Raw genomic sequence first — 195,899 nt, 5'->3', positions numbered from 1 at the left:
CCGGAAACGCGGTCAATCTCAATGGGAAATGGGATCAGTCCACAGGATGGCGATGTCCCAGCCGGCGCCACCAGATACCTCCGGCAACCAGTATCGGCAGCGTGAAGATCCCATACATACCCGACATTACAAACATGGTCGGGATCATTACCGCAGGGTGGTTAATATCGCTGCAATACGCGGGGCCATTGTCAAAACCGCACAGAGAGATGACCCCCAGTACAAGCCCAAGCAGAAGAAGCACGATCGGAAAGGCGCCAATTATCATCAACGCAAAAGCGAGGCGGCGTTTGATGCGCCATTTCGTAGCCGGGGAAATCCCCTTGCGGGCAAGCGGATCGGTGGGTTGGGTCATGGCACGATTTTAGAGCAAATTGGCCTAAGTGACCTTGATTGATCGCAAGCCCGGGTAAGAGTGTCTTGTGTATACTGGCCGGTTCGTCACCCTTTCAGGACGTCCAGCGCCTCTTTCAAATCAATCGCGCCGTCATAGAGCGCGCGGCCCGAGATGGCGCCGTTCAGGGACGCACCGCAGGATTTCAGTGCGCGTAGATCGTCCAGCGAGCTGACGCCGCCAGAGGCGATCACGGGGATCGAAACTGCGCGGGCCAGATCAGCCGTCGCTTCGGTGTTCGGGCCTTGCATCGCGCCGTCGCGGTTGATGTCGGTATAGATGATGGCGCAGACGCCTGCGTCCTCAAACGACTTGGCAAGATCGGTGACCATGACGTCGGTTTCCTCGGCCCAGCCTTTGGTGGCGACGCGGCCGTCACGGGCGTCGATGCCGACGGCGACCTTGCCGGGGAACGCGCGGGCGGCTTCGCGGACCAGATCGGGGTTTTCTACGGCGACGGTGCCAAGGATCACGCGGCTCAGGCCCTTGTCGATCCAGCGTTCGATGGTGGCCATGTCACGGATGCCGCCACCCAGCTGGGCGGGGACGTCGATGGCACCCAAGATGGCCTCGACAGCGGCCCCGTTCACCGGCTCGCCTGCAAACGCGCCGTTCAGGTCAACCAGATGGATCCACTCGCAGCCAGCGTCTTGGAACGCGCGCGCCTGAGCCGCCGGGTTGTCATTGAACACGGTTGCTTCTTCCATCTCGCCGCGCAGCAAGCGCACGCATTGGCCGTCTTTCAGGTCGATGGCAGGATAGAGGATCATGGCAGGTGCTCCGTTAAGCTGTCGGTTGCGCTGCTTTTTGCACGGACCACGCGGAAAGCCAAGCGCGACCTCCCGCCACGTCATACTTGCCACAGCGCTGCCGGGGGCGGCAGGATATCCGCAAAACAGGGAGGATCCTATGAAACGAGTGATTGCAGCAGTGGCGCTTGCGGTTGGGCTGGCCGGACCGGCCGTGGCTGAACCGGTGCTGGGTGTGTGGAAAACGCAGGTGGATGACGGGGCCTATGCGCATGTCACCTTCTCGCAATGTGGGGCGGCGTTGTGTGGTGTGATCTCGCGCACGTTCAATGCGTCGGGCGAATACCAGTCCGAGAATATCGGCAAGCAGCTGGTCTGGGATATGAATGCAAATGGCAGCGGTAAGTATTCCGGTGGCAAGATTTGGCAGCCCTCGACTGGTAAGGTTTATAAGTCGAAGATGACGCTGTCGGGGACGACCTTGAAAGTGGCGGGCTGTGTGGGGCCGATCTGCAAGAAGCAGACATGGACCAAGGTTCAGTAACCGCTGGGACTTTAAACTATAAGGGCGCCCGATGCGGCGCCCTTTCTTGTTTACGGTGTCCAGGTCAGGAAGTTCGCAATCATCCGCAGCCCTGCGGCTTGGCTTTTTTCCGGATGGAACTGCATGCCGATCATGTTGTCCCGCCCTACGATGGCGGTGATGTCGCCTGCATAGTCACAATGGGCCAGACGCTCGTCCGGGTTGTCCACGACGAAGTGATACGAGTGCACGAAATAGGCGTGGTCGCCGGTTTTTACGCCGTCCAGTACCGGGTGGTCGCTGTCGATCACCAGATCGTTCCAGCCCATATGCGGCACCTTCAGCGCCGGGTCAGCCGGGGTGATCTTGCGCACATGGCCTTTGATCCAGTCAAAGCCGTCCGTGTCTTGGTATTCGTGGCTGACCGTCGCCAGCATTTGCATGCCGACGCAGATGCCCATGAAGGGGCGGCCTTGGGTGATCACGGCCTCTTCTAGCGCTTCATAGATACCGCGGTGGTCGGACAGCTGTTGACGGCAGGCCGGGAAGGCGCCGTCACCGGGCAGGACCAGACGGTCAGCGCGAGAGACGTCCTCGGGCTTGGTGGATACGATCACGTCGCCGGCGTTCGTTTCGGCCGCCATGCGCTGAAACGCTTTTTCGGCCGAGTGCAGGTTGCCGCTGTCATAGTCGATGATCACGGTCAGCATAATAGGTCTCCGGTCAGGTGCGCGTCAGAGCGCACCCTTGGTCGAGGGGATGGCGTCCGCCTTGCGCGGATCGGTTTCAACAGCGATGCGCAGCGCGCGGGCCACAGCCTTGAACGCGGCTTCGGCCACGTGGTGGGCGTTGAAGCCGTGGATCTGGTCGATATGCAGCGTGATGCCGCCGTGGGTCGCCAGTGCCTGAAAGAACTCGCGCACCAGTTCGGTGTCAAACGTGCCGATTTTGGGCGCGGCGAACTCGACATTCCAAATCAGAAATGGGCGGGCCGACAGATCCAGAGCCGCACGCACCTGCGCGTCATCCATCGGCAGGTGGCATTCGCCATAGCGCCGGATGCCCTTCTTGTCGCCAAGCGCTGCGACCAGCGCTTGCCCAATCGCAATGCCGGTGTCTTCGACCGTGTGGTGATCGTCGATATGCAGATCCCCTTCGGCGCGGATCGTCATGTCGATCAGCGAGTGGCGCGACAGCTGATCCAGCATGTGATCAAAGAAGCCCACGCCGGTCTGGTTGTCATACTGACCGGTCCCGTCGAGGTTCAGCTCGACCGAGATTGCGGTTTCAGCGGTTTTGCGAGTGATCGTAGCGCGCCGCATGGCATGTCCTTTTATTACCTGCGCCCCTTATAGGGGGGCGGGGCGGCGGCGAAAAGACAGCAAACGGAACGAAAAGGGGCGCTGTGGTCTGCGCGCCCCAAATCCGGTCAGATGCACCGGACGGGAAATCCCGTCCGCGCGTGTTTATGCCGCCTGAGACATCACGAACTCGCGCGGGCAGATTTCCATCAGGAAGTTCAGGTCTTCGCGGGACATATAGGTCAGGAAGCCGCGAATCACTGTATTCAACTCGCGCGTGTGTAATTCCAGCGCGCCGGGTTCACAGTGCATATATCCTTCGCGCTCGGCGAGGCCACGGAAGGCGTGATGTTGGGCCATGAAACCGAACACATGATCGGGCGACCAGCGCAGCAGACTGGTGGCCAGCGCGAATCGCGCCAAAATGCCGGGAAGCCCGGTGCCGCGATAGCGGTCGCTGCTTTCGACCCACAGGTCTCCGTGATAGCAAATCCGGCCGGTAATCCGCTTTGCACCGGGGCCCGCGCGATAGATGCTGCGGCTCATGTCCAGAGTGTATCCAGGTGGTGCAAACCTTTGAAAATTCTCGCTAAGATAGTCTGACAGGTAAGTGTCAGACATGTCGATCATGCGCATCGCCTGCGAGTGCATCATCTTCCCCTCGTTGTCCCAGCCCGCGATCCAGAATCCTGTGTCCTCGGTCAGTTTCTGGACCTTAGGGTCGAACGCCAAACCTAGGGGAAGCTTGGTCCGGTGTTCAGCGATATAGCTCGCGTAAAGGTCGAAATCTGTCCCGATTTCGATCATCACACCCTTCTCTGCAATGATGTCCAGCATGCGCGTAATGTACTGCGCCCCGGCGAATGTATCGTGAATGGTCATCTGAACCTCTTTTTTTAGTGGTTATGACCAAGTTTCGCGCGTTCACCATGATTTGTCGAATGAACGCGTCACTGTTGAAAACTGTCAACAATATGGCGCGAAATAGACACAGCGTTCGAAGTGCAGGTATCAGAAAGGTGGTTTTACATCCATCGCCAGCTCTGGCGGCATCGCCAGACGCATGTCGTCGGGAAGGTCCAGGATCTGGACGTTCAGAGTGCGGTCAATCAACGTCGCCAATGCCAGATCGCCGTCCGCATATCGACAGGCCATGACAAGTCGGTGATACGAGATTGGCGTCGGCGTATCCTCTGGCCCATAGGGCATGTGGGTATGAATATGATCAAGTCTGACGCTGCGCGTGCTGGCCACATCGTGGAAGGACTGCGTGAGCAGATAGCTGTACCCTTTGTCAGTGGGCAGGTTGACGGCGCTGCGGCCAACGGCAGACCTGTACTTTTCCCACCCAAACCACGTCGCAAATGACGATTTCTCGCCCACTTCAGTACAAATCCAATCTCCGTTTTGCTGGTTGTATCTGAAGACCATCAAATAAGGACGCAAGTTGGCGAAATCTGGGCTTTCCAACTCGCCCTCGGACTGCGCCCAGCAGTGAAATCCAAATTTCAAAAGGTCCGAGGAGTTGTCCCACAAAGCGGTCAAAGGATGCTGTTGCAGGAAGTAGGGAATCTTCCCTGCCTCAAGGGCCAAGTAGTGCAACCCATGCACGTGTCTGCTTTCGTTATTCAGCCACGCTTCGCCCCGTGCCAAAAGCTCTTCGGCCTCTTTCAAGGCATTCTCGCCGGTCTTGGTCAGCTTGTATTGCCGGTTGTCGAACGAGAACAGCGGATTGCCCATATACTCTTCAAGATGGGCGATGTGCCGTCGGACTGTTTGACGGGTGCTTCCAAGATTCTTGACTGTTTTGGAAAGGTTCAAGGTTTGCGCCAATGAGGCGAAAGACCTCAACATCTCGTAGAGCAGTGCAGGTGCATCGCGATGGGTCATCTCTGCTCCTTTGGCTGTAAACGGATTGTGCACGCGGGTGAAACACTTCACCGCACCTGCCAAACGGGCGATCGCAAAACCCTTGTAAAAAAGGGCCTAACTAGGTTTGGTAACATAAATCATACATCATGCAATCAAAAATGTTACATGATTGTTCATCCCTCACCAGTTGGGTTTCATATCGTTTGATGCCATTCTCCCTTAGCGGGAAACAATTATGTGGTGAAAAAATGGTACATCCGGTAGATGTTCATGTGGGAAAGAAAATTCGCGAAGTGCGCCTGCTGCGTGGCATGACGCAAGTTAATGTAGCCGAGAAACTGGGACTATCGTTCCAGCAGCTACAAAAATACGAAACCGGCTATAACCGGGTATCGGCCAGCAAGATGTTCGAGATCGCTCAGCTTCTTGATGTTGAACCAGCTTACTTCTTCGAAGGATTGCCGCGTGCGGGTGTGCCGCAACGCGAAGCACTGGACGAGCGGACCGCCAAAGCGGCTCAGGCTCTGTCCTCGATCACGGATGAGAAAATCCGTGCGCAGATCCAGTCGATGATTCACGAGCTTGCCGGGCGCCAATCTTTAAGCGCCTGAAACCCATCGTCCTCTGAGGGGAAGGATGAACTGGGGTAAAGGGGACGCGCATTGCGCGTCCCCTTCGTTTTTGGAAACGCCAATGCGATGCGCTGAATGCGTGCAGCCAGACGCACGTGATGTGCGTGTCTGGCAGATATCCATCAATTTTCGGGATTTGGTCCATNNNTTGGAGCGGGCGAGGCGATTCGAACGCCCGACCCTAACCTTGGCAAGGTTATGCTCTACCCCTGAGCTACGCCCGCTTCCTTCGGTGAGGCGTGAAATAAGAAATACGGGCGCGGGCTGCAAGAGGAAAAGCGCGAAATCTCAGTTTTTTTTGCCGCGAAGCGGGATGTGCGGGGGTGCGTCATAGCACACACAAAGATTTGACCTAAAAAACGCACGATTCTTACTTATATAATAAAGAAGAAGGAGCGTGGGGCTCAGAATCATCCTGGGGAGGGTGTGTTTTGAAACTAGAAGCTTGCAATTATCAGAGGGTGGTCACCGAGCGTGAACGCCGTGAAGCGCTGTCGCTGAGGCAGTGCGAATGCTGTGGTGTGACGTCTGCTGAATTGGCAGCACGCGGAGAAAGCCTAGAAGTCTGTGGTGACGAATATATGGCCTGTCTGGGGGGCGGTGAGCGTGTTCTGACGCCCGTCGCTTTGTGCCCAACCTGTCACGAGGCCAACCACCGTGACGCGCATAACCATCACAATCATTGTCAGATCAAGGCGCGGCAAAGCCGCGAGAGTGCTTTTTAGGCTGACGCCTAATTCTCTGCTGCCAAATGAAAAACGGCCGCCTGATGGGCGGCCGTTTTCGTGTTCATGTCCGTAGCTGTCACTCCAGCTCGACCAGTAGGTCCTTCGCATCAATCTGACCGCCGGCCTGAACGTGCAGGGCAGTGACCACCGCGTCGCGTTCGGCGTGGATGCCGGTTTCCATCTTCATCGCTTCGATGGTCAGAAGCAGATCGCCTTCTTTCACCTGCTGACCAGCCGCCACGGCGACCGAGGCCACAACGCCCGGCATCGGGGCGCCTACGTGGTTGTGGTTGCCATCCTCGGCCTTTGGGCGGGCTTGGGTCGACGACTTCACAAGACGGTTCGGCACGCGGATGGTGCGCGGTTGGCCGTTCAATTCAAAGAACACCTTCACTTCGCCGTTCTCGTCGGTTTCACCCAAGGCTTGCAGACGGATTTCCAACGTCTTGCCCGGATCGATCTCGGCCGAGATCTCTTCGCCCGGCTCCATGCCATAGAAGAAAGTCTTGGTTGGCAGGGTACGCACCGGGCCGTATTGGCGGTGGCGGCCCATGTAGTCCAGGAAGACCTTGGGATACATCAGGTAGCCGTTCAGATCCTCGTCATCCACTTTAAAGCCTTCCAGCTCTTTCGACAGTTCTGCGCGCGTGGCTTCAAGGTCTACAGGCTCCAGATGCTTGCCGGGACGCTCCAGATTTGGCTTCTCGTCCTTCAGAACCTTCTTGATGATGCTGTTCGGGAAGCCGCCGGGCGGTTGACCCAGATTGCCGCGCATCATGTCGACCACCGAATCCGGGAAGGCCACGTCAGTCTTGGGATCCTCGACCTCGTCGCGGGTCAGACCTTGGCTGACCATCATCAGGGCCATGTCGCCGACAACTTTGGACGACGGCGTCACTTTCACGATGTCGCCAAACATCTGGTTCACATCCGCATAGCTTTGCGCCACGTCCGGCCATTTCTCTTCCAGACCAAGCGAGCGCGCTTGCGCCTTCAGGTTGGTGAACTGGCCACCGGGCATCTCGTGCAGGTAAACCTCGGATGCAGGTGCCTCCAACCCGCTTTCGAAAGCGGCATATTGGTGGCGTACGCCTTCCCAATAGTTCGAGATCTCACGGATCGCACCAATGTCCAGCCCGGTGTCGCGGTCGGTGTTGCGCAGGGCCTCAACGACCGAGCCCAGACAGGCTTGCGATGTGCCGCCACTGAACGCGTCCATCGCCGCGTCCACTGCGTCCACGCCCGCATCGGCAGCAGACAGGATGGTCGCACCTGCAATGCCCGAGGTGTCGTGCGTGTGGAAGTGGATCGGCAGGCCGACTTCTTCCTTCAGCGCTTTCACCAGCACGCGGGCTGCGGCGGGTTTCAGCAGACCTGCCATGTCTTTCAGACCCAGAACATGGGCACCTGCGGCCTCCAGCTCTTTCGCCATGCCGACATAGTACTTCAGGTCATATTTCGAGCGATCCGGGTTCAGGATGTCGCCGGTATAGCAGACCGTGCCTTCGCAGACCTTGCCAGCTTCGACCACGGCATCCATCGCGACGCGCATGTTTTCGACCCAGTTGAGCGAGTCGAACACGCGGAACACGTCGACACCCGATTCAGCTGCCTGACGCACGAATTCTTGCACGACGTTGTCCGGGTAGTTGGTGTATCCCACCCCGTTCGAGGCGCGCAGCAGCATTTGCGTCATCACGTTCGGCATCGCGTTGCGCAGGTCGCGCAGGCGCTGCCACGGGCATTCCTGCAAGAAGCGGTACGCAACATCGAAGGTCGCGCCGCCCCAGCATTCGACCGAGAATAGCTGCGGCAGGTTTGCGGCGTATGCGGGGGCCACCTTGATCATATCGATCGAGCGCATGCGGGTTGCCAGAAGCGACTGGTGTCCGTCACGCATCGTGGTGTCGGTGATCAGAAGCTGTTTCTGCGCCTTCATCCAATCGGCAACCGCCTGCGGACCTTCGGCCTCAAGCAGGGTGCGGGTGCCAGCAGCCGGATCCGCGCGCAGAGCAGGGGGCTTCGGCGCCTTCAGATCGGCGGGCGGGGCCGGGCGATCTGCGGTTTCCGGGTGCCCGTTCACGGTGATGTCCGCAATATAGGTCAGAACCTTGGTGCCGCGGTCACGACGTTTCGAGAACTTGAACAGCTCTGGCGTCTCGTCGATGAACTTGGTGGTGTACTGGTTGTTCAGGAAGGTCGGGTGCTTCAGCAGGTTCTCGACAAACGCAATGTTGGTCGACACACCGCGCACACGGAACTCACGCAGGGCGCGGTCCATACGGGCGATCGCCTTTTCGGGCGTCTGTGCCCAGGCCGTCACCTTGGTCAGTAGCGAATCGTAGTAACGCGTGATGACACCGCCTGCATAGGCCGTGCCGCCATCCAGACGGATGCCCATGCCGGTGGCCGAGCGATAGGCCGTGATACGGCCATAATCCGGGATGAAGTTGTTCTGCGGATCTTCCGTGGTCACACGGGTTTGTAGCGCGTGGCCGTTCAGACGGATGTCATACTGGCTGGCTTTGCCGGTGGCCTCGGCCAGCGATTTGCCTTCGGCGATCAGGATCTGCGCCTGCACGATGTCGATGCCGGTGACTTCCTCGGTCACGGTGTGCTCGACCTGCACGCGGGGGTTTACCTCGATGAAGTAGAACTTGCCCGATTCCATATCCATCAGGAATTCGACCGTGCCCGCGCATTCATAGTTCACGTGGTTACAGATCTTGCGGCCAAGCTCGCACAGCTCTTCCCGCTGGGCTTCCGACAGGTACGGCGCGGGCGCGCGTTCGACCACTTTCTGGTTGCGGCGCTGGACCGAGCAGTCACGCTCATAGAGGTGATAGATATTGCCGTGGCTGTCGCCCAGGATCTGCACCTCGACGTGACGGGCGCGGGTGATCATCTTTTCCAGATAGCCCTCGCCGTTGCCAAAGGCGGCTTCCGCTTCGCGGCGGCCTTCCAGAACTTTTTCTTCAACCTCGCCCTCGCCAAAGATCGGGCGCATGCCGCGTCCGCCGCCGCCCCAGCTGGCTTTCAGCATCAGGGGATAGCCGATCTCGGCCGCTTCCGACTTGATAGCCTCCATGTCATCACCCAGCACTTCGGTGGCCGGAATGACCGGAACACCGGCTGCAATCGCAACCTTACGGGCCGAGGCCTTGTCGCCCAGTGCGCGCATGGTTTCCGCTTTGGGGCCGATGAAGGTGATGCCGTTGGCCGCACAGGCATCTACGAAGTCGGGGTTTTCCGACAAAAGGCCATAGCCCGGGTGGATCGCATCCGCGCCGCTTTCCTTGGCCACCCGGATGATTTCGTCAATCGACAGGTAAGCCGCCACGGGCCCCATACCTTCGCCGATCCGGTATGCTTCGTCCGCCTTAAAGCGGTGCAGGCCCAGCTTGTCCTCTTCGGCATAGACCGCAACGGTCTTTTTGCCCATCTCGTTCGCCGCCCGCATCACGCGGATTGCAATCTCGCCGCGGTTGGCGATCAGGATTTTCTGAAAGTCGCGCATCAGTGGTCCCCTTGTCCCGTTCGTGGAATTGCAGGAGTCGTAGGGCGTGCCGCATTGCAGCGCAATAGTTTTTGTAACGATTGGGTAAGGTTTAGCGCTAAATTGGTAAAAAGATATTACCAATCTTCCAAATAGGCTTATGAGGGCTTCGACAGAAGCCCCCCTGCTTGGCGCGTGATGCGTCCCTCAAGCTCGAGATTCACCAATTCCGGCAGAATCTGTTGCGAGCCCAGACCGTGTGATTGACCGATGTCGCGGATCAACTGATCCTCGGCCAAGGGGCAAGATCCCAGTCTGGACAGAATCTGACCGTGTAGTTTGGCGGTTTCCGCCAATGTCCTTTTATCGCGGGTTCCGGCCTTGGATGTGGCAGCAGAAGCGTCATTTACGCGTGATTTCGCGTCAGTCGACGCCGGTGATTCCGCCGGACCTATTGCCTCGATCACATCGGCCGCGTTGCGCACCAGTGCCGCGCCGTCCCGGATCAGCATGTTGCAGCCATAGGCGCGGGCGTCGAACGGGTGGCCCGGTACAGCCAGCACATCGCGCCCTTGATCCAGCGCGTTGCGGGCGGTCAGAAGCGACCCGGATTTCGCTGCGGCTTCGACCACGACCACAGCACGCGCCAGTCCCGAGATCAGCCTGTTGCGGCGCGGGAAGTGCCGCGCTTGTGGGGTGACACCCGGCGGCATTTCCGAGATCCTCAGCCCGTCGCGGGCGATGTCCTCGGCCAGATCGGTGTTTTCTTTTGGATAGATGACGTCCACACCGCCAGCCATCACGGCGATGGTCTTGCCGGATTTCAGGGCGGCTTCGTGGGCGACCGTATCAATCCCACGCGCGAGGCCCGAAATGACGGTGAACCCCGCTTCGCCCAGTTCAGTCGCCAGTTTGCGGGCCATGCGCGTCCCGATCGAGGACGCATTGCGCGCGCCGATCAACGCGATAATGGGGCTGTGCAACAGGGTGATGTCGCCCATCGCCCAGAAAAACGGGGGCGGGTCCGAGATTTCGGACAATAGCGCCGGATAGGCGTCACTGCCCCAACAGATCATCTTGGCGCCAGCCATCTGCGCCCGACGGTATTCGTCTTCGGCAACGTCTTCAGGGCAGGAGGTATAATCCTTCACGCCCGCGGCCTTCGCGACCTCGGGCAGGGCGTCCAGCGCGGCCTCTGCCGAGCCATGTTCGCCCAGAAGCCTGAAAAAGGTTGAGACGCCGACGCGGCGCGAGCGCAAAAGACGGATCCACAAGACGGCCTCATCCTCTGTCCTGGGTGAGGGAATGGGGTGAAGAGGTTGGAAAAGGTCCTTGGTCATACGTGATTCCGTCTTTTGCCGGATCAGCATGCAGGGAAATTGGTTAACGGCGGGTGAATCGCCATAGAATAGGGTGTCCACCCGCGTTTGGACTGGGAAAAAAAGACCTTTAGGCTGCCGAACCCCCGACCGTCAGACCGCCAATCAACAAAGACGGCTGCCCGACCCCAACAGGGACCGATTGCCCGGCCTTGCCGCAGGTGCCGACGCCGGGATCCAGAGCCATGTCATTCCCAATCGCGCGGATTTGTTTCATCGCTTGGGGACCGTCACCGATCAGGGTGGCGCCTTTCACGGGCGCACCAACCTTGCCGCCTTCGACGCGGTAGGCCTCGGTGCAGCTGAACACGAATTTGCCGTTGGTGATGTCGACCTGACCGCCACCGAAGCCGACCGCATAGATGCCGTCTTTCAGCTCGCCCAACACCTCTTCTGGCGTGGCGGTGCCGCCCTCCATAATGGTGTTGGTCATGCGGGGCATGGGCGCATGCGCATAGCTTTGGCGACGTCCGTTGCCAGTGGCGGGCACACCCATCAGGCGGGCGTTCTGGCGGTCTTGCATATAGCCGACCAACACACCGTCTTCGATCAGGGTGGTCCGGCCCGAGGGCGTGCCTTCGTCATCCACGCTGATCGAACCGCGGCGGTCGGGCAGGGTGCCATCATCCACGACGGTGACGCCTTTTGCCGCAACCTGTTGGCCCACAAGGCCGGAGAAGGCCGAGGTGCCCTTGCGGTTGAAGTCACCCTCCAACCCGTGGCCCACCGCCTCGTGCAGCAGAATGCCGGGCCAACCGTTGCCCAGAACCACGTCCATCACACCCGCAGGCGCAGGCACCGCGTCGAGGTTTACCAAGGCAATCCGCAACGCCTCGCGCGCGGTGCTTTGCCAGTGTTGCGGGTCCATCAGGCCGGTCAGTCCGGCACGTCCGCCGCCGCCTGCCGAACCGCTTTCGCGTCGCCCGTCTTTTTCAACAATCACAGACACGTTCAGCCGTGTCATCGGACGCGTGTCCGACACCAACTGACCGTCCGGGCGCAGGATATGCACCTCTTGCAGAGATGCCGCGATGGTGGCCGAGACCTGCACAACGCGCGAATCAAGGTCGCGGGTGAAGGCGTCGATCTCGCGCAGGGTTTCGACCTTCAGGCCAAAGCCCGCATCTGCCATCGGGTCGGCATCTGTATAGAGCTTGCGGTTGGTGCGGGCAGGGGCATCGGCCCATGTGCCGCCACCATCGCCCACCGCCAAGGCAACGGTCGAGGCCGCACGTTTCAACGCCGCCTCGCTGATCTCGGTCGAGTGGGCGTAGCCGGTGGTTTCGCCGTTCACAGCGCGCAGGCCAAAGCCCTCGGACGCGTCATAGCTGGCATTGCGCAGGCGGCCGTCGTCAAAGACCAAGGCCTCGGACCGCATCCGTTCCAGAAACAATTCGCCGTCATCGGCGCCTTGTGTGGTCTGCGCCAGAATCTTTTGGGCCTCATCCTGACCAATCAGGGTCTCGAACGGGCGAAATGCGGTGGTGTCGGTCATGGGGGGCCTTTAGTTTGCGCTAAACGCGACGTTGTTCGTTAACTTGCGAAGGTTTTTCCTTGTTCCCAGCTTTCTAATATGGTTTCACACCAATGAGAAACAAGGGATTCCCGCGCCCCGTGTGCGGGAGAGGCATGAGCGCGCAGCAGCTTGAACCGGAAATCACCGGTGTCGGGCCGCGCCGCATAGGGAAGAGAAAGACGAATATGATGCGTTTCAGCAGCCTTTTCGCCACTGCAACGGCTATGATGACGGCGGGTATCGCCTCGGCTCAGGAAAACCTCGAAGTGCTCGGTAAGCCGGTCGACGGTGCAATCGGGTTCCAACCTGCAGCAACCAACATCGCTGAAAATGCGCAGTGGCTGGACGGTCTGATCAACGTGATCATCATCGCCATCTCGCTGTTCGTGACCGCGCTGCTGCTGTGGGTGATCGTGCGCCACAACCGCCGCGCTAACCCCGAGCCCGCGACCTTCTCGCACAACACCCCGATTGAAATCGCATGGACCCTGATCCCCGTTGTGATCCTGGTCTTCATCGGCGCCTTCTCGCTGCCGGTTCTGTTCCAGCAGCAGGTCATCCCCAAAGGTGACGTTGTGATCAAGGTCACCGGGTACCAGTGGTACTGGGGTTACGAATATCCCGAGCACGAGTTCGGCTTCGACAGCTTCCTTCTGGATAAATCGGCCCTGGAAGACCACGGATACGAGCAGAGCGACTATCTGCTGGCCACCGACACCGCTGTTGTTGTGCCCACCGGCAAGAAAGTTGTGATGCAGGTGACTGCTGCTGACGTGATCCACTCGTGGACCATCCCGGCCTTTGGTGTAAAGCAGGACGCTGTTCCCGGTCGTCTGGCCGAGCTGTGGTTCGAAGTTGAGCCCGGCAAGGAAGGCATCTACTTCGGCCAGTGTTCGGAACTGTGCGGCAAGGACCACGCTTATATGCCGATCACTGTGAAAGCCGTGACCGAAGCCGAGTACGAAGCTTGGCTGAAAGGCGCGATCGAAGAATATGCAGGCGACGCGACCACCGCACCTGCCATTCAGGTCGCATCGGCAAACTGATCAGACGGAAGGGGGCGACCCCTTCCCACAAGCCGCCCTTCCGGGGGCGGTTTCTTACCAAAAAGACCCTAGCCAGAGCGCCAAAACATCATGACTGACGCCAGCATCCAGACCACCAAGACCGAAACCGGCGAGGCCGGGTTTGGCGATTATTTCGCGCTGTTGAAGCCGCGCGTTATGTCGCTGGTGGTGTTCACCGCCCTTGTTGGGCTGCTGGTCGCGCCGGTTGGTGTGAACCCCATCGTTGGTCTTGCCTCGATCCTGTTCATCGCCGTGGGCGGAGGCGCCTCGGGCGCTTTGAACATGTGGTGGGACGCGGATATCGACCGCAAGATGAAGCGCACCCTGACCCGTCCGATCCCATCGGGCAAGGTCGAGGAAGGCGAGGCGTTCGCCATCGGCATTACCCTGTCGGTCATGGCCGTTGTGATGCTGGGACTGGCTGCCAACCTGATGGCCGCAGCCCTGCTGGCCTTCACCATCTTCTTCTATGTCGTGATCTATACGATGTGGCTGAAACGCTGGACCCCGCAGAACATCGTGATCGGTGGCGCGGCGGGCGCGTTCCCTCCGATGATCGGCTGGGCTGTTGCCACGGGTGGGATCTCGATCGAAAGCGTTCTGATGTTCGCTTTGACCTTCGCATGGACTCCGCCCCATTTCTGGGCGCTGGCTCTGTTCACTAAGGGTGACTATGCCAATGCTGGCGTGCCTATGCTGACCGTGACCCACGGCCGCAAAGCCACCCGCAACCATATTCTTGGCTACACATTTGCACTGGCCGCTGTGGCCATCGCGTTGGGCCTGACCTCGGTCGGTGGTCCTACCTATATGGTGATCGCGCTGGTTCTGAACGCTATGTTCATCAAAGGCGCGTGGGATGTATTCCGCCGCACTGACGCGGACAGCGAAGCTGACAGCCACAAGGCTGAACGCGGTCTGTTCAAGCTGTCACTGGCCTACCTGTTCCTGCACTATGGTGCGCTGTTGGTTGAAGCTTCGCTGAAACCCTTCGGTCTGGGGGGCTGGGGCTAATGGTGATCAAAGCAGAACACGAAATGCACAAGCGCCGCTTTTCCCGCAATATCGGGTTGGGCCTTGTTCTGGTTGGCTTTGTTGCCCTTGTCTACGGCCTGACCGTGGCAAAAGTCGGAGAGCTGTATCAACCGGAAGCCGCGTCGGAGGCCAGCCAATGAGCTTGACGAAGCCTCAGAAAACCGCGGCAAAGGCCGTTGGCGTGGTCCTTCTGATGGGATCGCTCAGCTGGGCCTCGGTTCCGTTCTATGACTGGTTCTGCCGCGTGACCGGCTTTGGCGGTGTCACAGGTGTGGCTGAAACCGCATCCGACGTTGTGCTGGACCGCACCGTGCTGGTCCGCTTCGACGCCTCAAAAGAGCGCGGCATGCCGTGGGAGTTCAAGCCCGTCCAGCGCGAGATGGAGATCCGACTGGGTGAAACCGGTTTGGCCTTCTATGAAGCCTACAACCCGACCGACCGCCCCGTCGCCGGCACCGCCAGCTACAACGTGGCGCCCTTCGCTGCGGGTGGCTTTTTCACCAAGATTGACTGCTTCTGCTTTGAACAGCAGGTGCTGCAACCCGGAGAACGCGTGACCATGCCGGTCACCTTCTACGTGGACCCCGAATTGATCGAGGACGCTGAAGGCAAATACGTGAACGCGATCACGTTGTCCTACACGTTCCACGAAACCGAATTGCCGGAAGAGGTCGCTTCGCTAGACGCACCTCAGACGGTTGTGCAAAACTGACGCCAGAAGAACAGGGACTAGACGCTTATGGCACACGCAAAGAACCACGATTATCATATTCTGCCGCCTTCGGTGAACCCCTTCTTGGGTGCCGTTGCCGGCTTCGTCATGCTGTTTGGCGCCGTCCAGTGGATGGCAAACAGCTCGCCTTGGCTGTTCTTCATCGGTCTGGCCGGCGTCCTTTATGTCATGTTCGCCTGGTGGTCGGACGTTGTGCATGAAGGCGAAACCGGCGACCACACCTCGGTTGTGAAAATCGGCCTGCGCTATGGCGTGATCCTGTTCATCATGTCCGAAGTGATGTTCTTCGTTGCGTGGTTCTGGAGCTTCTTCAAGCACGCCATGTACCCGATGACCGAAGGCTCGCCGAAGATTGATGGTGTATGGCCGCCGGTTGGGATCGAGACGTTTGACCCCTGGCACCTGCCGCTGATCAACACCCTGATCCTGCTCTTGTCGGGCTGTGCCGTAACCTGGGCACACCACGCCATCGCTCATGAAAACAACCGTAAAGATCTGGTTTGGGGTCTGGCTCTGGCCGTGATCCTGGGTGTGATCTTCACCATCTTCCAGGCCTACGAATACAGCCACGCTGCCTTTGACTTCTCGGGCAACATCTATGGCGCCAACTTCTTTATGGCCACCGGCTTCCACGGCTTCCACGTGATCGTCGGCACCATCTTCCTGTTCATCTGCCTGCTGCGCGCGATGAAGGGTCACTTCACCCCGGAAAGCCACGTCGGCTTCGAGGCCGCCGCTTGGTACTGGCACTTCGTTGACGTTGTATGGCTGTTCCTGTTCGCCGCTGTCTACGTTTGGGGCGGTTGAACCTGACCTGCGATTAGTCCTAATCAAGGGCGCGAGGGGAAACCCTCGCGCCTTTCTTTTTTCGGATCCCTGCCATGCGCCACGCCATCACCATCATCCTGTCCCTTGCCGTGCTGGCCCTGTTCATCGGGCTGGGCACATGGCAGGTGCAGCGTCTGAAATGGAAAGAGGGCGTACTGGCGGAAATCGACGCGCGCATTGCCGCCGAACCGGTGCCGCTGCCGGAAGGGCCCGACAAGGAGCGTGATACGTATCTGCCCGTCGTGGTCAGCGGCACATTTGGCGACGGTACTCTGCGCGTGCTGGTCTCGACCAAACAGGCCGGCGCAGGTTATCGCCTGATCTCGCCTTTGTTGACTGATCAGGGTGCGATCCTGATCGACCGCGGCTTTATCCGCGTGGCGGACGAGATGCCGCCGGTACCAGACGGTCCGGTCCAGATCGAAGGCAACCTGCATTGGCCTGATGACCGCCGTAGCTCGACCCCCGACAATGACGTTGCAGGCAATACGTGGTTTGCCCGCGATCTGCAGCAAATGGCCGACACTTTGGACACGCAGCCACTGTTGGTGATCACCCGTCAGATGACCCCAGCCGAGCCCCGCGTTCTGCCGCTGCCCGTCACCTCCGAGGGCGTCCCCAACCGCCACCTTGAGTATGCAGGCACGTGGTTTTTGCTGGCGCTCACATGGTCGGTGATGACACTTGCCCTGCTATGGCGTAAGAAACGCCGAAACACCTGAAGGACTCACTTTCGATGCGCTATATCTCGACCCGCGGCGACGCACCTGTTCTCAGCTTTGAAGATGCCATGCTGACCGGCCTTGCCCGTGATGGTGGCCTCTATGTGCCTGAAACTGTGCCGACCATGTCGAAAGACGAAATCGCCGCGCTGGCTGGTCTGTCCTATGAGGAGATCGCCTTTCGCGTGATGCGCCCCTTCGTGGGCGACACCTTCACCGACGAAGAGTTTAAAGACATTATCGCCAAGGCTTATGCAGGTTTCGGCCACGACGCCCGCGCGCCCTTGGTGCAGCTGGGTCCGAACCATTTCCTGCTGGAGCTGTTCCACGGCCCAACATTGGCCTTCAAAGACTTCGCGATGCAGCTGATTGGTCAGCTGTTCCAAGTGGCGCTCAGCCGCCGTGGCGAGAAGGTGACCATCGTGGGCGCTACCTCGGGCGACACCGGCTCTGCCGCCATCGAAGCCTTCAAGGGTCTGGACGCGGTCGACGTGTTCATCCTGTTCCCGCATGGCCGCGTATCCGAGGTGCAACGCCGTCAGATGACCACGCCGTCGGAAAGCAACGTGCATGCGCTGGCCGTGGACGGAGACTTCGACGATTGCCAAGCCCGACTGAAGGATATGTTCAACGATTTCGACTTCCGTGATGGTGTGAAGCTAGCGGGCGTGAACTCGATCAACTGGGCGCGCGTTCTGGCGCAGGTGGTATATTACTTCTCGTCCGCAGTCTCGCTGGGCGCGCCGCATCGCAAGATCAGCTTCACCGTTCCGACGGGCAACTTCGGTGACATCTTCGCGGGCTATATCGCCAAGAAGATGGGCCTGCCCATCGACCAGCTGGTGATCGCCACCAACCAAAACGACATCCTGCACCGCACGATGGAGACGGGCGCCTATACCAAAGCGGGCGTCACGCCCTCGATCAGCCCGTCGATGGACATTCAGGTGTCTTCGAACTTTGAACGCGCACTGTTTGACGCCTATGGCCGTGACGGCGCGGCTGTCGCCGGTCAGATGGATGATCTGAAAGACGGCGGGTTCTCGATCAGCCAAGGCGCGATGGAGTTTCTGCGTGAACAGTTTACCTCGGGCCGTGCCTCGGAAGACGAAACCATGGCGCAGATCAAGACCAGCTTTGCCACCACCGGCGAAGTCCTCTGCCCGCACTCGGCTGTTGGCGTGAAAGTGGCCGAAGAGCATCTGGACGACAGCCCGATGATCACGCTGGCCACTGCACACCCGGCGAAATTTCCGGCCGCTGTGAAAGACGCCTGCGGTCAAGACGCGCCCCTGCCGCCGCGCATGGCTGACCTGTTTGACCGCGACGAGCGTGTGACCCGCGTGGCCAACGATCTGGACGCGCTGAAAACGCTGATCATAGAACGCAAGGCTGCCGCTGAATGAGCGTGCGTCTGGATCGCCTGTCCAACGGCGTACGCGTCGTGACCGAGCACATGCCGGGGCTGGAAAGCGCCTCACTCGGCGTGTGGGTCATGGCGGGTGGCCGTCACGAAACGCAGGCCCAGAACGGCATCGCGCATTTCCTTGAGCACATGGCGTTCAAGGGCACCGAAAAGCGCAACGCGCTTGAGATTGCCGAGGCGATCGAGGGCGTGGGTGGCTATATCAACGCCTATACCTCGCGCGAAGTGACAGCATACTACGTGCGTGTGTTGAAAGACGACGTGGCGCTTGGGCTCGATGTGATTTCGGACATCGTGCTGAACCCGGTTTTTGACACGGGCGAGATCGAGACCGAACGCGGTGTGATCCTGCAGGAAATTGGGCAAGCGCTGGATACGCCCGACGATGTGGTTTTTGACTGGCTGCAAGAAGCCGCATTTCCCGACCAGCCCATCGGGCGCACCATCCTTGGCCCGTCCGAGCGCGTGAAGTCCTTTGGCCGCGGTGACCTGTCGGGCTTTGTCGGGCAACACTATGGCCCTGAACAGCTAATCCTGTCGGCCGCTGGCGCGGTGAACCACGACGAAATCCTGCGCCTTGCCGAAGCCGCGTTCGGCGCGCTGGCCCCACGCCCCGTGCTGGTGCCGGACACCGCCCGCTGGACCTCTGGTGCGCGGGTCGAGGTCAACAACACGCTGGAACAGGTCCATTTCACGCTGGGCTTCGAAGCACCCTCGTATCGCGATGACGGGTTTTATGCCGCACAGCTCTTCAGCTCGGCCCTTGGCGGCGGCATGTCCTCGCGCCTGTTCCAAGAAGTGCGCGAGAAACGTGGGCTGTGCTATTCGATCTTCTCGCAGGTCGGGTCTTATGACGATACCGGCATGATGACCGTCTATGCGGGTACGTCGGGCGATGACATCGCCGCCCTGTCGGGGCTCTGCATTGACGAGATGAAACGCGCCGCCAGTGACATGTCTGATCGCGAGCTGGAGCGCGCGCGGACCCAGATGAAGGCCGGCCTTCTGATGGGGCTCGAAAGCCCGTCGGCCCGCGCCGAGCGTATGGCGCGTCTGGTCGGGATCTGGGGTTACGTGCCAACGCTGGCCGATACGGTCGAGAAGATCGAGGCCGTCACCCTGCAAGACCTGCGTGATTTCGGAGCGTCTTTAACGAACAGCGCCATGGCGATGGCGGTCTATGGCCCGGCAGACAAGGCCGAGCCGTTGGAGGCTCTGATGGAAAGGCGCGCTGCCTGATGTTCGCGCGGCCCAAGAAGGTTCGGATCGAAACCGAACGGATGACCATGCGCCCGCCCATGCATGGCGACTATCGCGCATGGGCCGCCCTTCGGGTCGCCAGCCGGGACTTCCTGACACCTTGGGAACCGACATGGGCGGCCGATCACCTGACCCGTAAAAGTTTCACAAATCGCGTTTATTGGGCCAATCGTTCGGTCACAAGCGGCACTGCGCTTCCACTTTTCATGTTTCGGCGTCAGGACGACGTGTTGCTGGGTGCGCTGACACTGGACAACATCCGCCGCGGGCCGTCGCAGGCAGGGACCACAGGATATTGGATCGGCGAACGCTTTGCGCGGCAGGGCTATATGCGCGAAGGGCTCGAGGCGCTGGTGCACTACGCCTTCAACGAATTGGATCTGTCGCGGCTCGAAGCCGGGTGTCTGCCAGAAAACGCCGCCTCGCGCGGGGTGCTGGAAAAGGTCGGCTATAAATACGAAGGCGTGGCGCAAAGCTATCTTCAGATCAACGGGCGCTGGCGCAATCATGTGCTCTATGCCAACCTCAGATCGGACCGGCGCGGGCGCACACACGTGGGCTAAGCCGCGCTTGGTGATCTGTCTGTGAACCACAAATTAGGGAGCGTGACGTGAGATCTGTCGATGCAGCCATCGAAGCGAAATTGCGTGCGTCCCTGCCGGACGCAGCCTTCCGCCCCCTGACCCCGGCCTATTTGGAAGAACCACGCGGGATGTTCCAAGGTGCCGGCGGATTGCTTTTGGCCCCCGGCTCGGTCGATGAGGTGTCCACCATCCTGCGCCTCTGCAACGACGTCCGCGTCCCCGTCGTGCCCTTTGGCGGCGGCACCGGGCTGGTGGGTGGGCAGGTGATGCAGGACGACCGCCCGGTGATTCTGAGCCTTGAACGTATGACCCGCATCCGCGCCGTCCATCCGACCGAGAACGTGTTGGTCGCCGAAGCCGGGGCCATCTTGGCGGATGTTCAATCCGCCGCCGAGGGTGTTGATCGTTTGTTCCCGCTGTCTCTGGCGTCGGAAGGCTCGTGCCGCATTGGCGGCTGCCTGTCGACCAATGCGGGCGGCGTGAATGTGCTGCGCTACGGCACCGCGCGCGAATTGTGTCTGGGGATCGAGGCCGTGCTGCCCGACGGCACCATCCATCACGGTCTGAAGCGGCTGCGCAAGGACAACACCGGATACGATCTGCGCGCGCTTCTGTGCGGGGCAGAGGGCACGTTGGGCGTGATCACCGCCGCCAGTCTGCGCTTGTTCCCGCGTCCCGCACGCACCGGCACCGCGCTTCTGTGTGTGCGCGACCCATCCGCCGCTTTGGACCTTCTGGCACTGGCGCAATCCCAACTGGGGCAGGGGATCAGCGCATTCGAGTTGATCAAGGGCACCGGGTTGGAGTTCCTGACCGAAGCCGGTCTTGGCGGGCCGCAACCCTTTGCCAAACCGCCCGCGTGGTCCGTTCTGATCGATCTGGGCCTTGGCCCGTCAGACGACCCAGAGGCCGCGCTTCTAACACTCTTTGAGGCGGCTCAAGGGGCAGACTTGGTGTCCGAAGGCGTTATCGCACAATCCCAATCCCAACGCGCTGCCCTGTGGAAGTTGCGCGAGGAAATACCCTTGGCGAACAAAGCGGTAGGGGCCATTAACTCGCATGACATTTCACTGCCTCTGTCGGATATCCCGGCTTTCCTGAGGCGCGCAGATGATGCCCTCGCCGCCCTCGGCCCGTTCCGCGTAAATGCGTTCGGGCATCTGGGCGACGGCAATTTGCACTACAACGTCTTCCCGCCAGCGGGCGAAGACAAAGCTGCCTATCTGTCCCAACGCGATGCCATTCGCGCCGCGGTCTATGATCTGGTGGCTGAACACGACGGATCCTTCAGCGCCGAGCACGGCGTAGGTCGCCTGAAAACCGACGTGCTTGCCCGCTACGCAGATCCCGCCCGCCTGGCTGCCATGCGTGCAATCAAACAGACGCTCGATCCAAACGGGATCATGAATCCCGGCGTGTTCTTTCCACCTGATTGAAACCTCTCCCCTTCCACTTGCCAGAAATACCTTGGGGGAGCGCCAAAGGCGCGGGGGCAACGCCCCTCAGGCTCACATCGTGAGCCACCAGCAGCAATGAAAACGCCCCGCCGGGTAAGCGGGGCGTTGCACTATAGTCACGTGCTCAAGCAGCGCCCGGGCTCCGACCGGGCAGGAACAGCTTTAGGGGCGAATGGTTAAGCGAGGGTTCACAACCCTTCGAATTCGCACAAAACATCGACGCCCATGCCAAGCTCTTCCAGCTTCTTGCGCCCGCCCAGTTCCGGAAGGTCGACGATGAAGGAACAGCCTACGATCTCGCCGCCCAGTCGTTCGATCAGTTTGATCCCAGCCTCGGCCGTGCCGCCGGTGGCCAGCAGGTCATCGACCAGCAGCACTTTCTCGCCCGGCTGAATGGCGTCGTCATGGATCTCCATCACAGCCTCGCCATATTCCAGCGTATAGGCTTCCGACAGGGTGGCGCCGGGCAGTTTGCCCTTTTTGCGGATCGGCACGAACCCCAGCGTCAACTGGTGCGCAATCGCGCCGCCCAGAATGAAACCGCGCGCCTCAAGCCCAACGACCTTGTCGATCTGCATCCCGGCATAAGGGTGCAGCATCTGGTCCACCGCCATGCGAAACCCGCGCGGATCGGCGAACAGAGTGGTCACATCGCGAAACAAAATCCCTTCATGCGGGAAGTCCACGATGGTGCGGATATAGTCTTTGACGGATTTCATGTTTTTCCCTCTGTGATCAGACGCATGATGGCCTCGAGCGGCCCGCGTTTGAACTTATGCGACCACAGCCAACTGAACAACGCGGCAAATGCGCAATAGGTGATCGAGATCCAGAAAATCTGCATCGGCTGGAGCGACCCGTCGAGCCGTCCCAGCGCCTCGAGCGTGCCCATGCCGATCAGGATATGCGCGACATAGTGGGTCAGGGTCTGGCGACCGGCGACGATCATCGCATCGCACAGGCGCCGAAAGATGGGCAAAGCCAGCAAGACCGGCGTGATGAGCAGCACAGCACCCAAGATTGCCACGGCAGTGGCTCCGCTCGCCAGCATATAGAGCGGCCCCGCCGGAACCGGCTCGGTGCTCATCAGGGCCCCAATCTCAGGATCGTGGATCAGGGCCGCACTGGCTTGATGGGCCGCGACAGCTACCAGCGCGCCGCCAAGTACCATGCCGATCTGAACCGTCCAACGGCTAAGCTTCAGTCGCCCCAACCACATGCCCCACAGCAGGAACGCCGCCCACGGAAAGACCGGATGCCAGCCGTTGAACAGAGAGTGACGCAGGAAGCCCTCGATCGTCCAGAAGTCGTGGTAGGAAAGCATGGCCCAGTTCCAACCTCGGTCGAAATCCAGCATCAGCTGTGCCACGAACCCGACGAGGATGAAGCCTGCGACGCCCAATAGAAGGCTGTTGTTTGACCGGCGCATGAACGCCATCGCGACAATGAAATAGAGCGCATAGAAATGCAGGATGTCGGCTTCGAAGATCAGCATGTTCAGCATGCCGACGACGAACAGGAAAAGCGCTCGGCGAAGGGTCAGGTGCCACGCAGGTTTTCCAAGGCTGGCCCCAACACCTGCCAACACAACGAACAGGGCTGCGGCGCGGCCCTCCAAATTGTCGGTGATCAGCGACCCGATATCCGAGCCTCCGCTGACCTCGGCGGCCAGACGGAAGTTCACCAGAACCATGCCGACGAACGCAAGGTATCGCGCAATGTCGACGCCGTTCAGACGGTTCACAGCACCCGACCCGCAATCGCGTCCAGCTTTTCCAGAAGCGCGGGATCACGTTTTTCGGGGGCGGTCATGATCGCCATGTCCAGAGCGCGGTCGCAGCCATGGGGGCAGGGGGCACGATCTGCGCCCAACAGTGCGGGCAGTCCTGCCACCATCCGTTTGGCTTTGTCGCCATTGCCGGTCAGCGTCGCAATCACCTGTGCCACGTCGACCTCGTCATGGTCCGGGTGCCAGCAGTCGTAATCCGTCACCATCGCGACCGAGGCGTAGCAGAGCTCGGCCTCGCGGGCGAGCTTGGCCTCGGGCATGTTGGTCATGCCGATTACATGCGCCCCCCACTGGTCGCGATACATCCGGCTTTCCGCCAGTGTCGAGAACTGAGGCCCCTCCATCGCCAGATAGGTTCCGCCCTCATGCACGGTGACCCCCGCCGCGCGGGCGGCGTCTACGCAGGCCGCAGACAGGCGCGGGCAGGTGGGATGGGCAAAGCCCACATGGGCCACGCAGCCCGATCCGAAGAAGCTTTTTGATCGTGCGAATGTGCGGTCAATGAATTGATCTACAACGACAAAATCGCCCGGCGCCATTTCTTCGCGAAACGACCCGCAGGCCGAGACGCTGATCACATCCGTGACGCCCAGCCGTTTCAGCGCATCGATATTCGCACGGTACGGCACATCCGACGGGGAATGCACATGCCCCCGTCCGTGACGCGGCAGAAAGGACATGGCGACGCCGTTCAAACGGCCCGTCAGGATCTGGTCCGACGGTGCGCCCCAAGGGCTGTCCACATCCACCCAACGCGCGTCTTCCAGCCCGTCCATCTGATAGATGCCCGACCCACCGATGATCCCAATATGCGTGTCCATGCCTGCCTCCTGTTCTGCTTTGGCCGCAGCCTATCGCGCGCATTGCCGCCACGCCATGCAATAGTTGCAGGGCAGCAAGTCATCTGAGGCATTGCCCGACAGGCCCGAAGCCGTTAGACAGCGCCATCGCGAACAATTCCCCATATGAGGTGACCCCGTGGCCCGAGCCCTTCTGGCAAGCTTTGCCAATCGTATCGAACGCCCTGATCTGCGCTTGTCGCCGAACGATGATCTGACGCCGTCGCGGATCAAAACCGAGCTTTTGTCGGGCCTGACCGTGGCCCTGGCCTTGGTGCCCGAGGCCGTTGCCTTCGCCTTCGTCGCGGGCGTCCACCCGCTGGTGGGCCTGTATGCGGCCTTCATGGTTGGCCTGATCACTGCCGTGATCGGCGGGCGTCCCGGCATGATCTCGGGCGCAACCGGCGCGCTGGCCGTTGTGATGGTCGCTCTGGTCGCCGAACACGGTGTTGAGTACCTGTTCGCAACCGTTGTTTTGATGGGGATTTTGCAGATTTTCGCGGGCGTGATGCATTGGGGTAAGTTCATCCGCCTTGTGCCGCACCCGGTGATGTTGGGCTTTGTGAACGGTCTTGCGATCGTTATTTTCTTGGCGCAGATGACCCAGTTCAAGGAACCGGGCAATCCCGATGCCTGGCTGTCGGGCGCGTCGCTTTACATGATGCTGGGCCTTGTGGCTCTGACCATGTTGATCATCTGGGGGCTGCCGAAACTGACCTCGTTCATCCCGGCACCGCTGGCCGGGATCGGCGTTGTGGCTGGGCTGGTAATCGCATTTGGCATCGACGTGCCGACTGTTGGAGACATGGCCTCGATCAAAGGCAGCCTACCCAGCTTCCACAATCCGTTCGGCACGGGCGAGGGGCTGTATGGCACCGCACTGGCGCCCTTCACGCTTGAGACGCTCTGGATCATCCTGCCTTACGCAGTGATCCTTGCCGCGATTGGCCTGATTGAAAGCCTGCTGACCCTGAACCTCGTAGGCGAGATGACCGGTCAACGCGGAGGCGCGTCGCAAGAGTGTATTGCGCAAGGTACCTCGAACGTGATCACCGGCTTCTTCGGCGGTATGGGGGGCTGTGCCATGATCGGTCAGTCGATGATCAACGTGCGCTCGGGTGGCCGTACCCGCATCGCCGGCATCGCCGCTGCGCTGTTCCTGCTGCTGTTCATCGTTGTCGCTTCCAGCTGGATCGAGATGATCCCGCTTGCCGCCTTGGTCGGTGTGATGTTCATGGTGGTGATTGGTACCTTCGCGTGGAACTCGCTGAAGATCCTGCGCCGCGTGCCGCGCACGGACGCCTTCGTGATCTTGCTGGTAACCGCTGTCACCGTGGCGGAAGACCTTGCGGTTGCTGTTGTGGTGGGTGTGATCGTGTCCGCTCTGGCCTATGCTTGGAACGCCGCTGCGCGCATCCACGCGGTCACCCGTGAAGAGGACGGCGCCAAGGTTTATGACGTGGAAGGCCCGCTTTTCTTCGGCTCGTCAGACGGGTTCATTGAACTCTTCGACGTGAAGAACGACCCTGATCTGGTAGTGATCGAATTCGCCCGCTCGCGCGTGGTCGACCAATCGGCCCTGCAAGCGATCGAGGCGGTGGCTGCGAAATACGAAGCGCTGGGCAAGAAGGTGCAGCTGCGCCACCTGAGCCGTGACTGCCACGACCTGCTGACCAAGGCGGGTCACCTGATGGTCGACAGCGATGACGACCCCGATTACGAGGTCGCCGTGGACTATTCGGTCAAAACCGGCATTCTTGGCGGACACTGACAAAAAGGCGCCTTCGGGCGCCTTTTTCATGTCTGACGTTATTCGCCGGGGCGTTTCAGTGTGAAACTGTCGCGCACGACGGAGTAATCGCGATACCCCAACCGCGCCAAGGGCCGCGCGCGGGTAATGTCGAAGATCCCGTCGACGATACAGTCATCCCGCATATGGATCCCGGTTACCTCTCCGAAGCAGACGTAATTGGCGTCGCCCGGTAGTTGCGTGATCTGCGTCAGTTTGCATTCAAGTGCGGCAGGGGCGGCGGGCAGTCGGGCGGCGTCGATGGTTTCGCATGCGACCCGCTCCAATCCGGCCTCGTCGATCTCGTTGATCTCGCGCCCGAAACTGGCAGCGCTGATATTCATCGCATCGGTCAGCGCTTCTGACACCATGTGGACACAAAACACGCCGGTCTGGCGGATGTTGTCCAGCGAATCCTTACCCATTTCCCGATCCGCCTTACCCGAGGTCGTGGCGAACATCACCTGCGGCGGATCATAAGCGACCCCGTTAAAGAAGGAATAGGGGGCAAGGTTGTCGCGCCCATCCGCATCGCGCGTGGTGATCCAGGCAATTGGGCGCGGGACAATCAGGGCGTTGAACGGGTTATGGGGCAGCCGGTGCCCGTTTTCGGGTTTGTAGAACACTGGCTTATCCCTTCCGTTTCATAGCCTTGCCGTGATAGCAGGAACCTAAAGAGAAGCCAAAGGCAACACGAGGGCAGGCAGCTGTATCATCTGTCTCAGGAAACGCAGGAAGATTGGTGGGAGGTCGAGGCCCTCTATGACCTGTGCTTTGCGCCCGGGCGCGAGGCGCTGTCATCCTATCGTCTGCGCGATAATGTGCCGCCTATTCCGGAGCTGTCCATGGTGGCCCGTGACGCAGACGGCGTTCTGGCCGGGGCGATCCGCTATTGGCCCATCGCCATTGTCGGAGAGCACACGCACAAAGCGCTGTTGCTGGGACCGGTGGCCGTGCACCCCACCCGTCAGGGCGAAGGGTTGGGCGGCCATCTGATCCGTCAAAGCCTTGGACGGGCGGCCGAACTGGGTTGGGATCGTGTGATGCTGGTGGGGGATGCGCCCTATTACCAGCGGTTCGGATTCACCCGTTTAGAGGGGGTAGTGATGCCGCCGCCCACCAACCCTGACCGGGTTCTCGCCTATGATCAGGACTGTGGGTCGTGGCGTGGTGTGGCGGGTGATGTTCGTAGGTTTGACGACGCCTAGCGCGACGCTGGAGGCACCTTAGCGAAAGGTGGGTTGGTTCCGACGCACCGATGTGAATACACAAAATGTCGTAGGCCGGGCCTGCGCGCCGAGGGTTTGTCGCGCCATGCGCTCTAGCCGCTGTTGCCAGTAGGGGGACTGCCGATTGTATGACAGGGGGTGCCAGATCCGCTGGGCGCGCGCATCGCGTGATTGATCCAACTGCCATTGACGCGAGGGGGCAGGCAGCTTGGGGGCTGTTATGGTCAGGACGCCCATTCCAATGACGGCAAATCCGGCGAAAACGGCGTAGGCCGCGAAGGCAGCAAGCGGCCCAAGCCCCTGCGAAAACGCCGTGACGGCGGCGATGGAACCGGTGAACACTCCAGTGACGAGTACACGAAACAGCATGGGTCTCTCCTTTCGCGGGCGGTCCAGGCAATGCGCCGGAGGACAAGCCGCAGTGTGATCTTCCAAGGTACGTGCGGTTCGACTGGCCCGGTCATGGGGATCGAAGCGCCCGCGTCGCTGTTCTACGATTGTTCTAATTGTCTGAAGATTTTCCTAACCGGGCGTGTGGCTGGTCGAAACGGACTGTTTCTTACACTGCGTTTTCCGCCAGCCACGCCTTCACCGTTGGACGGACCGATTGCTCACCCGACAGGCGTGCAGCGTCGATAAGTTCGCGCAGGTCATCCAGATTAGTGCGTCTTATCAAGCTTTTGACCGGTCCGATCGAGGCAGGCCGCATCGACAGATGCCGCATGCCAAGCGCTGCAAAGCACACTGCTTCCAGCGGTCGGCCTGCATCCTCGCCACAGAAACTGAGCGGCGTTCGCGCCGCGTCGCAACGGGTCACGATCTCTTCAATCAGGTTCAGGAAAGACACGTTCAGCGTGTCATAGCGCCGCCGCACGCGTTCATTTTCCCTGTCTGCCGCATAGAAAAACTGCTTCAGATCGTTGCCGCCGATCGAGATAAAATCAGCCATCTCGAAAAACTGCTGCGGGGCAAACACCATCGAGGGCGTCTCCAGCATCGCGCCGATCTCGACCTTCTCGGGCAGGATATGTCCTAGCGCCCGTTCGCGTTCGATCTCGGCCAAAAGCATTTCGCGGGCATCTCGGAATTCGTCCAACTGCGCGATGAATGGGAACATGACAGTCAGGCGGCGCCCAGCAGCGGCGCGGATCAGCGCCTGCAGTTGCATCCGCATGACCCCCGGTTTGTCCAGCCCAACGCGGATTGCGCGCCAACCTAAGGCGGGATTAGGTTCGTCCAGCGGGTTCATATAGGGCAGCACTTTGTCCGACCCGATATCGAGCGTGCGGAAGGTCACCCGCTTTCCTTTCGCGGCATCCAACACGCGGGCATAGGTCGCGGCCAGATCACCCCGGCGCGGTACACGGTCCACGGTCAGGAACTGTAACTCGGTGCGGAACAGGCCCACGCCATAGGCGCCCGAGCTTTCCAGCGAGGGCAGATCGGCCATCAGGCCCGCATTCATGTGCAGCTTTACCTCGGTCCCGCACAGGCCCATCGCAGGCTTGTCGCGCAGGCTTTGATAGCGTTCCTGCTTCGTGGCCTCCATCGCCATCTTGTCGCGGAAAGCCGAGATAATCGTGTCCTCGGGGCGCAGGTGGACCACACCGTTTTCCCCATCCACAAGGATGTGGTCGCCGTTCAGCGCCTCGGTCGCGATGTGCCCCGCCTGAATGATCAGCGGGATCGCGAAGGCGCGCGCCACGATCGCGGCGTGACTGGCGACCGAGCCTTCTTCCAGCACGATCCCCTTCAGGCCACGCCCATATTCCAGAAGCTCTCCCGGCCCAATATTTGTGGCGATCAGGATCGGGTTTTCTGGCATCTCGGCCCCGGTATCTTTGCCCTGTCCGGTCAGGATGCGCAGCAGGCGGTTCGACAGGTCGTCCAGATCATGCAGCCGTTCGCGCAAGTAAGGGTCCGGCACCTGGCTCATCCGCGCACGCGCGGCGGATTGTTCTTTTTCAACGGCTGCCTCGGCGGACAGACCGCGCGAAATGTCTTCGGCCATGCGCCGCATCCAGCCCTTGGAATTGGCAAACATCCGATAGGCTTCCAGAACCTGCATCTGTTCTTTGTCGGTGGTCTGCGCGTTTTCCAGCATCTCGTCCACCGAGACGCGCAGCATGTCGACCGCGTCATTCAGGCGCTTCAGTTCCACATCCGGATCATCCGCCACCGGGTTGGTCACCACCACACGCGGTTCGTGCAGCCAGACATGGCCCTCGGCCGCGCCTTCTTGTCCGATCCCGCCCTTGAAGGTGGCAGGCCGCTGGTGCAGCGCACCCATCGCCTCGCCTTCGCCGACGAAAGCGCCCAGCTCGGTCATTTCGGCCAGCACCATGGCGACCACTTCGATGCCGTAGATCTCGTCCGGCGAAAAGACCCGCGGATCCTTCGATTGAATGACCAGCACGCCCAACTTCTCGCCCAGACGCTGAATGGGCACACCAAGGAAGCTGGAGTAAATCTCTTCCCCCGTTTCCGGCATGTACCGGAACCCGCGTGCCGACGGGGCGTCTTCCGTGTTTACCACCCGGCCCGAGCGCGCCACGCGCCCCACAAGTCCTTCGCCCACACGCAGACGGGTCTGGTGTACAGCTTCAGCTTTCAGACCTTCAGTCGCACAGAGTTCAAGCGTTTCGGCATCCCGGAACAGATAGATCGAGCACACCTCGACCCCCAAGCTTTCCGCAATCAACGAGGTAATACGGTCCAGCCGCTCTTGCCCTTCGGACGCTGCCGCAAGGGTTTCGCGCAGGCTGACCAAAAGCTTCCGGCTGTCGCTTGTCTGGCTTTCTGCCATGTTACCTATCCCTGTGTGCCACGGCGTCTTTGCTGTCCCGTTCGCCAAGACACGCGCCGTTTGATCAAGCCTTATCCTAGCGGCTCGCTGCCACCTATGCCAGAAACTCGTTACGTCCACATCAGCAAAAACCTGCGTGTTTTTGTCCATCCTACGTTTTGCCTGCATATTGCGCGGCCCGGCCACCGATTGTGCGGAACAGAAATGTGCCGCGTTGGCGGATTCCGGGACGATGCGACGGGCACCAATCGCGATGCGTGAATTTCAGTCTTTTTCGCGCGGGTCGGGTTTTGGCTGTGCGGATCGCGGCTTAGGTTTAAGCTCAAAGAACAATGGAACTCGTGTATCGCGAAAGGACAATTCCATGGCACCTCGACAGACCAATGGGCGCGGCACGCGCTATGACAGCATTCTGGATACCGTGGGCGACACCCCGGTCATCCGCATCAACCGCATCGCGCCCGAGGGCGTGAACATGTTTGTGAAGATGGAAGCCTTCAACCCGGCGGGCTCTGTCAAAGACCGTCTTGCGCTGAACATCATCGAAGCCGCCGAAGCCTCGGGCGCGCTGAAACCCGGCCAGACAGTGGTCGAAGCCACCTCCGGCAACACCGGCATCGGCCTTGCCATGGTCTGTGCAGCCAAGGGATATCCGCTGGTCGTGACCATGGCCGAAAGCTTCTCGGTCGAGCGGCGCAAGCTGATGCGTTTCCTTGGCGCGAAGGTGGTTCTGACCCCGAAAGAGCTGAAGGGCTTCGGTATGTATTCCAAAGCCAAAGAACTGGCCGAGGCAAACGGCTGGTTCCTTGCCAGCCAGTTCGAAACCGACGCCAACGCCGACATCCACGAAAACACCACCGCGCGCGAGATCCTTGCCGATTTCGAGGGCGAGCGGCTGGACTATCTGGTCACCGGTTACGGCACAGGCGGCACCGTGACGGGCATCGGGCGCGTCCTGAAGAAAGAGCGTCCCGACACCAAGATCATCCTGACCGAACCGGCCAACGCGGCGCTGGTCGCCTCGGGCTATGTGAATACCCGCAACGAGGCACACCAGCCCACCGAAGGCCACCCGGATTTCAACCCGCACCCCATCCAAGGCTGGACCCCGGACTTCATCCCCCACGTCCTGCAAGAGGCGCTGGACAACGGGCTTTATGACGAGCTGACATCCGTCCCTGGCCCAGAGGGCATCAAGTGGTCGCAACGTCTGGCCGCCGAGGAAGGCATCTTCGTCGGCATCTCGGCCGGCGCGACCTTCGCCACCGCGATCGAGACCGCGAAATCCGCCCCCGAAGGCGCCAACATCCTCGTCATGCTGCCCGACACCGGCGAACGCTACCTGTCCACACCGCTGTTCGAAGGCGTTGAAGAGGTGATGAGCGACGAGGAGCTGGAAATCTCGCGTTCCACGCCTTACGGGCAGATGTAAGCGCGACGCGATAAATGAAGAGCAGCCCGCCGGATTGGTGGGCTGTTTTTGTTTTATGTCGGAAGGACGCAACTTAGCTTGTTTTCAAGCAGCATTCGAATCCGATAGTCGTTGCCAGAATTCAGACAGCCTCGACTTATGGAAATCGTCCTGAACGAGTGTAAGGCATTCGTCGAAGCGCGCTGCAGCAGCGTCCTTGCCTTGCGTGACCCATTCGATAGCTACAAGTCGTTCGGCATAGCCTCCCCCGATGGAAATACCCTCTTTGATACCTGCGATAATCGCCTCTGTATCGCAAAGCTCCAGAAGCTGTGTTTCTGGAATGGCTTTCACGTCTTCCAGAATCTGCGGAATGACCGATGCTTTGCTTTCGTTACTTCCGATTGTGTACCGGTGACCCTGATTGAGCATGCGCGCCGATGTGAACGATGACGCGAACCCTTGTTTCAATCCGAACCCGACGGCAACAAGTTTTTCGACCTCTCGCCAGTAACAGTTCGCATAGATGTCAACCATCAGGGGGCCGAGTTTGATCTTAGAGGAGCCAACGCTCAGACATAGATACTTGCCCTCGCCAAGCTCTTTAGCAGCCAAGTTTTTTCTACGCGTGGTGAAACCAAGCTCGGAGAAGGATTGCGTAATTTCAGAGATAGTCGAATTCTGCCAGTTCAACTCACACCCCAATTTTGACAATGGTCGGCTCTAGACGTAGCAGCATCAATAGTGGGCGGTCAGATCAGAACGCCAGAGGTTATCGCCTTTGAGTGGTTATCTGGTTCAAAGATGTGGCTGGATTGTCATTCGAGGCTATTCTCAAAACCACAAGAACCGGATTGGCCTACGCGGCAAATCCAGCCATCCCTATGGGGCAATACCACAGGAACTCGCTCAATGCCCCAACCTTCCCTCCAAATGGACCGCACCGCATGGATCATGCTGCTCGCTTTGGCTGCCGTTTGGGGTGGGTCGTTTTTCTTTGCCGAGGTCGCGCTGGGCGAGGTGCCGCCACTGACCATCACGCTGCATCGCGTGGTCTGGACCATTCCCATTCTGGCGGTGATCGTCGCGATGAAACGCATTCCCGTGCCGCGTAACCCGCGTATCTGGTTGGGCTATCTGGGTATGGGCGCGCTGAACAATGCGATCCCGTTTTCGCTGATTTTCTGGGGGCAGACGCAGATTGAGAGCGGGTTGGCCTCGATCCTGAATGGCACTACGGCCATGTTCGGCGCAGTTGTTGCAGGGGTGCTGCTGGCCGACGAACCTCTGACCGGTCGCAAGATCGGAGGCGCCCTTCTGGGCCTCATCGGTGTTGGCGTCATCATGGGGCCCGAGGCCGTGTCTGGCTTCAACCCCGCCAACCTCGCGCAACTGGCCATCCTTGGCGCCGCGCTGTCATACGCCTTCGCCAGCGTCTGGGGGCGGGTCATGCTGGCTGGCCAGCCACCGCTGATGAACGCGCTGGGCATGGTCACCGCCAGCGCCCTGATCATGGCCCCCGTGGTCTGGATGGTGGACGGCGCACCGGCCCTCGCGCTGACCGCACCCACGTGGGGAGCCCTTCTGGGCCTCGCCGCCCTGTCCACCGCACTTGCCTACGTCCTCTACTTCGCGATCCTTGTACGGGCAGGGGCTGCGAACCTGATGCTCGTCACCCTTCTGATCCCGCCCTTCGCCATCGGGCTTGGTGCGATGTTCCTTGGCGAACGCATCGGTCCTGAAGCATGGGCGGGCTTCGCCATCATCGCAGTGGGGTTCGCGGTGAATGACGGGCGGGTGTTTCGGGCGCTTCGCCGTTAGCAGATCGACCTGCCTGCGCTTTGCAGCTTGCAACGGCGCTACAATGCCTCTCTAGTCGGCGATGAAACGAGGCATCGGGGGCTGACATGTCACACAACAACTTTGACAAGGATGTTCTGGTTATCGGAGGCGGCACAGCAGGATTCGGCGCCGCAGTCGCCGCTGGTCGCCAAGGGCTTCGCGTGATGCTTCTGGAGGCTACCCAGAAGGTCGGCGGCGTCATGGCGTTCTGTCCCGGCATGCCATGGGGCGGTGGCTATCCGGTCGATCAGATCATCGGCGGGCTGATGGAAGAGCTGACAGACCGCCTTGCCGCAATGACCCCACCTGCCGCCGAGAAACGCCCCTGCACGTTGGAGAATTTCGGGCCCGAGATCCTGTATGACCATGACATCGCCACCCTGACGATGTTCGAGATGCTTGAAGAGGCAGGCGTTGAGGTCCGGCTGGGAGCGACCGCGCTGACGCCGCATCTTGAAGGGGACAAGATCGTTCGAGTGGAGTGCTACGATCGAAACGGACCGTTTTCGGTCACGCCCGGCATGGTTATCGACTGCTCGGGCGACGGGGACATCTCGGCCAAGGCGGGCGTCCCTTATGCGCTGGGCGATGCGTCGGGCAACATGATGGCGGTCACGATCTCGTTCCATATGGTGGGCGTGGATTGGGATACGGCCTTCGCCGATCCCGATCCATACTTCCAAACCCACGCTGCGCGCGGCATCGCCGAGGGGCGCCTGCATCCCGACCTTGCGCAGCTTTACCTGATGCGCGGGTTTCATGCGGGCACGGTGTTTTGCAATTCCGTGCATATCCGCAACGTGGACGGGACCAACCCGGTGGACGTCGGGCGTGCCACGCAAGAGGGGCGGCGGCGCTGCCTGCAACTGGCCCAGTTCCTGCAGAGCGACGTGCCGGGATTTGAGAGCGCACATATGTCGCTGCTCTCGCCAACCGTCGGCGTGCGCGAGACACGTAAGTTGGAGGGCGTGTATCGCCTGACCAGCGCTGATCTTGCCGCTGCTACGAAGTTCCCGGACGGCATCGTGGCTTGCGACAATCCCATCGACGATGTGATGCGCTCGGACGGGGACATGACCCATCACGCGGCGATCTCGAATGGTGACTACTACACCATCCCGTTTCGGTCGCTGATCCCAGCGCGGATCGAGAACCTTATGTTCGCGGGGCGCATTCTGTCTGCAGACCCCGTGGCCTTTGCCTCGGTCCGTGGGATGCCACAATGCATGGTGATGGGGCAGGCGACAGGGACCGCCGCCGCCTTGGCGCTGCGCGATGGCCAACCCGTTCAACGCATTGTGACGGACAAGCTGGTCGCCGCACTGACTGTCCAAGGGGTCAATCGACTTCAGACCGCAGGCGCATAGGCCCGCGCGCTTTCCGTTCCCGCCCCACAAATCGCCGGAGCCTTCCCGATCAGCGCGTCGTTTCGCAGTGCCTCGACCATGAACAGCGCAAAGTCGATCCGGCGGGTTTTGTTCGAGGCCAACGCCGGGTCCTGCACGTGTTCGGACCAGACCGGCAGTCCTTGGCTCTCGCCTTCCTCAAGGTCCGATCCGCGCACCACGGTCCATTTGGTGTCTGACTCGAAGATCAGATCGCAAGCCAGCACTTGGTCGTCGATCTCGACAAAGCGCAGCCACCGGGTAAGCTTCGTCGCCACTGCAAGCAGCGTGCGGAAGGTCCACGAATACTGATCCTTCCCGTCCAACGTGATGTGCCAACCGCAGGAAAAGATCAGACGTGCGTCTGGTTCCGCGAAATCCATCACGGCTTGTGCGGTGCCGGACGAATACTGCTGCACGCCCCAGGGCGCCAGCACGGTTAACACGCCCTCGCAACCCTTCACGGCCTGCCGGATCACCGCGCGATCATTGGTTTTGCCGGGGTAGAGCGTGATGCGGTCGCCATGCTCGGCCATCACCGCGTCCAGCTTCCCCACGCTCTTTTCCCGGCACACGCCGTTGACGTGATAGCCGCGCTCCAGCGCGTGTTTCAGCATATATTGTCCCAGCTTGCCGGATATCCCGACGATGCAGATGCGTTTCATATCCTTGATCTTTTACTTACAGTGTAAGTTAACTTGGGGCTTGATATAAACTTACACTGTAAGTAAATCAAGAAGGGGCAATGAGGAGGGCGCAAGTGGCTCGGAAATCAGGGAAAACATCAAAGCTGACGCGTGAGGTGATCCTTGCCGCAGCGGTGAAACTGGCGGACGAGGCCGGGTCCGATTCGCTGTCCATGCGCAAACTCGCCGCCGCGCTGGGGGTCGAGGCGATGTCGCTCTACAACCACTTCGCCAACAAAGACGCGCTTCTGATGGGCATGGCTGATTGGGCCATCGCGCAGATCCCGCTGCCCAATCCGGACAGGCCGTGGCAAGACGAACTCCGCGCCCGCGCCCACAACGCCCGCGCCGTATTCAAACGCCACCCGTGGACGATCCAGCTGATGGTGTCGCTGCCTAATACCGGCCCCAACGTGCTGGCCTATGTCGAGGCGACGCTGGCGGTGATGACCAATGCGGGCTTCGATCTGATCGACGCCGACCACGCTTGGAACCTGATGGACAGCCACATCTATGGCTTCACGCTTCAGGAGTTAAACTTCCCCTTCGCGCCCGAAGACTACGCCGAGGTCACCCAAGCCCACCTCCACCTGATCCCCGCCGAGACCTATCCCAATCTGCGCGCCATGGCCGAGAGAGTCGCCGCGCGCGAATATGACGGACTGCACAATTTCGCGCAGGGGGTAGAGTTGATTATTGCGGGGTTGGAGGGGGAGAGTGGCGTTTTGCCGGAAAGCTGATCGCTGCTATCATCCAAGACTACACCAGATGAAGAATAGGTGCAGGACATGACAAGGAAGTTGCCACATGACAGTGACAGGAAATTCCTAGCTTACACAGGTACAGGGACCGATCTGATATTTAATCACGGTTTGGATCTGCCGGGATTTGCTTCTTTTCCTCTACTCGAAAACTCAGAAACCCGGAGTATTCTTGCTGGGCAAATGCACACGTTGATCCAATTGGCGAGCGAAATGGATGTCGGGTGTATTCTCGATACGCCAACATGGATGGCGAACGCTGATCGAGCGGCGCCTTTGGGATACGGCGACGAACGTCTTGCCGGCGTCAATCGGGATGCTGCGTCCTTAATGGATGATGTGCGCCGATCGGCGGGGCGCGAAGACATTTTGGTCTCGGCTTGTATCGGACCATGTGCCGATCCCTACGCAAAGATGTCTGTGATGTCTGTGGATGAGGCACGCGCTTATCACACTGCGCAACTTTCTGTTTTGCGCGAGACCGCCGTAGATATGGCGACCGCCTATACATTCAACCGACGCAGCGAAGCCGCAGGATGTATTCTGGCAGCACGTGACGTAGGGCTGCCAATCGTCATGTCATTGGTCGTCGAAACTGATGGCTGCCTTGCAGACGGTACACCGCTTACAGACGCGATTGATCAGATAGACGCAGATAGTGGGAGCAGTGCTGCTTACTTCATGGTTAACTGCGCTCACCCATCACATTTTGCCGGGTCGCTTAATGCGCATCCAAGGTTGCGCGGCGTTGTGGCAAATGCTTCGCGCTGTTCGCATGCCGAGCTCGATGAAGCTGAGAAGCTTGATGAAGGCGATCCGCGTCAACTAGGTCGCGAAATCGCAGATATTGTGAAAAGCAACCCGGCCATAACGGTGTTTGGCGGGTGTTGCGGGACTGACATGCGTCATCTGAAAGAGATGGTGCGCGCGTTGAGTGGTGACCTAGAATAGCTAAGCTTTTGGGGTCCTCCCTCCAAAAACCGATCTTCCCCTTCATGCCTGACAATAGCGTCGAGATCACCCAAGCCCACCTGCACCTGATACCGGCTGAGAACGTTCCCAACCTGCGCGCCATGGCCGAGAAGGTCGCCGCCCGCGAATATGATGGGCTTCACAACTTCGCGCAGGGGGTGGAGTTGATCATTGCGGGGTTGGACGGGTAAGGGGCGGTGTGCGCAGTTTTCAAAGTTGTTTCACGCTCTGCTGTGGTAGTCAGCTTTGCGGACGAAGCCGCCATTGGGCCAATGTCAACTTTGCGAACTTGGCCGCTTATTAACCAGTATGACACCAGCGAAGATGAGCGCGGTGGCAACATAATCCAAAAGGACGATAGCTTCCCCAAGGAACAACGCGCCTAAAAATAGAGCCACGACTGGCGGAACATAGGTGAGTGCCGAAGCACGAACCGCACCGAGCTTTCCAATGACGTAATAATACAGGACGTAGGCCAACCCCGTTCCGAGGAAACCAAGTCCAAAAACAAGAACCGCGAATGAAGTCGGATCATCGGTAAGCGTGCCAAGCCCGGTCATATCAGTCACCGTCAGCAAGATCAGGGCCGCAAACCCTAGCTGGTATGTTGTGAGTGCGGCAGGAGGTAGGTCGAGCGGTGTGACGAACTTGCGGGCATAGACGAAGGAAACGCCAAGGCTGAACGACCCGAGCACCATCCAAAGAACCCCCAAAAGATAGCTGTCACCGAGCCCACCGGATAGTGGCTTTGCGATCAAGGTCACGCCAATCAATCCGACAAGCAGACCCAAAACCCGATTGGCGGTGAGCTTTTCTTGCGGTAGGAACAGCACCGCTGCAAGCAGCGAGAAGAGTGGAATTGATGCGCTAACCGCGCCTGCCAATCCGGATTGCAACAGAGCCGTGCCTTCTGCGAAGCCGTAAAAATAGAGTGCGGCAGCTAGGCACGCCATCACGATGAAATGCAGGCTATGCCTTAGATGCGACAGCTTTAGCTGTCTCGTGACCAAAGCGTAGACCGCGACCGTCAGAAATCCTGCAACCACCCGTACCAATACGACCTGCATGGGTGTCACTGCGTCGGTTGACCACTTGATGAACACAAAATTGGTGCCCCAGATCAGCCCAAGGAGAAGCCAGGCCAACCCGGCGCGATTGATCATGGAGTGTCTCACGTTAAGCTGACAGTTTTGCGATTGCATTCAACGCGCGCTGGAAATCGGGGCGCTCAGCCAACGCGACTTCGTTCAGAACGCGCTCTTGAGCCTTGGCCCAAAACGGCATGACTCGCTCGATTGTACTGTGCCCTTCAACGGTAAGCTTCGCGACCTTCGACTTCCCTGTAGGAGCGCTTTCGACATGTACAGCTCCATTTTCAATCAAGGGTTCTATCGTCCGATAGAGCGAGGTGCGTTCCATCGCGAGATCGTCCGCTAGGTTCGACAAAGAAAGTGGGCCATGGCGTTCTAAGGCCCTTAAGATGGAAAGTTGTACGATGCTGACGCCCGTCTCGGACAAGGCGTCTTGGTAGTGTCGGAAAAGGACGCGGTTTGCCTTTCTAACGGCTGTAAAGATGCATTGATCCATCGCAGACTCGCTGTGCTGTAGTTACATCATGTATCTACATCATGAGAAGTCAGTTTGACAAGCTTCTTACCCAAATCAGAGAAAGCCGACTCTGGTGATTGCGCAGCATTTGGTAGGTTTGGGCTCAAAGCGGACATTCAACAAAAACGGCCCCGCATTTCTGCGAGACCGGTTCGGTTCCGAACCCTAAGGGTCGTACTCTTACGCTTTCTCCAGCTCGAACGCGTCATGCAGCGCCTGCACAGCCAGTTCCATGTATTTGCGGTCGATCAGGACCGAGATCTTGATTTCCGAGGTGGTGATCACCTTGATGTTGATGCCCTCGTTTGACAGCACGTCGAACATCTTGGCGGCGATGCCAGCCTGCGAGCGCATGCCGATGCCCACGATCGAAACCTTGGCCACGTCCTGATCCGCCACGATGTCGTGGAAGTTGATGTCACCAGAAGCTTTCGCTTCCGACATCGCCTTTTCAGCGCGCGCCACCTGATCCACAGGGCACGAGAACGTCATGTCCGTGCGACCCTCTTCCGAGATGTTCTGCACGATCATGTCCACGTTCACGCCAGCGTCTGCCAGCGGAGTGAAGATTGCCGATGCGATGCCGGGGCGGTCAGCCACCGAGATCAGGGTCATTTTTGCTTCGTCGCGGCTGTAGGCGACGCCAGAAACTACATTGCTTTCCACGATATCCTCCTCGTCGCAGACCAGCGTGCCTGCTTCCGGGTCATATTCTTCAAAACTGCTGAGAACCCGCAGTTTCACTTTATAGCGCATTGCCAGCTCGACCGAGCGGGTTTGCAGAACCTTGGCGCCCAGCGACGCCAGCTCCAGCATTTCCTCGAACGCGATCTTGTCCAGCTTGCGTGCCTTGTCCGAGATGCGCGGGTCGGTCGTATAGACGCCGTCCACATCGGTATAGATGTCGCACCGTTCGGCATCAAAGGCGGCAGCGAAGGCCACGGCAGTGGTGTCCGATCCGCCGCGGCCCAGTGTTGTGATCCGGCCATCATCTGCGATGCCCTGGAAGCCCGCAACAACAGCAACGCGCATACCTTCGCCGAACTTGGCCATGATGTTGTCGGACGGGATTTCCTCGATCCGCGCGGCCGAGTGCACGCCGGTGGTTTTCACCGGCACCTGCCAGCCCTGCCAGCTGCGTGCGGGCACGTCCATTTCCTGCAGGCGCAGAGCCATCAGGCCCGCGGTCACTTGCTCGCCCGAGCTGACCACCGCGTCATATTCGCGTGCGTCATACAGATGCGAGGTTTCGTTCACCCAGCCCACCAGCTCGTTGGTCTTGCCCGACATGGCCGAGACGATGACGATCACGTCATAGCCATTGGCCACCTCACGCGCGACCCGCTTCGAGGCCCGGTGGATCCGATCCAGATTGGCGACCGATGTGCCGCCGAATTTCATCACCAGAATAGGCATTTTCGCCCCAGTCCCGTCTTATCCACTTGCGTTCGCGCGTGTTTAGGGCGTGCGGGGGCTGGACGCAAGTGTGGATGGGATAGGTGATATGGCCGGTGAAGTTTGTCGGATGCCGCAAAAAGTACGGTGATATTGGTGAAATAGAAAAAATAAATTGCAAAAACCGTTATGGGCCGTATGAATGTCGTCCGTGGATAAAATTGACCTTAAAATAATCGAAATGCTCGCCGCTGATTCCCGCCGCTCGCTTGCCGATATCGGGAACAGCGTCGATCTAGCCCCCTCAAGCGTGAATGAACGCATCCGGCGGCTGGTGGCGTCGGGCGTCATTCGCAGGTTTACGGTCGAGGTCGATCCGGCCGCGCTGGACCGCGCCACGCAGATCTATGTCTGGGTCGCTCTGCGCGAGGATGCGGACGAAGGCGCGTTCAGGGAATTCGCCGGAACGGACCCCCGAATTGAAGAGTGCCATCACGTCACCGGGGCGTGGTCCTATCTGATCAAGCTGCGGCTGAAGGATGTCTCGGCGGTCGAAGAATTCCTGTCCGACCTAAAATCTGCCAACTTCCTTGGCCGTAGCGAAACCGTGCTGGCCTTGTCGTCGCCGGTCGAGGCAGGCGTGATCCCGAAAGGTGCGTGATGGTCGAGCTTGCCCTGTTTCTGAAAGCCCTACTTCTGGGTGTCGCGGTCGCGGCCCCGCTTGGCCCCATCGGCGCCTTGTGCATCAACCGTACGCTTGAACGCGGGTTCTTCGCGGGCGTTGCCGGGGGCATCGGCACCTCGCTGGCGGACGGGCTTTATGCCAGCCTCGCCGCGATCGGTTTCGCCGCGTTTTCCGTGTTCCTCGCCCAGATTGACACGCCGCTTCGTCTGGTCGGCGGGGCGTTCATGCTGTGGCTGGGCTATCAGAGTTTCCGCCCCAAGCCGCCGCGTCACGCGGCCAAAGTCTCGGCCCGTGATCTGGTTGGCACCATCGCCGCGACTTTCGTTCTGACCATCACCAACCCGATGACCATCCTGTCCTTCGCGGCACTGTTTGCCGGGCTGGGTCTGGCCGCGACCAGCGGATATGCCGCTGCGCTTCCAGTGGTGATCGGGGTGACGCTCGGTTCGCTCCTCTGGTGGGTCACCCTCAGCGGAGGCGTCGCGCTTGCCCGCCACAAACTGCCAGACGGGTTTGCCCTCTGGGTGTCACGCCTGTCTGGCATGATCCTGATCGGGTTCGGGATCTGGGCTGTATCGTCGGTCGCGATCTAGGCAAAGCTGCGCGCGCGACGCCCTTGCCGTTACAGATCGAAAACCGTCACCCACTCGCCGTTCTGCGCCTGGCAATCATGGTTCCGAACAAGATGACGCGCGACTGCCCGCATATGTGATGCGCCATAGACAACCCCGATGACCTGCGTGGTGTCTCGCTGTTTGGCGATCTGATCGTCGATCACGCGGATCAAATGTTGATCCCTGCGCTCCAGCACAATCTCGTCAATCGCCCGCGCGTCATCATCGAGCAAAAGATCCTCGCGGCTTTCCAGCATCTGCGTGTTGATATGGCGCGCCATCAGGCGGCGCGTACCAAAAAACCTCAGGTAAAGCCCGAAGAAATATGCCCCGACAGGAAGCACAAACCGGTTGAAAAACGATAGCTTTCTCCAGTGTTCGTCGAACGCCTCACCTTCGATATCCGCACGGACCAGCCGTTCCTTGACGTGTTCCAACGCCATCTCGCGTTGCCCAACCAGCCCCAGCCGAGGGTTTCGCGTAAGTTGCATATAGGCGCGGGTCAGTCTTTTGCTGAATTTGCTGCTGACACCCTCGTACAATATGACATCGCACTGAGACAATCGCTTGGACACCTCTGCGTAAAACGAAGGCTGCGCCACGTGGATCATGGGAAACAGCAGCACGCGATGGCCCTTTTGCGGGTTTTCGAGTGTCCAGATGGCGCTGCGCACCCCCAGTATTGATCTTTCGATGAACTGCATCTTGCCCCAGCGCCGTCCTAATTCTTCTTTACGTATTTAACAACGGTGTTAGCGTGGTGATCTGATCGTAAAGTATCCGCTCCTACCTCAATACGGATGCTCCCGACCATCCCACGTCTCGAAACACCCGGTGCTATCCATCGACAAAACCGCGAACCGCTTGATCAATCCGCTGGCCGAGGTTTCGGGATCTATCTCACCATCACTGCCGCCCATATCTGTGCGGACCCAGCCGGGGTGGTAGATGCCAACCGCGACACCGTCATCCGCCAGATCCGCGGCCAGATTGCGGCCGAGGTTCAGCGCGGCGGCTTTGGATGCGCGATAGATGTAGCTTCCGCCCGGCGCACGGGTGTGGCTGGCCATCTGGGACGAGATGATGGCGATCTTGCCCTTGGCGTCCTGCACATTCTCCCAAAGCGTCTGGACGGTTAGAAACACGCCCGTGACATTGGTCGCAAACCCCTCGGCCCACATCTGGGCAGGGTAGCCAAGGGGCATTTCCTCGAACTTGTCTGGATAGATGCCCGCGTTACAGATCAGCAGATCAACCCCTGCGGTGCCAACCGCGTCTTGCAACCCTTGGAATGCCTGAGGGTCGGCTACATCCAATGCGACCAAATCGCCTTCGCCGCTGCGCGAGGTTCCGATCACCTCGTGCCCGTCTGCCCGATAGCGATCATAAAGCTCTTTGCCGATGCCGCGGCTGGCCCCTGTAATGACGATGCGCATGTGAACTCCTTTAAAGGGCATTTGAACGGTGTAGAAATGAGGCGATCAGATCGCGCGGCCCTAGTCCTTCTTCGCGTATTTAATAAACGGCGTCCGCGTGGCGACTTGATCGTAGAGCATCCGGCCCTTGTAGTTGAACTCTTGCGTCAGCCAGTAGGTGCCCGAGCTGCCATTGTCCTTGGCGATGGTGTGGACGGCTTCGATCAGCTTCCGGCCCACGCCACCCCCGCGCAGGCTGGGATCGACATAGAGGTCCATCAGGTAGCAGGTGTTCTCGATGCTCCACATCGAGCGGTGAAACAGGAAATGCGTCAGGCCGACAAGCGTGCCGTCTTGCTCGGCCACCAGCCCTTGAAACTCGCCGGGGTCGCCCGACAGCATCCGCGCGAACGAGCTGTCATAGACCGTGTCGTCCAGTTTGGTCTCGTAAAAGTCCAGATAGGCCGTCCACAGCGCGCGCCAGGCGGGTTTGTCGTCGGCGCGAATGGGGCGGATGATGATGGTGTCGGGCATAGCGGCGTCCTGCAATGGGTGTCGTTGGCGACAGCCTAGCCGAATGCCCCATGATCACAAGGTGCCTAGTTCACCTTGCGGGTCGGTGTGAAGGGCAGGGGCAGCACGGGCACCCCATCCTCGATCAGTTCCTTGGCGTCTTCCAGCTTGGTCTCGCCATAGATTGCACGTTCCGGAGCGTCGCCCAGATGCATGGCGCGGGCTTCCTTGGCGAAATCCTCGCCCACGTAATCGCTTTCAGCCTCGACCTTGGCACGTAGTTTGGCGATTTCTGCTTCGATCTCGGCCTGCACTTCAGGGGGCGGCGCCACATGCGGGGCGGGGGCGGACGGGGCGGGCGCAGGGGCCGTTTCGGGAGCCGCGGGCTTCGCCGCAGCGCTGCGTGCCGGGCGCACTTTGGGGGCCATCAGCGACTTTTCCACCTTGGTGGACCCGCAATCCGGGCAGGCGACGTGACCCGCCGCCTTTAACGCATCAAAGGCGTCGGCGTTCTGGAACCAGCTTTCAAACTTGTGGTTCTGGTCACATTTCAAGGCGTAGCGGATCATGGGGCGCGTGCGTCCAAGTGGTGTCGTGTTAACGATATATGAAACTCGGCGCGGGCTTGTGCAAGACCCCAGCGATGTGTGCAGAAGGTCAGCGCAGCGCCTTTGGATCGAAATCTTTGATGATCTGGCGCAACTCAGGTTCGCCCACCATCTGAGCGGCTTTCTTGGGGCTGACCCATTTGCGGCGGCGTTCGTGCTTTTCTGGATAAGTCTTCAGCTGCTTCTTCACTTTCAGCGGAAACACCGCCACCACACAGGGCAGTTTCTCACCCGCAAAGCCTTTGTCATAGGCATAGAAGCCCAGAACCTGATGGAACAATTTACCTTCGACGCCAGCCTCTTCATAGGCTTCGGTCGCGGCCGCTCCGGCAGGGGTTTCCCCGTCCATCGGCCAGCCTTTGGGGATTATCCACCGCCCGGTCCCGCGCGAGGTGATCAGCAGGATTTCGACTCTGCCATCATGGATGCGGAAGGGCAGTGCGCCAAACTGGGTGCGCACGGATCGCTTGTCAGATAGCGACAGCCGGATCGGCTTCTGTTTGCCCTTCGCAATCGTCAACTTTTTACCGCTCGTTTTCCCCATGGGTCCGGTCAACTTACCCGGTTATTGTTGTTCTTTCTTAAAGATAGCGGCTTTCCAGGTGAAATAAAGGAAAAATGGCTCATGTGGTGCAGTTGTGGGCATCTGGCCCCATATCCTGCGCCGAATGTGCACAAAGAACGCCCCGACCGTTGGGCGAAGCGTTTTGAATGTCGTGATGGGCGGGATCTTAGTCGCGCGTGCCCGCGAAGCGTTCCTGCCATTCCTCGCGCTGCTCGTCAGCGATCTTGGCGAAAAGGTTCTCGGGTACAGTGAACGCGTGGCCCGCTTTCAGCGTGTCCAGTGCCTCGGCCACGTCGCCCGGCCAGTCCATGTCGGTGTTCATCGCCGTGCGAAGGGTTTCAGCCGCATCGGGGATGAACGGGGCGGACAGAACCGCGTAAAGACGGATCAGGTTCAGAGCCAGACGGATTTGCGCGGCGGCCTGATCGGGGTCGGTTTTAAAGGTCGCCCACGGTGCGGCGGCTTGCAGGTATTCGTTGCCTGCCACCCAGATCGAGCGCAGCTCCTGCGCGGCTTTGCGCACGTCCATCGCCTCCATGTGGCCCTCGTAGGCGCGGACTTTGGTGGTCAGATCGGCGATCAGCGCGCCCTCGGCCTCGCCGTATTCCCCACCTTCCGGCACCGCTTCCGAGAATTTCGAGCGGCAGAACTTGGTCACGCGGCTGACGAAGTTGCCCAGCACGTCGGCAAGGTCTTTGTTCACCGAGGTCTGGAAGTTCTCCCATGTGAATTCGGCGTCCGAGTTCTCGGGCGCATGGCTTAGCAGCCACCAGCGCCAGTAATCTGCGGGTAGGATTGACAGCGCCTGATCCATAAACACGCCACGGCCTTTCGAGGTCGAGAACTGGCCGCCATCATAGTTCAGATAGTTGAACGATTTGATGTAATCGACCAGCTTCCACGGCTCTTCCGAACCCATGATCGTCGCGGGGAAAGACAGGGTGTGGAACGGCACGTTGTCCTTGCCCATGAACTGAACATAGCGCACATCATCGGCGCCCTTGTCGGTGCGCCACCAGCGCTCCCAGAACTCGGGGCCTTCGCCTTTTTCGTCTGCGAGCTCGGCAGTCGCGGCGATGTATTCGATGGGCGCGTCGAACCAGACATAGAAGACCTTGCCTTCCATGCCGGGCCAATCTTCGTCACCCTTTTTCACGGGCACGCCCCAGTCCAGATCGCGCGTGATGCCGCGATCTTGCAGCCCGTCGCCATCATGCAGCCATTTCTTCGCGATCGAGGTCGTCAGCACGGGCCAATCGGTCTTCTGGTCGATCCACGCATCCAGTTTGTCCTTCAGCGCGGATTGCTTCAGATACAGGTGCTTGGTTTCGCGCACTTCCAGATCGGTCGAGCCCGAAATGGCCGAGCGCGGGTTGATCAGGTCGGTCGGATCCAGCTGCTTGGTGCAGTTTTCACATTGGTCGCCACGCGCGCCGTCATAGCCGCAGTTCGGGCATTCGCCCTCGATATAACGATCCGGCAAAAAGCGCCCATCGGCGTTGGAATAGACCTGCTTTTCGCTCACTTCCTCGATGAACCCGTTATCCGCCAGCTTGCCCGCAAAATGCTGGGTCAGCTTGTGGTTTTGCGGGCTGGATGAGCGTCCGAAGTTGTCAAAGGACAGGCGGAAGCCCTTAGCGATTTCGGCCTGAACCTCGTGCATCTCGGCGCAGAACTCGGCCACAGGCTTACCGGCTTTCGCGGCAGCCAGTTCAGCAGGCGTGCCGTGTTCGTCGGTCGCGCAGATGAACATTACCTCGCGGCCCCGGCAGCGGTTATAGCGGGCGTAAAGGTCAGCTGGCAGCTGTGAGCCAACCAGGTTTCCAAGGTGCTTGATCCCATTGATATAAGGGATTGCCGAAGTGATGAGGACGCGGTTCATGTGAGCTCCCAAAACGTGTTTGGGGCCGTATACGACATGCCCCGTCCCATGACCAGAGGGTCAGGTGCTTCAGCCCCGATCCCGAAGCTTGCCAAAGAGCCGCCCCATCGAGAACGAGGTGCGCGGTGTATAAGTATAGGGTGTGCGATCTTCGCTGGTCGGGCGGCGGCGCATCCGGGCCACGCTGAAGACGACAAGGACCACATGGCCAAAGGCGACCATGGCAAACAGGGCGGGCGGGCCGAAGCTTTCGATCAGGTTCGACGCGAGTAGGGGCGAGGCAATGGCCCCCACTGCGTAATAGAACATCAGCGCGGCAGAGAGCTCGATCCGTTCCTCGGTCGAGGCAAAGTCGTTTGCGTGTGCCGCCGCGACCGAGAAGATCGGGAAGGTGGTAAAGCCGAACAACCCTGCGGCAAGAAACACGCCCGCGACACCGGATCCGGCGGCCAGCACCGTGATCCCACAGCTGGCAATGGCGGCGACGGACAGCCAGATTAGCACCCAGCGGCGGTCGTACCGGTCGGCAAGCCATCCTGTCGGGAACTGTGCAAAGGCGCCCCCAAGAACGAAGGCGGCCAAAAACCATGCCAGTTGGTGCGTCTCAAGCCCAACCTCGTTGCCATAGATCGGGCCGACCATCCGAAAAGCAGCGGTTGTGATCCCCGACGTCACCACTGCCGCCACCGCCAGAGGAGAGCGCCCCCAGGCCAGCGCTGGGCGCAACCGCGGCGCGTCGGGGGTATGCGGCTCTTGGGTAGGGGTCAGGACCAAGGGCAAGATCGCCGCGCAGCAGGCAATGGCAAGGATGTTGTAGCTGACATAATGGGCGGGTTCTAAAACGGCGATCAACAGCTGGGCGCTGAGCGATCCGCCCAGATCCACGATGCGATAGCCTCCGGTCAGGCGTCCGCGTGTTTCGTTCGTGACGCGTGCGTTGATCCAGCTTTCAATCACCGTATAGCTGCCCGCGATGCACAACCCCGTCGCCATCCGCATCACTGCCCAGGCATAGGGGTCGATCCAAATCATATGCGCCAACAGCCCAATGGCCCCCAGCGCGGCAAAGCCCGCAAATGTGCGGGCGTGTCCGACGGCCCCCATCAGGCGTGGCGCCCACCAGCAGCCCACGAAAAAGCCGATGAAATGCGCAGAGCCAAGCAGACCCACCTGAGACTTCGTGAAGCCCAGCGTTAACCCGGACACCGCGTCCAGCGGCGCCGCCCCGCCCGAGCTAAGCTGAAGCAGCACGACGGACAGCAAAAGTGGGGTGAAGCTTAGAAACAATCGCATGGGGCACCTCGCGTCCCTTCAGCTTGGCAGCTTTGGCGCGCGTCTCCGTTCTGTCCGCGACCTCTTGCCCCTTTGGCTGTCGTTTTTCGCTGTTTCGCTTGCGGGGCGTCGGGGGGGCTGCTAAGCGAGGGAAACCTGATGGAAACAATAGGATTTGCGTCAGAAGGCGGGAAGGCACAGCGGATGGACATGACACCCAAAAGCACGGCGCGGTTGGAAGTGCGCGGGTTGAAGCGCAATTTTGGCGGGCTGGATGTTGTGCGCGAGGTCTCGCTGTCGCTTGAGGCTGGCCAGGTGACCGGGCTTCTGGGACCGTCCGGCTGCGGTAAATCCACCACGCTGCGGATCATCGCGGGTGTCGATCGCCAGACCGAAGGCGAGGTTTGGATCGATGGCGAAATGGTTGCAGGTCCCGGCGTGTTTGTCCCGCCCGAAAAACGCCATATTGGCTTGATGTTTCAGGACTTTGCCCTGTTCCCGCACCTGTCTGTCGGCGATAACGTCGCCTTTGGTCTGACCGGCTCGCGGACAGAGAAACGTCAGCGAGTGCATACGCTTCTGGACAAGGTCGGGCTGGGTAAATTCGTCGACAAATTCCCGCACGAGCTGTCGGGCGGCGAACAGCAACGGGTCGCTTTGGCGCGCGCGCTGGCGCCTAAACCCTCGATCATGTTGATGGACGAACCGTTTTCGGGTCTCGATAACCGCCTGCGCGATGGGATCCGCGATGAGGCGCTCAGCATCCTGAAAGAGGAAGGCGCCGCCGTCCTTCTGGTGACGCACGAACCTGAAGAAGCGATGCGCATGGCCGACGAGATCGCCCTGATGCGCGCGGGCCAGATCGTGCAGCGCGGTGCGCCCTATAACCTTTATAATGCGCCGGTCGATCTTCAGGCTGCCGCTTTCTTTTCTGACGTCAACGTAATCTCGGGGACGGTGGACGGTGCGCTAACCCAAACCGCGTTTGGTCAGTTCCTCGCCCCCGGCGTGCCGGACGGGTCAAAAGTGGATATCGTGATCCGCCCTCAGCACCTGAAAATTGATTTTGACCGTGGCGGCGTCGGCCCCAGCCCCACACCCGATCACGGCGTTTGGGCGCGCGGGTTGGTCAAGCGGGCGCGCTTCATCGGCAAGGAAAGTCTTGTGGAATTCCAGATGGAGCGGGATGGAAGCATCCTGACGGCCTCGGTCCCGTCTGTGTTCCTGCCCAAACCGGAAACGCCCCTTTGGATCGCCATCCGCCGCGACCGCTGCTTTGTGTTTCCGCGCCGCTGACGTGACAGAATCGCCGCGCACCCGATGATCAAATTCGGCCCCTTGGTGGTGACTTATCTGACAGCTTGCTGACATCACGCGTCAGATATCGCGAAAACCCTGCCGTTTTCGCAGTTTTTTCCCTTTGGGGCTTTGAACTTCCCGCGCGACACAATAAATGTTCAGGGCGACATATATGCGAAAGCTGCAATAAGCTTTCGGACTAGGGAGAAAAATATGCTCAACAATATCGGCCTTCCGGGCCTTCTGCTGATTGCCGTCGTGGTGCTGGTTCTGTTCGGCCGCGGCAAAATCTCGTCGCTGATGGGCGAAGTGGGCAAAGGCATCACCGCCTTCAAGAAAGGTGTTGATGACGGCAAGAAGGAAATCGAAGACGAAGCCGCTTCTGTTGCCAAGGACGTGACGCCCGAGGGCGAAAAAGACAAGGCGTAAGCCGCCTAAGGAAAGGCGCTGCCTATGTTCGATATCGGGTTTACCGAGCTTCTGGTCATCGGCGTGGTGGCCTTGATCGTGGTGGGTCCAAAGGACCTGCCCGGCATGTTCCGCACGCTTGGTCGCTTCACGGCGCGTGCGCGTCAGATGGGACGCGAATTCACGCAGGCGATGAACGACGCGGCGGATGAAAGCGGCATCAAGGATGTCTCCTCGACACTGAAATCGGCCACATCGCCCAAGTCGATGGGGCTGGATGCGTTGAACAAAGCCGCTGAAGGGTTCGAGAAATGGGACCCCTCCAAAGCCTTGCGTGACCAGAAGGAAGCAGACGCTGCCCTGAAAGCCAAAGAGGCCGAAGAGCGCGCGAAGCTGGCGGAAGACACCACCAAGGTTGCAGAGAAAATCAGCGCTGCCAGCGCGAAGCCTGCCGCCAAGGCAAAGGATGATGCGGCAGAGAAACCCGCAGCCAAGTCCAAACCCGCCAAGAAACCCGCTGCGAAAAAGTCAGCCACCAAGAAGGCGCCCGCCAAGAAACCAGCCGCCAAGAAACCAGCCGCCAAGAAACCGGCTGCGAAGAAACCGGCGGCCAAGCCCAAATCCACGGACACATCTGACGCATGAGCGACACTGACGAGATCGAAGACAGCTCGGCCCCGCTGATCGAGCATCTGGCCGAGCTGCGCACGCGGCTGATCCATTCCGCGATCGCTTTCATCATTGGTATGGTGATCTGCTTTACGGTCTGGAACCCGATTTTCAATTTCCTGACGGACCCGCTGTGTTCGACTATGGCCGAACGTGGTCAGGCCGATTGCGGACTGATCCTGATTAAACTGCAAGAAGGCTTCTTCGTTGCGGTCTCGATCTCGCTCTTCGGTGGGCTGGTATTGTCCTTCCCCTATATCAGCTATCAGCTGTGGCGCTTTGTGGCGCCGGGCCTGTACAAGAACGAAAAGAACGCGTTCCTGCCGTTCCTGTTCGCCTCGCCGGTCATGTTCCTGTTGGGCGCAAGCTTTGCGTTCTATGTGGTCATGCCGCTGGCGTTCGACTTCTTCCTTGGCTTCCAGCAATCCGGCAATGTCGGCGAAACCGGGGTCGAGGCTTCCATCGATTTCCAAGGCTCGGTGCAGGAATATCTGCGCCTGTCGATCAAGTTCATCGTGGCCTTTGGCCTCTGCTTCCAGCTGCCCGTGCTGCTGACCCTGATGGGGAAGGCCGGTCTGGTATCGTCGCAAGGTCTGGCCGATGTGCGCAAATACGCCGTCGTGGGCATTCTGGTTCTGGCCGCTCTGGTCACGCCCCCCGATGTCATCACCCAGATCATCCTGTTTGTCGTGGTCTATGGCCTTTACGAGATTTCGATCCAGCTGGTGAAGCGGGTTGAAACCAAGCGCGAGGCCGATCTGCGGGCCCAAGGCCTCTGGTTCGACGACGAGGACGAGGAAGCCGAAGACGAGTTGATGGCCGAGTTCGACGAGGACGAGGATGACGAAAGTGACGACGACCCCGATGGTGGTCCGGATGATGATCCCGAAGATGATCCGGGGATGGTCGAAACTGGTCGCTGATCCCGCATAAGTAACAAGACACCAAAGCGCGCCCATCGGGCGCGCTTTTTTCATCTCCCCGATGGCTTAGACCTTTAAAAGCCGCCCCATCCGCGCTTTAAAGGTTCAGGATTTTCGACCGGAAGAAGGACCATCCCCATGGCGGATCAGGACATGATGAAACGCATTGCCGAGGCTTTGGAGCGCATGTCACCCGCACCATTCGAGGCGCCGGATTTCGACAGTGCTGATGCCTTCGTCTGGCATGTCTCGCCCGACCGGTTGGAACCTGTGCAGAAGGTGTCGCGCGTGGCGTTGGAACTGCTGGTCGGTGTGAACCGCTCGCGCGATACGCTTTTGGAAAATACCCTGCAATTTGCCGACGGGCTGCCCGCCAACAACGCGTTGCTTTGGGGCGCGCGGGGCATGGGGAAATCGTCCTTGGTCAAGGCCGTTCACGCCGAGGTTCTGAACCGCGGGAAGCCCCTGAAAATCGTAGAGCTGCAGCGCGAAGACTTGCCGTCCGTCTCGCGCCTTCTGAATCTTTTGCGTGGGTCAGAACATCGCTTTCTGCTGTTCTGTGATGACCTCTCGTTCAGTCACGACGACCAGCACTATAAATCGCTGAAAGCCGTGCTGGATGGCGGGATCGAAGGTCGCCCGGACAACGTGGTCTTCTACGCTACCTCAAACCGCCGCCACCTGATGCCGCGCGATATGATCGAGAACGAACGCCAGTCTGCGATCAACCCGTCTGAGGCGGTGGAAGAAAAGGTCTCGCTCTCGGATCGCTTCGGGTTGTGGCTGGGGTTCCATCCCTGTGACCAGGACGAATATCTGGCGATGATCCGCGGCTATTGTAACGCTTACGGGGTCGAGATCGACGAGGACACCCTGTGGGCCGAGGCCATTGAATGGCAAGCCACACGCGGCGCCCGCTCGGGCCGTGTGGCGTGGCAATACTTTACGGATCTGGCGGGGCGTAAGGGCGTCACGCTGGACTAAGCCCGTCCCGTCAAAAGGCTTCTCAACCCATCGTGGCATGCTAAGCTTCGGTATCCAAAACCGAGGCTGACATGAAACGTATCGCCATTTTCTGTGACGGAACCTGGAATCGCTCCGACGCGCAAAATCCGACCCATGTGTTGCGTATTGCTCAAGCAATCCGCCCGACGGCGCGCGATGGCGTCACGCAGGTCGTGCATTATCTGCCGGGCGTGGGCAGTGGGCAGGGCGTGACGAAAGTCTCTAGATTCATGGACAAGGTGCTTGGCGGTGCGCTGGGCTGGGGTTTGGATGACCGCATTCTGGAAGCCTACCGCGCGCTTCTGTTCACTTATGAGCCCGGCGACCAGATTTACATTTTCGGCTTCTCCCGCGGGGCGTACACCGCGCGCTCGCTTGCCGGCATGATCCGCACGGCGGGCATTCTGCCATCCAACCGGACCGATATGATTCCGGAAGCGATGCGCAGATATCGCGCACGTGAGGGGCGTAAATCGCACCCCGACAGCGAAGGCTCCATGGCCGCACGTCTGTCCATGTCGCCCGAGGTCGCAACCAGCCCCAAGGACGCGGAGTGGCGCAGGGCGCAGGGGATCGACTGTCACCTTCTGGACATCACCTATGTCGGCGTCTGGGATACGGTGGGCGCGCTGGGGGTGCCCGCCTTCTTGGGCCCGCTCGCCCGGTTCCTGAATGCGCGCTATGCGTTTCACGATGCGGACCTGTCGCGGTCCGTCGGCGCAGTACGACATGCGGTAGCGATTGATGAGCGTCGTAAGCACTTTCCACCCGCACTCTGGACCAATCTGGACAAGCTGAACGGAGAGATCACGGGCAGCACCTCGCGCTATCAGCAGCTATGGTTTGCGGGCAATCACGGGATTGTCGGGGGATCGGGCGCAGCCCCGGAACTGTCCGCATTTCCAACGGCGTGGATCGTCGCAGGCGCGCAGGAACGCGCGCTGGATTTCAACCCGTCGCGGCTGCAAGAGCTTCTGACCATCGCGGATGTGAACGCGGATGATCGCGGGGCGGCGTTGCAACCCGCATGGCGCAATCTGTGGGGGCTTTTGCTGTGTGATCGTACCCTGCTGCGGGATCCCGAAAGCCAAGACATCCCGGCCCGTCAGATATCAGGAGCCGCAAAAGAAAGGGCGCGCCAGACGTCTTATCGTCCGCGCACCCTTGATCCCGTCATCGAGGATCTTTTGAAATAGATCAGAGGTTTAAGCCAGCTGACCTTCCGCCGTGATCCGGGTTTTGCCGCCCAGATAGGGGTGCAGAGCCTCGGGCAGAGTGACCGATCCGTCCTCTTCCTGACCGTTTTCCAGAACCGCAATCAGCGCACGGCCAACCGCAAGGCCCGAGCCGTTCAGCGTGTGCAGGAACACTGGCTTGCCGCCCTCGGCGGGCTTCATCCGTGCGTTCATGCGGCGGGCTTGGAAATCGCCACAGGTCGAGACCGAGCTGATTTCGCGATAGGTGTTCTGACCGGGCAGCCAGACCTCGATATCGTGCGTTCGGATTGCGCCGAAGCCGATGTCGCCGGTGCACAGAACCACGGTGCGATAGGGCAGTCCCAGACGCTCCAGAATGTCCTCGGCACAGCGGGTCATACGCTTGTGTTCGGCTTCAGATTCGTCCGGTTTGGTGATCGACACCATCTCGACCTTTTCGAACTGGTGCTGACGCAGCATGCCTGCGGTGTCACGCCCAGCCGACCCGGCTTCGGACCGGAAACACTGCGTGTGGGCCACATAGCGGCGGGGCAGATAACCTTCTTCGACCGTGGCGCCGTTGACGATATTGGTCAGCGGCACCTCGGCGGTGGGCACCAGCCACCAACCGTTGGTGGTCTGATAGCTGTCTTCACCAAACTTCGGCAGTTGGCCGGTGCCGCGCATCATGTCTTCCTTGACCAGAACAGGCGTCCAGGTCTCGGTCAGGTCGTTTTCGTTGACGTGAACGTCCAACATGAATTGCGCCAGCGCGCGGTGCAGACGGGCAACGGCACCAGACAGAACCATAAAGCGCGAACCAGACAGCTTCGCGGCGGTTTCGAAATCCAGACCGTCCTGCACGGCCGGCAGTTCATAATGCTCGACCGGCTTGAACGCAAACTCGCGGGGCGTGCCCCAACGGTTGATCTCGACATTGTCGTCTTCGTCTTCGCCGTCCGGCACGTCGTCGGCCACGATGTTGGGCAGACCCATCAGCATGTCGGTCAGTTGCGCGTCCAGCTCTTTCGCTTGGTCGTTCAGGCTGGCGATCTCGGCTTTCTTCTCGCCGACAAGGGCGCGCAGGCGCTCGAACTCGGCCTCATCACCCGAGGCTTTTGCAGCGCCAACCGACTTTGCAGCCTTGTTGGCTTCCGCCTGTGCGGTTTCGGCGGCCAGAATGGCGGCGCGGCGGTTTTCATCCAGCGACAAAACCTCGCCCGACAGTGCCGAAAGGCCCCGACGGGCCATAGCCTTGTCGAACGCTTCGGGGTTGTCGCGGATCAGGCGGATATCATGCATGGATCTGTCCTTTAATTCTACCTGACGCGCATATGCCAGATGGGCGCGCCGGGGGGAAGAGAAAACCATCCCCCTGCTTGCTGGACAACCCTCAGACCCCCATATAGGGTGCGCCGGACATTTGGGCGGGCACAGGGACCAGCCCACGAAGAAAGGGACATAACGATGTTTGTAACTCCTGCTTTTGCACAAGCCGCGGGCGCGCCTGCGGGCGGACTTCTGAACGGGATGCTGGTCCCGATGGTGCTGGTTTTCGCCATCATGTATTTCTTCATGATCCGTCCCCAGCAAAAGAAAATGAAAGAGCATCAGGCGATGCTGGGTGCGCTGCGTAAGGGCGATCAGATCGTCACGCAGGGCGGTGTGATCGGCAAGATCACCAAGGTTAAAGACGACACCGAGGTTGAAGTCGAAATCGCATCGGGCGTGAAGGTCCGCATCGTGCGCGCGACCATCACGACCGTCATGGGCAAGACCGAGCCGGTCGAAAGCTGATCTGCGCGGGTTTCCGACCCAACCAACTGAATAGTAAGAATTTATAGGGCAGGGGCACATGCTTCAAATCGCAACTTGGAAACGTCTTGTGATCTGGGGGCTGGTGCTCCTTGGCCTATATTTCGCGTCTCCGAACGGGTTTTATGACCGCGTCGAGACGCATAATGACGCGGTAGCGACGATCGAGACCACGGGCACCACGCCCGAGCTTGAGGCGGGCCGGTCCGCATGGCCTGATTGGGCGCCGAATGCGCTGGTGAATCTTGGTCTCGATCTGCGCGGAGGTGCGCATTTGCTGGCCGAGGTTCAGGTCGCGGATGTCTATGAGGCGCGGATGGATGGCTATTGGCCGGAAATCCGCAACGCGTTGCGGGATGAGCGCGCCACCATCGGCACGATCCGCCGTCAGGACAGCGACCCGTCAGAGCTGCGCGTGAAGATCTCGAAGCCCGAGGCCCTGCCGCAAGCGATTGAAATCGTACGCGGACTGGCACAACCTGTCGTCAGCCTGTCGGGCGTCGGCTCGACCGATATCGAGGTGAACGCGGGCCGCGAAGGCGAGTTCGTCGTCACCCTGTCGGAAGCCGAGCGTGTCGCAACCGACGACCGCACCATCCAGCAATCGCTTGAAATCATTCGCCGCCGCGTGGACGAGGTTGGCACCCGCGAACCCACCATTCAGCGTCAGGGCGACACGCGCATTCTGATTCAGGTGCCGGGCATCGGCTCGGCGTCCGAGCTGAAAGAGATTATCGGTAAAACCGCGAAGCTGACCTTCCACCCGGTTGTCACTCGCACCACCGATGACACCACCACGCCCGGTCCGCGCAATGTTCTGTACCCGTCGATTGACGAAGAAGGCATCTTCTATGTGCTGGAACAGACGCCCGTCGTAACCGGCGAGCAGCTGAACGACGCACAGCCCGCCTTCGACCAGAACGGCCAGCCCGCGGTGAACTTCCGCTTCAACGTCTCGGGCGCGCGTCTGTTCTGTGACTATACCGGCGCCAATGTAGGTGCGCCCTTTGCGATTGTGCTGGATGAAGAAGTCATCTCGGCCCCGCGGATCAACGAACAGATCTGTGGTGGCTCTGGCATCATCACCGGCAATTTTTCGATCGAGGAATCGACCAATCTGGCCGTGCTGCTGCGCGCGGGCGCTCTGCCGGCCGAGCTGACCTATGTCGAAGAACGCACCATCGGCCCGGAGCTGGGTCAGGACAGCATTGATGCGGGCAAGATCGCCTCGATCGTCGCCTTCGCTGCCGTACTGATCTTCATGGTAGCGTCTTATGGTTGGTTCGGCGTGATCGCCAATGTCGCGCTGATCCTGAACGTCGGCATGATCTTCGGCCTTCTGTCGATGATCGGCGCCACGTTGACCCTGCCAGGTATCGCCGGGATCGTGTTGACCATCGGTATGGCGGTGGACGCCAACGTGCTGGTCTTTGAACGCATTCGCGAAGAGCTGAAAGCCGGTCGCGGCCCCGCCCGCGCCATCGAGTTGGGCTATGAAAAGGCCCTGTCGGCCATTCTGGATGCCAACATCACCACCTTCATCACCGCCGTGATCCTGTTCATTATGGGCTCGGGCCCGGTGCGCGGCTTCTCGGTTACGCTGGGGCTGGGGATCATCACCTCGGTCTTTACCGCGATCTTCCTGACGCGCCTGATGGTCGTCATGTGGTTCGAGCGTAAACGCCCCCGCAACTTCGAGATCAAAGGCATCCGCCTTGCCCCGCAGGGTCGCGTGTTTGATTTCTTCAAACGCTCGATTGCGACGCTGGGCGCCTCGGGTCTGGCCATGGTCGCCTCGGTCGTGCTGTTCCTTGTGATCGGCCTTAACTTCGGCATCGACTTCCGTGGCGGCACCACGATCCGCACCGAAAGCACGCAGGCCGTGGATGTAGGCGCGTATCGTGACGCGCTGACGCCGCTGGCACTTGGCGACATCTCGATTGTTCAGGTGAACGACGTGAACTTCCGCGCCGATCAGCATGTCAGCCAGATCCGCATCGAAGCCCAAGAGGGGCAAGAGGCGATCACGCCGGAAACCATGACCCTGATCGAACAGGCGCTGGCCAATGTCGATCCCGCCATCACCTTCCCCAGCGTGGAAAGCGTGGGGCCGAAGGTCTCGGGCGAGCTTGTGACAACTGCCGTCTTGGCTGTCGTCGCCGCGATTGCCGCCGTTCTGGTTTATATCTGGCTGCGGTTCGAATGGCAGTTCTCGCTTGGGGCGGTGGCCGCGCTTGTGCACGACGTGGTGCTGACCATCGGGATTTTCAGCCTGCTGGGCATCAAGTTCGACCTCGCCATCATCGCAGCGCTTCTGACCATCGTGGGCTATTCGCTGAACGACACCGTGGTCGTCTTCGACCGCGTGCGCGAGAACCTACGCCGCTATAAGAAGATGGACCTGAAAGAGGTTCTGAACCTGTCGATCAACGAAACGCTGGCGCGTACCATGATGACCTCTGTCACAACGCTTCTGGCGCTGATTGCGCTGTATGTGTTGGGCGGTGACGTGATCCGCGGCTTCGTCTTCGCGATGATCTGGGGCGTGATCGTGGGAACGTATTCGTCGATCTTCGTGGCCTCGGCCATCCTGCTGCGCCTTGGCGTAAAACGCGATTGGTCCAAGCCTGACGCGACCGCGGGCAACCAGTTTGCCAACGTGGATGCCTGATTTTCTGGCCCAAGCCCTGGCCTTGCCGGGGCTTGGGTGGATTCTGGCAGCCGCTTTTACCGCTGGGTTGGTGCGCGGTTTCGCTGGATTTGGCACGGCCCTGATTTTCTTGCCTGTCACTGCCCAGATCGTTGATCCGGTCTGGGCCATTGCCATCCTGATCGTGATGGATCTTGCAGGGCCCGCCCCCGCAATCCCGCGCGCGCTGAAGGACGGCCATCCGCGCGATCTGGTGCGCCTGACCATTAGCATGGCGCTAACCTTGCCAGTGGGATTGGCGGCTTTGTTCCTTGTAGACCCTATTGCCTTCAAGCTGGCCGTGTCCTTGGTCAGCCTTGCGATGCTCGCCGCGCTGATCAGCGGGTGGCGATACCAAGGGCAAGTGACCTCGAAAATGGTCTGGGCCACCGGCGGTGCGTCTGGCCTGTTGGGCGGCGCTGCGGGCATCCCCGGACCGCCAGTTATCCTGCTCTACATGGCCTCGCCGCACAATCCGCGCGTGATCCGCGCGAATATCACAGCATTTCTGTTCCTTTTTGACGTGTTGATGCTGGGCGTGTTCATGAGCTTGGGGAAACTGCTGGGCATGCCGCTGGCCTTGGGGGTGATCGCGATGCTGCCCAATTTGGCGGGCAATCTGCTTGGCGGCTGGATCTTCAATCCCGCACATGAAACGCTCTATCGTCGCGTCGCCTATGCAATCATTGCAGGATCGGCCCTGTCGGGGCTATACGCTGCCCTAGGTTAAGGAGATCCCGATGCAGTTTCACGAAGTCAGATATGACAGCGCGCAACCAGTCGACAGCTACGGCCCCGGCTTTTTCCGTGTCGCGGGCGAGGTGATCGAAGGCCCGGTGCTGGTCACGGCGGAAACCGCTACCGGCTGGGGCGGGCTCGAGGACATCGCGACCCTGACCGCCCTGAAAGGCCAGATCGACGTTCTGTTTCTGGGCATGGGAGCCGAGATCGCGCATCCCCCCGCGCCCTTGCGCGACGCGCTCGAGGACGCCGGGATCGGGATCGAGATGATGGCATCCGCGCAGGCTTGCCGCACCTATAACGTCCTGATCGCCGAGGGCCGCCGCATTGCGCTGGCCGCCCTTCCGGTCTAAGGCTGTCTGCATGGAACTTCGGGTCGAAAATCTGACCGTGGCGCGCGGGGGCGTGCCGGTGCTGGAGGGGTTGGACTTCACCCTCTCCCCCGGTCAGGTGTTGATCCTGCGTGGCCCGAACGGATCGGGAAAAACCACGCTGTTGCGGACCCTTGCAGGATTGCAGCCGCCGTTGACGGGCAGTGTCTCGGCCGACCCGGAACAGATCACCTATGGTGCCCATGCGGATGGGTTGAAAGCCACGTTGAGCGTTGAAGAGAACCTGCGCTTCTGGGCCTCGGTCCACGGGATTTCGGATATCGCGCCTGCGGTGGACGGGTTCAATCTGCGTGGGCTGCTCGAGCGTCCCTCGGCCAACCTATCGGCAGGACAGAAACGCCGGTTGGGACTGGCGCGGTTGTTGGTCACCGGTCGGCCCATTTGGCTTCTGGATGAGCCGACGGTATCGCTGGACGTGGCCTCGGTCGCGCTGTTCGCCGACGCTGTACGGGCGCATGTGGCGGGCGGCGGCTCGGCCCTGATCGCCACCCATATCGACCTCGGCCTGCAGGCCGAGACCTTGGATGTCGGCCCTTTCAAAGCAGATGTGAACCGCCGGCGGGGCGATACACACCGCGACGCCTACGCAGATTTCGACGAGGCCTTTTCATGATCGCTTTGCTGGTGCGGGATCTCAGACTTGCCATGCGGGCAGGGGGCGGCTTCGGGCTGGGGCTGGCCTTCTTCCTGATCGTCTCGACCCTAGTGCCTTTTGGCGTTGGCCCCGAGGCCGCGATCCTGTCGCGCATCGCACCGGGCATCCTATGGGTGGGGGCTCTGCTTGCCTGCCTTCTGTCGCTTGACCGCATTTTCCAGCTGGATTTCGAAGACGGATCTTTGGATCTGCTGGCCACCGCCCCCATCCCGATGGAGGGGATCGTCGCCGTCAAAGCGCTGGCCCACTGGCTGGTCACTGGTCTTCCGCTGACACTCGCCGCTCCCGTGCTGGGAACGCTGATGAACCTTGAAAGCCCCGGTCACTATTGGATCTTTATCACGCTTCTGATCGGCACGCCGGCCCTGTCGATGATCGGTGCCTTTGGCGCTGCGCTGACCGTGGGTCTAAAACGTGGCGGGTTGCTCCTTTCGCTCTTGGTCCTGCCACTTTACATCCCCACGCTGATCTTCGGGGCCGAGGCTGCAACGCGGGGAACTGCGGACCTGTCGGCCTCGACCCCATTGTTGATGATGGCGGGGATCACCGCCGGATCCATCGCCCTGCTACCATTTGCCGCCGCGGCTGCCTTGCGTGTGAACCTGAGATAGGCCAAATAACCTAGGGCAGCACCATATGCTGCCTGCGCCACCGACTGAAGGAAGCCACAGAGGAAACACATGTCACTTTGGGAATTCGCAAACCCGGTCAAGTTCATGGCCCTCAGCGGCAAGGTTCTGCCTTGGGTGATTGGCCTGTGCGCCGTGACCCTTGTGCCCGGCCTGATCTGGGGCTTTTTCTTCACGCCCGAGGCCGCCAAGTTCGGCAACTCGGTCAAGATCATCTACGTGCACGTTCCAAGTGCAATGATGGCAATCAATATCTGGGTAATGATGCTTGTGACATCCCTGATCTGGATCGTGCGCCGTCACCATGTCTCGGTCCGTGCGTCCAAAGCTGCTGCGCTGATCGGTGTCACCATGACCGTGATCGCCTTGATTACGGGCGCCATCTGGGGCCAGCCCATGTGGGGCACCTATTGGGCATGGGACCCGCGCCTGACCAGCTTCCTGATCCTCTTTCTGTTTTATCTCGGCTATATGGCGCTTTGGGCCGCCATTGATAACCCGGACACGGCGGCGGACCTGACCTCGGTTCTGTGCATCGTCGGATCGGTCTTTGCGGTGCTCAGTCGCTATGCAGTGAATTTCTGGAACCAAGGATTGCATCAGGGCGCAACCCTGTCGCTGGACAAGGAAGAGAACATCGCAGACGTCTATTTCGCGCCGATGCTGCTGTGTCTTACAGGATTTGTGCTGCTTTTCGTCGCCCTTGTCCTGATCCGCACCCGGACCGAGCTGCGTCTGGTCCGCCTGCACCGTTTGGACGTCCGCGAAAGGATGAAAGATGCTTGAGCTGGGAAAATACTCTGACGCGATTTTGTCGTCCTGGGCCATCACTCTCGTACTTTTGATCGCTCTGGTCCTTGTCACTTGGCGCCGGTCGGCCCAAGTGAAACGTGAATTGGATGCGGCCGAAGAAAGGGCAAAGCGGAATGACTGAGAAGAAAAAAGGCATCTCGTGGCTGATGATCCTGCCGCCGGTCCTGTTCATGGGGCTTGCTGCGATGTTTCTGTGGGGCATGACGCAGGATGACCGCAATGCTCTGCCGTCGACCCGCGAAGGTGGCATTGTTCCGGCGATGCAAGTCACGGCCTTTGATGGCGAGCCCGGCTTTACCCAAGAGGACCTGAAGAACGGTGGCGTGAAGCTGGTCAACTTCTGGGCCAGCTGGTGCGCCCCCTGCCGGGCCGAGCATCCTTTGCTGGAACGATTGTCCGAGGAAGGCGTGCAGATCAACGGGATCAACTACAAAGACGATCCGGCCAATGCCAAACGCTTCTTGGCCCAATTGGGCAATCCATACGCCGCTTTGATGGCGGACGCAGATGGGCGCACAGGTCTGGAATGGGGACTTTACGGTGTTCCGGAGACGTTCGTGATTGCCAGCGACGGCACTGTGGTAAAACGCTTTGCTGGCCCGATTACCGAAGGCATTCTGGAAAGCATCATTCGCCCTGCCATCGCCGAAGCGGAAGCACGTTAACTTGCTGAGTTCAGCAACAGGATGATGATGGCAAAACCGAAAGATTCCAAAAGCGGAATCGGGATATGTCGAAATAAATTACTCAACTAACTTAGACCTCACTTGGTAACGTCGCCGATGGTCGAAATATGCCCATCGCGCGCTAGGTACAGGGTAAACTGGCCGGTCACCGTGATCTAGAATACAATCTAGAAACGGTTTGTTTTTCTAATTTTAGTTTAGCGCGACACGGAACGTTCAACAGTGACGCACATCACTCGGTGCCGACTGCACGCCTAGGGGTAGAGTGGCCGTTTGTACGATAACGAACAAGGGGCGGTGTGGGTTTGCCGGCGGGGCGCATGCGAATCGATATCCGCACTTAGGGGGATAGAAACCGCATCAGGGCCGGGTCATTTGGATAGCGGGCTAGACCTTCCTTTGCCTTGGCCGTGGCATCGTCATGAAGTCCAAGATTCCACAGGGCCACGGCCGCGATGTGATACAGGCGGCCGCTGATATCCTCTTGATCCAACCCCGGTGCAACAGTCTTCAAAGCCTGTTCGGAATGCCCGCTGTCGACCTCGGCAGCCCCTTTGAAATACATCACATCTGCGTTGTAGTCCTGTTTTCCCGCCTCGGTGCAATCGGTAATCGCGTCCGCGTATTTCCGAAGATCATATCGCACCACACAGCGCGACAACCAGCCTTGCCAATGCGTGTCCAGACTCAGAATGTCTGTGTACATCCTTTCCGCTTTGCGGGGTTTCCCCATCTCTCGATAGGTCCATGCGAGCATCCGTTTGATCGAAGTGTTTTCGGGCGCCAACTCTGACGCTAGTTCCAAGTCCGCAAGGCTTTCGTCGAATCGCCGAAGTTCACGCAGTGCAATGCCGCGGTTCTCGTAGGCTTCGGCAAGGACTTCCGGCGGCAATTCAGTGTTTTCCAACATCCCGGTGCACGCCCGTACCGAGGCCTCTGGTTGCGCGTTGGGGTGGATGCTCAGACAGTCCTGAGCTGCAAATGTCATGCTTGGAAGCAAAGCCAATAGCAAAAGTGGGAAACAGATTTTCATAAGATGATACCTTCCAATAGATGCCAGAAAACATGATCCCATACGGCGTTCAACTAAAAAGGGCGGTTGGGTCGTTCAATCCCAAAAAATCAACCTGACCAAGAACTGTAACAAACACCTCGCAAATCCTTGATTGGAAGGTCATCCGCAGGATCGTTATCTAGGGATCAGAGCACAACAGAAAGAGACACCGATGCGGGCACTTCTGACCGGATTGATCAGCATAGTTCTAAGCACCTTTGCCGGGTTGGCCGTCGCCGGGGATCGTCCCGTTGTGGTGGTCGAGCTGTTTACCTCACAGGGCTGTTCCTCGTGCCCGCCTGCTGACGCGTTTTTGGGCGAACTGTCCCGTCAGGATGACGTTCTGCCTTTGGCTATGCATGTGGATTATTGGGACTATATCGGGTGGAAGGATACCTTTGCTCGACCCGAGCACACCAAACGCCAGAAGGCATACGCTTACGGATTTGGGACCAAGTCGATCTACACGCCGCAGATGGTGATCAGTGGTGTCGATCAGGCCGTTGGCAGCCATGTCATGAAAGTGATGGAGATTTTGCATCATCACCAAATGGCTGTGGGGCGCGTTAGTCTGTCGACACACAAGGGCGAAAACGGACGCATTGTCCGCGTGGCCAACATCTCGAACCTGCCTTTGCCCCAGCCATTGATCGCGCAGATCGTGCATTTCACGCCGAAAGCGACTGTGGCAGTTAAGCGGGGCGAGAACGCAGGGCGCTCGATCACGTCGACCAACATCGTGACCAACATACAGGCGTTCGGAAAGTGGGACGGCAAAGGCGAGATCGAGTTCAAGTTGCCTAGCCCTGTGGCCCCTGAGGGGCAGAGTGCGGCAATCCTGTTGCAGGCCACACGTATGGGCGACTATCCCGGAGAAATCGTGGCCGCGATTGCGCTGGATTGACGGTTACACCTCGTCCGGCATCTGCCAACGTTTGTGGATCCACAGGAACTGATCCATGTTCTGGCGCACGCGCGCTTCGAACCTGTCGTTGAATTCCTGCATCATGGTTTCAGGATCCGAGTGTTCGATCGGTTCCTCGACCACGACGTCGAAATCCACGCCATTTTCCTTGCGGATCGCGAAGACCGGGATGAACAACGTGTTGTATTTCAGGGCCATCTCGGCAATGGCGAGCGTGGTCATTGCGGGCTTTCCGAAAAAGCTGAGCTTAGCGCCTTGATCTTCGCGCTGATCCAAAAGGATCGCCAACAACCCACCACTGCGCAGATGCTTGACCATGCTGCCCATGCCGCGTCGGGATTGTTCGAACGCCTTGCCTTCGAAGCCTTCCATGCGCTTGATGTAGCTTTCGTTGAAATAGGCGTTGGACATCGGGCGATATAGCGCGCCGGTGTTGAAACCTGATTGGATCAGAACAGAACGGGCCGCGTCGTAATTGCCGAAATGGCCCGAGGTTGCGATGATCGGGCGCCCCTCGGCCTTGGCTTGTTCCAGCGCGGCGACACCCGGCCCGCTGAGCTGGGTGTTTTTCATGCGATTGAACAGATCGTCGCCCGACCACATCTCGGCCAGGAACCGGCCTGCATTGGTCAAAACCGCACGCTCCATGCGTTTGACCTCGTCCGCCGGCATATCGGGAAAGGTCAGCGCCAGATTGTTGCGGATGCGCTTGTCATAGCCCGCAACGGGACCGATGACGCGCGACGCAAACCAACCGACAACGGGCAGGCGCATTTTATAGGGCAGGATGCGGGGCAGGTTCAGCACACTGGCCAGCGCCAAGTGGGTCAGATAGGGGCCTACACCACGTTTTTCTTGCACCATTTGGTCGCTCCCGGTCTTGTGCCCATCATCCGAATGGGCCGCCGGTCACACATAGCGGGCAGCGCTGCAGCCTGCAAGCTTCAGCCTTGGTGTCAGTCATCTTCGTCAGGCGTGATCAACGTGATCTCGCCCTCGGTTTCAAGAAGGCGGATCTGGGCGATCACCTCGTTCATGGCGGCATCCCCGTCGGCAGGTTTGACGGCGCCACGCTCTGCCATTTCTTCCCGGATGCCCTCGGCCAAGCGTTTCGACATAGCGTCGAGGATGAAATTCGCGACAGGCTCAAGATCGCCCGTGGCTGCGGCGAGAGCTGTGACAAGTACCGCCTGATCGACATCCTTGGTGACTTTTGGCACGTCGCCCGGTTGCAGACGTTCGGGGATGTTGGCGAAGGTGAAGATGGACTTGCGCACGGCGCTGGCAAATACGGTGTCTTCTTGCTCCAATCCATCCAAAACCTCTTCCCGCGTCGTCGCGGCCGAGACGTTGAGGATCGAGCCCACGCGTTCGCTGGGATCGTCGTCAAAGGCTTTCGCGGGCCGGTCGCTGAGCTGCTCTGCCAGTGATCGCCCGATCCGCGCGACGACATTGGGCGCGATGGTACTGGTCAACGACACCGCAAACGCGATCTTGCGGGCGGTCTGCCCGGGCAACTTGCCCAGGAGATCGGCTGCGACCGAGGTTTTCAGCTTAGACAACAACACCGCCGAGACTTCGGCGCTTTCGGATTCTAACAACGGCAACAGTTGCTCGATTGGTGTGTTAGAGACCGTAATCCAAGGATCATGCGCGATCTCGACGCCGGAAAGTTCGCGCACGCGCGCAGCTGTGGCCGGGCTGATCGTGCCATCAAGCACGGATAGCGTGTTTTCCAGACCGCCGGGGAAGGACAGTCCGATCTCTTCGATCTCGTAGACAAACTCATCAATCACTGCTTTCAGGGTGGCTCGGTCCACATAGCGCATTGTGGACATCTGGTGGACCAGCTCCCCCTGCAAACTGTCTGGAAGATCCTGCAGGGCCAATGCAGCACCTTCCGCCAGCAAAAGCCGCACGATGATGGCCGCCTTTTGACGCCGCGAGAGATGCCGGGGAAGATGGCGCAGAGGTTGCGCCGGATTGATCGTCGGGTCAGGAGCACCATTGGGCATAACCTGCCCTGGACCTTCCCCGGGAATCAGGTCTGCCCCAACCGTCATGTCATTTGGCACAGCGCCACCTCCGCCTTGGTTTCAGGCAGATTGACAGCTGTGGGTTAAAACCACCTTTACGCCGGGCGGATCAGGCCGATTTTTCGTCGACACACGCCTGTAGTTTATCGTTCCAAACCTGTCCGGCCGCGCAGGTCGATGCTTCATGCGAACCGCGGTTGCATTGGCCAGCGATGGACAGCGTTGGGACAAGGGCCAACATGGCTGAGAAAAGAAGGGTCTTGAATTGCATAGGGGCCTCCTGTTCAGAAGGCCCCTATCATAGCACAGATGGGCGATGCGCCCAAATTCAGCGCGGATCAGCTGTCGCCGAAGACCCGCTTGAAGATCGTGTCGACATGCTTGGTGTGATAGCCCATGTCGAATTTTTCGTTGATCGCGTCGACGCCCAGAGCCTCGACCACGGCTTCATCAGCCAGCAGCAGCTCGCGGAAATCCAGACGCTCTTCCCATACTTTCAATGCGTTGCGTTGCACCATCGAATACGCGTCTTCACGCGATACGCCAGCCTGCGTCAGGGCCAGCAGTACGCGCTGCGACATAACCAGACCTGGGAATTTGTTCATGTTGTCCAGCATGTTCTCGGGGAAGATCAGCATCTTGTCGACAACCCCAGCCAGACGGTGCAGGGCGAAATCCAGCGTGACGGTGGCGTCCGGGCCAATGCCGCGCTCGACCGACGAGTGCGAAATGTCACGCTCGTGCCACAGCGCCACGTTTTCCATCGCGGGGATCACGGTCATGCGCACCAGACGGGCCAGACCGGTCAGGTTTTCGGTCAGAACCGGGTTCTTTTTGTGCGGCATCGCGGACGAACCCTTCTGACCCATCGAGAAGAACTCGGCGCCTTCCAGAACCTCGGTGCGCTGCATGTGGCGGATTTCAACGGCGATGTTTTCGATCGACGATGCGATGACGCCCAGCGTGGCGAAGAACATGGCGTGGCGGTCACGCGGGATCACCTGCGTGCTGATCGGCTCGGGGCGCAGGCCCAGCTTTTCGCAGACGTGCTCTTCAACGGCCGGGTCGATGTTGGCAAAGGTGCCAACCGCGCCCGAGATCGCGCCGGTGGCGACTTCCCAGCGGGCTTTTTCCAGACGGTTCTTGTTGCGGTCCATCTCGGCGTAGAAACGCGCGAAGGTCAGGCCCATGGTGGTGGGTTCGGCGTGAATGCCGTGCGAGCGGCCAACGCGGACGGTGTCTTTGTGCTCCAGCGCGCGTTTTTTCAGGGCGGCCAAAACCTTGTCCATGCCGTCCAGCAGCAGGTCGGCAGCGCGCACCAGCTGCACGTTCAGGCAGGTGTCCAGAACGTCGGACGAGGTCATGCCCTGGTGCACGAAACGGGCTTCTTCCGAACCGACATGTTCAGCCAGGTGGGTCAGGAAGGCGATGACGTCATGCTTGGTGACGGCTTCGATCTCGTCAATGCGGGCCACGTCGAATTCAACGTCTTTGGCTTTCCAAACGGCGTCTGCGTTTTCACGCGGGATCACGCCCAGGTCGGCCATGGCGTCGCAGGCGTGCGCCTCGATCTCGTACCAGATTTTGAACTTGGTTTCGGGCGACCAGATGGCGACCATATCGGGGCGGGCATAACGAGGGATCATCGGCGGAGCCTTTTTCGTTTGGTTGGCAGTCGCGCTTCTCATAAACTGCCGCGATGCAGCGAACAAGAGACGCGTGCCGCGAATGGGCGCGTGGGGCCCATGTTTGCGACGAAAAAGGGGGGATCTGGGTGAGATTCACTGATTTTCAGGGCGAATGGCGGATCGAGCGTGAGATTGTCGAGGCAGGCGGCGCCACGCATCGTCTGGCCGGCACGGCACAGTTTTCGTCAAGCCCCGATGGGCTGCTCTATCGTGAAGACGGGGTGCTGGTGACCGACACTGGTGCCCGTTTCGCGGCCAGCCGTGTATATCACTGGCGCGAGGTGTCCGGCGGGCGTATTCAGGTTCTCTTCGAAGATGGCCGCGACTTTCACACTTTCGATCTGACCAATTCCTGCCCTGAAGACCAGCATTGGTGCGATCCAGATCAGTACCGCGTGTCTTATGATTTCAGCGCATGGCCCCACTGGCAGTCCGTCTGGACCGTGTCCGGCCCGCGCAAGGATTATCGGATGACAACGCGGTATCAGCGCTAGGCGGCGCGACCCAGCGGATCAAAACCCGTCGCTCGGCCCCTGTTGCCACTGTTTGACAAGGTTGCCGAAGCGGGTGAACTGCGCCTCGAAGGACAGTTCGACCGTGCCAATGGGTCCGTGACGCTGCTTGCCGATGATGACCTCGGCCTTGCCATGCAGGTTCGACATTTCGTCCTGCCACGCGGCCATGCGGTCCAGTTCGTGATCACCAGGCTTTTCGCGTTCTTTATAGTATTCCTCGCGGAACACGAACATGACCACGTCGGCATCCTGCTCGATCGAGCCCGATTCCCTCAGGTCCGACAGTTGCGGGCGTTTATCGTCGCGGCTTTCCACCTGACGCGACAGCTGGGACAGCGCGATCACCGGGATATTCAGTTCCTTGGCGATGGCCTTCATCCCCATCGAGATCTCGGCGATCTCGTTCACGCGGTTATCGGACATGCCGCGGCACAGCTGCAGATAGTCGATGATCAAAACGTCCAGCCCGTGGGTCCGTTTCAAGCGACGCGCACGGGCGGCCAGCTGACTGATCGGCAGGGCAGGCGTGTCGTCGATGAACAGCGGGCAGCTTTCCAGATCTTTAGCGGCTTGGACAAAACGACGGAACTCGTTTTCATCCATGTCACCCTGACGAATTTTGTGCGACGAAATCTCGGACGCTTCGGCCAGAATACGGCCTGCAAGCTGTTCTGCCGACATCTCGAGCGAGAAGAACCCAACCACACCACCAGAAATCGCGCCCTCGGTCCCGTCCGGCTTGATGCCCTTCTTATAGGCCTTTGCCACGTTGAAGGCGATGTTGGTCGCAAGCGAGGTTTTTCCCATCGAGGGACGCCCCGCAAGGATCAGAAGGTCGGACGGGTGAAGGCCGCCCAGCTTGCCGTCCAAATCCATCAGCCCCGTGGAAATCCCGGCCATACCGCCTTCACGTTGATAGGCGGCGTTGGCAACCTGCACGGCCTCGGTCACGGCTTTCAGGAAGCTTTGGAAGCCGCTTTCGGTCTGGCCCGCTTCGCCCAGTTTATAAAGCGCCTGTTCGGCCTCGACGATTTGTTCCTTTGGTTCGGACGAGATGTCGACCTTCTGCGCCTTCGCCGCGATGTCCTGACCCAGCTGGATCAGCTCGCGCCGGATGGCGAGGTCATAGATCATCTGCGCATAGTCGCGCGCGGCGAAGCTTGAGATCGCAGCACCCGCAAGCCGTGCCAGATAGGCGGGGCCACCCAGTTCTTTCAGACCCTCGTCATCCTCCATGAACGCTTTCAGCGTGACCGGGCTGGCCAGCGCGTTCTTGGAAATCCGGCTGGCGGCAATGTCCCAGATGCGGGCGTGGACGGGTTCGTAGAAATGACCAGCATTGATGATCGAGGCGACGCGGTCGAACACGTCGTTGTTGGTCAGGATCGCGCCCAGAAGCTGCTGTTCGGCTTCGATGTGATGGGGCAGGCTGTCCCGCACCTCGGCATCATTGGAAGCTTCGCCCTGCTGGATATTGCTGATCTCGTTCATCGCCACCTGTCCTTAGGCCGCTGTTTTACGTGTTCGGATAGTCCGACGCAAAATGTATGTTTCTGTGAGTAACTTGTGGATAAGTCAGGTCTGCAGAACTCTACCAGATTTGGTAGAGTCCCGCAAAACTCTGTCAGAATGTAGTGTCTGTCAGGCGTTCATCCGCTCGGCCTGCCAGCCGCGCGGGTCTTTCAGGAAGCGCTCGACCTCGTCCAGCGTTTCGTCCGAAAACGCGCCCTGCGCCTTGGCTTCTGCCAGCACGTCCCACCAGGTGCAGAGGTGGATCAGTTGAACGCCATGATCGGACAGGGTTTTTTCCGTCTCGGGGAAAATGTCGTAATAGAAGATCACGGCGGTGGCGCCACAGGTGGCGCCGGTGTCGCGAATCGCGTCGACGAAAGACAGTTTCGAGCCACCATCCGTGGTCAGATCCTCGACCAGCAGCACGCGCTGGCTGTCATCCATCGCACCTTCGATCCGGGCGTTCTTGCCATAGCCCTTGGGCTTCTTGCGGACATAGGTCATCGGCAGGGCCAGACGTTCGGCAACCCATGCGCCAAAGGGGATACCTGCAGTTTCGCCGCCTGCGATGTTGTCGAACGCCTCAAACCCTGCTTCGCGCATGATCGTGACGGCCATGAAATCCATGAGCGTCGAGCGGATGCGCGGGAAGCTGATCAGCTTGCGGCAGTCGATATAGCTGGGGCTGGGCAGGCCCGAGGCCAGCGTGAACGGTTCATCCGTGTTGAAGTTCACAGCGCCGATTTCCAGAAGCATCCGGGCGGTCAGGCGGGCGATTTCTTCTTTCGCGGGGAAAGTGGAGGGGATCATTGGCAGCGGTCCTCGTTAAGTAAAATCAGGCGTCGACGCGCCAGTGCAGCGGGAAGCCGGGGTCGAATGTGGTGACGGTGTGATCACCCGCGGGCAGTGTCGCGGGATAGGTGACGGGTTCGTCGACCTTAGTGAGCGTGATGGTGTCCTCGTTCACCGGCAGGCCATAGAAGGCAGGGCCGTGCAGCGAGGTGAAGCCTTCCAGCTTGTCTAGCGCGCCTTCGGCCTCGAACGCGCGGGCCAGGATCGACAGGGCGTTGGGTGCGGTGAAGCAGCCCGCCGAGCAGCATTCGCTTTCCTTGGCGTGGGTCGGGTGCGGGGCGCTATCTGTGCCCAGAAAAAAGCGTGGATCGCCAGAGGTGGCCGCCGCAATCAGCGCCTCGCGGTGTTCGCCGCGCTTCAGGATCGGCAGGCAGTAGTAATGCGGGCGCATGCCGCCAACCAGCATATCGTTGCGGTCGAGTATCAGGTGCTGCACGGTGATGGTCGCGCCCAGCTTGGTCTCGTTCGCTTTAACGTATTCCGCGCCGTCCTTCGTAGTGATGTGCTCCATCACCACGCGCAGCTCGGGCGTGGCGCGGCGGATTGGGTCCAGCACACGGTCGATGAATACGGCCTCGCGGTCGAAAATGTCGATCTCACGGTCGGTGACCTCGCCGTGGACACAGAGAGGGCAGCCAATCTCGGCCATTTTCTCAAGCACCGGGCGCACCTTGTCGAAGTTCTGCACGCCGCTGGACGAGTTCGTCGTGGCCCCGGCAGGATACAGCTTTACCGATGTGATCAGTCCCGATGCATGCGCGGCGGCCAGATCTTCGGGATCCGTGTCCTCGGTCAGGTAAAGCGTCATCAGGGGTTCGAACGACATGCCTGCGGGCAGGGCTGCCATGATACGCTCGCGATAGGCGGCGGCATCGGCCTTGGTCACCACCGGCGGCACAAGGTTCGGCATGACAATCGCGCGTGCGAAATGGCGCGCGGTTTCGGGCAGCACGGTCTTCAACATCTCGCCATCGCGCAGATGCAGGTGCCAGTCGTCGGGGCGGCGGATCGTAAGTGTCTGGGTCATCGGAGCATGGCATAGCGCAGCCCTGCCTGTATGGTCCAGAGGAAAGCGTGTCACAGAGGAAGGAATGACCCACGGATGCTTTAGTTTGGCAGCGCGTCCAGTGTCTCTTCCACCAGATCCTCTTCAAAGTCGTCCACCACCGGCAAGAGTGCCTGATAGGGCAGGGCCAGCGGCTTCTCGGTGGCCGAGATCAAAGTGCGCAACTCGTCGCGATAGAATCTGGGATTGGCCAGAATGGATTGCGGCAGCTTTGACGGATCAAACACCCGCTTCTTATGCGCGATCAAGGTGACATCATGCGTGGCGCTTCTGAAATCCTGTTCCTGCGCGTCTTCGCGAAAGAACCGCTTCAGCTCTTCTTCGCGCTGATGCAGACGTTTCAACTCAGCCCGGATCTGAGCCAGCTCATCCGCGGGGTGAAGGGGCATGTCTTGCGCCGTGCCACACGGGTGGCTGGCCTGCGGCAGGACAAGAGGGGTTCCGGTCAGGGGGGTGCGAATCTGTTTCATGAACCCAGCTTGGGGTCCGTTTGGTTAAAGCCGGTTTAACTGGGGTTTAGTCGGCCAAGTCTTGACATTCATATCATTTGCAATGAAACATATTCGCATAAACGAATGCGAAGGGGGTGTCCCATGACACTGAACTGGAAAATCGGAGGGGTGGCGCTGGGCCTTGTGTTCTTCCTTGCTGTCCTCTTGGTCAAACCCATCGGGGTATCGACACAATTCGTGATTCTGGATGGGATCATCGCGGATGTCGTGAACCCGGAACTCGTGACGAAAACCGACGATGGCTATACGTCCACCAATGCCTATCTGGCAAAATCCGGCGGCAAATACGCCAAGTCGGTCGCGAACCCGCTGAACTATAGCTTCATCTTTGTGATCGCGATGATGGTTGGTGCGTTCCTGTCGGCCATGATGCGCGGCGGAAATGGCGCAGATGAAAACAAGCTGCCCGCGATCCACTATGCCAATTTCGGTGACACGCCAATCAAGCGCTACGCCATCGCCTTTATCGGCGGATTCGTCGTGCTCTATGGTGCGCGTCTGGCAGGGGGCTGTACCTCGGGCCATATGATGTCGGGCATGATGCAGACCGCGCTATCGGGCTACATCTTTGCCGCAGGCGCTTTTGCGGCGGCGGTGCCTGTCGCCATGATGATGTATAAGAAAGGATAAGCCATGCAGATTGTACTTGCTCTTGTTATCGGTGCGCTCTTCGGCTTCGTCCTTGATCGCATTGGTGCCACCAACCCCTCGGTCCTGATCCGCATGCTGAGCTTGCGGTCGCTGGGCCTGATGAAGGCTATCCTGTTGGCCATTGGCGTCGGCTCGATCCTGATGTTTGGCGGCCAGATGGCTGGCCTTGTTGATGTGGGTCATATGTCGGTCAAAACCGCCTATGTCGGTGTGTTCATCGGTGGCCTGCTGTTGGGCGCCGGCTGGGCGCTGTCTGGCTTCTGCCCCGGAACGGGTGTGTGTGCAGCGGCGACTGGCCGCAAGGATGCGCTGTTCTTCATCCTTGGTGGCCTGCTGGGCGCGGCGGCCTACATGATCACTTACCCGTCTGTGAAAGCCACCGGCATGCTTGACGCCATCGCAGGCGGCAAGGTGACCTTGGGCACGGTGCCGGGCGCGAAATATGACGGGCTGATGGCCATGCCGGGCGACGTGCTGGGCATTGTGCTGGGCCTGATCTTTGTTGCCGTGGCCTTTGCCGTGCCGGAAGCCCCGGGGGGCGATGCGGTGCCGGCGCCTGCCGAGTAACCACGACCAGAAATCCAATGAAACGGGCCGCCTTGTGCGGCCCTTTCTCTTGCGTGGGCCGCGGGGAATGCCCACATTCGCTCGAAGCGAAATACGAGGTTGCCGTGACAAACCCCCTTTCTTCCTTCGACCGCATTCCCGAACTGGCGCTGGACTGGATTGCCCAAGGCCGTCAAGTGGCCATTGCCACGGTCGTGTCCACATGGGGCAGCGCGCCGCGCCCGACTGGCAGCCAGATGCTGATTGCCGAAAGTGGCCAGATCGAAGGCTCGGTTTCGGGCGGGTGCGTTGAAGGTGCGGTGGTGATGGAAGCGCAAGAAGCGTTGCGCACGGGCCTGCCAGTCCTCTTGGAGTTTGGGGTGTCCGGCGAAGATGCATTCTCGGCCGGGCTGGCCTGTGGGGGTGAGATCAAGGTGCTGGTTGAACCCGTGGGCGAGGGCATTGGCGCGGGCCACGGTCTGCCGATTGCGATGCTGGAAGAACTGGTGGCCGCCCGATCGACCCGCACGCGCATCGTCTATCAGGTGACGCTGGACGGTTGGACGCGCAGCCTGCGGTCGCCATGGGACACCGAGGTCGAGATTGGCATTCACGACGGGCTCTATATCCATCCGCATGAGCCACCCTTGCGTCTGGTCGTCGCCGGGGCCGTTCACGTCGCGCAGGCGTTGATCCCCATGGCGGAAATCGTCGGGTTCGACATCGTACTGATCGACCCGCGCGGGGCCTTCGCGACGCAAGATCGCTTTCCCGGTGTTACCATATATGAAGACTATCCCGACGACGTCCTGCCGCAGATCGGCATCGACCATCGCACCGCCATCGTGACGCTGGCGCATGACCCGAAGATCGATGATCCCGCGCTTGAGGCCGGGTTCACCTCGGACGCCTTCTATATCGGTGCGCTGGGATCGCGGAGGACGCAAGGGCAGCGGCTCGACCGTCTGTCCGCACGCGGCTACGGCCCGGAAGACCTGCGACGAATCCACGGCCCGGTCGGGTTGGACATTGGCGCCTTGGGGCCTGCAGAGATTGCCGTCTCGATCATGGCCGAACTTGTGGCGCGACATCGTCGTGCCTCGCACTGACGGGGCGGGAACGGCCTGCATTGTTTTGAATCAATGTGAATACGTGAATCTGTGCTAAAGTGTATGCGGGTGAAGAAGCCCATGAACCGCTGAATCCAGCGTCGCGCGAACGATGAGGAGGACGGATCATGTTGAACTATTTGCCAAAGCTTACCGCTACGATCACATTCGCATGCGGGTTGATGGCACAAGCTGCTTACGCCGATATGCCGGGAGAAGAGCAGTACCTGAACCATTGCGCGTCTTGTCACGGAGCGCAGGCCGACGGGAATGGTCCCTTGGGGGACGTTCTGAATATGAGTGTCCCTGACCTGACCACGATTGCCCAAAGAAACGACGGGAAGTTCCCGTTTCTCGAGGTGGTCCACATGGTGGATGGACGTACCGGTGTTATGGCACACGGATCGGACATGCCTGTCTGGGGTGATCAGTTTTCGGTGGGAGCAGGAAGTGGGATGGAGCGCGACCTTAGCGCCGTCTACGAAGTGCGCGGACGCATTCTGTCGCTTGTCTACTATCTAGAGAGCATCCAGAAGTAAGCGCTGTATATGTCCCGTGTGATGGGCGGGACCGCAACAAAAAACGCCCTGCGAAAGCAGGGCGTTTCCAAATCACTGTCTGATGGGATTATTTCGGCAGCGGGCCGATCATCATGACCATCTGGCGGCCTTCCATCTTGGGCATGTTTTCAACCTTGCCCAGCTCTTTGATGTCTTCTGCCACGCGCAGCAGCAACTCGCGGCCAAGGTTCTGGTGGGCCATTTCACGGCCACGGAAGCGCAGGGTCACCTTGACCTTGTCACCCTTTTCCAGGAACTTCACCACGTTGCGCATCTTGACGTCATAGTCATGGGTGTCGGTGTTCGGACGGAACTTGACCTCTTTGACCTCGATCGTCTTTTGCTTCTTGCGAGCTTCAGATTCGCGCTTCTGCTGTTCGTACTTGAACTTGCCGAAGTCCATGATCTTGCAGACGGGCGGATTGGCATTGGGCGAGATCTCGACCAGATCCAGACCTGCGTCCTGCGCCATTGCAAGGCCACGCGCCGGGGGCACAACCCCTACGTTTTCGCCTTCAGCGCCAATCAGGCGGATTTCCGGGGCCCGGATGCGTTCATTGATGCGGGGGCCGGTGTCGCGCGTCGGGGGCGCGTTATGAGGTCTGCGGGCTATGGTGCCATTCCTTCTGTCGTTTCGCTAAACTATGGATGCGAAAGGTAAAGGTGCGCCGCGCTGCTTTCAACCCGATAGTTTGGGTTTTCTAAGCGTTTTGACGCCGAAACCAAGAAACTCCCCTTGCGCCTTTGCCGCGAACCGCGCACATCCGTGGCGATGACAAGGTCCATCCCGTGACCTTGTGCAGATAACGAATTGAGGATGTCGACATGAACAAGTCCATTATCGCCCTTCTGGTTGTGATCGCTGCCGGTTTTGGCGGCTACAAGTGGTACGAAGGTAATCAGGCCAAGATCGCGGCTGAAGAGGCTGCTGCTGTTGCGGCTGCGGAAGCCAAAGCTGCTGAGGAAGCCGCTGCTGCGGAAGCTGCTGCCGCCGAAGCTGAAGCCAAGGCCGCCGAAGAAGCCGCTGCCGCCGAGGCGGCCGCGGCTGCTGAAGCTGCTGCCGCCGCCGCCGAAGCTGCTGCCGCTGCTGCCACCGAAGCCGCAACCACTGCTGTTGAAGGCGCAATGGAAGCTGTTGGCGAAGCTGTGACTGACATCGTTGGCGAAAATGGTGCCGTGACCGAGGCTCTGGACGCCGCGACCAACGCTGCAACCGAAGCTGTTGCCGGCGCTGTGGAAGATGCCGCTGCTGCGGTAACCGGCGAAACTGCCGAGGCCGCGGCCGAAGCGCCTGCAGAAGAAGCCGCTGCCGAAGATCTGTTGACCGCCGAAGGGTTCGATGCGGCCAAAGTGGGTGAGATGATCGACGGCTCGTCGCTGGATGACGCCACCAAAGTGGCCCTGAAAGCGGCTGCGGATGCCGCTGCCAGCAACCCGGCTCTGCTTCAGGCCGCTCTGGATCAGATCAAAGCAGCGCTGGGCATGTAAGCTTAGGCTTCACAGAGAATTCCAAAGCCGCGCAGAGAGATCTGCGCGGCTTTTTTCGTATCAGTCCCCGAAATCGAAACTGCCGGTGCCGACGGGTTCGATCAATTGCGGGCCATCATCTTTCATGCCGAACTTTGCCACCTGATGCGTCTGGAACCGCCCCGTCCAATGGGTGCCGAAGGTTGCGCGGATCTCGTCATCCGGGGCGGCATGATCCATCCACTGCGCCGCTTCCTCGGCCGAGAGCATCACCGGCATCCTCGGGTGGATGTCGTGGATCTCGGGCAGGGCAGGGCGGGTCAGGATGGTGCAGGTCTCGCGTCCGTCCGCCAAGGTGCTGCGCAGCCCGGCAAACAGCGTTAGCGGATCGTTTTGCTGCAGAGAGATATAGTTGGGCTGGCGATTGGTTTTCGGACCGCTCCATTCATAATATCCCATCGCAGGGATCACGCAGCGCGCGTGACGCCATGCCTCGCGAAAGGTGGGCTTTTCGTGTGCGGTTTCGATCTTGGCGTTGAAGGTGGTCGCTTTCCATTCTTCCGCCGAACCTTTGAACCAATGCGGCACCAGCCACCAGCGCGCGGTCGAGGCGATCAGGTTTTCCCCCTGCGGGAACAGGATGTTCACCTGTTGCGTGGGTTTCACATTATATCCGGTCGCGGCAGGCGGCGCGTCGCTGGCAATGACGACCGAGCGACTGGGATAGATAAACCCTTCGATAATGGCCGCCATCTGGGCCTGCGTCATCTCGCCTGCGATCAGTCTTCCACACATGAGGAAAGCTTGCCTGCAATTTCACGGGCTGTCCATGCCGTGCGGCGCATACAAAAACGGGGCCAAGCCCGGCCCCGTTTCGCGTCTATTGGTCTGGTCTTAAGCGGCAAGCGCCTGAATGGCGTTTTCGGCCTCTTCCAGACCCGCTTCGCCCGCGGCGCCAACGAAGGACACGTCCGTCAGGCCCATGAAGCCCAGAACATGGGTCAGATAGGGCGAGGCGAATTCGTAAGGTGCGCCCACCGGCGTCCCGCCCGAGGCGCTGACCACGATCACGCGCTTACCCTCTAGCAGGCCAACCGGGCCAGTTTCAGTATATTTAAAGGTCACTCCAACGCGCGCCAGCTGGTCGATCCAGGCTTTCAGGGTCGAAGGCACCGAGAAGTTGTAGACGGGCATCGAGATTACGATCAGGTCGGCGGCCTGAACTTCGGCCACAATGTCGTCCGACAGGGCAAGCGCAGCTTTGTCGGCGTCGCTGCGGGCTTCGGGCGGGGTGAATGTCGCGCGGGTGAAGTCTGCATCAATATGCGGAATGCCCTCGCCCAGGTTGCGGGTGGTGACTGTGGCGTCTGCGTAGCGGGCCAGAACGTCATCAGCCAGTTTGCGCGAAAGCGAGCTGTCGGTGCGGGTCGAGCTGTCGATACGAAGGATATGCATAGGATGTCTCCGAGTATGTTTGTGTCTGTTGAGGAGAATGTGTGACCTTGCATTTCCGAACGCAATCTGAGTAAATCAACATATTATGTGTGAAAATGCACATACGTAGACACAGGAGGCCCGCATGGACCATTGGGATGAAATCCGTACCGCCTATCATGTGGCCCGCGCTGGTACCGTCAGCGGGGCGGCGGACAGTCTGGGCATCCACCACGCGACGGTGATCCGCCATGTAGATTCGCTTGAAGCACGAATGGGTGTGAAGCTGTTCCAACGCCACGCGCGCGGCTATACCCCGACCGAGGCGGGGGCGGATCTGGCGCGCATCGCCTCGACCACGGAAGAGCAATTCGCGCAATTGGGCACACGGCTGAAAGGGCAGGGCGAGGATGTCTCGGGCGAGGTGGTCGTTACAGCGCTCGCCTCGTTTTCCCCGCGACTGACCCCGGTTCTGGCCGACTTTCAGCACGCCCACCCGAATACCGTGATCCGTCTGCGCACGGGGCTGCGTCTATTTCGGCTGGAATATGGCGAGGCTCATGTGGCGGTTCGCGCTGGAACAGCCCCGCAAGAACCCGACAACGTCGCCCAGCGGTTTCTGCAGATGGACCTCTCGCTTTATGTGTCGCCAGAATATGTAGAGCGTTATGGGCTGCCGACCGAGGATACGCTGGACAAGCACAGGTTTATCGGCGGGGATGATATCCATTCACGCGCACCCTTCGCGCGGTGGATGGCAGAGAACATCCCGAACGAGAACGTCACATTCCGTGTGACTGATGATGTGTCGATGCAGCAGGCATTGCTCTCGGGGGCGGGTGTGGGCTTTGCAGTACGCGGAGAGCACCCAGAGCTGATCGAAATCATGCCGCCACAGCCCGAATGGCGGTCCGAATTCTGGCTGGTGACGCATGTGGACCTGCATCGCACAGCGAAGGTGCAGGCCGTGCTGAACTGGCTAAAAGATGCTGCAAGGCACTGGGCTGCGACGGATCCGGCGATCAGGTTGCCTGACTAAAGACTGTCGTCGCGTAGTTCTTCTTCCAAGAACCGCTCGAACGCATCCAGATTGACGGGCTCGAACTGTCCAAAGCCCTGCATCCAGACGGACGCTTCGCGCAGCGCGCCGGGGTCCAGTTTGCACCATTTCACACGCCCGCGCTTTTCCTGTGCGATCAAGCCAGCCCGCGACAGGATCGTCAGGTGTTTCGAGATCGCTGCCAGAGACATTTCGAACGGTTCGGCCACGTCGGTGACGGCCATGTCATCTTCCAGAAGCATGGTCAGGATGGCGCGGCGTGTCGGGTCGGACAGGGCGGCGAAGACAAGGTCAAGGCGGGTTTCCATGTCTAAGGGCCTAGGGCGCACGCGATCAATCGTCAACCAATCGGTTAAATAAACGCTTTTGGGCGGATTCCGGTGGTTGGGGCAACGCTTGGGGTGGGCGAGAATCTGGGTTGGCAGGAAAGTATATAAATATCAGTGGCTTACAGTTTCTCGTGTTGGCGCTAAACGCCGTTGACTCATTGCCCCTCACCCCTTAGCACTCCCCCTAACCGTCACCGGAGGATTTTTCGTGTCCGACCACCCTGATCCCGAGCGCCTGAAAGAGCTCGACGCCCGCATCAAAGCGGCGAAAGGGGAAGAGGAAGAGACGAAAACTGGCGACGAGGCCTACAACCAGGCATCGCTTGCTTGGCAGATGGTCATAGAGCTTACAGTCGGTCTGGTGATCGGCTTTGGCATCGGATACGGGCTGGACAGTCTTTTGGGGACCAAGCCGATATTCATGGTGCTGTTCATATTGTTGGGCTTTGCCGCAGGCATGAAGGTCATGTTGGCGACCGCGGCCCAGATGCAGAAGAAAGCAGGGGATGCGTCCGATACGCAGGCCTCTGACAAGAAAGAGGGATAGGAACGTGGCTGAACAAGGCGCAAAACAGGGTGCAGGCCCGATCATCAAGATTGCATTCTTTGCCGTTCTGGCAGTGGTTCTGCTGTCGGGCGTGCTGTTCTCGCCTGCACATCCTGGCCTGGCCATCCACCCGATGGATCAGTTCGAAATCAAACCGCTGTTTGGTGACGGCAAGCTGGGCATGTTCACGGTGACCAACCAGACCCTGTGGATGGTTCTGGCCATCGTTGGCATCGTGCTGATGCTGGTTGTTGGCTCGCGCGGCCGTGCAATCGTCCCGACCCGCGGTCAGTCGGTTGCCGAAATGGCCTACGGCTTTGTTTACAAGATGGTCGAGGACGTGGCCGGCAAAGACGCCGTGAAATACTTCCCCGGCATCATGACCCTGTTCATGTTCATCCTGTTCGCCAACTTCCTGGGTCTGATCCCGACCTCGTTCACCGCCACCAGCCACATCGCTGTGACCGCTGTGCTGGCCATGATCGTGTTCGTCTTCGTGACCGTGCTGGGCTTCGTCAAGAACGGCGCTGGCTTCCTGGGTCTGTTCTGGGTGTCGGCCGCGCCGCTGCCGCTGCGCCCGATCCTGGCGATCATCGAACTGATCTCGTACTTCGTGCGCCCCGTCAGCCACTCCATTCGTTTGGCTGGTAACGTGATGGCTGGCCACGCAGTTATCAAAGTATTCGCCGGCTTCGCTGCTGCCCTGGGCATGTTCAGCTTCCTGCCGATCCTGGCCATCTCGGCCGTCTACGCACTGGAAGTGCTCGTAGCCTTCATCCAGGCTTACGTGTTCACCATCCTGACCTGCGTATACCTGAAAGACGCTCTGCATCCGTCGCACTAAGCGACGGCTGCGGCCCGCTCACACTACCTAATTCAAGCATTCCAACGTAAGGAGAAACGAAAATGGAAGGCAATATCGCTCAAATGGGTCAATTCATCGGTGCAGGTCTGGCAGCTATCGGTTCGGGTGCCGCCGCTATCGGTGTAGGCCACGTTGCTGGTAACTTCCTGGCCGGTGCTCTGCGCAACCCGTCGGCTGCTGCCGCTCAGACCGCGACCCTGTTCATCGGTATCGCATTTGCAGAAGCCCTGGGCATCTTCTCGTTCCTGGTCGCTCTGCTGCTGATGTTTGCTGTCTAAGACCTGAACCATCCTTACGCCGGGGCGAGGCGTCAGCGTTTCGCCCCAAGTAACTCGGTTCCAGAGGACTTAAGACATGGCAAGTAACACACATAGCACAGAAGCAGCACACGGTGGCGCTGAAGCCGCTGGCATGCCGCAACTGGACTTCTCGACCTTCGGGAACCAGATTTTCTGGCTCGTGGTGACGCTGGTCGTGATCTACTTTGTCCTGACCAAGATTGCTCTGCCCCGTATCGAGGCTGTGCTGTCTGAACGTCAGGGTACGATCACCAACGATCTGGCTGCTGCCGAAGAGCTGAAGCAGAAGGCTGTCGAAGCCGAAGAAGCTTACAACAAGGCCCTGGCTGACGCCCGTGCGGAAGCAAACAAGATTGTTGCTGAAGCGCGCGCTGAAATTCAGGCTGATCTGGATGCAGCTGCTGCCAAGGCAGATGCTGAGATCTCCGCCAAGGCTGCCGAAAGCGAAGCCGCGATCGCCGAGATCCGCGCCGGTGCTGTCGACAGCGTCAAGGCCGTCTCCAAGGATGCCGTTAAGGAAATCCTGGGTTCGATGGGCTACAAGGCGGACGCCAAGTCGGTAACTGCGGCTGTGACCGCACGGATGAAAGGGTAAACTGATGAAGAAACTCGCAGTTCTCCCCTTCGCTCTGGCCGCAAGCCCGGTATTTGCCGCAGGCGACGCTGGCTGGACCGATCTGTCCAACACCAACATGGTTGTCACCCTGGCATTCCTGTTGTTCGTGACCTTCCTTGGTTACATGGGCGTGCACAAAATGTTGGGCGGTCAGCTCGACAAACGTGCCGAAGGCATCAAGTCGGAACTCGACGAAGCCCGTGCCCTGCGCGAAGAAGCCCAGACTGTTCTGGCCTCTTATGAGCGCAAGCAAAAGGAAGTGGCTGAACAGGCCGAGCGCATCGTTGCGCACGCCAAGGAAGAAGCAGCTAACGCTGCGGCTCAAGCCAAAGAAGATCTGAAAGCTTCGATCGCACGCCGTCTGGCTGCTGCTGAAGACCAGATCGCATCGGCTGAAGCGGCTGCCGTGAAAGAAGTGCGCGACAGCGCAGTTCAGGTTGCTGTTGGCGCTGCCCGCGACATGATCGCCAAGCAGATGACCGCAACCGACGGCAACAAGCTGATCGACGAGGCCATCAAGGACGTGGAAGCTAAGCTGCACTAAGCAGACTATTCCAACGACTTACGAAAGACCCGGCCCCTGAGGCCGGGTTTTTCATTTGAGGCGGCCGCTTAGCGCTGCATCTCGTAGTCCAGCCTTTGCTGCGCGACCTCCTCATTCCGTTCGGTGCGACGCAGGTCGGTATAGGCTTGCGCCACAAAGTCCATATGCGCCTCGATCGCGGTGCGTGCGGCTTTGGGATCGCGGATTTGCAAGGCGTCGTTGATGGCGCGGTGCTGTTCCAGCAGGTCCATCCGCGTGTTGGTGATTTGCACGACAACCTGACGATTATAGAGGATGCCTTGCTTCAGCAGGTCATACATAGCGCGCATCATGTGGACCATCAGCACATTGTGACTGGCTTCGATGATCGCCATGTGGAAATCACTGTCCAGATCGGCGCCTTGGCCCTCCGGTGCCTTCTCCATCTTATGGAAGATCTCGTTGATGACGGCCAAATCCGTGTCAGACCCGAGTTTCGCCGCGCGCTCGGCGGCCAGCCCTTCCAGGTCGCGGCGGAAGGCGATGTAGTCATAGACGGCCTCGTCGTGGCGCGCGAAAAGGCTGGTGAGGGCAGGGGGGAACGAGCTGTCCAGATCGTTAGAGATAAAGATCCCCGCACCGGCCCGACGCGATAGAAGCCCCGAAGCTTCAAGTTCGGCCAGCGCATCACGCAGGGATGGACGCGACACGCCAAGGCGATCCGCCAGATCTCGTTCCGAGGGCAGACGCTCTCCAGGGCGCAACACACCGCGTAAAATCAAAAGCTCGATCTGTTCGACCACGGATTTTGACAGCTTGCTTGCGGCGATTTTCTGAAAGGGCATGAAGGTCTCGTCGGCGTCTCGTATGAATTGGTCAGATTATATGACCACATCCCGGCGCTGGCCTCAAACAAAAAAGCCGGGCACGGGGCCCGACTTTTCCGCGTCGTACTGACGACACTGGTATGAACGCTTAGGCCTGCGTGGGGCGGATGACGATTTCGACCCGGCGGTTTTGCTGACGACCATAAGCGTCTAGGTTCGACGCGATGGGCTGGTCCTCGCCATAGCCGATGGTCTGAACACGCCAGCTGGGCACGCCATTCGCCGTCAGGACCGAGGCCACGGCAGCCGCGCGATTGCGCGACAGCGACAGGTTGTAGTCCGCGCTGCCTACGTTGTCGGTGTGGCCCCGTACCTCGACGACCGAGTTCGGATACTGCATCAGGTTGCGCGACAGAGCCGCCAGATCGCTGCGCAGGGCTTGGCTGATCTGGATGCTATCCGTGGCGAACAGGATGTCCTGCGGCATTGTTACGATCAGCTCGCTGCCGGTGTTGACGATCTTCACGTCGTCATTGTCGATGGCCTGACGCAGGTCGCCTGCTTGCTTGTCCAGCTGCTGTCCAATCGCGCCGCCAATCACGCCGCCAATAACGGCACCTACGGCGGCCTTGCCCAGCTTGCCGTCACCCTTGCGGGTCGCGCCAAACAGCCCGCCAGCAATCGCGCCAATCGCGGCACCATTTTGGGTGCGCGGTCCCATGTTCGCGGTGGGGCTTGTGGGGGAAGTACAGGCGCTGGTGGCCAGTCCGGCGATCAGGCCGAACGAGAGAATCATATGTCTTGGTTGCATACTGCGGTCCTCGGTTTGTTTTCTTGTTCTCCATACAGAAAAGGGCCCTGTTATCGAATAACAAGGCCCTGTTATGGGGAAACTTGTCGGAAAACAGACGCTTACCCGGTACGCTCTTGTTCCAATTCTGCGCTTTCCCACGCCAGCAAAGCGCGCTTCACTGGAAGACCCCAGTGATAACCCCCGAGCGCTCCGGATTTGCGTAGGGCGCGGTGGCACGGGATCAGCCAGCTGACCGGGTTTCGTCCGACCGCAGTGCCCACGGCGCGTACGGCGCGGGGCTGTCCGATTTTCTCGGCGATCTGTCCATAGGTGGTGACGTGGCCCGAAGGGATCGACAAAAGCGCCTCCCAGACTTTGATCTGTAGGGGCGATCCGATTAGATGCAGTGGGGTCTTTCCGTCCTCGCCCAGTTCGGTGTCATAGGCCGCCAGAACCCAAGGCCGCAGAAACATCGGATCTTCAATAAACGTGGCATTCGGCCAGCGCGAGGTCAGATCCTCGAAGGTTTCCTCAACCCCGGTCTCATCCGCAAATCCGATGCCGCAGATGCCGCGTTCCGTGCCCATCACAAGCGACGCCCCGAACGGGCTGTCAAACCAGCCCCAATAGATCGTCAACCCCTCGCCCTTCTTGGCATACTCGCCCGGGCTCATCGCCTCCCAGCGCAGGAAAAGGTCATGCAGGCGACCCTGACCCGACAGGCCAACCGACTGCGCCGTCTCTAGGGTCGAGAACCGCTCGGCCAGCAATGTTTTGGCGTGGCCCAGCGTCAGAAACTGTTGATAGCGTTTAGGCGACACACCGACCCAGCGCGAAAACACGCGCTGAAAATGTGCGGGCGACATGTCCATCTTCGCGGCCAAGCTGTCCAGTGACAGCGTCTCGCCGCCTGCCGCGTCGATCTCGTCAATCGCGCGGCGGATCACGTTGTAGTGGTAGCTGTCTTCAGTCGGTGTCATCTTTGACCTCATGCGTCTATGCCACGAGCTTGCCTTTTCTATCCCGGCAAGGCGACCCGGAAATTGCGCATTGAACGTGGCTCGCGTAAGACGATCTGCGGAAATGGATGGACGCGATGGCAAAACAACTCGGATATCATCAGATCCGCGAGATCTTTGAGCGCTTCCGCGAACAGGAAGCCGAGCCCAAGGGCGAGCTGGAACATGTGAATGTCTACACGCTGGTCGTGGCGGTGGCCCTGTCGGCGCAGGCGACCGATGCGGGCGTGAACAAAGCCACGCGGGCGCTGTTCAAGGTGGCAGACACGCCGCAGAAGATGCTGGATCTGGGGCTTGAGGGGCTGACCGAGCATATCAAGACCATCGGGTTGTTTCGTCAGAAGGCGAAGAACGTGATGAAGCTGAGCCAGATCTTGGTGGATGAGTATGGGGGCGAGGTGCCGAACTCGCGCGCCGCCCTTCAGTCGCTGCCGGGCGTGGGGCGCAAGACGGCCAATGTGGTTCTGAACATGTGGTGGGGCGTGCCGGCGCAGGCCGTCGACACGCATATCTTCCGCGTTGGCAATCGCACCGGCATCGCCGTGGGTAAGAACGTCGATGCGGTTGAACGCGCGATCGAAGACAACATCCCCGCCGACTTTCAACAACATGCGCATCACTGGCTGATCCTGCATGGGCGCTATACCTGCAAGGCCCGCAAGCCAATGTGCGGAAACTGCATTATTCGGGACCTCTGTCCCTTCGAGGAAAAGAACTTATGACGAAAAAGTACAAGGTTGTCGGGATCGGCAACGCGGTTGTGGATGTCATCACCACCGCCGATGACAGCTTTCTGGAACTGATGGGTATCGAGAAGGGCATCATGCAACTGGTCGAAAAAGACCGGGCCGAGGTGCTCTATGCCGCGATGCAAGAACGAAAGCAGGCCGCAGGTGGTTCGGTTGCGAACACCATCGCCGGGATCGGAAACCTTGGTCTGACAACCGGCTTTGTGGGCCGCGTGCATGACGACGCGCTTGGCCATTTCTATGCCGACGCAATGGAGATGGACGGGACCCGTTTCGTGAACCCGCCGGTGCCGGGGGGCGAGCTGCCGACCTCGCGCTCGATGATTTTTGTCTCGCCCGATGGCGAGCGGTCGATGAACACCTATCTGGGCATCTCGGCCGAGCTGGGTCCAGACGACGTGGACCCCGAGGTCGCGGCGGACGCCGAGATCGTGTTCCTTGAAGGTTACCTGTTCGATAAGGACAAAGGAAAAGAGGCGTTCATCGCCATGGCCCGCGCCTGTCGTGCAGCGGGCGGTAAGGCCGGGATCGCGATTTCCGATCCGTTCTGTGTTGAACGTCACCGCACCGACTTCCTGATGTTGATCGAACACGAGCTGGACTATGTGATCGGCAACGAGGAAGAACTGAAGTCGCTGTTCCAGACTGACGATTTGGAAGTGGCAATGGCCAAAACCGCCGCAATCTGCCCGCTGGTGGCTTGTACACGCTCGGGTGACGGGGTGTCGATCTTGGCAGGTGGCGAACGTGTTGACGTGCCGGTCGAACGGATCGTCCCGGTGGATGCGACTGGGGCCGGGGATGGGTTTGCGGCCGGGTTCCTGTACGGTCTGGCCACGGGTGCGGATATGCGCACCTGCGGCGAGATGGGCTGCACCGTGGCAGGCGAGGTGATCCGCCATATCGGCCCGCGCGCAGATCGAAACCTACCCGCGCTGTTCCGCGAAAAAGGGTTGATCCAAGCCACATAATGAAAAAGCCCGGATCCTGCGATCCGGGCTTTCTTTATCTGGGGTAGGCGAGGCTTATTCGGTGTCCACGACCTCGAAATCGTGGGTGACGTTCGCCAAGGCGGCCATCATCGCCGAGGCGGAACAGTATTTGTCCACCGACAGCGAAATCGCGCGTTCCACTCTGGCTTCGCTGATCCCACGTCCTTTAACGATGAAATGCAGGTGGATTTTTTCGAAGACCTTCGGGTCAGTTTCTGCGCGTACGGCATCAACTTCGACCTGAACGTCTTCAATCGCCTGACGACCTTTTTCCAAAATCGACACCACGTCATAGGCTGAACAGCCTGCGGTTCCGATCAACAACAGCTCCATCGGGCTGGGGCCGGGGGTGCCTGCGCCGTCATGGCCCGTGCCCAGAACGATGTTGTGGCCGGTGCCAGAGGTGCCAATAAAGGTGCGGGCCTCGGCCCATTTTACGCGCGCTTTCATGTGCTTTCCTTCGCAGTCAGACAGGATCAGTCGCCCAGCTTGGCGTGGACCTCGTCCAGATCAATCTCGCCGATGGGCATTTTGTTCCCGGGATTTTCGAAGTCGTACTTAAACAACTCGAAGTCCTGTTTGAAGATCTCATAGACCAGATGCATCGACAGATCGTCGAAATAGTCCTCGACCGGGTGGGCGCGCTTGGGGCCGTGGCCTTCGCTTTCGTTGAAGCGTGGGATCTTGGCAAGGTCCACCGCATGCGGGGTGTCGATCGCGTCCAAGACGGACTGCATGCCGTCATTGAACTTCTCGGTCCAGAAGATGTTGTCGTAGCGCCCGCCATTCACAATGAAGGTTGAGACGTGGCCCGACATGGCCGACCAGTGAATGTCCGGCTCCATCGGTTTGCGCCAGCGGATGGTGTCGCGGGCAAACAGAAGGAAGCGGCGGAAGCTTTGGATCTGGTCAAACTCGAACCCGGTTTCCGGATCGCCCACCTCGATCCCGTATTTCTGGATCAAAAGCGGCACCAGATTACCGCGATAGCGGCGGCCATTGCGTTGGATGCCACAGATCTTGTCAAAGAAGCTGGACAGGATCCGGGTGTAGGGGTTGCGCACGCAGGTAAAGGCATAGCTTTTGTGATCGCGTACATTCGCCTCGATCTTCGGCTGCGAATAGTCCTGCGCCCATTTGTGCATCCGGTCTTTGCTGTCGTGAATGTCGCCATCAAAGAACTCGCCATGATCCGAATAGAACATGATCTGACCGATGGTCGAACAGGCACATTTGGGAACCACGCGATAGACTACACTTTCGCTTTCGGTCATCCAGATGCCGGGAAACCCCATAAAATACCTCGTCTTCTAAATACTTGGTTCGCGCAGATAGTTTGTTTGTGAACAGATTGCGTAAAAAAGTAAAGAATCTCTGTTTTTCTGATAGATGTTCACGTTATTTAGGTCGGGATATCGTCAATCCCAAAGGTCTTACGCGGTTACATGGCCAAAATTGCCTTCATTCTGTTGTGTCACAAAGACCCCGACTCCATCATCTCGCAAGCGCGGCAGCTGACGGCGGCGGGTGATTATATGGCGATCCACTTTGATGCGCGCGCCAAGCCCGAGGATTATCAGCGCATTCAGGACGCGTTGAAGGGCAATCCCAATGTGACCTTTGCCAAGAAGCGCATCAAATGCGGCTGGGGGGAGTGGTCCTTGGTGCAGGCGACCCTGAACGCGGTCGAAGCCGCGCTCGAGGCCTTCCCGCGCGCCACGCATTTCTACATGCTGTCAGGCGATTGCATGGCGATCAAATCGGCCGAATATGCCCATGAATTGCTGGACCGCGACGACGTCGACTATATCGAAAGTTTCGACTTCTTCGAAGGCGACTGGATCAAGACCGGCATGAAGGAAGAGCGGCTGATCTATCGCCACTTCCTGAACGAACGCAAACACAAGAAGCTGTTCTACACCTCGTTCCAGCTGCAAAAGAAACTGGGCCTGACGCGCGAAATCCCTGCCGACATCCAGGTGATGATCGGCAGCCAATGGTGGTGCCTGCGCCGGCGCACCGTCGAATGGGTGATGAAGTTCTGCCAAGAGCGCAAAGACGTGATGCGCTTCTTCCGCACCACATGGATTCCGGACGAGACCTTCTTTCAAACCATCGTGCGCCATCTGGTGCCTGACAGTGAAATCCGTACCAGTACGCTGACTTTCCTGATGTTCACCGACTATGGGATGCCGGTGACCTTCTATAACGACCACTATGATTTGCTGCTCAGCCAGAATTTCCTGTTTGCCCGCAAGATCAGCCCCGAAGCGACTGAGCTGAAGCAGCGGTTGGGGGATCTGTACGCGGCGAAGGGTGTGGAGTTCCAGATATCGAACGAAGGGCGCAGCCTGTTTCGCTTCCTGACCAGCCGTGGCCGTAATGGCGTACGTTTCGCGCCCCGCTTCTGGGAGGCCGAGGCCAGCTTGGGCCGCGAGCGTGAGCTACTGATTGTCGTGGCCAAGAAATGGCACGTGGCCAAACGGTTGGTGCACAAGATCAAAGACGTCACGGGGATCGAGACCATCGAATACCTGTTTGACGAAGACAGCTGCCCGATGCCTGATCTGGGCGGCATCCAAACCCAAATGAGCAAACGCGCGCGCCACCGCCGAGCGCTGATGCGGATGCTGTTCGAGTATTACGACACCGACCGTATGGTCGTGTGTATGGACCCCAAGAATATGGAGATGTTCCAGGACTTCTTCGCGGACCGTTGCACGACGCGGCTTTTGGAAATCGAAAGCGTCTTCACGGACGATTATCTGGCCGGACATGCCATCCGTATTGGGCTTGCGGGCGAGAATACATCGAAAGCGGCGATGGACCGGCTTTTGCCCACGATCCGCGCGGATGTGACGGGTGAAAGTGACCGGATCCGGGACGCGGGATTTCAGAACTACTATCGCATCAGCGAGCTGCGCGAGGCGCCGGAAAACGCGCTCGCCATTTCGCAATTCCTGTCGATCCAGCCCGATGAAGCGCTTCAGATCGCACAGACCAATCACCTGTTTGAGGACTGACCAATGCCCTACAGCTATGACGACCAGAATATCTTCGCCAAGATCCTGCGCGGCGAGATCCCGAATGACACCGTGTACGAGGATGAGCACGCGCTAGCGTTCAAGGACATCATGCCAAAAGCACCGCACCACGTTTTGGTGATTCCCAAAGGCCCGTATGTGACCTTCGATCATCTGGCCGCCGAAGGTTCGGACGCGGAAATCGTGGGCTTCACCCGTGCCGTAGGCAAGGTCTGCGCGCTTCTGGGGGTCGAGCCGGGCAATGCTGGCGACGGATACCGGCTGATTTCCAACGCGGGCGAGCATGGCGTGCAAGAGGTTCCGCATCTGCACATCCATATTCTGGCAGGCCGCCCCATCGGTCGCATGGTATCACGCGCGGATTGACGGTTCGCCCTTGCGGCACCACCCGCGCGGGGCGTAAATAGACCAACACAAATGACAGAGGTGTCTCACATGACCCAACCGGCTCCTGAAACCAAGATTGTTGACAGCTACAAGGTCTCTTGCGACGGCGGCGAGGGCGCGCTGGGCCACCCGCGCGTCTATTTGCAGATCCCGAACGAACATGGCTGGGTGGAATGCCCTTATTGCGATTGCAAGTTCGTCCACAAGGATCACGCAGACGACGACAAAGCCGCCTGATTTCTGCCGGGCTGCACTTAAATCCGGGCCGCGGGCTGGTGCCTCGCGGCCTTTTGCGTCTTAACTGGTCACACGCGTTTCAGGGGGAATTCCAATGAGCTTTGGCAAGGGTTGTCATCTGCATCTGGTCGACGGATCGGCCTTCATCTTTCGGGCCTATCACGCGCTGCCTCCGCTGACGCGCAAATCCGACGGGCTGCCCATTGGGGCGGTGGCCGGGTTCTGCAACATGCTGTTCAAGTTCATCGAAGATAACGCGGGCGCCGACGCGCCGACCCATGTCGCTGTGATTTTTGACCATTCCGGCAAGACCTTCCGAAGTGACATCTACCCCGAATACAAAGCGAACCGCCCCCCTGCGCCCGAAGACCTGCGCCCGCAGTTTCCGCTGACCCGCGACGCGACCCGCGCCTTCAATATCGCCTGTATCGAGGTCGAAGGGTTCGAGGCCGATGACATCATCGCCACCCTTGCCCGCCAAGCGGACGAGGCAGGCGGCCGCGTGACCATCCTGTCGTCCGACAAAGACCTGATGCAGCTTGTGGGCGGCGGTGTCGAAATGCTCGACCCGATGAAAAACAAACGTATCGGCGTCGAAGGCGTGGAAGAGAAATTCGGCGTCGGCCCCAACCGTGTCGTCGATGTGCAGGCGCTGGCAGGCGATAGTGTCGACAACGTCCCCGGCGCGCCCGGCATCGGCATCAAGACCGCCGCGCTTTTGATCAACGAATTCGGCGACCTCGACACGCTTCTGGAACGCGCCGAGGAGATCAAACAGCCCAAGCGCCGCCAAACCCTGATCGAGAAAGCCGACCAGATCCGTATCTCGCGCCAGCTGGTGAAGCTGGATGATCAGATGGACCTGGACGTGGCGTTTGAGGATCTTGAACTGAAGGACCCAGAACCTGAAACGCTGTTGAATTTCTTGGCTGAAATGGAGTTCCGCACGCTGACCAATCGCGTCGCGGGCAAGCTGGGGATGGACGCGCCCGAGATCGCGCAGCCAGAAGGCGGCGACGCGCCTGCAGCGCCGGAAATGCCCGCCATCGACCCCGAGAAATATGAGTGGGTTAAAGACATGGACGCGCTGGCCGCGTGGATCGACCGTGCCTATGCCCGTGGCTATGTGGCCTTCGACACGGAAACCACCGGCCTGAATGAAATGCTGGTCGATCTGGTCGGTATCTCGCTGGCCGTCGAGGCGGGCGAGGCTTGCTATATCCCGCTGACCCACAAGACCAGTCAGGCAGATGACCTGTTTGGCGGGTCAGATTTGGCCGAAGGACAATTGCCGCTTGATCAGGTGATTTCCGCGCTGAAACCGATGCTCGAGGATCCGGCGATCCTGAAAATCGGCCAGAACATGAAATACGACGCCAAGATATTGGCGCGCTATGGCGTAAATGTCGCCCCAATTGATGACACGATGCTGATGTCTTATGCCCAGAATGCGGGCCTGCACGGGCACGGCATGGACAAGCTGTCGGAAGAATACCTGTCGCACAGCCCGATCTCGATCAAATCTCTGTTGGGTACCGGCAAATCCGCGATCACCTTCGACCGCGTGCCGATTGAGGATGCGGTGAAATACGCGGCCGAGGATGCGGACATCACCCTGCGCCTTTGGCAAATCCTGAAACCGCGTCTGCACAGCAACCACGTCACCCGCGTCTATGAACGTCTGGAGCGTCCGCTGGTCCCCGTGCTGGCGCAGATGGAAATGACCGGCATCAAGGTCGACCGCGAGGTGCTGTCGCGCATGTCCAACGCCTTCGCCCAGAAGATGGCGGGGTATGAGGCTGAACTGCACGAGATTGCAGGGCGTGACTTCAACGTCCAATCCCCCGCGCAGGTGGGTGAGATCCTGTTTGGCGAGATGGAGCTACCCGGTGGCAAGAAAACCAAAACTGGCCAATGGTCGACACCTGCGGATGTGCTGGAAGATCTGGCCGCCGAACACCCCTTCGCGGCACGGGTTCTGGACTATCGCCAGCTGCAAAAGCTGAAATCGACCTATACGGACGCGCTGCAGGATCACATTCACCCTGAAACGGGCCGTGTGCATACGTCTTACCTGCAAACGGGGGCGAACACTGGGCGGATGGCGTCCAGCGATCCGAACCTGCAAAACATCCCCGTCCGGACCGAAGAAGGCCGCCGCATCCGCGAGGCTTTTATCGCGCCGGAGGGGACCAAGCTGATCAGCCTCGACTATAGCCAGATTGAGCTGCGCATTCTGGCCCATATGGCCGGGATCGACGCGCTGAAACAGGCTTTCCGCGACGGCCACGACATCCACGCCATGACGGCGAGTGAGATGTTCGATGTCCCACTGGACGAAATGACACCGGACATCCGCCGCCAGGCCAAAGCGATCAACTTTGGTGTGATCTATGGCATCTCGGGCTTCGGTCTGGCGCGCAACCTGCGCATTCCGCGCGCCGAAGCTCAGGGCTTCATCGACCGTTATTTCGAACGCTTCCCCGGCATTCGCAAATACATGGACACCACCATTGAGTTCGCCAAAGAACACAAGCGGGTCGAGACCCTCTTCAGTCGCCGCATCCACACGCCCGAAATCGGCGCAAAAGGCCCGCAGGCGGGCTTTGCCAAACGCGCCGCGATCAACGCGCCCATCCAAGGCACCGCCGCCGATATCATCCGCCGCGCCATGATCCGTATGCCGGACGCGATTGCCAAGCTGCCCGCCAAGATGCTCTTGCAGGTGCACGATGAACTGATCTTTGAGGTCGACGAGAACGCGGTGGACGAGGTGATCGAGACCGTGCGCCACGTTATGGAAGGTGCGGCGGAGCCCGCGATCAAACTGGACGTGCCGCTGGTGGTCGATGCGGGCATCGGAATGAACTGGGCCGAGGCGCACTAACACGCAGCCCCTCATTTTCTTGCCAGAAATATCCCGGGGTGAGCCCGGCACGGGCGAGGGGCAGCGCCCCTTTCACCTGACCGGCACATCCCCATCCCCGCGCGGGTCCAGCCCCTGCGCTTCCAACTTGTCGTAAAGCGCGTTCAGCCCCTTGTCGCGCTCTTCGCGGAAGCGGTCTCCGGTCGCAAACCCTTCGATCCGGTCGACACGGAACATACGGAAGTCTTCACGTAGCTCGCACCAGCCCACCACGGTCCAGCCATTGCGCCAAAGCCACAGCGCCAAGGGACGAATGGTCCGGGTCGACTTCGCGCCGACCTCATCCGCATAGGTCATGATCAACCGTAGCCGCGTATCAATGGCGCTCTCAATTTGGTCGATGAAATGGCGGTCGCGATCAGAGGGGCGCAAGGTGGGGCCGGCGTGGATCTCAACGCGCTTGGCTTGCGCCTCCAACGCTTCGGGCAACACCGCACGAATTTTGATCAGGGCTTCGCGGGCAGCGGTGGCCATCGCCGCCCCGCCCATCCGTTCGATCAAGTGGGTGCCAGCGATCACGGCCATGATTTCGTCGCGCGTAAACATGAGGGGCGGCATGTCGTAGCCCGCCCGCATGACGTATCCCACGCCCGCCTCGCCCTCGACGGGGACGCCGGATCCAATCAGGTCAGCGATGTCGCGGTAGATCGTGCGCTCGCTGACCTCGAGTTTTTCGGCCAGATCCCGCGCCGTGGTCAGCCGACCGCCTCGAAGCAGCTGAACAATCTGGAAAAGGCGGTCGGCACGGCGCATGGATCAGGCGGCTTTCGGTTCAAACATGCCGATCGCATTGCCATCGGGGTCCGAGGCATAGACGAAGCGCCCCATCGGCAGTGGGATCGGGTCGCTGGTTACTTTGCCTCCCGCGCCTTCGCAGCGTGCAATCGCGTCTTCCAGCGAGTCCGGCACCACCATGTGCACTGTCGGGCCACTGCCATCAACCGCAGGCTTTCCTGCATAGAGATGCCCGCCACCCGGTGCGTCGGTGCCACCAAAATCGGCCATCGGCACAGGGCCGGTGGTGTCGATCCTCATCGTCCATTTGAAGACAGTGCTATAGAAATTCACGGCTTTTTCCAGATTTGAAACGGGGATCTCGCTCCAGCATACAATCGTGGGGGTCATTGGGTCAGTCCTTTCATCAATGTTGATGACGCGGTTCTGACACACCCCTCCTGACAGCATAGTGTCAGGAGCCTGTCAGCCGAACCCCTTTATCCATGACAGCCCGTCTTCGGTTCGCCCTGCGGGGTGATATTCACCGCTGACCCAGCCCGCATAGCCCTCGTCATCCAACTGCCGGAACCACGCGGGATAATCGATCACGCCCGCTTCAGGCTCGTGTCGGTCGGGAATGCCGCCCACCTGAATATGGCGGGTCAGGTGTTTCACCTTCTCCCATGTGGCAGGCATGTCGCCGGTGATTTTGTGGGCGTGGTAGGCATCGAATTGCAGGTGCAGATTGGGGGCATTGACCTCGGCCAAAATGTCAGCGGCCAATGCGTAGTTCGACAGGAAATAGCCCGGCATGTCGTCCCGGTTAATGGGCTCGATGGTTAGGCTTTGATCAGGGGCCTGCGCTGCGGCCCAGGTCAGGTTCTCGACAAAAGCCGCGCGCGCGGCGTCGCCTTCTGCCGCGCCTGCCATGATGTGCAGATGCGTGGCGTTAAAGGCCTGTGCAAAGCGCAGTGCGCGTTTGAAGTCGTGACGAAATCGCTCTTGCCCATCCGGCGTCGCCGCAAAGCCGCGCGGACCGCCCGTCCAGTTGGGGGGTGGCGTGTTTATCAGCACCATCTGCAGACCGTTCGCGATCAGGCGCCGCCGAATATCCTTGGCTGCGTCGTCGTAAGGAAACAGCACCTCGACCGCTTCAAATCCCGCCTCGGCGGCGGCGTCGAACCGGTCTAGAAAGGGAAGCTCGGTGAACAGCAGGGTCAGGTTGGCGGCAAAACGGGGCATGGCGATCTTTGGATCCTTGTCGGCGGAGTCATGCCAAACTTGCCGATGGCGGTGTTTGACGCAAGGCAAAGGTGATGTAGGATTCTCGCAATTTAAGGGGGTTTTCTATGCGTATTGTTCTCGCATTATTTGCGTGCATCGCGGTGTCGGCCTGCCAGCCAAGCACAGGTAGCAAATCTGCACGCACAGGGGCCAGTTTCTGCGACCGCCTGATCGGATGGGAAGCTGCGAATGGAGACAAGGATACCAAACGCGCTGTGACAAGGCCCGAGATGTGTGCGCTCAGCCAGCCGGGCGCGCTGTGGTTTCGGTCGCAGCAGGTCAGCAGGCAGTTGAAAGGGCGCGAATACTGGTTGTTGGTCCCTCCCAACGATCCGCATCTGAGCGAGAACGCCATTGCCGGATGGAGCCTTCAGGTGCGCCCCTACGGCTTTGCGCACGAGTTCTTCTTGGTGCGCAACGCGGGCGCGCGCCTTCAACCCGCCATTGCCCAAGATGCCTGTCCACGTAAGGCGGTCGGTCTGGGCGGGGTTGAAGGTGGTAAGACCTATTGTCTGACGAACTAAAGCGTTTCGGTTTTAACCTGACACAGGGGAAAACCGAAACGCAGTGCCATATTGCTTTGTTGCGGGCGTTTCGCGACAAACTTGCGGCTCAAGTTTATCCCGAAACGCTTTAGGCCCGCGCGCTTAGCTGCGCGGGTCCAGAAGCCGGGCCATAACGGCATCCGAGGTGATACGCCCTACAGGCTGACCGTCTTGCGTCACGCTGATCTCGTCCTGCCCAGCCAGCGCTTTCATGACCACGTCGACGCGATCGGTCGCGTCGACATTGACAGACGCGGCCGAGGCGCCGTCCTCCATCACGTCGCGCGCGGTCAGAACGCCCAGCGGGTTCATATGCGCCACGAAGTCGGCCACATAATCGTTCACCGGGTTGGTAAAGATGTCGCGCGGCGTGCCGCATTGCACGATGCGTCCGCCCTCCATGATCGCGATACGGTCGCCAAGTTTGAACGCCTCGTCCAGATCGTGGCTGACGAAGATGATCGTGCGTTTCAGGCGTTGCTGAAGCTCGATCAGCTCGTCCTGAAGACGGGCGCGGATCAGCGGGTCGAGGGCCGAGAACGGCTCGTCCATCAGAAGGATCGGCGCTTGGGTGGCAAAGGCGCGGGCAAGGCCCACGCGCTGCTGCATGCCGCCTGACAGCTCGCTGACCTTGCGGTTGGCCCATTCGCTGAGGTTCACCAGCTCTAGCTGTTCGTCTACGCGCGCCTTGTGCTCGGCCTTTGCCATGCCGGCCAGTTCCAGCCCCAGACCGACGTTCTCGCGCACTGTGCGCCATGGCAGCAGGCCGAATTGCTGGAACACCATCGCCACGTGGTTCTGGCGGATCCGGCGCAAGGTACCTGCATCGGCATTGGTGACATCGACCAGCCCATTGCCGTCATTCACCCGCACACAGCCGCGCACCACCGGGTTCAGCGCGTTCACTCCCCGCAGAAGCGTGGATTTGCCCGAGCCCGACAGGCCCATCAGCACAAGGATCTCGCCTTCATCAACAGACAGCGAGCAGTCATGCACGCCCAGTACCTGACCCGTTTCGGTCTTTACGACCGAGCGGTCCTTGCCCGCGTCCATCGCGGGCAGAGCGCTTTCCGGCTTGTCGCCGAACACGATCGAGACATTGTCAAATTCTACAGCGGTCATGATTACGCCTCCCGTTCTACGCGCAGCATTCGGTCAAGGGCGATGGCGACCGCCACGATGACCAAGCCGCTTTCAAAGCCTAGCGATGCGTTCACCGTATTCAGGGCGCGTACCACCGGCACACCAAGGCCGTCGGCGCCAACCAGGGCCGCGATAACAACCATCGACAGCGACAACATGATGGTCTGGTTCAGACCGGTCATGATCTGCGGGAAGGCCGAGGGCAGCTCGATCTTCCACAGGGTTTGCATCCGGGTTGCACCAAAGGCTTGCCCTGCTTCGGTTAGCGCAGTTGGCACTTGGCTAACGCCCAGTTGGGTCAGGCGGATTGGGGCGGGGAGTACGAAGATGAAGGTCGCCACAAGGCCCGGCACCATGCCGATGCCAAACAGTACGATCATCGGGATCAGGTAGACGAAGGTTGGGATGGTTTGCATCATGTCCAGAACCGGCAAGATCGCTTGGAAAAAGCGCGGACGGTGCGCGGCGTAGATGCCGATGGGCACGCCAACGCCCATACAGAACAGGACCGAGAAGACGATCAGGGTCAGACTTTCTGTGGTTTCCTCCCAATATCCTTGGTTCAGCACATAGAGGAAGCAAAGAACGACGACGGCGACGCGCCCCCAACTGCGTTGGATGTAATAGGTCAACGCGCCCAGAAGCGCGACGATCACCAGCGCAGGCGGGTATTGCAAGAGCCACAGGAACCCGTCGATCCCATCGCTCAGGACATCATCGACAAAGTCAAAGAAGGGGCCAAATGCATCGGTCAGCCAGTCAAACCCATTCGAGATGGTTTTGCCGACCGGAATTTTGGAGTCTGTCAGCCAGTCCACGTGTCAGTGCCTTTCATTTAGGGCCAGGGCAAGGCCAGAGAAGATCAGGAACCCGCCGACACCCTTGTTCAGGGTATGCAGGCGGTGCGGGGTCAAAAGGCCTTGGAAGCCTGCGCCAAACCCCGCGTACAGCGCGACCGCAAAGCACTCGAGCACCAGAAACAGCCCGCCAAGCAGCGCGTATTGCGGGGCGAGTGGTTGGGCAAGATCGGTGAATTGCGGGAAGAAAGCTGTGAAGATCGCGACGGCTTTTGGGTTGCCGATGGCGATTAGGAAGTCTCGGCGGATGAGGGCCCGGACAGGCTCGTCCGACTGGGCGAAGGTTTCGGCCTGCGGTTTTGCGCGCCACATTCGCCATCCGACATAGATCAGATAGGCAGCGCCCGCGTATTTCACCGCGTTGAATGCGGTTTCCGAGGCCGCCAATACGGCGCCTAGACCAATGCCCACCAGCAGGATCATCGCCGCAAAGGGCAGCATACGGCCCATGCCACCAGCGAGTCCCACCAAAAGCCCGCGCCGTGCGCCGTTCGAAAACGCCAGCACGTTGTTGGGCCCCGGCGCGATGTTCAGCGCGAAGCAGGCCGGGATGAAAAGGGCAAGGGTGGCAAGTGTCATGTCAGGGTCTTTGGGATGCCTAAACGAAACGCGCCGGAGGGATCCCCGGCGCGTTCCAAATTGTGTTGGGTTTACATGCCCAGCGAGGCTTTGACAGCGGCCACAGCATCGCCACCGTCTTTGGTGGTTACGCCGTCCAGCCATGCCATGAAGGCATCGGGGTTGGCAGCCAGCCATGCTTTCGCAGCGTCAGCGGGATCTTGGCCGTCATTCAGGATGGCGCCCATGATCTCGTTTTCCATTGCCAGCGAGAAGCTGAGGTTTTGCAACAGCTTACCAGTGTTGGCGCACTCGGTCACATATCCTGCACGAGTGTTGGTGTCGACCACGGCACCACCCAGGTTCGGGCCGAAGAAGTCGTCGCCGCCGGTCAGATAGGACATCTCGAAGTTGGCGTTCATCGGGTGGGGTTCCCAGCCAAGGAAGACGATCGGTTCGCCCTTCTTGTCAGCGCGGGCCACCTGCGCCAGCATGCCCTGTTCCGAGCTTTCAGCAACCTCAAAGCCTTCAAGACCAAAGGCGTTGCCGTCGATCATCGACTGGATCAGGCGGTTGCCGTCATTGCCCGGCTCGATGCCGTAGATTTTGCCTTCCAGCGCGTCCGCTTGGGCGGCGATGTCAGCGAAATCCTTGATGCCCAGATCAGCAGCGGCTTTGTTCACGGCCAGCGTGTACTTGGCGCCTTCCAGGTTGGTGCGCACGGTGTCGACGGTGCCTGCTTCACGGTAGGGCGCGATGTCGGCTTCCATGGTGGGCATCCAGTTGCCCAGGAATACGTCAACGTCGCCTTCGGCCAGCGAGGTGTAGGTTACCGGCACCGACAGAACCTTGATGTCGGTCTCATAGCCCAGAGCCTCAAGCACAACGGTGGTGGCTGCGGTGGTGGCGGTGATGTCGGTCCAGCCAACGTCCGAGAAGGTTACTTCGTCACAGTGGCCGTCAGCAAACGCGGTGGTGGCAACAGCCGACAACGCGATGGCGGAAAGTGTGGATTTAAGTTTCATATGTTCGCTCCCTGTTTTTTGGGCGGTTTTTGTTGGCCGGGGCCTGCGCATGCAGACCTCTCGACGTGACCCTAACGCAGGTAGCGAAAGGGTGGAACCGGCTTCATTGGTGCAGACGGTGCTTTTTATTGATTGACGAGTCAATTAAAAAAAGCAACCCTGATGTACGCAAATCGGAGAGGCATATGCCAAAGCTGGGGATGGAACCCATTCGGAAAGGCGCACTGGTGCAGGCCACGATCGACGAGATCGGCCGCGCTGGAAGCCTTGATGTGACCGTAACGCAGATCGCCAAGCGCGCGGGCGTATCCAGCGCCTTGGCGCATCACTATTTCGGCGGGAAGGATCAGATCTTTCTGGCCGCGATGCGTCACATCCTATCGGTCTATGGCGCGCAGGTGCGTGCTGCCGTGTTGGGCGCCAAGACCCCACGTGACCGGGTTGAGGCGATCATTCGCGCGAACTTTGAAGCTGGCAACTTCCGTCCCGAAGTCATCAGCGCCTGGCTTAATTTTTACGTGATGTCTCAAAGCAATGACGGTGCGCGGCGGCTTCTGCGCGTCTATCAGCACCGGCTGCATTCCAACCTCGTCTACGATCTGCGCCCCTTGGTGGGCGAGGACGCGCACGAGGTGGCGGATACGCTCGCCGCGATGATCGACGGGCTCTATATCCGCCACGCTCTTCGCGAAGAAACCCCAAGCGGCAAACGCGCCTGTGACCGCGTTCTGGCCTGTCTGGATGTCATTTTGGAGAAACACGCATGACGAAACCGAACATCCTGATCATTATGGTGGATCAGCTGAACGGCACGCTGTTCCCGGATGGCCCGGCCGAGTGGTTGCATGCGCCGAATCTGAAAAAACTGGCCGCGCGTTCGGTGCGGTTTCAAAATACCTATACCGCCAGCCCGCTCTGTGCGCCGGGTCGCGCCAGCTTTATGTCGGGTCTGCTGCCGCGCCGCACCAAGGTTTATGACAATGCGGCCGAGTTCGCCTCGGACATTCCGACCTACGCCCACCACCTGCGCCGCGCGGGCTATCAAACCGCGCTCTCGGGCAAGATGCACTTTGTCGGCCCCGACCAGATGCACGGGTTCGAGGAACGTCTGACCACCGATATCTACCCCGCCGATTTTGGATGGACGCCGGACTATCGCAAACCCGGTGAACGGATCGACTGGTGGTATCACAACATGGGGTCCGTGACCGGGGCAGGGGTTGCCGAGATTTCGAACCAGATGGAGTATGATGACGAGGTTGCCTACAACGCCTGCGCCAAGCTCTATGATCTGGCGCGCGGCCATGACGAACGCCCGTGGTGCCTGACCGTCAGCTTCACCCACCCGCATGACCCCTATGTGGCGCGTCGCAAATACTGGGATCTTTACGAGGATTGCGAACACCTGCTGCCCGAGGTTCCGGCGTGGGACTATGAAGATCATGACCCGCACGCAAAACGGATTTTCGACGCCAATGACTGGCGTAACTTCGACATTACAGAAGAAGACATCCGCCGCTCGCGCCGCGCCTATTTCGCCAATATCTCGTATCTGGACGACAAGGTTGGCGAGATGCTGGATATCCTTGAAAGCACCCGGCAAGAAGCGATCATCATGTTCGTGTCCGATCACGGCGACATGCTGGGCGAGCGTGGTTTGTGGTTCAAAATGAACTTCTACGAAGGTTCGGCCCGTGTGCCGCTGATGATCTCGGCCCCGGGGATGGAGCCGGGCCTGATCGAGGCGCCTGTCTCGACCATGGATGTGACGCCGACGCTCGCTGAATTGGCAGGGATTTCGCTGGATGAGGTGAAGCCTTGGGTCGATGGGGAAAGCCTTGTGGCTCTGGCGAATGGTGCCGAGCGCACCAGCCCCGTCGCGATGGAATACGCGGCAGAGGCGTCCTATGCGCCGCTCGTGTCGCTGCGCTATGGCAAGTGGAAGTATAACCGCTGCGCGCTGGACCCTGATCAGCTGTTTGATCTGGAGGCTGACCCGCACGAGCTGGTCAATCTGGCCGACGATCCGGCGCATGAAGGCACGCTGAATTCGCTGCGGGCGAAGTCGGAAGCGCGCTGGGATCTGGGCGCCTATGACAACGAGGTCCGCGAAAGCCAGGCCCGCCGCTGGGTGGTCTATGAAGCGCTGCGCAACGGCGCGTATTTCCCGTGGGATTACCAGCCGCTGCGCAAAGCCTCGGAACGCTACATGCGCAACCACATGAACCTCGACAATGTTGAAGAAAACGCTCGCTTCCCCCGTGGCGAGTAACCCCTGATCTGACGGAAAAAAAATGCAAGCAGAATATATCATCGTTGGCGCTGGCAGCGCAGGATGCGCAATGGCGTATCGGCTGGCGGAAGCAGGCAAGCGGGTTCTGGTGATTGAACACGGCGGCACCGATGCCGGGCCGTTCATTCAGATGCCGGCGGCGCTGAGCTATCCGATGAACATGAAGACCTATGATTGGGGCTTCCAGACCGAGCCCGAGCCGCATCTGGACAACCGCACGCTGGTGACCCCGCGCGGCAAGGTTGTTGGTGGGTCCAGCTCGATCAACGGGATGGTTTATGTGCGCGGCCACGCGAAGGACTTTGATCATTGGGCCGAACAAGGCGCGGATGGTTGGTCCTATGCCGACGTGCTGCCGTACTTCAAACGGCAGGAAAGCTGGCATGACAGCGGCCATGGCGGTGACCCAGATTGGCGCGGCAAGGATGGTCCGCTGCATGTGACCCGCGGCCCGCGGAAGAACCCCCTGTTCCACGCCTTTGTCGAGGCTGGGAAACAGGCCGGATACGAAGTCACCGACGACTATAACGGCCAGAAACAGGAAGGCTTCGGCCCGATGGAGCAGACCGTCTGGCAGGGCCGTCGCTGGTCGGCGGCGAATGCCTATCTGAAGCCTGCTCTGCAGCGCGAGAATTGCGAACTCATCCGCGCCTTCGCCCGCAAGGTGGTCATCGAAGATGGTCGTGCGGTTGGCGTTGAAGTCGAGCGCGGCGGCAAGATCGAAGCGATCCGCGCCGAGGCCGAGGTGATCATTGCGGCCAGCTCGATCAACTCGCCGAAGCTTCTGATGTTGTCGGGGATTGGACCCGCGGCGCATCTGAAAGAACACGGGATCGAGGTCGTGGCCGACCGTCCCGGGGTGGGGCAGAACCTGCAGGACCACCTTGAAGTCTATATGCAATATGCCTCGAAACAGCCGATCACGCTGTATCGGTACTGGAACCTTATCTGGAAGGGTATTCTGGGCGCGCAGTGGTTGTTCACCAAGACGGGCCTTGGTGCGTCGAACCAGTTCGAAAGTGCCGCCTTCATCCGCTCGAAGGCGGGCGTGGAATACCCCGATATCCAGTATCACTTCCTGCCGATTGCCGTGCGCTATGACGGGCAGGCGGCGGCGGAAGGCCACGGGTTCCAAGCCCATACCGGCCCGATGCGGTCGCCCTCGCGCGGGGAAATCACGCTGAAATCGGCCGACCCGAAAGATGCGCCGCGCATCTTCTTTAATTACATGTCGACCGAGCAGGACTGGGAAGACTTCCGCACCTGTATCCGCCTGACACGCGAGATCTTCTCGCAGCCCGCGTTCGAGCCTTTCGTGAAGTTCGAAATCCAACCGGGCAATGCGCTGCAAACGGATGACGAGATTGACAGCTTCATTCGTGAACACGCCGAAAGCGCCTATCACCCCTGCGGGACCTGTAAAATCGGGCGCGCGGATGACCCGATGGCCGTGGTCGATCCCGAGATGCGGGTGATCGGCGTGGACGGGCTGCGTGTCGCCGACAGTTCGACCTTCCCGCGCATCACGAATGGCAACCTGAACGGGCCGTCGATCATGGTGGGCGAAAAGGCATCTGACCACATTCTGGGCCGCCGTCTGCCGTCTGCAAATGACGAGCCGTGGATCCATCCGGATTGGCAAAATTCGCAACGATGAACGTGTGATTTGATCCCTGTCAAAGCGGGGGGCGTTTGCCGGACGCAAACTCCCTCTGACTTTAGACGAAGGAGACACGCGAATGTCACATACCCCGCATGAACTCGGCGAGGAATTCCCGGAATACGCTGAGAAGATGAGCGAGCTGAAGCAGTCGGATGCGCATTTCTCGAAGCTGGCGGACGAGTATCACGAGGTGAACCGTGCGATTCACCGTGCGGAAACCAATGTTGAGCCGACTGACCAGTTCAACGAAGAAGACATGCGCAAAAAACGCGCAGCTTTGAAAGACGAGATTTATCGGATGCTGTCGGCCGCGTAAGCGCCAGCGTCACGAGGGACAGAAGGCCGGGCATTGCCCGGCCTTTTTCATTTCCCATGAATGGCTTGCAGCCATTCGCGTAGTGGGGTTAGCACGTTTTGCTGCCAAATTGATGTGTGTCCAGCTTTTTCCCGGGCTGCCAGCACTTTGTTTTTGGCGGGCGAAAGCTGATACAGCCTCTTCCCCATGCGAAACGGCACAGTTCTGTCCCGTTCCCCATGCATGATAAAGGTCGGAGCTTTCACATTCTGGATGTATCTCTTGGTCGGCCACAGGTCGGTCCGACCAGCAACAAAAGGAAGCAGGGCGGGGTTCTTGGCCGCAGTCAGATCCACCAAAGAGGTATAGGGTGCCTGCAGGATAATCGCGGAAGGCGGGTTGGCGTGTCCGGGTTTTCCAGCAGCAATTGCCACCGCGACACCGGTGCCAAGGCTTTCCCCCATCAGGATGATTTTCTTGCTTCCCGTCATCTTTGGAATGTCTCGATACAGTTGATCCGCAAGGCTTTGGATTTTTTGACGGCTGGGTTGCCCTTTGCTGCCTCCCATTCCGGGATAGGCCATAGCGACCACGCCATAACCTCGGTTCAGGAACCAGCGAAACTTGTGTCCGCGCGCATGCAGGTTCTTGCCAGAGCCAGGCAGGTACATCACTGTCGGCTTGCCCTTTTTGGGTTTCCCGACCCACAGTACCAGCCCCTTATAGATGACTTCTGACAGGCGCTCGTCTGTGCGGGCCGGATCAACGCGTTTTGGGCTGAACTGATAGAAAGCCTTGCGCTCGGCCGTGGTGGCAAGGCTCTCGGCGCGAGCAGGTTGCGGGGCTGAGGTGACCAGAACGGTCAGGGCCAGCAAGACCGGAAGGAGAAACTTGTTCATCGTGTAATCTCGTACGGAAGTGTTCCGCGCGAATATGGGTCGACTTGCAACTTGCGTTCAAGGGGAGGAACCGAGCGTTGGTGACACAGCTGACGTTCACAGATCCGGCACGAGATACCGATGGGCTCAAACGCGGCGTCGTTCGAGACGTCCAAATCATCTGCGTAGACCAAGGCGCCGGCGTGTTTTACCTCGCAGCCCAGCCCGATGGCGTAACGGCGCACGGGCGCGTCAAAGCTGCCGCCGGATTTGGTAACGTTTCGCGCCAGACAGAAGTAGCGCACGCCATCCGGGGTCTGCGCCAGCTGCCGCAGAAAACGTCCTGGCGTTTCAAAGGCTTGGTGCACATTCCACAGAGGACAGGCGCCGCCGAAACGGGCAAACTGTAGGCGCGTGGCCGAGTGGCGCTTGGTGATGGTGCCCGCCTGATCCACACGCACGAAAAAGAAGGGAATGCCCTTCGATCCGGGGCGTTGCAAAGTGGAGAGACGGTGGGCGATTTGTTCGATCGACGCGCCGAAGCGATCGGCCAGCCGTTCAAGGTCGTGGCGGGTCTCGTGCGCGGCGGCGAGAAACTGCTCATAGGGCAGAAGGGCCGCGCCCGCGAAGTAGTTGGCAAGCCCCAGCTTGGCGATGGCGCGGGCCTCGTCTGTCTGGAAACGCGCGAAATCAAGCGTGGCCTCTAGCAGCGCGTCTTGCGTCAGAAGTGCCACCTGCATCAGGAGCTGGAACTCCTGCGTCGCGCGTGGCGGGCGAGTCGACAGGGTCAGTTCCCTCCGCTCGACGTCATAGCTGCGCACCTTGTCCACATCCTCGCGGATCAAGGTGATGCCGCGGTCGCTGAGCACCGTTTCAGCCATGGCGGCCTGATCCAAACCACGGGCTTTACCGGTCTGTGCAAAATGCTCGGCCGCGCGGTCCACCGCATCAATATAGTTGTCGCAGTAATGGAAGAAGTCGCGCACCTCGTCCCACGGGCTTGCTTGGTTTGGGGTGTCATCGGCGCCAATGTCTTGATCCATCGAGGCCAGACGCTCGTGCCCCAGCCGGTAGGCGCGATGCAGTTCCAAAAGCGCATGGGCGAGGGCCGGGGCGTTGGACGCCGCCAATCGCAAATCTGCCAGCGGAGGGATGTCCGAGAACACTGGGTCCGCGAAGGCCTCGCGCATGTCTGTCACCAGCCGTTCCGCGTCGCCGGTGGACAGTTCGGCCACGTCAAAGCCAAATTCTTGTGCAAGCGCCAACACCACGCCCGTCGACACAGGGCGGTTGTTGTTTTCCATCTGGTTAAGATAGGGCAGGCTGACACCCAGCTTTTCGGCAAAAGCTTTCTGGGTCAGGTTCAGGCGGGACCGGATTTCCCTAAGTTTTACACCGGCATAGAGTTTCTGCGTTGCCATCGCGTTGCTCACCAAACTCGCTTTGCAAATTTCGTCACTTATCCGAGTATCATTTGCAAACCGTGCCGGTCAAAGATATTCCGCGGTTCTTAGGATACGCCAAGTCGTCGCTCGCGGCGGATCACGCCCAGCATCGTGACCACGGCCAGCACGGCCGAGCCAAGCATCACCCACAAAAGCGGCATGGGCGACATGCCATCGCCCAAGGCAAACCCGGCAAAGGCCGACACGCCTGCACCGCCGACCATCATCAAAGTACCGCTCAGTCCAATCGCACTGCCAGCCAACTCGGGGCGGACGCTCATGATCCCTGCATTGGCGGATGGCAGGGTAAGGCCGTTGCCCACACCAACCAAAATCATCGCGCCGAAGAAGATGTATTCTGACCCGCCGCCAACCGCGAAGATCAGCATTGCGGCGATCATGCCGAACGCTGTGATCAGCGCGCCGCCAAAGATCATGCGGATCATGCCGACCCGGACGGCATATCGCCCGGACAGAAAGTTCCCGACGAAATACCCTGCGGCAGGTGCGCCAAAGAAATAGCCAAGACGCGACGGCGTCATTCCATAGATTTCGCTACCCACATAGGGTGCGCCGCCCAAATAGGCAAAGAACGCGCCCGAGGTCAGGGTCGCAGTCAGGCAATAGCCCCAGTATCGGGGCGAGGTCAGCAAGGCAGGGTAGGCGCGAAACTGGGCGGCAAAGCCGTCGAATTGCCGTGGGGCGGTTTCGCCCATATCGCGCCACAGAAGTGTCAGGGCAAGCAGGCCGGTCAGGCTTTGCATCCAGAAGCTGGCTTTCCATCCGTAATGCTGGTCTAGCAGGCCGCCCAGGCTTGGGGCCAGCATCGGAACCACGGACATGCCCATCGTGACATAGCCAATCATCGAGGCGGCCTGATCGCCGGGAACCATGTCACGAATGGCGGCGCGTGATAGCACCATGCCCACCGCAACCGTGGCCTGCATCATGCGAAAGGCCAGAAAGGTGTAGACATCCGGTGCGGCAAGGCAGCCAAGCGTGGCGAGGATATAGATCGCAAAGCCGGACATGATGATGGGCCGCCGCCCGTATCGGTCGGAGAGCGGGCCGACCACAAGTTGCAACGCGCCGTTCATGAACAGATACAGCGCGACGGACAGTTGGATCAGGTGGTAATTCGCTTGAAAATGGCGTGCCATGCCGGGTAGCGAGGGCAGGAAGATGTGCATCGACACCGCCGCCATCGCGGCCACAAAGGTCAGCGTAAACAAGCTGGGCGGTGTAGAGGGGTCCAGAAAGCGGGTGGCTTTAGCTGGGTTGACATCTTTGGGTTGCATGGACCAGAGCTATGCCCAGTATCCGGGACTGTCCAGTTGTTTCGTTGGGAGCGGACGAGAGTTCGGGATCCAATCGAGTTTTGCACATTTGCAATTTGCATAAGCGTACTTGCATTTTGTTTGCAAATTCGCCCCTTTTTGCTTTCCGCAACGGCGCGGTCACGCTAGTTTGCGGCGAAATCAAGGAGTGCCGCCACATGAAAGATATTCTCCAAGAACTTGAGAGCCGCCGCGAGAAAGCCCGCCTTGGGGGCGGTCAGCGTCGGATTGATAGCCAGCACAAGAAGGGCAAGCTGACCGCACGCGAGCGCGTCGAGCTCTTGCTGGATGAGGACTCGTTTGAAGAGTTCGACATGTTCAAAACCCACCGCTGCACCGAGTTCGGCATGGAAGCTGACAAGCCCGCGGGCGACGGTGTTATCACCGGTTGGGGCACGATTAACGGCCGTATGGTCTATGTGTTCTCGCAGGACTTCACCGTTTTCGGTGGCTCGCTGTCGGAAACCCACGCTGAGAAGATCTGCAAGATCATGGATATGGCAATGCAGAACGGCGCGCCGGTGATCGGCATCAACGATTCGGGTGGTGCGCGTATTCAAGAAGGCGTTGCCTCGCTTGCCGGTTACGCTGAAGTGTTCCAGCGCAACATCATGGCCTCGGGCGTGGTGCCGCAGATCTCGGTAATCATGGGCCCGTGTGCTGGTGGTGCTGTGTATTCGCCCGCCATGACCGACTTCATCTTCATGGTGAAAGACAGCTCGTACATGTTCGTCACCGGTCCCGACGTTGTGAAAACCGTGACCAACGAAGTGGTCACAGCCGAGGAGCTTGGCGGCGCCTCGACTCACACCAAAAAGTCTTCGGTCGCCGATGGCGCGTTCGAGAACGACGTGGAAGCCCTGTCGGAAGTCCGTCGTCTGGTCGACTTCCTGCCGCTGAACAACCGCGACAAGGCGCCGGTTCGTCCGTTCTTCGACGATCCCGCTCGCGTGGATGACAGCCTGGACACGCTTATCCCGGACAACCCGAACTCGCCCTATGACATGAAAGAGCTGATCACCAAGCTTGCAGACGAGGGTGATTTCTTCGAAATCCAGGAAGACTACGCCAAGAACATCATCACCGGTTACATTCGACTGGAAGGGCAGACCGTGGGTGTTGTGGCCAACCAGCCGATGGTTCTGGCTGGCTGTCTGGACATCGATAGCTCGCGCAAGGCAGCCCGCTTTGTCCGCTTCTGTGACGCGTTTGAAATTCCGATCCTGACGCTGGTTGACGTGCCGGGCTTCCTGCCGGGCACCAGCCAGGAATATGGCGGCGTGATCAAGCACGGTGCGAAACTGCTGTTCGCTTACGGTGAGGCCACCGTGCCGAAAGTTACGCTGATCACCCGTAAAGCTTACGGTGGTGCCTATGACGTTATGGCGTCCAAGCACCTGCGCGGCGACTTCAACTACGCTTGGCCGACGGCTGAAATCGCGGTTATGGGCGCAAAAGGCGCGACCGAGATCCTGTACCGTTCGGAACTGGACGATGCCGAGAAGATCGCGCAGCGTACGCAGGATTATGAAGACCGCTTCGCCAACCCGTTCGTGGCTGCCGAGCGTGGCTTCATCGACGAGGTTATCCAGCCGCGTTCGTCGCGTCGTCGGATCAGCCGCGCGTTTGCCTCGCTGCGTGGTAAGAAGCTGCAGAACCCCTGGAAGAAGCACGACAATATTCCGCTGTGATCATGGGTCGCACGGCGGGATATACGGGCCCGCGTGGCCTGACCGGGGTGGCAGCTGCCGCTGCCACCCTGGCCCTATCCCTGACCGTGCCCGCGTCCGTTGCAGCGGCGCAAGAAGACTGGTTTGACGGTGCACCGCTAAAGGTTCCGTCAGGCCAAACCGTCACCCTGCTTGAGGTCAATCAGCAGGACGGCAATCAAGAGGGATCGGCGATCCATGTTCGGTTTCTCGCGCCCGAGATTTCCCGCAACACGGGACGAATAGATTTCTCGCAGGCGGAAGAGGATATGGCCGTGATTTGTCAGGACTATGTGCTGCCGCACTTGTCCCGGCTCACGGAAACAGAGCCAGAGCAGATCGTGATCGTTCTGGCAGATCGTTGGGTCGAGTTTGGCGTCTCTGACATGGACGCGACCCAGTTTTTCGAAGCTTTCCGCCCCGAAGACGGGGTGTGTGTTTGGGACGGGTTCTGATGGCACTGCCTTATATGTTGAAGCACAAAGGCTTCCCCGGGCGTCTAACGGGGACCGACTATCAGTTTGTCATTCGCCGTGCCAGTAAGACGGGTGCGACGAAGCTTGCTGCGCGCGAGCGGTATGCAGACCGCAAACCGGCGGATCGGCGTGCAGATACCGGTTTTATGAAGGCCCTTTGGGAGTATTTCGGCGACCAGCCGTTTGAACGTGGAAATCTGGATGCCGGACGCCTGTCGTGGCTGTTTGGGCGCGAGGTGCTGCCCGCGCAGGATCCCTTTGATCCCGAAGACTATGAAGCCCTTCTTGTGATCGATGAAGCCCGTGCGCGGGCCTCGTTCCCGGATGCGTTCGAGGAACAATAGGCATGAATTCGCCCGCATTGAACACTAATTGGCAAAAAACAGCCCAACTGGACATGACCGGTCTGGCAGGGGCTTGCGTGCGCCATGGTTCGTGCCAACATGTAACACACGCAGAGAACAAATCCCCGTTCTCTGCAATGGTTTGTCGAAACCATTACCCTTCCCCTTCTTCTACCCGGTTCAGCGCATTTGCGTCTGAACCGGGCCTTTTTTCGCCCATAGATAGCCGTTCGCGTGACGCCGCACGTCGTGGTTCACGAAAATACGCCTTGGGCATCCTTCGCAAACGCGGCACAATGACTGTCAAAACAAACTCTGAAAGAGGCAGTCACACATGCAGTACAAAAAGCTTTTCGCAGGGGCGCTTGCCCTTGTCGTGCTGGCGGGATGCCAGTGGAACGACCTTCAACGCGCCGGTGTCGGCGCAGCGACAGGCGCCGTGGTTGCAAAAGCCACCAGCGGCAACCTTCTTACCGGTGCGGTCATCGGTGCGGGCGCAGGTGCGCTCTGCGATGACGTGGGCGTCGGTATCTGCAACTGATCTGAAATTCTCCGGCTCCGCTGACAGCGGATCCACCACGCACAATCGGCCTGCCGAGACCCTTGGGTTCGGCGGGCTTTTCTATGTCAATCAGCGGGACACTCTGCCGTGTCGCGCCCTCACATGAATCGAAAGGACAGGACATGTTCAACAAGATCCTGATTGCGAACCGAGGCGAGATCGCTTGCCGCGTGATCAAGACAGCCCGCAAAATGGGCATCAAGACGGTGGCAATCTATTCGGATGCCGACCGGAATGCGCTTCATGTGAAAATGGCCGACGAAGCCGTTCACATCGGCCCGCCCCCGGCGAACCAATCGTACATTGTCATCGACAAGGTGATGCAGGCCATCAAGGACACCGGCGCCGAGGCCGTACACCCCGGTTACGGCTTCCTGTCGGAAAACTCGAAATTCGCCGAGGCGCTTGAAGCCGCTGGCGTTGCCTTCGTTGGCCCGCCCAAAGGCGCGATTGAAGCGATGGGCGACAAGATCACCTCGAAAAAGATCGCTCAGGACGCTGAAGTGTCGACCGTTCCCGGTTACATGGGCCTGATCGAAGACGCGGACGAAGCCGTGAAGATCTCGAACGAGATCGGCTACCCGGTAATGATCAAAGCCTCGGCCGGTGGCGGTGGTAAAGGGATGCGGATCGCGTGGAACGACGAAGAAGCCCGCGAAGGGTTCCAGTCGTCCAAGAACGAAGCCGCCAACAGCTTTGGTGACGACCGTATCTTTATCGAGAAGTTCGTGACCCAACCGCGTCATATCGAAATTCAGGTTCTGTGCGATGCGCATGGCAACGGCATTTATCTGAACGAACGTGAATGCTCGATCCAGCGTCGTAACCAGAAAGTTGTGGAAGAAGCCCCGTCGCCCTTCCTGGACGAAGCCACCCGTAAAGCCATGGGTGAACAGTCGGTCGCACTGGCCAAAGCCGTGGGCTATACCTCGGCCGGTACGGTGGAATTCATCGTTGATGGCGACAAGAACTTCTACTTCCTGGAAATGAACACCCGCCTGCAGGTGGAACACCCCGTGACCGAGCTGATCACCGGTGTCGACCTTGTGGAACAGATGATCCGCGTCGCCAATGGCGAGCCGCTGTCGATCACGCAGGACGATGTGGGCATCAATGGCTGGTCCATTGAAAACCGCGTCTACGCAGAAGACCCCTATCGTAACTTCCTGCCGTCGATCGGTCGCCTGACCCGCTATCGTCCGCCCGCAGAAATTGCGGCTGGCCCGATGCAGGCCAACGGCAAATGGGCTGATGAAGCTATCGAAGGCACCAACTTTGCGGTGCGTAACGATACCGGCGTCTATGAAGGCGGCGAGATCTCGATGTACTATGACCCGATGATCGCCAAGCTGTGTACCTGGGCTCCGACCCGGAACGAAGCCATCGAAGCCATGCGCAACGCGCTGGACGGGTTTGAACTGGAAGGCATCGGTCACAACTTGCCCTTCGTGTCGGCTGTGATGGATCACCCGATCTTCATGAAAGGCGAGATGACCACCGCCTTCATCGAAGAGCAGTATCCCGACGGGTTCGAAGGTGTTGAACTGAGCACCGACGCGCTGCGTCGCATCGCGGCCTCGGCGGCTGCCATGTACCGCGTCGCGGAAATCCGTCGCACCCGAATCTCGGGCCGTATGGACAACCACGAGCGTAAAGTGGGCAAGAACTGGGTCGTGACCCTTCAGGGCGAAGAGTTTGCTGTGAAGATCAAAGCCGACAAGAAAGGTTCGACCATCAAGTTCGAAGACGGCACAAAAATGCGCGTGTCCTCGGACTGGACCCCGGGCGACAGCCTTGCCACGCTCGACGTTGATGGTTCGCCGCTGGTTCTGAAGGTGGACAAGATCACCTCGGGCTTCCGCATGCGTAGCCGCGGTGCTGACCTGAAGGTGCATGTCCGCACCCCGCGTCAGGCCGAACTGGCCCGCTTGATGCCGGAGAAACTGCCGCCGGATACCTCGAAAATGCTGCTCTGCCCGATGCCGGGTCTGGTGGTGAAGGTCGACGTGGAAGTCGGTCAGGAAGTTCAGGAAGGTCAGGCGCTCTGCACGATCGAAGCCATGAAGATGGAGAACATCCTGCGCGCCGAGAAGAAGGGCACCGTGTCCAAGATCAACGCTGGCGCTGGCGACAGCCTTGCCGTTGACGAAGTGATCATGGAGTTCGAATAACATGACCAAGGCCACCACGTTGTCCCGCTTGTCGGGGCAGCTGACATTGTTGTCAGTGCTGATCAGCGTGGTGGCCTTCGCGCTTTATCAGGGTGTGGCCCTGATCCGGGCGGGTGTTTTCGAATACCCGCTCGATGACGTTTACATCCACCTTGCGGTTGCCGAACAGATCGCTGCTGGTGGCTATGGCGTGAACCCGGGCGAGTTCACCTCGGCCGCGTCTTCGCCGATTTATCCTTTTCTGCTGACCGCCTTTGCAGGCACCGCTGTGCAGGCGTGGTTGCCGCTGTTCTGGAACACCATATCGCTTCTGCTGGGCGCGGTGCTGTGGGCGCGGATCGTATCGCAAAGCGGCGCGTCACGCGGCTGGATGTTGACCTTTGCGGCCCTTGGCCCCTTGGCGTTCAACTTTGCAGGCGCCGCCATGGTCGGGATGGAGCATTCCTTACATATTCTGGCGAGCCTTGCTGTGCTGCGCGGGTTGCAAATCCAGATGGATGAGGGCCGTATCAGCTGGCTGCTTGTTGCCGGCATGGTGCTGGGCCCGATGATCCGGTTCGAGGGTTTGGCAGTAACAGGCGGTGGCGCCCTTGTGTTGCTTCTGATGGGCCGCGCGGCAATGGCCGGTGTCTTGTTTGCAGCCGCGGCCGCACTTGTCGCGGGCTTTATGTACTTCCTGACCTCGCTGGGGCTGGAGCCCTTGCCGAACTCGGTCATGGCGAAGCTGTCTGGCAGCGGCCACGACCGGTTCTCGCTCGCGGATCTGCCGATTAAACTGCTGGTGCAGCTGTTTTCTGTGAAGGCGGTTGTGCTGCTGATCACGGTGCTCTGCGCGCTGTCGCTTTTGGCGCGTGCGGGGCTTGATCGTCGCCTGCGCGCCCTGTTGTTCGCGGCCTGCTTCACCGGATTTGGCCATTTACTGTTGGGCCAGTTCGGCTGGTTCGAACGCTACGAACTTTACGCGATGAGTTTCGTTCTGGGCCTCGTGATGATGGTCGTTCTGCGGGACGAGACGCTCCACACGATGCGCCTGCTGCTGCTGGCAGGATTTGGCTTTCTGGGCGCGGCCTATGGCCAGTGGTTGTTGTTCAACGGCACCAACGGCCCGAACGCTATCTATTCGCAACACGGCAACATGAGCCGCTTCGTGAAAGAGGTGTATCAGAAACCTGTCGCTGTGAATGATCTGGGATATGTGGTTTGGGCGAACCCCAATCAGGTGCTCGACCTGTGGGGCTTGGCGTCCTACGAGGCGCTGAAGATCCGACTGGATGATCCCTATCCCGGTTGGGCCGCCGATCTGGTGTACGCGGCCGGGGTCGAGCTGGCCATCATCTATGACCGCTGGATTGATGAAGGCATTGGCGACGATTGGGTTAAGGTCGGGGTTCTAACTTTCACCGGCGGCCCGGCTTTCCTTGGCGGCTATGATGTGAGCTTCTACGCAACCAAACCCGCCGCAGCCGTCGGCATCCGGCGCCAGTTGACCGAGTTTGCACCACAGGTGCAGGGCAACGCAGTTCTGCGGGTGATCGACGGGGGTGCTGGATGAGCTTTTTGCGCCATATCCCCGCTGCTGCCGCCACCATGGCGCTTTTGACCGGCTGTAATCTGCATGGCGAGGCCGATTTGCGCACCTCCCTTGGGCAGTATTTCACGCTGGGCGATACGCTGTCGTTCGACAGCAAGATGACCTGCACAGCTGCCGTGTTCCGCGCTGCGCTGAACGACGTGAAACCCGAGATGCCGCTGACTACCTCGAGCGTCGAAGCGCAAGAGCTATTCCGCAATGCAGGCAAAGCCGCGCTGCGTGCAGACGGGCACACCCCGCATGATCTGACGAATGAGATGCTGGCCACCGAGGACGGAATGTTTGGCCGTCAGGCACTGGCCGCTGCAGCATTGGTCGGGAAATGCCTGTCTGAAGCGGACAGCAAAGATTTCCACCGCGCGCTGACCCGGCCCGGTGCGACCATCGCCTATGACACTGGGGTACAGGGGGTCATGATCCTCGATCCCGTTGAACGAAAACTCTTTTTTGCCGCAGGAGATCCCCTGTGATCCGCGGCCCGGAACCAGCCTGCGCTGAGAGGCGCATCAAGACGAAAAGGACGACAAGATGAGCGACACAAAGAATTGGAAGGAACTGGCCGAGAAGGAGCTGCGCGGCCGCGCTCTGGACGACCTGACCTGGAACACGCTGGAAGGCATCGACGTCAAGCCGCTCTATACGGCAGAAGACACGGCGAACCTTGATCACATGGGCACGCTGCCCGGCTTCGGCCCCTTCACCCGTGGCGTGAAGGCGACCATGTATGCGGGCCGTCCGTGGACCATTCGTCAGTATGCGGGCTTCTCGACCGCTGAAGAATCCAACGCTTTCTACCGCCGTAACCTGGCCGCGGGTCAGCAGGGTGTCTCGGTCGCTTTCGACCTTGCAACGCACCGTGGCTACGACTCGGATCACCCGCGCGTTGTGGGCGATGTGGGTAAAGCTGGTGTTGCAATCGACAGTGTCGAAGACATGAAGATCCTGTTCGACGGTATTCCGCTGGACAAGGTTTCGGTCTCGATGACCATGAACGGCGCGGTGATCCCGATCCTTGCGAATTTCATCGTCGCCGGGGAAGAGCAGGGCCATGACAAGTCGCTGCTGGCCGGCACCATTCAGAACGACATTCTGAAAGAGTTCATGGTGCGCAACACCTATATCTACCCGCCTGAACCATCGATGAAGATCATCTCGGACATCATCGAGTACACCTCGAACGAGATGCCGAAGTTCAACTCGATCTCGATTTCCGGCTATCACATGCAGGAAGCGGGCGCGAACCTGGTGCAGGAACTGGCCTATACGCTGGCCGACGGTCGCGAGTATGTGCGTGCCGCCATCGAAGCAGGCATGGACGTGGACAAGTTCGCCGGCCGTCTGTCCTTCTTCTTCGCCATCGGCATGAACTTCTTCATGGAAGCCGCCAAACTTCGCGCCGCGCGTACTCTGTGGCACCGTGTGATGAGTGAGTTCGGTGCGAAGTCGGAACGTTCGAAAATGCTGCGCACCCACTGCCAGACCTCGGGCGTGTCGCTGCAGGAACAGGATCCCTATAACAACGTGATCCGTACCGCATACGAAGCCATGTCGGCAGCCCTTGGTGGCACCCAGTCGCTGCACACCAATGCGCTGGACGAAGCGATTGCGCTGCCCACCGATTTCTCGGCCCGCATCGCGCGCAACACCCAGATCATCCTGCAGGAAGAAACTGGCGTGACCAACGTGGTCGATCCGCTGGCGGGCTCTTACTATGTGGAAAGCCTGACCGACGAGCTGATCAACAAAGCTTGGGAGCTGATGGAAGAGGTCGAAAGCATGGGTGGGATGACCAAGGCCGTGGCCTCGGGCATGCCGAAACTGCGGATCGAGGAATCGGCAGCCAAGCGTCAGGCCATGATCGACAAAGGTGACGAAGTCATCGTTGGCGTGAACAAGTACAAGCTGGCGGAAGAAGACCAGATCGACATTCTGGACGTGGACAACATGGCCGTGCGTGACAGCCAGATCGCCCGCCTTGAAAACATCCGCACAACCCGCGACGCAGCCGCATGCGAGGCCGCCTTGGCCGAGCTGACCCGCCGCGCGAAAGAAGGTGGCAACCTTCTGGAAGCTGCAGTGGAAGCCGCCCGCGCCCGCGCATCCGTAGGAGAGATCTCGATGGCTATGGAAGAAGAATTCGGTCGTCACCGTGCCGAAGTAAAAACGCTGGCTGGCGTCTATGGCGCGGCTTACGAAGGCGACGAAGGCTTTGCGGCCATTCAGAAATCGGTCGAAGACTTCGCAGACGCCGAAGGCCGCCGCCCGCGTATGCTGGTGGTGAAGATGGGCCAGGATGGTCACGACCGTGGTGCCAAAGTCATCGCCACTGCCTTTGCGGACATTGGTTTTGACGTGGACGTAGGCCCGCTGTTCCAGACCCCGGATGAAGCTGCTCAGGACGCCATCGACAACGACGTGCATATCGTGGGGATTTCCTCGCAGGCAGCGGGTCACAAGACGCTGGCCCCGCAACTGGTGCAGGCTTTGAAAGAGCAGGGCGCCGAAGATATCATCGTGATCTGTGGCGGCGTGATCCCGCAGCAGGACTATGACTTCCTGTATGAAAATGGCGTGAAAGCCATCTTCGGCCCGGGTACCAACATTCCCGAGGCGGCTCAGGACATCCTGAAGCTGGTGCGCGAAGCACGCGGGTAACACCAAAAACACTTGCGGCTGGCGGCGTTTCCCGCCAGCTTCAACCCAGACCATTGAAGGGAATGAAATGGCTCTGGGAGAAGTCGATCATCTTGTGGTGTCCTCCGCAACCCTTGCAGAAGGCGTTGCGTATATCGAGGACCTGCTTGGGGTGTCCATGTCGGAGGGAAGAGACCATCCGCTCATGGGCACCCACAATGCCCTTCTGTCCCTTGGCCCAGCCACCTATCTGGAAGTGATTGCCGTCAATCCTGACGCCGATGCGCCCGATCATGCGCGCTGGTTCGATCTGGACTATTTCACCGGCCCTGCACGGCTGACCAACTGGGCATTGCGGGTGCCGGATCTTCATCAAGCACTTCTACGGGCACCCGAGGGATCGGGCGATGAGTTGAAGCTGTCCCGTGGGGATCTGCGCTGGGATATGGCTGTACCTTCTGATGGGCGGTTGCCCTTTGCGGGCTGCGCGCCGGGGCTGTTGTCCTGGCAGGGTGATATGCCTGCGCCGCGGTTGTCCGATCAAGGGCTACGACTGGCCGCGCTGGAAATCACGCACCCCGAGGCCGAGGCGCTGCGTGTGGCCTTGCATTCTTTAGTCGAGGATACGCGCATCTCAGTCCATTCCGGGCAGCCGGGATTGGCTGCGTGGATCGACACGCCGGCCGGGCTTGTCCAGCTATGATCATCCGCGCTGCTACTCTGGTCGACGCACACGCGATCCAAGAGCTTTGGAATCTTGCCATTCGCGAGACCTTGATCACCTTCAACTCGGTCCCGAAAACGCTGCTGGATGTTGAGAACGCTATTGAAACCGCCAAATGTATGTTGGTCGCCGAGGACGATGGCGAGGTGATCGGCTATGCCAGCTTCGACCAGTTCCGCGCCGGGATCGGCTATGCCCACACCGCTGAACACTCGATCATGCTGGCCCCAAGGGCGCGCGGGCGCGGGGCCGGGCGGTTCTTGATGGAGCGGATCGAAGCCGAGGCGCGTGCGCAAGGGTTTCATTCGCTAATTGCCGGGGTGTCGGGTTCGAATCCGATGGGCGAACCGTTCCACGCGGCGATGGGCTATAAGACCGTTGGGGTCGTCCCAGAGGCCGGGCGCAAGTTCGATCAGTGGCATGATCTTGTGCTGATGCAGAAAGTCCTGTGACCCAGTCGCGAAAGCCGCTAACACTGCCTTATGTCTATCTGGTCCCGTATCTCCGACGCGCTGTCCGCGCTTGCCAAGGGCGAAAGCCTGTCAGACGTGTTCTCGCATCTGCGCACGCCGCCGGAACGCTCGGCGGGTTTTGCGATTGCTGTGATTGCGCTGGGCGCGAAGATGGCCAAAGCGGATGGGCTGGTCACGCGGGACGAGGTCTCGGCCTTTCGCGAGGTCTTTACCATCCCGCAATCCGAGGAAAAGAACGCAGCGCGCCTGTTCAATCTGGCCCGCACGGATGTCGCCGGCTTTGAACTGTACGCCCAGCGGGTTGCGGCGATGTTTGGCCCCGACGATCCGGCGCTCTGCGACTTAATGGAGGGGCTTTTCCACATCGCGCTGGCCGATGGTGAATATCACCCCGGCGAAAATGCGTATCTGGAAGAGGTCGCGCGGATTTTCGGCATGCCCGAAGAACGCTTTTCGGCACTGCGCTCGCGCATGGTGCCGGACGAACATCCCGACCCCTACCAGGTGCTTGGCGTGACACGCGACACTCCGCTGGCTGAAATCCGCAAGGTCTGGCGCAACGAGGTGCGCGAAAGCCATCCCGACCGAATGATCGCCCGTGGCGTTCCCGAAGAAGCGGTCAAGCTTGCTGAAAAACGTCTGATCGCGGTCAATCGGGCCTGGGATGAGATCAACGCGGGGCAAGGGTAATGCGGATCGCGACTTATAACGTTGAGTGGTTCGATAACCTCTTTGATGACGAGGGCATTCCGCTTGTCGATAATGGTTGGTCTGGTCGCCAGGACGTCACCCGCGCAGCCCAGTGGAACGCAGTGGGGAAGGTGTTTCAAGCGTTAGATGCGGACGCCGTGATGATCATCGAAGCACCGGATCAAAGCCGCAGACGTGATACCGTTCCCGCGCTTGAAACATTTGCGGAAGCATTCGGTCTTCGCGCGCGCAAGGCGATGATCGGCTTTGCCAATGACACGCAACAGGAAATCGCGCTGCTGTATGATCCGCGTGTGATCAGCGCGCGCCACGACCCGCTGGGGGCCGAGAACGTGGAAGACGCTTATGCAGCGCCTCGGTTCGACAGCAGTTTTGAACTGGATCTGGACACCGATGCCACGCCCGAGGTCGTCGTGTTCTCGAAACCCCCGCTTGAGGTCGCCATGACTCACCGCGAAAGCGGCAAAGAGCTGCGCCTGATCGGTGTGCATGCCAAGTCGAAAGCCCCCCATGGGGCGCGTGGCGCGGCCGAGGTCATGCGTGTTGCGATCGAAAACCGCCGCAAGCAGATGGCGCAGTGTATCTGGATCCGAAAGCGCGTGGATGAACATCTTGGCGTTGGCGAGCCACTGATCGTCTTGGGCGATTTCAACGACGGTCCGGGGCTGGATGAATATGAAAAGCTGTTCGGCCGTTCGGGGGTCGAGGTCGTGCTGGGGGAAAACGGTGCCCCCTGCATGTATGACCCCCATGCCCGCATGGCTTTGCTGCAACGCACGGGCGCACGCCCGACGACATCGCGGTTCTATATCGCGAAGGAAAAGCGGTATCTGCAGGCGCTTCTGGACTATATCATGGTGTCCCCGGACCTGTTGGCGACCAAACCCAACTGGCGCATTTGGCACCCGTTTGATGACTCGCTTTGCTATCAGAATAAGGCCCTGCGCGAGGCGCTGTTGACGGCCTCGGACCATTTCCCGGTGTCGATTGATCTGAGGCTGTGATCTTCAATTCTGGATAGGATCGCCTACATGTGTCTTATGAAACAGATTGCGACATCCACCGCCCTTGCCGTGCTTCTGGCGACCACGCCTGCCTTTGCGGAGGACGACACGCCGCCGGATAATCCCGAGCTTACCGAAGGGGCCGAGCTGTTGAACCGGGGTTTTCAGCTGCTATTGGAAGGGCTTGCCAACGAATTGGAACCGATGGCGGACGAGTGGGCCGAAGGTTGGGCCGATCTGGTGGAGAGATTTGGCGACATGCAGGTCTATCACCCGCCGGAAGTGCTGCCCAATGGCGACATTATCATCCGCCGCCGCATCCCGCTTGATCCGCCCGCGCCGGGTGAAACTGATATTTAACCGCGCTTCTTTTTAACAATGGGCGTGGCGTCTAGCGCGTCAGCGAGAGTCTGGAAGCGTGCTTCGGCCACTTCCCCAAACAACCCATCGGCCTCTTTGCGCAGGATCAGCACCAGCTCGCGTTTTTTCGGGAACCAGCGCAGTTCGGCCAAACGGGTCGGATCCTCGACCGAGAACATGGCCCCGAAGCGCATCGCCTTACCCAGTACCTCGGCGCGGGCCAGCATCTTTTCGGGCAGGATCTCGAAAAGCGGCGCAAAGTGCGATCCGTCGCGATTGTTCTTGTAGCGATGCAGAAGGGCCAGCCCCAGGAACACACGCTGTTCATGGGTCAATCCGCCCAGGTTGGCGCGGGTGGCGTTGTCGAAACAAACCTCGTGCCGGTAATCTGGGTGCGCGCGCCAGCTGACGTCATGCAGCAGGCAGGCGGCGCGGATGATGCGCAGATCTTCGGGTTTTAGCGACTTGTAAAGCGGCGTCAGAAAGCGAAACAGCGCCTTGCCGAAACCCGGATTGCGCGCGTCCTTCTTTTCCGCGTGATAGCAGGCCTCGATCAACGGATCGCGTTTGCGCAGCCGGTCTGGCATCTGTTCATAGAGCAGCCCCTCGCGGATCCCGTAGGAGCTAACGGCGATCTCTTTCGGGCGGAACACATGCATCAGGCGTTTCAGAACCTGTGCAGCGATCGGCACCAACGCCATACGAGCCGAGGACGTGCCAGTGCGCTGGCGCACCTCGTCCAGATCGACCTCGTCTATCCATTTCAACGTCTTGGACAGCGACTTCGGGGTCATCCGGTATTCGTGCAGAACGGTCAGCGGGTAACCGCGGCGCTCCATGTCCAGACGAGCGATAGCACGCCACGATCCACCCACAAGGAACAGGCGCTTGTGATCGGTGCCCATTTCGTCGGCGAGTTCGTCCACGACGCGCGCGATCTCGGCCTTTAAGCCCTTTTTGCCGCCGGGCACACCCGCCAGCTTCAGCGGTCCAAGGGGCGAGGTCACACGCTTGCCGACCTCTCCGTCCCGGATATGGGCCAGTTCCAAAGACGAGCCGCCGATGTCGCACATCAGGCCTTGGGCGTCCGGCCAGCCAAGCAACACGCCTTGCGCAGACAGGCGGGCCTCTTCTTCGCCGTCGATGACGTAAAGCTCTAGCCCGGTTTCGCGCAACACCTGCGCGCGGAAGTCCGGGCCGTCCTCTGCATCGCGCACGGCGGCGGTGGCCACAGCCGAGAGTGGTCCAAGGTTCATGCCGTCCGCCAAGCGTTGGAAGCGTTTGATTGCGGACAGGGCACGTTCACGACCTTCCGGGTGCAGATGGCCGGTCTCAGAAATGCCGCGGCCCAAACCACAGAGGATCTTTTCGTTGAAGAAATAGGCCGGCGAGCGGGCCGCGCCGTCAAACACCACCAAACGGACCGAGTTCGACCCCACATCCACCACGCCAACGCGGCTCAGCCTGCGGGCCGAGGGGTCGTCAAACAGTGGTCGTCCAAACGGGCCCCAATCGTCCCCGGTATCGCCACGTCCGTCCATAGAATCCCCCCGTGTCAGTGAGTGTACTCTAGCGGTGCATCCGACATTACTCAATCTTGTGAGTGCGTTAGTTCCGGCACATCCGACGCCCCGGCAGAGCCGCGGCCCGATAGGGACGGGTTTTCCATGAAGAAGCGGTGGCAGTTGAACGGGTGTTCGATTGCATCAAGGTCAGCGCGGGTGAATTTGCCGTCCGGCCCCATCACCCAGCTTTGCGCCACATCGGCAAGGTTCGCGGCCATGATCTGGCTAACGATCTGGGCCTTTACGGTAGCGTTCTTGATCTCGACCAGCGTTTCCACGCGGCGGTTCAGATTTCGGCCCATCCAGTCGGCAGACGACATATAAACGCGCGCCTTTTTCGACGGCAGCCCGTGCCCGTTGCCGAAGCACACAATGCGCGAGTGTTCCAGGAAACGGCCAACGATGGATTTCACGCGGATGTTCTCGGACAGGCCTTTGATGCCCGGACGCAGCCCGCAGATGCCACGGACCACAAGGCTGATCTTCACGCCCGCCTGCGACGCCTCATATAGCGCATCGATCACGTCTGGTTCGACCAGCGAGTTCATCTTGGCCCAAATCTGTGCAGGTTTGCCCGCCTTGGCATATTCGGCTTCTTCGTTGATCCGTTTGATCAGCGTCGACTTCAGATCCAATGGCGAAATAGAGAGGTTTTCGAGGCTTTGCGGCTCGGCGTAACCGGACAGATAGTTGAAGACCCGCGTGGCGTCGCGCCCCAGTGCTGTGTCACAGGTGAACAGGCTGAGGTCGGTATAAATCCGTGCCGTAATAGGGTGATAGTTGCCGGTGCCATAGTGGGTATAGGTGACCAGCTCGTCCCCTTCACGACGCACCACGGTCGAGATCTTGGCGTGGGTTTTGTAGTTGATGAAGCCATAGGTTACATGCGCGCCCGCGCGTTCAAGGCGGCGGGACTGGCGGATGTTGGCGGCTTCATCAAATCGGGCTTTCAGCTCGACCAGGGCGGTGACGGATTTGCCGTCTTCTGCAGCTTCGCACAGCGCTTTCACGATCGGGCTGTCATGGGACGTGCGATAAAGCGTCTGCTTGATCGCCACCACGTTGGGGTCACGCGCGGCCTGATGCAGGAAGCGGACCACCATGTCGAAGGTTTCGTACGGGTGGTGCAGCAGCATGTCCTTTTGCCGGATCGCGGCGAACATATCGCCCTCGTGGTCCTGCACCCGTTCTGGAACGCGCGGCGCGAAGCTGGGCCACAGCAGATCGGGGCGCTGTTTCAGAACCAGCTCGCCCAGATCGGCCATGCCGATCATACCGATCGCTTCGACAATCTCTTTGCTTGAAATGCGCAGCTCGCGTTTGATCATGGACAGAAGGGCCGAGGGGGCGCCGGCAGTGATTTTCAGGCGGACAACTTCGCCCCGGCGGCGGCGCTTCAGGGCGGTTTCGAACTCGCGTACCAGATCTTCAGCTTCGTCTTCGACTTCCAGATCGCTATCGCGCAGGATGCGGAAAGCGCAGTGGCCTTTTTCGACATAGCCGGGGAAGAGCTGGCCCAGATGTTCCAGCAGCAGATCTTCCAACGGCAGGAAGCGGTACTGGCCCTCTTCGGCGGGCAGGGGGACGAAGCGGTCGATCTGGTGCGGGATCGGCAGCAGCGCTTTCAGCTTCTGTTTGTCCTTGGTGCGCTCCAGCTGTAGCGCCAGCGAGAAGCCCGTGTTCGGGATGAACGGAAACGGGTGGGCCGGGTCAATGGCCAGCGGGGACAGAACCGGGAACACCTGCGTCAGGAAGACGTGATCCAAATGGGCGCGGTCCGCATCGGTCAGATCTTCGCGGCGGGCGATGATGATGCCCTCGTCGCGCATTTCGCCTGACAGAATTTCAAACACCGATTGCTGACGCGCCATCAGCGCACGGGCGTCGTCATTGATCAGTTCCAATTGTTCTGTCGGGGAAAGGCCGTCGGCGGCGGGGGTCGTTACACCTTCGCGGACCAACTCGCGCAGACCGGCGACGCGCACGGTATAAAACTCATCCAAATTGGTTGCCGAAATCGACAGGAACCGCAGCCGTTCCAGCAGGGGGACGCGGGTGTTTTCGGCCTCTTCCAGCACACGCCAGTTGAACCCCAGCCAGCTGAGTTCGCGGTTGAAGAACCGCTTTGAGTCGGCGAACTCCTCGGCGGGCAAGGCGGTTGCGGGCGGGAAATCAGCCGACAGGAAATCGACAAGCGGAAGCTGGGGCGTTTTGGACGTATTCATAACGGCACTCTATCGCGTGAAAGTGTGACGGGAAGGTGACGTTATGCCTCGTTTTCCGGGTCTTTGTCCAGCACGCGTGATGCCAACGCGCGCGTCAATGCGCGCCCTTCTGACAGTGCCGCCTGATCCAGAACCGAGACCAGGCGCGCGGCTTCAGCCAGAGACCGCTCCATCCGCGGCAGCAGATAGTCGATCAGGTTGGCCGGCACGGTGATCTGGCGGTCATGGAATAGTTTGACCAGAACGGCTGACAGCAGCATGTCATCCGGCGGATCAAGGCGGGCCAGCGTCGTGCCCTCCATTCGGCTGCGCAGGTCAGGCAGGGTCAAGCCCCAGCGGGACGGGGCGGTGCGCGCAGTAACCAGCAGCGCGCCACCTTCGGCCAGAACCAGATTGTGCAGATGGAACAGCGCGTTTTCGGCGTCCGCGTCACCCGCAATCTGATCGGCGTCCTCAAGCGCGACAGAATGACCTGCCAGATCCTCGATCCGGGTATGGGGCAGGGCACTTGCGCTCAGGATCCGTGCCCCAGAAAGCCCGGCCCACACGTGGGTTAGATGGGTCTTCCCAGTGCCAGCCTCGCCCGCCAAAACCAGCTTGCGATTGGGCCAGTTCTGCCAGCTTTCGATGGTCGCCATCGCATTGGCGTTTGATGGCGTGACAAGAAAATCATCCAGCCCCTGCGCGGGGCGCGCGGGCAGGTCAAAGGTCAGTTGTTCGGGCATCAGTCAGTCGCGTCCTCGTCCAGCGCGGCTTGGCGGCCTGTAACGCCTTGGTAAAGCCGCCCGGTTTGGTATTTGGCAAGGAAAAAGCGGGTCACGACGCCGATAACGGCCGCCACGGGGACAGCGACCAGCATGCCGACAAACCCAAAGAGCGATCCGAAAACCGACAGGGCAAACATCAGCCAGACCGGGTGCAACCCGACCGAGCCACCCACCAGTTTCGGGGTCAGGATGTTGCCTTCAAGGAACTGTCCCAGCATGAAAATCGCGGCAACGGCTCCAAGGCTCCACCATTCGCCCCAGAACTGGAACAGGCCCAGACCGATGGCCAAGGCGCCGCCGACCAAAGCGCCGACATAGGGGATGAAGGTGATCAGGCCCGCGATGAAGCCAACCACAAGACCGAAGTTCAAACCGACCAGCATCAGGGCGACGGCATAGTAGGTGCCCAGCACGATACAGACAGACCCCTGTCCACGAATGAAGCTGGCAAGGGTGCGGTCGATGTCACTGGCGATCTGGCGAATGGCGGGGCGGTGATCTAGGGGCAAAAGGGCGTCGATTTTCTCGACCATGCGGTCCCAGTCCAGCAGCATGTAGAAGGCAACGACGGGCGTGACGACCAGAAGGATTACGACGTTGATGACGCTCATCGCCGAGGACAATAGCGTGCCCACCAGCTCGCCGCCGCGTTCCTGAATTTTTTGCCCCAGACTTTCCAGCGATTGTCGGATCGTCGAGGTCTCGTCCATCAGCGAGGGAAAGCGCTCGGTCAGGAAAGCTTGCAGCTCGCGCAGCAAATCAGGGGCCGAGTTCGCCAGCGCGATGGCCTGTGACACGAGGGTCGGGATGACCAGAAGGAAGCCCAGGATCACGACCAAGATCGCAAGAAGCGAGATCACGACCGTCGCCAGCACGCGCGACATGCCTGCCTTTTCCAGCCGGTCGGCAACCGGGTCCAGGAAATAGGCAATCGCGCCGCCCAGAATGAAGGGCATGATCACATCGCCCAAAAACCACAGGGCTAAGGCAAAAAGGGCTATGACAATCGACCAGTACTTGGCCTGTGTCTGAACGGGAAGCGGCATACGGGCTCCGGTAAATGAACTTTCTTCTATGTCGCCCAAGCCACCGGGGTTTTCAAGGGGAGGGCGAAATATGTGGATCGTTGCTATCGGCAGGTTATTGCGTCCATTTTCGGTTTCGGCTTGCGTTTTCTCTGCTTGTTAGGGTCAATATCGCCGACAGACCCGGAAAGGACGACCCATGAACAAGACAGCGTTTGCCGCCATCGCCATGTCCCTGCTGCTTGCCGCCTGCGAAGGGCATCAGTACGAACGGAGCGAGCCCGGTGTGACCCTGTCAGGTGAGGCTGGGCTTGGCGTGGTCTATAAAGACGGTAAGATCTCTCCGCACACGACCAAGAAGGTGAAGGTCGGTCTGGGCGGGTCAATTTGATCAGTGAATGCGCACGCCCTGCCGCGTCAGCTCGGCCTGTACGGCAGTGACATCCACCCGATCCAGCGCGACATCTGACTTGATCGACAGCGCAGCAGCGATGCCAGCGCCTTGTCCGGCCACCGCGCAGCAGGCCATGTTGCGTGTGGCGGCGTGGGCGATCTTGTCGCCACCAATGGCGCGGCCTGTCACCAGCAGACCTTCAACCCCTTTGGGCAGCATCGCACGGTACGGCACCTGCATATAGCGACCCGTGGTGGGCAGGATCAGCACGCCGTAGCCGTCAATGAATTCCGGATAGATGCCGATCGTGTCGTCGAACCGGCCCTGCGCGCGGGCGTCTGTTTCGGTCATGTTATAGATCGCATCGATCTTGCGCGTGTCGCGAATGCCGATGGTCATGCCAAAGTTGCGCAGCCGCGCGCCTTCGCAGCCCGGCGTATAGGCACGTAGCGCGTCGATGGCGAGCATCGCCTGCTTGCGCCCCTCGATCTCGCCCTTGGTCATGCTGTCGGGATCCGTTCCGTCAATCCCCGCCAGATGGACGAGGTTCATATAGGTCATCTCGCCGCTGTCATGGACCGCGCCCCATGTGCCGCCAATGGTGTTCAGATGGGGTGGGATCAGACCGTCGCGGATTGCGGCCTCGAACGGTTTGCCAAGGAAGGGCGAGAACATCGCGTCCTCTTTCCCGTCGGTTTCGACCTGCCATTCGCCCGAGGACCAGTCGGCATAGGTTTGCGGATCAGCGCGCACGCCCTCCATGAAGCGCTGCTTGTCGACGCCTGCGATGTGGAACATGACGGATGCCGCCTGCATCTTTTCCACCGGAGTCTTAATCGTCGGCGCGCCCATCATCTGCGCGATATCCGCGTCGCCTGTGGCGTCAACAACGCGTTTGGCCAAGATCGCCTCGCGTCCCGCTTTGCTTTCGACGATCACGCCTGTGATCGCGTTGCCGTCCACGATGGGGGCCACGAACGTGCGGTGGAGCATGGGGTGGATGCCTGCCTCTTCCACCAGTCGGTCCGCCACCAGCTTGAACCCTTCGCTGTCCAGTTCATACGACAGGGACTGGCTTTCCGGGACGGCGGCGCCCATCTCTTTCGCGCGGTCTTCGAATTCGCGCCCGATGCCGCCCGCTTCGACGGTCTGTTCGTGGCGATACCAAGCGAAGCCCTCGACCCCGACGGTGGTGATGTTGCCGCCAAAGCAACCAAAGCGATCCAAGAGCGTCACCTCGACCCCTGCGCGCGCTGCCGCCAAGGCAGCCGCCAACCCACCGGGACCAGAGCCCACCACCAGCACATCAGTGCGGTGAATGATCGGTGTGTGGCGTGCGGGTTCCAGAATGGTGTCGCTCATTGGGGTCTCCTGTTGGTACCGCTAACCTGACACCGGAAATATGGAATGCAATCCCAATAACGACCCGTTCCCGTCGCATTCACGCAAGTGACATTGGACGATTGCCCCGGCCCGTCCAATGGCGTAGACCGCTTGGGACGAATGAATGAACAGAGGTCACTATGCGCCTGTCCCGCTATTTCCTGCCCGTGTTGAAAGAAACTCCGGCAGACGCCCAGATTGTCAGCCACCGTTACATGCTGCGGGCCGGCATGATCAAACAGCAAGCTGCCGGCATCTACACCTGGCTGCCACTGGGCTTCAAAGTCCTGCGCAAGATCGAAAACATCGTGCACGAAGAGCAGATCCGCGCGGGTCACATCCCGATGCAGATGGCCACGATCCAGCCTGCCGACCTGTGGCGCGAAAGTGGTCGCTACGACGATTACGGCGAAGAGATGCTGCGGATCGAGGACCGCCACGGCCGCGACATGCTGTATGGTCCCACCAACGAAGAGGTCATTACCGACGTCTTCCGCTCGAATGTGTCGAGCTATAAGGACCTGCCGCTGACCCTCTATCAAATCCAGTGGAAATTCCGTGACGAGATCCGCCCGCGTTTCGGCGTGATGCGCGGGCGCGAGTTCTACATGAAGGACGGCTACAATTTCGACCTGACCAAGGAAGACGCGCTGCACGCATATAACCGTCACCTTGTCAGCTACCTGCGCACCTACGAACGTATGGGCCTGCAAGCCATCCCGATGCGCGCCGATGGTGGCCCGATTGGCGGCGACTATACGCACGAGTTTTTGGTGCTGGCCGAAACCGGCGAGTCGGAAGTGTTCTATGATAGCGCCGTGACCGATTTGACCTTTGGCGACCGCGAGATCGACTATGATGACGTGGCGCAATGTCAGGGCGTGCTGGAAGAGTTCACCTCGAAATACGCGCGCACGGACGAGACGCATGATGAAGCGATCTTCAACGAGGTTCCCGAGGACCGTCGTCGCGTGGCTCGCGGGATCGAAGTTGGTCAGATCTTCTATTTCGGCACCAAATACTCCGAAGCTATGAACGCCAAAGTGATCGACAGCGAACAGAAACAGGTTCCGGTCCATATGGGCTCGCACGGGATTGGCGTCAGCCGCTTGCTGGGTGCAATCATCGAAGCCTCGCATGACGACAACGGCATCATCTGGCCCGAGGGCGTGACCCCGTTCCACTGTGGTATTGTGAACCTGAAGCAGGGCGATGAAGCTGCCGATGAGGCGTGCGAGGCGCTTTATAAGGCACTGACCAATGCAGGGCTTGAGCCGCTCTATGACGACCGCAAAGAACGCGCTGGCGGCAAGTTCGCGACCATGGACCTGATCGGTTTGCCATGGCGCATCACTGTCGGGCCGCGTGGCTTGAAAAACGGTGTGGTCGAAGTGACCAGCCGCCGCACCGGCGAAAGCGAAGAGATGACGCCGGAAGCGGCCATCGCCAAGATCATCGAGATCTACGAGCCGCACCGTGTGACCGGCCTGTAAGACAAGAAAGCCCTCGGATCTCCGAGGGCTTTTTTCTTGGGGTCGCTTCTGGGGCAGGGGGGACCAACTTCCAATACGGCCCCTTTGACGGGGGAAGCTGCCCTGCGGTAGTGTTGGGAAAACACACCACAGAAGTGAGAGCAGACCATGATCCGTACTCTGGCCATGATTGGCGGCTTGGCAGGCGCCGTGGCGCTTAGCCAATTCCCCGAGTTCACGCAGCAATACATGCAGCGCCTGTCCGGCGCACGGACAGAACTGAAGGTGATCACCACTGGCTTTGACCTGACCGCGAAGGCGGCTGGCTATTCCCGTGAGGAAGCGCTGGATCAGATGAGCGGGTCGGACTTCCAGAATGATCTGCGCGACCAGATGCAGGACAATTTTGACCGCTACGATCGTCTGGATGCGTCCTATGCGGCGCTCAAGGGTACCGAGCCCCTGATGCGCCTGACCAAGCTGTGGCACTTCCGCGATGTGGATCTGGTTGAACGCACGTGGAACGAATACCGCCCGGCCGTACCCGTGACGGCAGACGGCCTTTTATGTGCCGGGATCGGCTATGTTGGCGGTTGGTTGATCGTGTCGCTGCTTCTGGGGGCATTTCTGCGCCCCTTCCGCAGGCTGGCCTAAGCGCGCCATTCAAGGCGCGCCACTTGGCTTAGAAGTTGTAGTTCACACCCAGCTTGATCGTGTGGAACAGCGGCGTTGCAATTGTGGTGCTTCCCGCACCATCCGTCAGTTCGTCCTTGCCGAAATTGACGTATTCATATTCGCCGGTCAGGGTCCACCGATCCGAAAGCGGACGCTCGAAGCCCACGCCAAGGATGTAGCCGTTGGTCGAGTAAGTGTCATTGAAGGACACCGGGCCACCTGCACCCGTGCCTGAGACGACGTAGTCAAACTCGGCGCGCGACAGGCCAACGGTTCCGTAGATGAACGAGTCAAAGAATTTCGAGGCAACGCCTGCTTTCAAGCGAACCGAAAGCGCGTGGTTCAGTTTTGTCGACCCGCTGTAGCCTCCGTTTGTGAAGTCGTCTTCCACTTGTCCGCCTTCAACGGCGATCTCGCTGCCAACAACGAAGTCGTTGAACTGCCAGCGATAGCCGGCGCGCAGGGATACGGCGAGGCCGCTGATGTCCAGCTCTCCGGCGCTAAAGGAAGGGCTGGCTACAGGGTCAATCCCGACCCGGTCGCCACCAGCGAAATGATATCCAAGGGCGCCCCCAACATAGGCACCTTGCCACGGCTTGCTGTCTTCCACGGCGAGGGTGGTAACAGGCGTTTCGATCAGGGGATCACTAAGGGATCCGGCTTGTGCGGTTCCAGCTGAGAAAAGGACGGTGGCACAGGTCAACAGGCAGGCAGACTTCATCATCGGTAGTACTCGTATTTAATCGCAGAAAGAAGATTGCCCTTTTTTATATACAAAATGTTGATGTGGGAACTAATAATTTGGCCATATCTGGTGCGGTGTGGCGTATCGCCCATTTGGGGGCGGTATTGTCGCGGAGGGATACGCAAAGGTGGTTTTGCGTCAAAACTGTTGACGAAAAAAAGAAAATCGCCCGCTGATCTCTCGCGGGCGATCTGTGTTTCATTGTATTGGGATTAGCTTTGGCGGGGCGTGATGCGATTCACGTGGCCCATTTTGCGCCCGGGTTTCACCTCGGCCTTGCCGTAGAGGTGAAGCGAGGCGTTGCCTTCCTTGGCAATGTCAGCCACCCGATCCATGTCGTCACCGATCAGATTTTCCATCACAACGTCGGCATAGCGCGAGCCGTCGCCCAGAGGCCAACCGGCCACGGCGCGGATGTGCTGTTCGAACTGATCAATGGTGCAGCCCTGCTGGGTCCAGTGGCCCGAGTTATGCACGCGCGGGGCAATCTCGTTCACGATCAGCCCTTGCGGCGTGACAAACAGCTCGACCCCCATGACGCCAACATAGTCCAGCGCGTTCAGGATGTTTGCGGCCAAAAGCACCGCGTCCATCCGCTGCGACGCGGTCAGGTTGGCAGGCACCGTCGTGGTGTCCAGAATGCCGTCCTTGTGGATGTTCTCGCCGGGATCGAAACAGGCGACGTCGCCGCCGGTGCCACGCGCGGCGATCACGCTGACCTCGTGGCTGAAATTCACAAAGCCTTCCAGCACGGCGGGCGCGCCCTGCATGTCGGCTAGTGCCGCGTCGGCATCCGCATCCGATTTCAGCCGTGCCTGTCCCTTACCGTCATAGCCAAAGCGGCGGGTTTTCAGGATCGAGGGCGCGCCGATCTGCGCAACCGCAGCGGCCATATCCTCGGCGCTTTCCACGTTTGCATAGGGCGCGACCTTCAGGCCCAGACCGGACAGGAAGTCCTTCTCGGTCAAGCGGTCCTGGCTGACGCGCAGCGCCTCGCGACCTGGGCGGATCGGTTTGTGCGCTTCCAGCGCGTCCAGCGCGGTGGTGGGGATGTTTTCGAATTCATAGGTGATGACATCGACGGAAGCAGCAAACGCTTCAAGCGCGGCGATGTCGTCATAGCCTGCGGTAGTCACACGGTCGGCGACCTGACCGGCTGGCGGGTTGGCGCCCGGCTCAAAGATGTGGGTCTTGAAGCCCAGACGGGACGCCGCGACCGACAGCATGCGGCCAAGCTGGCCGCCGCCAAGAATACCAATCGTGGCGCCTGTTTGCAGCATATCAGTCATCCGAGGGCTCATCCGGGATCGAGGCCGACAGCGCGTCACGCCACGCGTCCAACCGGGTTGCAAGATCCGCGTCCGACACGGCCAGAATGCCCGCCGCCATCAGACCCGCATTGGCAGCACCAGCCGCTCCGATGGCCATGGTGGCGACCGGGAAGCCCTTGGGCATCTGCACGATGGAATAGAGGCTGTCGACACCGGAAAGTGCACGCGTCTGCACCGGCACGCCCACAACAGGAACGCGGGTTTTCGACGCCATCATGCCGGGCAGGTGCGCCGCGCCACCTGCGCCTGCGATGATCACATGCAGCCCGCGATCCGCTGCGGTCTTGCCGTAGTCCCACAAGCGGTCCGGAGTGCGGTGCGCCGAGACGATCTTGGTCTCATAGGCGATGCCCAGCTCGTCCAAAATGGTGGCGGCTTCTTTCATCGTGGGCCAGTCCGACTGGCTGCCCATAATGATCCCGACTTTCACGTCCGTCATGTGTCCCTCGCATCCCTTGCGTCAGTTGGCGTTTCCTTACAGGCTTCACGCCCTGCGATGCAATGCTGCGTTGCAATCAGGCGATGATATCCGGGGTCAATTTGTCCTCGATCCGGGCGATTTTGTCTTTCAGGGCCAATTTCTGCTTTTTCAAGCGACGCAGGCGCAACTGATCCGCCCGCCCGCTTTCCTCAAGCGCGTGGATGGCTTCGTCCAGATCCCGGTGTTCGGCGCGGAAGACCTCGAGCTCCACGCGGAGCACGTCGTCGGTCTTCATTTCTTTGGCATTGCTCATGTGCGAGTCAGTCTCGTGAGTGGTTGCCTGACCATAACGTCTGCCGGGGGGGGTCGCCAAGCAAAAGCCGCCTTGCAACTGATTGGAGGGACACCCATATTCAAGATGTGGTCGCCTGCGGGGGCCATATCAAACGTGTCGCTTATTCAAGGACGTGTCGATGACAAAAGTAAGCTTGGGAACGCATCCCTTTCTGTTGGGCTTTGAACAGCTAGAGCGCATGGTCGAACAGGCCGCGAAATCCGGCAAGGACGGCTATCCCCCCTTCAATATCGAACAGGTCTCGGACCGGGCCTATCGGATCACGCTGGCCGTGGCTGGGTTTGCGGATGACGATCTGTCGATCACGGTCGAGAACGCCAAGCTGGTGATCCGCGGATCGCAGGGCGACACACATGAAGGCCGGGTGTACCTGCACCGGGGCATCGCATCGCGCCAGTTCATGAAAAGCTTCGTGCTGGCCGAAGGGGTCGAGGTTGTGGGCGCCAAAACCGAAAACGGGCTTCTGCATATCGATCTTGAACGGGCCGAGCCAGAGACTGTGGTGCAGACCATCACGATCAACAAAGCCTAGGTCAAAAAGGGCGAACCTCTCCCCCTGTCATGCAATCGCATAGAATCATGCTATTCTTCCTGAAGTTGATTTCAGGAGGACTTTGCCATGGCCCGTGCGAATATGCGCGATTTAAGCTTCGCGACGATCAATCTTTTCAATCTACAGGTTCCCGGCGGGATTACCTATTCCAACCGTCCGCATATCGAGGACGACGCCGAAGGCCGCGCCCATTACCAGCGCAAGATCAAGTGGACTGCCGCGCGCCTGAAAGAGGTCGACGCCGAAATCATCGCCTTTCAGGAGCTCTGGTCCGTTGTCGCCTTACGCGAATGTTTCGCCGAGGCGGGGCTGACCAATGACTATGACCTCGTGGCGCGGGACGCGCCGGGGCGGGGGCGGCCTCAGGTTGCTTTGGCGGTGCGCAAGGATCGGGACGGCAACGCGCAGCTGGTCGATGGCGGCTGGCACGCGGATTTCCCGCCGCAGTTCCGGTTCGACAAGGTGCGCGAGACTGCTGGGGCCGAAGAAGAGGTCACCATCACCATCAACAAATTCTCGCGGCCCTTGCTGGTGGCGCGGATCCAGCCCGAAGGCACTGGCCCCAAGCCGCCCGAAGTGCGCGTGGTGGTGGCGCATCTGAAATCCAAAGGCCCGGCCCGCGTGTCCTTCGCGCAGCCGCAACCCCTGATCCTGCAACACCACGCCAAACACGCGAAATCGTCACTGGCCCATATCCGCCGCGTGATGGAGGCCGGTGCGCTGCGGGTGCTTCTGGATGGTTGGATGAAGTCCGAAGACGAAGACGACATCTCGCCCACCATCGTGATGGGTGACCTGAACGACGACACAATGTCGGTGACGAACGAGCTGATTTCGGACCAACCGACCTATCGCATGGTGCAGAAAAGCCGCGCGGGGCTGACCTCCGATAAGGGCCTCTATTCCGTCGAACGGCTGCAACAATACCGATCCATGCGGCATGTCTATTACACCCATGTTTACAAGCATAAGCGCGAAAGCCTCGACCATATTCTGGTCAGCGAGGAATTCTACGACCACTCGCGCAAGCGCCTGTGGTCCTTCCGCGAGATGGAGGTGATCAACGACCACCTGAACCGCGAGAGCTTTGAAGAGGAACTGGGCGCGTCTGACCACGGGATCGTCAAAGCCTATTTCGACTGGAACCCAATGCCGGATGGGCTGAGCACCTAGCGCCCCTCATTTTCTTGCCCCAAATATCCTGGGGGAGTGTGAAGGCCAAACGGCCTTCACGCGGGGGCAAAGCCCCACAACAAAAAGCCCGGCGCAATGGCCGGGCTTTTCTTTGGATGTGTTTGTGATCAGGCTTTCACCAGACCCATGCTTTCCAGTTTCAACAGAACCTGGTGGGCGCAGTTGTCGACGTCGACGTTCTCGGTCTCGACCGACAGTTCCGGGTTAACCGGCACGTCATAGGGGTCCGAGATGCCGGTGAACTCTTTGATCTTGCCTTCGCGGGCCAGTTTATACAGACCCTTGCGGTCGCGGCGTTCGCATTCCTCGATCGAGGTTGCGACGTGCACTTCCACAAACGCACCGAACTGTTCGATATCCTCGCGCACGGCGCGGCGGGTGGTGGCGTAGGGCGCGATGGGCGCGCAGATCGCGATACCACCGTTCTTGGTGATCTCCGAGGCCACGTAGCCAATGCGGCGGATGTTCAGGTCGCGGTGCTCTTTCGAGAAGCCAAGCTCGCTCGACAAGTTTTTACGCACGATGTCACCATCCAGCAGTGTCACGGGGCGGCCGCCCTGTTCCATCAGTTTCACCATCAGCGCGTTGGCGATGGTTGACTTGCCCGAGCCCGAGAAGCCGGTGAAGAACACGGTGAAGCCCTGCTTCGAACGCGGCGGCTTGGTGCGGCGCAGCTCTTTGACCACTTCAGGGAACGAGAACCACTCGGGGATCTCCAGACCTTCCGACAGGCGGCGGCGCAGTTCGGTGCCCGAGATGTTCAGGATGGTGACGTTGTCGCGATCCTTGATCTCGTCATTCGGTTCGTATTGGGCGCGTTCCTGCACATAGACCATGTGCTTGAAGTCGACCATTTCGATGCCGATCTCGGCCTGATGCTCGCGGAACAGATCCTGTGCGTCATAGGGGCCATAGAAGTCTTCACCAGCCGAGTTCTTGCCGGGGCCAGCGTGGTCGCGACCAACGATGAAGTGGGTGCAGCCGTGGTTCTTGCGGATCAGACCGTGCCACACAGCTTCACGCGGGCCGGCCATACGCATGGCCAGGTTCAGAAGCGACATGCTGGTGGTCGATGCCGGGTATTTGTCCAGCACGGCTTCGTAGCAGCGCACGCGGGTGAAGTGGTCCACGTCGCCGGGTTTGGTCATGCCGACAACCGGGTGGATCAGCAGGTTGGCCTGCGCCTCTTTCGCGGCGCGGAAGGTCAGTTCCTGGTGCGCGCGGTGCAGCGGGTTGCGGGTCTGGAAGGCCACGATCTTGCGCCAACCCAGCTTGCGGAAATAGGCGCGCAGCTCGTTCGGGGTGTCGCGACGGGCGCGGAAATCATAATGGACGGGCTGCTGGATGCCGACAACCGGGCCACCCAGATAGATCTTGCCAGCCTGATTGTGCAGATAGTTCACCGCCGGGTGGGCGTCGTCATCGGCGCCAAAGACCTTCTCGGCTTCACGGGCCTTGTTCGGCTCCCAGCGGTCGGTCACGGTCATGGTGGCCAGAATGACGCCTTCTTGGTCGCGCAGGGCGATGTCCTGACCCAGCTCGATCGAGGCGGCGAAGTCTTCCGACACGTCCAGCGTGATCGGCATCGGCCACAGTTGGCCATCGGCCAGACGCATGTTTTCCACAACGCCGTTATAGTCTTCCTCGGTCAGGAAGCCTTTCAGCGGGTTGAAGCCGCCGTTCATCAGAAGCTCAAGGTCACAGATCTGGCGCGGGGTCAGGTCGTGGCTGGTCAGATCCGCAGCTTCAACTTTCAGTTTCTGCGCGCTTTCATGGCTGACATAGAGCTCGGGGATCGGAGCAAGGTTGTGTTCCATAAGATTGGTCCTGTGTTTAAGCGGAACCAGGCCGCTGGTTGTACCGGTTAGTTCCGCGTGCAATGCGTCATATTCGGCAAGCTTGCGGTTCAAAAAAATGTCTGTGAGCCGCACCTTCTCGGATGCGCCGCGTGCGGTCAGCGAATAGGCAAACCGCTGGCGCTTGTCGGAGCCATCGCGCTCGCTGATCGTGATCAGCCCGGCATCGACCGCCGCGCGCAGAAGCGCGTTCAGCCGCCCCAGGGACACCCCAATGGCGGACGCGAGCGCGCGCTGCGATGCTTCCGGCGCCGTATCCAATTGGCGCAGGAGCCGGAAGAGCTGATCCTCTTCCCCGGGGGTGGGTTTGGCTTCGGTTGACGACATGTCTTGCGACTCAAAGTGTGTTCACGCGTGAACGCATCGCATGAAATAACTGCCCAGCAAAGGAGTATTTCGGCAGGATTCTAATTTACGGGGAATGTCGCTAAGACTGTGTGGATTAGGGAACAGTGTTTTGAATTCGGAGGGCGTAGCGGGACGTTTGCGTTCTGGCAGGCACGAAAAAGGCGACCGAGAGGCCGCCTTTGGGTGTGTTTCGTGAAGGCTCTTGGCCTTATTCGTTTTCAGACAGGAAGTGCTCGGCTTCCAACGCGGCCATGCAGCCCATGCCGGCCGAGGTCACAGCTTGGCGGTACTTGTGGTCTGTCAGGTCACCGGCGGCGAAGACGCCGGGGACAGACGTCGCGGTCGAATCCGGCTTGGTCACCACGTAGCCGCCCATATGAGTTTCCAGCGTGTCCTTCACCAACTCGTTGGCGGGCGCGTGGCCGATCGCGATGAAGACGCCCTTCGCCGGGATCTCGGTGATCTCGCCGGTCTTCACATGCTTGGCGCGCACGCCGGTAACGCCCAGCGGGTTTTCGTCACCCACGACCTCTTCCAGCGTGTGATCCCACAGGGGCACGATCTTTTCGTTCTTCATCAGGCGGTCGATCAGGATCTTTTCCGCACGCAGCGTATCGCGGCGGTGGATCAGCGTCACTTTCGAGGCAAACTTGGTCAGGAACAGCGCTTCCTCGACAGCGGTGTTGCCGCCGCCCACCACGACGATTTCCTCGCCGCGATAGAAGAAGCCGTCACAGGTTGCACAGGCCGAGACGCCAAAGCCCTTGAATTTCTCTTCGCTGTCCAGCCCCAGCCACTTGGCACGGGCGCCGGTCGCCAGAATGACGGCATCGGCGGTGTAGATCGTGCCGCTATCACCCTTGGCGGTAAAGGGGCGTTTCGAGATGTCCAGATCCACGATCAAGTCGCCGATCACCTCGGTCCCCATGGCGCGGGCATGCTCTTCCATCTTCATCATCAGCTCGGGGCCTTGGATGTCGATGAAGGAAGGATAGTTCTCGACTTCGGTCGTGGTGGTCAGCTGGCCACCCGGCTCCATGCCTTGCACAAGGATCGGCTCCAACATGGCGCGCGAGGCGTAGACGCCTGCGGTGTAACCAGCGGGGCCGGAGCCGATGATCAGAACTTTGGTATGGCGGGTCTCGGACATTGGAACTTCCTTGAGCATTCTTGGTTCGTGACGCATATAAGCGAGCTGGACCTGTATTGAAAGGCCCGAGCCAAGGCCCGTCGCGACCCTGTGAGGATGTCGATGGCGAAATCTTCAAGAAATGATGTTGCGCGGGTGCGAAAGATTGTTGCGCAATGCAACGTCTAGATATAGTCTCTGCGCAATTTCCGAACGAATGCCGCCAATTGGCGCGCCACCGGATGCTCATCAGAAGGCAATTCAATGTCCGCAAGCAAACTTGATCCTATCGACCGTATGATTCTGGCCGAACTTCAGGCCGACGGTCGCATGACCAACGTGGAACTGGCCAAACGTGTCGGGATTTCCGCACCGCCCTGTCTGCGGCGTGTGCGTACGCTGGAAGAACATGGGTTGATCCGGGGCTATCACGCGGATGTGGATGCCCGCGCGCTGGGCTTCGAGGTGCAGGTTTTCGCGATGGTTGGCTTGGTCAGTCAGGCCGAGGTTGACCTGTCCGCGTTTGAGGAACAGTGCCGCCACTGGCCTCTGGTCCGCGAATGCCACATGCTGAATGGCGAGGTGGACTTCATCCTGAAATGTGTCGCTCCCGACCTGTCGACCTTCCAGAGCTTCCTGACCGAACAACTGACCGCCGCCGAGAACGTGGCCTCGGTGAAAACATCGCTGGTCATTCGTGGCGCCAAGGACGAGCCGGGCGTGCCGTTTGACGTGCTGGAAGCGCGGATGGAAGACACGCCGTAAGAATTACATCGCTGTCGAGTGCTGGAATGCCGCCCACATCGTTGGCGGCATTTTTGTTTGGCGTGTTACAGCCGGATCGCCGAGATCAGACGGCCATAGTCCGGTTCGTTCCGGTGGCAGGTGCGGCGATAGGAGTAGAACCGCTCGGGATCGGAATAGGTGCAGTGGCCCGTCCATTCTGCATGTTTGACCCCCGCCGCGGTCAGACGATGCAGGCCGAAAGCAGGCAGGTCGAACATGGCGCGGTCGCCGTCTCCGTCGGTGAAGAAGCGGTCATAGCTTGTGTCTTCAGCGGTAAAGGCCTCGCGGAATTCGGGGCCGACCTCATAGGCCTCAAGGCTAATCGTCGGGCCGATGACGGCGGTGACGTTGGCGTGGGTCGCGCCAAGCGCTTCCATTGCGTCGAGCGTGGCTTCCAGCACGCCCCCAAGCGCGCCTTTCCAACCTGCGTGCGCGGCACCAATTACGCCTGCGTCGGGGTCTGCGAATAGGACCGGTTGGCAATCTGCGGTCAGGATCGACAGGGCCAGCCCCGGTGTGGCGGTCACAACCGCGTCTGCGTGGGGTTTGTCACCGGTGATCGGACCTTCTGCCACGACCACATCCGGCGAATGCACCTGATAGACGCCGCACAGATGGCTGGGCGCCACGTCCAGCGCCTGCGCCACGCGGTCTTTGTTGATCTGAACCAGCTCGGCTTGATCTTTGCTGCCGCTGCCGCAGTTCAGTCCGGCATATACGCCCGAGGACGCGCCGCCCTTGCGGGTGAAGAACCCATGCCGTGTTTGGCCAAGGGCGTCAGAGGTCAGGATCTCGAGTGCCATCCGGGTGGGCCTGTGTTCAGTTGCGATCAAGGCCGGGCAGATCAGGCGCGTCGGCGCGAGTCAGTCCCAGCACTTTGAAGAGCGTCCCCATTTCGTCCGGGTGCGTCAAGCGCCGGTGTGCCGCGATATGGCTGTCCAGCGCATCGTCGCTGAGCTGTCCAGCCAAGGCCTGTGCGCGGGCGGTGATGCCAAGACGTTCCAGAAACACGCCCTGCGGGGTCATTTGGTGCGCTGTCAGGGGGGTAGCGGCGCGGGCCAAGGCCTCGAAATCAACATGCGCGGTCAGGTCTGCTTCACCCGGTGTGTCCAGCACCGACACTGGCGTGTGGTTCTTCAGCGCTTGAAACGTATCCCCCAACGACCGCCAATCGCCATAGTCGATGATGAACGCGGCACCGCCCTGCGTGTCGATGAAATGCGCCAGCTTGGACATGACACCTTGGGCAGGGGTGCAAATCTCAACAACGTCGCCATCTTTCGTGTCCTCCAGCCGGTGATCCAGAGCCGGAACGGGCAGGGGGGCGGTCAGGCCCAGTGCGAGATTATCGCCCTCAAGCCCCACCTGAACTTCGCGCCAGCCGTCGCCATCGCGTTGGTATTGGCGGATGGGGAGGGCGTCGAAGAACTCGTTCGTCACAAGAAACAAGGGCGCGTCGGGCAGGCTGCCGATGCTATCGTGATGGGTCACTTGAGTAGGCGACAGTCGCTTAACCTGATGGGCGCGGAGCACGGGCGAGGCCTCGACCAGATGCACCTGTGCGGCGGCATGGAATCCCGGCACGCCTTTGGTGGCGCGCAGAATGTCGGCCATCAAGGTGCCGCGTCCCGGCCCAAGCTCGGCCAGTGTAAAGGGCGACGGGGCGCCTTGGTCAAGCCACGCTTGCGCCAGCGCAAGGCCCAGCATTTCGCCGAACATCTGGCTAATCTCGGGCGCGGTGGTGAAGTCGCCTTTTTTGCCGAACGGATCGCGGGTGGCGTAATATCCGTGCTCAGGATGCAGCAGGCATTCGGCCATATAGTCAGCGACCGAGATGGGGCCTACTTTTGAAATGCGACCAATAAGTTGCTTTTCTAAAGCGCTCATTCGGATGCCCGCCGGTTGGCCCACATCAGCGTGGCGATACCAATCGCAATCATCGGCAGCGTCAGGGTCTGGCCCATGGTGATGCCCAGGTCGCCCAGACGGATCACATGGCCCCACGGGTTGTCCGGTGTAATGAAATGCGCATCGGCCTGACGGAAGAACTCGACGATGAAGCGAGACAGGCCGTAGCCCAAGAAGAACAGGCCAGTCAGGCGGCCCGGGGTTTTCAGCCAGCCGCGGCGATAGGCCAGATAGAGAAGGGCAATCGCCAGAACAGCACCTTCGAGCAGCGCCTCGTAAAGCTGGCTGGGGTGGCGGGCGCAGGCACCAAGTGCGGCGTCCCAGCCTGGGCAGTTCTGGGCGTATTCACCGGGGAAGATCACACCCCACGGGGCGGTGGTTGGGCGGCCCCAGAGCTCGGCATTGATAAAGTTTGCGACGCGCACAAGGCCGATGCCAATGGGTGCGGCGATGGCCAGAAGGTCGGCGATCGAGGCTGTCAGCAGCCCATTCCGGCGGCTAAACAGCCATACGGCAACAATTACGCCCAGAAATCCGCCGTGGAAGGACATGCCGCCCTGCCAGATCTTTAGAATGTCCAGCGGGTTCGCCAGATAGTATTCCGGTTGATAGAAGGCGACGAAGCCCAGTCGGCCACCCGCGATGATGCCGAGGATGATCCATGTGGCCAGATCTTCGAGCTGCGCCTTCGTCATCGGCGGCTCGCCCCGCCACAGCGCTGGACGGGCCAGTGCGCGGGCGATGATCCACCAGCCAATCGCGATCCCCACAAGATAACCCATCGCGTACCAGCGCAGAGCAAAGGTGAAGCTGCCCAGATCAATCGAAAAGATCTCGGGCCCGATATTGGGAAAGGGGATGGCCATATACATGGGTCGTTGTTGAACCTCTTCTTCGGGGCAAGTCAACCTTGTCTCTGCCTGCGCAAAGCCCCATATAGGGGGCAGCTCAAGCGAGGAGAAGCAGATGCAGACGCGCAACAAGGTTTTTGACGACATTTCCCAGCTGATGACCAACGCCATGGGCGTGGCGCAGGGCGCGAAGGACGAAGCTGAAACCGCGATGAAAAGCTGGATGGATCGCTGGCTGGCAGATCGTGATTTCGTGACCCGCGAAGAATTCGACGCGGTGCGTGCTATGGCGCAGAAAGCCCGCGAAGAAAACGAAGCGCTGAAGGCGCGTTTGGATGCGCTAGAAGCCAAAAAGTAAACAATAGCTGGGCGCGGGGCGTATTGTTGATGCCGCACTCACTTTTTCGTGTCAGGCAAGAATGTCATAGAATTGTGACATCAAGTTGCCACTTTTCCAAAATACTGGTCGAGACACTAACCTAGGAATACGGCTTTGCCGGGGGCGTTCCTGGTGGGGGAGGGCGCGGAGTTTCTGCGCCCTTTTCTTTTTGTGTTGCCCGGATCGTCTGCGGATTACTTCAGGATCGGTGGTTTCTCGGGGTTCGAGCCGGGGGCAACCGGGGCGAGCCGTTCGCGGGCCTCTGGCGCGGGCAGGTCAAAGCGCAGGCCGATGGTGGTCAGTTTCTGTGCGATCTCATCCGCTTCGGCGAAAAAGCCGACGTCCAGCTCTCCTACATCGATGCCCGAGAAGGTCAGCGCCTCGTTCGCTGCGCCGGCCAGAGCGCGTTCCGCGCCTTCTGCCGGGTTGACGAAGGCCAGAAGATGTCCGCGGCGACCGTCCGCGTGGCCGACGGCGGCCAAACAAGCGTATTGGGCCAAGCCACCGGCAGAGCCCAGTTTTTCCGCCAGAGCGTTCAGCAAGACTTCGGGGGCAGACGGGGGCAGGATCTCGGTGATCTGCGCCTCGACCTCGTCCGGCGCGCTCGAAAGCGTCTGGGCCAGCCAATCCATCGCCTCAGCCGGGATCAGGATGGATGAAGGCGCGACGCCCAGATTGACGCCAAGCCCGATGCCCTGACCAGATAGCATCCCCGCGATGATACGGCCCGGAAGGGCGGCGTAGGGGGCGGGGGCGCCGACGAACTCGGCGAGTCGATCCTCGCGGTCAAAGACCAGCACGTATTTCTCGGTCTCGAGTTCAAACAGTTCGGGTTCGATATCCTCGCCCTGCGGTTCGGCGGACAAAAGCAGGAACAACTCGCGATCCGCCAGCCGTTCGTAAAACCGCAACCGTGCTGCATCATCGTTCAAGTCTGCCTGCATGGCGGCGTGGGCGTGGTCCAGTTGCGTGGGTTCGCTCATGGCAATCTCCGGCTATGCGGTCAGCGCGATGGCGACCTGCTTTTGTAGTTCGGGCAGAAGTTCGGCCTCGAACCACGGGTTTTTCTTCAGCCAACCCGTATTGCGCCAAGACGGATGTGGCAAGGGGAAGAGCCGCGGCGCATGGGCGCGCCAATTGGCTACCGTGGCGGTGACACCTTTGCCGCGGCCCAGATGGCGGGCCTGCGCATAGCCCCCGACAAGCAGGGTGAGGGGGATGTCGCCCAACGCCTGATCCACATGGTCGGCCCATGTCTTGGCGCAAAGCGGCGGTGGCGGAAGGTCGGATCCTTTGGCGTCATAGCCTGGGAAACAAAAGGCCATCGGCGTGATGGCAATACGCGCGCGGTCATAGAAGACGTCTCGATCCACACCCATCCACTGCCGCAACCGATCGCCCGAGGGATCGTCAAATGGCACGCCCGATTTATGCACGCGCATCCCCGGCGCTTGCCCAATGACCCTGATCCGCGCACCGGGCTGAAACCACACCACGGGGCGCGGCGTGTGAGCGGTTTCCGTCTGGGCGAAACGGGTGGCGCAGAGGGTGCAGGACATGATCTGGGCGTTCAGGTCGGTCATGGGCGCAGCCTAGAAAGGGTTCGTGGAGATTTCAATATTTCTAGTTTTGTCGAAATATATCTTGCGTCACGCATTTATTTCGATATTTCTAGAAATATGAAACACGAATCCCAATCCCCCAAAGACGTTGATGTCTTTGCATCGCAGTTCGCGGCCCTTGGGTCGGAACATCGCCTAAGCGTTTTGCGCACCTTGGTACGGGCAGGCCCGGAAGGGCTGACCATCGGCGCGCTGGGCGAACGTTGTGGTATCACGGGCTCGACCCTGACCCATCACATGAAAATCCTTGCCGCTGCAGGCTTGGTAACACAGGAAAAACAAGGGCGCTCGATCATTTGCGCGGCTGCGGAATATGACGTCATGCGGGCCCTGTCGGATTACCTTTTGTCAGAATGCTGCGCAGATTGCGCTGAAGGAGAGGGCCACAATCATGGCTGAGACGACGCAAACCCAACCGCCACGGCGGTTCAAACCGGATTGGGCTTGGGTATTTGTCCTGCTGGTGCCGCTGATCCTTGCACTTGTGGACCCGGCCGAAGTCATGCCGATGCTGCGTTTCGCGCTGACGGCACTTGGCCACACGGCACCGTTTATCCTCTTTGCGATCCTCGCGGTGGCGTTTCTGAAATCCACTGGGGCCGAAAACCTGCTGGCCCGCGCCTTTGAAGGGCGTGAGACGCGCATGATCGTGCTTGCGGCCTTTGCGGGCGGCCTGTCGCCCTTCTGTTCATGCGAGGTGATCCCGTTCATCGCGGCCCTTCTGGCCGTGGGGGCGCCGCTGTCGGCGGTCATGGCCTTCTGGTTGTCCTCGCCCCTGATGGACCCGGCGATGTTCGCCATCACGGCAGGCACGTTGGGTACGGGGTTTGCCACGGCCAAGCTGGTGTCGGCTGTGGGCATCGGGCTTCTGGGTGGTTTCATCGTGAAAACCTTCGCAACCTCTGCCGTGTTTGCTGATCCGCTGAAGAACGCGCCGGTCAAGTCTTGCTGCAGCTCGTCCTGCGGAACCGGCGCAGACGTGTATTCGGGCGACGTGAACTGGAAGTTCTGGACCGAGGCAAATCGCCGCGACACATTCAAGACCGCCGCCGTCGAGAACGCTCTGTTCCTAGGGAAGTGGTTGCTTCTGGCCTATATGATTGAGGCGCTGATGCTGCGTTACATCCCTGCGGACCTTGTGGCGCAGGTTCTGGGTGGAACCGGCCTTGGGCCGATCCTGCTGGGGGCAATCGTTGGCGCGCCAGCTTATCTGAATGGCTATGCCGCCGTTCCGATGGTGGCAGCACTGCTTGAGCAAGGCATGTCCAATGGCGCCGCCATGTCCTTTGTCATCGCAGGAGGTGTCAGCTGTATCCCTGCAGCCATCGCGGTCTGGGCCTTGGTCAAGCCGCGGGTCTTTGCCGCCTATCTGGGCATCGCGGTTGTGGGTGCCGTTCTGGCTGGTATTGGCTGGAGCGCCATCGCGTGAACGTGAATGACAAGGGGGGCTGGCAAGCGGAGAATTGCTGGCCCCCTGTTGTTGTTTGACGGCAAATGAATTATTTCCAATTGTAACAGGATGCGGTCGCATCCCCGCGTAGCAGCTGGGGTGCGGCCTGTTTACAAGAATAAGACCGAACGGGGAACGCCATGTATCGTGTGTGGAATTTTATCACCACCTATTCCATTCTTCTTATCAGTGGTGCTTTGATTGCGTTGGTTTGGGCAAATATTGACCCCCATTCGTATCACCATTTTGTCGAGTATCCTCTGTGGTTTAACGGCTGGATCGGTATCGACATCGGGTACTGGGAAAAGGCCTATGGGCATGGCGCAGAGTACTTTGAGTACGGCGATGTCGAGAAGGTACTGACCTTCCACTACCTGATCAATGACATGCTGATGGCCCTATTCTTTGCCATCGCCGGTAAAGAGGTGTGGGAGGCCGTCATTCTGAAAAATGGCAGCCTGCGCGGCAAGAAAGCCGCGACTCCTTTGGTGGCCACGGCTGGCGGCATGATCGGTCCGATCGCGGTCTATCTTGGCATTGCTTACTTCCTTGGTTCCAGCACCTTTGACGCGGTGTCGCGCGGGTGGGCGATCCCGACCGCAACGGATATTGCGTTCAGCTATTTGGTCGGCCGTCTGGTCTTCGGCGCAGGCCACCCGGCGGTGCGCTTCCTGCTGCTTCTGGCCATCGCGGACGATGCGGCAGGTCTGATCATTCTGGCGATCTTCTATCCCTCGGGCGAGCTGGCACCGGAATGGCTGCTGCTGTCTGTTGCTGCGTCGGTCATCGTGTTTGTGCTGTTCAACTGGTTGCCGCGCCACAAAGATCGGGGCGATCAGTTGCGCCAGTACTCGACTTTCGTGCGCAAGAAACTGGGCTGGATTCCCTACGCCATCGCGGGCTGCATCAGCTGGTACGGTTTTGCACAGGCTGGCATCCACCCGGCGCTGGGCCTGCTTCCGGTGATCCCGGCCATCCCGCATGCCGACCGCGCCTTCGGTATCTTCTCGGAGGCGGAAAAGTATCTGACGGACACGCTGAACCAGATGGAGCACTCGTTGGCCATCCCGGTCGACATCGTGCTGTTCTTCTTCGGCCTTCTGAACGCGGGCGTCGAGTTTGGTGCCATCGGCGAAGCCACCTGGCTGGTGCTGGCAGGCCTGATCATCGGTAAACCCATCGGGGTCTTCATCATGGGATGGATCGCGGTCGGGCCGATGCGACTTGGCCTTCCTGCGGGTATGCGGCTGGTCGACCTGATCGTGATTGGCTTTGTCGCCGCGATCGGCTTTACCGTGTCGCTCTTCGTGGCCTCGGTCGCTTTCGCACCGGGACCGGTGCAGGACGCTGCCAAAATGGGGGCGCTGTTCAGCTTTGGTGCGGTGGCTCTGTCCTTCATCGCCGGCAAACTCTTGCGGGTTGAAAAACAGCACGGCTGATCCCGATCCCGGGCCTTGGGCTGCCATAGCTGCCCACTGATACTTATGGAAAGCGTCAGATTTTCTGGCGCTTTCCCCTTTGTTTCACGCCGTCACACGCTAGATTTCTTGTGAAAACAGACATAGTTTCGCCGAAATGGCGGCCTATAGCTCTTAATTAAGAAAGTCGGCCTAAGAGTAGTGGGACCACTTCAGGTATCGGAGCGCGAATGCTCGAATTCAGGAATGTCAGCAAGTCCTTTTGGACCGGGAAACAGCGCAAGGTCATTTTGGACCAGGCGTCCTTCCGGGTTGAGTTGGGCAATTCGCTGGGCATTCTCGCCCCAAACGGCACAGGCAAAACCACACTGATCAACATGATGGCCGGGCTGGAAAAGCCGGATGAGGGCGAGATTGTACGCGGGTGCCGGATCTCGTTTCCTTTGGGATTCATGGGGGGCGTGGTCAGCAAGCTGTCTGCCCGCGACAATGCCCGCCACATTGCGCGGCTCTATGGGCTTGATCCCGATTATCTCGAGGCGTTCACTCGCTGGCTCTGTGACCTTGAAGAATACTATGACTTCCCGATAGCGACCTACAGTGCGGGGATGCGGGGACGGTTCACCTTCGCGCTTCTGTTGGCGATGGATTTTGACATCTACCTGATCGATGAGGGCATGCCGAGCACGACAGATGCCGAATTTAACCGTCGGGCAGGCGAGGTGTTGCAGGAACGGCTGAAAGACGCCACGGTAATTGTGGTGTCTCATCAGGCGAAGACACTGGAAAAACTATGTAACTCGGCGGCCGTTCTGACAAACGGCCAATTTTACCAGTTCGAGACTTTGGAAGAAGCGAAGCAGCTCTATGACTACCAAACCCAAGGCTAATCGTTATCGCATCCGCCGAGGTGTCGGAACTGTCTCGCAAACGGGGCAGGCGGATGCTGCTGAGGTTGCGCAGGACGCGGATGCTGGCGCGCCGGATCAGACCGGTCAGACCGTTCAGGATACAGCTCAAAACTCTGCCAATACGCGAAATCGCCCACTGAACCCGCTCGAGGAAATGGCCGCTGGTCCGCAAGAGGATGGGTTGCCGCCAACCCCACGGGTCCGCGTGCAGCGCGGCACTAATCCGACCGGGGGCGATGAGGCCGCGGATATCGAATTGGTGCGTCAGGAGGGTCTGACCGCGCGGCAGTTGCGGATGGCGCGTCGGGTCGCGCAAAAACATGGCATCCAGGCCGAGGACGATCACGAGGCTGTCTATCGGCTGCGGCAGGCCGGGATAGACCCGTTCAAGCGTGCCAACATGTTGGAGCTGGTCGAGGGGGAGGGCGACCGAAACGCCGCCAACCTGCCGCAACCCGCAGTCCAGCCCAGTGCCCCTGCGCCTGGCGTGATGGATGCGGCAGCGCGTGCGCGGTCAGTCATGGATATCCAGCAGGATATTTCCCGCCGCCGCCGCCGCAATCTGCGGATGCTCCTGTTGCGTCTGGCGTTCTTCGTGGTGCTGCCATCGATTGTAGCTGGCTATTACTATTTCAACGTGGCCACCCCGATGTACGCCACAAAGTCCGAGTTTGTGATCCAACAAGCGGATGGGGCTGGCGGCACGGGCGCCGCCGGGCTGTTTGCCGGGACCGGCCTTGCTTCAAGTCAGGACAGTATCGGTGTGCAGGGCTATCTGACCTCGCGCGAGGCGATGCTGCGACTGGATCGTGATGTCGGCTTCAAAGAGCATTTCAGTGATCCATCGATTGATGTGGTGCAGCGGCTTGATCCGGATGCCAGCAACGAAACCGCCTATAAGGTTTATCGCAAGCGGGTGAAAATCGGCTTCGACCCGACCGAGGGCATCATCAAGATGGAGGTTATCGCCGCCTCGCCCGAGGTCAGCGAACAATACTCGAAATCGCTGATCGCCTACGCGGAAGAGCGTGTCGACAACCTGACCCAGCGCAAACGCGAGGATCAGATGCAAGGCGCGCTCGACAGCTATGAAGAAGCCGAGGCCGAGATGCTGGCTGCGCAGGATCGTGTATTGAAGCTACAGGAAGACGTTGGTGTGTTCGATGCGACCTCGGACGCGTCGTCTTTGATGTCGCAGATCAACACGTTTGAACTACAACTGCAGGACAAGCGGTTGCGGTTGGACCAACTTCTGGACAATGCCAATCCCAACCAGGCCCGCGTGGATGGTGTGCGGGGTGATATTGCGCGGCTTGAAGCCTTGATTGCCGAACTGCGCGGGAAGCTGACGGATACAGGGGGCGAAAACGGGTCGCTGGCGTCCATCAGTGGGCAGTTGCGGATCGCGCAAACCAATCTGGAAACGCGGACGCTTTTGATGCAACAGGCGTTGCAGCAATTGGAAGTGGCCCGGATCGAAGCCAACAAGCAGACCCGCTATCTGTCCACCAACGTTAGCCCTGTGGCACCGGACCAGCCGACCTATCCCAAAGCGTTTGAAAACACGCTTCTGGCGTTCCTGATTTTTTCCGGCATCTACCTGATGCTGTCGCTGACCGCGTCGATCCTGCGTGAACAGATCTCGTCCTGATATGTCTGTTGTGTCGATCGGCCCGGTGCGCTTTGGCAACCATCTGCCCTTGTCGGTGATTGCCGGGCCTTGTCAGCTTGAGACACGCGATCACGCCCTGTTTTTAGCCGAGCGGCTGAAACAGGCCTGCGCGGATGCGGGCGTCGGATTTGTCTTCAAGGCCTCGTTTGACAAGGCCAACCGGACCTCTGCACAGGGAAAGCGTGGCCCGGGGATGGACGCCGGGCTGAAGATGCTGGCAGCGGTTAAGTCCGAAACCGGAGTACCGGTCCTCACGGATGTACATTCACCAGATCAGTGCGCCCCGGTGGCCGAGGTCGCGGACGCGCTGCAGATCCCGGCGTTCCTGTGCCGTCAGACCGATCTGTTGGTGGCTTCCGCGCGCACCGGCAGGCCTGTGAACGTAAAGAAAGGTCAGTTCCTTGCCCCGTGGGATATGTCGCATGTGGCGGACAAGCTGGTATCGGCCGGAAATGAGCAGGTCCTGCTGACGGAAAGGGGCACAAGCTTCGGCTATAACACGCTGGTCACCGATATGCGTGGGCTGCCGCAGATGGCTGAACTGGGGCATCCGGTGATCATGGACGCCACCCACGCGGTGCAGATGCCCGGCGGGCAGGGCACGTCTTCGGGGGGGCAGCGGGATTTTGCACCCGTGCTGGCGCGCGCAGCGGTGGCCGTCGGTGTCGCCGGTGTTTTTATCGAGACGCATCAGGATCCGGATGCCGCGCCGTCGGATGGCCCAAACATGATTCCCATTGAGCAGATGCCTGCACTCCTGACGGAACTCGCAGCATTCGATTCTCTGGCGAAAGCACGGCCGGTTTAAGGGTCTGCCGGCTACGCATGTGCACAGGAATGCGCGATCGGCAGCCTGAGAATGGCGCATCCTATACGCGCTCGCCGCATGTACGCATCCAGAGTGTTAGCGCAAGATGTGGGCCCGTCGAAATTCCTGCAAGAAGCAAACTTTTGGGGTTGCACCCCGTTTCTGCTTTGGCTAGTTACACCCGCACGGTTGGGGTGTAGCCAAGTGGTAAGGCAACGGTTTTTGGTACCGCGTACCGTAGGTTCGAATCCTACCACCCCAGCCAGTCATTCCCTTCTCAAATCCCGTCACGAGTTTCTTGCGAATTCATCGCACAATTTCCGTGCGTTGCGGCGATGGGGTATTTCCCTGAGACGGGCAGTGTCAGAAGAACTTAGGTTGAAGCGGGCAGGGTGCTGACTTAGCCTCCCGCCGTGACCAAACACGACCCTTTCAAATATTTCAAAACCAGCCCAGAGATCATCAAGCTTGCAGTGATGATGTATGTTCAGTTTCCACTTTCACTGCGGAATGTGGAGGACCTGCTGCACGAGCGTGGCATCGATATCAGCCACGAAACCGTGAGATATTGGTGGAACAGATTTGGGCCGTTGTTCGCGTCAGAGATCCGGAGAAAGCGATGAAACGATACGGCGAGCCAAAGGTGGTCGTCACCGATCGCCTAAGGTCCTACGGGGCTGCGATGCGGGAGATTGGCAATGCGGAGAAGCAGGTCACTGGGCGCTATTTGAACAACCGGATTGAGAACTCTCATCTCCCGTTTCGACGACGAGAACGCGCCATGTCGCGTTTCAGGCGCATGTGAAGTTTACAGAAACTCGTAGCCGTCCACGCCTCCATATTTAACCACTTCAATCATGAGCGGTGCCTGTCAAATAGAGATCAATTCAAGCTCAACCGAACCACCGCTCTGACCGAGTGGCGCGGTCTCTGTGCTGCATAAAGGACAGTCGTGTTGTCCTAGCTGAGACTGGTTCGAATTCGTCTGAGAGCACAGGCCGAAGCTTAAATCGGGATATCCGGTTTCCACTCTCGCTTCGAAATGTGGAAGTCCTTCTGAACGAGCACGGGATCGAGGTAAGTCACGAAACCATCTGTTTTTGGTGGAACCGATTTGGTCCGTTGTTTGCCGCTGAGATCCGGAAGCACCGGAACCAACAACTCCGCTCCTTCTCACAATGGCAGTGGCACCTGGACGAAGTGTTTGTGTAGATCAACGGCGAGCGACATTACTTGTAGCGAGCGATCGATCACGAAGGGGAGGTGTTGGAAAGCTACGTGACGAAGCGCCGAGACAAGCGTGCAGCCTTTAAATTCTTGATGAAAGCGATGAAACGATACGGTCAGCCTAGTTTGTATGTATCTGACAGCACAGTTCTACTCAATCTCGATCGTTCTAAGAGCGGCGTTCAGGGCGTCGCGGGCGAACCCGGCAGCGGATTTGTACTTGGCCATAAACTCGGCGCGTTCGTCGGCGGGGATGACGTCGTCGATGTTCTCGAAAACCCCGCCACAACCCGGAAGAACTGACCAAGATCTCGCGCATGGAACTGGTCGAGAAGGCCGGTGCACAGGGGACAGAATTCCTGATGTGGATGATGATGCGCGGCGCGCTGGGTGACAACATCACCGAGATCACGCGGAACTATCACATTCCGATCTCGAACACCGGCGCAGGCACGCTACTTTTGGAATGTGCCTAAGATTATGAACTCTGCGGGCCCGTTGTGTAGTGCGATGGGCCCAATATCGCTTTGCTGCCGGGATCTGATGAAGCCAGCCAACGAGGGCAGGGCGCAGATTTGGTATTTGGATGTGCTCTATCCTTGTCCTTGCCGCTCAAGCTGAAACGCTAAAATGTCCGCTCAATGGTGATGCTCATTGCCTAGATGCCCCTGTTAAACGGAAACGCCCATCCAAGGGAGGTGACGATGTCAAATTCTTCAGAAACTCTGGTCGCAACCGAGAATGCCAGCAGTTATCTGCAACGCTTGTGTAAGCATTTCGGACATAAAACCGAGGTGACGTTTACGCCTGAGACGGGCACCATCGCATTCGAATTTGGTACGGCTGATCTACGGACAGAGGCCGAAGGGTTGGTCATGACTGCTCGGGCGGAAACGGATGAAAACCTAGAGAGGTTGAAGCGTGTTCTCGCCAAGCATTTGGAGCGTTTTGCGTTTCGCGAAGAGCTAGAAGTCGATTGGCTGGATTGAACCTAGCAATAGGGGGCCGTGTCAGGTGAAACTAACTTGAGACGGGTTCGAACTCGTCAGCCAACACCTTCACCGGTCTATATCCAATCCGCTGGGAACCTGTTCTGGAATTCGGCTGTTTCCAGATTTTGCTGCCGATCCAGTCAGGCTCTCCAAGAACGCGACAAGGGCCGCGATATCACTGTCGTTTCGTGATGCAATGTGGATATCGCGCGCGTGGGCTTGTCGCTCCATCTCGATCCGGTCTTGCTGGATGACAAAATCAATGTCGCTCAGCCATGGCACGTCGGGCAGAGTCAGATCGCCCGGAGACCATGCAAGGCGTGCGGCTTCGGGCGTCATGTGGTGGCGTATCATCCGCTCCAATGTTGGATAGGCTCCGTTATGCCCATACGGCGCGGTCAGTGCCACGTTGCGCAGCATCGGCGTGCGGAAGCGATAGGCGTCTTTCAGATCATCGGTCTCGCCCATCCGGCCCACGTCACGTGCATAGGGATCGAATTTTCGCGTCCGACCCGGACCAAAGGCTGGCAACCCCAGAGCGTGAAATTGCTGATCCGAAAACAACGGGCCTGAATGGCAACTGCTGCAACCTACATCACCAAAGAACAGCTCCATCCCCTTGCGTTGTTGGTCAGTCAAAGCTGTCTCGTTGCCCGCCAGATAGGCATCAAACGAACTGTCAAACGAGGTGAAATCCTGGACCATGAAATGCGCCAAGGCCTCGGCGATTTGGGTGATTGAGACTTCTTCCGAGGTATCAACCTCGTCGAAGGCGGCGACGAACCTGTCCCCATAGGCAGGGATCGTCCGCACCCGCTTTGCGATGATTGGCCAAGCTGCATCTATCCGGTCACGGGTCGCGCCGATCACCTCGTTCTCGCCGACATTTCCGGCCATCTCGATGCTAGAGGTCATGGGGAACAACGCCTGCGCTGCGATCAGCGATTCCAGCCCGTCAGGCAGCCATTCCTCGGCGGGGGTGTTGAATCCGTTGCCATAGATCGGATCAACGCTGATCCGGCCGTCATGCATCAATACACTGATGGATTTTGCGCCAATGTTCCACAACGCTGGTGCATTGCGTGGTACGCGCTTGACGATCCGGTCTAATCCGGTGCCCGACACCCGATCCGGCCCCAACCCTAATCCGCCTTCGCCCAGCCCCAAGGACAATCCGTCGGAAGTTCCAAACGCAGGATGATGGCAGGTTCCGCAGCTAATATTTCTGTTCCCGGACAGTATCTTGTCGTAAAATAGCAGCCGACCAAGCTCGGCCTTTTGGGTGTCGACCTCCATGAAGTCATCAAGCGTCAAGGGGGCGGGCAGAACGGGCGTATCGGCAAGGGCTGGGACCGCCAGAAGCAGGAAGGATAACAGATGCGACAGACCCCGAAATCCTTTGTTTTGGCTGCGGCGCTGACGTTGTCCGCAATACTTCCGGCGCGCGCCGAGATCGAAGCCGCGCGCGATCTGATGGAAGCCGGGGAGTTTGAAGCCGCCCGTGACGCGCTGTGGCCCGCCGCCCGGTCCGGCAATGCCGACGCGGAAGAGCTGATCGGCGTGATGTATGCGATGGGGCTGGGGGTCGAGCGCGACGACCAACGTGCATTTGAGTGGTATCTGCGCAGTTCGATGAAGGGCCATCCCGGTGCGCAATCGGGTGTCGGTTGGTACTATGAAATCGGGCGCGGCATGCCCGCTCCGGATCTGGTGCGCGCTTATATGTGGTACACGCTTTCGGCCATTGGTGGCGACCCCGACGCGGCGATCAGCCTTGAAGAGGTTGTGAAGAAGATGACCAAAGAAGAGATCGAAAAAGCGCATATTCTGGTCGAGGATTACCGCGTCTGGATGTATCCGTTCCGGTAAGCCCCAGACGGAAAAACGGCGCGAGGTCAGCCCCCGCGCCGATTGAGTTTAGTTCAGATCGGCGTCACGCGCACCGTTCACGTCAGCCTCGGCTGCGGCAACGGCATCGGTCAGCGCGGTGAACACCTCGTCCCCACGGGCCACGTTCGACTTGAACCAGTCATAGACCGGCGATGCAGCCTGTTTGAACGCGTCCTTCTCGGCTGGGGTCGGAACGTAAAGGTCTCCACCACCGGCGACGAAATCCTCATAGGCTTGGATCGACTTGCGCTTGGGCGAGGCAAAGGTGGCCTGCTGCAAGGCATAGAACCCATCTACCACCACGCGGCGCATATCTTCCGGCATTGCCATGAACTTCTGGTTCGACATCCACCACAGCGCGCCCATATAGGCGTGGCCGTCTAGAGTGACATACTGCAGACCCGCATCCGGGAACTTCATGCCCATGATGTCGGTGATCCCGTTTTTCGAGCCTTCCACAACGCCCGTCTGGAAGCTGGTGAACAGTTCCGGCCACGGGATCGGCGTGGGCGACGCACCAAGGGCTTTCACAAGTTCTTGCGGCAGGTCGGCGACCACGGTGCGGATCTTCAGGCCTGCCATGTCGGCAGGTGCGGCCACGCGGCGTTGCGTGTTGGCAAAGTTGCGCCAGCCACCAGTGTTGCCGATGGTCATCAGACGGATCGCATCGCCCGAATCCTCCAGCGCCATCGCCCGCATCTTGCGAGTGAAGTCGCCCGACAGCACGTGCTCGGCGATCCGGTCATCTGCCATCAGATAGGGCAGGTCCAGCACCTGCACATAGGGGAACAGGCCCGACGCGCCGCCTGAAGTCGAGATGTAGACATCAATCGATCCATCCGCGACGCCTTGCAGACACTCGGCCCCGTTCGAGCACAGCTGGGTGCCGATGAACAGCTCGACCTCGATCGCGCCGTTTGATGCGGACTCGACGTAGTTTTTGAAGACGACCAGACCGTCATAGTCTTCGTCGTTTTCGTTCGAGTTCGCCGTCGCGCGGATCGTGTAATCCGCCGCAACAGCCGTCAGCGCCGAGCCAGCCACCAAGGCCGACAGCGCCACCGTCTTTGCCAGTTTCATGATCATGCGTGTTTCCTCCTGTTGCACATGTTTGTTTTTTATCAGTTTAAGAACCCGGTAATCCGGGGGATGGTCAGCGAGATTGCGGGCACGAAGGTGATCAGGAAGATCACCGCGATCTCGACCGCCAAGAACGGCAGAATGGCTTTCGCGATGGTGGTCACCCTCTCGTGCGAAACGGACGCGGCGACGAACAACACCAGCCCCATCGGCGGCGTGGCCAGACCCACGGTCAGGTTCACACACATGATGATCGCGAAGTGGACGGGCTCGACGCCGAGGCCTGCAAAGACCGGGGCCAGAATGGGGCCAAGGATGATGATTGCGGGTCCTGCGTCCAAGAACATCCCGACGATGAACAGCAGCAGGTTGATCAGGAACAACAGGATCAACGGGTTTTCCGACAGGGTCAGAATGAACTGAGCCAGAATTTCAGGTGCGTGGCTTAGGCTGACCACCGTTTTGAACGACATGGCCGCGCCGACTAGCAATAGGACAACGGCAGAGGTGATGCCCGCACGGGTGAAAACCTCGGGCAGGTCTTTCAGCTTCATCGTGCGCAGGACCATGAACCCGACAAGCAGGGCATAGGCCACGGCGACGGCAGCAGCCTCGGTCGGGGTGAAGACGCCAGCCAGAATGCCGCCAAGGATCAGGATCGGGGTTTGCAGCGGCACAACGGCGCGTTTGCAGACGATGCGGAAGTCGTGGCTAACGATGCGGCGCAGGCCCAGCATCAGACCATGCGCCAGCAGAACCGCGCCTAAGAAGACCAGCCATTTTGACAAGGCAGTGTCTTGGGCAGGTACGAGTTGCGCCAGCAACAGCCCAAGGTTCAGACGCACCAGCACGAAGGAAAACCAGCTTTCCAACGCGCTGATTTCCACATGCTCGAATGTCACGCGGCGCGCGGCGGGCAGGTCGTATTTATCGGCCATGACGCGGACCATGATCATCAGCCCTACACCGACCAACACACCCGGCACGATGCCGGCAAGGAACAGCGCCGCAACGCTTTCGCCCATCACATAGGCATAGATGATCATGATGCCCGAGGGCGGGATGATCGGGCCGATGACCGAACTTGCAGCGGTAACAGCGGCGGCGAAACGGCGCGAATAGCCTTCGCGCTCCATCGCTGGGATCAGCATCGACCCCAGCGCCGAAGTGTCGGCAACGGCGGACCCGGACAGCCCGGCAAAAAGGATGGACGACAGGATGTTCACTTGCGCCAATCCACCCCGCAGATGCCCCATCAAGGCTTGCGAGAACTCGACCAGTCGCACGGTGATCCCGCCCCGGTTCATCAGCTCGCCCGCCAGCATGAAGAACGGGATCGCCATCAGTGGGAAACTATCCATCCCGTTATAAAGGTTGCGATACAGCAGCGTGATGTCGCGTTCTTGCCCGTTCAGCCATAGAAGCGCGCCCGGTGCGGCCAGAAGACAGAAAAAGACCGGCAGGCCGACCAGAAGAAGGAACAGGAAGAGGGGAAGGAACCAGATCAACATCACTCGGCCCCTCCCATCTCAAGGCCGGGCCGCGCGGGAAGTTGATCGCCATAGCCCAAAAGACGGACAAAACGTTCGAGCAGAAGTTCGATGTTCACCAAGATCAGCATCGCGATCCCGATCAGAATGGACAGCATCATCCAGCTGCGCGGAATGCGGTACCACTCGTCAAAGCCAAGCGACATCGGGATATAAAGCGATGCCGTCGCAAAGCGACCACCAAGCCCCGTGACCTCTTTATAGCCGATCTGCACGCCGACAATCAGGACCGTCAGGCTGATCAAAAGAAGGATGAACTGCAGCACGTGCATGGCTTTGCCCTGGATTACCGCGTCGATGAAATCGATTGCCACGAACCCGCCGCTGCGAAAGGCCGAGGGCGCCATCAATCCCGTCATCCACAGCATGAAAAAGCGCGCCGCTTCGTCTGGCCACGGCAGCGCGTTGCCTAAAACATAGCGGAAGAACACCTGAATCAGGATCGCGATCACCATCACGGCAATGGCAAACACGCCCACCCAACGCCCGACTGCAAGCAGTCCGGTGTTTAGTGGACGCAACAGATCCAAGACAGCAAAGACTGCCTTCATCGCGCTTCTCTCCTCCTGTTGTGCATCCCGACCTCCTTCGGGATGCGTGCCCCGCGCTTATTGTTTTGCGGCGGCGATTTGGCCCATCTGGCCTTTGTAGAATGTCAAAGCATCTCCATCTTCGCGCATGGTTGCGCGGTCAACATGGCCAAGAACGATCGCGTGATCGCCCCCTTCGTAAATGGCCGAACGTGTGCATTCGAACCGGGCCAGGCAGTTTTCAAGCACCGGTACGCCCCAGTCGTTCACGTGATGATCGACCGACGCCAGACCGAACGCATCTTTCGCAACCGTCCAGCACAGGTCGTCCTGCTCGGCCGACAGCACGTGGATGGCATAGTGATCTGCGCGCTCGAAATGCGGAAACCGGCGCGAGTTCTTGTCGGGCGACCACAACACCAAAGGCGGGGTCAGCGACACAGAAGAAAAGCTGTTGGCGGTGATCGCCACCGGCCCCTGATCCGAGGCGGCAGTAACGATGGTCACGCCGGTGGCAAAGCGCCCAAAGGCGTCGCGCAGCAGGCGGGTGTTATTGGGATCGGGCACAAAGCTGAGCTTCCCTCCGACCGAGTGTGCGGACATCATGGGACCTCCTTGCCGAGAGCGGCTTCGTAAAGGGTGAACCAGGTTTCGCGATCCAAGTTAACCTTGGTCGCATCGGAGATCGTTTTGATACGCTCCAGATTATTGGTGCCCAGCACCGGTAGGATGCGGGCCGGGTGGCGCAGCAGGAACGCGATGGCCACGGCCGCGCGATCGACACCTTGGTCGGCGGCGATCCGGTCCAGACGTTCGGCCAGTTGGCCCGTGCCGGTCATCAAGCTGCCCCCACCAAGCGGAGACCACGCCATGACCGAGTGAGCATTTTGCTGATGGAACGCCAGATCCCCGTTTGTGAAGGGGGCGATCTCGGCCAGCGAGATTTCGATCTGGTTGGTGGCTAGCGGGGTTTTCATCGCCGATTGCAGAAGCTGCCAGTCCCATGGACGGAAGTTCGACACGCCCACGGCGCGCACCTTGCCAGAGGTGACCAGATCATCCAGCGCCGCGCCGGTTTCATTGTGATCCATCAAAGGATCGGGGCGGTGGATCAGCAGAAGATCCACGTGATCAACGCCCATCTCGGTCAGGGACCGATCCACCGACGCCTCGATATGGGCACGCGACGTGTCATAGTATTTGACCGGCTTGTCGGCATACATCCCGATGGGCGCGACGATATCGCATTTCGTCACGATCTCGATCTGATTGCGCAGGGCCGGGTTGGCCTTCAAAGCACCGCCCAACACGGCCTCGGCACCGTAGTCGCCATAGATGTCGGCCTGATCAATCGTGGTGATCCCCTGATCCAGACAGGCTTGGATCTTGGCCTCGACATAAGCGGGCGAGGTGTCGGCATCGTCAGCCACGCGCCACATGCCGTAAACAAGGTGGCTGAAGCTCAGCCCATTTGCGATCTCGACGCGATCCATCAGCGACGTTCTCCGATACCTAAGGGGGTTTGAGGGGTCGAGGTCGGCACGCGCCCATAGGCATGCGGCAGCGACACAGTGTTTAGATGGGGCATGACTCGGGCGCCGAAATGTTTGGCCTCGTCGATATGCGGGTAGCCCGACAATACGAAGGCGCGCATGCCCATTTTCTGATAGGCTTCCAGCTTGGACAAAACCTGATCCGTCGATCCAACCAGCGCCGCGCCACAGCCTGACCGCGCACGACCCACACCCGTCCACAGATGGGGTTCGATAAACCCATCATCATCGGCGACATCACGGTTCTTTGCCTGATGCGACACGCCCAAAGACTTCGCATCCAGCGCCCGCTCGCGGATCGCACGGCCCTGTTCGTCGTCCAGCTTGGACACGATATAGTCCGCGTATTCACGCGCCTCGGCTTCGGTATCGCGGACAATGACATGCACGCGCAGACCATAGTCCAGCGTTCGGCCATAGCGCTCGGCCACCGCGTTCACGGCCTTCATCCGGCCTTCCAGCTCGTCCATCTTTTCGGGCCACATCAGATAGACGTCGCAATGCTGCCCGCACAGTTCCAGCGCATCCGGGGAATAGCCGCCAAAATACAAAAGTGGCCCGCCGGTTTGATAGGGGATCGCAGGATCGGTGGTCAGACCTTCGAAGTTATAGACCTCGCCAGTGTGGTTGATCTCGCCCTGCGTCCACGCCTGCTTCAGGATCTCGACCACTTCGCGCGAGCGCTGATACCGAAAGCTGCTATCGGCTTTTTCACCCGGGAAATCGGACGAGATGATGTTCACCGTCAGGCGCCCTTCCAGCATGTGGTCGAGCGTCGCCAATGTGCGGGCCAGCATGATGGGCTGCATCTCTCCGCAGCGTACAGCGGCCAGCAGATTGATCTTGTCGGTGATCGGGGCGCAGCCCGCAACGAAGCTTAGCGTGTCTTGCCCGACCTGGTACGAGGACGGGCAGAGGATGTTCCGAAATCCCTGTGCTTCGGCTTCCTTCACGATGTTCGAGCAATGCGCCCAAGACGACCGCAGATCGCCATCCGGCACGCCCAGAAACTGATAATCGTCCGAACACAATGCGGCAAACCACGAGACTTCAACAGCATCCAGATCAGCGGATGTCACCGGCACGACGGTCATCGAGTTCCTCCCAAAATCTCGTTTTCCTTAACACTTGAATAAACTGTGATTTGATGTAGATCAATGGTGTATCAATTTTTGGGATGATCCATGTCTAATCCAGACCTCAGCAGTTCGGCCCTGCCGCTCTATCTTCAGATCAGCGAAACCCTGATCCGCGAGATTGCCGCAGGCCGACTGGTCGATGGCGAACGCCTGCCGCCTGAACGCGAGCTGGCACGGCAGTACGGAACAACCGTGCGTACATTGCGCAAATCGCTGTCCGAGCTTGAACAACAAGGCATGTTGGAACGTATTCAAGGGTCAGGAAACTATGTGCGTGCCACCCAAAGCGGGCGCAGCGTCTATTCGATGTTTCGCCTTGAGCTTCCGGGTGGGGGTGGGTTGCCCACAGCGGACATCTTGTCGGTGCATGACATGGAGAAGCCCGGCGACCTGCCAGACTTCGGAACCTCGAATCGCGGAACACGGATTCGCAGGCTGCGGTACTTGGACGACATCGTGATCGCAGTGGAAGAGATCTGGCTGGATGGCGATGCGGGGCGGGTCGACCCTGCGAAACTGTCTGAATCGCTCTATCACTACTATCAAAAGCAGTTGGGTTTCTGGATCCGCCGCGCCGAGGACCGCGTTTCGATCGGCGTGGTTCCAGACTGGGCACCGGATGCATTCAGAAAATCCGCTGGCACCACGGTCGGCTATATCGAGCGCCTCAGCTGGTCGCAGGATCGCGCCCCGGTCGAGTTCTCGCGCACGTGGTTCGACCCCGATCAATCTATCTATATCCAACGCCTCACCTAGGAGACACCATGACCAAACCCACCACTTACGGGATCATCGGCTGCGGCATGATGGGTCAAGAGCATCTGCGCAACATCGCCCTTCTGCCCAACACGCAGGTCGGCGCCATATTCGAGCCCAACGCCCAGATGCGTGCAGAGAGTGCACGTTTCGCGCCGGATGCGGTGTTCGTTGACAGTCTGGACGATCTTCTGGCCATCGAGACACTGGACTGCCTTCTGATCGCCAGCCCGAATTTCTGCCATGTCGACCAGCTGGACATGATCGCCAAGACGCGCGCGCTTCCGATCCTCGTCGAGAAACCGCTTTACACCGAACCGCAGGATCTGGCCCGGATCAATGCCTTCGCGGCGTCCTATCCCGCCCCGGTCTGGGTAGCGATGGAGTACCGCTATATGCCGCCCGTCGCCGCGTTTCTCGAGCAAGCCAGCGAAGCGACCGGCGGGATCAAGATGCTGACCATCCGCGAACATCGCTTCCCATTCCTTGAAAAGGTTGATGACTGGAACCGCTTCAACGCCAAATCCGGGGGGACGTTTGTCGAGAAGTGTTGCCACTTCTTTGACCTGATGCGTTTGACGCTTGGATCAGAACCCGTGCGCGTGATGGCGTCGGGCGGGCAGGATGCGAACCATCTGGACGAAAGCTATGACGGACAGGTGCCGGACATTCTGGACAACGGATATGTCATCGTTGATTTCGAGAACGGCGCGCGTGCGATGCTGGAACTGTGCATGTTCGCAGAAGGGGCCGAGTACCAGGAAGAGATCGCGGCCGTCGGCCCGAAGGGCAAGATCGAAGCGCTGGTTCCCGGCCCGGGACGCTTCTGGCCCGAACATCTGGGCGCGGCCCCAACGCCCAAACTGATCCTGTCCCCGCGTGACCCCAAGGGTCCGGTGGAACAGGACATTCCCGTAGATCCCGACATCTTGGACGCAGGCTACCACAACGGATCAACATTTTATCAGCACAAGTATTTTCTGGAGCTGGTGCGTGGCGACCGTTCAGCGCCCGAGGTCAGCCTGACCGATGGCAAGCAGGCTGTTCTAATGGGCATCGCCGCGCAAAAATCTATCTCGGAAAAGCGATCGGTCGAAATGTCAGAGATCATTTGAAGGGTTCGTCATGCTGGCCTGGCTGAGACTGGCTGGAAACTGTCTGGCAGTACACTAAAGCCTGCGGATGTGTGAAATGCACGCAAACGAGACATCCTAGAGCCCGATCGCGCGGTTTCGCTCAAGACCCCCTTTTTCAAAAAATCCCCCAAAGTGCTGTTGTCGGATTAAGGGTGGTGAGGTCAGGGCTTCCCAAGCATAGTTTTGAAAACGATAGGTTATTTCGGAGCACTCATGAGCACACAATATTACGCACCGCACGGGGGACTTCCCGCTCAGACCCAGCTTCTGACCGATCGAGCCGTTTTTACGGATGCGTATGCCGTGATCCCTAAGGGGGTGATGCAGGATATTGTAACCAGCTTCTTGCCCTTCTGGACAGGCACACGGCTTTGGGTGCTGTCGCGTCCGCTCAGCGGTTTTGCCGAGACCTTCTCGCAATACATCATGGAGGTTCAGCCGGGTGGCGGCTCTGATCGCCCCGAGGATGATCCAGACGCGCAAGCTGTGTTGTTCGTGGTCGAAGGCGCCGCAACGTTGGAAATCGCAGGTGAGGTTCACGAGCTGACGCCGGGCGGCTATGCGTATCTGCCGCCATCTGAGCAGTGGACGCTGCACAACAAAGGCGACGAGGTTCTGCGGTTCCACTGGATCCGCAAGGCCTATCAGCGGGTCGAGGGACTGGACGCGCCTGATGTGTTGATCCTGAACGAAAAGGATGTCGCGCCCACGCCGATGCCGGACACGGATGGCACATGGGCCACGACGCGGTTTGTCGACCCAAATGACCTGCGGCATGACATGCATGTGACGATCGTGACCTTCGAGCCGGGCGGGGTGATCCCGTTTCTGGAAACCCATGTGATGGAGCACGGGCTGTACGTGCTGGAAGGCAAGGCGGCCTATCGCCTGAATCAAGATTGGGTCGAGGTTGAGGCTGGAGATTTCATGTGGTTGCGCGCGTTCTGTCCGCAGGCCTGTTATGCGGGCGGGCCGGGTCGGTTCCGGTATCTGCTCTACAAGGATGTAAACCGCCACATGCCGTTGCGGCTGGGTGGCGGTCACTAAGCGTCAGAGCGTCTGGGGTGCGATCCCACCGATGGCTTCGGTCAGGCGGAGTGATGCGTCTATGACGGCGCGACTTAAGCGCTCGGTTTGGTCTTGACCAACGCGGCTGGTGGGGCCGGACACCGAAATACCAGCGACGACCTCGCCGTTCATGTCAAACACAGGCGCCGCGATGCACCGCATCCCGGCGTTTTTCTCCTCATTGTCGATGGAGTATCCACGCGTGCGGATCTGATCTAGGTCCGCACGAAGTTCTTCTGCTGTCGTGATCGTGTGCTCGGTGAAGGTCTCGAAAGTTGCGGCATCGAGTACCCGGTTCAACCTGTCCTCATCCATATAGGCCAACACCGCCTTGCCAATTCCCGACGAGTGCATTGGCGACAAAGACCCAGGGGGGAAGAAAGCTCGGATGTTGGCGTGAGTCTCGACTTGGCTTAGAAACAGGACGGACCCTTCTTTCTCGATGCCCAGGTTCGCTGTTTCGCCGGTGGCTTCCATCAGCTTGCGCAGAATGGGACGGGCCCGGTCGACAAGGCTGGTGCGCCGTAGAAAACGCGCGCCGATGACAAAGGCGCGGGCGCCGATGAACCAGACCTGTTCGACAGTGTCGAACTCCACAAGCCCGCGCGTCTCAAGCGTTACCAGAACCCGATAGACGGTCGCGGGCGACTGCCCCATTTCCTCGGCAATCACGGACAGGGGTTTGCCCTGCGCTTCGCTGAGATGTTCAAACACCTCCATCGCGCGATCAAGCGATTTGATCGTGTTCTGAGCGGTTTTGTCATGCCAGTCACGGGGGCGTCCGCGGGCCTTACGGGTGGGCGAAATGCCGTCTTTTTGAGATTCCATAAAAACCCTCGCATTTTAAGTGAAAAATAAATTCACAATATGAAAAAGTCAATGGATTGAAAAATAATATAAATATCGCCCTGTTGAGAAAATGAAAAACGATTTCAAAAAAATATCCCTCGAAATGGACGCCCGATATTGTGGCTTCAATGACGAAGGAGAACCCCATGAGTTTTCAGAACCCCGTTTTCATTCCGGGCCCGACCAACATCCCCGAAAGCCTGCGCAAGGCGTCCGACATGCCGACGATCGACCATCGTTCGCCGCTGTTCGGTCAAATCCTGCATCCGGCGCGCGCAGGTGTTAAGAAGATCTTGAAAAGCCAATCGGCCGAGGTCTTCATTTTCCCCTCCAGCGGCACGGGCGGTTGGGAAACGGCCCTGACCAACACGCTGTCCGCGGGTGACAAGATCCTTGCGGCGCGCAACGGCATGTTCTCGCATCGCTGGATCGACATGTGTCAGCGTCACGGGCTGGAGGTCACCATTGTGGAAACCCCGTGGGGTGAAGGTATTCCCGCAGATCGCTATGAGGATATCCTGACCGCCGACAAAGGTCACGAGATCAAAGCGGTTCTGGCGACGCATAACGAAACCGCCACCGGCGTGAAGTCTGACATTGCCGCGGTGCGCCGCGCACTGGACGCCGCAGGCCACCCGGCGCTGCTGTTCGTCGATGGCGTAAGCTCGATCGCGTCGATGGATTTCCGTTTTGACGAATGGGGCGTTGATGTGGCTGTGACCGGGTCGCAGAAGGGCTTCATGCTGCCCGCCGGTCTGGCCATCGTGGGGTTCAGCCCCAAGGCGATGGAGGCGACCAAGACCGGCACGCTGCCGCGCACCTTCTTTGACGTGCACGACATGGCGAAGGGCTATGCCAATAACGCCTATCCCTACACGCCCGCAGTTGGGCTGATGAACGGCCTGAACGAAGCATGCAAAATGCTTTTGGACGAAGGGTTGGAGAATGTCTTTGCCCGGCACAACCGCATTGCAGAAGGTGTACGCGCCGCCGTGGGCGCGTGGGGGTTGGAGCTGTGTGCGGCGTCGCCTGACGTGTACTCGGACACGGTCAGCGCCATTCGCACGCCTGCACATTTCAATGCCACGGACATCGTCACCTTGGCGGCCGAAAAATACGGCGTCGCCTTTGGGGTCGGGCTGGGCGAGGTCGCCGGCAAAGTATTCCGCATCGGCCATCTGGGCAGCATGACCGACGTTATGGCCCTGTCAGGCATCGCGACGGCCGAGATGTGCATGGTCGACCTTGGCTTGGACATCACGCTGGGTCTCGGGGTTGCGACCGCGCAGGAATATTATCGCGGAAGTGCCGCCATGAGCCAGCAAGAGGCTGCGGAATGAAGGATGCGCCGATGTATATCCCGACCTTTGACGACATGCTGGAGGCGCATGCGCGCATCCAGCCCTATATCCGCCGCACGCCGGTTCGGACCTCGGATTACCTGAACGAACTGACCGGGGCCGAGCTGTTCTTCAAATGCGAGAACTTTCAAGAACCGGGGGCGTTTAAAGTCCGTGGTGCCTCGAACGCGGTGTTTGGGCTGGACGAGGAACAGGCGGCCAAGGGTGTCGCCACCCATTCGTCAGGCAACCATGCCTCGTGCCTGTCTTACGCCGCGATGAAGCGGGGCATTCCCTGCAACGTGGTCATGCCGCGCACCGCGCCGCAGGCCAAGAAAGACACGGTGCGTCGATACGGGGGCAAGATCACGGAATGTGAGCCGTCGACCTCGTCGCGCGAAGAAACCTTTGCGCGTGTGCAGGCCGAAACTGGTGGGGATTTCGTGCATCCCTATAACGACCACCGGGTGATCGCGGGGCAGGGCACTTGCGCGCGCGAGTTTATCGAGCAGACCGACGGTCTGGATGCAGTCGTTGCGCCCATCGGGGGCGGCGGCATGATCTCGGGCACCTGCCTGACGCTGTCGACGCTGGCCCCAGAGACGCAAGTGATCGCAGCCGAGCCTGAGCAGGCGGATGACGCCTATCGCAGCTTCAAGGCAGGCTACATCATCGCGGATGACGCACCCAAAACCATCGCGGATGGGTTGCTGGTGCCGCTGAAGGACCTGACCTGGCACTTCGTGTCGAACCATGTGAGCGAAATCTACACTGCGTCAGACCCGGAGATCATCGACGCGATGAAGCTGATTTGGAAGCACCTGCGCGTGGTTATGGAGCCGTCCAGTGCCGTACCGCTCGCCACCATCTTGAAGAATCCCGACGCGTTCAAAGGCAAGCGCGTGGGCCTGATTATCACCGGCGGCAATGTCGATCTCGACCGCCTGCCGTGGACTCTGTGAAGGAGAATGACAATGAACGCAGTGACCAATTTCGATAACCTTATCGTTGGCTTTGACGTTCCGGCCTTGCCGGGCATAGACGAGGCTGACATCCAGACCCCGGCGCTTGTGCTGGATCTGGACGCCCTGGAGCGCAACATCAAGAAGATGGGCGACTATGCCAAGGCGCATGGGATGCGCCACCGGGTGCATGGCAAGATGCACAAGTCCGTGGATGTGGCCAAGCTGCAGGAAAAACTGGGCGGCGCAGTTGGCGTCTGCTGTCAGAAAGTCTCTGAAGCCGAGGTGTTCGTGCGCGGCGGGATCAAAGACGTTCTTGTGTCGAACCAAGTGCGCGATCCGCTGAAGATCGACCGTCTCGCGCAGCTGCCGAAGCTGGGCAGCCGGATCATCGTCTGTGTCGATGATCTGGACAATGTGGCCGACCTTTCGGTGGCCGCGCAGAAGCACGGCACCGAACTTGAAACCTTCATCGAGATCGACTGTGGCGCTGGTCGCTGCGGTGTGAATTCGACCGCGGATGTGATCGAGATTGCTAAGGCGATTAACGCCGCCGACAACCTGAAGTTCACCGGTATTCAGGCCTATCAGGGCGCGATGCAGCACCTCGATACCTATGAGGCGCGCAAAGAGAAGTTGGATATCGCCATCGGCCTGGTGAAAGCCGCGGTGGACGGCCTGAAGGCGGAAGGTATCGACTGCGAGCTGGTCTCGGGCGGGGGCACGGGCTCCTATTATTTCGAGTCGAACTCGGGCGTGTATAACGAGCTGCAGTGCGGGTCCTACGCGTTCATGGATGCGGATTACGGGCGCATTCTGGACAAGGATGGTAACCGGATCGACCAAGGTGAATGGGAGAACGCGTTCTTCATCCTGACCTCGGTGATGAGCCACACCAAGGCCGACAAGGCCATCGTAGATGCGGGCCTGAAGGCGCAGTCGATCGATAGCGGTCTGCCCGTGGTCTTTGGGCGTGATGATGTCGAATACATCAAATGCTCGGATGAACATGGCGTGGTGTCTGATCCGGACGGTGCTCTGAAAGTGAACGACAAACTGCGCCTTGTGCCTGGCCACTGCGACCCAACCGCCAACGTCCATGATTGGTATGTCGGCGTGCGGAACGGCAAGGTCGAAACCCTCTGGCCGGTCTCGGCGCGCGGTAAGGCGTTTTAAGGAACCTCTGAGGTTGGTCCGGCGACGGGCCTAACCCTCCTGAACTGGGTGGAGCGTCACGCTCCACCCGCTTTTTCAAAGGACACAGACATGTATATCGTTCCAGAACGCGAGATTGCGGGCCTGATGACCCGCGAGGCCGCCTTTAGCGCGGTGGAGCAAGTTTTCGCGGCGATGGCGTCGGGCGACGCCTATAATTTCCCGGTGATCCGCGAGGCGATTGGCCATGAGGATGCGCTTTACGGCTTTAAGGGCGGGTTCGATCAGGCCGGGCTGACTTTGGGGCTAAAGGCGGGCGGTTACTGGCCCCACAATCTGGAAAAGCGCGGGCTGATCAATCACCAATCCACCGTGTTTCTGTTTGACCCGGACACCGGCAAGGCCAAGGCGATGGTGGGGGGGAACCTGTTGACCGCCCTACGTACCGCTGCCGCGTCTTCGGTGTCGATCAAACACCTTGCGCGAGACGATGCGAAGGTGATTGGCATGATCGGCGCGGGTCATCAGGCGACGTTCCAGCTGCGCGCCGCGCTTGAGCAGCGCTCGTTTGAAAAGGTGATTGGCTGGAACCTGCATCCTGAGATGCTGCCGAACCTCGAAAAGGTTGCCAGTGAGGCTGGCTTGCCCTTCGAGGCGGTCGAGCTGGATGGCATGACCGAGGCTGATGTGATCATCTCGATCACGTCTTCCTTCGACGCCATCCTTGGGGCAGGCCAAGTCAGCCCCGGCACGCATATTGCCTGCATGGGGACCGACACGAAGGGCAAGCAAGAGGTTGATCCGCAGCTTCTGGTCAAGGCCGACGTCTTCACCGATGAGGTGGCGCAGTCCATTTCGATTGGCGAGGCTCAGCACGCCGTGGGGCAAGGACTGATCCTGGAAAGCGACGTGGCGCAGATCGGCGCGGTGATCAACGGGACGAACCCGGGGCGGAGCTCGGACGATCAGATCACGCTGTTTGATGGCACAGGCGTTGGGCTGCAGGACCTTGCCGTAGCGGCGTCGGTCGTGGAGCTTGCCATCGAAAAAGGTATCGCCATCGAAGTCGATTTCTGATCAGACGCACATCACAAAACAGCGCCCGCCCGGTTCCCCGTGGCGGGCGTTTTACGTTGTGCGCGCGGTGTTTGCCTTCAGCAGTTCCAATCCACGGCGCGCTACAAAATCGACAAGCAGGCGGATCTTCGGATCTTGCAGTTTCTTGTGGGGGTACAGGCACCCGAACATGGACGGCATGGGGCGGGCATTGGGCAAGATCTCTACCAATCGACCCGATTGTAGATGCTCGGCCACTTCAAAGAGCGGCTTGTTCACGATTCCGCGCCCGTCCAGCGCCCAGTTCAGCAGCACATCGCTGTCATCCGCGTCATATTTTCCGGACACCTCGAACTTGCGATACCCAGCCTCAGTGTTAAGTGTCCAGAAATACTCGGGTGACCGGGGATAGCGCAGCAACAGGCAGTTGTGACCCTGTAGCAGGTCATCGGGATGCTGCGGCGTGCCCGCTTGTTCCAGATATCCGGGGGTCGCACAGAGCACACGCGTGCAGTCGGCGATTTTGCGCAGTTTCAGACTGCTGTCATGCGGCGTGCCAACGAAGAATGCCACGTCCAGACCGTCTGCAAGAATATCGACCTTGCGATCCGACATCCGCATCCGCACGTCAATATTCGGATTTCGATCCACAAACTCGGGCACCAATGGGGCAATGATCCGGCGCCCTGCCGCCATGGGCGCGGTCACCCGCACCGTGCCGCGCGGTGCGTCCGAAAAGCGCGCCACAACGCTTTCGGCCTCGTCCACCGTCTCCAGAATGCGCAGGGCTTCGGAATAGAACTGCTGGCCGACCTCAGTCGGGGTCAGCGACCGAGTCGTCCGATTGAACAGTCGAACCCCCAGATGTTTCTCAAGTTCCTTGATCCGTTTGCTGGCCACGGCTGGCGTCAAACGCAGGTCGCGCCCGCCCGAGGTAATGCTGCCCAGCTCGACCACGCGGCAGAAGACTCGCAGGCTTTCCATATAGGCCATTGGGGTTCCTAACTTTTCTCAAGGCACCATAGTGCCGCTGGCGCCCAGTATAGCCATTTTCAACGATCTGTTGAAAGTATTTCCCAAAACCTATCATTTTTCCGTGCAGTCATTCGCCGTAGTCTCACCTTCATACCCGCCCGCGCGGGACAGGTTTTGGGAGGCCTTATGACGTATCAAAGCACCATTCGCTTTCTTCTGAACGGACAGGAAAAGACCGTATCAAGCGTGAATGCCACGCTGACGCTTCTGGACTATCTGCGGCTTGAGGAACGTCTGACCGGCACCAAGGAAGGGTGTGCTGAAGGTGATTGCGGAGCTTGTACGGTCATGGTCGGGCGGCTCCAAAACGGTGTGCTGCACTATGAAACGGTGAATGCCTGCATCCGTTTTCTGGCGTCTTTGAATGGTTGCCACATCGTCACGATCGAACATCTCGCTGGCCCCAAGGGGCGGCTGCATCCGGTGCAGCAAGCGATGGTTGACTTCCACGGCAGTCAATGTGGTTTCTGTACCCCGGGCTTCGTCATGTCGCTTTACGCCCTGTGGATGGAGACCCCGCAGCCGACGGCCCATGAGGTCGAAACGGCCATTCAGGGAAACCTGTGCCGATGCACCGGGTATGAGCCCATCGTGAAGGCGGCGCTGGCCGTGAACCAGTATGGCACCCCGGCACATGATCATCTGAACACCGAGCGCGCGATGGTGACCGCGAAGCTGAGCGAACTTGCGCAGACTGCGCGCATTGAGACTGGCCCAGAAGATGATCGTGCGATCTTGCCGCTTGATGTCGCCGACTTCGCCGAGGTTCTGGCTGATAACCCCAAGGCGACCATCGTCGCTGGATCCACCGATGTGGGCCTGTGGGTGACAAAGTTCATGCGCCCGATCTCTCCGGTCGTGTTCATCACCCATCTGGCCGAGTTGAAATCCATCGAGATCACCGACGACGCGCTGACGATTGGCGCTGGTGTGACCTATAGCGAAAGCCAATCTGCGATCCGTCAGGCCTTCCCCCATCTCGGGGAATACTGGGACCGCATTGCCGGCTGGCAAGTGCGCAATATGGGGACAATTGGGGGCAATATCGCAAATGGCTCGCCCATCGGGGACACCCCGCCAGTTCTGATCGCTCTGGGCGCCGAAGTGACGCTGCAAAGCACCAAGGGCACGCGCGTTCTGCCGCTCGAGGACTTCTTCATCGACTACGGCAAACAGGACCGCAACGAGGGTGAGTTTGTCGCCAGCATCCGCATCCCCCGTGCCACGGCGACGCAGATTGATGCAGCCTATAAGATTTCGAAGCGTCGGGACGAGGATATCTCTTCCGTTGCCGCAGGGCTAAGCGTGTCGGTCGAGGATGGCATCATCACGGACGCCCGCATTGCGTTTGGCGGGATGGCTGCCACGCCGAAACGTGCGGTCGCCGCCGAGGCTGTGCTGGTAGGCCAGCCATGGAGCGCAGAGGTGTTCGACACGGCGGCCAAGGCGCTGGCGCAAGACTTCACACCCCTCACGGATTGGCGCGCGTCGGCAGAATACCGGCTGCTTGTGGCAGGCAACCTGCTGCGCCGCTTCCACCTTGAACATGACACCGCCAATGACGTGCCCGCACGTTTGGCGATTGCGTAAGGAGGCGACAAGATGAAAGACCTTCAGACCGTAAAAGGTGCCGCGCATCAGAACCTGAAACACGACAGTGCCGTCAAACAGGTGCAGGGCCGCGCGGACTATACCGATGACATCGCCGAGCCGATTGGCACGCTGCATGCCTATCTGGGCGTCTCGACCGTGACCCACGGTAAGATCCTGTCGATGGACCTGTCACGTGTGCGTCAAGCGCCGGGCGTGGTCACGGTGCTAACTGCCGAAGACGTGCCGGGTGTGAATGATGTCAGCCCCACGGGTCGTCATGACGAACCGGTCTTCCCGACCGAGAAGGTCGAATTCCACGGCCAACCTTTGTTCGCGGTTGTTGCCGAAACACGTGATGCTGCACGCCGCGCGGCCGAGCTTGCGGATGTGGATTATGAGGTTCTGCCGCATGCGCTGGACCCTGTCGCTGCGGAACAGGCAGGGATGCCCCTTGTCACTGATCCTTTGAAGTTGGAGCGCGGGGATATTGAGGCCGGGTTTGCCGAAGCCACGCACCGTATCTCGGGTCAGATGATCGTCGGCGGGCAGGATCACATGTATCTGGAAGGCCATATCGCCTTTGCCATCCCCGGCGAAGATGACGACGTGATCGTTCATTGCTCGACCCAGCACCCAAGCGAGGCGCAGCATATGGTGGCCCATGTTCTGGGCGTTCCAAACAATGCGGTCGTAGTCAATGTGCGCCGTATGGGCGGCGGGTTCGGCGGCAAGGAAAGCCAGATGAACCTGTTCTGTGCGGTCGCGGCGCTGGGTGCCAAGAAGTTGAACCGCCCGGTCAAGATCCGCCCGGATCGGGATCAGGATATGACCGCCACCGGCAAGCGCCATGACTTCGTGATCGACTATGATCTGGGATTCGATGGTGACGGTCGTATTCAAGCGGTGGAAAGTCAGTTTGCCGCGCGCTGTGGATATTCCTCGGACCTGTCTGGTCCTGTCACCGACCGCGCGCTGTTTCACGCGGATAACGCCTATTATTATCCCAATGTGCGCCTGACCTCGCGCCCGCAAAAGACCAACACGGTCTCGAACACCGCGTTTCGTGGGTTCGGTGGGCCGCAAGGGGCTGTGGCGGCCGAGCGGATGATCGAAGAGATCGCGTTTGCGCTGGGCAAGGATCCGTTGGAGGTCCGCAAGGCGAACTTCTATGGCGATGAAACCGATGGGCGCAATGTGACGCCCTATCACCAGACCGTCGAAGACAATGTCATTGGTCGGATCGTGGATGAGCTGGAAGACAGCGCGGATTATCAAGCACGTCGCAAAGCGATCCTTGAACATAATGCCAAAGGCGGCGTAATCCGTCGCGGCATCGCATTGACGCCGGTGAAATTCGGCATCTCGTTTACCGCCACCTGGTTCAATCAGGCCGGCGCTCTGGTCCATGTCTACAATGACGGCTCGATCCACCTGAACCACGGCGGGACCGAGATGGGGCAGGGGCTGAACACCAAAATCGCGCAGGTTGTGGCTGAAGCCTTTCAGGTCGATTTCGACCGGATCAAGATCACCAAAACCACGACCGAGAAAGTGCCGAACACCTCGGCCACGGCTGCCTCGTCCGGGGCGGACCTGAACGGTCTGGCGGCGCTGGATGCGGTGGAACAGATCAAGGCGCGGTTGGAGCAGTTTGCAGTGGAAAGCCGTGGCGTGTCGGAAGATGCAGTCGAGTTCCGTCCCAACCATCTGCGCATCGGGGACGAAACCATCGCCTTCGATGCTTTCGTCAAAGAAGCCTATATGGCCCGTGTGCAGCTCTCGGCAGCCGGGTTCTATAAGACGCCGAAAATCCACTGGGATCGTGCCTCGGGCACCGGGCGGCCGTTCTATTACTACGCCTATGGGGCCTCGTGCTCCGAGGTCGCCATCGACACGCTGACCGGCGAATACCGGATCGAGCGGACGGACATCCTGCATGATGTGGGCCGGTCGCTGAACCCGATCTTGGACAAGGGGCAGGTAGAAGGCGCCTTCGTTCAGGGCATGGGCTGGCTGACCACGGAAGAGCTGTGGTGGGACGACGCAGGCCGTCTGCGTACCCATGCGCCGTCGACTTACAAGATACCGCTCGCCAGCGACCGCCCGCGTGAGTTCAACGTAAACCTTGCCGACTGGTCCGAGAACCGCGAGATGACGATCAAACGGTCGAAAGCGGTGGGCGAGCCCCCGTTTGTGCTGGGCGTTTCGGTGCTGGAGGCGCTGTCGATGGCGGTGGCGTCGGTGAATGACTATCGCACTTGTCCCCGTCTTGAAGCTCCGGCCACACCCGAACGTGTCTTGATGGCGGTTGAACGCCTGCGCGCACAGGATTGATCCGATGTATTCCGCTCAATCCCTTCAACAGTTCCTGACAGGTCCCGGCCCGGTCGCCAGCGTGCGACTGACCAAAGTGCGTGGTTCCTCCCCCCGCACGGCCGGGACCGAAATGTTTGTGCGGGCTGACGGGTTGTGGGGGACCATCGGAGGTGGGCAGTTAGAGCATCTGGCGATTGAGGCCGCGCGAAACCTGCTGGCGAATGGCGATCTGTCGCAACATTTGGATGTCCCCCTTGGGCCGGAGATCGGGCAATGCTGCGGTGGACGGGTCGAAATCACGCTCGCACGGATGAGCGCGACGGACAAAGATATCGCCTTGGATGCTGTGCACATGGAAGAAGCCGCGCAGCCTGCGGTCTATGTGCTGGGGGCGGGCCATGTGGGACGCGCGCTGGCGGAACTGTTCCAGCACCTTCCGGTGCGCTGCGTGTTGGTAGACCAACGCGAAGACGAGCTAGCTTTGTCGCACGCCTCTGTCGAAAAACGGCTGAGTGTCGTGCCTGAATTCGACGTGATGAACGCGCCGAAAGGCAGCGCCTTCATCGTGCTGACCCATGACCACGGGTTGGATTTTCTGCTGACTTCGGCCGCGCTTGAACGTGGCGATGCAGCCTATGTTGGAATGATTGGGTCCGCCACAAAGCGGGCGAAATTCGCCAGCTGGACCCGTAAGAATTGCGACGACCTGTCTGTCGCACCCTTGATCTGCCCCATCGGGGCAGGCGGTAGCCGCGACAAGCGGCCCGCCGTGATCGCCGCCCTCGTGGCGGCAGAAGTGATCACGGCATTGACCTCTGAAACTGCCGCAAAATCCCCTGACTGGGGCGCTGTCTCGCATATCGCGGCGCAGTGAAGCAACGCGGGTTGGGATGTGTTGAGGAGAACGCCCCCGACCCGGTCTGACTGAAGGAGGTCCCCATGAGGGATGGGAGTTACACTTACAAGCTGTTTCACCGCAGCGACTTCAGCGCGTTTTGGGCGCTGTTCACAGACAACTTGATCAACTTGATGGTTCTGGCAGGCATCTGCCAGTTCGTCTTCCAAATGCCGGCGGACATCGTCTATGGCCGCATCGTACCCGGGGCCGCTATCGCGATCCTTGCGGGTATCGCGGTCTATGTGGGCCTTGCCAAACGCGCGGCGGCCCAGCATGGGCGGGATGTGACGGCGATGCCTTACGGCATCTCGACGCCGGTGATGTTCGTCTATCTGTTTGGCGTCATTGGGCCGATCTACTGGTCAACGAATGACCCGGTTCTGGCCTGGCAGGTCGGGATTGGCGCGGGCTTCATGGGGGGTATTGTTGCCGCCATGGGCGCGATCATCGGCCCTTGGCTGAAGCGCGTCACGCCACGCGCGGGGATGCTGGGCACACTGTGCGGCATCGCGCTTGTGTTCATCGGCACCGTGCCGCTGGCCACCGTGTTCGAGAACCCGTTCATCGGTTTTGCCTCGATGATCATCATCCTGTGGGGACTGGTCGGACGCTTCCGCCTGCCGTTCAACATCCCGGCCGGTCTGCTTGCGCTGATCGTCGGCACGATCGTGGCTTTTGCCATTGGCGAGGCCAAGATCAGCACGGATGGCGTCGGTTTCTACCCACCCATGCCCTATATCGGTGACCTGATCGCAGGTATCCAGCACCTGTTCGCCAACCCGGAGCTGTTCCTGGTTCTGGTGCCGGTGCAGATCTACAACTTCATCGAAACGATGAACAACGTGGAAAGCGCCGAGGCTGCGGGCGACCACTACCCGGTTGCGACCTGCCAGATCACCGATGGTGTCGGCACGATGGTTGGCGCTGTCTTTGGATCTCCGTTCCCGACCACCGCCTATATCGGCCATCCGGCCTATAAGCGCATGGGGGCACATGCGGGATATATCATCGGCGTGGGCGTCGTGATCCCTCTGGCCGCGTTCCTTGGCCTGTTGGCGTTCCTGAATAACCTGATCCCCGTGGCCGCTGCTGCGCCGGTTCTGGTGTTTGTTGCGCTAAGCCTGATCACCAACACGGCCCATTCGGTCAAGACCGACCATATGGCGGCGGTAACCTTCGCGATGATGCCGCACGTGTCATCCTTCCTGATGGTCAAATGGGGATCGCTCATTGGCGCGCTTGGCGCTGTCGGCGTGGCGGGCCTGCCGAAGCTAGGCGATGAGGCGTTGACCGCTGCCCTTCTGCAGCAAGGTGCACATTTCGAGGGCCATCTGGCGCTATCCCAAGGTGCAATCCTGACCGGATTGATCTGGGGTGCCATTGTGGCCAGCGTCATTGACGGCAATTTCAAGAACGCAGGCGGCTTTGCCTTCGCGGCGGCCATTATGTCGGCTTTTGGCATCATCCATGGCGCCAGCCTGCATTGGCCGGAACTCAGCGGCGTCTCTGCGGGTTACTTGATCTCGGCGGCGTTCCTCTACATCTACCCGCTTTTCCACAAGGAAGACGAGCTGGTGAACGAGAATGTCGTGGTTGAGGAAGCCCCAACCACGCCTGCGGAATAACGCCCTGAACCTTGGAGTGGGCCGCGGCGTTAACCGTCGGCCCACACCCTTTCCGCTCACTCTCAGAAAATCGGAACACCAAATGACGAACACACAGCCGCGGACGCTCCTGCGGGGGCGGACGCTCGACTTTAACCGCAAGCCTTTGGATGAAAACGACACCGAGGCTTACAACTACGTAGCGGATGGCGCGATCCTGATCGCAAACGGCAAGATCGAAGCGACCGGTCCCTACGACCAGATTTCTGCCCGCGCACCAGATGCGACGGTAATCGACCACCGCCCGCATCTCTTGATGCCTGGCTTCATCGACATGCATGTCCACTTTCCACAGGTGCAGGTGATCGCCTCGTGGGGCGCGCAGCTTCTGGACTGGCTGAACACCTATACATTCCCGGAAGAAACCCGCTTTGCAGACGATGCCCACGCCGCTGCGATGGCCGCGCATTTCTGTGATCTGCTGACCGGCCACGGCACCACCACGGCAGTTGCCTTTGGGTCCGTCCATGCGGGATCGGTCGACGCGCTGTTCACAGAAGCCGCCAAGCGCAACATGTGCATGATCAGCGGCAAGGTCATGATGGATCGCAACGCCCCCGATGAGCTGCGGGATACGCCGCAGACGGGCTTTGACGACGGTAAGGCGCTGATCGAGAAATGGCATGGCAAAGGCCGCGCGCAGTATGCGATCACGCCGCGCTTTGCGATCACCTCGACACCTGAACAGATGGAAATGGCGGGCGCGTTGGTGGCCGAGCATCCCGAATGCTACGTCCAAACGCATCTGAGCGAAAACCATGACGAGATCACCTTCACCGCCGAACTCTATCCCGACGCGCCCGACTATCTGGGTGTCTATGAGCACTATGGATTGCTAGGTGAAAAGACCTTGCTGGGGCACGCCATTCACCTAACCCCGCGCGAGATTGACGTGCTGGCCGAGACGCGCTCGAAGCCAGTCTTCTGCCCGACCTCGAACCTTTTCTTGGGCAGTGGTTTGTTTGACGATGCGGGCCTTCGTGCGCGTGGAATTCAGAACGGGATCGCTACGGATGTCGGGGCAGGGACCAGCTATTCGATGCTGCAGACCCTGAATGAGGGCTACAAGATCCTGCAGCTTCAGAACCAGAAACTGCACCCGCTTGCGGCGTTTGACTGGATCACCCGTGGCAATGCCGAGGTTCTAGGTCTGTCGGATAAGATCGGATCGCTGGCCGAGGGGACGGACGCCGATATTGTGGTTCTGAACGCCCGCTCGACCCACGCGATGGACCTTCGGATGCAACGGGCCGAGACCCTATCCGAAGAACTGTTCATCCTGCAGATGTTGGGGGATGATCGCGCAGTTGAGCAGGTCTATGTGGCGGGGATCGCGTCGAAATCTGTGCCAACGAGCGCGGATCCTGAGAAGCTGACCCAACCAGTTGCGGCGTAGTTTTAGCCCATTTCCAACAAAAAAAGCGGCGTGAACCTCACGCCGCTTTTCACTTTGCTTAAGTGCCGTTCTTAGCCGTTATCGCTGTTCGGCAGGGATCCTTGACCGTGTCCAGATAACCCGCCCGAGACTTCTTCGGTCGATTCATTCGACAGTTCCTCGGGAAGCACCAGGTTCAGCACAATCGCGATCAGTGCGGCAGGCAGGATGCCCGACGTGGCCAGAACCTTGATCGTCGCGGGCAGATGCTGCAGCGCACCCGGCTCCAACTGAAGGCCAAGACCCAGCGACAGCGAAATAGCGAAGATCACCATGTTGCGGCGGTTCCAGTCGACATCCGAGAGCATCGAAATACCCGCCGAGGCCACCATGCCGAACATCACAATCACGCCACCGCCCAGCACTTCAATCGGGATGGACGAGATGATCGCACCGATTTTAGGGATAAGCCCGGCAAGGATCAGGAAGATCGCACCGATGGTCACCACGTGGCGGCTCATCACGCCGGTCATGGCAATCAGGCCCACGTTCTGGCTGAACGAGGTGTTGGGCAGAGCACCGAACAGGCCCGAGACCGCCGTGCCGATACCGTCAGCATAGGTTGCGCCTTGGATCTCGGTGTCGGTTGCTTCGCGTCCGGCACCACCTTTGGTAATCCCCGAGACGTCGCCAACGGTTTCCACGGCAGAGACGAAGGACATCAGACAGAAGCCGATGATCGCCGCGACCGAGAACTCGACACCGAAGTGGAAGGGGTTCGGAAGCGCGAAGGGCGCTGCGCGGCCAACATTGCCAAGGTTCACCTCGCCGATGACGAAGGCAAAGATGTAGCCCACGATCAGGCCGATCAGAACCGCGGATACCGACAGCATGCCACGGGTATAGAACTTAAGGCCAAGCGTGACGAAGATCACGACCAGCGCCATGGTCCAGTTGATCAGCGATCCATATTCAGGCTTGCCGATAGCCGGAACGCCGCCTGCAGCATACTGAATGCCGACCTTGACCAGCGCCAGACCGATCATGGTCACCACAAGGCCTGTCACCAGTGGTGGCAAGGCAAAGCGAATCCTGCCGATGAACAGGCCCAGGAATGCGTGGAATAAGCCCCCCACGATGACCCCACCCATCAGGACCGCGATGGCATCAACTCCTTTGCCCGCAACCAGCGGGATCATGATCGGGATGAAGGCAAAAGATGTACCCTGAACAATGGGCAGACGGGCGCCTGCCGGGCCCAGACCGATGGTCTGGATCAAGGTGGCGACGCCCGCAAAGAACATCGACATCTGGATCATATAGATCATCTGCGGAAAGTCCGGGCTGTTCGAGCCGAACCCGAACCCAGCAGCCCCGCATATGATGATGGCTGGCGTGACGTTCGAGACGAACATCGCCAGCACGTGTTGGATGCCCAAGGGCACAGCCTTGGCAAGTGGTGGTGTGTAATTGGGATCGCGCAGCTGCTCTGGCGTCCCGATGGATGTGTTAGCCATTTTTCTTCCTCCCTATGATGCCCGTGACGGCTTCTCTTCCGGCTTCGGGCTTATGGCTTCTCGATTCTGATTTCCTCCTTGAACCAGTGTTCCTGCAGGTTCGGCCCCGTGCCGATCCTGTCGATCACCGCAAACTGTCCCTGATCAGAGAGGGGGGCACAGACCCCGTGCCAGGTATTGCGGTGGTAATTCACGCCCTGTCCGGGCTGTGCGATGAAGGCCACGGGTGTCCCCGGTTGGCCGCCCGCGTCCGGGGCGACGACCACCAGATAGGGTGCGCGGCTGATCGGGATGAAGGCCTGACTTCCGTCCGGATGGCGCTCGACCATGTCCAGCGTCAGCGGCAGGCTACGTGCCTCGGCGTCAAAGATGCTGATCCCGGCCTGTCCATCTGAAAAATCCAGCGTCGCCCGGTCGTGATACCGCCCGCAAAGCCCTTGATTGATCATTTTGTCCGGCGTGCCCGTGGTGTCGAGCACGTCGCCAAAGGGCGCGAATGCCTCGGGTGTCAGGGGCAGGGGGGTAATGGTCAAGGTCATGCGGCGAACTTCTCTTCCAGACGAAGCTCGGCGATGCGTTCGACCTGTCGGCAGGCCTCGGCAAACTCGGTGTCACGGTCATTGCCGATTCGGCGATGGAACGCCTCCAGAATGCTCGGCTTGGTGTTGTCCTTCACCGCGATGATGAAGGGGAAGCCGTGCTTGGTCGTGTACGCTTCGTTGAGCTTCGTGAAGGTCGTGCGTTCCTCGTCCGTCAACATATCCAGACCAGCGCCCGCCTGTTCGGCGGTGCTTTCCGCGGTCAACCGTCCGGCGGCGGCGAGTTTCCCGGCCAAGTCGGGGTGTGCCACCAGCACGCCCAAGCGCGCCTCTTCGCTGGCGCTGCGGAAGATGCGCGCGAGGGCGTTGTGGACGCCCGCAGCCGTGTCATGGGTTGGTCCCAGTTCCAGACCAAACGCACCCTCGGCAATCCAAGGGCTGTGTTCGAACACGCCGCCGAACTCGGCCACGAATGTCTCTTGGTCCATTTCGGACGGTTTTATACCTTGCATCGGGGGGTGCTCCTTGGCCCAGTGATCTGCGATCTGCTCACGGGTAGCGAACCAGACACCATCATGCGATTTGAAGTAGTCGATGACGCGTTTTAGCGCCGCGGCTCGGCCCGGACGCCCGATCAGGCGGCAATGCAGGCCAATGGACAGGATCTTGGGTGCGCCGGATTTTCCTTCGGCATAGAGCATGTCGAAGCTGTCTTTCAGATAGCTCTCAAACTGGTCGCCATTTGTGTATCCCGCCTGAATCGCGAAACGCATGTCGTTGCAATCCATCGTGTAGGGAACCACCAGTTGGTCCTTGCCTCCAACGTTTATCCAATAGGGAAGATCATCGGCGTAACTGTCAGCGATATAGGCGAAATCGCCTTCTTCAGCGGCCAACGCCACCGTGTTCATCGAGCAGCGACCGGTGTACCAGCCGCGCGGGGGCGTGCCGGTGACTTCGGTATGCAGGCGGATTGCCTCGCGGATCTGCGCGCGCTCTTCGTCAGGCGACATATCCTTGTGCTCGACCCATTTCAGGCCGTGGCTCGCGATCTCCCAGCTTGAGGTCTTCATCGCCTTCACTTGTTCTGGCGCGCGCGCCAAAGCCGTGGCCACGCCATAGACCGTGACCGGCAGGTCCCCAAGCAGGCGATGCACACGCCAGAACCCGGCCCGCGACCCGTACTCATAGATGGACTCCATGTTCCAATGCCGCTGTCCCGCCCAAGGCTGTGCCCCGGTGATTTCAGACAGGAAGGCTTCGGATGCTGCGTCCCCGTGCAGGACGCAGTTCTCGCCGCCTTCTTCATAGTTCAGGACGATCTGAACGGCGATCTTTGCGTCGCCCGGCCATTTGACGACCGGTGGCTTGGCGCCGTATCCGGTCATGTCTCGTGGGTATCGTGTCACGTGGTTTCCCTTTGCTAGTCTTGAATGTCATTCTAGGTCAGAAAATCTGCACACACTTTCAAAATAAATAAGAAGGATTGTTTGGCAGTCGGGCTCTGTGTGCATCTGCGCTTCCAGACTAAGAAGAGGGTGCCAAGCAAAAGCCCATATAGGAGACACCGAAGATGACAGGCTACCTGACCACGCATGTGCTTGATACCGCCCGCGGGTGTCCCGCTGAGGGCTTGAAGATCGAGCTGTTTCGGCTGGATGGCGCTGAGCGCACTCTGCTTAAAACGCTGGTGACCAACGACGATGGGCGGACGGATGAACAGATCCTGCCTGCCGAGAAATTTGAGACCGGCGAGTATGAGCTTGTGTTTTACGCGGGGGATTACCTAGACAGCATCGGTGTTCCGCCTGAAGCGCCCCGATTTCTGGATGTGATCCCGCTGCGCTTCGGCATGTCCGAGGCATCGCACTATCACGTGCCACTGCTTCTATCGCCCTTCGGGTATTCGACCTATCGCGGCAGCTAAACCTAGCCCTGATCCGTGCTGCGGATGCTGGTCGCGATCCGGTCGATCACGAACTCCATAAACAAGCGAGACTTGGGATCCTGACCGCGTCGATGGGTGAACAAGCAAGCCATCTGGATCGGTTCGGGCGGGGTTTCGGTGGCGACGGGCACCAGCCGCCCCGACTTCAGGTGTTCCGAGATTTCGAAAACCGGCTTCATCGCGATGCCGTTTCCACCCAGCGCCCAATCGGTCAGTACATCTCCGTCATCCGATTCATAGCGCCCCGTTACGCGAAAGCGTTTCGGGCCGTCTTTCGTGGTGAGTAGCCACTGGAATTCGGTCGCGCCGGGGAAGCGCAGGTTCAGGCATTCATGCCCATCGTTGATCAGGTCGTCGCCGTTCCGCGGCATGCCGCGTTGCTTAATATACTCAGGCGTCGCACAGAGGACGCGTTCGACATCCGCAATTTTGCGGATCTTCAGGTTGCTGTCTTCCGGTTGCCCAAGGAAGAACGCGAGATCGAGCCCCTCGGTGGTCAGGTCCACTTTGCGGTCGGTCAGGCGCAGGCGCACGCTGACTTCCGGGTATTTTTTCAGAAAGTCCGGCACCAAGGGGGCGATCAGACGACGCCCGACGCCCAACGGGGCAGCGACATAGAGCGGCCCTTTGGGATTATCTGTAATATCAACAATTTGTGCCTCGGCATTCTCAACGGCTTCAAGGATTTCCGTTGCGCCGCGATAGAACCGCTCGCCCTGTTCCGTGGGGGCCAGACTGCGTGTGGTGCGTTGAAATAACCGGACGCCCAGATAGTCTTCGAGCTGTGAAATGCGCGAGGATGTCACCGCAGGCGACACCCGAAGGTCGCGTCCAGCCGCGGACATGCTGCCCAATTCATAGACGCGGACAAAGGTTCGGATGTTGGCGAGGTAGGACATTGTTCTGTTTTTTTTGATGCTGCTTGGTATTTAGCAGCAATACCAGAATAAATATGCTTAGCATAGAGTGTCGCTAAGACGAAAACTGGAGGTATGCCATGTACGACCTGGCAATTATGTGGGACTGGATCGCGTTTTCTGTGCGGTGGCTTCATGTCATCACCGCGATGGCGTGGATCGGGGCGTCATTCTATTTCATCGCGCTTGATCTGATGCTGAAACCCAATCCCAATCTGCCCGACGGCGCCTATGGCGAGGAATGGGAAGTCCACGGTGGCGGGTTCTATCACACGGTCAAATACCTTGTGGCCCCATCCGAGATGCCCGAGCATCTGACATGGCACAAATGGCAAAGCTACACGACATGGCTGTCGGGCGCGGCGCTTTTGATGATCATCTATTGGGTCGGCGGAGAGCTGTTCTTGCTGGACCCGACCAAGGCCGATCTATCGCTATGGCAGGGCATTTTGATCTCGGGCGGATCGCTGACGATCGGCTGGCTGCTCTATGACCAGATGTGCAAATCTAAGCTGAGCGAGAACCCAACGCTTCTGATGCTGCTGTTGTTTGTGATCCTTGTGGCGATGTCATGGGGCTATAACCAGATCTTCACGGGGCGCGCGGCGCTTCTGCATCTGGGGGCGTTTACGGCGACTATCATGACGGCCAACGTGTTCTTCCAGATCATGCCCAACCAGCGCATCGTTGTGGATGACCTTAAGAATGGCCGCACGCCGGATGCGAAATACGGCAAGATCGCCAAGGTGCGCTCGACCCACAACAACTATCTGACCCTTCCGGTCGTGTTCCTGATGCTGGCGAACCACTATCCGTTGGCGTTCGGTACCCAGTACTCTTGGATCATTGCCAGCCTGATCTTCCTGACGGGCGTTACTATCCGTCACTACTTCAACACCATGCACAAGACGGGCAGGGGGCCGAACTGGACATGGTTGGTGACGGTGCTTCTGATGATCTTGATCGCGTGGCTGTCGACGGTGCGCACTGGCGAAACCTACGAGGATGCCGAGGCGCGCGAGATGACTACTTTTGAGCAGAAGTTTGCCGCGGCCGATGGGTTCGAAGATGCGTTTTACGCCGTGGTCGGCAACTGTTCGATGTGCCACGCCCGCGAGCCGTCATGGGATGGCATGTACTGGGCGCCAAAGGGCGTTGTTCTAGAGACCGAAGCTGATGTCGCGCGTCATGCCAAGCAAGTCTACCTGCAGGCGGGCGCGTCCCACGCCATGCCGCCACCCAATGCGATCGAGATGGATCAAGAGGGTCGCGATTTTATCGTCGCTTGGTACAAGGGCGCCACGTCCAACTAAGGACGCAGCGCGTTTTTAAGCACTACTCAGGATTGGAGCGCCAAGGCCGGTTGGTTTTGGCGCTCTATTACTTTCCACGACGGTGCCAGAGGAAACTCACCCAAGGCGGGCAGAGTGTTGAATTGGCATCCCACCATGTCCAAACACACTCTGTTTCAGAACTTCAAAACCAGTCCCGAGATCATTTGCTTTGCGGTGATGCTGTATGTCTGGTTTCAACGCTCGCCTCGGAATGTCGAAGACGTGCCATCCGACTTGATGGAAAGGTGCCCCTCGCACAAAGCGAGGGACACCCGAGTGTCTGCGCCGACAACGGAGGGCAGATTAGTTCAGCAAGACCTCCAGCGGGACCGGGGTGCTGATCCTCCAATTGCCAGTCACTCCCGGGGTGCCATCCGTGATTTCGATGATCTGCATCTCGGCAGAGTTCTGGTGGTGAATGGCATCCGAGAAACTCCGCGGACCGAACGCCGTGGGTTCGTCACGCATCTTTTCAAGCTCGGCGGTGACAGCGGCGCCATCCAAGCTTCCGGCACGCTCGACCGCTTTGGCCCACAGGTCGATCAGCACATAGCCCGGATAGGCGTATTGGCTGGCGGGGCGGCTGCCGGTCGCTTTTTCATACGCCATGTTGAAGGCCTCGACATCCGCGCGCGGATCATCGCCATAGATCGATCCCTGCACGGGCACAACGAAACCGGACAGGTTGGGCGTGGCGTCGAGCCAGTATGATCCATCCACGGCCGAGCCGTTCAAGATCAGCGAGTTGATCCCAGCGGCACGGATCTGCCGCACGGCCGAGGCGGCGCCGGGAATATAGCTGCACAGCATGATCACGTCCGGCTCGGTCTCAAGCGCCTTGATCCGGGTGATCTGGCTGGCAATCGAGGCATCACCGTTTTTGAAGGTGTCACGACCGACGATGTCACCACCGGCACTTGGGAACATCCAGTCAAAGCCGGTGCAAATGCCTTTGTTGTACTCGATTGTGGTATCCAGCAGCACATACCCCGTTTTCGCCCCACGGTCTGCCATGGACCACTCGGCCATGGTCGCGCCCTGAACCGCTGCCAGCACCGAGGCCGAGAAGCTGTTCGGGCCGACGCCCTGAATGCCCGCTTTGATGTCTTCGGCGCACAGGAAGAACGAGTTCAGCCCCGCCCCTTCCGCTGCCAAGGCCGCCGGTGCACCAAAGTCATAGTCGCAGTTGACGACCAGCATATCGGCGCCTTCGTCGATCAGCTGCAGACCGGCACTGGCGGACTGGGCCTGGTCAGATTTGGTGTCGGCCTCGATCCAGTTGATCTGGCGCCCCAACAGCCCCCCAGCGGCATTGATTTCGTCAATGCGAATGCGAGCTGCCGTGGTTGCGGGTGTATCATAGGCCTCAAGCCAGCCTGACTTGGCGATGGCAAAGCCGACGGTGATATCGTCTGCCAGACCTGCACCAGCCGTTGCGAGGCTTATTGCCATAGCGGTTGCTAAGCGTTTCATAGGGTTTCTCCTCAGTTGGTAGATTGTGGTTCTTGTTTGGAATTTCGTACGCGCAACCCGAAGGCTGGCAGGCGAAGCTCGCGGCCTCCGGTCAGGCCGGTCGGGCGGATGATCAGCACAAGGATCATGATGATGCCGATCAGGATTTCCTGAGCACCGCTGGGCAGCGCAAAGCTGGCGCCCCCGATATCAATCCCGCGCTCGAAGCGGACCAGCCCTTCGATCAGCACCGACAGGACCAGCACACCGATCACGGCACCGGACAGGCTGCCAATTCCGCCGACGACCAGCATCGCAAGCGTGATGAAGGTGATGCCAAGGTAGAAGCTGTTGGGATTTAAGACGCCCAAGGAATGGCCCAGAAGGACGCCCGAGACGCCGGTGAAAAAGCCCGAGATCACTAGCGACAAAAGCCTGTGGCGGTACATGTTCACACCAGACGCGGCTGCGGCGACCTCGTCTTCGCGGGTTGCGCGTAGCGCCAGTCCCGAGGCCGAGTTGGCATAGATCGCTGCGGCCAACACCGCCACACTCGCCCAGATCAACGTGACCCATTCATCTGCATAGCGGTCCAAGCCCACGACGGATGAGGTCGCACCGGTCACCCCTTCCCAGTTCGAATAGACCGTGTCCACGATGGCAAGGAAGGCGAAGGTCGCGATCGAGGCCGCGATGCCCGACAGGCGCAGGATGGCAGCGCCCACGATCAGGGCGACCAGAGCCGCCAGCAGGCCCGAGACCACCGTGGCAGGCAGATGTGGCCACTCAGCTGACGCCAACCAAGGTGGCAGGTCAGGCAGGAACATACCCTTCATCTGCGGGCGCAGCGTCAACCACGCGGAACAATAGGCGCCGATGGCCATAAAGCCCGCATGACCAAAGCTGACCACGCCGGAATTGCCGACGAAGATCCACAGCCCGACCACGAAGGTCACTCGGATCAAGGTTTGCGCCGCCATGCGCGCCAGAGATTTGTCTCCCGTGGCCGTGATGATCAGCACAAAGGCCAATAGGATTGCGATCAGGATGACAGGAGTGGTCAGTGCGCGAAGTCGGTTTTGGCGGTGTGCGTCCATCATGATTAAACCCTCGGCTTGGCAGAGGCCGATGCGAACAGACCCTGCGGACGAAGCAGCAGGCTGACGATCACCAGCGTGTAAAGGAAAGCGTCGCGAAACGGCCGTGCGTCCAGCGGCAAAGCGGCCTGCAAGACGACCGACACGGCCCCGATCAGAAAGCCTGCCGCAACCGCGCCGGGCAGCGACCCAAGCCCGCCGATCACCGTCGCGATGAAAGCAACCAGCATGATCTGCCCGCCCATGCGGACATCCGCGACACCGGTCTGAGTGACCATGATCATCGCCACGGCCGCCGCCATTGCGCCGGACAGGGCGAAGGCCCCGGTGATCACGACATTTGCCCGCACCCCTAAAAGCCGTGCCATGGTGAAGTTCTCGGCAGCGGCGCGCATCTCAAGCCCAACGCGGGTTTTCTTCAGCAAAAGCGCCAGCACGCTGACCACCAGAAGCGTGGTGATGATGACGATCAGCTGCAACAGCGGAACAGACGCCCCGACCACCGAGATCGGGGTGTTGAGGTCAGGCCACAGGCTGATTGCCTTGGGGCGGCTGCCATAGACCGCCAACAGGGCGTTTTGGATGACAAAGCCAAGCGCAAAGGACGAGATCATCATCGCGACCGGGTTGGCGTTACGCAATTGCCGGAAGACGAGGTATTCCGAGGTCACCGCAATCAGCGCCCCAAGCGCCAACAGGACAGGGATAAGCAGGATCGCCGGTGCCTTGCCCAAGAACATCACCGCCACCGCATCCGACGACGGCACGATCAAGGCAAAGACGCAGAAGGCGATGTATTCGCCATGGGCAAAATTCACCAAGTTCATCACGCCGAAGATCAGCGCGATCCCCAGTGCTGCCATGGCATAAATCCCACCGAGCGCGGCCGCATCGAAGAACAGCTGAGGGACAGCATTCATAGTGCTTCCTCCATAGATTTGGATTGATCGGCTTGACCGAAATAGGCCTCTTTCAGCAGGTCACGCTTGGCGAACTCGGCTGCGTCGCCGTCTCCCACGACCTGACCACCACGCAGAAGCACCATGCGCCCACCGACCCGCGCCGCCCGGGCCGAGCTTTGCTCGACGATCAGCAGCGTCAGGCCGCGTTCCTGTTGCAGGGCGACAAGCGTGTCATAGACTTGGTCAACGATGTTTGGCGCAAGCCCCAGCGAGGGCTCGTCCACCATCATGAGCTTCGGGTTGGTCATCAGTCCGCGCCCGATGGCCAGCATTTGTTGCTGTCCACCCGACAGCGCACCGGCATTGGCATGGCGGCGTTCGCCCAAGATGGGGAAGGCGTCGTAAATTTCAGAAATATCACCTTCGATGGCCTGTTTGTCGGCGCGAATACCAGTGCCGACGCGCAGGTTTTCCTCAACCGTCAGGGTGCTGAAGATATCGCGCCCCTCAGGCACCATCGACAGGCCGTATCGCGCAATCGCCTCGGCGCTTTTTCCGGTGATGATGTCACCGTCCAGCTCAACCCTCCCGTGGCTGCTGGACACAGCCCCCGCGATGGCCTTGAGCAGCGAGGATTTTCCCGCGCCATTGGGCCCCGACACGAACAGTCGTTCGCCTTCCTGAAGGTGCAGGGTCACCCCACCAAGCGCCGGAACTTTGCCATAGCGCACTTCAAGGTCATATACTCCTAGCTTGGTCATCACGCGGCCTCGCTATCGGCGCCAAGATAGGCATCGCGCACTTTCTGGCTGGACAGGATGAGCGCGCGGTCGCCTTCCTCGATCACTTGTCCGGCATCGAGGACATAGACGTGGTGCGATACCTCAAGAACCAACCCGACATTGTGTTCGATCAGCAAAACACCGATGCCCAGCTCGTCCGCGACGCGTTTGATCAGCGCGGCCAGATCGGACGCCTCGGCCTCGGACATGCCTGCGGCTGGCTCATCAAGCAGAAGGAAGTCGGGGCTGAACATAAGTGCCCGGGCAATGCCGACGCGGCGCTCATCCGTATAAGGAAGCCCCGCTGCGGGCTGCTGGGCTAGATGGGGGACACCCATCCAGCTCAGCAGCCGCTGTGCCTCGGCCTCGGACGCGGCGCGGGTATATCCCAGCCCAACGCCCGTGACCGCAAGGTTGTCCAGAACATCCAGGCCGGTGAACAAGCGGCCAGCCTGGAAGGTGCGGGCCACACCGGCCCGGCGCAACTGGTGCGGCGGCAAAGTGCCGACATTCCTGCCCCCAAGCGTCACAGTGCCCGTGGTCGGAGCCTGAAACCCGGTCAACGTGTTGACCATGGTGGTTTTACCGGCCCCGTTCGGGCCGATCAGCCCATGAACCGCGCCCGGGGTGATCGTTAATGTGACATCGGTCAGGGCTTTGAACCCACCGAAGGCCACCGTCACCCCGGACGCAGCCAGGGAGGAACCCGTTTCTTTCCGCCGCGCCATCTTCAGACCTCGGCCAGTTCTTTGATCTGTTCCAGCGGGCCGCGGTCGGTTTCCGCATCCGCAGTCAGAACATAAACGCCGGTGTCATGCAGGCTGACGGTCCAGCCGGGCTCGACCACGATGGTGGTCGTGACCTCTTCGATCACCGCGGGGCCATGTAGCGTGTCCCCGGCGCCCATGGCAGAGCCGTCATAGACTGGCGTGTCCTGCGCGATGCCATCGGCATTGAACACCATCGGGCGGGTGCCCTTTAGGGTTTCATGCGCGCCTTTACCAGCGGCAATGGTCATGCGCTCGGGCTTGTCCACATGGCCGGCAATGGTGCTTTCCACGTTGACGATCTCGACCGCGTTATGCGGTTCGTCATAGGTGTACAGCTCTTTGTGGCGAGCGTGGAACGCGGCCTTGATGTCTTCAATCGTGGCTTCGGTGACCTCGAACGGATTGATCTCGACCGTGCATTCATGCACCTGACCGACATAGCGCATATCAAGCGACCGACGGATTGAGATGCGGTCCTCGGCGAACCCATCACCCGCCAGATCGACCTTGCCGCGCGCCTCGAGCGAGGTGAACAGATCGTCCAGTTTCTTTGCCGCAGCTGCCCCTTCCAGACGGATCGGTGCGGGCGCCATGTAGTTGTATTTGACGTCCGAAATGATCTGCCCATAGGCGCACAGCCCCGAGGCAAGTTTCGAGATCAGAACCTTCGAGATTCCCATTTCGCGCGCCAGTGCGGTGATATGCGCGCCCGTGGCACCACCAGCGCCCATCAGCACGAAATCACGCGGGTCATAGCCCCGTTCGACCGACACCCGGCGGATGGCGTTGACCATGTTGTTGTTAACGATGGTGAACATGCCATAGGCGGCTTTCTCGACGGAAATGCCCAGCGGGTCGGCAAGGTTCGTTTGGATCGCACCGCGCGCCTTGTCGACATCCAACGGAAGCCGTCCACCAACCAGCCCGTCCGCATTCAGATAGCCCAGCACAAGGTTGGCATCGGTCGTCGTCGGGTTCTCGCCGCCTTGCCCATAGCAGGCAGGCCCGGGTTCAGATCCAGCCGATTGCGGCCCCATCTGCATCAGACCCATCGAGTCGATCCAGCCGATCGAACCGCCCCCGGCACCCAAGGTTTCCACCTGGATCATCGGGATGCCGATACGATAGCGCAGGAAGTCGATGTTCTTGTTGACGTTGGCCTGCCCGTCCTTGGTCAGGGTGATGTCGAACGAGGTGCCGCCCATGTCACAGGTGATGATGTTCTTGTCACCCCAAGGCTCGGCCACGTCCAGCGCCGCCTGCGGTGCCGATGCAGGGCCAGAGTTGATGGCATAAACGGATTGATCCGATACCACTTTGCCCAACGCCAGACCGCCGTTTGATTGGAAGTACCGCACCGGATGCTGGCTGCCCAGCTCGCGGAAATAGGCGTCGATGGCTTCGACATAGCGCTGCAGGATCGGCGCCAGATAGGCGTTCACGATAGCGGTCGAGGTGCGGGTGTATTCGCGCACCTGCGGGTACAGCTGGCTGCCCACGGTCAGGCGCACATCGGGCATCATCTCGCGGACGATCTCGGCGGCGCGGTTTTCGTGGTCGGGGTGCAGCACCGACCAGACAAAGCTGATCGCGACCGATTCAACGCCTTCCGCGATGAAGTAACGGCAGGCGTCGCGCACATCTTCCTCGTTGATCGGCGTCTTGACCGACCCGTCCGAGATCACCCGCTCGCTGACCCCCTTACGCAGGTGGCGCGGCACCAGCATGGTTGCGGGCGGATAGTCCGGGTCATAGCGATAGCCGTCTTCTTTGTGGCCCAAGCGGATTTCGATGGAATCCTCGTGCCCCTTGGTGGCGATCAGGCCGGTCTTGGCCCCGGTATGGGTGATCAGCGCATTCAGCCCCACCGTGGTGCCGTTGATGCACAGGTCCGAGTTCGACACGATTTCCTGCGCCGTCAGCCCAGTTTCTTCAGTGATCAGCGCCAAGCCATTCTTGATGGCCTTGGTCGGCTCAGTCGGGGTCGACAGAACCTTGAAGATCCGTGTCCCACCCTTTTTGTCGGCAAGAATGAAGTCGGTGAATGTGCCGCCGGCGTCGATGCCCAGACGATATTGGGTTCGCATAGTTTTGTTCCTTTCAGTCAGGGGCTTCAGGCCGCAGCGCGGGCTTTGGCTGTGGCGTTTTCGTCGATGGAAAGCGTGTCGGCGTCCGAGATGATCACGCCGTAGTCCAGCCGCGCGCCTTCGATCGAGACGAGGCCATTGCGGACGTCCTCGACCACCTTCAGGGGGTCACGTTCAAACGGGTTGCCAAAACCACCGCCGCCGGGGTTCAGGTTTGCTGCGATCTCGCCGGGTTTGATGGTTTCGATCACGTTGTCGGTGATGATTTGGGTTTCGCCATCGCGGGTGATTTCAAGACGGCCGACTTTCTTGTGGACCATTTCGGATTTCGCCCCAGCGGCCCCCATGGCCGGAATGCGGCGCCCTTCGCCGAAGGTGACCAGCGTCATGTCGGTGTCCAGCGGTTCGACCGCCCAGCGCGTGCCGGACCCACCGCGGAACTTGCCCGCGCCACCGCTGTCTTCCATCAGACCGTATTCATGGATGATGATTGGATAAGAGTGCTCGAGCATCTCAATGTCGCCCGAGGTCAGCGCGCCGAAGCAGCATTCCGGTCCGCAGGCGTGCCAGCCATCTTGGCTTGCCGTGGCGCCCGCGCCCGAGATGATCGAGGCCAGCACCATGGTGACGTATTCCTCGTCATGGCGGCTGTCCCACCCGGCAATATTGCAGCCATTGGCGTGACCCCAGCTGGCAGACACCTTGTCAGGCGCGGCCTGTTCAAAAGCCAGTCGCACCGCGTCGGTCAGCGTTTCCATTGGCGTGGTGGTGCAGTTCATATGCGGGGCGGGCGACTGCGCGTTACACAGGGTGCCCTTCTTGCCCATGTCGACTGTCACATTGCGGTATAGCCCTTCGTTATAGGGCGGCGGCAATTGTGCGAACATCATCAGGCCGAGATAGACTCCGGAATACGAGTTCCCCTCGTAGGAGTTGATGAAATAGGGCACCTGCGGCGGGCTTTCGATCTCGATATGGCAGCTGTCGCCGGTGATCGTCACGGTTGCGGTGATGTCGAAATCCCCAAACCCGTGGCCCGCGTCTTCCAGAACGGCCGTGCCCGAATAGGTCCCGTCCGGCACTTGCGCGATCAGGCCGTTCATATGTGCGTTGGCCATATCCAGAAGCTCGGCAATGCACTCCTGCACCACATCCTTGCCGTATTTGTCCATCAGCGCGGTCAGGTTGCGGGCACCCACTTGGCAGGCCCCAATCAGCGCGTTGAAGTCGCCTTCCTGATCGCGCCGTGCACGCATGTTGGTCAGCAGCATGTTCATGATGTCATTGCGCGGAACACCCTTGTCCCACAGCTTGATCGGCGGAATGCGCAGACCTTCTGCAAAGATCTCTTTCGCTTCGGGGTTATAGCCCGCAGGCACCGGCCCACCGATATCCGTCAGGTGCCCCTTACAGACGGTCCAGAACACCAGCTCGCCTTCATAGAACACCGGGTAATACATGCAGGTGTCGATGATGTGGCTGCCACCATAGGCGGGATCATTGTGCAGGATCAGGTCGCCCTCGTGGATGTCACCCTCGAAGAAATTGGCGACCGACTTCATCGCCGGGATCAACGATCCAAGGTGAATCGGAATATCCTGACCCTGCAAAATCATCTCGGGGGTGTGGTTGAACAGCGCCGTCGAATAATCATGCGCCAAGTTGAAAACCGAGCTGCGCGCGGTCTTTTCCAAGGCCAGCGTCATTTCGCGCTGAGTGGTTTCCAATACGCCGCGCACCACCGAAAGCGTGATGGGGTCAACTTGTCTATTAGCCATTCGTTCTGGTCCTTTGCATGGGCGCAAAGGGGCCGCCTGATCCGAGCATTCTTCCGCTTGATCCGGCGCGCTCCTCCTGCACGTCGAACTTGTGATCCCAGCTTGTCGCGGCTTGTTGGGCTGGTCTTGACGATGAGCGCAGAACCGTTTGCAGCTTTGTGCAGAACAATTTGCCGCTCAGCGCAGAACCGTTTGCAGCAGAGTGCAGAACCTCCAAATTCCTTTGTTTTATTGAGAGGCTTGGCTATGGTCAGGCTTGGGAGGAGACGCATATGACCGCCGAGTTCACATTCTCGACGGCCACGACAGAGCCGCAGCACCGCTCCAGTAAATGGAATGCGGTGGTAAATGATGCGTATTTTCCGCTGGAACTTCAGTTCCGAGATCCCATCCATTTCAACGGACAGTTAAGCCGGATGTCGATGGGGCATGTGGGCATGTCCCGACTGACCTCGGATCCGCTCAGCTATGAACGGCGGCGCGCGCATATTCGTGAGGCGCGGGAAGAAGAATATCTCATCACTCTGCCGCGGGCCACATCGGTCGAGTTCCGCCAGTTGGGGCGCGAGGTGCGGTGCGATCCGGGCGGCTTCATCATTGAACGCGGCGACGAGCCCTATCGGTTCCTCTATGAAAACCCCAATGACCTGTTCGTTCTGAAAGTCGGGCGTAAAGCGCTGGAAGAGCGCGTGCGCCAACCCGACCGATTTTGCGCGAAAGTATTCAATGCCACGTCGGGCACGGCAGGACTGTTCGCCTCTATGGTCGATCAGGCCCAGTCGAAGTTTGCAGATCTCGGAGCGGCTGCGGGCGAAACCGTAGGGCGCCAGCTTCTAGAACTGCTTGGCCTTGCCCTTGACGAAACGGTTGACGCAAGCTCAAGCAATCTCTCTGCGGTGCGCACCGCGCATATTTCCCGGGTCGAGAAATTCATCCGCGAGAACCTTAAAAACCCAAACTTGTCCCCCGATCTGATCGCTGAAAGCTGCGGGATTTCGAAACGCTATCTGCATGACCTGTTCAAGGATGTGAATGGTACGGTCAGCCAGCAAATACGGGATCAGCGCCTGATCGCGGCGCGGGATCGTCTGGCCACGGCGCCGGGGCTTCCGATCTCGGAAGTCTCCTATCGTTTTGGCTTTTCGGATCAGGCGCAGTTCTCTCGCCTCTTCAAGAACAAGTTCGGTATCACGCCATCGGCCTTCAAGGCAGAGATCAGCGGATAACCTTCCTTGTTTCTCCAAGCTATGAATCCCGAAAGCGGCCAGCACTAGCACTGATTTTCCAAACATACTTGCGTTTAGGTCTAATCCACTTATGAACGTCGTTGGTTGACCTTAAGGAAATATTACGATGCGAATGCGCGATACATTTATCAAACCAATGCACCCTGAGGGCATAAAGTTTGTAGCTATCTTTGCAGCCATCACGGTCGTCCTGTTCCTGTTTTCCAATCTGTTGGGTTGGATCGGCGTAGGTCTTACCATTTGGTGCTACTATTTCTTTCGCGATCCTGAACGCGTACCACCAACGCGAGAAGGGCTGATCGTCAGCCCCGCTGACGGAGTTGTTTCGCTGATCGAAAAAGCTGTTCCGCCCCAAGAGCTTGGGATGCCGGATGAGCCCCTTACACGCGTTAGCGTGTTTATGAGCGTGTTTAACTGTCATGTGAATCGCACACCGATCGAAGGTGAAATCACAGCCATTGCCTATCGCCCTGGCAAGTTCTTCAACGCATCGCTGGATAAAGCCAGCGCCGACAATGAACGCAACAGCCTGCGCATTCGGATGACAAATGGTCAGGATCTGGCCTTGGTGCAGATCGCCGGTCTGGTGGCAAGACGTATCGTCTGCTTTGTCAAACCGGGGGACATGATGCAGACCGCCGAAAGATTTGGACTGATCCGGTTCGGCTCGCGGCTGGACGTCTACTTGCCTGACGGTGTGGTCCCGTTGGTAAGCATTGGACAAACGATGATTGCGGGTGAGACCGTTCTGGCAGAGCTGAATATGTCGGATGAACGGTAAAAGAAACAGGCCAGTGGCGGGCCCAATCGACAAAAAGGAAAACGCGTTCACGCTTTTCCAGCTTCTGCCAAATGTGCTGACGATATTGGCAATTTGTGCGGGGCTGTCCGCCATCCGGTTTGGAGTTCAGGGCAACTACACGCTTGCGGTTCAGCTTGTGATGGTCGCCTGTATCCTAGATGGAATAGACGGGCGTATTGCGCGGCTTCTTGGGGTCGATAGCAAAATGGGCGCGGAGCTTGATTCACTTGCCGACTTCCTAAATTTTGGGGTGGCGCCGCCTCTCATTATCTACTTTTGGGGTCTGCAGGATATCCCGAGCACCGCTTGGATTTTCGTTCTTATTTTTTCCGTGTGTTGCGTCATGCGGCTGGCCCGTTTCAACGTCGGAAGCAAATCCGAAGACGTTGCTCAGCAGTCACCTCAAGAGAAAGCTTATTTCGAGGGCGTGCCCGCGCCTGCAGGTGCGTTGCTGGTCATGTTGCCGATGTATCTTTCTTTTGCCTTCGCAGATGCATCGCTGCTGCCGGGAAGTGTCATCTGCATCTACATGGTCTTTATCGGTCTTCTGCTGATTAGCCGCATACCGACCTGGTCGTTTAAAACCACCAAGATTTCCCGTGGTAATGTAAAATTCTTTCTCGTCGGAGTAGCCTGCGCTGGAGCGGTTGTCCTGACATTCGCCTGGATCTCGTTGATCGTGCTGTGCCTGGGGTATGTGGTGACGGTCATCTGGGCGTGGCTTGAGAAGGGGCTACAATCAAAGCATTAGGGACCAGATATGGACATCAAAGCTGTGCAGTCTTCCTATGCCCGTTGGGCACCCGTCTATGACAAGACATTCGGAGCAATCACCAATGTCGGCAGGCGATGTGCTGTGGAGTACATCAACAGCCGTGGCGGAAGTGTCCTTGAGGTTGGAGTGGGCACCGGGCTGTCGCTGGAGCAATACAAACCCGGCATGCATGTGACCGGGATCGATTTCAGTGCAGAAATGCTTCAGAAGGCCCGCGACAAAGTGCAAGCGTTGGAGCTTAGCCAAGTCGAAGAGTTGCGTAAGATGGATGCCCGCACACTCGATTTCCCAGACAACCATTTTGACACCATTGCGGCGATGCATGTGTTGTCTGTTGTCCCTGAACCGGAGAAAGTGATGGCCGAGATCGCTAGGGTTTGCAAACCGGGCGGAAAGGTGGTGATCACCAATCATTTCGAGCGAAAACAGGGCGTGATCGCGTCTCTGGAGCGGCTATTCGCACCCTTCGCCAATACCATCGGCTGGCACTCTGATTTCGAGATCGAGATTGTATTGCAAGAGGATGCCCTGACGCTTGAAGAGCAGCGCGCGCTGCCGCCGCTCGGGATGATGACCTTTCTGGTGCTTGGAAAAAGCGGTGGTTGAATATCTTCTTATCCGTCAACACTTCTCCTATGTCCGTGTCATCGAAAACAGGTTTAAGACGGGCAGGGCGCTGACATAGCCCCGCCACAACTTTGCAAGTTTAACCAATCCGTCGCTCTTGCCGCGTGGCGCGGTCTTTGTGCAGCGTAAAGGGCAGTGATGCCGGTCTAGGCGAGACGGATTAGAACTCGCCTGACAGCCCCACTATTCCGAATGTTGCCGCTCTAGCGTTTGCATAAAGAGAGATGTGATCCGGTTGGGATTTGGCCTGCGCCGCGTGACCGCGCAGAAGGTTGTGCGATAGTAAAGCTGGTCTGGTAGAATGGGCCTCATGCTTCCACGTTGTTCGAAAATTCTGGCAAGGTGATCTGGAAGAAAACCAATATAGCGCCCAGACAGGATCAAAATGGACAATGCGTGTTCGCTTTGAACCTTGGCAGACCGACGCAGTCCAAGTTTCTGCCCCACATGCAAATTGGGTGAGTTCACACTGATGCCCGCATAGTTGGTCCGGCGCACGTCAGCCAATGACAGCCCCGCATCACTGCGTTCGAAAAACTCGTGGTCCCTGCCGCAATATACATACATGTTCTCGCCATAGATCGGCACATAGTTCAGGCTGGGCGAGGGCCGGTGCTGAGCGATGATGCCGATATCCAGCTCTCCTCCGATGACTTTGGTTTCAATGGCGGTCGGCGGTTCGATTGACAGGTCGATTTCTACATTCGGCGCAGCCAAGTTAAACGCCGCGATGGACTTTGCCAGATTCACCTCGGGGTTTGAGGCACACTGGTCGAAAAACGCAATGCGGATCGTGCCGACCAGTCTTTTCTTGATTTCATTCACCTCGGCGCGGAAGTCCGAGACACTGCCCAACAGGCTGTCGGCGGCTTCAAGAACCTTCGCGCCGTCCTCAGTCAGCGCGAATCCGGCTGGCCCCCGATCACACAATCGCAGGTCCAATCGATGCTCCAAGTCGGAAAGATGCTTCGAAATTGTGGATCGACCGATGTTCAATTCGGTCTCGGCTGCCGCCAAACCACCGCTTTCGACCACAGATTTGAAGATCCGCAGCAGCTTGAGATCGGCATCTCCGATATTATTAACAAGTGAATTCCGTGCCATAACCATGTTCGCAATATGTGAAACTTTGCGCGCAAAAGTTTATATTTTTGAAACGTTAATGACAACCTACCCTCTTTGCACCGAGGCGAACGGGATCATTGAAAGCGCATGAGGAGAGCGCGTTCCGAAGTCGCCCGATCATCCAAGATGTCAAGGGCGGCGCAAAAGTGGGCCAGTAGGGCGGCGT

The 195,899-nt window shown here is 59.6% G+C and carries 201 protein-coding genes, 2 tRNA genes and 3 pseudogenes; 112 read left to right on the top strand and 94 right to left on the bottom strand.

The window, feature by feature from the left end; all coding sequences use genetic code 11:
* Positions 1 to 34: 34 nt before the first annotated feature.
* Both EOL43_RS08335 and hisA read right to left on the bottom strand, forming a co-directional pair.
* On the bottom strand, positions 35 to 355 hold the full coding sequence (locus EOL43_RS08335) for a hypothetical protein (protein ID WP_133487440.1): 321 nt from the start codon (positions 353 to 355) through the stop codon (positions 35 to 37).
* A gap of 86 nt (positions 356 to 441) precedes the next feature.
* The gene (hisA, locus tag EOL43_RS08330) at positions 442 to 1,164 is read right to left on the bottom strand and encodes a 1-(5-phosphoribosyl)-5-[(5-phosphoribosylamino)methylideneamino]imidazole-4-carboxamide isomerase (RefSeq protein ID WP_133487438.1); all 723 of its coding nucleotides are present in this window, start codon (positions 1,162 to 1,164) and stop codon (positions 442 to 444) included.
* Positions 1,165 to 1,303: 139 nt separating this feature from the next.
* On the opposite strand from hisA, the gene EOL43_RS08325 reads away from it, so the two are divergent.
* Positions 1,304 to 1,687, top strand: a complete 384-nt coding sequence (locus EOL43_RS08325) for a DUF2147 domain-containing protein (RefSeq protein ID WP_133487436.1) — start codon at positions 1,304 to 1,306, stop codon at positions 1,685 to 1,687.
* 50 nt (positions 1,688 to 1,737) lie between these two features.
* On the opposite strand, the gene hisH is transcribed toward EOL43_RS08325, so the two are convergent.
* The 4 genes from hisH to EOL43_RS08305 form a co-directional block, all read right to left on the bottom strand.
* Positions 1,738 to 2,376 (bottom strand): imidazole glycerol phosphate synthase subunit HisH, encoded by a 639-nt coding sequence (hisH, locus tag EOL43_RS08320; RefSeq protein WP_133487434.1) that lies wholly within the window; start codon positions 2,374 to 2,376, stop codon positions 1,738 to 1,740.
* A gap of 24 nt (positions 2,377 to 2,400) precedes the next feature.
* A complete protein-coding gene (hisB, locus tag EOL43_RS08315; protein WP_133487432.1) occupies positions 2,401 to 2,988 on the bottom strand; it encodes an imidazoleglycerol-phosphate dehydratase HisB in 588 nt (195 codons plus the stop codon).
* A 144-nt stretch (positions 2,989 to 3,132) separates the two neighbouring features.
* Positions 3,133 to 3,849: a hypothetical protein gene (locus EOL43_RS08310; protein ID WP_133487430.1), complete on the bottom strand. Its 717-nt coding sequence runs from the start codon at positions 3,847 to 3,849 to the stop codon at positions 3,133 to 3,135.
* Between the two features lie 129 nt (positions 3,850 to 3,978).
* Complete coding sequence (locus EOL43_RS08305; RefSeq protein WP_133487428.1) at positions 3,979 to 4,920, bottom strand: LysR family transcriptional regulator; 942 nt, start codon at positions 4,918 to 4,920, stop codon at positions 3,979 to 3,981.
* 65 nt (positions 4,921 to 4,985) lie between these two features.
* Between EOL43_RS08305 and EOL43_RS08300 the strand changes: the two genes are divergently transcribed.
* Entirely contained in the window at positions 4,986 to 5,450 is a 465-nt protein-coding gene (locus EOL43_RS08300; RefSeq protein WP_240686500.1) for a helix-turn-helix domain-containing protein, read from the top strand.
* A 170-nt stretch (positions 5,451 to 5,620) separates the two neighbouring features.
* Here the strand turns inward: EOL43_RS08300 and EOL43_RS08295 are convergent.
* The 4 genes from EOL43_RS08295 to tldD all read right to left on the bottom strand — a co-directional run bounded on the left by EOL43_RS08295 (position 5,621) and on the right by tldD (position 12,569).
* A tRNA-Gly gene (locus tag EOL43_RS08295) sits at positions 5,621 to 5,695 on the bottom strand.
* A 580-nt stretch (positions 5,696 to 6,275) separates the two neighbouring features.
* Positions 6,276 to 9,716, bottom strand: a complete 3,441-nt coding sequence (locus tag EOL43_RS08290) for a pyruvate carboxylase (RefSeq protein ID WP_133487426.1) — start codon at positions 9,714 to 9,716, stop codon at positions 6,276 to 6,278.
* Between the two features lie 137 nt (positions 9,717 to 9,853).
* A complete protein-coding gene (dprA, locus tag EOL43_RS08285; protein WP_133487424.1) occupies positions 9,854 to 11,035 on the bottom strand; it encodes a DNA-processing protein DprA in 1,182 nt (393 codons plus the stop codon).
* 109 nt (positions 11,036 to 11,144) lie between these two features.
* Positions 11,145 to 12,569, bottom strand: a complete 1,425-nt coding sequence (tldD, locus tag EOL43_RS08280) for a metalloprotease TldD (RefSeq protein WP_133487422.1) — start codon at positions 12,567 to 12,569, stop codon at positions 11,145 to 11,147.
* A 206-nt stretch (positions 12,570 to 12,775) separates the two neighbouring features.
* Between tldD and coxB the strand changes: the two genes are divergently transcribed.
* The 10 genes from coxB (at position 12,776) to EOL43_RS08235 (ending at position 21,681) form a co-directional block, all read left to right on the top strand.
* The gene (gene coxB / locus EOL43_RS08275) at positions 12,776 to 13,636 is read left to right on the top strand and encodes a cytochrome c oxidase subunit II (RefSeq protein WP_133487420.1); all 861 of its coding nucleotides are present in this window, start codon (positions 12,776 to 12,778) and stop codon (positions 13,634 to 13,636) included.
* Between the two features lie 90 nt (positions 13,637 to 13,726).
* Positions 13,727 to 14,671: a heme o synthase gene (gene cyoE / locus EOL43_RS08270; protein ID WP_133487418.1), complete on the top strand. Its 945-nt coding sequence runs from the start codon at positions 13,727 to 13,729 to the stop codon at positions 14,669 to 14,671.
* Positions 14,671 to 14,832, top strand: coding sequence for a hypothetical protein (locus EOL43_RS15345; protein ID WP_166636218.1), 162 nt, complete (start codon positions 14,671 to 14,673; stop codon positions 14,830 to 14,832). Before cyoE ends, EOL43_RS15345 begins: the two co-directional genes overlap by 1 nt.
* The gene (locus EOL43_RS08265; RefSeq protein WP_133487416.1) at positions 14,829 to 15,404 is read left to right on the top strand and encodes a cytochrome c oxidase assembly protein; all 576 of its coding nucleotides are present in this window, start codon (positions 14,829 to 14,831) and stop codon (positions 15,402 to 15,404) included. Before EOL43_RS15345 ends, EOL43_RS08265 begins: the two co-directional genes overlap by 4 nt.
* Positions 15,405 to 15,431: 27 nt before the next feature.
* Positions 15,432 to 16,232 carry a cytochrome c oxidase subunit 3 gene (locus EOL43_RS08260; RefSeq protein ID WP_133487414.1) on the top strand — a complete coding sequence of 267 codons (801 nt, stop codon included), beginning with the start codon at positions 15,432 to 15,434 and terminating at the stop codon, positions 16,230 to 16,232.
* 74 nt (positions 16,233 to 16,306) lie between these two features.
* On the top strand, positions 16,307 to 16,975 hold the full coding sequence (locus EOL43_RS08255; protein ID WP_133487412.1) for an SURF1 family protein: 669 nt from the start codon (positions 16,307 to 16,309) through the stop codon (positions 16,973 to 16,975).
* A gap of 14 nt (positions 16,976 to 16,989) precedes the next feature.
* Positions 16,990 to 18,381, top strand: a complete 1,392-nt coding sequence (thrC, locus tag EOL43_RS08250) for a threonine synthase (RefSeq protein ID WP_133487410.1) — start codon at positions 16,990 to 16,992, stop codon at positions 18,379 to 18,381.
* The gene (locus EOL43_RS08245) at positions 18,378 to 19,640 is read left to right on the top strand and encodes a M16 family metallopeptidase (RefSeq protein ID WP_133487408.1); all 1,263 of its coding nucleotides are present in this window, start codon (positions 18,378 to 18,380) and stop codon (positions 19,638 to 19,640) included. The genes thrC and EOL43_RS08245 overlap by 4 nt, the downstream gene beginning before the upstream one ends.
* On the top strand, positions 19,640 to 20,224 hold the full coding sequence (locus tag EOL43_RS08240) for a GNAT family N-acetyltransferase (protein ID WP_133487406.1): 585 nt from the start codon (positions 19,640 to 19,642) through the stop codon (positions 20,222 to 20,224). Before EOL43_RS08245 ends, EOL43_RS08240 begins: the two co-directional genes overlap by 1 nt.
* A gap of 47 nt (positions 20,225 to 20,271) precedes the next feature.
* Positions 20,272 to 21,681, top strand: coding sequence for an FAD-binding oxidoreductase (locus EOL43_RS08235; RefSeq protein WP_240686498.1), 1,410 nt, complete (start codon positions 20,272 to 20,274; stop codon positions 21,679 to 21,681).
* Between the two features lie 209 nt (positions 21,682 to 21,890).
* Here EOL43_RS08235 and EOL43_RS08230 read toward each other — a convergent pair whose 3' ends face one another.
* Genes EOL43_RS08230 through EOL43_RS08220 form a run of 3 tightly spaced genes read right to left on the bottom strand, consistent with a single transcriptional unit; the run spans position 21,891 to position 24,312 of the window.
* A complete protein-coding gene (locus EOL43_RS08230; protein ID WP_133487404.1) occupies positions 21,891 to 22,421 on the bottom strand; it encodes an adenine phosphoribosyltransferase in 531 nt (176 codons plus the stop codon).
* Positions 22,418 to 23,446, bottom strand: coding sequence for a DUF418 domain-containing protein (locus EOL43_RS08225; protein WP_133487402.1), 1,029 nt, complete (start codon positions 23,444 to 23,446; stop codon positions 22,418 to 22,420). Before EOL43_RS08225 ends, EOL43_RS08230 begins: the two co-directional genes overlap by 4 nt.
* Positions 23,443 to 24,312, bottom strand: coding sequence for an S-methyl-5'-thioadenosine phosphorylase (locus EOL43_RS08220; RefSeq protein ID WP_133487400.1), 870 nt, complete (start codon positions 24,310 to 24,312; stop codon positions 23,443 to 23,445). Before EOL43_RS08220 ends, EOL43_RS08225 begins: the two co-directional genes overlap by 4 nt.
* Positions 24,313 to 24,505: 193 nt before the next feature.
* Between EOL43_RS08220 and EOL43_RS08215 the strand changes: the two genes are divergently transcribed.
* Positions 24,506 to 26,101, top strand: a complete 1,596-nt coding sequence (locus EOL43_RS08215) for a SulP family inorganic anion transporter (protein WP_420867505.1) — start codon at positions 24,506 to 24,508, stop codon at positions 26,099 to 26,101.
* Positions 26,102 to 26,139: 38 nt separating this feature from the next.
* Here the strand turns inward: EOL43_RS08215 and EOL43_RS08210 are convergent, their stop codons facing one another.
* Entirely contained in the window at positions 26,140 to 26,745 is a 606-nt protein-coding gene (locus tag EOL43_RS08210; protein ID WP_133487397.1) for a flavin reductase family protein, read from the bottom strand.
* An 81-nt stretch (positions 26,746 to 26,826) separates the two neighbouring features.
* On the opposite strand from EOL43_RS08210, the gene EOL43_RS08205 reads away from it, so the two are divergent.
* Positions 26,827 to 27,327 (top strand): GNAT family N-acetyltransferase, encoded by a 501-nt coding sequence (locus tag EOL43_RS08205; protein WP_133487396.1) that lies wholly within the window; start codon positions 26,827 to 26,829, stop codon positions 27,325 to 27,327.
* Between the two features lie 18 nt (positions 27,328 to 27,345).
* Here EOL43_RS08205 and EOL43_RS08200 read toward each other — a convergent pair whose 3' ends face one another.
* Entirely contained in the window at positions 27,346 to 27,717 is a 372-nt protein-coding gene (locus EOL43_RS08200; RefSeq protein WP_133487395.1) for a hypothetical protein, read from the bottom strand.
* A 190-nt stretch (positions 27,718 to 27,907) separates the two neighbouring features.
* Positions 27,908 to 30,154 carry a phosphoenolpyruvate--protein phosphotransferase gene (gene ptsP / locus EOL43_RS08195; protein WP_133487392.1) on the bottom strand — a complete coding sequence of 749 codons (2,247 nt, stop codon included), beginning with the start codon at positions 30,152 to 30,154 and terminating at the stop codon, positions 27,908 to 27,910.
* Positions 30,155 to 30,518: 364 nt separating this feature from the next.
* Between ptsP and cysK the strand changes: the two genes are divergently transcribed.
* On the top strand, positions 30,519 to 31,586 hold the full coding sequence (cysK, locus tag EOL43_RS08190) for a cysteine synthase A (RefSeq protein WP_133487391.1): 1,068 nt from the start codon (positions 30,519 to 30,521) through the stop codon (positions 31,584 to 31,586).
* 84 nt (positions 31,587 to 31,670) lie between these two features.
* Here the strand turns inward: cysK and EOL43_RS08185 are convergent, their stop codons facing one another.
* Positions 31,671 to 32,258, bottom strand: coding sequence for a hypothetical protein (locus tag EOL43_RS08185; protein ID WP_133487389.1), 588 nt, complete (start codon positions 32,256 to 32,258; stop codon positions 31,671 to 31,673).
* Between the two features lie 219 nt (positions 32,259 to 32,477).
* Here EOL43_RS08185 and EOL43_RS08180 point away from each other — a divergent pair, with 219 nt between their 5' ends.
* The gene (locus EOL43_RS08180; RefSeq protein WP_133487387.1) at positions 32,478 to 33,386 is read left to right on the top strand and encodes a DMT family transporter; all 909 of its coding nucleotides are present in this window, start codon (positions 32,478 to 32,480) and stop codon (positions 33,384 to 33,386) included.
* 86 nt (positions 33,387 to 33,472) lie between these two features.
* Complete coding sequence (locus EOL43_RS08175; RefSeq protein ID WP_133487385.1) at positions 33,473 to 34,774, top strand: FAD-dependent oxidoreductase; 1,302 nt, start codon at positions 33,473 to 33,475, stop codon at positions 34,772 to 34,774.
* On the opposite strand, the gene EOL43_RS08170 is transcribed toward EOL43_RS08175, so the two are convergent.
* Positions 34,756 to 35,457 (bottom strand): NAD(P)H-binding protein, encoded by a 702-nt coding sequence (locus EOL43_RS08170; RefSeq protein ID WP_133487383.1) that lies wholly within the window; start codon positions 35,455 to 35,457, stop codon positions 34,756 to 34,758. The genes EOL43_RS08175 and EOL43_RS08170 overlap by 19 nt on opposite strands.
* Positions 35,458 to 35,552: 95 nt before the next feature.
* On the opposite strand from EOL43_RS08170, the gene EOL43_RS08165 reads away from it, so the two are divergent.
* The 3 genes from EOL43_RS08165 to EOL43_RS15340 are packed head-to-tail and all read left to right on the top strand — an operon-like array spanning position 35,553 to position 37,402.
* Positions 35,553 to 36,218, top strand: a complete 666-nt coding sequence (locus EOL43_RS08165) for a TetR/AcrR family transcriptional regulator (protein ID WP_205669536.1) — start codon at positions 35,553 to 35,555, stop codon at positions 36,216 to 36,218.
* A 48-nt stretch (positions 36,219 to 36,266) separates the two neighbouring features.
* Positions 36,267 to 37,190 carry a homocysteine S-methyltransferase family protein gene (locus EOL43_RS08160; RefSeq protein WP_133487379.1) on the top strand — a complete coding sequence of 308 codons (924 nt, stop codon included), beginning with the start codon at positions 36,267 to 36,269 and terminating at the stop codon, positions 37,188 to 37,190.
* A gap of 44 nt (positions 37,191 to 37,234) precedes the next feature.
* Positions 37,235 to 37,402 carry a hypothetical protein gene (locus tag EOL43_RS15340; protein ID WP_166636217.1) on the top strand — a complete coding sequence of 56 codons (168 nt, stop codon included), beginning with the start codon at positions 37,235 to 37,237 and terminating at the stop codon, positions 37,400 to 37,402.
* Positions 37,403 to 37,486: 84 nt separating this feature from the next.
* Here the strand turns inward: EOL43_RS15340 and EOL43_RS08155 are convergent, their stop codons facing one another.
* The 3 genes from EOL43_RS08155 to EOL43_RS08145 form a co-directional block, all read right to left on the bottom strand.
* Positions 37,487 to 38,374 carry a DMT family transporter gene (locus EOL43_RS08155; RefSeq protein ID WP_133487377.1) on the bottom strand — a complete coding sequence of 296 codons (888 nt, stop codon included), beginning with the start codon at positions 38,372 to 38,374 and terminating at the stop codon, positions 37,487 to 37,489.
* 13 nt (positions 38,375 to 38,387) lie between these two features.
* The gene (locus EOL43_RS08150; RefSeq protein WP_133487374.1) at positions 38,388 to 38,798 is read right to left on the bottom strand and encodes a MarR family winged helix-turn-helix transcriptional regulator; all 411 of its coding nucleotides are present in this window, start codon (positions 38,796 to 38,798) and stop codon (positions 38,388 to 38,390) included.
* Positions 38,799 to 38,999: 201 nt separating this feature from the next.
* On the bottom strand, positions 39,000 to 40,235 hold the full coding sequence (locus EOL43_RS08145) for an aspartate kinase (protein WP_133487373.1): 1,236 nt from the start codon (positions 40,233 to 40,235) through the stop codon (positions 39,000 to 39,002).
* Positions 40,236 to 40,416: 181 nt separating this feature from the next.
* On the opposite strand from EOL43_RS08145, the gene EOL43_RS08140 reads away from it, so the two are divergent.
* The gene (locus tag EOL43_RS08140; RefSeq protein WP_166636215.1) at positions 40,417 to 40,875 is read left to right on the top strand and encodes an Lrp/AsnC family transcriptional regulator; all 459 of its coding nucleotides are present in this window, start codon (positions 40,417 to 40,419) and stop codon (positions 40,873 to 40,875) included.
* Positions 40,875 to 41,492 (top strand): LysE family translocator, encoded by a 618-nt coding sequence (locus tag EOL43_RS08135; protein ID WP_133487371.1) that lies wholly within the window; start codon positions 40,875 to 40,877, stop codon positions 41,490 to 41,492. Before EOL43_RS08140 ends, EOL43_RS08135 begins: the two co-directional genes overlap by 1 nt.
* Before the next feature lie 29 nt (positions 41,493 to 41,521).
* Here EOL43_RS08135 and EOL43_RS08130 read toward each other — a convergent pair whose 3' ends face one another.
* The 7 genes from EOL43_RS08130 to EOL43_RS08100 form a co-directional block, all read right to left on the bottom strand.
* Positions 41,522 to 42,217, bottom strand: a complete 696-nt coding sequence (locus EOL43_RS08130; protein ID WP_133487369.1) for a hypothetical protein — start codon at positions 42,215 to 42,217, stop codon at positions 41,522 to 41,524.
* A gap of 87 nt (positions 42,218 to 42,304) precedes the next feature.
* Complete coding sequence (locus EOL43_RS08125; RefSeq protein ID WP_133487367.1) at positions 42,305 to 42,949, bottom strand: SDR family NAD(P)-dependent oxidoreductase; 645 nt, start codon at positions 42,947 to 42,949, stop codon at positions 42,305 to 42,307.
* 60 nt (positions 42,950 to 43,009) lie between these two features.
* Entirely contained in the window at positions 43,010 to 43,462 is a 453-nt protein-coding gene (locus EOL43_RS08120; protein ID WP_133487365.1) for a GNAT family N-acetyltransferase, read from the bottom strand.
* A 65-nt stretch (positions 43,463 to 43,527) separates the two neighbouring features.
* Positions 43,528 to 44,010 (bottom strand): DUF1178 family protein, encoded by a 483-nt coding sequence (locus tag EOL43_RS08115; RefSeq protein WP_133487363.1) that lies wholly within the window; start codon positions 44,008 to 44,010, stop codon positions 43,528 to 43,530.
* Positions 44,011 to 44,098: 88 nt separating this feature from the next.
* Positions 44,099 to 44,569, bottom strand: a complete 471-nt coding sequence (locus EOL43_RS08110; RefSeq protein ID WP_240686496.1) for an NUDIX hydrolase — start codon at positions 44,567 to 44,569, stop codon at positions 44,099 to 44,101.
* A gap of 211 nt (positions 44,570 to 44,780) precedes the next feature.
* A complete protein-coding gene (gene metG, locus EOL43_RS08105; protein ID WP_133487360.1) occupies positions 44,781 to 46,496 on the bottom strand; it encodes a methionine--tRNA ligase in 1,716 nt (571 codons plus the stop codon).
* Between the two features lie 69 nt (positions 46,497 to 46,565).
* A complete protein-coding gene (locus EOL43_RS08100) occupies positions 46,566 to 47,789 on the bottom strand; it encodes an MFS transporter (RefSeq protein ID WP_133487359.1) in 1,224 nt (407 codons plus the stop codon).
* A gap of 183 nt (positions 47,790 to 47,972) precedes the next feature.
* On the opposite strand from EOL43_RS08100, the gene EOL43_RS08095 reads away from it, so the two are divergent.
* The 6 genes from EOL43_RS08095 (at position 47,973) to EOL43_RS08070 (ending at position 53,268) form a co-directional block, all read left to right on the top strand.
* Positions 47,973 to 49,064 (top strand): ABC transporter ATP-binding protein, encoded by a 1,092-nt coding sequence (locus EOL43_RS08095; protein ID WP_133487358.1) that lies wholly within the window; start codon positions 47,973 to 47,975, stop codon positions 49,062 to 49,064.
* A 216-nt stretch (positions 49,065 to 49,280) separates the two neighbouring features.
* Positions 49,281 to 49,496, top strand: a complete 216-nt coding sequence (locus tag EOL43_RS08090) for a twin-arginine translocase TatA/TatE family subunit (RefSeq protein WP_133487357.1) — start codon at positions 49,281 to 49,283, stop codon at positions 49,494 to 49,496.
* Between the two features lie 24 nt (positions 49,497 to 49,520).
* Positions 49,521 to 50,120, top strand: a complete 600-nt coding sequence (gene tatB, locus EOL43_RS08085) for a Sec-independent protein translocase protein TatB (protein ID WP_133487355.1) — start codon at positions 49,521 to 49,523, stop codon at positions 50,118 to 50,120.
* Entirely contained in the window at positions 50,117 to 51,067 is a 951-nt protein-coding gene (gene tatC / locus EOL43_RS08080; RefSeq protein WP_133487353.1) for a twin-arginine translocase subunit TatC, read from the top strand. The genes tatB and tatC overlap by 4 nt, the downstream gene beginning before the upstream one ends.
* Before the next feature lie 138 nt (positions 51,068 to 51,205).
* Positions 51,206 to 52,051, top strand: a complete 846-nt coding sequence (locus EOL43_RS08075) for an ATP-binding protein (RefSeq protein ID WP_133487351.1) — start codon at positions 51,206 to 51,208, stop codon at positions 52,049 to 52,051.
* A gap of 71 nt (positions 52,052 to 52,122) precedes the next feature.
* Positions 52,123 to 53,268 carry a DUF2235 domain-containing protein gene (locus EOL43_RS08070; RefSeq protein WP_133487349.1) on the top strand — a complete coding sequence of 382 codons (1,146 nt, stop codon included), beginning with the start codon at positions 52,123 to 52,125 and terminating at the stop codon, positions 53,266 to 53,268.
* A gap of 9 nt (positions 53,269 to 53,277) precedes the next feature.
* Here EOL43_RS08070 and serS read toward each other — a convergent pair whose 3' ends face one another.
* Entirely contained in the window at positions 53,278 to 54,570 is a 1,293-nt protein-coding gene (gene serS / locus EOL43_RS08065; protein WP_133487347.1) for a serine--tRNA ligase, read from the bottom strand.
* 165 nt (positions 54,571 to 54,735) lie between these two features.
* Here serS and yajC point away from each other — a divergent pair, with 165 nt between their 5' ends.
* From yajC to EOL43_RS08020, 9 genes are all read left to right on the top strand, one after another.
* Positions 54,736 to 55,065: a preprotein translocase subunit YajC gene (gene yajC, locus EOL43_RS08060; RefSeq protein WP_133487345.1), complete on the top strand. Its 330-nt coding sequence runs from the start codon at positions 54,736 to 54,738 to the stop codon at positions 55,063 to 55,065.
* A 58-nt stretch (positions 55,066 to 55,123) separates the two neighbouring features.
* Positions 55,124 to 57,754, top strand: a complete 2,631-nt coding sequence (gene secD / locus EOL43_RS08055; protein WP_133487343.1) for a protein translocase subunit SecD — start codon at positions 55,124 to 55,126, stop codon at positions 57,752 to 57,754.
* Positions 57,747 to 58,502: a sulfite exporter TauE/SafE family protein gene (locus EOL43_RS08050; RefSeq protein WP_133487341.1), complete on the top strand. Its 756-nt coding sequence runs from the start codon at positions 57,747 to 57,749 to the stop codon at positions 58,500 to 58,502. The genes secD and EOL43_RS08050 overlap by 8 nt, the downstream gene beginning before the upstream one ends.
* Before the next feature lie 10 nt (positions 58,503 to 58,512).
* Positions 58,513 to 58,866 carry an Mth938-like domain-containing protein gene (locus EOL43_RS08045; RefSeq protein WP_133487339.1) on the top strand — a complete coding sequence of 118 codons (354 nt, stop codon included), beginning with the start codon at positions 58,513 to 58,515 and terminating at the stop codon, positions 58,864 to 58,866.
* 10 nt (positions 58,867 to 58,876) lie between these two features.
* On the top strand, positions 58,877 to 59,518 hold the full coding sequence (ccmA, locus tag EOL43_RS08040) for a heme ABC exporter ATP-binding protein CcmA (protein WP_133487337.1): 642 nt from the start codon (positions 58,877 to 58,879) through the stop codon (positions 59,516 to 59,518).
* Positions 59,515 to 60,171 (top strand): heme exporter protein CcmB, encoded by a 657-nt coding sequence (gene ccmB / locus EOL43_RS08035; protein ID WP_133487335.1) that lies wholly within the window; start codon positions 59,515 to 59,517, stop codon positions 60,169 to 60,171. Before ccmA ends, ccmB begins: the two co-directional genes overlap by 4 nt.
* 69 nt (positions 60,172 to 60,240) lie before the next feature.
* Positions 60,241 to 60,975, top strand: a complete 735-nt coding sequence (locus EOL43_RS08030) for a heme ABC transporter permease (RefSeq protein ID WP_133487333.1) — start codon at positions 60,241 to 60,243, stop codon at positions 60,973 to 60,975.
* Positions 60,968 to 61,123 carry a heme exporter protein CcmD gene (gene ccmD, locus EOL43_RS08025; RefSeq protein ID WP_133487331.1) on the top strand — a complete coding sequence of 52 codons (156 nt, stop codon included), beginning with the start codon at positions 60,968 to 60,970 and terminating at the stop codon, positions 61,121 to 61,123. Before EOL43_RS08030 ends, ccmD begins: the two co-directional genes overlap by 8 nt.
* Positions 61,116 to 61,667, top strand: coding sequence for a DsbE family thiol:disulfide interchange protein (locus EOL43_RS08020; RefSeq protein ID WP_240686495.1), 552 nt, complete (start codon positions 61,116 to 61,118; stop codon positions 61,665 to 61,667). The genes ccmD and EOL43_RS08020 overlap by 8 nt, the downstream gene beginning before the upstream one ends.
* A 361-nt stretch (positions 61,668 to 62,028) precedes the next feature.
* On the opposite strand, the gene EOL43_RS08015 is transcribed toward EOL43_RS08020, so the two are convergent.
* Entirely contained in the window at positions 62,029 to 62,676 is a 648-nt protein-coding gene (locus EOL43_RS08015; RefSeq protein ID WP_166636214.1) for a tetratricopeptide repeat protein, read from the bottom strand.
* A gap of 238 nt (positions 62,677 to 62,914) precedes the next feature.
* Between EOL43_RS08015 and EOL43_RS08010 the strand changes: the two genes are divergently transcribed.
* On the top strand, positions 62,915 to 63,646 hold the full coding sequence (locus tag EOL43_RS08010) for a DUF1223 domain-containing protein (protein ID WP_133487327.1): 732 nt from the start codon (positions 62,915 to 62,917) through the stop codon (positions 63,644 to 63,646).
* Positions 63,647 to 63,649: 3 nt separating this feature from the next.
* Here the strand turns inward: EOL43_RS08010 and EOL43_RS08005 are convergent, their stop codons facing one another.
* The 4 genes from EOL43_RS08005 to purB form a co-directional block, all read right to left on the bottom strand.
* On the bottom strand, positions 63,650 to 64,531 hold the full coding sequence (locus EOL43_RS08005; RefSeq protein ID WP_133487325.1) for a lysophospholipid acyltransferase family protein: 882 nt from the start codon (positions 64,529 to 64,531) through the stop codon (positions 63,650 to 63,652).
* A 92-nt stretch (positions 64,532 to 64,623) separates the two neighbouring features.
* The gene (locus EOL43_RS08000; protein WP_133487323.1) at positions 64,624 to 65,682 is read right to left on the bottom strand and encodes a FliG C-terminal domain-containing protein; all 1,059 of its coding nucleotides are present in this window, start codon (positions 65,680 to 65,682) and stop codon (positions 64,624 to 64,626) included.
* 130 nt (positions 65,683 to 65,812) lie between these two features.
* Positions 65,813 to 65,944, bottom strand: coding sequence for a chitin-binding domain-containing protein (locus EOL43_RS15640; RefSeq protein WP_420867504.1), 132 nt, complete (start codon positions 65,942 to 65,944; stop codon positions 65,813 to 65,815).
* A 97-nt stretch (positions 65,945 to 66,041) separates the two neighbouring features.
* A complete protein-coding gene (purB, locus tag EOL43_RS07990) occupies positions 66,042 to 67,349 on the bottom strand; it encodes an adenylosuccinate lyase (protein ID WP_133487319.1) in 1,308 nt (435 codons plus the stop codon).
* Positions 67,350 to 67,477: 128 nt separating this feature from the next.
* Here purB and EOL43_RS07985 point away from each other — a divergent pair, with 128 nt between their 5' ends.
* On the top strand, positions 67,478 to 67,885 hold the full coding sequence (locus EOL43_RS07985; RefSeq protein ID WP_133487317.1) for a DUF6314 family protein: 408 nt from the start codon (positions 67,478 to 67,480) through the stop codon (positions 67,883 to 67,885).
* 18 nt (positions 67,886 to 67,903) lie between these two features.
* On the opposite strand, the gene EOL43_RS07980 is transcribed toward EOL43_RS07985, so the two are convergent.
* The 4 genes from EOL43_RS07980 to EOL43_RS07965 form a co-directional block, all read right to left on the bottom strand.
* Complete coding sequence (locus EOL43_RS07980; RefSeq protein ID WP_133487315.1) at positions 67,904 to 69,397, bottom strand: replicative DNA helicase; 1,494 nt, start codon at positions 69,395 to 69,397, stop codon at positions 67,904 to 67,906.
* A 150-nt stretch (positions 69,398 to 69,547) separates the two neighbouring features.
* The gene (locus tag EOL43_RS07975) at positions 69,548 to 70,228 is read right to left on the bottom strand and encodes an orotate phosphoribosyltransferase (RefSeq protein WP_133487313.1); all 681 of its coding nucleotides are present in this window, start codon (positions 70,226 to 70,228) and stop codon (positions 69,548 to 69,550) included.
* A gap of 25 nt (positions 70,229 to 70,253) precedes the next feature.
* Positions 70,254 to 71,297 (bottom strand): dihydroorotase, encoded by a 1,044-nt coding sequence (gene pyrC, locus EOL43_RS07970; protein WP_133487311.1) that lies wholly within the window; start codon positions 71,295 to 71,297, stop codon positions 70,254 to 70,256.
* Positions 71,298 to 71,377: 80 nt separating this feature from the next.
* Complete coding sequence (locus tag EOL43_RS07965; RefSeq protein WP_133487309.1) at positions 71,378 to 71,806, bottom strand: hypothetical protein; 429 nt, start codon at positions 71,804 to 71,806, stop codon at positions 71,378 to 71,380.
* Positions 71,807 to 71,929: 123 nt separating this feature from the next.
* On the opposite strand from EOL43_RS07965, the gene EOL43_RS07960 reads away from it, so the two are divergent.
* The 4 genes from EOL43_RS07960 to EOL43_RS07945 all read left to right on the top strand — a co-directional run bounded on the left by EOL43_RS07960 (position 71,930) and on the right by EOL43_RS07945 (position 74,693).
* Entirely contained in the window at positions 71,930 to 72,478 is a 549-nt protein-coding gene (locus tag EOL43_RS07960) for a YeeE/YedE thiosulfate transporter family protein (protein ID WP_133487307.1), read from the top strand.
* 3 nt (positions 72,479 to 72,481) lie between these two features.
* The gene (locus EOL43_RS07955) at positions 72,482 to 73,066 is read left to right on the top strand and encodes a DUF6691 family protein (RefSeq protein WP_133487305.1); all 585 of its coding nucleotides are present in this window, start codon (positions 72,482 to 72,484) and stop codon (positions 73,064 to 73,066) included.
* 104 nt (positions 73,067 to 73,170) lie between these two features.
* Positions 73,171 to 74,154 carry an XdhC family protein gene (locus EOL43_RS07950; RefSeq protein WP_240686494.1) on the top strand — a complete coding sequence of 328 codons (984 nt, stop codon included), beginning with the start codon at positions 73,171 to 73,173 and terminating at the stop codon, positions 74,152 to 74,154.
* Positions 74,155 to 74,282: 128 nt separating this feature from the next.
* Positions 74,283 to 74,693 carry a c-type cytochrome gene (locus tag EOL43_RS07945; RefSeq protein ID WP_133487302.1) on the top strand — a complete coding sequence of 137 codons (411 nt, stop codon included), beginning with the start codon at positions 74,283 to 74,285 and terminating at the stop codon, positions 74,691 to 74,693.
* Between the two features lie 88 nt (positions 74,694 to 74,781).
* Here EOL43_RS07945 and infC read toward each other — a convergent pair whose 3' ends face one another.
* On the bottom strand, positions 74,782 to 75,276 hold the full coding sequence (gene infC / locus EOL43_RS07940; RefSeq protein WP_425593497.1) for a translation initiation factor IF-3: 495 nt from the start codon (positions 75,274 to 75,276) through the stop codon (positions 74,782 to 74,784).
* Between the two features lie 263 nt (positions 75,277 to 75,539).
* Between infC and EOL43_RS07935 the strand changes: the two genes are divergently transcribed.
* Complete coding sequence (locus tag EOL43_RS07935; RefSeq protein WP_133487298.1) at positions 75,540 to 76,202, top strand: hypothetical protein; 663 nt, start codon at positions 75,540 to 75,542, stop codon at positions 76,200 to 76,202.
* 60 nt (positions 76,203 to 76,262) lie between these two features.
* Here the strand turns inward: EOL43_RS07935 and EOL43_RS07930 are convergent, their stop codons facing one another.
* Complete coding sequence (locus EOL43_RS07930; RefSeq protein ID WP_133487296.1) at positions 76,263 to 76,976, bottom strand: SOS response-associated peptidase; 714 nt, start codon at positions 76,974 to 76,976, stop codon at positions 76,263 to 76,265.
* Positions 76,977 to 77,075: 99 nt separating this feature from the next.
* Positions 77,076 to 77,636 carry an FMN-dependent NADH-azoreductase gene (locus EOL43_RS07925; protein WP_133487294.1) on the bottom strand — a complete coding sequence of 187 codons (561 nt, stop codon included), beginning with the start codon at positions 77,634 to 77,636 and terminating at the stop codon, positions 77,076 to 77,078.
* A gap of 124 nt (positions 77,637 to 77,760) precedes the next feature.
* Here EOL43_RS07925 and EOL43_RS07920 point away from each other — a divergent pair, with 124 nt between their 5' ends.
* A complete protein-coding gene (locus EOL43_RS07920) occupies positions 77,761 to 78,654 on the top strand; it encodes a LysR family transcriptional regulator (RefSeq protein WP_133487292.1) in 894 nt (297 codons plus the stop codon).
* Here EOL43_RS07920 and EOL43_RS07915 read toward each other — a convergent pair.
* Entirely contained in the window at positions 78,651 to 78,983 is a 333-nt protein-coding gene (locus EOL43_RS07915; protein WP_133487290.1) for an ArsR/SmtB family transcription factor, read from the bottom strand. The two genes, EOL43_RS07920 and EOL43_RS07915, sit on opposite strands and share 4 nt — an antisense overlap.
* 229 nt (positions 78,984 to 79,212) lie before the next feature.
* Here EOL43_RS07915 and EOL43_RS07910 point away from each other — a divergent pair, with 229 nt between their 5' ends.
* The 5 genes from EOL43_RS07910 (at position 79,213) to EOL43_RS07890 (ending at position 81,875) form a co-directional block, all read left to right on the top strand.
* A complete protein-coding gene (locus EOL43_RS07910) occupies positions 79,213 to 79,551 on the top strand; it encodes an AtpZ/AtpI family protein (protein ID WP_133487288.1) in 339 nt (112 codons plus the stop codon).
* Positions 79,552 to 79,591: 40 nt separating this feature from the next.
* The gene (locus tag EOL43_RS07905; protein ID WP_133487448.1) at positions 79,592 to 80,395 is read left to right on the top strand and encodes a F0F1 ATP synthase subunit A; all 804 of its coding nucleotides are present in this window, start codon (positions 79,592 to 79,594) and stop codon (positions 80,393 to 80,395) included.
* A gap of 62 nt (positions 80,396 to 80,457) precedes the next feature.
* Entirely contained in the window at positions 80,458 to 80,694 is a 237-nt protein-coding gene (locus EOL43_RS07900) for a F0F1 ATP synthase subunit C (RefSeq protein ID WP_055188564.1), read from the top strand.
* Between the two features lie 76 nt (positions 80,695 to 80,770).
* Complete coding sequence (locus tag EOL43_RS07895) at positions 80,771 to 81,310, top strand: F0F1 ATP synthase subunit B' (RefSeq protein WP_133487286.1); 540 nt, start codon at positions 80,771 to 80,773, stop codon at positions 81,308 to 81,310.
* Positions 81,311 to 81,314: 4 nt separating this feature from the next.
* Positions 81,315 to 81,875 carry a F0F1 ATP synthase subunit B gene (locus EOL43_RS07890; RefSeq protein ID WP_133487284.1) on the top strand — a complete coding sequence of 187 codons (561 nt, stop codon included), beginning with the start codon at positions 81,315 to 81,317 and terminating at the stop codon, positions 81,873 to 81,875.
* Positions 81,876 to 81,943: 68 nt separating this feature from the next.
* Here EOL43_RS07890 and EOL43_RS07885 read toward each other — a convergent pair whose 3' ends face one another.
* The 3 genes from EOL43_RS07885 to EOL43_RS07875 all read right to left on the bottom strand — a co-directional run bounded on the left by EOL43_RS07885 (position 81,944) and on the right by EOL43_RS07875 (position 84,454).
* A complete protein-coding gene (locus EOL43_RS07885) occupies positions 81,944 to 82,699 on the bottom strand; it encodes a FadR/GntR family transcriptional regulator (protein ID WP_133487282.1) in 756 nt (251 codons plus the stop codon).
* 130 nt (positions 82,700 to 82,829) lie between these two features.
* Positions 82,830 to 83,492, bottom strand: a complete 663-nt coding sequence (locus EOL43_RS07880; RefSeq protein ID WP_133487280.1) for a YiaD family glycine zipper/OmpA-like lipoprotein — start codon at positions 83,490 to 83,492, stop codon at positions 82,830 to 82,832.
* A gap of 101 nt (positions 83,493 to 83,593) precedes the next feature.
* Positions 83,594 to 84,454, bottom strand: coding sequence for a methylated-DNA--[protein]-cysteine S-methyltransferase (locus tag EOL43_RS07875; protein WP_133487278.1), 861 nt, complete (start codon positions 84,452 to 84,454; stop codon positions 83,594 to 83,596).
* A gap of 116 nt (positions 84,455 to 84,570) precedes the next feature.
* On the opposite strand from EOL43_RS07875, the gene nth reads away from it, so the two are divergent.
* A complete protein-coding gene (nth, locus tag EOL43_RS07870; protein WP_133487276.1) occupies positions 84,571 to 85,215 on the top strand; it encodes an endonuclease III in 645 nt (214 codons plus the stop codon).
* Positions 85,212 to 86,213 (top strand): adenosine kinase, encoded by a 1,002-nt coding sequence (locus tag EOL43_RS07865; protein WP_133487273.1) that lies wholly within the window; start codon positions 85,212 to 85,214, stop codon positions 86,211 to 86,213. The genes nth and EOL43_RS07865 overlap by 4 nt, the downstream gene beginning before the upstream one ends.
* A 54-nt stretch (positions 86,214 to 86,267) precedes the next feature.
* Here EOL43_RS07865 and EOL43_RS07860 read toward each other — a convergent pair whose 3' ends face one another.
* On the bottom strand, positions 86,268 to 86,684 hold the full coding sequence (locus EOL43_RS07860; RefSeq protein WP_133487271.1) for an OsmC family protein: 417 nt from the start codon (positions 86,682 to 86,684) through the stop codon (positions 86,268 to 86,270).
* Positions 86,685 to 86,710: 26 nt separating this feature from the next.
* Entirely contained in the window at positions 86,711 to 87,529 is an 819-nt protein-coding gene (locus EOL43_RS07855) for a sulfotransferase family protein (protein WP_133487269.1), read from the bottom strand.
* 150 nt (positions 87,530 to 87,679) lie between these two features.
* Between EOL43_RS07855 and EOL43_RS07850 the strand changes: the two genes are divergently transcribed.
* From EOL43_RS07850 to polA, 4 genes are all read left to right on the top strand, one after another.
* Positions 87,680 to 89,257, top strand: coding sequence for a DUF5928 domain-containing protein (locus EOL43_RS07850; protein ID WP_133487267.1), 1,578 nt, complete (start codon positions 87,680 to 87,682; stop codon positions 89,255 to 89,257).
* Positions 89,258 to 89,260: 3 nt separating this feature from the next.
* Positions 89,261 to 89,644, top strand: a complete 384-nt coding sequence (locus EOL43_RS07845; RefSeq protein ID WP_133487265.1) for a histidine triad nucleotide-binding protein — start codon at positions 89,261 to 89,263, stop codon at positions 89,642 to 89,644.
* Positions 89,645 to 89,713: 69 nt separating this feature from the next.
* A complete protein-coding gene (locus tag EOL43_RS07840; protein WP_133487263.1) occupies positions 89,714 to 89,902 on the top strand; it encodes a zinc-finger domain-containing protein in 189 nt (62 codons plus the stop codon).
* Positions 89,903 to 89,996: 94 nt separating this feature from the next.
* A complete protein-coding gene (polA, locus tag EOL43_RS07835; RefSeq protein ID WP_133487261.1) occupies positions 89,997 to 92,789 on the top strand; it encodes a DNA polymerase I in 2,793 nt (930 codons plus the stop codon).
* A gap of 72 nt (positions 92,790 to 92,861) precedes the next feature.
* Here the strand turns inward: polA and EOL43_RS07830 are convergent, their stop codons facing one another.
* From EOL43_RS07830 to EOL43_RS07820, 3 genes are all read right to left on the bottom strand, one after another.
* The gene (locus EOL43_RS07830) at positions 92,862 to 93,581 is read right to left on the bottom strand and encodes a helix-turn-helix transcriptional regulator (protein ID WP_133487259.1); all 720 of its coding nucleotides are present in this window, start codon (positions 93,579 to 93,581) and stop codon (positions 92,862 to 92,864) included.
* Positions 93,582 to 93,584: 3 nt separating this feature from the next.
* Complete coding sequence (locus tag EOL43_RS07825; protein ID WP_133487257.1) at positions 93,585 to 93,953, bottom strand: VOC family protein; 369 nt, start codon at positions 93,951 to 93,953, stop codon at positions 93,585 to 93,587.
* Positions 93,954 to 94,028: 75 nt separating this feature from the next.
* Entirely contained in the window at positions 94,029 to 94,787 is a 759-nt protein-coding gene (locus EOL43_RS07820) for a hydroxypyruvate isomerase family protein (RefSeq protein ID WP_133487255.1), read from the bottom strand.
* 107 nt (positions 94,788 to 94,894) lie between these two features.
* Between EOL43_RS07820 and EOL43_RS07815 the strand changes: the two genes are divergently transcribed.
* Positions 94,895 to 95,353, top strand: a complete 459-nt coding sequence (locus tag EOL43_RS07815) for a hypothetical protein (protein WP_133487253.1) — start codon at positions 94,895 to 94,897, stop codon at positions 95,351 to 95,353.
* A 123-nt stretch (positions 95,354 to 95,476) separates the two neighbouring features.
* Here EOL43_RS07815 and choV read toward each other — a convergent pair whose 3' ends face one another.
* The 4 genes from choV to choX all read right to left on the bottom strand — a co-directional run bounded on the left by choV (position 95,477) and on the right by choX (position 98,957).
* Entirely contained in the window at positions 95,477 to 96,496 is a 1,020-nt protein-coding gene (choV, locus tag EOL43_RS07810) for a choline ABC transporter ATP-binding protein (protein ID WP_133487251.1), read from the bottom strand.
* A 2-nt stretch (positions 96,497 to 96,498) separates the two neighbouring features.
* A complete protein-coding gene (gene choW / locus EOL43_RS07805) occupies positions 96,499 to 97,335 on the bottom strand; it encodes a choline ABC transporter permease subunit (protein WP_133487249.1) in 837 nt (278 codons plus the stop codon).
* 3 nt (positions 97,336 to 97,338) lie between these two features.
* Positions 97,339 to 97,953 (bottom strand): LysE family translocator, encoded by a 615-nt coding sequence (locus EOL43_RS07800; RefSeq protein ID WP_133487247.1) that lies wholly within the window; start codon positions 97,951 to 97,953, stop codon positions 97,339 to 97,341.
* Between the two features lie 71 nt (positions 97,954 to 98,024).
* Positions 98,025 to 98,957: a choline ABC transporter substrate-binding protein gene (gene choX, locus EOL43_RS07795; RefSeq protein ID WP_133487245.1), complete on the bottom strand. Its 933-nt coding sequence runs from the start codon at positions 98,955 to 98,957 to the stop codon at positions 98,025 to 98,027.
* A 185-nt stretch (positions 98,958 to 99,142) separates the two neighbouring features.
* Between choX and betI the strand changes: the two genes are divergently transcribed.
* From betI to EOL43_RS07775, 4 genes are all read left to right on the top strand, one after another.
* Positions 99,143 to 99,724: a choline-binding transcriptional repressor BetI gene (betI, locus tag EOL43_RS07790; RefSeq protein ID WP_133487243.1), complete on the top strand. Its 582-nt coding sequence runs from the start codon at positions 99,143 to 99,145 to the stop codon at positions 99,722 to 99,724.
* Complete coding sequence (betC, locus tag EOL43_RS07785) at positions 99,721 to 101,229, top strand: choline-sulfatase (RefSeq protein WP_133487241.1); 1,509 nt, start codon at positions 99,721 to 99,723, stop codon at positions 101,227 to 101,229. The genes betI and betC overlap by 4 nt, the downstream gene beginning before the upstream one ends.
* A 22-nt stretch (positions 101,230 to 101,251) precedes the next feature.
* Positions 101,252 to 102,907, top strand: a complete 1,656-nt coding sequence (betA, locus tag EOL43_RS07780; protein WP_133487239.1) for a choline dehydrogenase — start codon at positions 101,252 to 101,254, stop codon at positions 102,905 to 102,907.
* 82 nt (positions 102,908 to 102,989) lie between these two features.
* Positions 102,990 to 103,229, top strand: a complete 240-nt coding sequence (locus EOL43_RS07775) for an HP1242/YdcH family protein (RefSeq protein ID WP_133487237.1) — start codon at positions 102,990 to 102,992, stop codon at positions 103,227 to 103,229.
* A gap of 47 nt (positions 103,230 to 103,276) precedes the next feature.
* On the opposite strand, the gene EOL43_RS07770 is transcribed toward EOL43_RS07775, so the two are convergent.
* The 3 genes from EOL43_RS07770 to EOL43_RS07760 all read right to left on the bottom strand — a co-directional run bounded on the left by EOL43_RS07770 (position 103,277) and on the right by EOL43_RS07760 (position 106,829).
* Entirely contained in the window at positions 103,277 to 104,107 is an 831-nt protein-coding gene (locus tag EOL43_RS07770) for an alpha/beta hydrolase (protein WP_133487235.1), read from the bottom strand.
* The gene (locus EOL43_RS07765; protein WP_133487233.1) at positions 104,104 to 105,507 is read right to left on the bottom strand and encodes a helix-turn-helix domain-containing protein; all 1,404 of its coding nucleotides are present in this window, start codon (positions 105,505 to 105,507) and stop codon (positions 104,104 to 104,106) included. Before EOL43_RS07765 ends, EOL43_RS07770 begins: the two co-directional genes overlap by 4 nt.
* 89 nt (positions 105,508 to 105,596) lie before the next feature.
* Positions 105,597 to 106,829, bottom strand: a complete 1,233-nt coding sequence (locus EOL43_RS07760; protein ID WP_133487231.1) for a multidrug effflux MFS transporter — start codon at positions 106,827 to 106,829, stop codon at positions 105,597 to 105,599.
* Between the two features lie 197 nt (positions 106,830 to 107,026).
* Here EOL43_RS07760 and EOL43_RS07755 point away from each other — a divergent pair, with 197 nt between their 5' ends.
* From EOL43_RS07755 to EOL43_RS07695, 13 genes are all read left to right on the top strand, one after another.
* Positions 107,027 to 108,559 (top strand): acyl-CoA carboxylase subunit beta, encoded by a 1,533-nt coding sequence (locus tag EOL43_RS07755; protein ID WP_133487229.1) that lies wholly within the window; start codon positions 107,027 to 107,029, stop codon positions 108,557 to 108,559.
* Between the two features lie 2 nt (positions 108,560 to 108,561).
* Positions 108,562 to 109,032 carry a DUF6497 family protein gene (locus EOL43_RS07750; RefSeq protein ID WP_133487227.1) on the top strand — a complete coding sequence of 157 codons (471 nt, stop codon included), beginning with the start codon at positions 108,562 to 108,564 and terminating at the stop codon, positions 109,030 to 109,032.
* Positions 109,033 to 109,046: 14 nt separating this feature from the next.
* On the top strand, positions 109,047 to 109,397 hold the full coding sequence (locus tag EOL43_RS07745) for a hypothetical protein (protein WP_133487446.1): 351 nt from the start codon (positions 109,047 to 109,049) through the stop codon (positions 109,395 to 109,397).
* Positions 109,398 to 109,731: 334 nt separating this feature from the next.
* The gene (locus EOL43_RS07740) at positions 109,732 to 109,938 is read left to right on the top strand and encodes a lipoprotein (protein WP_133487225.1); all 207 of its coding nucleotides are present in this window, start codon (positions 109,732 to 109,734) and stop codon (positions 109,936 to 109,938) included.
* 143 nt (positions 109,939 to 110,081) lie between these two features.
* Positions 110,082 to 112,130: an acetyl-CoA carboxylase biotin carboxylase subunit gene (locus tag EOL43_RS07735; RefSeq protein WP_133487223.1), complete on the top strand. Its 2,049-nt coding sequence runs from the start codon at positions 110,082 to 110,084 to the stop codon at positions 112,128 to 112,130.
* 1 nt (position 112,131) lies between these two features.
* Positions 112,132 to 113,682, top strand: coding sequence for a hypothetical protein (locus EOL43_RS07730; RefSeq protein WP_133487221.1), 1,551 nt, complete (start codon positions 112,132 to 112,134; stop codon positions 113,680 to 113,682).
* Positions 113,679 to 114,191 carry a hypothetical protein gene (locus EOL43_RS07725; RefSeq protein WP_133487219.1) on the top strand — a complete coding sequence of 171 codons (513 nt, stop codon included), beginning with the start codon at positions 113,679 to 113,681 and terminating at the stop codon, positions 114,189 to 114,191. Before EOL43_RS07730 ends, EOL43_RS07725 begins: the two co-directional genes overlap by 4 nt.
* A gap of 58 nt (positions 114,192 to 114,249) precedes the next feature.
* Entirely contained in the window at positions 114,250 to 116,376 is a 2,127-nt protein-coding gene (gene scpA, locus EOL43_RS07720) for a methylmalonyl-CoA mutase (protein WP_133487217.1), read from the top strand.
* A gap of 67 nt (positions 116,377 to 116,443) precedes the next feature.
* Positions 116,444 to 117,058, top strand: coding sequence for a VOC family protein (locus EOL43_RS07715; RefSeq protein ID WP_133487215.1), 615 nt, complete (start codon positions 116,444 to 116,446; stop codon positions 117,056 to 117,058).
* Positions 117,055 to 117,531, top strand: coding sequence for a GNAT family N-acetyltransferase (locus EOL43_RS07710; protein WP_133487213.1), 477 nt, complete (start codon positions 117,055 to 117,057; stop codon positions 117,529 to 117,531). Before EOL43_RS07715 ends, EOL43_RS07710 begins: the two co-directional genes overlap by 4 nt.
* A gap of 30 nt (positions 117,532 to 117,561) precedes the next feature.
* A complete protein-coding gene (locus EOL43_RS07705; protein ID WP_133487211.1) occupies positions 117,562 to 118,242 on the top strand; it encodes a molecular chaperone DjiA in 681 nt (226 codons plus the stop codon).
* Positions 118,242 to 119,267 (top strand): endonuclease/exonuclease/phosphatase family protein, encoded by a 1,026-nt coding sequence (locus EOL43_RS07700; RefSeq protein ID WP_133487209.1) that lies wholly within the window; start codon positions 118,242 to 118,244, stop codon positions 119,265 to 119,267. Before EOL43_RS07705 ends, EOL43_RS07700 begins: the two co-directional genes overlap by 1 nt.
* A gap of 36 nt (positions 119,268 to 119,303) precedes the next feature.
* Positions 119,304 to 119,627, top strand: coding sequence for an AAA+ family ATPase (locus EOL43_RS07695; RefSeq protein ID WP_133487207.1), 324 nt, complete (start codon positions 119,304 to 119,306; stop codon positions 119,625 to 119,627).
* Here the strand turns inward: EOL43_RS07695 and EOL43_RS07690 are convergent.
* Genes EOL43_RS07690 through EOL43_RS07675 form a run of 4 tightly spaced genes read right to left on the bottom strand, consistent with a single transcriptional unit; the run spans position 119,624 to position 125,230 of the window.
* Positions 119,624 to 121,168: a Ppx/GppA family phosphatase gene (locus EOL43_RS07690; RefSeq protein ID WP_133487205.1), complete on the bottom strand. Its 1,545-nt coding sequence runs from the start codon at positions 121,166 to 121,168 to the stop codon at positions 119,624 to 119,626. The two genes, EOL43_RS07695 and EOL43_RS07690, sit on opposite strands and share 4 nt — an antisense overlap.
* A 50-nt stretch (positions 121,169 to 121,218) precedes the next feature.
* On the bottom strand, positions 121,219 to 123,417 hold the full coding sequence (locus EOL43_RS07685) for an RNA degradosome polyphosphate kinase (RefSeq protein ID WP_133487203.1): 2,199 nt from the start codon (positions 123,415 to 123,417) through the stop codon (positions 121,219 to 121,221).
* Positions 123,418 to 123,458: 41 nt separating this feature from the next.
* Positions 123,459 to 124,142 (bottom strand): HdaA/DnaA family protein, encoded by a 684-nt coding sequence (locus tag EOL43_RS07680; protein WP_133487201.1) that lies wholly within the window; start codon positions 124,140 to 124,142, stop codon positions 123,459 to 123,461.
* Positions 124,142 to 125,230, bottom strand: a complete 1,089-nt coding sequence (locus tag EOL43_RS07675) for an AI-2E family transporter (protein WP_133487199.1) — start codon at positions 125,228 to 125,230, stop codon at positions 124,142 to 124,144. Before EOL43_RS07675 ends, EOL43_RS07680 begins: the two co-directional genes overlap by 1 nt.
* Positions 125,231 to 125,408: 178 nt before the next feature.
* On the opposite strand from EOL43_RS07675, the gene EOL43_RS07670 reads away from it, so the two are divergent.
* Entirely contained in the window at positions 125,409 to 125,600 is a 192-nt protein-coding gene (locus EOL43_RS07670; RefSeq protein ID WP_133487197.1) for a hypothetical protein, read from the top strand.
* Here EOL43_RS07670 and EOL43_RS07665 read toward each other — a convergent pair whose 3' ends face one another.
* The gene (locus EOL43_RS07665) at positions 125,601 to 126,965 is read right to left on the bottom strand and encodes an FAD-dependent oxidoreductase (RefSeq protein ID WP_133487196.1); all 1,365 of its coding nucleotides are present in this window, start codon (positions 126,963 to 126,965) and stop codon (positions 125,601 to 125,603) included. It abuts the gene before it with no gap.
* A 161-nt stretch (positions 126,966 to 127,126) separates the two neighbouring features.
* Between EOL43_RS07665 and proS the strand changes: the two genes are divergently transcribed.
* Complete coding sequence (gene proS, locus EOL43_RS07660; RefSeq protein ID WP_133487194.1) at positions 127,127 to 128,479, top strand: proline--tRNA ligase; 1,353 nt, start codon at positions 127,127 to 127,129, stop codon at positions 128,477 to 128,479.
* A 147-nt stretch (positions 128,480 to 128,626) separates the two neighbouring features.
* Positions 128,627 to 129,112, top strand: coding sequence for a DUF2937 family protein (locus tag EOL43_RS07655; protein WP_133487192.1), 486 nt, complete (start codon positions 128,627 to 128,629; stop codon positions 129,110 to 129,112).
* Between the two features lie 28 nt (positions 129,113 to 129,140).
* Here EOL43_RS07655 and EOL43_RS07650 read toward each other — a convergent pair whose 3' ends face one another.
* The 4 genes from EOL43_RS07650 to EOL43_RS07635 form a co-directional block, all read right to left on the bottom strand.
* A complete protein-coding gene (locus EOL43_RS07650) occupies positions 129,141 to 129,857 on the bottom strand; it encodes an outer membrane protein (protein WP_133487190.1) in 717 nt (238 codons plus the stop codon).
* Between the two features lie 233 nt (positions 129,858 to 130,090).
* The gene (locus tag EOL43_RS07645) at positions 130,091 to 131,167 is read right to left on the bottom strand and encodes a 5-(carboxyamino)imidazole ribonucleotide synthase (protein ID WP_133487188.1); all 1,077 of its coding nucleotides are present in this window, start codon (positions 131,165 to 131,167) and stop codon (positions 130,091 to 130,093) included.
* Positions 131,160 to 131,648, bottom strand: a complete 489-nt coding sequence (gene purE, locus EOL43_RS07640) for a 5-(carboxyamino)imidazole ribonucleotide mutase (RefSeq protein WP_133487186.1) — start codon at positions 131,646 to 131,648, stop codon at positions 131,160 to 131,162. Before purE ends, EOL43_RS07645 begins: the two co-directional genes overlap by 8 nt.
* A gap of 76 nt (positions 131,649 to 131,724) precedes the next feature.
* Positions 131,725 to 131,943 carry a YdcH family protein gene (locus EOL43_RS07635; RefSeq protein ID WP_108855770.1) on the bottom strand — a complete coding sequence of 73 codons (219 nt, stop codon included), beginning with the start codon at positions 131,941 to 131,943 and terminating at the stop codon, positions 131,725 to 131,727.
* Positions 131,944 to 132,103: 160 nt separating this feature from the next.
* Here EOL43_RS07635 and EOL43_RS07630 point away from each other — a divergent pair, with 160 nt between their 5' ends.
* Complete coding sequence (locus EOL43_RS07630; RefSeq protein ID WP_133487185.1) at positions 132,104 to 132,517, top strand: Hsp20 family protein; 414 nt, start codon at positions 132,104 to 132,106, stop codon at positions 132,515 to 132,517.
* 87 nt (positions 132,518 to 132,604) lie between these two features.
* Positions 132,605 to 133,711, top strand: coding sequence for an endonuclease/exonuclease/phosphatase family protein (locus EOL43_RS07625; protein WP_133487183.1), 1,107 nt, complete (start codon positions 132,605 to 132,607; stop codon positions 133,709 to 133,711).
* A 128-nt stretch (positions 133,712 to 133,839) separates the two neighbouring features.
* Here the strand turns inward: EOL43_RS07625 and EOL43_RS07620 are convergent, their stop codons facing one another.
* A complete protein-coding gene (locus tag EOL43_RS07620) occupies positions 133,840 to 135,915 on the bottom strand; it encodes a bifunctional sulfate adenylyltransferase/adenylylsulfate kinase (protein WP_133487180.1) in 2,076 nt (691 codons plus the stop codon).
* Positions 135,916 to 136,144: 229 nt separating this feature from the next.
* Entirely contained in the window at positions 136,145 to 137,086 is a 942-nt protein-coding gene (gene trxB / locus EOL43_RS07615) for a thioredoxin-disulfide reductase (RefSeq protein ID WP_133487178.1), read from the bottom strand.
* Between the two features lie 243 nt (positions 137,087 to 137,329).
* Here trxB and EOL43_RS07610 point away from each other — a divergent pair, with 243 nt between their 5' ends.
* Positions 137,330 to 137,830, top strand: coding sequence for an Lrp/AsnC family transcriptional regulator (locus EOL43_RS07610; RefSeq protein ID WP_133487176.1), 501 nt, complete (start codon positions 137,330 to 137,332; stop codon positions 137,828 to 137,830).
* Positions 137,831 to 137,895: 65 nt separating this feature from the next.
* Here the strand turns inward: EOL43_RS07610 and pgeF are convergent, their stop codons facing one another.
* The 3 genes from pgeF to lgt are packed head-to-tail and all read right to left on the bottom strand — an operon-like array spanning position 137,896 to position 140,631.
* Positions 137,896 to 138,654: a peptidoglycan editing factor PgeF gene (gene pgeF / locus EOL43_RS07605; RefSeq protein WP_133487174.1), complete on the bottom strand. Its 759-nt coding sequence runs from the start codon at positions 138,652 to 138,654 to the stop codon at positions 137,896 to 137,898.
* A gap of 16 nt (positions 138,655 to 138,670) precedes the next feature.
* A complete protein-coding gene (locus EOL43_RS07600; RefSeq protein ID WP_133487172.1) occupies positions 138,671 to 139,738 on the bottom strand; it encodes a class I SAM-dependent methyltransferase in 1,068 nt (355 codons plus the stop codon).
* Positions 139,735 to 140,631 carry a prolipoprotein diacylglyceryl transferase gene (gene lgt, locus EOL43_RS07595; RefSeq protein WP_133487170.1) on the bottom strand — a complete coding sequence of 299 codons (897 nt, stop codon included), beginning with the start codon at positions 140,629 to 140,631 and terminating at the stop codon, positions 139,735 to 139,737. Before lgt ends, EOL43_RS07600 begins: the two co-directional genes overlap by 4 nt.
* Before the next feature lie 94 nt (positions 140,632 to 140,725).
* Between lgt and EOL43_RS07590 the strand changes: the two genes are divergently transcribed.
* Positions 140,726 to 140,968 (top strand): accessory factor UbiK family protein, encoded by a 243-nt coding sequence (locus EOL43_RS07590; protein WP_133487168.1) that lies wholly within the window; start codon positions 140,726 to 140,728, stop codon positions 140,966 to 140,968.
* Between the two features lie 215 nt (positions 140,969 to 141,183).
* On the opposite strand, the gene EOL43_RS07585 is transcribed toward EOL43_RS07590, so the two are convergent.
* Both EOL43_RS07585 and EOL43_RS07580 read right to left on the bottom strand, forming a co-directional pair.
* Positions 141,184 to 141,972 (bottom strand): SseB family protein, encoded by a 789-nt coding sequence (locus EOL43_RS07585; RefSeq protein ID WP_133487166.1) that lies wholly within the window; start codon positions 141,970 to 141,972, stop codon positions 141,184 to 141,186.
* 12 nt (positions 141,973 to 141,984) lie between these two features.
* Positions 141,985 to 142,572, bottom strand: coding sequence for a uracil-DNA glycosylase family protein (locus EOL43_RS07580; RefSeq protein WP_133487164.1), 588 nt, complete (start codon positions 142,570 to 142,572; stop codon positions 141,985 to 141,987).
* Between the two features lie 96 nt (positions 142,573 to 142,668).
* Here EOL43_RS07580 and EOL43_RS07575 point away from each other — a divergent pair, with 96 nt between their 5' ends.
* The 11 genes and pseudogenes from EOL43_RS07575 to EOL43_RS07520 all read left to right on the top strand — a co-directional run bounded on the left by EOL43_RS07575 (position 142,669) and on the right by EOL43_RS07520 (position 151,086).
* Complete coding sequence (locus EOL43_RS07575) at positions 142,669 to 143,010, top strand: ArsR/SmtB family transcription factor (RefSeq protein ID WP_133487162.1); 342 nt, start codon at positions 142,669 to 142,671, stop codon at positions 143,008 to 143,010.
* Entirely contained in the window at positions 143,003 to 144,040 is a 1,038-nt protein-coding gene (locus tag EOL43_RS07570) for a permease (protein ID WP_133487160.1), read from the top strand. The genes EOL43_RS07575 and EOL43_RS07570 overlap by 8 nt, the downstream gene beginning before the upstream one ends.
* Before the next feature lie 161 nt (positions 144,041 to 144,201).
* Positions 144,202 to 145,500 (top strand): Na+/H+ antiporter NhaA, encoded by a 1,299-nt coding sequence (locus tag EOL43_RS07565; RefSeq protein WP_133487158.1) that lies wholly within the window; start codon positions 144,202 to 144,204, stop codon positions 145,498 to 145,500.
* A 209-nt stretch (positions 145,501 to 145,709) separates the two neighbouring features.
* Positions 145,710 to 146,369 carry an ABC transporter ATP-binding protein gene (locus EOL43_RS07560; protein WP_133487156.1) on the top strand — a complete coding sequence of 220 codons (660 nt, stop codon included), beginning with the start codon at positions 145,710 to 145,712 and terminating at the stop codon, positions 146,367 to 146,369.
* On the top strand, positions 146,347 to 148,041 hold the full coding sequence (locus EOL43_RS07555) for a KpsE/RkpR family capsule polysaccharide export protein (RefSeq protein ID WP_133487154.1): 1,695 nt from the start codon (positions 146,347 to 146,349) through the stop codon (positions 148,039 to 148,041). The genes EOL43_RS07560 and EOL43_RS07555 overlap by 23 nt, the downstream gene beginning before the upstream one ends.
* Position 148,042: 1 nt before the next feature.
* The gene (gene kdsA, locus EOL43_RS07550; protein WP_133487153.1) at positions 148,043 to 148,870 is read left to right on the top strand and encodes a 3-deoxy-8-phosphooctulonate synthase; all 828 of its coding nucleotides are present in this window, start codon (positions 148,043 to 148,045) and stop codon (positions 148,868 to 148,870) included.
* Positions 148,871 to 149,060: 190 nt separating this feature from the next.
* A tRNA-Gln gene (locus EOL43_RS07545) sits at positions 149,061 to 149,135 on the top strand.
* Between the two features lie 148 nt (positions 149,136 to 149,283).
* A pseudogene (locus tag EOL43_RS07540) lies at positions 149,284 to 149,813 on the top strand (IS6 family transposase).
* A 74-nt stretch (positions 149,814 to 149,887) separates the two neighbouring features.
* Positions 149,888 to 150,238 (top strand): annotated as a pseudogene (locus tag EOL43_RS07535) (IS6 family transposase); the annotation flags it as partial.
* 176 nt (positions 150,239 to 150,414) lie between these two features.
* Positions 150,415 to 150,573, top strand: coding sequence for a hypothetical protein (locus EOL43_RS07525; protein ID WP_133487151.1), 159 nt, complete (start codon positions 150,415 to 150,417; stop codon positions 150,571 to 150,573).
* Positions 150,574 to 150,801: 228 nt separating this feature from the next.
* Positions 150,802 to 151,086: a DUF2218 domain-containing protein gene (locus EOL43_RS07520; protein WP_133487149.1), complete on the top strand. Its 285-nt coding sequence runs from the start codon at positions 150,802 to 150,804 to the stop codon at positions 151,084 to 151,086.
* 69 nt (positions 151,087 to 151,155) lie between these two features.
* On the opposite strand, the gene EOL43_RS07515 is transcribed toward EOL43_RS07520, so the two are convergent.
* Positions 151,156 to 152,403 carry a cytochrome-c peroxidase gene (locus EOL43_RS07515; protein ID WP_240686493.1) on the bottom strand — a complete coding sequence of 416 codons (1,248 nt, stop codon included), beginning with the start codon at positions 152,401 to 152,403 and terminating at the stop codon, positions 151,156 to 151,158.
* Between the two features lie 63 nt (positions 152,404 to 152,466).
* Here EOL43_RS07515 and EOL43_RS07510 point away from each other — a divergent pair, with 63 nt between their 5' ends.
* A complete protein-coding gene (locus EOL43_RS07510) occupies positions 152,467 to 152,958 on the top strand; it encodes a tetratricopeptide repeat protein (RefSeq protein ID WP_133487147.1) in 492 nt (163 codons plus the stop codon).
* A 48-nt stretch (positions 152,959 to 153,006) separates the two neighbouring features.
* On the opposite strand, the gene EOL43_RS07505 is transcribed toward EOL43_RS07510, so the two are convergent.
* From EOL43_RS07505 to EOL43_RS07480, 6 genes are read right to left on the bottom strand one after another with little or no spacing between them, the layout of a single operon-like run.
* The gene (locus tag EOL43_RS07505; RefSeq protein ID WP_133487145.1) at positions 153,007 to 154,065 is read right to left on the bottom strand and encodes a TRAP transporter substrate-binding protein; all 1,059 of its coding nucleotides are present in this window, start codon (positions 154,063 to 154,065) and stop codon (positions 153,007 to 153,009) included.
* Between the two features lie 35 nt (positions 154,066 to 154,100).
* Entirely contained in the window at positions 154,101 to 155,570 is a 1,470-nt protein-coding gene (locus tag EOL43_RS07500) for a TRAP transporter large permease (RefSeq protein ID WP_133487143.1), read from the bottom strand.
* Positions 155,570 to 156,160 (bottom strand): TRAP transporter small permease, encoded by a 591-nt coding sequence (locus EOL43_RS07495; RefSeq protein ID WP_133487141.1) that lies wholly within the window; start codon positions 156,158 to 156,160, stop codon positions 155,570 to 155,572. The genes EOL43_RS07500 and EOL43_RS07495 overlap by 1 nt, the downstream gene beginning before the upstream one ends.
* Before the next feature lie 57 nt (positions 156,161 to 156,217).
* On the bottom strand, positions 156,218 to 156,742 hold the full coding sequence (locus EOL43_RS07490; protein WP_133487442.1) for a flavin reductase family protein: 525 nt from the start codon (positions 156,740 to 156,742) through the stop codon (positions 156,218 to 156,220).
* A complete protein-coding gene (locus EOL43_RS07485) occupies positions 156,742 to 157,632 on the bottom strand; it encodes an aldo/keto reductase (protein WP_133487139.1) in 891 nt (296 codons plus the stop codon). Before EOL43_RS07485 ends, EOL43_RS07490 begins: the two co-directional genes overlap by 1 nt.
* A complete protein-coding gene (locus tag EOL43_RS07480) occupies positions 157,632 to 158,786 on the bottom strand; it encodes an LLM class flavin-dependent oxidoreductase (protein ID WP_133487138.1) in 1,155 nt (384 codons plus the stop codon). The genes EOL43_RS07485 and EOL43_RS07480 overlap by 1 nt, the downstream gene beginning before the upstream one ends.
* Before the next feature lie 90 nt (positions 158,787 to 158,876).
* On the opposite strand from EOL43_RS07480, the gene EOL43_RS07475 reads away from it, so the two are divergent.
* The 3 genes from EOL43_RS07475 to EOL43_RS07465 all read left to right on the top strand — a co-directional run bounded on the left by EOL43_RS07475 (position 158,877) and on the right by EOL43_RS07465 (position 161,770).
* The gene (locus EOL43_RS07475) at positions 158,877 to 159,587 is read left to right on the top strand and encodes a GntR family transcriptional regulator (protein WP_133487136.1); all 711 of its coding nucleotides are present in this window, start codon (positions 158,877 to 158,879) and stop codon (positions 159,585 to 159,587) included.
* An 8-nt stretch (positions 159,588 to 159,595) separates the two neighbouring features.
* Positions 159,596 to 160,702, top strand: coding sequence for a Gfo/Idh/MocA family protein (locus tag EOL43_RS07470; protein WP_133487134.1), 1,107 nt, complete (start codon positions 159,596 to 159,598; stop codon positions 160,700 to 160,702).
* Positions 160,703 to 160,936: 234 nt separating this feature from the next.
* Positions 160,937 to 161,770, top strand: coding sequence for a bifunctional allantoicase/(S)-ureidoglycine aminohydrolase (locus EOL43_RS07465; RefSeq protein WP_133487132.1), 834 nt, complete (start codon positions 160,937 to 160,939; stop codon positions 161,768 to 161,770).
* Between the two features lie 3 nt (positions 161,771 to 161,773).
* Here the strand turns inward: EOL43_RS07465 and bhcR are convergent, their stop codons facing one another.
* Positions 161,774 to 162,619 carry an HTH-type transcriptional regulator BhcR gene (bhcR, locus tag EOL43_RS07460; protein ID WP_133487130.1) on the bottom strand — a complete coding sequence of 282 codons (846 nt, stop codon included), beginning with the start codon at positions 162,617 to 162,619 and terminating at the stop codon, positions 161,774 to 161,776.
* Positions 162,620 to 162,786: 167 nt separating this feature from the next.
* On the opposite strand from bhcR, the gene bhcA reads away from it, so the two are divergent.
* From bhcA to bhcD, 4 genes are all read left to right on the top strand, one after another.
* Entirely contained in the window at positions 162,787 to 163,980 is a 1,194-nt protein-coding gene (bhcA, locus tag EOL43_RS07455) for an L-aspartate--glyoxylate aminotransferase BhcA (protein WP_133487128.1), read from the top strand.
* A complete protein-coding gene (gene bhcB, locus EOL43_RS07450) occupies positions 163,977 to 164,942 on the top strand; it encodes a beta-hydroxyaspartate dehydratase BhcB (RefSeq protein ID WP_133487126.1) in 966 nt (321 codons plus the stop codon). Before bhcA ends, bhcB begins: the two co-directional genes overlap by 4 nt.
* A 12-nt stretch (positions 164,943 to 164,954) precedes the next feature.
* On the top strand, positions 164,955 to 166,118 hold the full coding sequence (bhcC, locus tag EOL43_RS07445) for a 3-hydroxy-D-aspartate aldolase BhcC (protein ID WP_133487124.1): 1,164 nt from the start codon (positions 164,955 to 164,957) through the stop codon (positions 166,116 to 166,118).
* A 90-nt stretch (positions 166,119 to 166,208) separates the two neighbouring features.
* Positions 166,209 to 167,174 (top strand): iminosuccinate reductase BhcD, encoded by a 966-nt coding sequence (gene bhcD, locus EOL43_RS07440; protein ID WP_133487122.1) that lies wholly within the window; start codon positions 166,209 to 166,211, stop codon positions 167,172 to 167,174.
* A 51-nt stretch (positions 167,175 to 167,225) separates the two neighbouring features.
* Here bhcD and EOL43_RS07435 read toward each other — a convergent pair whose 3' ends face one another.
* The gene (locus EOL43_RS07435) at positions 167,226 to 168,146 is read right to left on the bottom strand and encodes a LysR family transcriptional regulator (RefSeq protein WP_133487120.1); all 921 of its coding nucleotides are present in this window, start codon (positions 168,144 to 168,146) and stop codon (positions 167,226 to 167,228) included.
* A gap of 168 nt (positions 168,147 to 168,314) precedes the next feature.
* On the opposite strand from EOL43_RS07435, the gene xdhA reads away from it, so the two are divergent.
* The 5 genes from xdhA (at position 168,315) to guaD (ending at position 176,055) form a co-directional block, all read left to right on the top strand.
* The gene (gene xdhA / locus EOL43_RS07430; RefSeq protein ID WP_133487118.1) at positions 168,315 to 169,778 is read left to right on the top strand and encodes a xanthine dehydrogenase small subunit; all 1,464 of its coding nucleotides are present in this window, start codon (positions 168,315 to 168,317) and stop codon (positions 169,776 to 169,778) included.
* A gap of 12 nt (positions 169,779 to 169,790) precedes the next feature.
* A complete protein-coding gene (xdhB, locus tag EOL43_RS07425) occupies positions 169,791 to 172,115 on the top strand; it encodes a xanthine dehydrogenase molybdopterin binding subunit (protein ID WP_133487116.1) in 2,325 nt (774 codons plus the stop codon).
* Between the two features lie 4 nt (positions 172,116 to 172,119).
* Complete coding sequence (gene xdhC, locus EOL43_RS07420) at positions 172,120 to 172,971, top strand: xanthine dehydrogenase accessory protein XdhC (RefSeq protein ID WP_133487113.1); 852 nt, start codon at positions 172,120 to 172,122, stop codon at positions 172,969 to 172,971.
* A 65-nt stretch (positions 172,972 to 173,036) separates the two neighbouring features.
* Positions 173,037 to 174,620 carry a xanthine/uracil/vitamin C permease gene (locus EOL43_RS07415; RefSeq protein WP_133487111.1) on the top strand — a complete coding sequence of 528 codons (1,584 nt, stop codon included), beginning with the start codon at positions 173,037 to 173,039 and terminating at the stop codon, positions 174,618 to 174,620.
* An 82-nt stretch (positions 174,621 to 174,702) separates the two neighbouring features.
* Positions 174,703 to 176,055: a guanine deaminase gene (gene guaD / locus EOL43_RS07410; protein WP_133487109.1), complete on the top strand. Its 1,353-nt coding sequence runs from the start codon at positions 174,703 to 174,705 to the stop codon at positions 176,053 to 176,055.
* A gap of 71 nt (positions 176,056 to 176,126) precedes the next feature.
* Here guaD and EOL43_RS07405 read toward each other — a convergent pair whose 3' ends face one another.
* Genes EOL43_RS07405 through puuE form a run of 3 tightly spaced genes read right to left on the bottom strand, consistent with a single transcriptional unit; the run spans position 176,127 to position 179,499 of the window.
* Entirely contained in the window at positions 176,127 to 177,551 is a 1,425-nt protein-coding gene (locus EOL43_RS07405) for a uracil-xanthine permease family protein (RefSeq protein WP_133487107.1), read from the bottom strand.
* 50 nt (positions 177,552 to 177,601) lie between these two features.
* Entirely contained in the window at positions 177,602 to 178,090 is a 489-nt protein-coding gene (locus EOL43_RS07400; protein ID WP_133487106.1) for an ureidoglycolate lyase, read from the bottom strand.
* Positions 178,087 to 179,499: an allantoinase PuuE gene (puuE, locus tag EOL43_RS07395; protein ID WP_133487104.1), complete on the bottom strand. Its 1,413-nt coding sequence runs from the start codon at positions 179,497 to 179,499 to the stop codon at positions 178,087 to 178,089. The genes EOL43_RS07400 and puuE overlap by 4 nt, the downstream gene beginning before the upstream one ends.
* Positions 179,500 to 179,663: 164 nt before the next feature.
* Between puuE and uraH the strand changes: the two genes are divergently transcribed.
* Positions 179,664 to 180,017 (top strand): hydroxyisourate hydrolase, encoded by a 354-nt coding sequence (gene uraH / locus EOL43_RS07390; protein WP_133487102.1) that lies wholly within the window; start codon positions 179,664 to 179,666, stop codon positions 180,015 to 180,017.
* A gap of 2 nt (positions 180,018 to 180,019) precedes the next feature.
* Here the strand turns inward: uraH and EOL43_RS07385 are convergent, their stop codons facing one another.
* Entirely contained in the window at positions 180,020 to 180,937 is a 918-nt protein-coding gene (locus tag EOL43_RS07385; protein WP_133487100.1) for a LysR family transcriptional regulator, read from the bottom strand.
* Positions 180,938 to 181,035: 98 nt separating this feature from the next.
* On the opposite strand from EOL43_RS07385, the gene EOL43_RS07380 reads away from it, so the two are divergent.
* Together EOL43_RS07380 and EOL43_RS15530 are read left to right on the top strand one after the other, a co-directional pair.
* The gene (locus tag EOL43_RS07380) at positions 181,036 to 182,268 is read left to right on the top strand and encodes a urate hydroxylase PuuD (protein WP_133487098.1); all 1,233 of its coding nucleotides are present in this window, start codon (positions 181,036 to 181,038) and stop codon (positions 182,266 to 182,268) included.
* Between the two features lie 135 nt (positions 182,269 to 182,403).
* Positions 182,404 to 182,514, top strand: a pseudogene (locus EOL43_RS15530) (IS6 family transposase); the annotation flags it as partial.
* A 78-nt stretch (positions 182,515 to 182,592) separates the two neighbouring features.
* Here the strand turns inward: EOL43_RS15530 and EOL43_RS07375 are convergent.
* Genes EOL43_RS07375 through capB form a run of 7 tightly spaced genes read right to left on the bottom strand, consistent with a single transcriptional unit; the run spans position 182,593 to position 191,157 of the window.
* A complete protein-coding gene (locus EOL43_RS07375) occupies positions 182,593 to 183,762 on the bottom strand; it encodes an ABC transporter substrate-binding protein (RefSeq protein WP_133487096.1) in 1,170 nt (389 codons plus the stop codon).
* Between the two features lie 11 nt (positions 183,763 to 183,773).
* Positions 183,774 to 184,841, bottom strand: coding sequence for a branched-chain amino acid ABC transporter permease (locus tag EOL43_RS07370; RefSeq protein ID WP_133487094.1), 1,068 nt, complete (start codon positions 184,839 to 184,841; stop codon positions 183,774 to 183,776).
* Between the two features lie 2 nt (positions 184,842 to 184,843).
* A complete protein-coding gene (locus EOL43_RS07365; RefSeq protein ID WP_133487092.1) occupies positions 184,844 to 185,758 on the bottom strand; it encodes a branched-chain amino acid ABC transporter permease in 915 nt (304 codons plus the stop codon).
* A complete protein-coding gene (locus tag EOL43_RS07360) occupies positions 185,755 to 186,501 on the bottom strand; it encodes an ABC transporter ATP-binding protein (RefSeq protein ID WP_133487090.1) in 747 nt (248 codons plus the stop codon). Before EOL43_RS07360 ends, EOL43_RS07365 begins: the two co-directional genes overlap by 4 nt.
* The gene (locus tag EOL43_RS07355; protein WP_133487088.1) at positions 186,501 to 187,250 is read right to left on the bottom strand and encodes an ABC transporter ATP-binding protein; all 750 of its coding nucleotides are present in this window, start codon (positions 187,248 to 187,250) and stop codon (positions 186,501 to 186,503) included. The genes EOL43_RS07360 and EOL43_RS07355 overlap by 1 nt, the downstream gene beginning before the upstream one ends.
* A 2-nt stretch (positions 187,251 to 187,252) precedes the next feature.
* On the bottom strand, positions 187,253 to 189,379 hold the full coding sequence (gene capA / locus EOL43_RS07350) for a caprolactamase subunit alpha (protein WP_133487086.1): 2,127 nt from the start codon (positions 189,377 to 189,379) through the stop codon (positions 187,253 to 187,255).
* Positions 189,380 to 189,405: 26 nt separating this feature from the next.
* Positions 189,406 to 191,157: a caprolactamase subunit beta gene (gene capB, locus EOL43_RS07345; RefSeq protein WP_133487084.1), complete on the bottom strand. Its 1,752-nt coding sequence runs from the start codon at positions 191,155 to 191,157 to the stop codon at positions 189,406 to 189,408.
* A gap of 272 nt (positions 191,158 to 191,429) precedes the next feature.
* Between capB and EOL43_RS07340 the strand changes: the two genes are divergently transcribed.
* From EOL43_RS07340 to EOL43_RS07325, 4 genes are all read left to right on the top strand, one after another.
* Positions 191,430 to 192,383, top strand: coding sequence for an AraC-like ligand-binding domain-containing protein (locus tag EOL43_RS07340; RefSeq protein ID WP_133487082.1), 954 nt, complete (start codon positions 191,430 to 191,432; stop codon positions 192,381 to 192,383).
* A 127-nt stretch (positions 192,384 to 192,510) separates the two neighbouring features.
* Entirely contained in the window at positions 192,511 to 193,185 is a 675-nt protein-coding gene (locus tag EOL43_RS07335) for a phosphatidylserine decarboxylase (protein ID WP_133487080.1), read from the top strand.
* On the top strand, positions 193,175 to 193,957 hold the full coding sequence (gene pssA, locus EOL43_RS07330) for a CDP-diacylglycerol--serine O-phosphatidyltransferase (protein ID WP_133487078.1): 783 nt from the start codon (positions 193,175 to 193,177) through the stop codon (positions 193,955 to 193,957). The genes EOL43_RS07335 and pssA overlap by 11 nt, the downstream gene beginning before the upstream one ends.
* Positions 193,958 to 193,966: 9 nt before the next feature.
* Positions 193,967 to 194,587, top strand: a complete 621-nt coding sequence (locus EOL43_RS07325) for a class I SAM-dependent methyltransferase (protein WP_133487077.1) — start codon at positions 193,967 to 193,969, stop codon at positions 194,585 to 194,587.
* Between the two features lie 204 nt (positions 194,588 to 194,791).
* Here EOL43_RS07325 and EOL43_RS07320 read toward each other — a convergent pair whose 3' ends face one another.
* A complete protein-coding gene (locus EOL43_RS07320) occupies positions 194,792 to 195,718 on the bottom strand; it encodes a LysR family transcriptional regulator (protein WP_240686492.1) in 927 nt (308 codons plus the stop codon).
* Positions 195,719 to 195,899: the final 181 nt, after the last annotated feature.

Origin of the sequence: Aliiroseovarius marinus, assembly GCF_004360145.1 — a bacterium.
Taxonomy (GTDB): domain Bacteria; phylum Pseudomonadota; class Alphaproteobacteria; order Rhodobacterales; family Rhodobacteraceae; genus Aliiroseovarius; species Aliiroseovarius marinus.
Note: the sequence above shows the minus strand (reverse complement) of the source record. Positions and strands in the feature narration are given on the sequence as shown.

Excerpts from the sequence above, each read along its gene's own strand:
- EOL43_RS08335 (WP_133487440.1), bottom strand. The coding sequence starts at position 355 with ATGACCCAACCCACCGATCCGCTTGCCCGCAAGGGGATTTCCCCGGCT.
- hisA (WP_133487438.1), bottom strand. The coding sequence starts at position 1,164 with ATGATCCTCTATCCTGCCATCGACCTGAAAGACGGCCAATGCGTGCGC.
- EOL43_RS08325 (WP_133487436.1), top strand. The coding sequence starts at position 1,304 with ATGAAACGAGTGATTGCAGCAGTGGCGCTTGCGGTTGGGCTGGCCGGA.
- hisH (WP_133487434.1), bottom strand. The coding sequence starts at position 2,376 with ATGCTGACCGTGATCATCGACTATGACAGCGGCAACCTGCACTCGGCC.
- hisB (WP_133487432.1), bottom strand. The coding sequence starts at position 2,988 with ATGCGGCGCGCTACGATCACTCGCAAAACCGCTGAAACCGCAATCTCG.
- EOL43_RS08310 (WP_133487430.1), bottom strand. The coding sequence starts at position 3,849 with ATGACCATTCACGATACATTCGCCGGGGCGCAGTACATTACGCGCATG.
- EOL43_RS08300 (WP_240686500.1), top strand. The coding sequence starts at position 4,986 with ATGCAATCAAAAATGTTACATGATTGTTCATCCCTCACCAGTTGGGTT.
- EOL43_RS08290 (WP_133487426.1), bottom strand. The coding sequence starts at position 9,716 with ATGCGCGACTTTCAGAAAATCCTGATCGCCAACCGCGGCGAGATTGCA.
- dprA (WP_133487424.1), bottom strand. The coding sequence starts at position 11,035 with ATGACCAAGGACCTTTTCCAACCTCTTCACCCCATTCCCTCACCCAGG.
- tldD (WP_133487422.1), bottom strand. The coding sequence starts at position 12,569 with ATGACCGACACCACCGCATTTCGCCCGTTCGAGACCCTGATTGGTCAG.
- coxB (WP_133487420.1), top strand. The coding sequence starts at position 12,776 with ATGATGCGTTTCAGCAGCCTTTTCGCCACTGCAACGGCTATGATGACG.
- cyoE (WP_133487418.1), top strand. The coding sequence starts at position 13,727 with ATGACTGACGCCAGCATCCAGACCACCAAGACCGAAACCGGCGAGGCC.
- EOL43_RS15345 (WP_166636218.1), top strand. The coding sequence starts at position 14,671 with ATGGTGATCAAAGCAGAACACGAAATGCACAAGCGCCGCTTTTCCCGC.
- EOL43_RS08265 (WP_133487416.1), top strand. The coding sequence starts at position 14,829 with ATGAGCTTGACGAAGCCTCAGAAAACCGCGGCAAAGGCCGTTGGCGTG.
- EOL43_RS08260 (WP_133487414.1), top strand. The coding sequence starts at position 15,432 with ATGGCACACGCAAAGAACCACGATTATCATATTCTGCCGCCTTCGGTG.
- EOL43_RS08255 (WP_133487412.1), top strand. The coding sequence starts at position 16,307 with ATGCGCCACGCCATCACCATCATCCTGTCCCTTGCCGTGCTGGCCCTG.
- thrC (WP_133487410.1), top strand. The coding sequence starts at position 16,990 with ATGCGCTATATCTCGACCCGCGGCGACGCACCTGTTCTCAGCTTTGAA.
- EOL43_RS08245 (WP_133487408.1), top strand. The coding sequence starts at position 18,378 with ATGAGCGTGCGTCTGGATCGCCTGTCCAACGGCGTACGCGTCGTGACC.
- EOL43_RS08240 (WP_133487406.1), top strand. The coding sequence starts at position 19,640 with ATGTTCGCGCGGCCCAAGAAGGTTCGGATCGAAACCGAACGGATGACC.
- EOL43_RS08230 (WP_133487404.1), bottom strand. The coding sequence starts at position 22,421 with ATGAAATCCGTCAAAGACTATATCCGCACCATCGTGGACTTCCCGCAT.
- EOL43_RS08220 (WP_133487400.1), bottom strand. The coding sequence starts at position 24,312 with ATGGACACGCATATTGGGATCATCGGTGGGTCGGGCATCTATCAGATG.
- EOL43_RS08200 (WP_133487395.1), bottom strand. The coding sequence starts at position 27,717 with ATGCTGTTTCGTGTACTCGTCACTGGAGTGTTCACCGGTTCCATCGCC.
- ptsP (WP_133487392.1), bottom strand. The coding sequence starts at position 30,154 with ATGGCAGAAAGCCAGACAAGCGACAGCCGGAAGCTTTTGGTCAGCCTG.
- cysK (WP_133487391.1), top strand. The coding sequence starts at position 30,519 with ATGGCACCTCGACAGACCAATGGGCGCGGCACGCGCTATGACAGCATT.
- EOL43_RS08180 (WP_133487387.1), top strand. The coding sequence starts at position 32,478 with ATGCCCCAACCTTCCCTCCAAATGGACCGCACCGCATGGATCATGCTG.
- EOL43_RS08175 (WP_133487385.1), top strand. The coding sequence starts at position 33,473 with ATGTCACACAACAACTTTGACAAGGATGTTCTGGTTATCGGAGGCGGC.
- EOL43_RS08170 (WP_133487383.1), bottom strand. The coding sequence starts at position 35,457 with ATGAAACGCATCTGCATCGTCGGGATATCCGGCAAGCTGGGACAATAT.
- EOL43_RS08160 (WP_133487379.1), top strand. The coding sequence starts at position 36,267 with ATGACAAGGAAGTTGCCACATGACAGTGACAGGAAATTCCTAGCTTAC.
- EOL43_RS15340 (WP_166636217.1), top strand. The coding sequence starts at position 37,235 with ATGCCTGACAATAGCGTCGAGATCACCCAAGCCCACCTGCACCTGATA.
- EOL43_RS08155 (WP_133487377.1), bottom strand. The coding sequence starts at position 38,374 with ATGATCAATCGCGCCGGGTTGGCCTGGCTTCTCCTTGGGCTGATCTGG.
- EOL43_RS08150 (WP_133487374.1), bottom strand. The coding sequence starts at position 38,798 with ATGGATCAATGCATCTTTACAGCCGTTAGAAAGGCAAACCGCGTCCTT.
- EOL43_RS08145 (WP_133487373.1), bottom strand. The coding sequence starts at position 40,235 with ATGCCTATTCTGGTGATGAAATTCGGCGGCACATCGGTCGCCAATCTG.
- EOL43_RS08140 (WP_166636215.1), top strand. The coding sequence starts at position 40,417 with ATGTCGTCCGTGGATAAAATTGACCTTAAAATAATCGAAATGCTCGCC.
- EOL43_RS08135 (WP_133487371.1), top strand. The coding sequence starts at position 40,875 with ATGGTCGAGCTTGCCCTGTTTCTGAAAGCCCTACTTCTGGGTGTCGCG.
- EOL43_RS08130 (WP_133487369.1), bottom strand. The coding sequence starts at position 42,217 with ATGCAGTTCATCGAAAGATCAATACTGGGGGTGCGCAGCGCCATCTGG.
- EOL43_RS08125 (WP_133487367.1), bottom strand. The coding sequence starts at position 42,949 with ATGCGCATCGTCATTACAGGGGCCAGCCGCGGCATCGGCAAAGAGCTT.
- EOL43_RS08120 (WP_133487365.1), bottom strand. The coding sequence starts at position 43,462 with ATGCCCGACACCATCATCATCCGCCCCATTCGCGCCGACGACAAACCC.
- EOL43_RS08115 (WP_133487363.1), bottom strand. The coding sequence starts at position 44,010 with ATGATCCGCTACGCCTTGAAATGTGACCAGAACCACAAGTTTGAAAGC.
- metG (WP_133487360.1), bottom strand. The coding sequence starts at position 46,496 with ATGAACCGCGTCCTCATCACTTCGGCAATCCCTTATATCAATGGGATC.
- EOL43_RS08100 (WP_133487359.1), bottom strand. The coding sequence starts at position 47,789 with ATGCGATTGTTTCTAAGCTTCACCCCACTTTTGCTGTCCGTCGTGCTG.
- EOL43_RS08095 (WP_133487358.1), top strand. The coding sequence starts at position 47,973 with ATGGACATGACACCCAAAAGCACGGCGCGGTTGGAAGTGCGCGGGTTG.
- EOL43_RS08090 (WP_133487357.1), top strand. The coding sequence starts at position 49,281 with ATGCTCAACAATATCGGCCTTCCGGGCCTTCTGCTGATTGCCGTCGTG.
- tatB (WP_133487355.1), top strand. The coding sequence starts at position 49,521 with ATGTTCGATATCGGGTTTACCGAGCTTCTGGTCATCGGCGTGGTGGCC.
- tatC (WP_133487353.1), top strand. The coding sequence starts at position 50,117 with ATGAGCGACACTGACGAGATCGAAGACAGCTCGGCCCCGCTGATCGAG.
- EOL43_RS08075 (WP_133487351.1), top strand. The coding sequence starts at position 51,206 with ATGGCGGATCAGGACATGATGAAACGCATTGCCGAGGCTTTGGAGCGC.
- EOL43_RS08070 (WP_133487349.1), top strand. The coding sequence starts at position 52,123 with ATGAAACGTATCGCCATTTTCTGTGACGGAACCTGGAATCGCTCCGAC.
- serS (WP_133487347.1), bottom strand. The coding sequence starts at position 54,570 with ATGCATGATATCCGCCTGATCCGCGACAACCCCGAAGCGTTCGACAAG.
- yajC (WP_133487345.1), top strand. The coding sequence starts at position 54,736 with ATGTTTGTAACTCCTGCTTTTGCACAAGCCGCGGGCGCGCCTGCGGGC.
- secD (WP_133487343.1), top strand. The coding sequence starts at position 55,124 with ATGCTTCAAATCGCAACTTGGAAACGTCTTGTGATCTGGGGGCTGGTG.
- EOL43_RS08050 (WP_133487341.1), top strand. The coding sequence starts at position 57,747 with ATGCCTGATTTTCTGGCCCAAGCCCTGGCCTTGCCGGGGCTTGGGTGG.
- EOL43_RS08045 (WP_133487339.1), top strand. The coding sequence starts at position 58,513 with ATGCAGTTTCACGAAGTCAGATATGACAGCGCGCAACCAGTCGACAGC.
- ccmA (WP_133487337.1), top strand. The coding sequence starts at position 58,877 with ATGGAACTTCGGGTCGAAAATCTGACCGTGGCGCGCGGGGGCGTGCCG.
- ccmB (WP_133487335.1), top strand. The coding sequence starts at position 59,515 with ATGATCGCTTTGCTGGTGCGGGATCTCAGACTTGCCATGCGGGCAGGG.
- EOL43_RS08030 (WP_133487333.1), top strand. The coding sequence starts at position 60,241 with ATGTCACTTTGGGAATTCGCAAACCCGGTCAAGTTCATGGCCCTCAGC.
- ccmD (WP_133487331.1), top strand. The coding sequence starts at position 60,968 with ATGCTTGAGCTGGGAAAATACTCTGACGCGATTTTGTCGTCCTGGGCC.
- EOL43_RS08020 (WP_240686495.1), top strand. The coding sequence starts at position 61,116 with ATGACTGAGAAGAAAAAAGGCATCTCGTGGCTGATGATCCTGCCGCCG.
- EOL43_RS08015 (WP_166636214.1), bottom strand. The coding sequence starts at position 62,676 with ATGACATTTGCAGCTCAGGACTGTCTGAGCATCCACCCCAACGCGCAA.
- EOL43_RS08010 (WP_133487327.1), top strand. The coding sequence starts at position 62,915 with ATGCGGGCACTTCTGACCGGATTGATCAGCATAGTTCTAAGCACCTTT.
- EOL43_RS08005 (WP_133487325.1), bottom strand. The coding sequence starts at position 64,531 with ATGGTGCAAGAAAAACGTGGTGTAGGCCCCTATCTGACCCACTTGGCG.
- EOL43_RS08000 (WP_133487323.1), bottom strand. The coding sequence starts at position 65,682 with ATGCCCAATGGTGCTCCTGACCCGACGATCAATCCGGCGCAACCTCTG.
- EOL43_RS15640 (WP_420867504.1), bottom strand. The coding sequence starts at position 65,944 with ATGTTGGCCCTTGTCCCAACGCTGTCCATCGCTGGCCAATGCAACCGC.
- purB (WP_133487319.1), bottom strand. The coding sequence starts at position 67,349 with ATGATCCCTCGTTATGCCCGCCCCGATATGGTCGCCATCTGGTCGCCC.
- EOL43_RS07980 (WP_133487315.1), bottom strand. The coding sequence starts at position 69,397 with ATGAACGAGATCAGCAATATCCAGCAGGGCGAAGCTTCCAATGATGCC.
- EOL43_RS07975 (WP_133487313.1), bottom strand. The coding sequence starts at position 70,228 with ATGATCCCCTCCACTTTCCCCGCGAAAGAAGAAATCGCCCGCCTGACC.
- pyrC (WP_133487311.1), bottom strand. The coding sequence starts at position 71,297 with ATGACCCAGACACTTACGATCCGCCGCCCCGACGACTGGCACCTGCAT.
- EOL43_RS07965 (WP_133487309.1), bottom strand. The coding sequence starts at position 71,806 with ATGAAACAGATTCGCACCCCCCTGACCGGAACCCCTCTTGTCCTGCCG.
- EOL43_RS07960 (WP_133487307.1), top strand. The coding sequence starts at position 71,930 with ATGACACTGAACTGGAAAATCGGAGGGGTGGCGCTGGGCCTTGTGTTC.
- EOL43_RS07955 (WP_133487305.1), top strand. The coding sequence starts at position 72,482 with ATGCAGATTGTACTTGCTCTTGTTATCGGTGCGCTCTTCGGCTTCGTC.
- EOL43_RS07945 (WP_133487302.1), top strand. The coding sequence starts at position 74,283 with ATGTTGAACTATTTGCCAAAGCTTACCGCTACGATCACATTCGCATGC.
- EOL43_RS07935 (WP_133487298.1), top strand. The coding sequence starts at position 75,540 with ATGAACAAGTCCATTATCGCCCTTCTGGTTGTGATCGCTGCCGGTTTT.
- EOL43_RS07930 (WP_133487296.1), bottom strand. The coding sequence starts at position 76,976 with ATGTGTGGAAGACTGATCGCAGGCGAGATGACGCAGGCCCAGATGGCG.
- EOL43_RS07925 (WP_133487294.1), bottom strand. The coding sequence starts at position 77,636 with ATGCATATCCTTCGTATCGACAGCTCGACCCGCACCGACAGCTCGCTT.
- EOL43_RS07920 (WP_133487292.1), top strand. The coding sequence starts at position 77,761 with ATGGACCATTGGGATGAAATCCGTACCGCCTATCATGTGGCCCGCGCT.
- EOL43_RS07915 (WP_133487290.1), bottom strand. The coding sequence starts at position 78,983 with ATGGAAACCCGCCTTGACCTTGTCTTCGCCGCCCTGTCCGACCCGACA.
- EOL43_RS07900 (WP_055188564.1), top strand. The coding sequence starts at position 80,458 with ATGGAAGGCAATATCGCTCAAATGGGTCAATTCATCGGTGCAGGTCTG.
- EOL43_RS07895 (WP_133487286.1), top strand. The coding sequence starts at position 80,771 with ATGGCAAGTAACACACATAGCACAGAAGCAGCACACGGTGGCGCTGAA.
- EOL43_RS07890 (WP_133487284.1), top strand. The coding sequence starts at position 81,315 with ATGAAGAAACTCGCAGTTCTCCCCTTCGCTCTGGCCGCAAGCCCGGTA.
- EOL43_RS07885 (WP_133487282.1), bottom strand. The coding sequence starts at position 82,699 with ATGCCCTTTCAGAAAATCGCCGCAAGCAAGCTGTCAAAATCCGTGGTC.
- EOL43_RS07880 (WP_133487280.1), bottom strand. The coding sequence starts at position 83,492 with ATGCAACCAAGACATATGATTCTCTCGTTCGGCCTGATCGCCGGACTG.
- EOL43_RS07875 (WP_133487278.1), bottom strand. The coding sequence starts at position 84,454 with ATGACACCGACTGAAGACAGCTACCACTACAACGTGATCCGCCGCGCG.
- nth (WP_133487276.1), top strand. The coding sequence starts at position 84,571 with ATGGCAAAACAACTCGGATATCATCAGATCCGCGAGATCTTTGAGCGC.
- EOL43_RS07865 (WP_133487273.1), top strand. The coding sequence starts at position 85,212 with ATGACGAAAAAGTACAAGGTTGTCGGGATCGGCAACGCGGTTGTGGAT.
- EOL43_RS07860 (WP_133487271.1), bottom strand. The coding sequence starts at position 86,684 with ATGAAAGCGCGCGTAAAATGGGCCGAGGCCCGCACCTTTATTGGCACC.
- EOL43_RS07855 (WP_133487269.1), bottom strand. The coding sequence starts at position 87,529 with ATGGGGTTTCCCGGCATCTGGATGACCGAAAGCGAAAGTGTAGTCTAT.
- EOL43_RS07850 (WP_133487267.1), top strand. The coding sequence starts at position 87,680 with ATGGCCAAAATTGCCTTCATTCTGTTGTGTCACAAAGACCCCGACTCC.
- EOL43_RS07845 (WP_133487265.1), top strand. The coding sequence starts at position 89,261 with ATGCCCTACAGCTATGACGACCAGAATATCTTCGCCAAGATCCTGCGC.
- EOL43_RS07840 (WP_133487263.1), top strand. The coding sequence starts at position 89,714 with ATGACCCAACCGGCTCCTGAAACCAAGATTGTTGACAGCTACAAGGTC.
- polA (WP_133487261.1), top strand. The coding sequence starts at position 89,997 with ATGAGCTTTGGCAAGGGTTGTCATCTGCATCTGGTCGACGGATCGGCC.
- EOL43_RS07830 (WP_133487259.1), bottom strand. The coding sequence starts at position 93,581 with ATGCGCCGTGCCGACCGCCTTTTCCAGATTGTTCAGCTGCTTCGAGGC.
- EOL43_RS07825 (WP_133487257.1), bottom strand. The coding sequence starts at position 93,953 with ATGACCCCCACGATTGTATGCTGGAGCGAGATCCCCGTTTCAAATCTG.
- EOL43_RS07820 (WP_133487255.1), bottom strand. The coding sequence starts at position 94,787 with ATGCCCCGTTTTGCCGCCAACCTGACCCTGCTGTTCACCGAGCTTCCC.
- EOL43_RS07815 (WP_133487253.1), top strand. The coding sequence starts at position 94,895 with ATGCGTATTGTTCTCGCATTATTTGCGTGCATCGCGGTGTCGGCCTGC.
- choV (WP_133487251.1), bottom strand. The coding sequence starts at position 96,496 with ATGACCGCTGTAGAATTTGACAATGTCTCGATCGTGTTCGGCGACAAG.
- EOL43_RS07800 (WP_133487247.1), bottom strand. The coding sequence starts at position 97,953 with ATGACACTTGCCACCCTTGCCCTTTTCATCCCGGCCTGCTTCGCGCTG.
- choX (WP_133487245.1), bottom strand. The coding sequence starts at position 98,957 with ATGAAACTTAAATCCACACTTTCCGCCATCGCGTTGTCGGCTGTTGCC.
- betI (WP_133487243.1), top strand. The coding sequence starts at position 99,143 with ATGCCAAAGCTGGGGATGGAACCCATTCGGAAAGGCGCACTGGTGCAG.
- betC (WP_133487241.1), top strand. The coding sequence starts at position 99,721 with ATGACGAAACCGAACATCCTGATCATTATGGTGGATCAGCTGAACGGC.
- betA (WP_133487239.1), top strand. The coding sequence starts at position 101,252 with ATGCAAGCAGAATATATCATCGTTGGCGCTGGCAGCGCAGGATGCGCA.
- EOL43_RS07775 (WP_133487237.1), top strand. The coding sequence starts at position 102,990 with ATGTCACATACCCCGCATGAACTCGGCGAGGAATTCCCGGAATACGCT.
- EOL43_RS07770 (WP_133487235.1), bottom strand. The coding sequence starts at position 104,107 with ATGAACAAGTTTCTCCTTCCGGTCTTGCTGGCCCTGACCGTTCTGGTC.
- EOL43_RS07765 (WP_133487233.1), bottom strand. The coding sequence starts at position 105,507 with ATGGCAACGCAGAAACTCTATGCCGGTGTAAAACTTAGGGAAATCCGG.
- EOL43_RS07760 (WP_133487231.1), bottom strand. The coding sequence starts at position 106,829 with ATGCAACCCAAAGATGTCAACCCAGCTAAAGCCACCCGCTTTCTGGAC.
- EOL43_RS07755 (WP_133487229.1), top strand. The coding sequence starts at position 107,027 with ATGAAAGATATTCTCCAAGAACTTGAGAGCCGCCGCGAGAAAGCCCGC.
- EOL43_RS07750 (WP_133487227.1), top strand. The coding sequence starts at position 108,562 with ATGGGTCGCACGGCGGGATATACGGGCCCGCGTGGCCTGACCGGGGTG.
- EOL43_RS07745 (WP_133487446.1), top strand. The coding sequence starts at position 109,047 with ATGTTGAAGCACAAAGGCTTCCCCGGGCGTCTAACGGGGACCGACTAT.
- EOL43_RS07740 (WP_133487225.1), top strand. The coding sequence starts at position 109,732 with ATGCAGTACAAAAAGCTTTTCGCAGGGGCGCTTGCCCTTGTCGTGCTG.
- EOL43_RS07735 (WP_133487223.1), top strand. The coding sequence starts at position 110,082 with ATGTTCAACAAGATCCTGATTGCGAACCGAGGCGAGATCGCTTGCCGC.
- EOL43_RS07730 (WP_133487221.1), top strand. The coding sequence starts at position 112,132 with ATGACCAAGGCCACCACGTTGTCCCGCTTGTCGGGGCAGCTGACATTG.
- EOL43_RS07725 (WP_133487219.1), top strand. The coding sequence starts at position 113,679 with ATGAGCTTTTTGCGCCATATCCCCGCTGCTGCCGCCACCATGGCGCTT.
- scpA (WP_133487217.1), top strand. The coding sequence starts at position 114,250 with ATGAGCGACACAAAGAATTGGAAGGAACTGGCCGAGAAGGAGCTGCGC.
- EOL43_RS07715 (WP_133487215.1), top strand. The coding sequence starts at position 116,444 with ATGGCTCTGGGAGAAGTCGATCATCTTGTGGTGTCCTCCGCAACCCTT.
- EOL43_RS07710 (WP_133487213.1), top strand. The coding sequence starts at position 117,055 with ATGATCATCCGCGCTGCTACTCTGGTCGACGCACACGCGATCCAAGAG.
- EOL43_RS07705 (WP_133487211.1), top strand. The coding sequence starts at position 117,562 with ATGTCTATCTGGTCCCGTATCTCCGACGCGCTGTCCGCGCTTGCCAAG.
- EOL43_RS07700 (WP_133487209.1), top strand. The coding sequence starts at position 118,242 with ATGCGGATCGCGACTTATAACGTTGAGTGGTTCGATAACCTCTTTGAT.
- EOL43_RS07695 (WP_133487207.1), top strand. The coding sequence starts at position 119,304 with ATGAAACAGATTGCGACATCCACCGCCCTTGCCGTGCTTCTGGCGACC.
- EOL43_RS07690 (WP_133487205.1), bottom strand. The coding sequence starts at position 121,168 with ATGGACGGACGTGGCGATACCGGGGACGATTGGGGCCCGTTTGGACGA.
- EOL43_RS07685 (WP_133487203.1), bottom strand. The coding sequence starts at position 123,417 with ATGAATACGTCCAAAACGCCCCAGCTTCCGCTTGTCGATTTCCTGTCG.
- EOL43_RS07680 (WP_133487201.1), bottom strand. The coding sequence starts at position 124,142 with ATGCCCGAACAACTGACCTTTGACCTGCCCGCGCGCCCCGCGCAGGGG.
- EOL43_RS07675 (WP_133487199.1), bottom strand. The coding sequence starts at position 125,230 with ATGCCGCTTCCCGTTCAGACACAGGCCAAGTACTGGTCGATTGTCATA.
- EOL43_RS07670 (WP_133487197.1), top strand. The coding sequence starts at position 125,409 with ATGAACAAGACAGCGTTTGCCGCCATCGCCATGTCCCTGCTGCTTGCC.
- EOL43_RS07665 (WP_133487196.1), bottom strand. The coding sequence starts at position 126,965 with ATGAGCGACACCATTCTGGAACCCGCACGCCACACACCGATCATTCAC.
- proS (WP_133487194.1), top strand. The coding sequence starts at position 127,127 with ATGCGCCTGTCCCGCTATTTCCTGCCCGTGTTGAAAGAAACTCCGGCA.
- EOL43_RS07655 (WP_133487192.1), top strand. The coding sequence starts at position 128,627 with ATGATCCGTACTCTGGCCATGATTGGCGGCTTGGCAGGCGCCGTGGCG.
- EOL43_RS07650 (WP_133487190.1), bottom strand. The coding sequence starts at position 129,857 with ATGATGAAGTCTGCCTGCCTGTTGACCTGTGCCACCGTCCTTTTCTCA.
- EOL43_RS07645 (WP_133487188.1), bottom strand. The coding sequence starts at position 131,167 with ATGACTGATATGCTGCAAACAGGCGCCACGATTGGTATTCTTGGCGGC.
- purE (WP_133487186.1), bottom strand. The coding sequence starts at position 131,648 with ATGACGGACGTGAAAGTCGGGATCATTATGGGCAGCCAGTCGGACTGG.
- EOL43_RS07635 (WP_108855770.1), bottom strand. The coding sequence starts at position 131,943 with ATGAGCAATGCCAAAGAAATGAAGACCGACGACGTGCTCCGCGTGGAG.
- EOL43_RS07630 (WP_133487185.1), top strand. The coding sequence starts at position 132,104 with ATGACAAAAGTAAGCTTGGGAACGCATCCCTTTCTGTTGGGCTTTGAA.
- EOL43_RS07625 (WP_133487183.1), top strand. The coding sequence starts at position 132,605 with ATGGCCCGTGCGAATATGCGCGATTTAAGCTTCGCGACGATCAATCTT.
- EOL43_RS07620 (WP_133487180.1), bottom strand. The coding sequence starts at position 135,915 with ATGTCGTCAACCGAAGCCAAACCCACCCCCGGGGAAGAGGATCAGCTC.
- trxB (WP_133487178.1), bottom strand. The coding sequence starts at position 137,086 with ATGTCCGAGACCCGCCATACCAAAGTTCTGATCATCGGCTCCGGCCCC.
- EOL43_RS07610 (WP_133487176.1), top strand. The coding sequence starts at position 137,330 with ATGTCCGCAAGCAAACTTGATCCTATCGACCGTATGATTCTGGCCGAA.
- pgeF (WP_133487174.1), bottom strand. The coding sequence starts at position 138,654 with ATGGCACTCGAGATCCTGACCTCTGACGCCCTTGGCCAAACACGGCAT.
- EOL43_RS07600 (WP_133487172.1), bottom strand. The coding sequence starts at position 139,738 with ATGAGCGCTTTAGAAAAGCAACTTATTGGTCGCATTTCAAAAGTAGGC.
- lgt (WP_133487170.1), bottom strand. The coding sequence starts at position 140,631 with ATGTATATGGCCATCCCCTTTCCCAATATCGGGCCCGAGATCTTTTCG.
- EOL43_RS07590 (WP_133487168.1), top strand. The coding sequence starts at position 140,726 with ATGCAGACGCGCAACAAGGTTTTTGACGACATTTCCCAGCTGATGACC.
- EOL43_RS07585 (WP_133487166.1), bottom strand. The coding sequence starts at position 141,972 with ATGAGCGAACCCACGCAACTGGACCACGCCCACGCCGCCATGCAGGCA.
- EOL43_RS07580 (WP_133487164.1), bottom strand. The coding sequence starts at position 142,572 with ATGACCGACCTGAACGCCCAGATCATGTCCTGCACCCTCTGCGCCACC.
- EOL43_RS07575 (WP_133487162.1), top strand. The coding sequence starts at position 142,669 with ATGAAACACGAATCCCAATCCCCCAAAGACGTTGATGTCTTTGCATCG.
- EOL43_RS07570 (WP_133487160.1), top strand. The coding sequence starts at position 143,003 with ATGGCTGAGACGACGCAAACCCAACCGCCACGGCGGTTCAAACCGGAT.
- EOL43_RS07565 (WP_133487158.1), top strand. The coding sequence starts at position 144,202 with ATGTATCGTGTGTGGAATTTTATCACCACCTATTCCATTCTTCTTATC.
- EOL43_RS07560 (WP_133487156.1), top strand. The coding sequence starts at position 145,710 with ATGCTCGAATTCAGGAATGTCAGCAAGTCCTTTTGGACCGGGAAACAG.
- EOL43_RS07555 (WP_133487154.1), top strand. The coding sequence starts at position 146,347 with ATGACTACCAAACCCAAGGCTAATCGTTATCGCATCCGCCGAGGTGTC.
- kdsA (WP_133487153.1), top strand. The coding sequence starts at position 148,043 with ATGTCTGTTGTGTCGATCGGCCCGGTGCGCTTTGGCAACCATCTGCCC.
- EOL43_RS07525 (WP_133487151.1), top strand. The coding sequence starts at position 150,415 with ATGGAACTGGTCGAGAAGGCCGGTGCACAGGGGACAGAATTCCTGATG.
- EOL43_RS07520 (WP_133487149.1), top strand. The coding sequence starts at position 150,802 with ATGTCAAATTCTTCAGAAACTCTGGTCGCAACCGAGAATGCCAGCAGT.
- EOL43_RS07510 (WP_133487147.1), top strand. The coding sequence starts at position 152,467 with ATGCGACAGACCCCGAAATCCTTTGTTTTGGCTGCGGCGCTGACGTTG.
- EOL43_RS07505 (WP_133487145.1), bottom strand. The coding sequence starts at position 154,065 with ATGATCATGAAACTGGCAAAGACGGTGGCGCTGTCGGCCTTGGTGGCT.
- EOL43_RS07500 (WP_133487143.1), bottom strand. The coding sequence starts at position 155,570 with ATGTTGATCTGGTTCCTTCCCCTCTTCCTGTTCCTTCTTCTGGTCGGC.
- EOL43_RS07495 (WP_133487141.1), bottom strand. The coding sequence starts at position 156,160 with ATGAAGGCAGTCTTTGCTGTCTTGGATCTGTTGCGTCCACTAAACACC.
- EOL43_RS07490 (WP_133487442.1), bottom strand. The coding sequence starts at position 156,742 with ATGTCCGCACACTCGGTCGGAGGGAAGCTCAGCTTTGTGCCCGATCCC.
- EOL43_RS07485 (WP_133487139.1), bottom strand. The coding sequence starts at position 157,632 with ATGGATCGCGTCGAGATCGCAAATGGGCTGAGCTTCAGCCACCTTGTT.
- EOL43_RS07480 (WP_133487138.1), bottom strand. The coding sequence starts at position 158,786 with ATGACCGTCGTGCCGGTGACATCCGCTGATCTGGATGCTGTTGAAGTC.
- EOL43_RS07475 (WP_133487136.1), top strand. The coding sequence starts at position 158,877 with ATGTCTAATCCAGACCTCAGCAGTTCGGCCCTGCCGCTCTATCTTCAG.
- EOL43_RS07470 (WP_133487134.1), top strand. The coding sequence starts at position 159,596 with ATGACCAAACCCACCACTTACGGGATCATCGGCTGCGGCATGATGGGT.
- EOL43_RS07465 (WP_133487132.1), top strand. The coding sequence starts at position 160,937 with ATGAGCACACAATATTACGCACCGCACGGGGGACTTCCCGCTCAGACC.
- bhcR (WP_133487130.1), bottom strand. The coding sequence starts at position 162,619 with ATGGAATCTCAAAAAGACGGCATTTCGCCCACCCGTAAGGCCCGCGGA.
- bhcA (WP_133487128.1), top strand. The coding sequence starts at position 162,787 with ATGAGTTTTCAGAACCCCGTTTTCATTCCGGGCCCGACCAACATCCCC.
- bhcB (WP_133487126.1), top strand. The coding sequence starts at position 163,977 with ATGAAGGATGCGCCGATGTATATCCCGACCTTTGACGACATGCTGGAG.
- bhcC (WP_133487124.1), top strand. The coding sequence starts at position 164,955 with ATGAACGCAGTGACCAATTTCGATAACCTTATCGTTGGCTTTGACGTT.
- bhcD (WP_133487122.1), top strand. The coding sequence starts at position 166,209 with ATGTATATCGTTCCAGAACGCGAGATTGCGGGCCTGATGACCCGCGAG.
- EOL43_RS07435 (WP_133487120.1), bottom strand. The coding sequence starts at position 168,146 with ATGGCCTATATGGAAAGCCTGCGAGTCTTCTGCCGCGTGGTCGAGCTG.
- xdhA (WP_133487118.1), top strand. The coding sequence starts at position 168,315 with ATGACGTATCAAAGCACCATTCGCTTTCTTCTGAACGGACAGGAAAAG.
- xdhB (WP_133487116.1), top strand. The coding sequence starts at position 169,791 with ATGAAAGACCTTCAGACCGTAAAAGGTGCCGCGCATCAGAACCTGAAA.
- xdhC (WP_133487113.1), top strand. The coding sequence starts at position 172,120 with ATGTATTCCGCTCAATCCCTTCAACAGTTCCTGACAGGTCCCGGCCCG.
- EOL43_RS07415 (WP_133487111.1), top strand. The coding sequence starts at position 173,037 with ATGAGGGATGGGAGTTACACTTACAAGCTGTTTCACCGCAGCGACTTC.
- guaD (WP_133487109.1), top strand. The coding sequence starts at position 174,703 with ATGACGAACACACAGCCGCGGACGCTCCTGCGGGGGCGGACGCTCGAC.
- EOL43_RS07405 (WP_133487107.1), bottom strand. The coding sequence starts at position 177,551 with ATGGCTAACACATCCATCGGGACGCCAGAGCAGCTGCGCGATCCCAAT.
- EOL43_RS07400 (WP_133487106.1), bottom strand. The coding sequence starts at position 178,090 with ATGACCTTGACCATTACCCCCCTGCCCCTGACACCCGAGGCATTCGCG.
- uraH (WP_133487102.1), top strand. The coding sequence starts at position 179,664 with ATGACAGGCTACCTGACCACGCATGTGCTTGATACCGCCCGCGGGTGT.
- EOL43_RS07385 (WP_133487100.1), bottom strand. The coding sequence starts at position 180,937 with ATGTCCTACCTCGCCAACATCCGAACCTTTGTCCGCGTCTATGAATTG.
- EOL43_RS07380 (WP_133487098.1), top strand. The coding sequence starts at position 181,036 with ATGTACGACCTGGCAATTATGTGGGACTGGATCGCGTTTTCTGTGCGG.
- EOL43_RS07375 (WP_133487096.1), bottom strand. The coding sequence starts at position 183,762 with ATGAAACGCTTAGCAACCGCTATGGCAATAAGCCTCGCAACGGCTGGT.
- EOL43_RS07370 (WP_133487094.1), bottom strand. The coding sequence starts at position 184,841 with ATGATGGACGCACACCGCCAAAACCGACTTCGCGCACTGACCACTCCT.
- EOL43_RS07365 (WP_133487092.1), bottom strand. The coding sequence starts at position 185,758 with ATGAATGCTGTCCCTCAGCTGTTCTTCGATGCGGCCGCGCTCGGTGGG.
- EOL43_RS07360 (WP_133487090.1), bottom strand. The coding sequence starts at position 186,501 with ATGACCAAGCTAGGAGTATATGACCTTGAAGTGCGCTATGGCAAAGTT.
- EOL43_RS07355 (WP_133487088.1), bottom strand. The coding sequence starts at position 187,250 with ATGGCGCGGCGGAAAGAAACGGGTTCCTCCCTGGCTGCGTCCGGGGTG.
- capA (WP_133487086.1), bottom strand. The coding sequence starts at position 189,379 with ATGCGAACCCAATATCGTCTGGGCATCGACGCCGGCGGCACATTCACC.
- capB (WP_133487084.1), bottom strand. The coding sequence starts at position 191,157 with ATGGCTAATAGACAAGTTGACCCCATCACGCTTTCGGTGGTGCGCGGC.
- EOL43_RS07340 (WP_133487082.1), top strand. The coding sequence starts at position 191,430 with ATGACCGCCGAGTTCACATTCTCGACGGCCACGACAGAGCCGCAGCAC.
- EOL43_RS07335 (WP_133487080.1), top strand. The coding sequence starts at position 192,511 with ATGCGAATGCGCGATACATTTATCAAACCAATGCACCCTGAGGGCATA.
- pssA (WP_133487078.1), top strand. The coding sequence starts at position 193,175 with ATGAACGGTAAAAGAAACAGGCCAGTGGCGGGCCCAATCGACAAAAAG.
- EOL43_RS07325 (WP_133487077.1), top strand. The coding sequence starts at position 193,967 with ATGGACATCAAAGCTGTGCAGTCTTCCTATGCCCGTTGGGCACCCGTC.
- EOL43_RS07320 (WP_240686492.1), bottom strand. The coding sequence starts at position 195,718 with ATGGTTATGGCACGGAATTCACTTGTTAATAATATCGGAGATGCCGAT.